Source organism: Melioribacter sp., from assembly GCF_049325435.1.
Classification (GTDB): Bacteria; Bacteroidota; Ignavibacteria; order Ignavibacteriales; family Melioribacteraceae; genus Melioribacter; species Melioribacter roseus.
Genome location: NZ_JBMOLD010000001.1, coordinates 1 through 230,686, shown reverse-complemented (window position 1 = coordinate 230,686; position 230,686 = coordinate 1). Strand labels below are relative to the sequence as shown.

Annotated in this window: 200 protein-coding genes, 2 tRNA genes, 1 pseudogene and 1 CRISPR repeat array (1 of these 204 cut by a window edge); of the genes and pseudogenes, 168 read left to right on the top strand and 35 right to left on the bottom strand. The window is 41.6% G+C overall.

Annotated features, from left to right (window positions below; all coding sequences use genetic code 11):
- Positions 1-945 carry the 3' portion of an RluA family pseudouridine synthase gene (locus ACOYVE_RS01015; RefSeq protein ID WP_422880556.1) on the top strand. The gene continues 42 nt to the left of window position 1, outside the view, so only the last 945 of its 987 coding nucleotides appear in the window; its start codon lies beyond the left edge, outside the window; it ends in the stop codon at positions 943-945.
- A gap of 91 nt (positions 946-1,036) precedes the next feature.
- On the opposite strand, the gene ACOYVE_RS01010 is transcribed toward ACOYVE_RS01015, so the two are convergent.
- Both ACOYVE_RS01010 and ACOYVE_RS01005 read right to left on the bottom strand, forming a co-directional pair.
- On the bottom strand, positions 1,037-3,001 hold the full coding sequence (locus ACOYVE_RS01010) for a hybrid sensor histidine kinase/response regulator (RefSeq protein ID WP_014856778.1): 1,965 nt from the start codon (positions 2,999-3,001) through the stop codon (positions 1,037-1,039).
- A 14-nt stretch (positions 3,002-3,015) separates the two neighbouring features.
- Positions 3,016-4,218, bottom strand: a complete 1,203-nt coding sequence (locus tag ACOYVE_RS01005; protein ID WP_422880555.1) for a sensor histidine kinase — start codon at positions 4,216-4,218, stop codon at positions 3,016-3,018.
- Between the two features lie 367 nt (positions 4,219-4,585).
- On the opposite strand from ACOYVE_RS01005, the gene ACOYVE_RS01000 reads away from it, so the two are divergent.
- From ACOYVE_RS01000 to ACOYVE_RS00635, 74 genes and pseudogenes are all read left to right on the top strand, one after another.
- Positions 4,586-5,965, top strand: a complete 1,380-nt coding sequence (locus ACOYVE_RS01000; protein WP_014856780.1) for a HEAT repeat domain-containing protein — start codon at positions 4,586-4,588, stop codon at positions 5,963-5,965.
- Positions 5,966-5,975: 10 nt separating this feature from the next.
- Positions 5,976-6,893 (top strand): CheR family methyltransferase, encoded by a 918-nt coding sequence (locus ACOYVE_RS00995; RefSeq protein WP_226990949.1) that lies wholly within the window; start codon positions 5,976-5,978, stop codon positions 6,891-6,893.
- Between the two features lie 8 nt (positions 6,894-6,901).
- Positions 6,902-7,267, top strand: a complete 366-nt coding sequence (locus ACOYVE_RS00990) for a response regulator (RefSeq protein WP_014856782.1) — start codon at positions 6,902-6,904, stop codon at positions 7,265-7,267.
- An 11-nt stretch (positions 7,268-7,278) separates the two neighbouring features.
- Positions 7,279-7,656 (top strand): response regulator, encoded by a 378-nt coding sequence (locus ACOYVE_RS00985; protein WP_014856783.1) that lies wholly within the window; start codon positions 7,279-7,281, stop codon positions 7,654-7,656.
- A gap of 13 nt (positions 7,657-7,669) precedes the next feature.
- Positions 7,670-8,458, top strand: coding sequence for a protein phosphatase CheZ (locus tag ACOYVE_RS00980; RefSeq protein ID WP_014856784.1), 789 nt, complete (start codon positions 7,670-7,672; stop codon positions 8,456-8,458).
- Complete coding sequence (locus tag ACOYVE_RS00975; RefSeq protein WP_226990950.1) at positions 8,451-10,277, top strand: chemotaxis protein CheA; 1,827 nt, start codon at positions 8,451-8,453, stop codon at positions 10,275-10,277. The genes ACOYVE_RS00980 and ACOYVE_RS00975 overlap by 8 nt, the downstream gene beginning before the upstream one ends.
- Positions 10,270-11,361 (top strand): protein-glutamate methylesterase/protein-glutamine glutaminase, encoded by a 1,092-nt coding sequence (locus tag ACOYVE_RS00970; RefSeq protein WP_014856786.1) that lies wholly within the window; start codon positions 10,270-10,272, stop codon positions 11,359-11,361. The genes ACOYVE_RS00975 and ACOYVE_RS00970 overlap by 8 nt, the downstream gene beginning before the upstream one ends.
- On the top strand, positions 11,327-11,572 hold the full coding sequence (locus tag ACOYVE_RS00965) for a hypothetical protein (protein ID WP_041356064.1): 246 nt from the start codon (positions 11,327-11,329) through the stop codon (positions 11,570-11,572). The genes ACOYVE_RS00970 and ACOYVE_RS00965 overlap by 35 nt, the downstream gene beginning before the upstream one ends.
- 129 nt (positions 11,573-11,701) lie before the next feature.
- The gene (gene flgB / locus ACOYVE_RS00960; RefSeq protein WP_014856787.1) at positions 11,702-12,097 is read left to right on the top strand and encodes a flagellar basal body rod protein FlgB; all 396 of its coding nucleotides are present in this window, start codon (positions 11,702-11,704) and stop codon (positions 12,095-12,097) included.
- Positions 12,094-12,597, top strand: a complete 504-nt coding sequence (gene flgC / locus ACOYVE_RS00955; protein WP_014856788.1) for a flagellar basal body rod protein FlgC — start codon at positions 12,094-12,096, stop codon at positions 12,595-12,597. The genes flgB and flgC overlap by 4 nt, the downstream gene beginning before the upstream one ends.
- A 1-nt stretch (position 12,598) precedes the next feature.
- Positions 12,599-12,835 (top strand): hypothetical protein, encoded by a 237-nt coding sequence (locus ACOYVE_RS00950; protein ID WP_014856789.1) that lies wholly within the window; start codon positions 12,599-12,601, stop codon positions 12,833-12,835.
- A gap of 2 nt (positions 12,836-12,837) precedes the next feature.
- Complete coding sequence (gene fliE / locus ACOYVE_RS00945) at positions 12,838-13,119, top strand: flagellar hook-basal body complex protein FliE (protein ID WP_014856790.1); 282 nt, start codon at positions 12,838-12,840, stop codon at positions 13,117-13,119.
- A 2-nt stretch (positions 13,120-13,121) separates the two neighbouring features.
- Positions 13,122-14,747 (top strand): flagellar basal-body MS-ring/collar protein FliF, encoded by a 1,626-nt coding sequence (fliF, locus tag ACOYVE_RS00940; RefSeq protein WP_014856791.1) that lies wholly within the window; start codon positions 13,122-13,124, stop codon positions 14,745-14,747.
- Entirely contained in the window at positions 14,737-15,771 is a 1,035-nt protein-coding gene (fliG, locus tag ACOYVE_RS00935; RefSeq protein WP_014856792.1) for a flagellar motor switch protein FliG, read from the top strand. The genes fliF and fliG overlap by 11 nt, the downstream gene beginning before the upstream one ends.
- Complete coding sequence (locus ACOYVE_RS00930; protein ID WP_014856793.1) at positions 15,764-16,387, top strand: FliH/SctL family protein; 624 nt, start codon at positions 15,764-15,766, stop codon at positions 16,385-16,387. Before fliG ends, ACOYVE_RS00930 begins: the two co-directional genes overlap by 8 nt.
- Positions 16,384-17,709: a flagellar protein export ATPase FliI gene (fliI, locus tag ACOYVE_RS00925; protein ID WP_014856794.1), complete on the top strand. Its 1,326-nt coding sequence runs from the start codon at positions 16,384-16,386 to the stop codon at positions 17,707-17,709. Before ACOYVE_RS00930 ends, fliI begins: the two co-directional genes overlap by 4 nt.
- A 9-nt stretch (positions 17,710-17,718) precedes the next feature.
- Positions 17,719-18,150, top strand: coding sequence for a flagellar FliJ family protein (locus ACOYVE_RS00920; RefSeq protein WP_014856795.1), 432 nt, complete (start codon positions 17,719-17,721; stop codon positions 18,148-18,150).
- 2 nt (positions 18,151-18,152) lie between these two features.
- On the top strand, positions 18,153-18,752 hold the full coding sequence (locus ACOYVE_RS00915) for a magnesium transporter MgtE N-terminal domain-containing protein (RefSeq protein WP_014856796.1): 600 nt from the start codon (positions 18,153-18,155) through the stop codon (positions 18,750-18,752).
- Complete coding sequence (locus ACOYVE_RS00910) at positions 18,749-20,875, top strand: flagellar hook-length control protein FliK (RefSeq protein ID WP_014856797.1); 2,127 nt, start codon at positions 18,749-18,751, stop codon at positions 20,873-20,875. The genes ACOYVE_RS00915 and ACOYVE_RS00910 overlap by 4 nt, the downstream gene beginning before the upstream one ends.
- Positions 20,876-20,885: 10 nt before the next feature.
- Entirely contained in the window at positions 20,886-21,572 is a 687-nt protein-coding gene (locus ACOYVE_RS00905) for a flagellar hook assembly protein FlgD (protein WP_422880554.1), read from the top strand.
- Positions 21,572-21,964, top strand: coding sequence for a TIGR02530 family flagellar biosynthesis protein (locus ACOYVE_RS00900; protein ID WP_422880553.1), 393 nt, complete (start codon positions 21,572-21,574; stop codon positions 21,962-21,964). The genes ACOYVE_RS00905 and ACOYVE_RS00900 overlap by 1 nt, the downstream gene beginning before the upstream one ends.
- Before the next feature lie 109 nt (positions 21,965-22,073).
- Positions 22,074-24,086, top strand: a complete 2,013-nt coding sequence (locus ACOYVE_RS00895) for a flagellar hook protein FlgE (RefSeq protein ID WP_422880552.1) — start codon at positions 22,074-22,076, stop codon at positions 24,084-24,086.
- A gap of 179 nt (positions 24,087-24,265) precedes the next feature.
- On the top strand, positions 24,266-24,805 hold the full coding sequence (locus ACOYVE_RS00890; RefSeq protein ID WP_422880551.1) for a flagellar basal body-associated FliL family protein: 540 nt from the start codon (positions 24,266-24,268) through the stop codon (positions 24,803-24,805).
- 2 nt (positions 24,806-24,807) lie between these two features.
- Positions 24,808-25,794 (top strand): flagellar motor switch protein FliM, encoded by a 987-nt coding sequence (gene fliM, locus ACOYVE_RS00885; RefSeq protein WP_422880550.1) that lies wholly within the window; start codon positions 24,808-24,810, stop codon positions 25,792-25,794.
- A gap of 118 nt (positions 25,795-25,912) precedes the next feature.
- Positions 25,913-26,188, top strand: a pseudogene (gene fliN / locus ACOYVE_RS00880) (flagellar motor switch protein FliN); the annotation flags it as partial.
- Positions 26,188-26,535 (top strand): flagellar biosynthetic protein FliO, encoded by a 348-nt coding sequence (locus ACOYVE_RS00875; protein WP_422880549.1) that lies wholly within the window; start codon positions 26,188-26,190, stop codon positions 26,533-26,535. The pseudogene fliN and the gene ACOYVE_RS00875, both read left to right, overlap by 1 nt.
- Complete coding sequence (fliP, locus tag ACOYVE_RS00870) at positions 26,532-27,287, top strand: flagellar type III secretion system pore protein FliP (RefSeq protein WP_422880548.1); 756 nt, start codon at positions 26,532-26,534, stop codon at positions 27,285-27,287. Before ACOYVE_RS00875 ends, fliP begins: the two co-directional genes overlap by 4 nt.
- Positions 27,287-27,553 carry a flagellar biosynthesis protein FliQ gene (gene fliQ / locus ACOYVE_RS00865; RefSeq protein WP_422880547.1) on the top strand — a complete coding sequence of 89 codons (267 nt, stop codon included), beginning with the start codon at positions 27,287-27,289 and terminating at the stop codon, positions 27,551-27,553. Before fliP ends, fliQ begins: the two co-directional genes overlap by 1 nt.
- Positions 27,550-28,347: a flagellar biosynthetic protein FliR gene (locus ACOYVE_RS00860; RefSeq protein WP_422880546.1), complete on the top strand. Its 798-nt coding sequence runs from the start codon at positions 27,550-27,552 to the stop codon at positions 28,345-28,347. The genes fliQ and ACOYVE_RS00860 overlap by 4 nt, the downstream gene beginning before the upstream one ends.
- Before the next feature lie 3 nt (positions 28,348-28,350).
- On the top strand, positions 28,351-29,436 hold the full coding sequence (gene flhB / locus ACOYVE_RS00855; RefSeq protein WP_422880545.1) for a flagellar biosynthesis protein FlhB: 1,086 nt from the start codon (positions 28,351-28,353) through the stop codon (positions 29,434-29,436).
- Between the two features lies 1 nt (position 29,437).
- Entirely contained in the window at positions 29,438-31,501 is a 2,064-nt protein-coding gene (flhA, locus tag ACOYVE_RS00850) for a flagellar biosynthesis protein FlhA (RefSeq protein ID WP_422880544.1), read from the top strand.
- Complete coding sequence (gene flhF, locus ACOYVE_RS00845; protein WP_422880543.1) at positions 31,491-32,588, top strand: flagellar biosynthesis protein FlhF; 1,098 nt, start codon at positions 31,491-31,493, stop codon at positions 32,586-32,588. The genes flhA and flhF overlap by 11 nt, the downstream gene beginning before the upstream one ends.
- Positions 32,588-33,448, top strand: a complete 861-nt coding sequence (locus tag ACOYVE_RS00840; protein WP_422880542.1) for an AAA family ATPase — start codon at positions 32,588-32,590, stop codon at positions 33,446-33,448. The genes flhF and ACOYVE_RS00840 overlap by 1 nt, the downstream gene beginning before the upstream one ends.
- Before the next feature lie 71 nt (positions 33,449-33,519).
- Positions 33,520-33,750, top strand: a complete 231-nt coding sequence (locus ACOYVE_RS00835; protein ID WP_422880540.1) for a hypothetical protein — start codon at positions 33,520-33,522, stop codon at positions 33,748-33,750.
- On the top strand, positions 33,743-34,378 hold the full coding sequence (locus tag ACOYVE_RS00830; RefSeq protein WP_422880539.1) for a sigma-70 family RNA polymerase sigma factor: 636 nt from the start codon (positions 33,743-33,745) through the stop codon (positions 34,376-34,378). The genes ACOYVE_RS00835 and ACOYVE_RS00830 overlap by 8 nt, the downstream gene beginning before the upstream one ends.
- Positions 34,371-35,243 (top strand): HDOD domain-containing protein, encoded by an 873-nt coding sequence (locus tag ACOYVE_RS00825; RefSeq protein WP_422880538.1) that lies wholly within the window; start codon positions 34,371-34,373, stop codon positions 35,241-35,243. The genes ACOYVE_RS00830 and ACOYVE_RS00825 overlap by 8 nt, the downstream gene beginning before the upstream one ends.
- A 5-nt stretch (positions 35,244-35,248) precedes the next feature.
- On the top strand, positions 35,249-36,130 hold the full coding sequence (locus tag ACOYVE_RS00820; protein WP_422880537.1) for an HDOD domain-containing protein: 882 nt from the start codon (positions 35,249-35,251) through the stop codon (positions 36,128-36,130).
- Complete coding sequence (locus ACOYVE_RS00815; protein ID WP_422880536.1) at positions 36,127-37,437, top strand: sensor histidine kinase; 1,311 nt, start codon at positions 36,127-36,129, stop codon at positions 37,435-37,437. Before ACOYVE_RS00820 ends, ACOYVE_RS00815 begins: the two co-directional genes overlap by 4 nt.
- On the top strand, positions 37,434-38,021 hold the full coding sequence (locus ACOYVE_RS00810; RefSeq protein ID WP_422880535.1) for a hypothetical protein: 588 nt from the start codon (positions 37,434-37,436) through the stop codon (positions 38,019-38,021). The genes ACOYVE_RS00815 and ACOYVE_RS00810 overlap by 4 nt, the downstream gene beginning before the upstream one ends.
- 13 nt (positions 38,022-38,034) lie before the next feature.
- Complete coding sequence (locus ACOYVE_RS00805; protein ID WP_422880534.1) at positions 38,035-38,745, top strand: flagellar hook-basal body protein; 711 nt, start codon at positions 38,035-38,037, stop codon at positions 38,743-38,745.
- A 12-nt stretch (positions 38,746-38,757) separates the two neighbouring features.
- On the top strand, positions 38,758-39,558 hold the full coding sequence (gene flgG / locus ACOYVE_RS00800; RefSeq protein ID WP_422880533.1) for a flagellar basal-body rod protein FlgG: 801 nt from the start codon (positions 38,758-38,760) through the stop codon (positions 39,556-39,558).
- Positions 39,558-40,205: a flagellar basal body P-ring formation chaperone FlgA gene (gene flgA, locus ACOYVE_RS00795; RefSeq protein WP_422880532.1), complete on the top strand. Its 648-nt coding sequence runs from the start codon at positions 39,558-39,560 to the stop codon at positions 40,203-40,205. The genes flgG and flgA overlap by 1 nt, the downstream gene beginning before the upstream one ends.
- Position 40,206: 1 nt before the next feature.
- The gene (locus ACOYVE_RS00790; RefSeq protein WP_422880531.1) at positions 40,207-40,776 is read left to right on the top strand and encodes a flagellar basal body L-ring protein FlgH; all 570 of its coding nucleotides are present in this window, start codon (positions 40,207-40,209) and stop codon (positions 40,774-40,776) included.
- Positions 40,777-40,785: 9 nt separating this feature from the next.
- Positions 40,786-41,874, top strand: coding sequence for a flagellar basal body P-ring protein FlgI (locus ACOYVE_RS00785; protein WP_422880530.1), 1,089 nt, complete (start codon positions 40,786-40,788; stop codon positions 41,872-41,874).
- Position 41,875: 1 nt separating this feature from the next.
- Positions 41,876-42,724: a transglycosylase SLT domain-containing protein gene (locus ACOYVE_RS00780; protein ID WP_422880529.1), complete on the top strand. Its 849-nt coding sequence runs from the start codon at positions 41,876-41,878 to the stop codon at positions 42,722-42,724.
- The gene (flgN, locus tag ACOYVE_RS00775) at positions 42,721-43,161 is read left to right on the top strand and encodes a flagellar export chaperone FlgN (RefSeq protein ID WP_422880528.1); all 441 of its coding nucleotides are present in this window, start codon (positions 42,721-42,723) and stop codon (positions 43,159-43,161) included. The genes ACOYVE_RS00780 and flgN overlap by 4 nt, the downstream gene beginning before the upstream one ends.
- A gap of 2 nt (positions 43,162-43,163) precedes the next feature.
- On the top strand, positions 43,164-44,555 hold the full coding sequence (gene flgK / locus ACOYVE_RS00770; protein WP_422880527.1) for a flagellar hook-associated protein FlgK: 1,392 nt from the start codon (positions 43,164-43,166) through the stop codon (positions 44,553-44,555).
- A 3-nt stretch (positions 44,556-44,558) separates the two neighbouring features.
- The gene (locus ACOYVE_RS00765; RefSeq protein ID WP_422880526.1) at positions 44,559-45,434 is read left to right on the top strand and encodes a hypothetical protein; all 876 of its coding nucleotides are present in this window, start codon (positions 44,559-44,561) and stop codon (positions 45,432-45,434) included.
- Positions 45,434-46,210: a motility protein A gene (locus tag ACOYVE_RS00760; RefSeq protein ID WP_422880525.1), complete on the top strand. Its 777-nt coding sequence runs from the start codon at positions 45,434-45,436 to the stop codon at positions 46,208-46,210. The genes ACOYVE_RS00765 and ACOYVE_RS00760 overlap by 1 nt, the downstream gene beginning before the upstream one ends.
- Positions 46,189-46,875, top strand: a complete 687-nt coding sequence (locus tag ACOYVE_RS00755; RefSeq protein WP_422880615.1) for an OmpA/MotB family protein — start codon at positions 46,189-46,191, stop codon at positions 46,873-46,875. The genes ACOYVE_RS00760 and ACOYVE_RS00755 overlap by 22 nt, the downstream gene beginning before the upstream one ends.
- 6 nt (positions 46,876-46,881) lie before the next feature.
- Complete coding sequence (fliW, locus tag ACOYVE_RS00750; RefSeq protein ID WP_422880524.1) at positions 46,882-47,262, top strand: flagellar assembly protein FliW; 381 nt, start codon at positions 46,882-46,884, stop codon at positions 47,260-47,262.
- A 3-nt stretch (positions 47,263-47,265) separates the two neighbouring features.
- Entirely contained in the window at positions 47,266-47,505 is a 240-nt protein-coding gene (gene csrA, locus ACOYVE_RS00745) for a carbon storage regulator CsrA (RefSeq protein WP_422880523.1), read from the top strand.
- On the top strand, positions 47,502-48,221 hold the full coding sequence (locus tag ACOYVE_RS00740) for a response regulator (protein ID WP_422880522.1): 720 nt from the start codon (positions 47,502-47,504) through the stop codon (positions 48,219-48,221). The genes csrA and ACOYVE_RS00740 overlap by 4 nt, the downstream gene beginning before the upstream one ends.
- Before the next feature lie 9 nt (positions 48,222-48,230).
- A complete protein-coding gene (motA, locus tag ACOYVE_RS00735; RefSeq protein WP_422880521.1) occupies positions 48,231-49,085 on the top strand; it encodes a flagellar motor stator protein MotA in 855 nt (284 codons plus the stop codon).
- On the top strand, positions 49,085-49,909 hold the full coding sequence (locus ACOYVE_RS00730) for an OmpA family protein (protein WP_422880520.1): 825 nt from the start codon (positions 49,085-49,087) through the stop codon (positions 49,907-49,909). Before motA ends, ACOYVE_RS00730 begins: the two co-directional genes overlap by 1 nt.
- Before the next feature lies 1 nt (position 49,910).
- Complete coding sequence (locus ACOYVE_RS00725; protein ID WP_422880519.1) at positions 49,911-50,318, top strand: response regulator; 408 nt, start codon at positions 49,911-49,913, stop codon at positions 50,316-50,318.
- Positions 50,308-50,961 carry a response regulator gene (locus tag ACOYVE_RS00720; RefSeq protein ID WP_014856835.1) on the top strand — a complete coding sequence of 218 codons (654 nt, stop codon included), beginning with the start codon at positions 50,308-50,310 and terminating at the stop codon, positions 50,959-50,961. The genes ACOYVE_RS00725 and ACOYVE_RS00720 overlap by 11 nt, the downstream gene beginning before the upstream one ends.
- 48 nt (positions 50,962-51,009) lie before the next feature.
- The gene (locus ACOYVE_RS00715; protein ID WP_422880518.1) at positions 51,010-51,648 is read left to right on the top strand and encodes a hypothetical protein; all 639 of its coding nucleotides are present in this window, start codon (positions 51,010-51,012) and stop codon (positions 51,646-51,648) included.
- Between the two features lie 54 nt (positions 51,649-51,702).
- Entirely contained in the window at positions 51,703-53,511 is a 1,809-nt protein-coding gene (locus tag ACOYVE_RS00710; RefSeq protein WP_422880517.1) for a PAS domain-containing sensor histidine kinase, read from the top strand.
- Between the two features lie 2 nt (positions 53,512-53,513).
- Positions 53,514-55,346, top strand: a complete 1,833-nt coding sequence (locus ACOYVE_RS00705) for a hypothetical protein (RefSeq protein WP_422880516.1) — start codon at positions 53,514-53,516, stop codon at positions 55,344-55,346.
- A gap of 126 nt (positions 55,347-55,472) precedes the next feature.
- Entirely contained in the window at positions 55,473-56,549 is a 1,077-nt protein-coding gene (locus ACOYVE_RS00700) for a UDP-N-acetyl glucosamine 2-epimerase (protein ID WP_422880515.1), read from the top strand.
- The gene (locus ACOYVE_RS00695) at positions 56,546-57,520 is read left to right on the top strand and encodes an NAD-dependent epimerase/dehydratase family protein (protein WP_422880514.1); all 975 of its coding nucleotides are present in this window, start codon (positions 56,546-56,548) and stop codon (positions 57,518-57,520) included. Before ACOYVE_RS00700 ends, ACOYVE_RS00695 begins: the two co-directional genes overlap by 4 nt.
- Positions 57,517-57,966, top strand: a complete 450-nt coding sequence (locus ACOYVE_RS00690; protein WP_422880513.1) for a dTDP-4-dehydrorhamnose 3,5-epimerase family protein — start codon at positions 57,517-57,519, stop codon at positions 57,964-57,966. Before ACOYVE_RS00695 ends, ACOYVE_RS00690 begins: the two co-directional genes overlap by 4 nt.
- Position 57,967: 1 nt before the next feature.
- Positions 57,968-58,792 carry a dTDP-4-dehydrorhamnose reductase family protein gene (locus ACOYVE_RS00685; RefSeq protein ID WP_422880512.1) on the top strand — a complete coding sequence of 275 codons (825 nt, stop codon included), beginning with the start codon at positions 57,968-57,970 and terminating at the stop codon, positions 58,790-58,792.
- Between the two features lie 9 nt (positions 58,793-58,801).
- A complete protein-coding gene (locus ACOYVE_RS00680) occupies positions 58,802-59,470 on the top strand; it encodes a PIG-L deacetylase family protein (RefSeq protein ID WP_422880511.1) in 669 nt (222 codons plus the stop codon).
- Complete coding sequence (locus tag ACOYVE_RS00675) at positions 59,467-60,423, top strand: methionyl-tRNA formyltransferase (protein WP_422880510.1); 957 nt, start codon at positions 59,467-59,469, stop codon at positions 60,421-60,423. The genes ACOYVE_RS00680 and ACOYVE_RS00675 overlap by 4 nt, the downstream gene beginning before the upstream one ends.
- Positions 60,408-62,123, top strand: coding sequence for a methyltransferase domain-containing protein (locus tag ACOYVE_RS00670; protein WP_422880509.1), 1,716 nt, complete (start codon positions 60,408-60,410; stop codon positions 62,121-62,123). The genes ACOYVE_RS00675 and ACOYVE_RS00670 overlap by 16 nt, the downstream gene beginning before the upstream one ends.
- A 12-nt stretch (positions 62,124-62,135) precedes the next feature.
- Positions 62,136-66,260, top strand: a complete 4,125-nt coding sequence (locus tag ACOYVE_RS00665; protein WP_422880508.1) for a glycosyltransferase — start codon at positions 62,136-62,138, stop codon at positions 66,258-66,260.
- 2 nt (positions 66,261-66,262) lie between these two features.
- Positions 66,263-67,789 (top strand): tetratricopeptide repeat-containing glycosyltransferase family 2 protein, encoded by a 1,527-nt coding sequence (locus ACOYVE_RS00660; protein WP_422880507.1) that lies wholly within the window; start codon positions 66,263-66,265, stop codon positions 67,787-67,789.
- Between the two features lie 235 nt (positions 67,790-68,024).
- Positions 68,025-68,855 (top strand): flagellin, encoded by an 831-nt coding sequence (locus ACOYVE_RS00655; RefSeq protein ID WP_422880506.1) that lies wholly within the window; start codon positions 68,025-68,027, stop codon positions 68,853-68,855.
- 71 nt (positions 68,856-68,926) lie between these two features.
- Positions 68,927-69,259: a flagellar protein FliS gene (locus ACOYVE_RS00650; protein WP_422880505.1), complete on the top strand. Its 333-nt coding sequence runs from the start codon at positions 68,927-68,929 to the stop codon at positions 69,257-69,259.
- A 2-nt stretch (positions 69,260-69,261) separates the two neighbouring features.
- The gene (gene fliD, locus ACOYVE_RS00645) at positions 69,262-71,043 is read left to right on the top strand and encodes a flagellar filament capping protein FliD (RefSeq protein WP_422880504.1); all 1,782 of its coding nucleotides are present in this window, start codon (positions 69,262-69,264) and stop codon (positions 71,041-71,043) included.
- A gap of 8 nt (positions 71,044-71,051) precedes the next feature.
- Entirely contained in the window at positions 71,052-71,387 is a 336-nt protein-coding gene (locus ACOYVE_RS00640) for a hypothetical protein (RefSeq protein WP_422880503.1), read from the top strand.
- A 4-nt stretch (positions 71,388-71,391) separates the two neighbouring features.
- Positions 71,392-71,652: a hypothetical protein gene (locus ACOYVE_RS00635; RefSeq protein ID WP_422880502.1), complete on the top strand. Its 261-nt coding sequence runs from the start codon at positions 71,392-71,394 to the stop codon at positions 71,650-71,652.
- Between the two features lie 49 nt (positions 71,653-71,701).
- Here ACOYVE_RS00635 and ACOYVE_RS00630 read toward each other — a convergent pair whose 3' ends face one another.
- On the bottom strand, positions 71,702-73,615 hold the full coding sequence (locus tag ACOYVE_RS00630) for a response regulator (RefSeq protein ID WP_422880501.1): 1,914 nt from the start codon (positions 73,613-73,615) through the stop codon (positions 71,702-71,704).
- A 28-nt stretch (positions 73,616-73,643) separates the two neighbouring features.
- On the bottom strand, positions 73,644-75,995 hold the full coding sequence (locus tag ACOYVE_RS00625; RefSeq protein WP_422880500.1) for a PAS domain-containing sensor histidine kinase: 2,352 nt from the start codon (positions 75,993-75,995) through the stop codon (positions 73,644-73,646).
- 215 nt (positions 75,996-76,210) lie between these two features.
- Here ACOYVE_RS00625 and ACOYVE_RS00620 point away from each other — a divergent pair, with 215 nt between their 5' ends.
- From ACOYVE_RS00620 to ACOYVE_RS00600, 5 genes are all read left to right on the top strand, one after another.
- Positions 76,211-76,690 (top strand): chemotaxis protein CheW, encoded by a 480-nt coding sequence (locus tag ACOYVE_RS00620; RefSeq protein ID WP_422880499.1) that lies wholly within the window; start codon positions 76,211-76,213, stop codon positions 76,688-76,690.
- Between the two features lie 72 nt (positions 76,691-76,762).
- A complete protein-coding gene (locus tag ACOYVE_RS00615; protein WP_422880498.1) occupies positions 76,763-77,170 on the top strand; it encodes a bacteriohemerythrin in 408 nt (135 codons plus the stop codon).
- A gap of 18 nt (positions 77,171-77,188) precedes the next feature.
- Entirely contained in the window at positions 77,189-77,584 is a 396-nt protein-coding gene (locus ACOYVE_RS00610) for an energy transducer TonB (protein WP_014856856.1), read from the top strand.
- 15 nt (positions 77,585-77,599) lie between these two features.
- A complete protein-coding gene (locus tag ACOYVE_RS00605; RefSeq protein ID WP_422880497.1) occupies positions 77,600-79,708 on the top strand; it encodes a HAMP domain-containing methyl-accepting chemotaxis protein in 2,109 nt (702 codons plus the stop codon).
- A gap of 194 nt (positions 79,709-79,902) precedes the next feature.
- On the top strand, positions 79,903-80,898 hold the full coding sequence (locus ACOYVE_RS00600) for a Gfo/Idh/MocA family protein (protein ID WP_422880496.1): 996 nt from the start codon (positions 79,903-79,905) through the stop codon (positions 80,896-80,898).
- 71 nt (positions 80,899-80,969) lie between these two features.
- Here the strand turns inward: ACOYVE_RS00600 and typA are convergent, their stop codons facing one another.
- From typA to ACOYVE_RS00580, 4 genes are all read right to left on the bottom strand, one after another.
- A complete protein-coding gene (gene typA, locus ACOYVE_RS00595) occupies positions 80,970-82,778 on the bottom strand; it encodes a translational GTPase TypA (protein WP_422880495.1) in 1,809 nt (602 codons plus the stop codon).
- 91 nt (positions 82,779-82,869) lie between these two features.
- Positions 82,870-85,704 (bottom strand): PAS domain S-box protein, encoded by a 2,835-nt coding sequence (locus ACOYVE_RS00590; protein ID WP_422880494.1) that lies wholly within the window; start codon positions 85,702-85,704, stop codon positions 82,870-82,872.
- A gap of 94 nt (positions 85,705-85,798) precedes the next feature.
- Positions 85,799-87,304, bottom strand: coding sequence for an MFS transporter (locus tag ACOYVE_RS00585; protein ID WP_422880493.1), 1,506 nt, complete (start codon positions 87,302-87,304; stop codon positions 85,799-85,801).
- A 12-nt stretch (positions 87,305-87,316) separates the two neighbouring features.
- The gene (locus ACOYVE_RS00580) at positions 87,317-88,681 is read right to left on the bottom strand and encodes an alpha-amylase family glycosyl hydrolase (protein ID WP_422880492.1); all 1,365 of its coding nucleotides are present in this window, start codon (positions 88,679-88,681) and stop codon (positions 87,317-87,319) included.
- A gap of 134 nt (positions 88,682-88,815) precedes the next feature.
- On the opposite strand from ACOYVE_RS00580, the gene malQ reads away from it, so the two are divergent.
- The 5 genes from malQ (at position 88,816) to ACOYVE_RS00555 (ending at position 95,977) form a co-directional block, all read left to right on the top strand.
- Positions 88,816-90,324, top strand: coding sequence for a 4-alpha-glucanotransferase (malQ, locus tag ACOYVE_RS00575; protein WP_422880491.1), 1,509 nt, complete (start codon positions 88,816-88,818; stop codon positions 90,322-90,324).
- Positions 90,317-90,976 (top strand): M48 family metallopeptidase, encoded by a 660-nt coding sequence (locus tag ACOYVE_RS00570; protein WP_014856864.1) that lies wholly within the window; start codon positions 90,317-90,319, stop codon positions 90,974-90,976. Before malQ ends, ACOYVE_RS00570 begins: the two co-directional genes overlap by 8 nt.
- 20 nt (positions 90,977-90,996) lie before the next feature.
- Positions 90,997-92,175 carry a thiolase family protein gene (locus ACOYVE_RS00565; RefSeq protein ID WP_014856865.1) on the top strand — a complete coding sequence of 393 codons (1,179 nt, stop codon included), beginning with the start codon at positions 90,997-90,999 and terminating at the stop codon, positions 92,173-92,175.
- Positions 92,176-92,194: 19 nt separating this feature from the next.
- Positions 92,195-94,345, top strand: a complete 2,151-nt coding sequence (locus ACOYVE_RS00560) for a beta-glucosidase (protein WP_014856866.1) — start codon at positions 92,195-92,197, stop codon at positions 94,343-94,345.
- A gap of 450 nt (positions 94,346-94,795) precedes the next feature.
- A complete protein-coding gene (locus ACOYVE_RS00555) occupies positions 94,796-95,977 on the top strand; it encodes an SIR2 family protein (RefSeq protein ID WP_422880490.1) in 1,182 nt (393 codons plus the stop codon).
- 421 nt (positions 95,978-96,398) lie between these two features.
- Here ACOYVE_RS00555 and ACOYVE_RS00550 read toward each other — a convergent pair.
- The 5 genes from ACOYVE_RS00550 to ACOYVE_RS00530 form a co-directional block, all read right to left on the bottom strand.
- Positions 96,399-96,487: transfer RNA gene (locus ACOYVE_RS00550), tRNA-Ser, on the bottom strand.
- A 38-nt stretch (positions 96,488-96,525) separates the two neighbouring features.
- Positions 96,526-96,768, bottom strand: a complete 243-nt coding sequence (locus ACOYVE_RS00545) for a GIY-YIG nuclease family protein (protein WP_014856868.1) — start codon at positions 96,766-96,768, stop codon at positions 96,526-96,528.
- 114 nt (positions 96,769-96,882) lie between these two features.
- Positions 96,883-97,125 carry a GIY-YIG nuclease family protein gene (locus ACOYVE_RS00540; protein ID WP_422880489.1) on the bottom strand — a complete coding sequence of 81 codons (243 nt, stop codon included), beginning with the start codon at positions 97,123-97,125 and terminating at the stop codon, positions 96,883-96,885.
- 275 nt (positions 97,126-97,400) lie between these two features.
- Positions 97,401-99,626, bottom strand: coding sequence for a TonB-dependent receptor (locus ACOYVE_RS00535; RefSeq protein WP_014856870.1), 2,226 nt, complete (start codon positions 99,624-99,626; stop codon positions 97,401-97,403).
- A gap of 46 nt (positions 99,627-99,672) precedes the next feature.
- Positions 99,673-100,014 carry a hypothetical protein gene (locus ACOYVE_RS00530; RefSeq protein WP_014856871.1) on the bottom strand — a complete coding sequence of 114 codons (342 nt, stop codon included), beginning with the start codon at positions 100,012-100,014 and terminating at the stop codon, positions 99,673-99,675.
- An 82-nt stretch (positions 100,015-100,096) separates the two neighbouring features.
- Between ACOYVE_RS00530 and acs the strand changes: the two genes are divergently transcribed.
- The 7 genes from acs to ACOYVE_RS00495 all read left to right on the top strand — a co-directional run bounded on the left by acs (position 100,097) and on the right by ACOYVE_RS00495 (position 110,130).
- Complete coding sequence (gene acs / locus ACOYVE_RS00525; RefSeq protein ID WP_422880488.1) at positions 100,097-101,977, top strand: acetate--CoA ligase; 1,881 nt, start codon at positions 100,097-100,099, stop codon at positions 101,975-101,977.
- A 68-nt stretch (positions 101,978-102,045) separates the two neighbouring features.
- The gene (locus ACOYVE_RS00520; RefSeq protein WP_422880487.1) at positions 102,046-103,230 is read left to right on the top strand and encodes a sensor histidine kinase; all 1,185 of its coding nucleotides are present in this window, start codon (positions 102,046-102,048) and stop codon (positions 103,228-103,230) included.
- Positions 103,231-103,240: 10 nt separating this feature from the next.
- A complete protein-coding gene (locus ACOYVE_RS00515) occupies positions 103,241-104,650 on the top strand; it encodes a sigma-54-dependent transcriptional regulator (protein WP_422880486.1) in 1,410 nt (469 codons plus the stop codon).
- Between the two features lie 226 nt (positions 104,651-104,876).
- Positions 104,877-105,293 (top strand): hypothetical protein, encoded by a 417-nt coding sequence (locus ACOYVE_RS00510; RefSeq protein WP_014856875.1) that lies wholly within the window; start codon positions 104,877-104,879, stop codon positions 105,291-105,293.
- 186 nt (positions 105,294-105,479) lie between these two features.
- The gene (locus ACOYVE_RS00505; protein WP_422880485.1) at positions 105,480-107,705 is read left to right on the top strand and encodes a TonB-dependent receptor; all 2,226 of its coding nucleotides are present in this window, start codon (positions 105,480-105,482) and stop codon (positions 107,703-107,705) included.
- Positions 107,702-108,673: a DUF4249 family protein gene (locus ACOYVE_RS00500; RefSeq protein ID WP_422880484.1), complete on the top strand. Its 972-nt coding sequence runs from the start codon at positions 107,702-107,704 to the stop codon at positions 108,671-108,673. The genes ACOYVE_RS00505 and ACOYVE_RS00500 overlap by 4 nt, the downstream gene beginning before the upstream one ends.
- Positions 108,670-110,130 carry a two-component regulator propeller domain-containing protein gene (locus tag ACOYVE_RS00495; RefSeq protein ID WP_422880483.1) on the top strand — a complete coding sequence of 487 codons (1,461 nt, stop codon included), beginning with the start codon at positions 108,670-108,672 and terminating at the stop codon, positions 110,128-110,130. The genes ACOYVE_RS00500 and ACOYVE_RS00495 overlap by 4 nt, the downstream gene beginning before the upstream one ends.
- Positions 110,131-110,132: 2 nt before the next feature.
- Here ACOYVE_RS00495 and citF read toward each other — a convergent pair whose 3' ends face one another.
- The 7 genes from citF to ACOYVE_RS00460 form a co-directional block, all read right to left on the bottom strand.
- Positions 110,133-111,686, bottom strand: a complete 1,554-nt coding sequence (citF, locus tag ACOYVE_RS00490; protein ID WP_422880482.1) for a citrate lyase subunit alpha — start codon at positions 111,684-111,686, stop codon at positions 110,133-110,135.
- An 8-nt stretch (positions 111,687-111,694) separates the two neighbouring features.
- On the bottom strand, positions 111,695-112,894 hold the full coding sequence (locus ACOYVE_RS00485; RefSeq protein ID WP_422880481.1) for an aldolase/citrate lyase family protein: 1,200 nt from the start codon (positions 112,892-112,894) through the stop codon (positions 111,695-111,697).
- A gap of 4 nt (positions 112,895-112,898) precedes the next feature.
- Entirely contained in the window at positions 112,899-114,332 is a 1,434-nt protein-coding gene (locus ACOYVE_RS00480; RefSeq protein ID WP_422880480.1) for an MmgE/PrpD family protein, read from the bottom strand.
- A 223-nt stretch (positions 114,333-114,555) separates the two neighbouring features.
- Entirely contained in the window at positions 114,556-116,538 is a 1,983-nt protein-coding gene (gene lysF / locus ACOYVE_RS00475; protein WP_014856882.1) for a homoaconitase, read from the bottom strand.
- A 64-nt stretch (positions 116,539-116,602) separates the two neighbouring features.
- Complete coding sequence (locus ACOYVE_RS00470) at positions 116,603-117,139, bottom strand: HD domain-containing protein (RefSeq protein ID WP_014856883.1); 537 nt, start codon at positions 117,137-117,139, stop codon at positions 116,603-116,605.
- A 5-nt stretch (positions 117,140-117,144) separates the two neighbouring features.
- Positions 117,145-118,776: a carbon starvation CstA family protein gene (locus ACOYVE_RS00465; protein WP_014856884.1), complete on the bottom strand. Its 1,632-nt coding sequence runs from the start codon at positions 118,774-118,776 to the stop codon at positions 117,145-117,147.
- A gap of 51 nt (positions 118,777-118,827) precedes the next feature.
- Entirely contained in the window at positions 118,828-120,006 is a 1,179-nt protein-coding gene (locus ACOYVE_RS00460) for an isocitrate/isopropylmalate dehydrogenase family protein (RefSeq protein WP_014856885.1), read from the bottom strand.
- Between the two features lie 145 nt (positions 120,007-120,151).
- On the opposite strand from ACOYVE_RS00460, the gene ACOYVE_RS00455 reads away from it, so the two are divergent.
- The 10 genes from ACOYVE_RS00455 to ACOYVE_RS00410 all read left to right on the top strand — a co-directional run bounded on the left by ACOYVE_RS00455 (position 120,152) and on the right by ACOYVE_RS00410 (position 132,207).
- Positions 120,152-120,871 carry a pyridoxine 5'-phosphate synthase gene (locus ACOYVE_RS00455; RefSeq protein WP_014856886.1) on the top strand — a complete coding sequence of 240 codons (720 nt, stop codon included), beginning with the start codon at positions 120,152-120,154 and terminating at the stop codon, positions 120,869-120,871.
- 17 nt (positions 120,872-120,888) lie between these two features.
- Positions 120,889-121,662: a TIGR02757 family protein gene (locus tag ACOYVE_RS00450; protein WP_014856887.1), complete on the top strand. Its 774-nt coding sequence runs from the start codon at positions 120,889-120,891 to the stop codon at positions 121,660-121,662.
- An 86-nt stretch (positions 121,663-121,748) separates the two neighbouring features.
- On the top strand, positions 121,749-123,698 hold the full coding sequence (locus tag ACOYVE_RS00445) for an OPT family oligopeptide transporter (RefSeq protein WP_014856888.1): 1,950 nt from the start codon (positions 121,749-121,751) through the stop codon (positions 123,696-123,698).
- A gap of 72 nt (positions 123,699-123,770) precedes the next feature.
- Positions 123,771-124,145: a PqqD family protein gene (locus ACOYVE_RS00440; protein ID WP_014856889.1), complete on the top strand. Its 375-nt coding sequence runs from the start codon at positions 123,771-123,773 to the stop codon at positions 124,143-124,145.
- Positions 124,142-125,602: an aminoacyl-histidine dipeptidase gene (locus ACOYVE_RS00435; protein WP_014856890.1), complete on the top strand. Its 1,461-nt coding sequence runs from the start codon at positions 124,142-124,144 to the stop codon at positions 125,600-125,602. Before ACOYVE_RS00440 ends, ACOYVE_RS00435 begins: the two co-directional genes overlap by 4 nt.
- A gap of 78 nt (positions 125,603-125,680) precedes the next feature.
- Positions 125,681-127,015, top strand: coding sequence for an MFS transporter (locus tag ACOYVE_RS00430; protein WP_014856891.1), 1,335 nt, complete (start codon positions 125,681-125,683; stop codon positions 127,013-127,015).
- Positions 127,016-127,075: 60 nt separating this feature from the next.
- Positions 127,076-127,822 (top strand): hypothetical protein, encoded by a 747-nt coding sequence (locus ACOYVE_RS00425; RefSeq protein ID WP_422880479.1) that lies wholly within the window; start codon positions 127,076-127,078, stop codon positions 127,820-127,822.
- 9 nt (positions 127,823-127,831) lie between these two features.
- Entirely contained in the window at positions 127,832-128,794 is a 963-nt protein-coding gene (locus tag ACOYVE_RS00420; RefSeq protein ID WP_422880478.1) for an aminopeptidase, read from the top strand.
- A gap of 170 nt (positions 128,795-128,964) precedes the next feature.
- Positions 128,965-131,139, top strand: coding sequence for an ATP-dependent helicase (locus ACOYVE_RS00415; protein ID WP_014856894.1), 2,175 nt, complete (start codon positions 128,965-128,967; stop codon positions 131,137-131,139).
- Between the two features lie 21 nt (positions 131,140-131,160).
- Positions 131,161-132,207 (top strand): 6-phosphofructokinase, encoded by a 1,047-nt coding sequence (locus ACOYVE_RS00410; protein WP_014856895.1) that lies wholly within the window; start codon positions 131,161-131,163, stop codon positions 132,205-132,207.
- Between the two features lie 31 nt (positions 132,208-132,238).
- On the opposite strand, the gene ACOYVE_RS00405 is transcribed toward ACOYVE_RS00410, so the two are convergent.
- Entirely contained in the window at positions 132,239-133,852 is a 1,614-nt protein-coding gene (locus ACOYVE_RS00405) for an alanine/glycine:cation symporter family protein (protein WP_014856896.1), read from the bottom strand.
- A 15-nt stretch (positions 133,853-133,867) separates the two neighbouring features.
- The gene (locus ACOYVE_RS00400; RefSeq protein WP_422880477.1) at positions 133,868-135,238 is read right to left on the bottom strand and encodes a sodium-dependent transporter; all 1,371 of its coding nucleotides are present in this window, start codon (positions 135,236-135,238) and stop codon (positions 133,868-133,870) included.
- Between the two features lie 131 nt (positions 135,239-135,369).
- Between ACOYVE_RS00400 and ACOYVE_RS00395 the strand changes: the two genes are divergently transcribed.
- From ACOYVE_RS00395 to ACOYVE_RS00325, 15 genes are all read left to right on the top strand, one after another.
- Entirely contained in the window at positions 135,370-136,341 is a 972-nt protein-coding gene (locus ACOYVE_RS00395; RefSeq protein WP_422880476.1) for an NAD(P)-dependent alcohol dehydrogenase, read from the top strand.
- A 185-nt stretch (positions 136,342-136,526) separates the two neighbouring features.
- Positions 136,527-139,388: a fibronectin type III domain-containing protein gene (locus ACOYVE_RS00390; RefSeq protein WP_422880475.1), complete on the top strand. Its 2,862-nt coding sequence runs from the start codon at positions 136,527-136,529 to the stop codon at positions 139,386-139,388.
- A 219-nt stretch (positions 139,389-139,607) separates the two neighbouring features.
- The gene (locus ACOYVE_RS00385) at positions 139,608-143,078 is read left to right on the top strand and encodes a fibronectin type III domain-containing protein (RefSeq protein ID WP_014856900.1); all 3,471 of its coding nucleotides are present in this window, start codon (positions 139,608-139,610) and stop codon (positions 143,076-143,078) included.
- A 187-nt stretch (positions 143,079-143,265) separates the two neighbouring features.
- Positions 143,266-144,336: a dipeptide epimerase gene (locus tag ACOYVE_RS00380; RefSeq protein WP_422880474.1), complete on the top strand. Its 1,071-nt coding sequence runs from the start codon at positions 143,266-143,268 to the stop codon at positions 144,334-144,336.
- A gap of 26 nt (positions 144,337-144,362) precedes the next feature.
- Positions 144,363-144,977 carry a sterol desaturase family protein gene (locus tag ACOYVE_RS00375; protein WP_422880473.1) on the top strand — a complete coding sequence of 205 codons (615 nt, stop codon included), beginning with the start codon at positions 144,363-144,365 and terminating at the stop codon, positions 144,975-144,977.
- 53 nt (positions 144,978-145,030) lie between these two features.
- The gene (locus ACOYVE_RS00370) at positions 145,031-146,680 is read left to right on the top strand and encodes a glycoside hydrolase family 9 protein (RefSeq protein ID WP_422880472.1); all 1,650 of its coding nucleotides are present in this window, start codon (positions 145,031-145,033) and stop codon (positions 146,678-146,680) included.
- Between the two features lie 141 nt (positions 146,681-146,821).
- The gene (locus ACOYVE_RS00365) at positions 146,822-148,093 is read left to right on the top strand and encodes an RAD55 family ATPase (RefSeq protein ID WP_014856905.1); all 1,272 of its coding nucleotides are present in this window, start codon (positions 146,822-146,824) and stop codon (positions 148,091-148,093) included.
- Positions 148,094-148,194: 101 nt separating this feature from the next.
- A complete protein-coding gene (locus ACOYVE_RS00360) occupies positions 148,195-151,248 on the top strand; it encodes a tetratricopeptide repeat protein (protein WP_157867399.1) in 3,054 nt (1,017 codons plus the stop codon).
- 15 nt (positions 151,249-151,263) lie between these two features.
- Positions 151,264-152,499 carry a periplasmic protein gene (locus tag ACOYVE_RS00355; protein ID WP_014856907.1) on the top strand — a complete coding sequence of 412 codons (1,236 nt, stop codon included), beginning with the start codon at positions 151,264-151,266 and terminating at the stop codon, positions 152,497-152,499.
- Positions 152,500-152,740: 241 nt separating this feature from the next.
- Positions 152,741-154,132 (top strand): glycosyltransferase, encoded by a 1,392-nt coding sequence (locus tag ACOYVE_RS00350; RefSeq protein ID WP_014856908.1) that lies wholly within the window; start codon positions 152,741-152,743, stop codon positions 154,130-154,132.
- A gap of 21 nt (positions 154,133-154,153) precedes the next feature.
- Positions 154,154-154,585, top strand: coding sequence for a hypothetical protein (locus ACOYVE_RS00345; RefSeq protein WP_014856909.1), 432 nt, complete (start codon positions 154,154-154,156; stop codon positions 154,583-154,585).
- A complete protein-coding gene (locus tag ACOYVE_RS00340) occupies positions 154,576-156,480 on the top strand; it encodes a hypothetical protein (protein ID WP_014856910.1) in 1,905 nt (634 codons plus the stop codon). Before ACOYVE_RS00345 ends, ACOYVE_RS00340 begins: the two co-directional genes overlap by 10 nt.
- On the top strand, positions 156,477-157,718 hold the full coding sequence (locus ACOYVE_RS00335) for a fibronectin type III domain-containing protein (RefSeq protein ID WP_014856911.1): 1,242 nt from the start codon (positions 156,477-156,479) through the stop codon (positions 157,716-157,718). Before ACOYVE_RS00340 ends, ACOYVE_RS00335 begins: the two co-directional genes overlap by 4 nt.
- A gap of 14 nt (positions 157,719-157,732) precedes the next feature.
- Positions 157,733-160,768 (top strand): PAS domain S-box protein, encoded by a 3,036-nt coding sequence (locus tag ACOYVE_RS00330; protein WP_014856912.1) that lies wholly within the window; start codon positions 157,733-157,735, stop codon positions 160,766-160,768.
- Between the two features lie 31 nt (positions 160,769-160,799).
- Complete coding sequence (locus ACOYVE_RS00325; protein ID WP_014856913.1) at positions 160,800-161,306, top strand: methylated-DNA--[protein]-cysteine S-methyltransferase; 507 nt, start codon at positions 160,800-160,802, stop codon at positions 161,304-161,306.
- Here the strand turns inward: ACOYVE_RS00325 and ACOYVE_RS00320 are convergent, their stop codons facing one another.
- Positions 161,307-162,611, bottom strand: coding sequence for an MFS transporter (locus ACOYVE_RS00320; RefSeq protein ID WP_014856914.1), 1,305 nt, complete (start codon positions 162,609-162,611; stop codon positions 161,307-161,309).
- Between the two features lie 296 nt (positions 162,612-162,907).
- Here ACOYVE_RS00320 and ACOYVE_RS00315 point away from each other — a divergent pair, with 296 nt between their 5' ends.
- Positions 162,908-164,068: a DegT/DnrJ/EryC1/StrS family aminotransferase gene (locus ACOYVE_RS00315; RefSeq protein WP_014856915.1), complete on the top strand. Its 1,161-nt coding sequence runs from the start codon at positions 162,908-162,910 to the stop codon at positions 164,066-164,068.
- Between the two features lie 40 nt (positions 164,069-164,108).
- Here ACOYVE_RS00315 and glmM read toward each other — a convergent pair whose 3' ends face one another.
- Entirely contained in the window at positions 164,109-165,449 is a 1,341-nt protein-coding gene (glmM, locus tag ACOYVE_RS00310) for a phosphoglucosamine mutase (RefSeq protein WP_041356069.1), read from the bottom strand.
- Between the two features lie 139 nt (positions 165,450-165,588).
- Here glmM and ACOYVE_RS00305 point away from each other — a divergent pair, with 139 nt between their 5' ends.
- The 16 genes from ACOYVE_RS00305 (at position 165,589) to ACOYVE_RS00230 (ending at position 183,320) form a co-directional block, all read left to right on the top strand.
- The gene (locus ACOYVE_RS00305) at positions 165,589-167,190 is read left to right on the top strand and encodes a sensor histidine kinase (RefSeq protein ID WP_014856917.1); all 1,602 of its coding nucleotides are present in this window, start codon (positions 165,589-165,591) and stop codon (positions 167,188-167,190) included.
- Positions 167,191-167,237: 47 nt separating this feature from the next.
- Entirely contained in the window at positions 167,238-167,933 is a 696-nt protein-coding gene (locus ACOYVE_RS00300) for an endonuclease III domain-containing protein (protein WP_422880471.1), read from the top strand.
- 113 nt (positions 167,934-168,046) lie between these two features.
- A complete protein-coding gene (lipB, locus tag ACOYVE_RS00295; protein ID WP_422880470.1) occupies positions 168,047-168,766 on the top strand; it encodes a lipoyl(octanoyl) transferase LipB in 720 nt (239 codons plus the stop codon).
- Positions 168,759-170,837: an alpha-ketoacid dehydrogenase subunit alpha/beta gene (locus ACOYVE_RS00290; protein ID WP_014856920.1), complete on the top strand. Its 2,079-nt coding sequence runs from the start codon at positions 168,759-168,761 to the stop codon at positions 170,835-170,837. The genes lipB and ACOYVE_RS00290 overlap by 8 nt, the downstream gene beginning before the upstream one ends.
- A gap of 12 nt (positions 170,838-170,849) precedes the next feature.
- The gene (locus ACOYVE_RS00285; RefSeq protein WP_422880469.1) at positions 170,850-172,412 is read left to right on the top strand and encodes a 2-oxo acid dehydrogenase subunit E2; all 1,563 of its coding nucleotides are present in this window, start codon (positions 170,850-170,852) and stop codon (positions 172,410-172,412) included.
- Positions 172,413-172,431: 19 nt separating this feature from the next.
- Positions 172,432-173,337: a lipoyl synthase gene (lipA, locus tag ACOYVE_RS00280; RefSeq protein WP_014856922.1), complete on the top strand. Its 906-nt coding sequence runs from the start codon at positions 172,432-172,434 to the stop codon at positions 173,335-173,337.
- A 278-nt stretch (positions 173,338-173,615) separates the two neighbouring features.
- Entirely contained in the window at positions 173,616-173,906 is a 291-nt protein-coding gene (locus ACOYVE_RS00275) for a 4Fe-4S dicluster domain-containing protein (protein ID WP_014856923.1), read from the top strand.
- Positions 173,903-174,976, top strand: coding sequence for a 3-methyl-2-oxobutanoate dehydrogenase subunit VorB (locus ACOYVE_RS00270; RefSeq protein ID WP_422880468.1), 1,074 nt, complete (start codon positions 173,903-173,905; stop codon positions 174,974-174,976). Before ACOYVE_RS00275 ends, ACOYVE_RS00270 begins: the two co-directional genes overlap by 4 nt.
- A 38-nt stretch (positions 174,977-175,014) precedes the next feature.
- Complete coding sequence (locus ACOYVE_RS00265) at positions 175,015-175,797, top strand: thiamine pyrophosphate-dependent enzyme (RefSeq protein WP_014856925.1); 783 nt, start codon at positions 175,015-175,017, stop codon at positions 175,795-175,797.
- Positions 175,797-176,360: a 2-oxoacid:acceptor oxidoreductase family protein gene (locus ACOYVE_RS00260; protein WP_014856926.1), complete on the top strand. Its 564-nt coding sequence runs from the start codon at positions 175,797-175,799 to the stop codon at positions 176,358-176,360. The genes ACOYVE_RS00265 and ACOYVE_RS00260 overlap by 1 nt, the downstream gene beginning before the upstream one ends.
- 122 nt (positions 176,361-176,482) lie before the next feature.
- A CRISPR array of direct repeats spans positions 176,483-177,506; the repeat unit is 30 nt; unit sequence GTTTTAATCGCACTATTGTAGAATTGAAAT.
- Positions 177,507-178,859: 1,353 nt separating this feature from the next.
- Positions 178,860-179,309: an SRPBCC family protein gene (locus ACOYVE_RS00255; protein WP_014856927.1), complete on the top strand. Its 450-nt coding sequence runs from the start codon at positions 178,860-178,862 to the stop codon at positions 179,307-179,309.
- On the top strand, positions 179,309-179,629 hold the full coding sequence (locus ACOYVE_RS00250) for a YciI family protein (RefSeq protein ID WP_051015880.1): 321 nt from the start codon (positions 179,309-179,311) through the stop codon (positions 179,627-179,629). The genes ACOYVE_RS00255 and ACOYVE_RS00250 overlap by 1 nt, the downstream gene beginning before the upstream one ends.
- Positions 179,630-179,759: 130 nt before the next feature.
- Positions 179,760-180,536 carry a hypothetical protein gene (locus ACOYVE_RS00245; protein WP_014856929.1) on the top strand — a complete coding sequence of 259 codons (777 nt, stop codon included), beginning with the start codon at positions 179,760-179,762 and terminating at the stop codon, positions 180,534-180,536.
- Positions 180,537-180,562: 26 nt separating this feature from the next.
- A complete protein-coding gene (gene mscL / locus ACOYVE_RS00240) occupies positions 180,563-180,982 on the top strand; it encodes a large-conductance mechanosensitive channel protein MscL (protein WP_014856930.1) in 420 nt (139 codons plus the stop codon).
- Between the two features lie 81 nt (positions 180,983-181,063).
- Positions 181,064-181,645 (top strand): hypothetical protein, encoded by a 582-nt coding sequence (locus ACOYVE_RS00235; protein WP_014856931.1) that lies wholly within the window; start codon positions 181,064-181,066, stop codon positions 181,643-181,645.
- 13 nt (positions 181,646-181,658) lie between these two features.
- Complete coding sequence (locus ACOYVE_RS00230) at positions 181,659-183,320, top strand: glutamine--tRNA ligase/YqeY domain fusion protein (protein WP_014856932.1); 1,662 nt, start codon at positions 181,659-181,661, stop codon at positions 183,318-183,320.
- 51 nt (positions 183,321-183,371) lie between these two features.
- On the opposite strand, the gene gltX is transcribed toward ACOYVE_RS00230, so the two are convergent.
- The 6 genes from gltX to ACOYVE_RS00200 all read right to left on the bottom strand — a co-directional run bounded on the left by gltX (position 183,372) and on the right by ACOYVE_RS00200 (position 191,516).
- The gene (gene gltX / locus ACOYVE_RS00225) at positions 183,372-184,820 is read right to left on the bottom strand and encodes a glutamate--tRNA ligase (protein ID WP_014856933.1); all 1,449 of its coding nucleotides are present in this window, start codon (positions 184,818-184,820) and stop codon (positions 183,372-183,374) included.
- Positions 184,821-184,851: 31 nt separating this feature from the next.
- Positions 184,852-187,167, bottom strand: coding sequence for a response regulator (locus ACOYVE_RS00220; RefSeq protein ID WP_014856934.1), 2,316 nt, complete (start codon positions 187,165-187,167; stop codon positions 184,852-184,854).
- 70 nt (positions 187,168-187,237) lie between these two features.
- Entirely contained in the window at positions 187,238-189,379 is a 2,142-nt protein-coding gene (locus tag ACOYVE_RS00215) for a S9 family peptidase (RefSeq protein ID WP_014856935.1), read from the bottom strand.
- Positions 189,380-189,434: 55 nt separating this feature from the next.
- Positions 189,435-190,103 carry an ATP-dependent Clp endopeptidase proteolytic subunit ClpP gene (gene clpP / locus ACOYVE_RS00210; RefSeq protein WP_014856936.1) on the bottom strand — a complete coding sequence of 223 codons (669 nt, stop codon included), beginning with the start codon at positions 190,101-190,103 and terminating at the stop codon, positions 189,435-189,437.
- The gene (gene tig / locus ACOYVE_RS00205; protein ID WP_014856937.1) at positions 190,093-191,403 is read right to left on the bottom strand and encodes a trigger factor; all 1,311 of its coding nucleotides are present in this window, start codon (positions 191,401-191,403) and stop codon (positions 190,093-190,095) included. The genes clpP and tig overlap by 11 nt, the downstream gene beginning before the upstream one ends.
- 30 nt (positions 191,404-191,433) lie before the next feature.
- Positions 191,434-191,516 (bottom strand) — tRNA-Leu (locus tag ACOYVE_RS00200).
- Between the two features lie 167 nt (positions 191,517-191,683).
- Here ACOYVE_RS00200 and ACOYVE_RS00195 point away from each other — a divergent pair.
- The 22 genes from ACOYVE_RS00195 to ACOYVE_RS00090 all read left to right on the top strand — a co-directional run bounded on the left by ACOYVE_RS00195 (position 191,684) and on the right by ACOYVE_RS00090 (position 214,779).
- Positions 191,684-193,591: a protein kinase domain-containing protein gene (locus ACOYVE_RS00195; protein WP_014856938.1), complete on the top strand. Its 1,908-nt coding sequence runs from the start codon at positions 191,684-191,686 to the stop codon at positions 193,589-193,591.
- A 7-nt stretch (positions 193,592-193,598) separates the two neighbouring features.
- Positions 193,599-194,861, top strand: coding sequence for a UDP-N-acetylglucosamine 1-carboxyvinyltransferase (gene murA / locus ACOYVE_RS00190; RefSeq protein ID WP_014856939.1), 1,263 nt, complete (start codon positions 193,599-193,601; stop codon positions 194,859-194,861).
- Positions 194,851-197,043 carry a tetratricopeptide repeat protein gene (locus ACOYVE_RS00185; protein WP_422880467.1) on the top strand — a complete coding sequence of 731 codons (2,193 nt, stop codon included), beginning with the start codon at positions 194,851-194,853 and terminating at the stop codon, positions 197,041-197,043. The genes murA and ACOYVE_RS00185 overlap by 11 nt, the downstream gene beginning before the upstream one ends.
- Positions 197,036-198,448: a CCA tRNA nucleotidyltransferase gene (locus ACOYVE_RS00180; RefSeq protein WP_014856941.1), complete on the top strand. Its 1,413-nt coding sequence runs from the start codon at positions 197,036-197,038 to the stop codon at positions 198,446-198,448. Before ACOYVE_RS00185 ends, ACOYVE_RS00180 begins: the two co-directional genes overlap by 8 nt.
- Positions 198,449-198,535: 87 nt before the next feature.
- Positions 198,536-199,882, top strand: coding sequence for a TolC family protein (locus ACOYVE_RS00175; protein WP_014856942.1), 1,347 nt, complete (start codon positions 198,536-198,538; stop codon positions 199,880-199,882).
- Positions 199,883-199,897: 15 nt separating this feature from the next.
- Positions 199,898-201,169: an efflux RND transporter periplasmic adaptor subunit gene (locus ACOYVE_RS00170; protein ID WP_014856943.1), complete on the top strand. Its 1,272-nt coding sequence runs from the start codon at positions 199,898-199,900 to the stop codon at positions 201,167-201,169.
- Positions 201,170-201,181: 12 nt separating this feature from the next.
- Positions 201,182-201,904, top strand: coding sequence for an ABC transporter ATP-binding protein (locus ACOYVE_RS00165; RefSeq protein WP_014856944.1), 723 nt, complete (start codon positions 201,182-201,184; stop codon positions 201,902-201,904).
- Positions 201,905-201,914: 10 nt separating this feature from the next.
- Positions 201,915-203,153: an ABC transporter permease gene (locus ACOYVE_RS00160; RefSeq protein ID WP_014856945.1), complete on the top strand. Its 1,239-nt coding sequence runs from the start codon at positions 201,915-201,917 to the stop codon at positions 203,151-203,153.
- Positions 203,153-204,385: an ABC transporter permease gene (locus ACOYVE_RS00155; RefSeq protein WP_014856946.1), complete on the top strand. Its 1,233-nt coding sequence runs from the start codon at positions 203,153-203,155 to the stop codon at positions 204,383-204,385. Before ACOYVE_RS00160 ends, ACOYVE_RS00155 begins: the two co-directional genes overlap by 1 nt.
- A 160-nt stretch (positions 204,386-204,545) precedes the next feature.
- Complete coding sequence (gene dapF, locus ACOYVE_RS00150; protein ID WP_014856947.1) at positions 204,546-205,385, top strand: diaminopimelate epimerase; 840 nt, start codon at positions 204,546-204,548, stop codon at positions 205,383-205,385.
- An 11-nt stretch (positions 205,386-205,396) separates the two neighbouring features.
- Entirely contained in the window at positions 205,397-205,699 is a 303-nt protein-coding gene (locus tag ACOYVE_RS00145; protein WP_014856948.1) for an antibiotic biosynthesis monooxygenase, read from the top strand.
- A 16-nt stretch (positions 205,700-205,715) separates the two neighbouring features.
- Positions 205,716-206,756: a CehA/McbA family metallohydrolase gene (locus ACOYVE_RS00140; RefSeq protein ID WP_014856949.1), complete on the top strand. Its 1,041-nt coding sequence runs from the start codon at positions 205,716-205,718 to the stop codon at positions 206,754-206,756.
- 146 nt (positions 206,757-206,902) lie between these two features.
- Positions 206,903-207,493, top strand: a complete 591-nt coding sequence (locus ACOYVE_RS00135) for a tetratricopeptide repeat protein (protein ID WP_157867401.1) — start codon at positions 206,903-206,905, stop codon at positions 207,491-207,493.
- 51 nt (positions 207,494-207,544) lie between these two features.
- A complete protein-coding gene (efp, locus tag ACOYVE_RS00130) occupies positions 207,545-208,111 on the top strand; it encodes an elongation factor P (protein ID WP_014856951.1) in 567 nt (188 codons plus the stop codon).
- A 13-nt stretch (positions 208,112-208,124) separates the two neighbouring features.
- Positions 208,125-208,598: an acetyl-CoA carboxylase biotin carboxyl carrier protein gene (gene accB, locus ACOYVE_RS00125; RefSeq protein WP_014856952.1), complete on the top strand. Its 474-nt coding sequence runs from the start codon at positions 208,125-208,127 to the stop codon at positions 208,596-208,598.
- A gap of 11 nt (positions 208,599-208,609) precedes the next feature.
- Entirely contained in the window at positions 208,610-209,962 is a 1,353-nt protein-coding gene (gene accC / locus ACOYVE_RS00120) for an acetyl-CoA carboxylase biotin carboxylase subunit (RefSeq protein WP_014856953.1), read from the top strand.
- Positions 209,959-210,336, top strand: a complete 378-nt coding sequence (gene gcvH / locus ACOYVE_RS00115; RefSeq protein ID WP_014856954.1) for a glycine cleavage system protein GcvH — start codon at positions 209,959-209,961, stop codon at positions 210,334-210,336. The genes accC and gcvH overlap by 4 nt, the downstream gene beginning before the upstream one ends.
- A 6-nt stretch (positions 210,337-210,342) precedes the next feature.
- Positions 210,343-211,884 carry a glutamine-hydrolyzing GMP synthase gene (gene guaA / locus ACOYVE_RS00110; RefSeq protein WP_014856955.1) on the top strand — a complete coding sequence of 514 codons (1,542 nt, stop codon included), beginning with the start codon at positions 210,343-210,345 and terminating at the stop codon, positions 211,882-211,884.
- Between the two features lie 21 nt (positions 211,885-211,905).
- On the top strand, positions 211,906-212,589 hold the full coding sequence (gene radC / locus ACOYVE_RS00105; RefSeq protein WP_014856956.1) for a RadC family protein: 684 nt from the start codon (positions 211,906-211,908) through the stop codon (positions 212,587-212,589).
- 91 nt (positions 212,590-212,680) lie between these two features.
- On the top strand, positions 212,681-212,956 hold the full coding sequence (locus tag ACOYVE_RS00100; protein WP_014856957.1) for a hypothetical protein: 276 nt from the start codon (positions 212,681-212,683) through the stop codon (positions 212,954-212,956).
- 45 nt (positions 212,957-213,001) lie between these two features.
- The gene (locus ACOYVE_RS00095) at positions 213,002-213,697 is read left to right on the top strand and encodes a LysM peptidoglycan-binding domain-containing protein (RefSeq protein WP_014856958.1); all 696 of its coding nucleotides are present in this window, start codon (positions 213,002-213,004) and stop codon (positions 213,695-213,697) included.
- A gap of 233 nt (positions 213,698-213,930) precedes the next feature.
- The gene (locus tag ACOYVE_RS00090; protein WP_014856959.1) at positions 213,931-214,779 is read left to right on the top strand and encodes a PhoH family protein; all 849 of its coding nucleotides are present in this window, start codon (positions 213,931-213,933) and stop codon (positions 214,777-214,779) included.
- A gap of 2 nt (positions 214,780-214,781) precedes the next feature.
- Here ACOYVE_RS00090 and mazG read toward each other — a convergent pair whose 3' ends face one another.
- Positions 214,782-215,543, bottom strand: a complete 762-nt coding sequence (gene mazG / locus ACOYVE_RS00085) for a nucleoside triphosphate pyrophosphohydrolase (RefSeq protein WP_014856960.1) — start codon at positions 215,541-215,543, stop codon at positions 214,782-214,784.
- Positions 215,544-215,640: 97 nt separating this feature from the next.
- On the opposite strand from mazG, the gene ACOYVE_RS00080 reads away from it, so the two are divergent.
- The 5 genes from ACOYVE_RS00080 to argS all read left to right on the top strand — a co-directional run bounded on the left by ACOYVE_RS00080 (position 215,641) and on the right by argS (position 219,341).
- Entirely contained in the window at positions 215,641-216,102 is a 462-nt protein-coding gene (locus ACOYVE_RS00080; protein ID WP_014856961.1) for a RidA family protein, read from the top strand.
- Between the two features lie 97 nt (positions 216,103-216,199).
- Positions 216,200-216,670 (top strand): hypothetical protein, encoded by a 471-nt coding sequence (locus ACOYVE_RS00075; protein ID WP_014856962.1) that lies wholly within the window; start codon positions 216,200-216,202, stop codon positions 216,668-216,670.
- 189 nt (positions 216,671-216,859) lie between these two features.
- Entirely contained in the window at positions 216,860-217,333 is a 474-nt protein-coding gene (locus tag ACOYVE_RS00070; RefSeq protein ID WP_014856963.1) for a LytR C-terminal domain-containing protein, read from the top strand.
- 2 nt (positions 217,334-217,335) lie between these two features.
- Positions 217,336-217,716 carry a ribosome silencing factor gene (gene rsfS / locus ACOYVE_RS00065; RefSeq protein WP_014856964.1) on the top strand — a complete coding sequence of 127 codons (381 nt, stop codon included), beginning with the start codon at positions 217,336-217,338 and terminating at the stop codon, positions 217,714-217,716.
- Positions 217,713-219,341 (top strand): arginine--tRNA ligase, encoded by a 1,629-nt coding sequence (gene argS / locus ACOYVE_RS00060; protein WP_422880466.1) that lies wholly within the window; start codon positions 217,713-217,715, stop codon positions 219,339-219,341. The genes rsfS and argS overlap by 4 nt, the downstream gene beginning before the upstream one ends.
- Positions 219,342-219,344: 3 nt before the next feature.
- Here the strand turns inward: argS and ACOYVE_RS00055 are convergent, their stop codons facing one another.
- From ACOYVE_RS00055 to surE, 3 genes are read right to left on the bottom strand one after another with little or no spacing between them, the layout of a single operon-like run.
- Complete coding sequence (locus ACOYVE_RS00055) at positions 219,345-220,007, bottom strand: ComF family protein (protein ID WP_422880465.1); 663 nt, start codon at positions 220,005-220,007, stop codon at positions 219,345-219,347.
- Positions 220,008-220,036: 29 nt separating this feature from the next.
- The gene (locus ACOYVE_RS00050; RefSeq protein WP_014856968.1) at positions 220,037-222,124 is read right to left on the bottom strand and encodes a CARDB domain-containing protein; all 2,088 of its coding nucleotides are present in this window, start codon (positions 222,122-222,124) and stop codon (positions 220,037-220,039) included.
- Position 222,125: 1 nt separating this feature from the next.
- On the bottom strand, positions 222,126-222,899 hold the full coding sequence (gene surE / locus ACOYVE_RS00045; protein WP_014856969.1) for a 5'/3'-nucleotidase SurE: 774 nt from the start codon (positions 222,897-222,899) through the stop codon (positions 222,126-222,128).
- Between the two features lie 125 nt (positions 222,900-223,024).
- Between surE and ACOYVE_RS00040 the strand changes: the two genes are divergently transcribed.
- From ACOYVE_RS00040 to ACOYVE_RS00010, 7 genes are read left to right on the top strand one after another with little or no spacing between them, the layout of a single operon-like run.
- On the top strand, positions 223,025-223,873 hold the full coding sequence (locus ACOYVE_RS00040; RefSeq protein WP_014856970.1) for a hypothetical protein: 849 nt from the start codon (positions 223,025-223,027) through the stop codon (positions 223,871-223,873).
- A gap of 7 nt (positions 223,874-223,880) precedes the next feature.
- On the top strand, positions 223,881-225,077 hold the full coding sequence (xseA, locus tag ACOYVE_RS00035) for an exodeoxyribonuclease VII large subunit (RefSeq protein ID WP_014856971.1): 1,197 nt from the start codon (positions 223,881-223,883) through the stop codon (positions 225,075-225,077).
- The gene (xseB, locus tag ACOYVE_RS00030; RefSeq protein WP_422880464.1) at positions 225,070-225,291 is read left to right on the top strand and encodes an exodeoxyribonuclease VII small subunit; all 222 of its coding nucleotides are present in this window, start codon (positions 225,070-225,072) and stop codon (positions 225,289-225,291) included. The genes xseA and xseB overlap by 8 nt, the downstream gene beginning before the upstream one ends.
- 9 nt (positions 225,292-225,300) lie before the next feature.
- A complete protein-coding gene (gene dxs, locus ACOYVE_RS00025; protein WP_014856973.1) occupies positions 225,301-227,220 on the top strand; it encodes a 1-deoxy-D-xylulose-5-phosphate synthase in 1,920 nt (639 codons plus the stop codon).
- Positions 227,220-228,218 carry a Gfo/Idh/MocA family protein gene (locus tag ACOYVE_RS00020; protein ID WP_014856974.1) on the top strand — a complete coding sequence of 333 codons (999 nt, stop codon included), beginning with the start codon at positions 227,220-227,222 and terminating at the stop codon, positions 228,216-228,218. The genes dxs and ACOYVE_RS00020 overlap by 1 nt, the downstream gene beginning before the upstream one ends.
- Before the next feature lies 1 nt (position 228,219).
- Positions 228,220-228,918, top strand: a complete 699-nt coding sequence (locus tag ACOYVE_RS00015; protein ID WP_014856975.1) for a response regulator transcription factor — start codon at positions 228,220-228,222, stop codon at positions 228,916-228,918.
- A complete protein-coding gene (locus ACOYVE_RS00010; protein WP_014856976.1) occupies positions 228,905-229,939 on the top strand; it encodes a sensor histidine kinase in 1,035 nt (344 codons plus the stop codon). The genes ACOYVE_RS00015 and ACOYVE_RS00010 overlap by 14 nt, the downstream gene beginning before the upstream one ends.
- Positions 229,940-229,949: 10 nt before the next feature.
- Here the strand turns inward: ACOYVE_RS00010 and ACOYVE_RS00005 are convergent, their stop codons facing one another.
- Complete coding sequence (locus tag ACOYVE_RS00005; protein ID WP_422880463.1) at positions 229,950-230,633, bottom strand: hypothetical protein; 684 nt, start codon at positions 230,631-230,633, stop codon at positions 229,950-229,952.
- Positions 230,634-230,686: the final 53 nt, after the last annotated feature.

The following is a 230,686-nucleotide window of genomic DNA, read 5'->3' as shown; positions in this document are numbered from 1 at the left end:
CCCCCGGGCAAAAAAAAGGAAAGGATCGACGTTTTTCTTTCAAATGCAATCGAACATTCCACCCGCTCCAAAGTTCAGAAATTAATTAAGGCAGGGCTTGTACTCGTAAACGGCGAGAGTGTAAAATCGAATTATTTGGTTAATCCCGGAGATACGATCGACGTAACCATTCCGATTCCTCCACGCCCGGAAGAAACCATACCCGAAGAAATTCCGCTCGATATAGTCTATGAAGACGAGTATTTATTAATCGTTAACAAGCCGCCCGGAATGGTTACTCATCCGGCGTTCGGTAATTACAGCGGAACTCTTGTAAACGCTCTTTTGGGTTATACCAATAAATTAAGTCAGCTCAACGACAACGTAAGACCGGGAATAGTCCATAGGCTGGATAAGAATACCAGCGGATTGCTGTTGATTGCAAAAGACGAATGGACTCACGCGCAGCTGGCAAAACAATTTTCCGCTCATACAATCGAAAGGGAATATTGGGCTGTTTGCTGGGGATTATTTAAAGAAAAAAAGGGCGAAGTTATAGGAAATATTGCGCGTTCGACAAAAGACAGAAAAATATTTGCAGTAAGCGAAAACCAGGGCAAATATGCGCATACGTTTTATGAAGTGATCGACGAATATGAATTTGCGTCGCTCGTTAAATTGAGATTGAAAACAGGCAGAACTCACCAGATAAGGGTGCACATGTCACATATTCATCATCCGGTTTTCGGCGATCCCACTTACGGCGGAAGAAAAATTGTTTACGGCGCCGAACTACCGAAAATGAAAAGCAGGGTCGAAAATTTATTAAAAATTATGGAACGTCAGGCTCTTCACGCCAAAACGCTCGGTTTTATCCACCCGAATACCAAAGAGAAAGTGTTTTTTGACTCGGAGCCTCCGGAAGATTTTCGTCAGTTGTTGGCAAAACTTAAAAATACGCCCTAAACTTTTTTTTATTTTTTACGATAATAGATTGCCCTAAGGAACCATACAAACCAATCTTTTTAAGGACCACATTTATTGTGGTCCCCTCCTTTTAAATCTGTTTTTTAATCACCGTATGGATAATTTCCAGGAGGTCTTCTTGTTCGTACGGTTTGGCTATGTAGTAATCGAATCCTTCTTTCAGGAGCTTCTTCTCGTCCCGCAGGAGGGCATACCCTGTAATCGCAATTAGAGGAAGATAGTTATAGCCGGGATTTTTTCTTACTTCCCTTGCAAAATCGATTCCCGAAGGACCGCTTCCGAGATTTATATCTACGAGGATGGCTGTGTAATTTCCGTGTTTTAATTTTTCAACGGCTTCGTAATAATCGAAAGCCGTGTCGACTTCGCAAACATCCTTGAGATAGAGACTTACAAGTTCCGCATTGAGTATATTATCTTCTATACTGAGAATTCTGGGTTTGTTTTCTCCGGTGTGAATTATTTCATCTTTGTTCGGGACTCGTGATTCCTTTTCTGTTGGTTTTTGCTCTTTGCCGTTGAATGTTCCGGGCAGTGTTATAGTAAAAGTGGAGCCTTTGCCCAGTTCGCTTTCAACGCTGATGTCGCCGTTCATCAAATTTGCCATCTTTTTGGCTACAGCGAGTCCGAGTCCGCTGCCTTCGAAATTTCTTCTGATGCCTTCGCTAATCTGGCGGAATTCTCTGAAGATTTTTTCCTGGTCGTTTTTGGCTATGCCGATTCCGGTGTCGATTACTCTTATTACAGCCAGCGTTTGATTATTAGGGCCGTTCTTTGTGTCGACTTCAATTGTCACACCGCCTTTTTGAGTAAATTTAATCGCATTATCGACAATATGCATTAAAATTTGTTTGAACAGATTCTCGTCGGCAACTGCGTTAATATTATTGTCGAGTACTTTTATATCGAAGGAAAGCGATTTCTCCGATGCCGTTTTATTATAGTTTGTAAGGAAATATTTTGTGTACGAGCCAAGATTGAATTCGGTTATGTTGATCGGTATAGCGCCTGATTCGATTTCCGATAGATTGAGTATCGAATTGAGCGTAATGAGCAACCGCTTGCCGGATTTCAAAATCTTATCGACCATTTCGACCTGCTCGATATTATTGAGGTCGTCTCTCAGCAGACTGGCAAATCCGATGATTCCGGTCAGCGGAGTTCTTAATTCGTGACTCATATTTGAAAGGAGAGTGGATTTGAGGCGATTAGCTTCTTCGGAACTGTCGAGAGCTCTCTTGAGTTCGAATTCCATCTCTTTCTTTTCTGTTATGTCTTCCTTGATGGCGAGGAAATTCGTTATTTCGCCGTCTTCGTTACGGATGGGGGAGATGGTAACGGATTCCCAATAGAACTCGCCGTTTTTCTTTTTGTTTTTGAATTCGCCGCGCCATTCTCTGCCCGCCAAAATGTTTTCCCACAGGTCTTTGTAGACGTGGTCGGCGGTATAGCCCGACTTTAACAAACTCGTTTTTTTACCGTAGACCTCTTCGAAAAAATAACCCGTTACTTCGGTGAATTTGGGATTCGTATATTCGATTCTTCCGTCGAGGTCGGTTATTATTATAATCGAAGAACTCTGGTCGACAATCCGGGTAAGTTTATTAATTTGCTCGGAAATCTTTTTCTTCTCGGTAATGTCTCTTATGAATATTATATCAAAAACTTTATCTTCGGAAGGAATGGCTTTGTAATTAATTTCAATGTCGAATTCTGTATAGTCTTTTTTAATACCTCGGGCGTGATAATTTTTTAGCTCGCCGGAAGAATTTCGGCATCCGTCGATTTTTTCTTTGAAACGATCGACGCATTTATCCAGAAGAAATTCTGAAAACGGTTTGTTAATAAGCTGGTCTTTGTCGTTATAGCCGAATGTATGAGCGAAAATTTTATTGTGATAAACTATCGAATAGTCGTTTAAGATTACAATTGCATCGAATGAGTTTTCGAATGCGTTGAATAATAGGGAATCGATATTTCCGGTCGACTTCATACTGCTGAATAATTCCAATATTTTTGACAGATTATTATTCATCTGTTTTGTCCCCTTTATTCCGCTTTGGGCAGTGAAACATAGAATGTGGTTCCTTTATCGGGTTCGCTTTCGAACCAGATTTTGCCGTTGTTTAGTTCCACCATTTCTTTACATAACAACAATCCTAATCCCGAGCCGGGTTCGTTTTCGGTGCCGAGCATATTTACCTGCTCGCCCAATTTGAACAGTCTATCCTGCGTCTCTTTATCCATTCCAATGCCCTGGTCGCTTACAGACACTTCTATGCTTCCATTCGTTCGTCTGCCGTTGATAATGATCGCGCCTCCTCGCCTTGAGAATTTGATGGCGTTAGATAACAGATTTCGGAAAACCGTCTGAACCATATTCTCGTCTGCATACGCAATGAGGCTTTCGCTCAAATAATTTATTACAGTCAGATTCTTATTATTGAGCGCGTGTTTGTTCAGTTCGATGATGTTGCTGTATACTTCCGTCAAATTAACTTTGACCGGATTGACCTTTACCTGTCCGAGTAAAAGTCGCGACCAGTTGAGAAGTTCGTCGACCAGATTATAAAGATTTTTAACCGATGATTTTGCATAGCCCAGATAACGTCTCAGTTCTTCGGGATTCAATTCGTCGAATGTCTCGGAAATAATATCGAATATACCGAGCAAACCTTGAAACGGGCTTTTTAAATCGTGTGCAATCAGGGATATAAATTTATCTTTTGCGTTTAGTTCTTCTCTTAATTCTCTGTTTTCTACTTTCAATTTTTGGATGTTTTCTTCTTCGGCGACATCTTTTGTAGTTCCGGATTGCTCAACTTCGACAACGGGTAAATTCCCGGTGAGAGTCAAACCGCCTCTGACTTTTTCGGATATATCGAGAAAAGCCCAGAGTCTAGTCTCCTGCGACAATCCCCGAATGGGATACGTAACCATTTTGATGTATCTGTTGCCCTTTACCGGTAATACCGCGCTGAAATTACGGGTGAAGTCTAATTTGAGTTTTTCGACAGGTTCTATATTGATTAAGTCGCTTAATAAGTTTTCTTTTATGTACTCGAATAATCTGTCCGTTTGAGAAGTAACATCGGAATCGAATCCGATATTCAGCAGATTATAAAGAGAGCTGTTTGTGTGGATTATATTGCCGCTTTTGTCCGATACAAAATATCCCACGTCGAAACTGTTAAGCAGAGTAAATAATGCTTGAAGATGGCTGTTGTCGATATTTTTTGAATTAAGTGCCATTAGAGATATTCTAATATAAAAAAGTTATCTGATTTTTCCGCCGATAAACTCGGATTTTTCCCTTCCGTATTGCAAGCCTTCCGCGCAAATACAAACCGAATTTTATTACACAATATTATTATCGGAAAAAATATTTAATTATTTAATTTTTTTTGAAAAAGAAAATGAATAATAGCGGACAAAATATATTCATTTTTTTGCTAAAACTTTTGTCAAATAGTTCGATAATAGGATGAAGAATTTTTGGCAGCTGGCTAATATTCGACACTATTGAAAATAAAATCGGTTAAAAAGAGTTATTAAAAGCCGTTAAAAAACAGGCATATTTATTGTATAAGTAAACCGAACAAAAAAATATAAGAGAATTATGGAAAAAGAGGCTCGTAATCAAACCGTAAATTCTGAGAATAGATCTGCCGACGACATAATCCAGGAACTTTATTCCTTTGTCGATAAAGGAAATCTGGACGGCGACCTGGAATTTATTTGCGGACTAATTTCTCACGAGGATAAAGGGGTTCGTAATGCGGCTACTATGCTCCTGTTAAATAAAAGACCCGAAAAAGCGCCAAAATATATTGCGCCTTTTATATCGTCGGAAGATATAGCAGTGCGAAATCTCGCCGGCGAAATATTGGTGAAATTGGGCAAACTGTCCGTACAACCGCTTATCGAATACAATACAGACAAAAACGACGACGACCAGAAATTTATTATCGACTTGCTCGGTTTGATAGGCGATCCTACGGCGGGCAATCACATTATGGAAGTTCTCAGCGCTACGGATAACGATAATGTTATTCTTGCATGCATCGAAGCTCTCGGAAACGTCCGATTCGAAGAATCGATCGACATACTGCTTTTGTTCTATGAAAGGAACGAACTATATAAACCGACGATTGTAGAAGCGCTAGGTAAAATCGGTTCGCAAAAAGCCCTCGATTTCCTTCTTGCCAAATTCAATATGGAAGACGACCTTACAAAATATTCGATACTCGAAAGTCTGGGCGCGATAGGGGATATCAATACATATTTCTTTTTATTGGAACAAATTCCCAATATTCACGGTCCGCTCGTTTGGCCGTTAATTACTTCCATTTATCAGCTAAAAGAAAAATTTAATCTCGACATCCCATACGACGACAAGATGAAAAGCCTTCTTTTGTATACGCTCAACGAAGGCAGTCCCGAACACAAAAAAATTGCGCTCACTTTGATTAAGATTTTCAACGACAAAGATATTCTGCTGGCAAGCCTGAAATTCCTGGGCGACGATTACGAACTCGACGATATGGTGCGCGAAAAATTATATAACAATATTGAATATTTTCTCGAAGAAATTCCTCACTTACTCGACTCGAAACCCGAAAATATAAAACATATTTTGAATCTTTTAATGGGAATAGTTTCTTCGATAAGCTACGAACAAAAAGAATCGATTCCGTTGCTGTTGATCCGCAATATACTGCATGCCGTAAGCAATTATCTGAATCATCCCGACGAGGAAGTAAGGCGTACGAGCATGGAAATCCTTTTCTATCTCGACGTCGAAACGGCATTCCTCTTTATCGATACAATGGTAGCCGACGAAAATATTTGGAATAAAATGAGATTGATTGAAATACTCGAACTGCTCGAAGTGGACGCTTCGACCGAAACTCTTTCAAGAATGTTGAACGACGAGGATGAAATGGTGCGCGAACGAGCCGCCGAAATAGTTAATTACAGAAAATCCACTATTAATTGAAAAAAGAATTATGAACCAGTCATCGGATTTGAAATTATCGGAGTTCAGAAAAAGCCTGGGTAGCGTGCTTCCTAAGCAAATGACTATGTCCCTTCCGTTATTTCAGGAAATACGGAAATATATATATGAAAGTACGGGAATCTATTTCCAGGACAACAAAAAATATCTTCTCGAAAGCAGACTCCAACGACGTATAAATTATCTGGGGCTCAACAGTTTCGAGGAATATTTTTCGCTTCTAAAACGGAATTCAAATCCTGAAGAGAAAAGATATTTTTACGAAGCTATCACAATCAACGAAACTTTTTTCTTCAGGAATCAGCCTCAGCTCGACGCCATGGCGTCGAAAATATTCCAGGAAATTATTAACAATAAAAAATTCCAACCCGGTTTGCTGCCTCACCAGAGAAATAAAATTAGAATCTGGAGCGCGGCAAGTTCTTCCGGAGAAGAAGCCTATTCGATCGCTATGGTGTTTCACGATTTGATTCAACCGAAATATCCCGACGTAACTCTTGAAATAGTCGGAACGGACATAAACACAAGCGTTGTGGAAACGGCAAAGGAAGGAGTATACAAAGAATATTCGATACGGAATATCCCCCCTTATTATCTCAAAAAGTATTTTAAGATAAACGGCAATTCGTACGAAGTGGTGCCGGAAATTAAAAAGTTTGTTTCTTTTAAAGTAATGAATCTTTACGACGACATTATGATGCGCACGATGACGGGATTCGATGTAATTTTTTGCGCCAACGTTTTAATTTATTTCGATACGGCTTCGAAAATAAAAGTGGTTTCTCATTTATATAATTCTTTGAACCGCGGAGGATATCTTTTTATCGGATATTCCGAAACGCTGCAGGGAATTTCGAAAGCATTTAAGCTGGTTAGTTTTCCTAAAACTGTTGGATATAAAAAGGAGTAGTTAAATAAATGAAACGAGTAATATTAGTAGCGGACGATTCTCCTACTATCAGAAAGTTTGTAAGCGTTGCGTTAAGTACGAAAGGCTACGAAATTATTGCTTGCGCCGACGGTATGGAAGCGCTGGAAAAATTGCCCGGCAATAAAATCGATCTGCTCATAACCGACCTTAATATGCCGAATATCGACGGTTTCCAGTTAATAAAATCGATTAGGGAAAACGAGGAGTATAAAGAACTTCCGATAATCGTATTGTCTTCGCTGGGAAGCAGCGAGGACATACATCGCGGTCTGGAATACGGAGCCAATTCGTATTTAATAAAACCGTTCGACCCCAAAAGAGTTTTATATGAAGTTTCAAAATATCTGAATTAGGAGTAATAAAAATGGCACTAAAATTCTTAGTTGTAGACGACTCTGTTACCATGAGGAGAATTGTTGCAAATTCTCTCAAATCAATCGGGTACGAAAATTTCGTCGAAGCCAGCGACGGCAAAGAGGCTCTGACGAAATTGAATTCCGACGACACAATCAATTTCGTAATTACCGATTGGAACATGCCGGAGGTTTCGGGACTGGAACTCGTTAAAGCCATCCGTTCCGACGAGAAGAAACAATCGATCCCGATTCTAATGGTAACTACAAGAGGATTGAAAGAAGATATTCTCGAAGCCCTGCAGGCAAAGGTGAACAATTATATTGTAAAACCTTTTACTCCTCAAATACTTCGCGAAAAAATAGAACAAATTTTAGCCAGCGCTTAATCAGAGGTAAATAATGGAAAATAAACTCAGTATGGAACAGGTATTCGAGAAATTAGGGGACTTGAAGCAATTTTTCATCTTCGGTCAGAAAATTGTCCCGCTCTTCAAAAAGATAATCGATTTTATGACCGATATAGTCCCGCTTCTCGAAAATGTAAACAATTCGATTCAGGATACAACGAGTAAAATTCCGAAAGCCGCTCATCAAATCAGCAGCGTTACGAGCGCAACGGAAATTGCCACGAGTGAAATTCTCGACATTGTCGATTCGATGTCGAATGATATGATAAAGATTAAAAACGAACTGAGCGATTTGAAAAACGGTTTTCTCAATCAACGAGTCGCTCTCGACGCATTCGCTCAAAAAGCAACCGGTTTGAACGGCGAGTTGGATGAATTGAAATCCAATCTAAGCATCGACGAGCTTGAGAAAAAAGTAATTTCGCTCGAGGAAGTAATCAATAAAATTGAGTTGGACGCGACAAATATAACAATTTCTTTGCAGGTTCAGGATATTACGGCGCAGCAACTCGCTTCGGTCAATCATCTGATCCATTCCGTTCAGGATAAATTATCCTCTCTGTTAATCGATTTTAATCGACAGGACGGGGTAGTTCTGCCCGAAACCGAAGCTCCTAAAGTTGATCCTAAAGCATTCAACCCGGACGCAAAATACGACAGAAGCGAAAGTCATCAGTCCATAGCCGATCAACTTATCGAGCAAACGAAAAAACAAAACAATGACAACGGCAGCAAAGCGTCACAGGAAGAAATAGACAAACTTTTTCGGAACAATGGCTGATACAACACAAAACCCAATGCTCGTAGACCCGGAGATGAAAGAAATTGTCGACAGCTTTTTGCTGGAGACAAAAGAAATTCTTGAAAATCTCGACGTCGACTTGATGGAACTCGAAAAATCTCCGGAAGATCTTGACCTCTTGAACAAGATTTTCAGGTCTTTTCATACCGTCAAAGGAACCTCCGGCTTTTTAGGTCTTGAAAAATTACCGGAAGTCACTCATAAATGCGAAGATATTCTGAATAAATTAAGAAAAGGAGAAGCAAAGCTTACCACCGAATTGATGGACGGCATTCTTCTCGGCTTCGACACTATCAAAGAATTGCTCGTAAAAATCGAAAACGATAAAAACGAAGACGTAGAAGTCGATAATGTAATTAACGTTTTACAAAGTCTTCTGGCGGGAATAAGTTCTGAATCTTCGCAGGACGCGCCCGATACTCCCGTTCAAAACGAAGATAAATCGAGCGCACCGGCGGACCAACCGGTTGAACAAAAAGAAAACAATATTACCGCAGCCGGAGATAACGCGCCAAAAGAAGATGTCCCTAAAGAAACTGATCAACCCAAAAAAGTTGCCATGCCCAAATCGGCACCCAAGACGGAACCGAAAAAAGCGGATAACACCATTCGCGTCGAAGTAGAGCGACTCGACGCTCTCTTGAATATTGCTTCGGAATTGGTCCTGGGACGCAACAGGCTTACTCAGGTTAATAACCAGTTCGCTCTCGAGTATGAAGGAACCGGTTATGCAAAAGACCTTGCCGACGCAACCAAGCAAATCGATCTGATGACCACAGAGCTGCAGCTTGTGGTTATGAAACTGAGAATGATCAAGATAGGCAAGGTGTTCAACAGATTCCCGCGTCTGGTGAGAGATTTGTGCAAAGAGTTGAATAAAGAAGTGGAATTGAAAATCTTCGGCGAGGATACCGAAGTAGATAAGAACCTGATTGAAGAAATTAACGATCCTCTTGTGCACTTGATTCGTAACTCCGTCGATCACGGAGTCGAAAAACCCGAGGCGCGCGAGGCAGCCGGCAAGCCGCGCAGAGGGACTGTTATTCTTTCTGCCGAACACGAAGGAAACAATATAGTTATTACAATCGAAGACGACGGCAAAGGAATCGATCCGGAAGTTATTAAAGACAGAGCCATTAAAAAAGGATTTCTTTCGCCCGAAAGAGCAAAAGAACTTTCAAAGCAAGAAGCATACAACTTGATATTTCATCCCGGGTTTTCGACCGCCGAACAGGTCAGCAACGTCTCCGGACGAGGCGTCGGTATGGATGTGGTCAAAACAAACGTTACAAAACTTAGAGGCACAATAGCGGTTGAATCGGAAGTGGGCAAAGGAACCAAAATAATTCTACGCCTGCCCCTGACGCTTGCTATTATTTCCGGTATGATTGTCGAAGCATGCGGTCAAAAATTGGTTATTCCGCTTCATTCGGTTATCGAGGTAATTAGAGTAAATAAAGAACAAATTGAAACCGTAAGAGGCCGAGAGGTAATAAATCTGAGAGATACCGTTCTCCCGATTGTCGGACTCGACGAATTAATTAACCATTCGGGCAACGGAAACGGCAATGAAAAACAATGGCAGTATATTGTTGAAGTGGGTATTGCCGAAAAGAGATTCGGCATTAAAGTGGACGACCTCGTCGGCCAGCAGGAAGTTGTAATCAAATCGTTAGGCAATTATCTCGGCAAAATCGACGGTATTGCAGGCTCGACGATTATGGGCGACGGAACGGTTGTAATTATTCTTGATATTAACGAATTATTCAACAAAATGGAAAAGCGGTTAGATGCATAACATTTCGGTTCTTGTGGTAGACGATTCCGCTTTCATGAGAAAATCGATTTCTCTGATGCTTGAAAGCGACCCTTCGATTAAAGTGGTGGCTGCCGCGCGTAACGGCGAGGAAGGCGTCGAGCTGGCTCGGAAATTACGACCCGACTTGATTACGATGGATATCGAAATGCCCGTTATGGACGGTTTGACGGCGCTTAAAAAAATTATGGAGACCGCTCCCACTTCGGTAATAATGATAAGTTCTTTGACGACCGAAGGAGCCGAAGCCACAATCAAGGCGATGGAATTGGGAGCAGTCGACTTTATTCCGAAAGAACTTTCGTATGTGAACGTTAATATCGGCAAAATAAAAGAAGACCTGATTTCCAAAGTCAAAGAGATTACTCGCCATAAACTTATCGCCTCCCGTTTAGAACGCATTCGCAATATAGAAAAAAGAAAACCCGTTTATACCTCCGCGAAAGATTTGCCCCAAATGCATTATGCCGCGCTGTCGATCGGTATCTCGACCGGCGGTCCTCTTTCCCTTCAGAAAATTATTCCGAAATTGTCGGGAAGTATAAATATACCGGTCTTTATCGTTCAGCATATGCCGCCCAAATTTACAAAATCACTGGCAGACAGACTCAATTCTTTGTCGCAGCTCGAAGTCAAAGAAGCCGAAAACGGCGAATTGGTCAGAGGAGGAGTGGTTTATATTGCGCCGGGCGGTCAACATATGAAATTGAAAAAAGTAAGCAACCTGAATTATACGATTGATATTACCGCGGAACCGGCTAATACGCTGCATCGTCCATCTGTCGACGTTACAATGACGTCCGTTATAGAGCATTATGGAAAAAATACTCTTGCAGTTATTATGACGGGTATGGGCAAAGACGGGCTCGAAGCCGTCCGCCTATTGAAATCTAAAGGCGGCGTTGCAATTGCTCAGGACGAAGATACCTGCGTCGTCTACGGTATGCCGAAAGCTATTGTAGACTCGGGACTTGCGGATTTGGTTTTACCGCTCGAAAAAATACCAGAAACAATAAACGGAGCTTTAGTAAATGGAAAAGAATCAGTTCGAAGATATAGTAATTAAAGACTTTAATGTAACATCCTCCAAGTCGGGTAATTTAATTAAAGCCAAAGACGTTAAATTAAACGGCTATTCCAAGATTACCGTCGAAGACGACGAAAACGAAGACGTTAAAATTTATTTGAAAAAAGATATAAACGACGTTGTCAAAGAAATCAAATTCGTATGCTCCTGCGGTCAAACCAAAACGGTTATACTCGATTATAATGATTAATAATTGCCAACTGTCTAATTTTAGCCATTCTTTTCTCCTTCATATCACTTAAAACACCCGTTTTTAAGCCTTTTTAAGATGGCACTTGTTTTGGATAGTTTTATTTAAAAATATCCAAGATAAGAGGAAATGGGAAATTCAATTAAACTTCTCGAAAATCTTTTAGACTATTGTTCCGTAAAGAACAAAGTAATAGCAAATAATATTGCTAATATTCATACCGAAAATTACAAGCGGGAAGACGTTGAATTTAAAAGCCTCCTGGAAGAAAATTCCAACGCGCTTTTGAGAACGACTGAATCCAGGCATTTACGAATGTTAAACGATCCTTTGGACAGACAAAATCGCTTCAGAATAGTAACCGACGACTCGTCGGAAAGTCTGTCTGGCATAAATAACGTAAATATTGAACAGGAAATGGCTGAACTGGCGGAAAATACTCTGAGATTCAAATTCGCTTCTAAAAAAGTTGGCGAATACTACAAAATGATTCAAAAAGTAATAAACGGAGGAGGAAGATTTTGAAATTATCAGGCAGTTTGTTCGGTCTCGGTATAAGCGCTCGCGGTATGAGTATCCAGCGTAAGAAAATGGAGCTCATCTCGCAGAACATTGCAAACGCCGATACGGTACGCAGCGTGGACGGCCAACCGTATCAACGCCAATATTTACGTGTGAGACAGGAACAGAACAGTTTTGCCTCCAGGCTGAAATTGGAAGAAGGCGAATTGATAAGACTGAACGCCACCAATCCGAATCATTTTGTTCGCAACGACGTAAAATCCTTAGGCTTGCCGCCGGTAAACGACGATGTTGAAATTAATGTGGCTGAGGACCCCAAGCCAGGCGATCTGGTTTATATGCCCGATAATCCGGATGCAGATGAGAACGGATATGTGCGAATGTCGAATGTGAATATTATAAACGAAATGGTCGATATGATTGCCGCCACAAGGGCTTACGAAGCAAATCTCACGGCGTTAAATTCGTCAAAGCAAATGATAAAAGATTCTCTGGAGATATAACATGAAGATTACCACAAACTCGTTCGGCAATTATTCTCTCAATCGTATTAATCAGAACCAACAGATACATAAAGCGGCTCAGGCGGATAAAAAGCCTGAAATTACAAATGCAGAAAAGAAATTCTTCGCTAATCTTTATCCCGAAAAAACGGATGAAATTCTCAAATACGAATTCTACAATGCCAAAGGTAAGGTTAGCGGAGTTACGGTCGGGTCATTATTTGATAAGAGAGGTTAATCATGAAAATTGACGGTTTAAGCGGCTTTATTGCCAATGCCATCAATCAGGAACAGAAAAAGCAAGTCGATTCGGGCAACGTTTTTGCCGATCTCCTCAAAAGCGTAAATCAAGCGCAGGCTGAGTCGGCAAAAGCTATCGAAGATTTTGTCGCCGGCAACGGAGTCGAACTTCACGAAGTGATGATAGCCGGCGAAAAAGCGAAAACGAGTCTCGATTTGTTGATGGAAATAAGAAACAAAACAATCGACATGTACAAAGAACTAACTAAAATACCGATATAATTATGAATTCAAGTCCATTACAAGCTTTATTTGGTATAATTAACAAACTGAATCCGAAACAGAAATTCATGCTTGCCGGTGGCGTTATTTCCACCGTGGTACTTCTGATCGTCATGCTTTTTTTCCTTAACGAGCCTAATTATACGACGCTCTATACCGGATTGTCTGCCGAAGACGCCTCGAAGGTCGTAGAATATTTGAACAGCCAGAAGATTCAGTATAAAATCGACGATAACGGACAAACGATTAAAATTGCCAGAGAAAAAGTATATGAAACCCGTCTGGCGCTCGCTGGAAGAGGCATTCCCAGTTCCGGCGTTATCGGGTATGAAATATTCGATAAGTCCACAATGGGTATGTCGGAATTTATGCAGAAATTGAATTACAAGAGAGCGCTCGAAGGAGAGCTGGCAAGAACAATCACTCAAATTGACGGAGTTGAAGGCGCCCGGGTTCATATTGTAATACCTCAAAAAACAATTTTCAAAGAAGAGGAAAAACTGCCGTCGGCTTCGGTTGTGTTAAAGCTGCGCAACAGTAATTTTATCGGCAAAGAAAATATCGCTTCGATTGTGAATCTGGTATCGAGCAGCGTCGAGGGTATGCCGCCGGGCAGAGTATCGATTATCGACACAAAAGGAAGAATCCTTTCAAACGACTCTGAAGAAGGACCTCTGGCGTTTGCCTCTACAAAACAATATGAAGTAAAACAATCGGTCGAAAATTACCTTGCCAAAAAAGCCCAGTCGTTACTCGACAATATTTTGGGATACGGAAATTCTGTAGTGAAAGTCAATGCCGATCTTAATTTCGACCAGGTAGAAAAAACAATGGAACAGTACGACCCGGAATCTCAAGTTGCCATTAGCGAACAAACAATCAAATCGAATAATGCCGGAAGCTCGTTAAAAGACACAACCGTGCAGTCGAGCGAAAATTCGCTCACCAATTACGAAATAAGCAAGACTATTCAAAAAGTTGTAGAAGGCAGCGGGAATATAATACGCCTGAGCGTCGCCGCAGTAGTTAATGATATACCGAAAGAAATAGATAACGAAGGCAAAAAAGAGATTGTTTACGAGCCGCGCTCACAGGAGCAGTTGAAGAAGCTGGAAGAACTTGTAAAAAACGCTGTCGGTATCGATCCGCAGCGGAACGACCAATTTTCGCTTGTGAGCATTCCTTTTGAAGTAAAACAAATTGAAGAAGTTCCGGAAGAAAAAGGGGCGCTCGGCGGAATTCCGAATGCCGACGAATGGATGAACGTATTGATCATGCTCTTTGCCATCATCTCCGCAATCTTTGTACTGAAGAGCTTAATGAAGAAATTGAAAAACGAAAAAATAATCATCGGCACGGTTAATACCGCATCTGCGGCGGATTCGCTTGCGCTCAGCGGAGGCAGCGCCGGCGCTCTGTCTCAGTCGAGCGCCGCATCGGGTATGATGCAGCAGTTGGCGCAGCCTCGTAAAAGACCGATGCTGCAGATAAACGATATCGAAGATGAAATTTCCGATGAAGCCGTAGCCAAAAAAACACAACAGGAAAAAATTATCAATTACGTTACTAAAAATCCGGGTGAAGCGGCAAAATTAATAAACGCGTGGATGCACGAAGATGAAATCTGAAAAACAACAGGAAGTAATGCTGGAAGACGTTAGCGGCGTCCAAAAAGCCGCTATGCTGATGGTGGCGCTTAATGTGGAAGCCGCCTCCGCTGTCCTTAAACATCTTGATCCGAATGATATCGAAGTGATTTCCGCCGAAATAACGAGAGTCAAAAACATACCGTCGAAGGTGGCGGATAAAGTTATCGAAGAATTCTACGGCATGGTAACGGCGCGCGAATACGTGCTAGAAGGCGGTTTGGACTATGCGCAGGCCGTGCTCGAAAAAACTTTCGGAGCTCCTAAAGCGGTTGAAATTATCGAAAAAGTCAAAAGACTTACTACCTTAAAAGGGTTCGACGTTCTTAAAAAAGCCGAGCCGACTCAACTAATCAACTTCCTGAGTAAAGAACATCCGCAAACCATGGCTCTGATTCTATCGCAGTTAAGTCCCGATCAAACGGCGGCGGCGCTGAAAGAATTGCCCGAAGACCTCAGAATCGACGTGGCTCATCGCATTGCCACGTTGGGTAAAATCGCTCCGCAAACGCTCAAACAGATAGAACATGTAGTCGATGAAATCGCGGGACTATCGATGAGCCAATCGGTCGGAAAACTTGGCGGCGCGAAATGTTTGGCGGGCATTTTAAACAGATTGAACGTCACTCTTACAAAGGATATACTTAATAAAATGGAGGAAATCGACCCGGAAACCGCTTACGAAGTAAAAAGACTGATGTTCATCTTCGACGAAATTATCAATATATCGGATAAAGACCTGCAGAAAATATTACGCGAGGTCGACCGTAAGGATCTGGCTCTGTCGCTCAAAATTGCAGACGAACGGCTGAAAGAAAAAATATTCAGAAACATGTCGGAACGCGCGGCAGACCTGCTGAAAGAAGAGCTCCAGTATATGGGCAAAGTAAAATTGAAAGAAGTAGAAACGGCTCAGGGCAGAATTATCGATATTATTAAGAATCTGGAAGAAGCCGGAGAAATATCGTTGAATATGAGAGGCGGTCCGGAGGAAGTTTATGTCTAACGTCCTTAAAATTAATGCCGGCAAAGCCAAACCGACCGTTAAAGTTTCTTCAAAAACTCAGGTGGTCGAAGAAGTAAATACCTTCGAAACCGGTCGGCAAAGGATCGAAGAAGCTTATAACAAAGGCTTTGAAGAAGGACGTAAAAAAGCGCGCATGGAAATCGAAAAAGATTATTCCGAAAAACTCTTCCAAAAGTACGAAGAAATTTATCATGTGCTTACCGCATACGAACAAAAAATGGAAGAATATGAAACGGCTTTCGAATTGCTGGTGGTGAATACAGCGGTTGAAATTGCGCGGAAAATTGTACGACGCGAAGTTGAAACCGAATCTTTGATAAACGATAATCTCAAAAACGCAATTTCCAAAATTATCGGCGCCAACGAAGTTATTATTAAACTTAATCCTGAGGATAAGGACGAGCTTAACGAATTCAGCAAAAGTTTACTGAACAACAGTTCTTTCAATAAAATAAAATTCGAAGCGGACGAAAGAATTGAAAAAGGCGGATGCCTGGTGGAAACGGAAATAGGAAATGTGGACGCGCGAATTTCGAGTCAACTCGAGGAAATTAGACTGAAACTGGAAGAATCGATTAATAAGAAAAACCAATGATCGAACTGGAAAACATAGTAGACAATTATCGTCGTGTAATAGAAAAAACTGACCCGCTGAAGGTTAACGGACGGGTTGTGGACGTGGTCGGTTTAATAATTGTTTCCGTCGGTCCTAATGCCGTTATGGGAGAAGTATGCAGCATTGTCGACAAGGATGGCAATGAAATATGCAAATCGGAAGTGGTAGGATTTAAGGATGGAAAAGTGCTGTCGATTGCGCTGGGCGAAGTGCATGCAATTTCGCCGGCGTGCGAGATTAAAGCGACAGGGAGAGGCTTTTATGTGGGAGTCGGTCATGAACTGCTCGGCAGAGTTATAGACGGACTGGGAAATCCAATTGACGGTAAAGGCGAAATAAACTATACGGCTTTCCGTGAAGCTCACAGGGAAGCTCCGAATCCGCTTGCAAGAAAAAGAATAACAACCCCTCTGCAAACCGGAATACGCGCTATCGACGGTTTGCTGACAATAGGCAAAGGACAAAGAATGGGAATCTTTGCCGGCAGCGGAGTCGGCAAAAGCGTTACTTTAGGTATGATCGCGCGGAATACAAGCGCAGACATAAACGTAATAACATTAATCGGCGAACGGGGCAGGGAAGTAAGAGAATTTATCGAAAGAGACCTGGGCGAAGAAGGATTGAAACGTTCCGTCGTTGTCGTTGCCACAAGCGATAAATCGCCTTTGATCAGAATGAAAGGCGCCTACGTGGGCACTACGATTGCAGAGTATTTCAGAGACCAGGGACTCAATGTAATGCTGATGATGGATTCGGTTACTCGTTTTGCCATGGCTCAAAGAGAAGTAGGACTGACAATCGGCGAGCCCCCGACAACAAAAGGATATACGCCGTCGGTCTTTGCGCTATTGCCTAAATTGCTCGAAAGAGCCGGCAATTCGGAAAAAGGTTCGATTACCGGAATTTATACGGTCTTGGTCGACGGAGACGATATGGTCGAGCCGATTGCCGACGCCGTTCGCTCGATACTCGACGGACATATAGTACTCTCCAGAAAATTAGCTAATAAAGGACATTATCCTGCTATCGATACTCTTCAGAGCGTAAGCAGGGTTATGCCGGATATTATCGATTCGGAACATTATAAAAAAGTAATGTCTTTCAACGAACTGCTGGCGACTTATCGCGAAGCCGAGGACCTTATTAATATCGGCGCATACGCAAGAGGAAGTAATCCTAAAATAGACCTTGCAATAAGCAAAATCGAGGCGTTGAACGGCTTCCTGAAACAGGGGATTTTCGAAAAAGCAAATTATCCCGATACTATTGAAAAGTTACGCCAATTGATCGATTATAATTAGGAAAGATGAATGTCTGAATTTAAATACAAATTCGAGTCGATTTTACGCATTAAAAATATTCTCGAAAAAAAAGTTTTAAAAGAGATAGCCGAAATTAATTTTGAAATTAATAAAGCGGAAGAGTTGAAAAAAAATTTGATTAAAAAATTAAAAGATTTGAACGAAACGGCTTCGAAAGGAAAAATAAAGGCGCTCGAATATAAAAGCGTTAAGGCGCATTGCAATTTGATCGAAAAAGAAATCGAAGAAGCGGAGCGTAAAATTCTGGATTTAATGAATAAAAAGAAAATGAAACAGGAAGAATTAAAAGAAAGAACGAAGGAAAGAAGAATCCTCGAAAAATTGAAAGAAAAAAAGTACGAAGAGTATATCGTGGAATCCAACAGAACAGAACTGAAACAACTCGATGAAATAGCGATAAATAATTTTAACAGGAAATAAAAGTGAACGGAAAAGTAATAATATCATTTATACTGGCCTTTATTGTGGTTACCGTAGTAATGATATACGGCGCTACAACATACAGAAATATATTCGACTTCGACTTTACTCCGGTATCGGAAATCGAAGCGCAAAAAGCTAAAATGGCTCAAAATGCCGACGCAAAGGATAAAGAAAAATTTAATAGACGCAGCGATAAAAAAGAAGTAAAAAAGTCTTATGATTTCTCCGATAACGGCGCGTACGATACGATGACTGTCAGTCTTAAAGATTCTTCTTCGTTGATTGACAGCATTAACACGCTCCTTGCGGAAATACGCAGGCTGCAAAACGAAAAGGAAAAGCTATTAGAAAGTCAAAAAAAAGCGGATAATCAGGAAAATGCAACTCCTCCGGAAGAAGAACAAAAGTACCGCGAGTGGATTAAAAATACGGTAAAACTGTACGAAGCGATGGATACAAAAAAAGCCGCTAAAATAATTCAGAATTATTCCGATAATATAGCGAGAGACATAATATTTTCTATGAAAAAGAAGAAAGCGGCGGAAATAATAGCAGAATTAAATCCTGAAATCGCAAACAGAATAATTAGTTTACAATGATGAACTTCAATCCGTTATTTATTGATAATAATTTAAGCGGTCTCGGACTCGGCGCTCTTCAACAGAGCGGCAAAACGTCTGCGGGTCAGGGAACTAAAAATTATCTGTTTGCGGATATCATAAAAGTTTATGAAGAAGAGTTAAACGTAGCAAATTCCAAACTGGGCAACGATCTGCTTGTGAACCTGGAAGGATTGAAAGATTTTATTGTTACCAAAACCGACACCAAAATTATCGATGGATTCCAGAACAGCCTTAATAATCTCGAAGAATTATCCATTGTTTCGAATTCAAACTCCGTCAATATCGAAGATGCAAAGATCTCTTCGAAAATTTTCGTGCTTACTCCCGATAATCTTCTCGCTTTTCTCGGAAGCATAAACAATATTATTTCGGAATCGGAATCCCCTCAAACAAAGAGCGAGCCGGGTGGCGCTCTGTTCTATTTGAATGATTTCAAAAACTCACTGCCGACAGAAGACGATTCGAACAAGCAATTGCTCGATATAAAAAAATTATTCTCCGTTATGTCGAATAAAGAGTCGGTTAAATTCAATTTTACGACAAACGGTGAAAAATTGACGGTTGCCATCAGTCAATTATACGATAAAGGCGACAAACCCGAACAAAAAAGAGATAATACCGCCGGCGCAGACGGTAGCGAAACGAATTCCGAGAAATTGGCGTTGTCTCAGAATCTGTTGCTGAACATAGCCGGGTTCAGCGAACTCGAAAAAGTCGGCGCGGAATATTATAAAATAGAAATCGTACATATTCATAAAGGCGAACAAAAAATATTCGATATCAATACCGGGCAGATAAGGGAACCGGAAATTAATAACCGCGAAATACTTACGAATAAGAATACGTCCTTAAACGAAAGTTCGGAAAACATTTATAAAACCGATAATAATTCGGATAAAATAGCCGGAGAAATTAAACCGGTAGCTAAAAATAACGACGAGCAGAAAACTCAAAAAACGGAAATTCAAGGAATAGACCTTTCGAAATTGAATCTGAAGGACCTCGATACGGAATTGACAAAAGAAGAATTTCATAAAATCCAGGAAGTTCTCAATTCGAAAGAACGAAAAATCGATTCGACCGGCAAAGTCTATTCAAAAATCATAACTTCGGAAGAAAACAAAACAATTGCCGAATTTAATCCGCCTGTCGTCAAAAAAGAATCGACCGCAAAAATAAAATTATCCGAAAATTTAAAAGAAAGCTTGACTGATAACGACGGCGTTAAGAAAAATATTCCGGAAATAAAAGTCGAATCGAATAAAACGGACGCCCGGATTAACTCTGAAAACCCTGATAAGCCCGTTGAACAAAAAATTCAAATCGATAAGCCGGAGGCGTCGCCTCAAGTAAAAATCGGCAATGAAAACAAAATAGAAACGAAGACGGAATCGAATTCTTCTTCCAACATTAACGCAGAAGAAGCGAATGCAGTGAAAAAGGAGACTAATTTAAGCAAGGACGAAAAAGAATTCGATCGGCAAAAAGAACAAAATGTCGAAACAAAAGAAACCGCGGTAAAAGAACAAAAAGAAACCGACAGAAAACAACCTCTGAACGATCAATTCGCTAAAGAATTGAATAAGCAGCACGACAATTTGATTCATAAAACCGATAACCAGGTCGAAAGAGTTAACGCAGGCGACAATCAACCGAAGATTGAAAACGGCAGCGTCAAAAACGAAAATTTGAAAGAAGCTTTCAAAATCGTTAAGGCTGCGGAAGTAATTTCGGAAATAGTAAAAAGCGTAGACGGCACAAAACAGCATCTGAGTTTCAAACTCGAGCCCGAATCGCTCGGGAAATTAACCGTATCAATCGACTACGTAAATAATAAATTACACGCTCATATCGAAGTCGAGAACGAGCAGATTAAGCAATTTGTGCAGTCGAATCTCGATCAGTTGAAAAACAATTTGCAAAATAACGGCGTACAGGTGAACAGCATTAATGTCGGATTGAATAATAACGAGCAAAAAAATACAAAATACGTAAATCCAAAAAGAAAATTCCATGGGAAGATTGCAGACGTTAAAACCGAAGACGTTCCCGAAGTAAAGAAGATGATGGGTTACAACACATACGATTTTTTAGTATAGGAGAAAGAAAATGGTAACAGATGTGAATTCAAGCGGAAGCGTTAATACAAACGCCAATGTATCGGCAAATAAAAGCGCGCTGGGCAAGGACGATTTTTTGAAACTTATGATTGCGCAATTAAAAAATCAGGACCCGCTTAATCCCATGGACGGCACCGAATATGCATCGCAATTGGCGCAGTTCAGCTCGCTAGAGCAAATTACAAATCTTAACAATTACCTGAAACAGAGCGTAGACGCCAATTATATGTTGACTCAGTCGATAAACAATACAATGCTGGCAAATTTAATCGGGAAGGAAGTAAAAATAGGAGGAGATTCGATTAAAGTCGCAGGTCAGGATTCGGTTACACTAGGATACGATATTCCGGACGGGGTAAAATCTGTAAAAATTAATATTTATAACCAATACGGTACGCTCGTTAAAACAATTGAAGCTCCGAATAAAAAAGGCAGTAATTATGTCGACTGGGATTTTATAGACGGCAACGGCAACCGGGTAACTGACGGAGATTATACTTTTGAAGTGAACGCATACAATTACAATAACGAAGAAGTAGAAGTAACCCAGTATAAATCCGGTCCGATAGACGGAGTAAAATATACCGAATCAGGCACATTATTAATAATTAACGGAGTGGAATACTCGTCAGGAGATATTCTCGAAATAATAAACAAAAAAGGAGGTGATAGTTAATGGCAGAAATTAACGGTGTTTCTGTTCCTTTTGTTCCGATAGTCGGGAACAACACTGCGGTCAGGAACAGCCGTGATCCTGTTAAAGCCTCGTTCGATTCGATTTTTCAGCAGGAACTCGAAAAGGTTAAATTTTCCAATCACGCCCTGAAGCGCCTCGAATCGAGGAATATACAGTTGGGCGAGGAAGATTTAACAAAAATTCAGAATGCGGTTGAAAAAGCAGAGTCGAAAGGCGCCCGCGATTCGTTAATTTTGATGGACTTATCGTCAAACGAGCGCAAAGCGGCTTTTATTGTAAATATTCCGAACCGTACTGTTGTTACGGCAATCGAGGTCGAAAACGCTGAAGAAAATGTATTTACGAATATCGACAGCGTAGTTTTTGCTTAAAAAATAATATTTCGGAGCGGGACCTTCCGAGGACGCTCCGGATCCGGCGGACTGACTGAAGCCGGGTCAACTGAAAAATAATTAATTATAAAAGTCCAAGGAGGTTAAAATGGCACTTCTTAATTCTCTCTTTGCAGGCGTTTCCGGTCTGCGCAATCACCAATCGATGATGGATGTAATCGGTAATAATATCTCGAATGTTAACACAATCGGCTTTAAAGGCTCGCGCGTTACATTCAGCGATACTTTCAATCAATTTGTTAAATCAGGTACTAATCCAACCAGCACTTCAGGCGGCACGAATTCGTTCCAGATCGGTCTCGGCATGAAAATCAATTCGATCGACCGTAATTGGAATCAAGGCACATTCGAAAGAACGGGAATTACGACCGACCTTGCTCTCCAGGGACAAGGGCTATTTATCCTGAAAAGCAATGGGCAGCAATTTTATTCCAGAGCCGGAGCGTTTATTTTCGACGCCGACGGTAAACTGGTCAATCCTCAAAACGGAGCCGTAGTTCAGGGCAAGATTGCCAACGGCTTGGGAGAAATACCCGCCGGCACAACATTGCAGGATATAGTGATTGACAAAAATCTGCGACTTCCCGCTGTAAAAACAACTGAAGTTTCTTGGGGCGGTAACTTGCAAAGCAGTTCTACTACCATAAGGACAGACATTGTAGAATTAGTAGGCAACCTTAAAAAAGAAACCCCTTCTGGCACGCAATATTTCCCAGTTCCAGCAACAACGACACCTACAACTACACTAAAATTAAAAGGGAATATTGATAGCAGTTCTACTCTCTATCCCGGGCCTGCTAACACGGATTTTCAACAAAAAACAGTTTATGACAACCAGAATAATTCATATACCTTTGATTATCGATTTGAATATGACGGTTCAAATTGGCAATTGTATTATAAAATTGATGGAGGCTCAGAACAGGGTCCGACGCAAGTGAATTTTGATGGCGCAGATGTGGTTAGTATTACTGACGGCGCCGACCTTAATTTTATCATAGACATGTCAGAGTTAACTTTGGGCGCCAGTCCTACTATCATCGATGAAATATCTTTATCTTCCTCATCGTTTAACATCAACAAAATATATAATAAAGACGGAAAAGAATACCAGTTATGGAACCGGTATGAACAAGATACAAGCGGCAACTGGACATATTACTATGAAATAAGAGATGATGCGGGAAATCCTCTCGGAACCCCGATTACAGGCAATCAGTCGCTTACCTTCGATGCATTAACAGGAGTGTGTACTAACGACCAAATAATTATCCAGGATGCAACTGAAAAAATTGATTATAAACTGAACTTTTCTTCTTTAAGCAATTTAATAGCCGACAGCAATGTAGTAACCAGGATAGACAAAGCGGAAGTACCCGAACCCGTTCTCGGCGCAGTTACAATTTTCGATTCTTTGGGTAATCCGCATACATTGTCGGTTAAATTCGAGCACGTTGATAATAACCGTTGGAGCTGGAGCGTTTCTCTTCCCTCGACCAGCGGTTCTTTGAGTCCTAATGCCTACGGAGAAATTTATTTCGATCCGAACGGGCAGATTCAGAGCGTTTGGCAAGCCGGCAGCCAGGTTACGTCGTCTCCTCCGATTCCAAAAGTAACGTTTACGCCGGCAAGCGGCGCTGAAGCTCAGATTATCGACATTGACTTCGGAAGCGGCACCGCAGGCGTTACTCAAACTAACCTTACATCGCAAATTGCAGCTCTTTCGCAAAACGGATCCGCTTCGGCTGCATTATCGAATCTCAACATCGACCAGTACGGAAATATTATCGGTATTTTCTCCAACGGAAATTCGAGAACATTAGCTCAGATAATGGTGGCTACGTTCAAGAATCTAAACGCACTTGTGAGCGTTGGAGATAATATGTACAATGTGGCTGCTAACAGCGGCGACCCGCGTATTGACACTCCCGGAGAAAATTCCGTTACTACAATTCAGTCCGGCGCTCTCGAACAATCTAACGTCGATCTGTCGGAAGAATTTACAAAAATGATAATCTCGCAGCGCGGCTTCCAGGCAAATGCCCGTGTTATTACCACTGCCGATAATCTTCTCCAGGAAATCACGAATCTTATCAGATAATAGGTCTCAGGGATTGCCGTTAAATACGGCAATCCCGTCTTTTTTCGTTAAAAAATTTCCGTGATGTAGCAGAATGTGCAGGTGACTAATATTAGCCACTTCGTTGTTCTTAATTTTTGATTAGTAATGAATTTTAAGGCTTTAACGAGTGGCATATTAATTGAAAACTATTAGTCACTATGGCACAGGAAAACGAAAATATCTTAGAACAGTCTGAAACTTCCGGAACCCAAAAAGGTTCCAGTTCAAAAATCCTTGTTATAGGATTGCCGCTTTTCATTGTTCAACTTGTAGCGGTTTATTTTATAACCGCTAATATTTTGCTGCCCAAAATCCAATCCCACTATGCACTCCCAACCGAAGAACACGCTCAATCGGGCGATTCTTCAGCCTCCGAAAGCGAAGGCGTGGAATTCGGAAAATTCATTTATGTTGTAGACGACCTCATAATCAACCCCGCCGGCACGGACGGCAAACGCCTTTTGCTTGCTTCGATCGGGTTCGATATCGCAACCGAACAAAATAAAAAGGAACTCGAAGAAAAGGAAGTATTGGTAAAAGACGCGATTATTTCGGTTATGGGCAGCAAGGATATGACTCAATTGAGCAACGCTCTTTACCGGGATTCATTAAAAATCCAAATATCCGACCAGATCAAGCAATTGATGCCCGATATTAAAATCAATAACATTTATTTCAGTAAATATATTTTACAATAATTATGGCAGAGATACTCTCACAACAAGAAATCGATCAACTGCTCGATAATATAAAAAGCGGGCAGGAGCAAAAAAACGAAGAGCAGAGCGATAAAGAAAAGGAGGCGGTGCTTTTTGACTTCCGTCTTCCGAATCGCATCTCCAAGCATCAACTCCGCATTATTCGAAGTATCTGCGATAACTTCGGCGAAAGTTTTACATCGTTTCTTGTTACCAAACTCCAAACTGCCGTTAACATTAACGTCGCTTCAATCGACCAAATCTATTATTCGGAATACGTACTTTCGGTTTCAAATCCGGCCTGCCTCTATACTTTTAATATAAAGAATACCGACATTAAAGGCATACTTGAACTTAATAATGATCTGGCGTTCCTGTTTGTGGATAAACTGTTGGGAGGCAACGGATTAACGACAAAACAGGTTAAGGTCATCACGCCGATCGAGCAAAGAGTGTTGCAGGTTATAGTAGACCGTATAATGTACGACCTTAAAAAGTCGTGGCAAATTATCGACGACCTGGAATTCGAAATCGAAAAATTCGAGCCGGATATCGATTTTGCTCAGATTACGTCGCAAAGCGAATCCGTTCTCCTTATTTCGTTCGAATTAATTATGGGCGACCAGTCATACATGATGAACGTCTGTTTTGCCACTTTTGCTTTCGACGCAATACTGGCTAAAATGACGACCCAAAAGTTATCGTCCATTAAATCGACCAAATATTTCGGCGTAACGTCCAGAGAAGTTCTCACGAAACATCTGGCGCAAACTGCGGTTCCTATTAGCGTGGAATTCGGCACAACCAAACTGACGGTAAAAGAAATTATGGAACTTGAAGTGGGGGATATTATCAAACTGAAGAATAAAGTTCACGAAGAACACAAAATCAGAACCGGCAACCGTTTGTTGTTCCTTGGCAGAGCCGGCGTGCTGAACAATCACAAAGCAATAAAAATAACTGAAAAAGTATTCGAAAAAAAACTCTAAAGAGGGAATTATGAGTGAAAATATCAACAATCCCGACGCTATGGAAAACATGGAAAACCCGGAAGATAACTTTACTGCATCTCTGGCTCAGTTCGACGAATTCGACGACTCAACCCGTACCCTGGGCGGAGCCGACGAAAAACTGAATCTGTTGAAAGACCTCCAGATGAACGTCTATATCGAATTGGGAAGAACACAAATGCAGATTAAAGATATTCTCGAGCTCGAAAGAGGTTACGTTATAGAACTGGAAAAATTAGCCAGCGAACCGGTGGACGTTTTCGTCAATAATAAAAAAATAGCCGAAGGCGAAGTCGTGGTAATCGATAAACATTTCGGCATAAGAATAACATCGTTGGTCGACCCGGCTCAAAGAATAAAGGATATCTATTAATGTCAGCCTTCGATATTACACAGGCTTTTTTGCCGCTTATTCTTGTAATAATAATTCTGGGCATAACTCTCTATTTCGTAAAACGTTATACGTTTTCGATGAAAGGCGGCAGACGCATGCCTTTGAAAATAGAGGTTCTGAGCAACCAGCTTATTATGCCCAAAAAATATCTTTCAGTTGTGCGCGTTGAAGATAAAATTATGCTGCTCGGAGTAAGCGAAGCGGGAATTACTTTAATAAAAGAGTTCGACAGTATAGACCTGCCGGACAATAACGAAACCCAGAACGGCGATAATCAGAAAAAATCTTTTTATGAATTGCTCAAGCAGAATTTAGGAATGCGATGAAAAAGTGGATTATAATCGGGATTATATTGCTAAGCGGTTTTACCTCTCTTTATGCGCAATCTCAATCGCCATCGATTCCTATTCCCAAAATTGATCTCGGAATCGGTACGGCAACTTCGGGCGAAGACGTTTCCGTAACCCTGCAGATCTTATTGTTGATGACGATTCTGGCGCTTGCTCCTTCAATCGTCATTATGACAACGGCGTATTTGCGCATTATAATCGTATTCCATTTTCTTAAAAGCGCGCTTGGCACTCAGCAAATGCCTCCGTCTCAACTTCTGGCTGGAATTGCGCTTTTTATTACCTTTTTTATTATGGCGCCAACATGGAACCGGGTTAACGACGAAGCTTTATCTCCTCTGATGGACAACAAAATAACGGTCGAAGAAGCTTACAACAAAGGCATCGAACCTATCAGAGAATTTATGTTTAAGAATACAAGGGAAGAAGACCTGGAATTGTTTGTGGGACTTTCCAATTTGCCCCGACCCGAAACCAGAAACGACGTGCCTACTTATGTATTGATCCCGGCATTCGTGCTGAGCGAACTTAGAATTGGTTTTATAATCGGCTTTTTCCTCTTCATTCCATTTCTGATGGTCGATATGATCATCTCTAGTATACTGATGTCGATGGGTATGATGATGATGCCTCCTATGATGATTTCGCTGCCGTTTAAAATATTATTATTCATACTCGTCGACGGATGGAATTTGATTATCGGTTCTCTGGTAAGGAGCTTTCATTAATGTCGGAAGAATTGATCATAGAAGTATTGAAAGAAGCTTTTTATACGGCTTTTATTATTTTGCTGCCCGTTCTGGGAGCGTCGTTAGTAGTCGGTATTTTAATTTCGATATTCCAGGCTGCAACGTCTTTGCAGGAAATGACGCTTACTTTTGTGCCAAAGTTAATCGTTACGGCGCTTGTGATAATTTTTTTGCTGCCGTGGATTGCCGATAAAATGATTTCGCTTACAAATAAAATGTTTACAATGTTTCTCAATGTGATATGACGACGAATATTCTGATAAAGGATTTTATTTTATTCATTTTCGTATTCATGAGAATAGGAGGATTAATATTCGCCGCTCCGGTTCTTTCGTTTAAAGGCTTTCCGGTTTTGGCGAGAATATTTCTGGCAATTGTAATAGCTTATATTGTTTTCCTTACATTGAATAAATCAAATGTCAATATCGATCTCGATTTAACAAACCAGTCGGGACTGATAACATTGGCTTTATATTCGGTGAGAGAATTGTTAACGGGTATGATACTTGGTTTCGCAATGAATTTCATATTCTGGGCTGTATCTTATGCCGGTCACTACATCGGATTCGATATGGGACTCATGCTTGCAGAAGCGCTCAATCCCGTTCAGGAAATTCAAACGAATATCGTCGGTCAGTTTTTATACTACGCGGCGATAATGATTTTCATCTTAATTAACGGACATCATTATTTAATCAGCGGATTGGTAGCTTCGTTTAGCGTTGCGCCGCTGGGCAAATATGTAATAAACGAACCGGTTTATACTTTGTTGATTAAATATTCTTTCCTCGTATTTACAATTGCGATAAAAATTGCTTCGCCCATTATCGTATCGTTTTTCCTTGTGCATCTTGCGGAAAGCATAATAGCGCGGGTAATTCCGAACATGCAAATTATATACATTACTCAGCCGCTCAAAACATTATTGGGCATATTCATGATTTTATCGCTTATCCCTTTTTACGTTTATGTATTAAAAAATTTACTTGAAGGTTACGAGTACAGACTACTCGATTTAATAAGAGCAATGGGACAATAAAAAATGCCGAATTTCGAAGGACAGGAAAAGACCGAACAACCGACCGGGAAAAAGCTCGAAGACGCTCGTCAGAAAGGACAGGTCGCCAAAAGCAGTGAAATTAATTCGCTCGCTATTTTCGGCAGCGGTTTGATTATTGTATTCTTATTTAGAAGTTACATCGGCGGACAGTTTTATGAATTTTCAACGGATATATTTTCAAAACTCAATCAAGTGGAAATGAGCCACACGGTTCTCCAGACATATGCGTTAAAATGGGGAGTGTTTTATTTGATGCTGATGATGCCGATTTTGATTGCCGTATTCATAGCTTCGATAGTCAGTAATGTGTCGCAAGTAGGATTCAGAATTACGCCCGAGGCAATTTCGTTTTCGCTCGACAAATTCAATCCTTTTAAAGGGATAAAAAGAATATTGTTTTCGACGCGTTCGTTTGTCGAATTGGGTAAATCGCTGCTCAAGCTCGTTATCATCAGCATTTTTACTTATTTCATTATTTCCGAGCTTATTAGAAAGAGCATACAGTTAATTGACCTGAGCATTGAAGATACGGTCGAATTTATGCTCGATTCTTCTTTTTCGCTGATATGGAAAATCGTACTCTTTTTCGTTGTGATCGCGGCGGTCGATTATATTTTTCAGCGCTATAAATTCAGAAAAGATATGATGATGACCAAGGAAGAGGTTAAAGAAGAATTAAAGCAGACGGAAGGCGACCCGGTAGTAAAGGGAAGAATTAAGAAAGAAATGATGATGGCGGCTCGTCGCAGAATGATGCATGAAGTTCCCAAAGCCGACGTGGTAATTACCAACCCGACTCACGTCGCCGTTGCGCTCAAATACGAAATGGGTAAAGACAGCGCGCCTAAGGTTGTAGCCAAAGGTTTGGATTTGGTGGCGCAGCAAATCAAAAAAATTGCAGCCGAAAATAACGTGCCGATGTACGAAGACGTTGAACTTGCAAGGGCTTTGTACAAAACGTGCGAAATTGGGGATGAAATTCCGGCTAACTTATTCAAAGCCGTAGCTCAAATTCTGGCTTATATTTATCAGATGAAAAAACTTAAAAAACAGAAGAGCATAATCTGATATGAAACTGTTCGGGAAAAATAGCGATATTTTACTGGCATTCGGATTGATACTGATGCTCGGTTTAATGTTGATTCCTTTGCCGGCGTCGTTTCTCGATTTTCTCCTTTCGTTAAATATTACTCTTGCTCTACTCGTGTTAATTGTATCGTTATACATACAATCTCCGCTCGATATTTCTGTGTTTCCGGGACTTCTGCTCGTGCTTACTTTGTATCGTCTGGCATTGAATATATCGTCTACGCGTCTGATATTAATTGACGGTTTTGCCGGTCAGGTTATCGAATCGTTCGGTTCGTTTGTGGTCGGCGGCAATTATGTGGTCGGTTTTATAGTGTTTATTATTCTTGTTGTAATTCAGTTTATAGTAATCGTGAAAGGCTCCGGCAGAATTTCGGAAGTGGCTGCGCGATTTACGCTGGACGCTATGCCGGGTAAACAAATGGCCATAGATGCGGATTTGAATACAGGTTTAATAACCGAAGCCGAAGCAAGAAAAAGAAGAGCCCATATAGAAAGAGAAGCCGAATTTTACGGCGCTATGGACGGCGCGAGCAAATTCGTAAAAGGGGACGCCATTGCGGGACTTATTATCAATGCGATTAATATCGTCGGCGGTTTTATTATCGGAGTAGCTCAAAAAGGTATGTCGTTTCAGGACGCCGTCCAAACTTATACTATTTTAACAATCGGCGACGGACTCGTTTCTCAAATTCCCGCGCTTTTGATTTCCACCGCGGCCGGTTTGGTCGTTACCAGAAGCGCATCCGGCACCGCTCTCGATTTTCAGATGAAAAGCCAATTGTTCTCCAATCCGAGAGTGTTGGCTACGGTATCGGGAGCCGTGTTCCTCTTTGCATTCATACCCGGTATGCCTACGATTCCTTTTCTGATCTTAAGCAGTGTGCTCGGAACATCATCTTATATGAACAAAAAAGGGGTTACGTCCGAAGCGGTAATTGAAGAAGCCGAAGGAGAAGAACCGAAAGACGAAGAATCGAAACCGGCTGAAGAAAAAGTTGAACAATATCTGCAGGTCGACCCGATAGAAGTTGAAATCGGCTACGGTTTAATTAGTTTAGTCGACGAAAAACAGGGCGGTAATTTATTCCAGAAAATATCTTCTACAAGAAAGGTAATAGCCCTTGAATACGGAGTATTGATACCGCCCGTTCGCGTTAGAGACAATCTGCAGCTTTCGCCGAATGAATATGTAATCAAAATTAAAGGGAACGTAGTCGCAAGCTTTGAATTGTACCCCGACAGATACCTGGCGATGAACCCCGGCGTTACCGAAGAAGAATTATCGGGAATTCCGACAAACGACCCCGCGTTCGGTCTGCCGAGTTACTGGATAACTCACGAAGAAAAAGAAAAAGCGGAAATGCTCGGATATACTGTTGTCGATGCAATCTCCGTTCTTGCTACGCATTTGCAGGAATCGCTCAAACGGAATTTCGACAAAATACTTTCGCGCCAGGAAGTAAAACAATTGCTCGAAAATTTGAAGAAAGAATACCCGGCGGTTGTCGAAGATATCAATCCGGACATCCTCAATCTAGGCATGATTCAAAAAGTGCTTCAAAATCTTTTGAAAGAAGGAATCCCGATTAAGGACTTTGTGAGAATTCTCGAAGCGTTAATCGATTATTCCAAAACCACAAAGAATATCGACGTATTGACCGAATATGTGCGACACACAATCGGCGATACAATAGCCAATTTGTACAAAGACTCGAACGGAATAATCCACGCCGCAGCATTGGGCGAAAATCTGGAAACCATGATTACTAAATCGCTCCAGGCTCAAAAAGACAGTATGATAACGCTCGGTCTTTCAACTGAAGTATTGCGCGAACTCAATATCAGAATTCAACAGGAAATAGAAAAATTCAACAACATGGGATATCCTCCAATTATTATTACTTCGGCGGCAATCAGACCCTATTTTTACCGTCTGGTCAATTCGAGTTTTCCCGACCTTGCATTGCTTTCGTATAGCGAATTGCCGTCAAACGTAGAAATCGAATTTATCGGAAAAGTAGAGGTGGGTAATGCAAATTAAGAAATTCGTCGCGCCTACATTACGCGAAGCCAAAGAACAGATGAAAAACGAACTCGGCGGCGATGCCATTATTCTGGGCACAAGGGTAATCGAAAACGACAGAAGATTCAATTTCAGGAAAATGTTTGAAATTACCGCGGGAGTGGACGAAGAAATCAAGAAAACTCCGTCGTTTGACGACGAACCGGTAATTGAAAATGTCGATATCGATGTTGAATTGTCCAGGCTTACGCAAAAAATATTTGAATCCAAAGAAAATAAAAAAGTTGCCGCGGAAGATGTGGTTACCGAAACAAGAAAACTTACAAAGACACAATTGGACGAATACCTGGAAAAATTACTCGACCTGGAAATTAATCGCCAGCTGGCTAAAGAATTGGTTGAACAATTGAAGAATTACGACGGTCTGCTCGGCGAAGCGAATCTGGAAAATTATCTGATTGCCGGAATGGCTTCGATGATTCCTACAAAAGAATTCAAAGTAAAAAAGAACCGCAATACTAAAGTGGCTCTGGTAGGACCGACCGGGGTAGGTAAAACTACCTGTATAGCCAAGTTGGCCGTTATATCGAAGATTATTCATAAACTTAAAGTAGGACTGATTTCGATCGATACATATCGTTTGGGAGCTATAGATCAATTGCGGATATTTTCTGAAATAAGCGACATTGAAATGAGCGTGGCATACGAACCCTCCGACATGCCGAAGCTGATTAAAAAATTCAAAGATAAAGACCTGATTTTCATCGACACTGTCGGCAGAAGCCAGAAAAACAGGGAGAATTTGAATAAGATTAAAGAATATCTCGACGCCGCGGAAGTGGACGAAACGATTTTGGTCGTTAGCGCCACAAGTTCTATGCGTACGCTCTCCGACGTGGCCGAGAGATTCAAAGTTCTCGATTACGGTTCGGTGATCTTTTCGAAAGCCGACGAAGCCGTTACTTACGGCAATATTTTCAATCTGGCGAATAAATTCAATCTGCCCGTAATGTTCCTTACGAACGGTCAGGTTATACCCGACGATATTTTATCGGTCAACCCCGAATATCTTGCAAACGTAATTTATAAAGGGAAACTCTACTGATGAACGATCAGGTAAAACGTCTGCTGGAATTACGACGCCTTCAAAATAACAGGGAGGGGAAGACCGCTCTTGTAGTCTCGGTATGTTCCGGCAAAGGCGGAACCGGCAAGTCGTTTGTTTCGCTGAATCTTGCATATAAACTTGCGCGACTCAATAAAAAAGTTCTTGTAATCGATTTTGATTTCAATTTATCGAATTTACATTTGCTGTTGAATGAAACCGTTAAAGAACCGCTCTCCGATTTTTTCAATCAAAAAGTAACTTTCGACGAACTGATCTACAGATATAACGATAATCTGCATTTGATTTTCGGCGATTCCGGCAGCAACAATTTTCCCAAAATTACAAACGATCTTATCGAATATTTCTTTATCCATCTCGAAAAAGCCTCGCGAAATTACGACTTTGTTTTTATTGACTCGGCTGCGGGAGCCGACTCGAATACGATGTATCAAATCAGCCGGTCGGATTTGAATTTAATCGTTGCGTCGCCGGAACCGACTGCGATCATGGACGCATACGTACTGATAAAACTGATTACCGAACAAAGTATCGATAAACGTTACATGAACATGCCCGAAAACATTATAATTATCAATAAAGCGGACGACAAAGAAGAGGGCGAGCAGGCATTCCAGAATTTGAGCACCGCCGTTCGGCATTTCCTCAATAAAGAAATTATACTCCTTGGCGTTATCGGGCACGACAGAACGGCATATAAATCGATTACGAACCAGGAACTGCTGGTTGAACACTATCCGAATTCGATGGCAGCCCTTCAGATAGACGACCTTGCAAGACGCTTCCTGAATATTGCACAGATGGCTAATAATAGCCAGCTTCTTAACCAAAAATCCTAAATTCAGCCTGAAAATCAAGTTTTTCTAATGGTATAGTCTTTGCATCTCTCTTATTCAAAAGAATAGGAGAGATGATGAACAAAATAATAATGCAATTCGGATTACTCGTTTTCTTCTTCTCCGTAATTTATTTTGTTCAAAAAGGACTCGACGTTACGCGGGTAATACTGAATTCCCTTTCGATATTTCTCCTTTTGACGATAATGTTGAGCTTCGTCACTATCAGTTTAATTAAAGCCATCAATCGCAATTCGTTGGAAAAAATAAAAGAAGAACCATCGGGAAAAGACAGTAATGAATAAAAACGAATATTTATGGGAAACCTTCAAGGCGCATCCTTCGCCTGAATTGAAGAAGAAGATTATTCTCAATTACATCAATCTTGTCCATTATGTAATCCACAAGACTAATCTCAATCAAAGCGAATTATTCGACAGAAGAGATTTTTTCCAATTCGGTATCGAAGGCTTGAGCGAAGCCATCGACCGTTTTGACCCGGATTACGGGACAAAGTTCGAAACTTATGCAATTCAAAGAATACGCGGCAAAATTTACGACGAAATTCGAAAATACAGCCATAAATACGAAATGATCGGCGAGCCCGAGCCGGTCACCACAAGCAGCAGCGGAACGGTTTCGCTCAACAGCAATTATATCGAAGAAGAAGGTATGCAAATGTATGAAATGATGGCCGACGACAGCGATGAGCCTCTGCAGATTCTCGAAAAGAACGAGATGAAAGAAAGACTGGTCGAAATGATAAAACAATTGAGCGACCGCGATCGAATGATTATTACTCTCTATTATTACGAAGAACTCAATTACCAGGAGATTGCAAAGGTACTCAATATTACGGTATCGCGCGTATCTCAATTGCATTCCAAAATAATGAAAATACTCAAACAAAAACTTACTGAAAAAAATGGTTGAACAGGGAACATCCGAAATCAAGGAAAAGATACGGAAGCAGCTTTCGGGAATAGGAAACATACCGGCTGTTCCGCAGGTTATTGCAGAAGTTTCCAATATGCTCGATAATGAAATGACAAGCGCGTCGGATCTTTGCAGGGTTATATCGAGGGATCAGGCGCTTGCCGCGAAAATTTTGGCGGTTGCAAATTCGCCTCTCTACGGATTGCCCCGCAGAGTATCCACTATAGAATTTGCGGTAGTCATTATCGGTTTCGATCACATCAAAAACATTCTTCTGGCTCTCTCGCTTCTCGATACGTTCAAAGTAAGAAACGCCAAGGATTGGAATCACCAGGACTACTGGCGTCATTCAATACTGACCGCTACGGGCGCCAAAAGAATTGCCGACGATTTACGATATCCGAAATCGGGCGAAGTTTTTACCGTCGGATTGTTGCACGATCTCGGGCTCGTTATTCTTTATAAATATATGAATTACGATTACAAACAGATAATGGAATTGGTAGAAAACCAGGGCTTAAGTTTTCTGGAAGCGGAAAATAAAGTGCTCGGATACACGCACAGCCACATTGCCGAGTTCCTGCTGGAAAAATGGAATTTCCCGAGGAATATAATCGATGCCGTCGTAAACCATCATACGCCCTCGGAGTCTGAGTACAATCCTGTTCTCACTTCGCTGGTCCATTTGACCGATTATATGACGCAGAAATTCGAAATCGGGGCTTTTATGTGCGACGACAATATGCCCCTGGACGAAAATATTCTCGAAATTCTTCAATTCGGAAATATGGAATATCTGGAACAATTTATGGAAAGCTATCAACCTTTATTTAATCAACATTTTGAATCACTAAACAGATAAGAGCAATGAACACAATAGTATTCGATCAGGCGCAAAAGAGGGAACGTACACAACTGGTACTGAAAAGAGTTACTACGCTCTCGCCGGTGCCTAAAATTCTTTCGGAAGTTCTTGAATTATTAAAAGACCTGAATACAAGTCCCCAAAAACTGGCTAAAGCTATTGCAAAAGACCAGAGTATAGTGGTCAAAATTTTAACGATAGCCAACTCGCCGTTTTACGGACTTGCCAAAAGGGTTTCGTCCATCGAGTACGCCATCATGATTCTGGGTTTCAACGAAATCAGAAACATAGTGATGGCGCTTTCGCTGATGGAAACGATGAAAAACAAAAGCGATGAATACATGAACCAGAAAGATTTCTGGCTCCATTCGTATATAACTGCCACTACGGCAAAAAAGATTGCCGACGATATGAACATTCGTGAAAGCAACGACGTCTTTATCGGCGCTCTTCTTCACGATCTGGGCATCTCGGTAATCCATCGCTATATGCATTCGGATTTCGTTAAAATTAAAGAAAGCGTGGAAAAAGGTTCTAAATACTCCGAAGCCGAAAATCAGCAACTCGGTATGGACCATCAAATGGTCGGTTACAGCCTTCTGCGCAATTGGAATATTCCCGAGCATATCTGCGATATGGTAAGATTCCATCACAATCCCAATCAATCGACGAATACGAAAATTCTGTCGTCGATAATTCATCTGAGCGATTACATGACTCAAAAGCTCGATATCGGCAAATTCGATTGGGATAACGATCTTGAACTCAGTCCCGAAGCGGCTACAATTCTGCAGTTCAAGGATATAAATGAAATTGAAGAATTTATAGAAAGCTACAGAGAACCAATTTCATCACAAATAGATTCACTGAGGAACCTGCTTTGAGAGTAATTAAAGACAATACCGCGCGGTTCGAATCGTTTTCGAAATCGCTTCAGTACTATACGAAAGGAAATTCCTCCGGGGATTTTCAACTGATTAATATCGAAACTCATCGTTCGAGAAATAATCTGTTCGAAAAGTATAATTACATCGTCCAGTCGTTATATACTTTTCAGAAAAAATTTGCGGGTCTTAAAAATATCGACGATATCCACTTTCTGTTCAGCCATCACGTCAAAATGATAATTTCTTCAAAAGAAGTCGATTTGTTCCTGTTCGACGACTCGCGAACGGTCTTGAAATCGGTCAGTTCGAAATCTTCCGCGCTCCAGAATAATCTGGTGAACAAGGCATTCAAAAACGGCATACTGGACTGGATTTTCGAGACACAGAAGCCGACGCTCATTCCTGATCTGAGTTCGATTACAGGCGAAGGTTCGAAATTATATCAAACGATTTTTCCCGTTTATTATCAGAAAAATCCGATAGGCGTGGTATCGCTTTTGGGTCCTGCCTATAAGATTTCCGAGGATTCGCTCGAAAATCAGGCGATTTATATTCTTTTGAGCGCGGTAATACCTCAGATAATATCGATACAACAGAAAAATAAAATAAACAAACTGTACGACGATTTACAAACTTACGAATCGAAACTTAATAATGATTTCAAACTTTACGCTGTCGGAGAATTTGCCGAAGGCATAATACACGATATGCTCAATTCGCTGCAGGTTATTCTCAGCAATGTCGATTATATCGAAAGTCTCAATACAGGCGTGGATACCGAAATATTCGAAAAAATAAGGGAACGCGTCGACAGGCTGAGCGGTCTGTCGCAAAAGCTCTTCAAGTTCAACGAAGTAAATCAAAACGGCGGAAAGCAGAATCTGCCGTGCGATCTTAATAACCTTGTCAAAGAATTTTACGGCGTTGTAACGGCGACTCTCAAGAGTCTGGAACTCGAATGCGAGCTCGATCTGGAAGACAATATTCCGCCGGTGCTCGGAAATTCGAAGGAGATTAAACAAATCCTTACTAATATCTTTTCGATGATCAAGAAGAAATCGAACCGGGGAAGCGGTATCGTTATTCAAACCAAGTATATAAACGAAGTTATAGTTCTCTCCGTCTTTGTTACCGATTATTGGGAAGATTTCGGAGAGTCGAGCGATTATATATCGAATCTCACAATTAAAATTGTCGGCGAATTGATGAAAAAATGCGACGGCAAAATCGAATACGATTCAATGCCTCTTAAAGGCACTTCAATTCATTTGTTGTTCCCATTAAAGAGGAAGTTAACAAAATGAGAACGCTTTTGGCTATACTGATTCTTTTATACGGAATGCCGGCTTTTTCGCAGACCGACAGCTTGTCGGTGCGGTCGGAAAATGAAATTCCGGTCGAAGATTCCGTAGATGTAAGAGAACTCGTAGCGCAGCAAATTCTTATGGCTAAAATTAAAAACGAAAAGAAGGCAATTAAAGAACCCGATATTATTCAGACGGCGCCCGAATATGAAAACGAAGCGCCCGTAGTCATTAAAAAGAAAAAGTCGGTTTATCAATTGTTTGTGGATCTGCCTTTCAACGTAAAACTGCTGATTTCCTTCTCGGCGTTTTTGTTCGCTCTTATCTTTATTCGAAGAGCCGTTCTTAAAGCGCAGCAAAAAGCCAGGAAGAAACTGAAAATTAACATCGGCATGATGAGAGAAGAAAAATTGCAGCCGACAACGGATATCCGCAGAAGTAAATTCAGAAAAGAATTATTGAGCAATCCCGTAATCAATAAGCTGAACGACAAAAATATCAATAAAAAAGCTAAGGAACTTAAAGTGGCGCAGGGCGAATTGATGCTCGCTGCCAGACTTAAATATTACGAGTTCCATAACTAAGGGAGAAGTCGCAATGATTAAAGGTATTTATTCGGTGGCAAGAGGAATGATGCAAAGGTCTCAGAATATCGACATTATTGCCAATAATATTGCAAATATTAACACCACCGCATATAAAAGGGAAATACCTTTTTCCGAATACATTAACGAAGCGGGAGAGGCTCAGTTCAAAAAATTAACGAGCATGCAGCAGGGCGAAACCGTTCTTACATCCAATCCTCTCGACGTGGCAATTTCCGGAAGGGGATTTTTCATGATTAAAAACAGCGACGGTCAGTACGAATTAACTCGCGACGGAAGATTCCGTCTATCGGACGACGGATATCTTGTGGACGGGGCTGGGAATAAGGTACAGGGTAAAAGCGGCGAAATTTATATGGGCGAATTGATCAGAAACAAGGACTCAGAAATCAAAATTTCCAACAACGGAGAAATCAGAGTAGGAAATCAGTTCATCGATACTATCCTTGTAGTGGATGTGGAATTTCCCGAAAGTTTGAGTCGTATCGGCGCCTCGAATTTTTTGTTGGGAAATCAGCCGTTTAAGGAATTGAACGAAGACGACTTCAAACTGGCGCAGGGATATCTGGAAGAATCGAATACTAATCCGATTCTGGAAATGGAAGCGATGATTGCGCTTAACAAATCTTATGAAACGTCGCAAAAAATTATTAACGCGCTTGATCAGTCGCTCGATCACGCAAATCAAATTGGTAAAATATAAACGAGGTAGACTATGCCAACGAGAGCTTTGAGAACTGCGGCATCCGGAATGTATGCGCAACAGATTAATATCGAAGTCATTTCGAACAATATAGCGAATATCAACACAACCGGTTTTAAGAAAAACCGAGCGGACTTCCAGGATTTGATGTATCAGGAAGTCAACATAAATCCGTTGACGAGTTCGACGCCGGGAATTTACGAAACGACGAATAATAAAGTTCAGGTGGGAAACGGAGTAAAGCCAGCGTCCACTCAGAAAATTTTCAAACAAGGCGACCTTGTAGCCACAAATAATCAGATGGATTTGGCAATTTACGGCGACGGATTTTTTCAGGTGCGCAAAAGCGACGGCACATTCGCCTATACTCGCGACGGCTCGTTTAAGCTGAACGCCGACGGCAGAATCGTAACTTCGAGCGGTTACGAACTCGATCCCGGCTTTACGATCAATAACGACGTTGTAAATCTTATGATTGCCAAAGACGGAACGGTCGAAGCCGAATTGGTCGACGGTTCGCGCGTTGCTCTCGGCAGTATCGAAATTGCCCGTTTTATGAATAACGGCGGTTTGGTCGCTCTGGGAGATAATTTGTACGGAGAGACCCCTGCCTCCGGTCAACCGATACTCGGAACGCCGGGAGAAGACGGATTCGGCGAAATTCATCAGGGATATCTCGAAACTTCTAATGTCGATATCGTCGAAGAAATGATTGCAATGATTGCAGCTCAACGGGCTTACGAAATCAATTCCAAAACCGTTAAAACGGTTGAAGATATGATGACTATGGCAAATAATCTGAAGAGAGGATAATGTTGGCAATATTCGTTTTAATATTGCTTCAATTATTTCCGGGTGATTCATTCGAATCAAAATTACAGAATTATTTATCCGAAAAATTGTCGGACTATTCCAGATTTACGTTTAAAGTAAACAGTCTGCCAGTCAATTACAGCCGGATCGAAATCGACGATACACGGCAATTGAGGATAAGCAACAGGTATGCATTTTTACCGGTTCACGTTTACGATGCATACAGCAATGTCAACAATTCGTTTATAACCATCGAAATTGAACTTTACAAAACTGTGCTTAAGGCAAACAGGAAAATAGAAAGAGGGGAAGCGCTGAGCGGCGACATGTTCGATTCCATCGAAGCGGAAATAACTTCAATTAAAGGAACTCCCGTCTTCGAAACTGAAGAAATTGCGGGTAAGAGGAGCAGAACCGTTATTAACGAAGGCACGGTATTGACGGAAGAATTAATTGAACCCGTACCCGACGTTTTCCGCGACAGTAAAGTTATTCTTCATGTAATAAAGGGGAGCGTGGACATTTCGGTCGACGCCACAGCTCGTCAGGAAGGCAGGATCGGCGAAATAATACGCGTAATTACGACGGATAATAAAATATTCAAAGCAAGAATAATCGACAAACAAAACGTTTTATTGGAAGACTAAAATGAAAAATTTAACGCTGTTTTTAATAATCATGACTGCAGGCGTATTCGGACAGAATATGAGGCAGAATTCGCTCTATTCACTCTTTGCGGACAATAAAGCGGTTGCAATCGGCGACGCTATTACGATTATTGTAATGGAATCGTCCCAGGCGTCAAACAATGCGGAAACTACAACGGGCAGGACGAGTAGCATAGGAGGCAATTTCTCCGGCAATATGGACAGCGCTCCGCTGCCGAAAGCCGACGGGAGTTTGGGCACTACAAATTCATTCGAAGGCGCTGGCTCGACCAAAACCACCGGATTGGTAAGAACAAAAATAAGCGCCCTCGTCGACACGGTATACGCCAACGGGAATATGCTGATTACCGGCAGCAGGAAAATTGTAATCAACGGCGAAGAACAAATAATTAAAATTAAGGGAATAGTAAGACCGAGCGATATACTGCCCGACAATTCAGTCTATTCGTATAATATATCGGAAGCCGAAATTACTTTCGAAGGCAGCGGTATGATCGACCGCTCGCAAAGTCCGGGTTGGTTGACCAAGTTATTCCATTGGTTATTTTAAGGTGAATCAATGAAATTTAAGGCGACAATATTACTGCTGATTTTAATGACGACCTTGAATGCGCAACGCATCAAGGATATTGCATATTTAAATGGAAATGACGCTGAACAGATTATCGGTTACGGATTGGTTGTAGGCTTGGCCGGAACGGGCGACAGTTACCGGTCGTCTTTTACAATTCAGTCGGTAACGAGTATGCTAAAACGATTCGGGATAACGGTTCCGCAGCAAGATATCAGAACCAAAAACGTAGCCGCCGTTATGGTTACGGCAACTTTGAACGCCAATTTAAAACCCGGCGCTGAATTCGACGTAACGGTCTCGTCGATAGGCGACGCTACAAGTCTTCAGGGCGGCACTTTGCTTATGACGCCGCTCTCCGGAATGAGCGGACGGGTTTACGGTTTTGCCCAGGGCCCGATTTCGGTAGGCGGTTACGATATAAATACTTTTTCAGGCAATCGAATCTCGAAAAATCATTCCCTCGCCGGCAGAGTGCCGCGCGGAGGAAGATTAAAAGAAGCCGTCTCTTTTCCCGAATTTTACGAATCGGAAGTGTCGGTCTATCTGAAAGAACCGGATATTACAACGGCAAACAATATCAGCAATGCTATAAATACAACGTTCGGCGGCAATATTGCCAAAGCGCTCGACGCTGCCGAAGTGAGGGTTTCAGTGCCGCAGGAGCGCCAGGATAATTTAATCGGATTTCTTGCCGAGCTTGAAAACATTAATGTGGAAGTCGATGAAGTTGCCCGCGTAGTCCTCAATGAAAGAACCGGTACTGTCGTGGCTGGCAGTAATGTAAGAATTCAGCCGGTTTCCATTACGCACGGCGGTTTGAATATCCAAATACGTTCCTATCCGATAATTTCTCAGCCTAATGCATTTTCGGGAGGCGAAACGACGGTGTTTAATAATTTGGTGCCTTATGTATCTCAGGATTCGAGTAAAACAATAGCAATTCAAGGCGCTACGAACGTTCAGGAAGTAGCCGCTGCGCTGAACTCGCTCAAAGTTTCTCCGCGAGATATAATTGCCATTTTCCAGGCTCTTAAAGAAGCCGGCGCATTAATTGCAGAATTGGTGATAATGTAATATGAATAATCTTACTATTAAAATAAGCGAACCGGGCAAGCATCTTAATCAGATGCAGAATGTAAATGAACGCTTCGACAACAAACAAAAGTCGAAAATTGCCGAAGCGGCGTTGCAATTCGAAGCTCTTTTTACTTCGATGCTGCTGCGCTCTATGAATAGCGCGACGAGCGAATTGTTCGATAGCGGGGAAAATGAATTCGGAATAAAAAACAATTCCAATTTGTTCGGGTTGCCCGACGGTTTCGACGCAATTTTTGAACAGCAATTTGCCGATTTCATGACGAAAGGAAAAAGCATGGGCATCGCGGAAGCTGTATACAAAAAGGTAACGGGCGAAGAGCTGCCCACGACTGTTAGATCTAATTCGTTCAATCGTACAATTAAAGTGGATACGAGAAAATACGACACTGAATTCAGAAGTTTGAAACCCGCCGCCGATTCGTTAAACCGTCTTCGTAAATACGAAGATATAATCGACAAAGCGTCGAGTCAATTCGGCGTCGATAAGAATGTTATCCGGTCTGTTATACTGGCCGAATCGGCTGCCAAACAAAACGCCGTATCGTCGGCAAATGCAAAAGGTCTGATGCAATTGATCGACTCAACCGCCGCCGAAATGGGCGTGAAAAACAGTTTTGACCCGAAAGAGAATATATTCGGGGGCGCTAAATATCTGGCTAATATGCTTCGACAATATAATGGGAATTTGGAACTCGCTTTGGCTGCTTACAATGCCGGACCGGCTAATGTGGATAAATATAACGGCATTCCTCCTTTCGAGGAGACAAGAAAATATGTGGAGAAAGTAATCTCTTATTTAAATCATTTTAATGAGAATGAATCATGAATCTGGAAAATTTAATTGAATCTCTAAAAAGACAGGAAAAAAATTTCAGCGACCTTCTTGAAACTATTAAAACAAAAAAAGAAGCGTTGCTAGAAAACGACATTGTAAAACTCGATAAAGCCGTCGACAGCGAGCAAAAACTGCTTCATTTAATCCAAAAGGAAGAGCGGGAAAGGAAAAGACTAACTTATGTTTTTGCAACCGAGAATTCGATTGAATTAAAAAACGCATCGATTGAAGAATTGTTGAACAAAATGCCGCAGCTAAGCGGTCAATTGAAAAGCGCCAGGGATTCGATTAAATCGAAAGCCGCTGAAATAATTAAAATTAATTCCCAGCTGACCGTTTTGGTAGGCGTATCGCGTAACCTTATCCGGGATACGGTAACGACTCTGTTGGGCAAAGGGAAAAAATCGATTGTTAACAAGAGAGTTTAGTAATGGGTATTGGTAAAATATTCGACATATCGGTGCGTACAATGGCTACGTACCAGCGAGCCCTCGATGTGACGTCCCAGAACGTATCGAACGCGGGGAACGAGGAGTATACGCGTCAGAAAGTTGTTTTCGGCACGGAAGAAACTCAAGCCGGAATCGGAATGGGCGTTAAGATACAGGATGTGGTGCGAGTAAAAAACGACTTGATCGATAAACAGATTTACCAATACCAGTCTACTTATTCGGACGCCAATAAACGTTCCGAATTGCTTCAGCAAGTCGAGACAATTTTGGCGGAGCCGGGCGATTACGGATTGTCGAATTATTTCAACCAATTCTTTAATTCCTGGGGTCAACTGGCTACAAATCCGACTTCTATCCAATATCGCACTCAAATTATCCAGAACGCTCAAAGATTGAGCGAGCGTTTTAAAGATGTTTACGACAGTATAAGTTCGTTGCAGCATCTTTTGAAAAACGAAACCGTTTCGAAAGTAGAGCAGATGAATTCTTATTTGAAAGAAATCTATGATTTGAACAGAAAAATTTACGACAACGAAGCCGTGGGTATTAAAGCCAGCGAACTGATGGACCGAAGAGATTTGCTTTTGAACGAATTGAGCAAACTTGCCAACATTACGATAAGCAACAATGAGTACGGAACCGTAACGGTGAGCGTAGGCGGAGTTCTTGCCGCCGACAGGAATGTTTATACGGAATTTACAGTCAAGTTGGACGGCGGTAAATTAAAAGTTGTTCCTAAAGCCGACGAAAACAGTACCGTTGTCCTGAATAACGGAGAATTGTTTGCCCTTACGGAATTATATTCAAAACAAATACCCAAATACAAGAGCGATCTGGAAAATCTTGCCAATGTGTTCATCGACAAAGTAAATGAATTGCACAGACAGGGTTATACGCTTGTTCAAAGCGGATCTTCGTCGACAGACATACCGTTCTTCGGAACGCTAAGCGGCGGCTCGGTAGTGGACGCTTTTGTAGACGGAAAAATAAATATTAATCCCGCAATACTTAATAATCCCAAGAATATTGCCGCTTCCGGCGTAGCCGACAACGACGGCAATTCCGATTATGCCGTGAACATCGCAGCTCTTGCCGATACAAAATTCAGCGAGCTCGGCGATCAAACAATTCTTGAAGCTTATTCTACGATTTTGAATAACTTCGGACTGGAAAAAGTTCAAAGCGACAATCGCATCCAAACAAGCGAAATGGTGCTGCAACAGTTGAATCTTCAAAAGTCATCCTACTCGGGAGTGTCGATTGACGAGGAGATGACCAACGTAATAAAATACCAGCGTTCATACGAGGCGGCGGCTCGCTTAATTCGCGCGGCTGACGAAATGTTGGAAACTATAATTCAAATGGTATAAAAGATGAGAATTACAGAAAACATATTGTCGAATAAATATCTCTATAATCAGGATAAAATTAACAACGAAAAAGTAAAGATTCAGAACCAGCTGATTACTAACAGCCGCATAGAAAAATTAAGCGACGATTTGTTCGGTTCTCTCGAGATAATCAATATCGATTCTCAAATTAAGAAAATAGAGACATATCAAAAGAATATCGATTACTCGAAAGAATTCGTAAAGTTCACGATCAATTCCCTGGATAATATAGTCGGCGAAACTCAGAAGATCATCACTCAGGTGGTAAATATAGATAATGCGGTAAACGCGAATTTCAGTACGGTCGCGCAATCCGTACGGGCGTCGCTCGAATCGATAGTGCAGAACTTAAATTCTAAATATAACGGCATGTATTTGTTCGGCGGCACAAATTATACGACGGAACCGTGGTCGATCGACGCTAACGGTAAAGTAGTAACTAATTCTGCCGACCTGAGCGGCGAGGTCAAAGTGCAAATTTCAAGCGGCATAAAAGACAGCGTCAATGTGCCGGGCAGTAAAATTGAATCCAGCGATTTACTCGCCACAATAAACGACATAATCGACTCGCTCGACGCGGGCGCAGCTCCGGGTCAGGCATTAAAGGACAGATTGAATGCCGCTTATAATGAAATTCTCTCTATTCAGTCATTGACCGGAGAGAAATACAACAGGCTGGAAGATATCAATACAATATTGGATAATCAGTTGACGGACGCTCAGGAAATGCTTGCAAAAAGAAAGGAAATAGATCCTGCGGAACTGTCGATTGACCTTCAGTACCAGGATTATTTGTTGCAATTGTCTTATAAATTGGCTTCATCCATATTACCAAAATCAATTCTGGATTACATGTAATGCGAAAATCGGGAGCATTTATCGGTTTAACGTTGGGAGTTTTTTCGATATTCGGCGCATTTATAATCGAAGGGGGATCGATAAAAGCGCTTTTTATTGTATCGTCTCTTGTTATTGTTTTCGGCGGTACTTTTGCGGCGGTTATTATCGGATTCGGACTCGATAATTTCAGTAAGATATTTCAACTTATCCGTCTTGCATATTTCCCCCCGAAATACGACATAAAAAAGATTGTCGATATTTTCATTGAGTTATCGGTTAAAGCCAGAAAGGAAGGACTCCTTGCCATTGAAAAAGATATTGCCAAATTTCCTTACAATTTTCCGCGGAAAATGACTAAATATGCCATCGACGGAATCGACCCCGAGTCGATTTACTCACTGGCTCAGATGGAAATAAAAGCAATGCAGGAACGGCATTACTCGAATATCTTTTTATTTACGAAAATGGGGGGCTATGCTCCCACAATGGGAATTATCGGCACTGTGATGGGCCTTATTATGACACTGGCAAACGCAGGCGCCGACCCGAATTCATTGATAAAGAACATTGCAACCGCGTTTATAGCTACATTATGGGGCGTGTTCAGCGCCAATATAATTTGGTTGCCAATCGGAGACAGACTTAAAAAATGCCATTTGGAAGAAAAAAATATGATGGAAGTAACTCTGGAGGGAGTAATCACACTCCTAAGTGGAGAGATTCCTTCGATAATGAAAGCGCGTCTGGTTGGAATGCTTCCGACCTCCGAGCAATACGAGAAAATAAGCGCTTAGATAACGAAGAAGAAACACTCTTCAGAGAAGACAACGATAAGGATCGGTATTTGATTACTTATGCGGACCTTATTACTCTATTATTGGGTCTGTTTATAATTTTATATGCAATGTCGAATATCGATACGGCTAAATATAAAAATGTCGCAGCGGCAATGGGGAGCATTTTCGGCAGTTCCGCCAATTTATCTTTGTTGCAGGAAGGTAAGGTTATTCCGAGCCCGAAAGAAAAATTAGCCGACCAGTTGTCGAGATTGATCGAAACATACAATTACGGCTCCTCGATAAGACTCGAAGAAAATGAACGAGGTATAACAATCCACATTTTGGACGATATATTATTTCCATCGGGCCAAGCGACTTTGAACGAAAGCTCCAAGTTGGTTTTGCAGAGATTGGCTCGCGTTATAAGAGCTTTGCCCAACGACATAAGAATTGAAGGTCATACAGATAACGTGCCGATTAATACGGTTCGTTATCCATCCAACTGGCACCTGTCGGTCGACAGGGCGCTGAGCACGGCGTATTATTTGATAAAGGAAGAAGGCATAAAGCCGGATAAAGTTTCAATCGTGGGCTATTCCGAATATAAACCGATAGCCTCGAATGATCTGCCCGAAACAAGGGCGTTAAACAGAAGAGTAGACATAGTAATATTAAAGTGAGAGGTTATGAAGCTTAAAACTAAACAATTCGGCGAAATCGAATTCTCCGACGACCTGATTCTTAATTTCAAAGAAGGTTTGGTCGGATTCGAAACTCTTCGTAAATTTATCCTGATTAAACCGGAGGATACTCTTTTTTATTGGTTAAACTCGGTCGAAAATCCGGATATCGCTTTCCCGCTTTTCGGTTTGAGATTAATCGACGAAGAGTATCCGCAGGTCGAGAATCATGAAGCTTTTGGAATCGTTATTCTGAATCCTGACCCGTTGAAAATTACCGTCAATATGAAAGCTCCCGTATACGTTAATCAGGAAAATAAAACGGGATATCAGAAAATACTCGACGACGAAAAGTATTCACTCTATTACAATTTATTTACAGAGTAAGCCATGTTAATTTTATCAAGAAAAGTAAACGAAGAAATTAAAATCGGGCCAGACATAACGATTAAGATTCTCTCGATATCGGAGAATCACGTGAAAATCGGTATAACCGCGCCCGATTCGGTCGAAATTTACCGCGGGGAAATTTACGAAAAGGTCATTGAGATTTCGCGCGAAGCCTCTCAACAAAAGGGCGCCGATAATGTCGATTTGTCGAAATATAAAATTAAAAAGGTTAATAAATGACGACTTTTTTCGACAATAAGGTGCGAATTCTGGTGATTGACGATTCGGATATTATTCGTAATGTTATCAAAAATTTTCTCTCTGAATATAACATTGAAGTAGTTATGTCGAGCGACGGACTCGAAGGGATTCAAAAAGCCATCGAGTATAAACCGAAACTGATTTTTCTGGATATAATGATGCCTAACCTCGACGGTCTCAGAATGCTGAAGGTAATTAAAGTGCTCGACGATCTGAAGGACATTCCCGTAATTGTCATAAGCGGACATACGGATAAAAAGAACGTTCTTGAAGCGGTAAAATCGGGAGCGATAAATGTAATTTCGAAACCGTTGTCGAAATCGATTTTGATAAAGTCGATAAAAGAAGCGCTCGGCAACGACTTCTTTGCCAATTTGAGAAATCAAAAACTCCTGAGCAATGAAGAAAAAAAAGAAATAAAGGAGACTATAAAAAAACTTTTTATTTCGAATCTGCCGTTAAAAATCGACGCCATTAAAGAAGCTCTTATTACAGAAAAACGGGAGCTGTTGAGAACGATAATCCATGAACTGAAAGGGAGCAGCGGAACGGTCGGTTTTAGAAATCTTTCTCGCATTTGCGCTGAAATAGAAGAAAAAATTTCCGATAATAATAACGATTGGAGTACGATCGAAAATTCAATTGAAAACTTGTTGAACGAAATCGAAGTGCTCGAAATTCTAAATTCTAAATAAGGTGTTAAAATGTTCGTTATTGTAGGTATTGCTGTTGTATTCGTATCAGTAGTTGTAGGCTTCCTAGTGGCAGGAGGCAATTTAGTTGTGCTTATTCAGATCTCCGAATTTATTACGATCGGGGGAGCGGCTATCGGAAGTATATTAATAGCTTCGCCTCCGGCTTTGTTAAAAAAAATAACCGCACAATTGCCTACAATATTTAAGGGTCATGCGGCTTCCAAAGAAGATTATATCGAAATGCTGAAAGCTTTCAGTATGCTTTTTCTTACCGCGCAGAGGGAAGGACTGCTGGCAATCGAAAAGCATATTGAACAGCCTGAAAAAAGCGAAATTCTCTCAAAAAGCAAACTTTTAATAGAAGACCCGGTTAAAAAAGATTTCTTTTGCGACACAATGAAAGTAATGCTGGCGGGTTCGGTGCCGCCGCATGAACTCGAGAATTTAATGGACGCCGAAATCGAAACATTCGAACTCGAAAACAAACCCGTTTCCGAAACGATTGGCCGCGTGGGCGATTCTTTGCCGGGGTTGGGTATAGTGGCGGCAGTGCTTGGAGTTATTATAACTATGGGATCTATTAGCGACGGACCTGAAGCTGTGGGAAAACACGTGGCGGCTGCGCTCGTAGGAACATTTTTAGGAGTGCTGCTATCATATGGTTTTGTAAATCCTATCGCTGCAAACTTACATCATGTTGTAGCAGATAAAGCCCAAGAAATGAAAATAATTAAGACATTTATTCTCGCTTATGCAAAAGGCAATCCGCCGTTTGTAGCCGCTGAAATGGCAAGGCGCACTATTTTTTCCGATCATAGACCGACATTCAGCGAACTTGAAAACGCTTTGAGAGGTAAGAAATAATGGCTGATGCTTCGAATAAAAGACCCACTCTGAAAAAGCAGGAAGAGCCTGCTCTGGATGTATCCTACGACGAACAGCCTCCGATAATTAAAAAAATAAAAAAGGTCGACGGAGGACATCACGGCGGCGCGTGGAAAGTGGCGTATGCCGATTTCGTTACCGCAATGATGGCCCTTTTTATTGTATTGTGGGTGCTCGGTCAAAGCGAGGAAGTTAAAGAAGCGGTAGCCGGGTATTTTAGCGACCCGATAGGATTTTCTACCAAAGGGAAAGGCATTCTCGACGGCAGGTCGAGTTCTCTTATAGATGCGAAAATTCAATCGGAAATACAGAAAAAAGAATCCGAACGGCAGGAACTCGAAAAAATGGGAGAGAAATTAAAAGAGGAATTGACAAAAGAAACTGACCTGGAAGGACTGACAGACCAGGTAAAAATAGAAGTTGTTAAGGAAGGCTTGAGAATTGAATTGATCGATTCTGCCAACGACATCTTCTTTGAAGTCGGAACTGCGGATTTGAAACCAGAAGCCAAACGAATACTTAGTAAGATCGGCGCGGAGATTGCCAAGATGGATAATAAGATTATTATCGAAGGACACACGGACGCGCGCCAGTATAAAAACGACGGAACGGGATATACTAATTTCGAACTGAGCACCGACAGAGCCAATTCGGCTAAACGAGCTCTCGTGGCGGCAGGCGTTTCAGAAAAACAAATCGACGAAATTAGCGGATATGCCGATACACGCCTCAGAGACCCTGAAAATCCGTACAGTTCAATCAACAGAAGAATCAGTATTACTTTGAAATATTCGACGAATTAAATTGACTTCCGAAAAGAAAAAAATATTGATAATCGAAGACGACCAGCTCCTGCAGGATTTTTACAGAGTCTTATTCAATAAAATCGGATTCGAAACCGTAATTACCGAAGATACCGAGGAACTTTTTTCTCACCTGAACGGTAACAATGTAGCATTGATAATAATGGACGTCAGTTTGAGAAATACGTATCTGGAAACCGAAAAAATCGACGGAGCCAAACTTTCGCGGTATATTAAAGAAAATTTTGTTAATTTAAACGTACCGATACTCCTGGTTACTGCATACTCCAAAAGCAAAGAAGGCAACAGTTTGTTGATTGAAAGCAAAGCCGACGATTACGTTTTGAAACCGATTGTAAGTATAGATCTATTTTTACAAAAAGTTAACAGGTTGATTTATGAAAGATAAAATCCTTGTAGTTGAAGACGAAAAAGACACCAGATTTATACTGGAAAAGTTACTAACGCGCAACAATTACGAAGTGGCTACTGCAATAAACGGCGAAGACGCCCTCGAAATTTTGAAGAATTTTAGTCCCAAAGTAATACTTGCCGACTGGACAATGCCCGTGCTCGACGGACTTTCTTTATGCAATATTTTGAAGGCTGACGAAAAATTCAAATCGATCTACTTTATAATACTGACAGCCCGTTCGTCGTTGAAAGACCGTATAATGGGACTCGATATCGGAGCCGATGATTTCCTGGTTAAACCGGTTGAAAATCAGGAACTGCTTGCAAGAATCCGTTCGGGAATTCGAATTTATAATCTTCAAAACGAATTAAAGAACGCCGAACACAGCAAGGCCGTAGTCGACCTCGCATGTACGATCGGGCATAAAATAAATAACCCGCTCAGCAGTTTAATGCTTTCTTTGAAATCGATCGAAAACGAACTTAATGACGATAGCAAGTCGAAATTGGCGGACGATTTGAAAGTAATGAAAGAATCGGTCGAAAGGATCAATAAGTTCGTTCAGCAATTAATATACCTCAAAAATCCCCAGGTAATCGACTATATCGACGAAAACCGAATGATTAAGACCGACTAATCTAAAGAATTTGCCTTTTCCTTCGATAATAATATCGGAGGAAAAGGTATGCTCGAAAGAATAGTCAATATCAGCCCAAATACCGATTATAAAAAATCCAACGGTAATCATAAATTTAACCGTAAAAATAATCCTTATGCCTTTTCGTCCATAACCAATAACGATTCGGTGTCGATTTCTCCTGCGACTGCTCTGTTGTCCAGCTACGGATGGAAACTGAACAGTTTCAACAGCGGCGACGACAAAATAGAAATTTCATTTGAGTACGAAGATTTTTTGTTTGTCGCCTCCCTCGAATTAATCGAATTATCCAAATATCAACACATAAATTATCGGGTAAGCAAATCGGTTAATAACTATTCCGCCGAAGTTACCATTACAATAGGCGTTTCAGCGCCCGTCGCCGAAGAGAATCGAATAAACGACTCCTCCCGTAAAATGGATAAACTGAAAGCCTTTTTCGAGCATATCAGGGAAGTAACTCTTTCAAAACCGAATTTCATAACAGATATTCTTACGCTCGATACTCTTTACGCGGATTATAAAAACGAACTTAAAGAAGAGTTTTTCTATTTAAACCATTGTCTTATGAAATTCCTGGAAACATATTTATCTAAAAAGATAGATATAACAAACATAGAAGGTGTCGAGCATGATTTCAAAATAAAAAGCATTCAAATAAAATAACTTATGCAGAATAAATACGTGGCGGAAGATAAAAATTACAGCCCGGCTGATAATATGAAACTCTACAAGGAATTGCCGGGAAGCAGAGCAATAGTTATCGTTGACTCCGATTTGAATATATTGTATTGTAATTCGCTCTTCACCGATATATTTCATTTGAATGTAAACGACAGCCTTCACCGTTTAAATCCAACTTCGGAATTTCTGTTTCTTGTTAAAGGGTTCCTCGGCAAAAATTTCAGAAATCTGACATTCGACATCACAATTAATACGGACTACGACAACGGTTCCAATCCGTATAAGGTGGATATCGAGAGAATATTTATAAAAGGCGAGCAGTTTTTTCTGATAAATATTGACACGCAAAAAAATCGAAAGGAAATCGAATGGAAAATCGATTCTCTCCATTCGGCTCTCGATCTGGGTAACGTTCCAATAATCATCGCTGGCGACAAAGGAAGCATCGTATTTGCCACCCATTCGGTGGAGGATATTCTGGACAAAAGCATCGAAGAATTATTTTATCTGAATATAAAAGAGCTGTTCAAAGAATTTATAAGCGATGATTACGAGTCGTTCGTACGCGCGGTCGATACAAGAACGGGATGGAAAAAAATCATATGCATGAATCGAGGCGGCAAGGAAGAATATTGGGATATTCATCTTCACCCGTTTACAGCTACGGACAACAGATACAGCGGCTTTATTATAAGCGCGCACGATTTGACTGAGATTGTTTATCAGAAACAGATTATAGAACAATCGGAAAGAAAGCAAAAGCTCATAATCAATAACATTTCGGATTTGCTTTTAATTACACGCAAGGAAAACAACGATTTCATTCTAGACAATGCAAACGACAACTTTTACAAACTGTTTGAACTGAATAAATCTGTTATACTGAATCAGAAACTTAAAGATATAATCCCGAAAGATTTGTACGATAAAATAAAACAGTCGATTTCCGCAATAGAAAACGGACCCCTTGAAATTTATGAATTCGGATATAAATGCAGAAAGGACAGGCACTACAATTGCAAAGTAACTTACACCGATCTCGGCGGCGGGGAAAATAAAATATTCATAGTTACGCTCAAAGACGTTACCGAAGAGAAAAAGTACAGAGAACAGCTAGAAATCAGTTATTTGAAAGAGGTTCAATTAAATAAGATGAAGTCGAGCTTTTTGGCGAATATCTCCCACGAAATACGAACTCCTTTTAACGGAATACTCGGGTATTCGGAAATTTTGAACGACTGCCTCGAAGCTAAAGATTATGTGGCGGTGAAAGAAATTACCGAACAGATGAAAGACGTGCTGGGACGCGTGCTGGAACTCTTTACGAATATTGTAGATTTATCGCAGATAGAAGCGGGCGAAGTCGAAATAGAGTACGTTATATTAAACTGTAATCAGATTATTAAACATGTCTACGACAAAAAATATAAAGAAGCAGAGAAGAAAGGACTCGAATTTCGCCTGGGATTGAGCGATAACGAAGCCATGATTGAAGTCGACTGGGTAAAACTCGAAAAGATAATTGAGCTGCTCGTAGACAATGCAATTAAATATACGCACAAAGGATATGTTTATCTGGGCAGTCAGATAGAAGGGAATAATATTAAAATTATTATTGAAGACAGCGGCATCGGCATGAATCCCGAGGATATTGAACGGTTATTATCGCCCTTCAGTCAGGAAGTCGAAGGATATACGCGTCCTTATGAAGGTTTGGGATTGGGACTGACAATTGCTCACAAACTGACTAAACTTATGAACGGAAATTTCGAAATTAATAGTGAGAAAAATAAAGGCACTCAAATTGTCTTAACATTTAACTATAAAGATTACGGTATGGAGTAAAAGTGTCCGAAGCCGTCGAAAAACATATTGTGACAACGGGCAATAAGGGAGCGAGCGTTTCCGAATTCTTTAAACTCGGCAGGGAGTTATTCGAGCTCTCTTTTCAAGGAGAATTCGATTATATAAAGCACATAAAGGACAATATTAAAATTCTCTCTTTCGACATACCCGAAGAACTTAAAGAAATATTCATACCTTTTAACAACGCTCCTATCTATTGGGTCTACGATTCCTGGCTATTGGCTCAAATAGAAGAATATATGAAAGCGAATTTCAATCGAGCCAAATATTTCGACCTGCATAAATCGATTAAAGAAAATTATGCAAAGTGGGCTACGGCGCAGATAAGAGGCGAAAAAGAATATTACGCCAATCTTACAATGAGTTTTATAGAGCGCGATATTTATAAACACAATTTCTTTAAATTCGTTATCCAGGCTATACTTCACACATATCATAGCTCAATCTATAACTTCTCAAAAGCCGACAAACTTTTCAACGAAGTTAAACAGATGGCTGCCGCATTGAAATTGCAGGAGCCTGTATTGCATGAACTACTTTACATAGTAAATCTCTTTCACGGTTTTCTGTATCTTAAAGAAAAGAGATATGACGAAGCGAATAATCTTTTCAAAGAGGCTGTCGAGACAAAGCAAAACGGTATTACGGCTAAAATTTACAGCGCTTTGTGCGAACTTAAATTAAACAACATGGAAATTGTCGAGTACTACGTCAGGGAAGTAATCACGTACGATTTCCACAGAATGATTGCGGCGATCGATGTAAATAACTTCGGTATGTTTAACTACTTCCTCATTAATGCGTTGATCTACAATCTGTTTTATGAAAAAGATTTTGCTCCGGCGCAAAAATTGATTTCGGATACTTTAAGTCCCTACAGACTTGCGGAAGAAAATACATTGAAAAAAATAGCCGATAAAATAATTCTCTTGAAGGAATTAAAAGTCGACGAATACATTACGGAAGAAATAAATAAACACTTTATTCTGTTGGATAAAGTAATTAAAGCTTACGCCGAATCTGCAAATACGCTCGTAATCGGAATGTATCCGGAGTTCGAACGTAAATATCAGGAAACGCTTGACTTGATAGTGGAGGAGAAGAAGAAGAGGGAATACTTAGAAATTGAACAGAGCCTGGTTAAATACGACGAAGCTATAAATGATTATTCCGAAACCATTAAACGCCTGAAGAAAGAATTAGAAACTTTTCATGAAAAAGTTAAGAGCAATCTGGACGACGCAATCAAGACTATAAACTCGAATTACGAATATGAAAAACAGATTATAGAAGATAAAATATTGCAATTGCCTCATCTTGAAAGGTATAATCCGGCAAAATCGTTCTCGGCAAACATGGTTAACAATACGATCATTGCGTTGATTGTATTTCTGATAGGCGGATTGGCGGGCTATTCGAACGAATCGTTGGCATACACTTCCGGTTATAATTCTACTATAGTAATGATCATTTTCTCCGGATTAAGATGGGGAATTGTCAGTTTCTTAATCGGAATTTTAATTTCGGGAGTAATAGCCGGCTTTGTATTAATCGACAGAGTTGACGAAAAACAAAAACTGGTTAAAAAATTGAATATGTTAAAAGTTCAAAAAGACCGGTTAATTAAAGAAGCCGAAGAATATTCAAAAGACAAAGAGACCGTGATGAGGAACAGTATAACTGCCAGCATCGACCATCACAAAAGACAGATCGATGAATTACAGGAAGAAAGGGAAAGACATCGCAAACGTATAACGGATCAAGTTGAAGAAAAAGTAAAAGAATTTATGGCCTCTCTCGACACAGTTAGGTAGTCCCCCTCCTGGCTAATATTAGCCATTTCTCCACTATTAATCATAAAAACCCGTCAAATATTAAAAAAAAGCTGTTTTTAATCTGGTACAGTATTTGCAACTTCTGGTAAAAAAACTGAAGGACTTATGGCGAAAATTGTAACCATTACAGGGATTCGTCCTGATTTTATCAGAATGAGCAAAGTTTTCGAAAAACTGGATCAAAATTTTGAGCATATAATGATTCATACAGGACAGCATTACGACGATGAACTGAGCCGGATTTTTTTTAAGGAACTAAAAATAAGAAAGCCCGATTTTACGCTTCAGACGGGTAAAAACAGCCGAAATCATTACGAACAATTATCCTATTTATCGAAAGAAGTTATCTATTTACTAAAAAGAAAAAAAATCGAGCCCGATTGGGTCGTCTTTTTGGGCGATTCGAATTCGGCGCTCGTAAGCGCTCCGCTCTTTAAAGAAGGTTATAAGATTGCTCACATCGAAGGGGGTATGCGTTCCTACGACAGGAGGATGCCGGAAGAAGTTAACAGAGTAATTTGCGATTATGTATCGGACATGGTATTCGTCTATACGCCGTTATACAAGGAAAGATTGATCAAGGAAAATAAAAATCCCTCGCAAATCCACGTAGTCGGCAATACGATTGTTGAAGTGGTTAAAGACTACCTTCCGGCAGGACCGAGAGAGCGTAATTTTATAGTCGCGGATATTCATAGAAATGAAAACTTGAGCAGTCCGGCGCAATATAATCACATCCTTCAATACCTCGATACGTTGGGAAAAAAATTGGGGATGGAAGTCAGGCTTGTAAAATTTAACCGGGCCCTGAAATTAATCAGAAAATATAAACTGCTGAACGATAAAAAATATATAAAACTGGTCGGACCATACGGATTTCTCGATTATTTGAGACTTCAATATAATGCATACGGTGTTGTATCCGATTCCGGAACCAGCCAGGAAGAATGTCCTTTACTCGGCGTGCCGGTTGCAGTTCCCAGAAATTTTACGGAGCGCCCCGAATCTATAGATAACGGAAACAGTATTTTGGTCGGTGAGACGAGACCCATTGGCAGGATGGTAAAAGATACAGTGAAGTTTTTTGATAATTATTCCATATCGAAAGATAAAATCAAGTGGCTGGGCAACGGCAAAACATCCGATAAAATAATAAGAATAATAAAGAGGAATACAAAATGAAAAACGTATTGGTGGTAGGCGGAGCCGGATATGTGGGCGGCGCAATAACCGATTTGCTCCTCGATTCAAATTATAACGTTCGTGTTTATGACGCTTTGCTCTATGAAGATTCGTTCAGAAAACCGGTCGATTTTGTTTTTGGCGATGTTCGTGATGCCGGCAAACTTAAGCCCCATCTGGAATGGGCAGACGCTGTAGTCTGGTTGGCGGCAATTGTGGGAGACGGAGCCTGTCAATTGAACCCTCAGTTGACCAAATCGATTAATCAGGATTCGGTGTCGTGGCTTGCGGACAATTACGACGGCAGAATAATTTTTATGTCGACTTGTTCGGTCTACGGCGCTCAGGATAAAGAACTTGATGAAAATTCTCCTACGAATCCTTTATCGCTTTACGCCGAAACAAAACTGAATGCTGAAAAATATTTAAAACATAAAAACGCCATGATTTTCAGACTGGGAACGCTGTTCGGTGTAGGTGATTTATACTCGCGAATACGACTCGATTTGGTTGTAAATATTTTAACGGTTAGAGCTTACGTGGAAGGTCAGATCAATGTATTCGGCGGCGACCAGTTCAGACCTCTTCTGCATGTAAAAGATGTGGCAAGAGCTGTGGTTCAAAATATTGAAACGGAACACAAGGGCGTCTTTAATCTGGCAAGACAGAATGTAAGAATTATGGACCTGGCATATCAGGTTAGAATGCATTTCCCCGATTTGATTATTGAGCATACCGACATGCCTTTCCAGGATACTCGCAATTACAGAGTCTCCGCACAAAAAGCGAAAGACACTTTCGGTTTTAAATCCGTTCATTCGATCGACGAAGGCATCGAAGAGCTTAAATATCTTGTGGAAACCAAGAGGATTAAAGATCTGAAAAGCCCGAGATATTCCAATCAGGCTTATTTGAAAGAACATTATAACGAATTGATGTCCGAAAAATTCAAAGAGGTAGAAGCGGCATGACTGACGAACTCAAACCGGTATTGATTAAAGGGGGTATGGCTGTTGACGACAGAGGCTCGGTGAGCTTTGTTAACGACTTTAATTTTAAGGATGTGAAAAGATTCTACATTGTGGATAATCATCGCAGTGGATTTGTACGGGCGTGGCATGCTCACAAAAACGAAGCTAAATATGTTACTGCGGTAAAAGGCGCAGCGATAATCGGAGCGGTCAAAATCGATAATTGGGATAACCCTTCTAAGGATTTGGAAGTCCACAGATTTGTCCTTTCCGAAAAAACGCCGGCTGTGCTTTACATCCCGCCCGGCTATGCAAACGGCTTTATGACGTTGACCGAAGACGCCAAACTGATTTTTTATTCGACGTCGGAATTAAAAGAAAGTATCGATGACGACTATCGCTACGATGCTCGTTATTGGAATCCGTGGGAAATAGAGGAGAGATAAAATGAAGAAAATATCCGTTATAGGCGCTAGCGGAATGCTCGGCTTTGCAGTCAGCTCATATTTCGTTAGAAAAGGATACAACGTTACGGAAATTACGAGAAAAGAATTCGATATAGCGACCGATTCTATGGATAAGCTTGAGAATTTGATTGAAGGTTCGGATACTGTAATTAATTGCGCCGGAGTAATAAAACCGACAATTGCAAAGAATAGCGTTGAGGCTGTGCTCAGAATTAATTCAATGTTTCCGCGGAATCTCGCAAAACTTTGCAATAAGAAAAATATAAAATGCATTCATATTACGACGGATTGCGTCTATACCGGAAAAAAAGGAAAATATACGGAAGCGGATTATTTCGACGCCGATGATTTGTACGGTTTAAGCAAAAACGCGGGAGAAACCAACGATTGTATGGTTTTGAGAACTTCGATTATAGGAGAAGAAAAAGGCAACAGCCGTTCGCTGCTCGAGTGGGCTAAAAGCCAGGCTGGTAAAGAAGTAAACGGTTTTACGAATCATTTATGGAACGGCGTCACTACTCTCTACTTAGCCGAAGTTATTGAAAAAATTCTTATCGACGGGCACTACAAAAAAGGTATTTATCACATCTTTTCTCCGGATACGGTTAACAAATATGAATTGCTGAAAATATTTAACGAAGTCTATAATCTGAATCTGAAAATAAATCCCGTTAATGCGGAAAGCGCCGTCGACAGAAGTTTGGACTCGGTATACGGTTTATCCGGTATTGTTTCCGTCAAGCCGTTACGGCGGCAAATTGAAGAAATGAAGGAGTTTTTTGAATTAACAAAAATATCAGTTTAGAGGCGATCTATGAATGTACTGGCTGTTGGAGCTCATTGGGACGATATCGAAATAGGATGCGGGCTTACTTTGCAGCGATTAATGAGTCGCGGAGCTAAAGTATATGGCGCAGTCCTTACTGAATCGGATTACGAAGTCGTTATAGATTCTCACAAGAGATTGAAATCAACAGCATTAAAAGAAGGCAAAAAGGCATTTGAGAAATTAGGGGTTATCCATTTGGAAACAACTCCTTTGCCGAATCAAAAAATGAGTTATAATCAAAAAGTAATGCAGGAATTGGAAGATATAGTCAGAGAGAAATCAATTGACCTGGTGTTTACACATTGGTTTGGCGATCATAATACCGACCATGTGGCTACCTGGGAAATTTCAAGAGTAGCTTTCCGAAGAGTACCCAACGTTTTACAATATCAAAGCAACTCTTACTTTGATAATATAAAAGTGTTTACTCCTCAATTCTTTTGGGGATTTACGAAAGAAGAATATAGAGTTAAAGAAGACTTCCTTTCAGTGCACCAAACCGAATGGAATTATAGAAAAGATAGATGGCAGAGGGAGATATTTGATCGTGAAAGATTTTGGGGCTATTTATGCGGTCACGATTATGCCGAAGCTTTTATGATTACTCGTTTGGTAGATTCCAACAAAATCGGCTTTTATCAGGCTGGGGAATGATGAAAGAATTAAGAGTAATATCGATCGGCACTACGCCAATGACGAGAAAAGTGAATAATCTTTTGGAAAGAATGGAGTGTGTTGAGTTGATAGGAGTGGTTAACATGATTCCCGAAAGGTTTTACAGCCGTTCTAATTTCGATCCCCTATTTGATTTCAAATCCAGAAGGCCTTCTGATATCTATTATACAGATGATATTAACAACAAGGACACAATTGAATGGATAAGAAATAGAAAACCGGATTTAATAATTCAATCGGGATGGTCGCAAATATGGAAAAAGGAAGTGCTTTCTATTCCTTCGCTTTTTTGTCTTGGCATACATGCTGCTCCATTACCCGAAGGAAGAGGCGCAGCTATACTAAATTGGAAATTGATTGAAGGCGGCGGCAAATGGGGCAATTCGCTTTTCATTATGGAAGAAAAAACGGATACGGGAGATATTCTCGATTTTGAACCGTTTGAACTTGAGGAAAGAGACGATATTAGAACCGCATACTTAAAAGCCGACAGGACTGCTCTTAAAATGCTTGAAAGGACACTGCCTAAAATATTGGATGGCTCTTTCAGAAGAATATCGCAGGCTGGGAAGAAAGGTTCGCGCTATTATAGGAGAACTCCAAAGGACGGAAAAATGGAATTCTCATGGTCAGCCGAAAAAATACATAATTATGTCAGAGCGCTTACACATCCGTATCCGGGTGCATTTTTTGAAACAAACTTCGGAAAAGTTGTCGTCTGGACATCAGAAATAGGCGAGCCTAGATCTGAAGGTATAGCGGGAGAAATTTTAGAAATAAAAAAAGGGAAAGGCATTTTATTACAGGCGGGTAATGGAACGACAATATGGCTTAAGAGTATTGAACCGGAAAACGACGCAGAAGTATGGGCTGATGTATGGGCAAAAGAAATAAGTTTAATAATAGGAGATAATATATGGAAACAAAATTAAACAATGTTATATGGGTAAACAGCGAAGAATTTGTAAAGACTGCCCAAAAATATATTTATGACTGTAATACGGTTCTGGATATTGGGTGTGGCATAAGACCGCAGAACTATATTAAACCTTCAGTCCATATATGCTGCGAACCCCACGCTGAATATATTAATTACCTTATTAAACATTATGAATATATTAAGAGACCTGCAGACAAAAATTTCGTTATAAATCCGCATTCTACTTTGACAGATGTGAATGGTATCGAGTATATTTTTCTGAAAATGGATTGGGAGCAATTAATAAATGCTGTCCCTTCTAAAAGCGTAGATACAGTTTTTCTTCTGGATGTTATTGAACATATTGATAAAGAGAAGGGTAAAAATTTATTATCAAAGACTGTAGAAATCGCAAAAAAGCAAGTAGTATTATTTACTCCTCTCGGTTTTATAAAACAAGAATTTAACGACGTTGATGCATGGGGGTTAAACGGCGCAGAATTTCAGAAACATCTTTCCGGCTGGGTGCCGGAAGACTTTGAAGACGACTGGATTATAATAGCATGTGAAGATTTTCATAAATATGACCACAACGGTAATATGCTCGACAAACCATTCGGAGCCTTTTTTGCTATTAAGAATAACTCGGATAATTTTCTTGAGAAAAAGAGAGATATTGTAATTTCTACAAGAGAACTAGAAGATTCGTTAGTGAAACTGGGCGAGATGGTAATGACGTATGAAGACAATCCGGAAGAAGCGGAAAGATATTTTAACAGAGTTCTGGAAATCAATGCTAATAATACAGAAGCTCTTAACAATCTGGGCGTTATAGAATGGGACAGGGGAAACAAAAAAAATGCTCGCGAATTCCTTCAAAAGTCGTATGAATTGGATAGAACAAATCGCGTTTATGTCCTAAATTATTTAGAAATATTAAAAGAAGAGAATAATATAGATTTAGCTGTAAATATTATTGACCGTTATCTGCAATACCATCCGGATGATTCGGAATTGAAAGCAGAATATTTCTTATTGGCAAATAATGAGTGGAAACCAAAAGGAATTATATCTTCCAGCAATTTAGAGTTTTGGAGACAAATGCAGGATGACAATTATTTTGAAAACCATATGTACTACGGCAACGGGTCGGATAACTTACCTTTATATGGAGATGATCTGGAGCTTATCAATAGTTTTGTAGAATTAAAAAAATATATGAATGTGGCTGTCATAGGATGCGGATACGGAAGAGAGTCCGCTTTAATGGCGCCATATGTTAAACATATTTATGGTATTGACGTGAGCAGGAAAATATTAAATAAAGCCGTTAATTTTTTGAAGAATAAGGGATTCGATAATTTTACTCCGGTATTAGCAGATTCCTGGAGGTATGATATAAATGTAGAGCTTGATTTTGTGTATGAAATTACAGTTTTTCAGCACTTGACTCGAGATATGACCAAAGACTATATATCAGGCATGGCAGAAAAGTTGTCAAATAGAGGCAAAATGCTTCTGCAGTTCATGGAATCTGAATACGGAACAAGAGATGCAGAATTAAAAAAATACGAACCCTGTGTTAATTGGACTATAGAGGATATACAGGCGCTTGCAAAAGAGCTTGATTTGAAAATTCTAAAAACAGAAGATAAATATTGGCCGTTGGATAAGGCATCATGGCATTGGGTCTTATTTGAGAAAAATAAATAATCGGATGCGATGATGAAAAGTAATATTAAATTCTCGGTAATTATACCCACTTACAATCAGGCTCATCTACTAAGCGAAGCAATAGATAGTCTGCTTAGTCAAACTTACTCTAATTGGGAGGCTGTAATAGTTAATGATGGTAGTACGGATAATACCGCTGAGGTAATGAGTAAATATGAGAAGAAGGATTCTAGAATTAAGTGTTATCATAAAGTTAATGGCGGTACTGCGTCAGCGCTTAATTACGGAATTGAAAAAGCAACCGGTCAGTGGATCAGCTGGCTTTCCTCTGATGATCTTTTTGAACCTGAGAAACTCGAAATTATGCAGAATGCTATAAATAAGTTTAGGGATATAAAGTTCTTTTATTCGCATTACTATTATCTTAATGATTTTACAAAAGAAAAAACGTTGCCGGGCCTGTGGCAGGCAATTCCACCTGATGAATTTCAGATAACAAAATTCTTTGTCGGGAATTATGTTCATGCAATATCATTGGTAATAGAACGAAGCGTATTCGAAAAAGTCGGAATGTTTGACGAAACTTTGCGTCAGGCGCAGGATTTTGATATGTGGTTGCGTATTACTGCCAAATTCGTATCAAAATATATTAACAAACGAACTTGTGTTACACGGTTTCATCCGGGACAGGACACAAACGCGTTTCCTGACGGCATGTACCTGGATTCAGCGCGCTCGTGTCTGAATTTTATTAATTCACATACATATGAAGAATTTTATCCGTTACTGAATTTGACTAATCCTGAAGATATTAAAAAAGCGCTTCGAGACAGTTTGAATATTGCAATTAATACAAATGCGTTTATGTACAGAAGCGGCTATATCCCGGCATTTATAGACAGGATGAACGAATGGATTAATAATCGTTCGCCTATTGTGTTCAGGAAAGAAATTAAAAAGAATATAGAAAAATACGTTTTGGAACTTGATAGAGAGAAAATCCCTTCGAGAATATTAGATGCATTGGAAAATATTTATACGAGGGATACTTTCAAATACAAACCGTATGATTATTATAACGAGACGATACAATATATAAACGAGTTGATAACAAAAGGGGAGAGAAAAAAAGCGGAAATATTGGACAGGTATTTATATATATTATTTAATAAACGAGAAACAAAGTCATTACCCTTCGTAGAAAAAAATAAAACTTATAATCCGAAACTCTATCTTGAAGAAAACAATAATAACTTTTCAAAACTTCCAACGGTATCCTTCTATAAATGGGAACTTGAACCGATAACTTATGAAGGTAAATTTAAATATACTCTTGGAATTAAATGCCCTGTTTGCAATAAACGAATTCTCCAAAGAGATTATATTACTGTCAAAGAAGAATCTCAAAAAATTAAAATAGTATGTGACACTTGTAAAAAAGGCTATTATTTCCGGGACGATGAAATACATGAATATCTTATTAATATGCCCCGTCCGGATAAAGATGAGACGGAAAGAAACGAAATTGCATTTATTGCCAGAGGCTTGAAGGGGAAAAGCGGGGGTACAATAATATATACAAAATACATGCAATGGCTTGCGGAAGCGGGATGCAAAATTACTGTATTTTGCGATACTCCGAAAGGCAATTGGACGGATATCCCTGGCAAATACGTACAGGTTGAAAATTATGATGAAATTGATTTGAATCCTTATAAGTATGTGTTTTTATATACAATTTTGGATATTGGAAAAATTCTAAACAAAATACCTCCTGAAAAAATAATTTACGTTTGCCAGGCATACGAAGGGTATTTATACGGCGATAATTTTACTACTACAAGAACCCATAAAGCTTTGTTCAATTCATTGCACAAAATCCCATTCCATACAATAGTAGTTTCAGAGCATTTGAAAAAATTATTTAAAGACAATTTTAATAAAGATTCGTACTTAGTTAATAATTTTGTCGACCATAAAGTATTTTCCCCGAACAACGATATAGTAAAAACCGGAAAAAACATATTATTTGTAGGCAATCCTTTGCAGCCCTTGAAAGGACTTAGATATGTCCTTACGGCATTGCAAGTATTCCAAAAAACTCAGTATCGAATACAGGAATTGACGCTTAATATAGCCGTAGGAATAGTAACGGATGATATGAAGAAATTGTTGGATAATATTAAGAATAGCTTTGAATTCAATATCAATGTATTTTCAGAACTCGATTCAAATCAAATGGCTTATTTATACAATTACTGTGACTTATATGTATGCGCATCTTGGTACGAAGGATTTTCATTGTCGGTTCTTGAATCAATGGCAAGCGGTACGCTAGTTGTCTCTACAAAGAACATGGGCGCAGAAAGTTTTTTGGAAGATAATTACAACGGATATCTGGTTGATTATGATGATGTACAAGCATTAATAAATATATTAATCAAGGCATTAATTGAAAAACAAATCAATAAGAATATTATCGATAACAGTTTGAACACGGCGGCAAGCTATTCAGAAGCTAATTCGAAAAAAAGTTTTATTGAATTTGCAAATAAATATGGGATACTGGAGAATTTTAATTACTCGGCTGATAAAACTGAAATAAACGTTGTAAAGGGAAATAGAGTCGACGACAAGATTGAGATTATTAAAAAGCGTAAAAAATTAACTATTACTTATTTGGTGAATAATCTTTCTTCAGTTTCGGGAGGGAATCTCACGATTATTGGTCAGGCAAATATGCTGGCTACAAAAGGGCACGAAGTAAAAATAATAAGTTATACGGAAAAACCCCGAGGTATTAACTTAAATGCGGAAGTAATTAAAATTCCAGATACGGAAAACATGGCAAAATATGTAGAAAATGCCGATATAGTAATCGCTACGTATTACCTGAATGCCCATGAACTATTGAATATTCAATCGGACGTAAAAATATACTATGCGCAGGGCGATCAATTTATATTTGACGACGTAGATATAAAGAAGAATCTTAAAAATAACAGAGCTCTTAAGACTAATAAGTTAATGTCCGACAACTCTTATAAACTTGACGGAGTTAAGCTTATAGCTAATTCGGAATATTTTGCTCGAATAATTCAAAAAAGAACGGGTAGAATACCGGATGCAATAATTAATGTTGGCGTTGACATGGATCTCTTTCGTCCGCGTCCGAAGCAATTGGAAGGATTTACGGCGCGTGTGCTGGTTGTAGGCCCTGATAGTATGGGTACTGATCTCGAGCCGTTAAGATTCAAAGGAATAACCGAAATAAAAGAAGCAATTGATAGAATTAAAAAAGAAAATTATAAAATAACGCTTGTGCGCATTTCTAATACCCAACCGGATATATTTAAGGACTACGATTGCGAGTTCTATTATAATCCTACGCCGGAAATAAAGTCTTTTCTATACGCTACGGCAGATATTCTTATCTATCCGTCATATTACGAATCTTGGGGATTGCCGCCATTGGAAGCCATGGCTTCTAAAACGGCAGTAATTTGTACGAGAACAATTGGGATAAGCGAATATTGCGAAGACAAAAAAAACTGTTTGTTGATAAATCCGAAATCTGTTGATGAAATTTATAGAGCAACTAAAGAATTGTTAGATGACGTTAAATTAAGAAATAAAATAGCAGAAAATGGATACTTGACCGCTCTGATTAATTCTAAGGAAAGGGAAATTAAAAATCTTGAAAATATTCTTTATAAGTTCTATCTGGATAGCCATCCGGAAGTACTGAATGAATACAGCGCTGATGAAACGAATGTCTTCAATTCTGAATATGTTGCGTCGTTATTAAACGATAAAAAGTATAATGAAGCCATAAGGTATACAGAAGAATACTTAAAGACTTTGTCAAATGATTCGAATGTGAGCGGTATAGAAGATGTTTATGATCTTGCAGGAAATATATCCTTAATTGCCGGCAATACGTTTGAGGCTCAGCAGTACTTCGAAAAAGAACTCAATCTGAATCCCCAATCCTCTTCGGCTTGTTTCGGACTGGGGCAGGTATTCCTGGCGCAGGACAATCCGGAAGCGGCTAAAGTAATGCTAGAATGGGCGGTTAAAAACGACCCGAATAACGGCGCCGCCGCCGACGCTTTGGCGGATGTAAATAAATTGCTCGGTTACGAGCTGAATCATTCATCATTAGAAGCGAGTTAGCCATGGGTTCTCTGACACTTTCAATGATCGTCAAAAACGAAGAGAAATATCTGAAAGATTGTCTCGAGTCGGTAAAAAATTTAGTTAATGAAATTGTTATAGTCGATACCGGTTCTACCGATAATACCGTTTCTATTGCTAAGGAATACAATGCCAAAGTCTATAACTTTGAATGGATCAACGATTTTTCTGCCGCCCGCAATTATGCGCTTTCAAAATCGACGGGCGACTGGATATTGTATCTCGACGCGGACGAACGGCTGGACGCCAATTCAATCCATGAATTGAAAAAAATTCTGAATACCGTTACGAAGGCAGGCTACTTTTGCACTGTAAAGAGTATCGACAGCGAAAACGAGAGGGACCATTCCATTCGTTACGTAAGACTTTTTAAGAACTCGCCGGATATAAAGTTTAGCGGTAAAGTGCATGAACAGATAACCGATTCGCTCGTTGAAAACGGTTATCAAATTCAGCATTCGAAAATAGTAATTAACCATATCGGTTACGACGTTTCGAAAGAGGAAAAGGAAAAGAAGGCAAAAAGAAATCTTGAACTGCTGCTGGAAGATTATAACCAAAGCAAGTCTTCTTACAGCTTGTTCCAGCTTGGGCAAACGTATTATATCCTGGAAAACAACGACAAAGCTAAAGAAATCTTCTCCGAACTTATCAAAAAGGACGATCTGGACAATGCGTTGAAAGCCGAGGCGTACGCGTATCTGGCGCAAATTGAACATTCGAAATTTAATTCGACAGACGCCGAAAAGCTGATCGACAAAGCGATCGAACTCAATCCGAAGCAGACATATTATTATCTCTTTATGTCAAAGGTCTATTTGCGTCAGCAAAATCTCTACAAAGCAAAGATCTACGCAAAAAAAGCGATGGAAGCCAATAAGAGTATTAACAATAACGAGTTGCTGAATAAACAAACAATCTACGTCGACAACAGGGAAATAATTTATTTCGGTTTGTTCCTCTCGTTCAGGTCTCAGGACTCGGATTCTACGGAGTATTTTATAAAAGAATTGTATCGAATAATAAAAGACGAAGAAGCCAATCATAAACTGCAGTTGATAAAGTTGATGGAATGCGTGTTAAACGGAAGAGAAATAAACGAAGAAATAGCGGATATTATTGAAAAGCATCTTAACAAATACAATCTTGACTTGTTGGTTACGGTGCTAGAAGCTCAGAAAAATACGGATATTAAACTGAGGCTTTTTAACTATATTCACAAGCTGTATCCGAAGAATACGGACGCAATAAAAAACATAGCGCAGATATACGATCAAAAAGGCGCAACCGCCGAAGCAATTCAATTAATGGAAGCCAATAAAGATATTATGCTTAACGACCCGGCGGCGCTCTTTTACCTTGCATCGTTTTATATAAAAGGCGGAAGATTTAATGAGGCAATTGACATTTTTGAATATATGGAAAAATCGTTCGCTCAGATGGGTGAAATAATTCAAAAAGTGAAATTGATCAAAGAAAAATTGAAAGGATTTGCGGTCGCTAACTAACCTCTAATCGTTAAGCCCTCCTTTAGCCGTTTCATCAAACCGCGTCCGTTCTCATTTCGTGAAAGCGTTGATATTATTGCCTGAAGTCTTGACATTGAGACAAAAATTATATACAAGAATCGCTAAACTTTTATTGACTATGTGCGATAATATTAGTGAGAAATAAATCTCATTAATCAACAAGCTCAAGCAGGGAAGCTTGAGCGGATTTAACAAACATACAAGGAGGTAAATTATGGGATTCTCAATTAACACAAACGTTGGCGCTCTTAACGCTTACAATGCATTGGCAAAAATCAATGCGCAGACAGAAAAGGCACAACTTCGTCTTGCAACAATGAAAAAGATCAACAGCGTTGCAGACGACACGTCCGGCTACAACGTCGGTAAACAGCTCGAAGCTCAAACTCTTACTCAGAAGGCTCAGCTCAACAACATCGCTTCGGCTAAAAACTATCTGGCTACCGCAGAATCCGCTTTACAGCAGATTGCAGACAAATTAAACCAGATTAAAGCAAAGCAAACCGACGCAGACGATCCTTTGAAAGACTCTGCCGCTATTGCCAACGACATCAGAACTCTCGCTAAAGAAATTGACTCGATACTTAAGAACACCAACATTAACGGCACGCAGTTGCTCGCAAGCACCGACGGCTCGACCGCTTTGTCAAACGCTACCTTCGACGTTGGCGGTTCCTCGTTCTCGGTCGACTTTGCAAGCGACACATACTTGAAAGTCGGCGACCTTGCAACGGCTATCGGCACTTCAAATCTCCAAAGCACCACGGATTCTACCGTATTGGACTATAATACTACAACAGTAGCCGATAATGTTCGTAATGCGCTATTGCGTCTCGGTAACTTGAGCCAGACTCTCGATTCTCGAGAAGAATATCTCACGGCTGCAATAGCCAACAACACGGCTACTATCAGCAACATATTCGACGCCGATGTCGCAATGGAACAGTTGAACGCTACCAAGGGCCAAATCGGAGCTCAGGTGGCAACTGCAATGGTGGCTCAAATGAACACAGCTCCTCAACAGATATTGAGCCTCTTCCGTTAATTGGGAATTTATCCTGATTAATCCCTCTCCCTCCGGGGAGAGGGAATTTTTTAACTAAAATATTGAGAGCCATGTATACAGCAAATTACTCAGCTAAAAAAACTAATCCGTATCTCGTTAATCAGATTAAAAATTCCACTCCTCAGGAATTGACTCTGAAAGTTTACGACTTCGCAATACAGCAATGTCAAAAAAACGACATGCTGAGAACCAACGAAGCTATTCAGGTATTAATTAATTCGCTGAATTTTGACGACCCTGCGGCAAGAGAAATATCCACAGGATTACTCCGCTTGTATACATTCTGCCAGGACCAAATGCGCAAAAAAAATAACGAAATTGTCCTGAAAATATTGACCGAATTAAAGCAGACATGGTTGGACGCTATTAAAAATATGGGTTGAAAATGGCCTACGACATTCTGACAACGTCAGGCATAAATAATCTGGTCAATTCTTACATCTCTAACGAAACTCAAAAGAGAGTTACGCCGCTTACCAATCGAAAATCATACTATGAAAATATAATTTCTGCATATTCTACAATTAGCGGTAAACTTGATACATTTAAAACTTTACTTAGCGATTTAAAAAGCGCGGCAACAGATTCGATTTTTTATTCGAAAGCCGCTACTTCGTCCAATACGGACTTTGCAACGGCGGTTTCGAGTACCGGAGCAACGGAGGGGAATAACACAATCAGAATAAATCAACTGGCTAAGAACGACGCCGTTTTGTCGATCGATTTGGATTCAACAGCCGCCTCGGCGGTAATTACGGCTCCGGGAACGCACGAGTTTACTATAAAAACAGGCGACGGCGAGGGCGGAGAGTTTATTAGTAAAGTTTCGGTTGCCTTCGACGCCGACGATTTCAGCGCAGGATATATCACGAACGAAACATTGATGACGAAAATACAAAACGCCATTAATACGGATAAAGCCGTTGTACTGTCCAGCTCGGTAACAGGCAGCACGGCTTCAAGCGGCTCGTTCGTAGTCGATCTGAACGGCACGGAAACCACTATTAATTATTCAGCCGGAACCTACAGCGATGTGCTGGATAATATTGTTAGTCAGCTAAACGATATTGACGGTATTACGGCGGAAAAAGTTGTAAACGGTTCTGATTACCAGCTTAAAGTTACCGTTAACGACTCTTCGGAATATATAACGATTAAAAACGATACGGGAACTCTGCTAACAGAGTTGGGAGTAAACGTAACGAAAGAAAAAGGAGCTTCCGGATTGGTAAACGCTTCGGTCTTTACTCCGTTGAGCGGAAGTTTACAATTGAGAATTACGGCGGTTGAATCGGGCTACGATTATAGAATTACCGATCTGTCCGATACCGGCGGCGGAACGGCGCTTGCCGCTGTAGGGTTAAATCTCGGCACAGCGCGCCAATCGTTCGTTCAGAACGGTTCGATAGGAGACGACACTCCCGGTTATATCTATACAACGGATTTACTCAACGCCAAAATCGACTTTAACGGCGTTAACGTAGAAAGAAATTCGAATGTAATTACCGATTTGATTTCGGGCACAACCATTAATTTGAAGTCGGTTATGCAGGCGGGAGATGCCGACGTTAATATTAACGTTTCTAAAGACGTAACCAAAATTAAAGATAAAATAAACGAGTTTATTGCAAAATTTAACGACCTGTACAGTTATCTGCGCGATCAAACGAAAACCACCGACACTTCGAGGGGAACGCTTAGGGGAGATTCCACAGCCTCGGCGCTTATAAGTTTGTTGAATACAATCGCCTATTCGACGGTGGACGGAATTGACTCCAATAAAATTAATACTCTTTCGAAAATCGGAATTACATTCAATATTGACAGCGGACTGTCGTTGTCGGATTCCGATCAACTGGAAGACGCCATTAAAAATAATCTCAGTCAGGTTGTGGACCTGTTTACTTCGACAAACGGCATTGCCGCCAAATTATACGACAGTATTAGTCCGTATCTTGGGGCGGACGGGTATATTGCCAAGACAAAGTCGACATACGATTCCACGATTTCTTCACTGAACGACAGTATCGAAGCGGCGCAGACAAGAATCGACAAAAACGCTTCGGCGCTCAGACTCCGTTATCAAAAATTGCAGGTTCAACTTGCTTCGATTATGTCGGCTCAAAATTATTTCTCATTATTTAGCTCGTCGACTACCGGATATTAGGAGCGAATATGGATACGGATCTTAAAAATAAATTATCCGCTATGAATCAGTTGATGGATTTACTGACGCAGCAGTTGGATTCCATAAATTTTGATAATTTTGACGATAAATTTCAGGAAGCTCTGGAAAGCATGATGGTCATCCAGAAACTGAAAAAAGACGTCTGCGCCAAATGGGGAAAAGAATATTTCGAAAAAAACGAACCGGAGATCCTCTTAAAGGCTAAACTTATCGAAGAAAAATACGATAATATAATAGAGCGGTTCAAGAATGAGCTGAAAAAAGTTGAAAAAGAGATTTCTGCCTTGAACAGCCAAAGAAAAATAGTAAATTATATCAGGTGAAAAAGTGGACATAAAAGGAATATCGAATAATTCGACGTTTACACACGACCCAAATCAGTTGAAGAAGGCTTCGGTGAAGCAGCCGGAAGCAAAAGAGACCGACAAAATCGAGATCTCTTCGACTGCGAGAGAACTCGCAAAAAACGAAGCCGCTTCAAAGAGATTGGAGGAAATCAAGCAGAAAATCAGTTCGAAATTTTACGATTCCGACGAAGTGATTAATAAAGTAGCCGAGGCAATCTTAAAAGAATTAAAAGAAAGTTAGTTTATCATTTCATACATACTCCTTCGAGGCGGGCTTATGTCCGCCTTTTTTATTTATTCAAAAAGCTCTCGATAGCTTCCAATATCTCTTCTTTAGTAAACGGTTTAACCAGAATCTGGTTGAATCCGCATGTATGAAATCTGTCTTTGTCGAGATTGCTCGCATAGCCTGTTACAGCTATGATGGGAGTATTTCTATAGTCTTCGGTTCTACGCAACTCTTTTGTCAATTTGATTCCGTCCATTCCCATACCGAGGTGAATATCCATCAGTATCATTGAATACTTTTTTTGCACAATCATTCTTAAAGCTTCTTTTGCGTTCAACGCGCCGTCCACTTCCGCTTTCTCGCTCAAAAAGGATTTGATTACCTCCTGATTTATTATATTGTCTTCCACATAGAGAATTGAAAAATTATTATAGCTCTTAGATTTCTTTTCTTTAGGCGCCGCTTTCTCAATTTCCTTAGCCTGAACGAGAGGCAGTAGAATAGTAAACGTAGAACCTTCGCCTTCTTTGCTCTCGACCGAAATAGAGCCGTCCATTAATTCAATCATTTTTTTTGCGGTGGTAAGTCCCAGTCCGGCGCCTTCGTATGACCGGTTGGTGCCTTCGCTTACCTGCCGGAATTCCTGAAAAATTAAACCTATTTGCCGCTTAGGTATGCCGATTCCGGTATCTGAAACGGATATTTTGGCGAAATGTTTTTTGCCGCTATATTCTTTATCAATAATGACAGTAATCGACCCTTTAGGCGTGTATTTAATTGCATTATCGAGGATGTTGGAAATCGATTGCTCGATAAAATCTTTATTCCCTGAAACGATCAAATCTTCGCGCGGCGTTACGAGTTTGAAGTCGAGTTTCCTCTGTCGTATTATTTCCTTAAACGGCTCTACAATAAATTCGATATTTTGGGTGAGATTATAATCCTCGCGTTTTACTTTTATTTGACTGCTTTCGAGTTCAGACAAATCGAGTATCGAATTCAAAGTCTTCATTAATCTTTTGCCGGAGCTGCGAATCCGGATTAACATTTCTCTTAGATTCTCGTCGGCGGTTTCTTCCATCATTAATTCCGTCATGCCGAGGATTCCCATTAACGGAGTGCGTATTTCGTGGTTCATGTTGCTCAAAATGGAAGTCTTGAGAATATTCGACTCTTCGGCTTTTTCTAAAGCGGCTTTCAGCGTCAGTTCCATATTCTTTTTTTCGGTAATGTCTTCGGAGATTTTGATAAAGTGAGTGATTTTGCCCCGTATATTTTTAATGGGGGAAATAGTGGCGGATTCCCAATAATACTCTCCGAATTTCGATCTGTTCAGAAACTCGCCGTGCCACGACTTGCCGGAAAGGATTGTCTCCCATAAATTTTTGTAGATATCCGGATTTACTTTCCCGGATTTCAATATCGAAGGTTTCTTGCCGATTGCTTCATCCAGTTTGTATCCGGTCACATTTTCGAATTTCGGATTTACGTACTGAATATATCCTTCCTGGTCGGTTATCAAAACAATAACTTTGCTCTGTTCAACGGCGTGCGACAGAAGATTCAACCGAAGAGCTATCTTTCTTTTTTCCAAAAGGTGATTCCATTCTCGGAGAGTTCTCTCGACGATATGAGTTATATCGAGAAAAGTATCGGGCGATTTGACGATATAATCCATCACGCCAAGTTTAATCGACTCAACTGCAATCGATTCGTTGCCGTAGCTTGTCATTAAAATCAGAGGAATTAAAATATTGCCGTCGTCGTCTTTCTGGAGCAAAAAAGTGCCGTTGCCGTCGGGCAGTTTCCAATCGGAAAGTATCAGCATGGGAGAAAATTCCTCGATAGCCTTCATCGCATCCGCAATGGTTTCGCATCTTTTTAATAAATACTCGCCCGGCTTTTTATCGAATCCTCTTTCCAGTAATTCGTAATGATTATCGTCGTCTTCCACAATTAATATTTTAATAGCCATAATTCCCTCTGAATGAGTTGCGCCTTAATTATTTAGGATTACGACTGTAGGGCAATTTTATAAAAAATGACGCCCCTTTACCGGTTCCGGAAGATTCAGCCCATACGGAACCTTTATGCGATTCAACAATTTTTTTAACGATCGACAAACCCAAACCGGCTCCACCGGTTCCGGAATATCCTTTTTCGAAGAGATTGAAAATTGTAGTTATTTTATCTTCGGGTATTCCCGCGCCGTTGTCGCGTATGATGTATGTGACGTATTTATCGTCTATCTTAAAATCGATATCGATTATCAAATTTTCGTTTTTTCGGGAATGCTTTATTGCATTCTCAATTAAGTTTTGCCAAACTTCTTTTATTTTAAGGCGGTCGCCCTCGATCGGCGGCAGCGAAGGATTTATTTTGATTTCCGAGTTTGGCGGTAAAATGCCCTGGAGCGCCGCCAGCGCCTCCCGTATGATTTCGTTCATCGGTATTTGCGAAATGGCATTTTGAGCGCGGGATATTCGGGATAGTCTGAGCAAACCGTCGAGCATTTCGGACATCGTGTCGACCGCGTTGGAAATTTTTTGGAGATCAGGCAGAATTTTATCCGTTTTACCCTTTTTGATATCTTCGAGCATCAAACCGACGAAGCTTTTGATGGTTATTACCGGGCTTCGGAGATCGTGGGATACTGTGTAGGTGAACTTTTCCAGCTCGTCGTTTTTCTTTTCGAGCTCTTCAAGATAAATTTCGAGCGTTTTATTATACTTTTTAGTTTGCGTAACGTCTCTTACTATAGCGCATACGCTTTTGCCGTATTTGGTTTTGACGGGGGATAAAATCATTTGCATTATAAGTTCGTTGCCGTTCGGCTGACGCAAATTAAATTCGAACGGCTTATGGAAATAGAGGTGCCCGTAACTCTTAATAATGTCGGGGAGGGGAATCTCCGTAATGTTAAGAAACGGCGGTCGCTGATCCGGATCCGGCAGCAAAGCGGCGGCTATCTCGTTGTAATTTTTGTGAATCACTTCGTCTTTTTTCAAGCCCGTAAAATCTGTCATCGCATTATTCCATTCGATAATTTCGCCTTTTTCGTCAACCAGAATAATGCCGTCATAGAGCTGCTCAATTATTGTTCTGAATTTTTCTTCGTTTTCCTGCAATTCCTGTTCGAACTCTTTGAGTCTGGTGATGTCTCGTCTGATGCCGATAATCCCTATTATCTTTCCGTTTCTGCTTTTCAGTGGAACTTTCGACGTCAAGGCGCGGCCTGTCTTATTTTCCGAGGTGATATAAAATTCTTCTTTATTGAGAGACGGCTCGCCGGTTGATATTATTTCATATATATTATCGGAAGACGGATCGTACGAGGCGGATAATTCCTCTTCTCTTTTACCGAGAGCCTGCTCCTGATTCCTCAGTTTGAGAGATTGCAGGTGGGATTTGTTGTTTATAAGGAATCTGCCTTCTTTGTCCTTAACGAAAATCTGGTCGGGAATTGAATCGATAAGCGTCTTCAACAGACTGCGTTCCTTTTCGAGTTCTTCTTCGGCTTCTTTCCAGCTTGTAATATTTTCGACGGTTCCGTCGTAAAAAATAATTTTCCCGCTGGAATCGGAAATGGCTTTGGCGCTCTCGCGCACCCAGATGTATGTATTGTCTTTGCATTTCCATTTCGAGACGTATCCGATAATTTGTCCTTCCTTTTCCATTATCGACTTAAATTCGGACCTTTCGTATCCGGGTTCGAAGCCTTCGGCTTCAAGATTACGGCTGGCGAGTTCCTCGAAAGAATCGTATTTCAACATTTTTATCAACGCCGGATTTACGAATAAAATTTTACCGTCAGGAGTCGTCCGGTAAACGCCAATGAACATGTTTTCGTAAAAAAGCCGCAGTTGCCGTTCGTCCTCTTTTATTTTTTCCTCGAGTTCTTTTTTCTCGGTAATATCCCGTCCGACGCCGACTATAGCAACAACATTGTTCTCTTCGTCGAGGATAGCTTTGTCCGACCAGGCGAGCCATCTCCAACCCCGTTTTGTTTTTGCGCGCTGCTCCAGATAGCACGAATAGGGCGGTTTATATAAAGCCTGCATGGCTTCTTTGGTCGCTTTGCGGTCGTTTTTGTGCACCAGCGGAATGAATTTTTGCCCGATTAATTCTTCTTCTTTTTTCCCGAACAACTCGCAGTAGGAAGGACTCACAAATAAGAACCTGCCCTCTGTATCGACTTTTACGACCAGGTCGGTCTGGTTTTCGATCAACAACTGGTAATTTTCTTTTTCCGATTTTAGTTTTTCGCACTCTTTATTTAAACGATTGAATTTGCGTTTTAAAGCTTCGAATTCTTTGCGCAAAGGGTCGCTATTTATTGATTTCTTATTTTTCATCGATACCGCCGCAGAGAATCAAAAGCCCTATGTTAATTAATTGACGTCTTATTTATTTCTTATTGAATAACTCCCGAACAATATTCAATTTTTTTCCGAAAAAGTCCACAAAAAAAGAATAATGTAATATTAAATAATAAAATATATGCGATAAACTTAACTATTCGGCGCTAAGTTCGATAATAGGATGTAGGTGGATTAAAAATGGGGAAAAAATGACCGCACAAAAAGTGGAAAACGCCGAAATACTCCAACTTGTAAGTTTTTTGATTGGCGAAGAAGAATACGGCGTGGATATTCTCTTGGTACAGGAAATTATCCGCATGATGGAAATTACAAAAGTTCCGAATGCGCCCGATTTCGTGGACGGCGTTGTTAACCTGAGAGGGAGAATCATTCCCGTAATTGATCTCAGAACAAAACTCGGAATGGCGAGGAAAGAACACGACAAAAATACGCGCATTATAGTCGTCGAAGTAGCGGGAAAAACCGTCGGATTCATTGTCGATGCGGTTACGGAAGTGCTCAGAATTCCTGCTAACATAACCGAACCGCCTCCGGATATAGTTGCCGGCGTAAACGCCGAATTTATTAAAGCTGTCGGTAAGCTCGACGACAGGTTATTGATTCTGATTGACCTTGAAAAAATTCTTTCTACTCAGGAAAAAATCGAACTCAACAGGATGAATAACTGATTTTCATACTTAAAAAATCGTTGTTTCATGCGATAATAGAATATAAAATAATTGAATAAAACGGGGAAAAGGATGTCCTTAATTAATTGGAACGACACATACAGCGTCCGGGTCAAAGTGCTCGACAGCCAGCACAAAAAATTAGTCGATACTATTAATTTGCTTTACGATGCAATGAAGCAGGGCAAGTCCAACGAAGTTCTGTCTAAAATTATCTTCGATTTAATAGCTTACACAAAAACTCATTTTAAATCCGAAGAAGATTTATTTGAAAAATATAGCTATCCGGACAAACTGCAGCACAAAAAAGAGCACGACGACTTTGTAAATTCAGTTGGAAAGTTTTACGAAGATTTTCAAAACAGTCGAGCCGGATTGTCGCTCGAAATAATGAACTTTCTGACAAATTGGTTAACCAAACATATTAAAGGTTCGGATAAAGCGTATTCAAAATTCATGAACGAACAAGGCATTTATTAATAATAACGGAGTAATGAAATGAAAATAAGAAACCTGTTTTTGTTTCTTTTAATTCTTCTTGTAATGAAAATCGATATTCCGGCGTCGGCTAATTTACTGATGCCCGGCGACGAGGATTATCTGCCGATTGCAGAAGTAATGCCCGAGCCGGTAGACGGCTTGGCAAACCTGATGAAAAAAATTCAATATCCCGAGTTTGCCAAAAAGACCGGACAGGAAGGCAGGGTAATCGCCATGGCGTATATAAATGAAAACGGCGACGTCGACGACGTGAAAATAATAAAGGGCGTCGGAGGCGGCTGCAGTGAAGAAGTTGAACGCGTCCTTAAATCGAGTAAATTCAAACCCGGCATGAAAGGCGGTCAGCCGGTCAAAGTTAAACTTACTATGTCGTTTGTATTTAAATTAAATTAAAATTGAGAAAGTGCCATGATTTCAATTAAAAATCTGAAGTTCAAAACCAAACTGCGCGTCTCGTATATCATACTCGGGGCTATTTGCACGGCTGTAATCGGTAATGATTTGTATCAGATGTTCAAAATTAACGATTACAAAGACCAGATTTATGCCGATTATATTGCCCCCTCGAACGAAGTCGACAAAATTTACCGGGAATTCGAAGGTCTGAAAAATACGCTCCTTAAATTTTCCATTCCGAGTTTCGAACCCGAATTAAACAGCAATCTTACCAAGCTTTCGAAATCGAAAGAAGTAATCGATTCCGCTCTGGCGAATCTTACGCAAAAATACGCCGGTACGAGCATCGAAGAGGATTTGACGAGTATCAATAAAAGCTGGAGCGATTATAAAAGTCTGGTTATCGACGGCACAATAAGCGCGGCGGCAATTAAAGACTATGAACTCGCCGCAGTCGTTGCAACTACATCCGGCGAAGAAATAGGCGAGCAGATATTAAGCAATTTCAAAAACCTTAAGGATAATCTTACTCAAAAAGGCGAGGCGTTGAATTCGAATCTGTCGGACGCCGTTTCGTCTTCCCGCCTGGTTATATTCTTCGGAATTGCTTTCGGTACGGTCTTCTTCTTCTTCGTCTTCTTCTACATGGTTAAATCTCTGATGAAGCCCGTTCAATATATGAAAGACGTGGTAGGCAAATTTTCCGTCGGTAATTTTAAAGATAAAGTCGCCGTGGCGACAAAAGACGAATTCGGCGAGCTTGCCGATATGCTGGAACAGTTAAGACATTCGCAGCACGAAAAAATTAAAGCCGCGACGGAAATTTCCAGAGGCAATTTGAGCGTGGAAATCAAAACGCTCTCCGAAGACGACGAGCTTTCCGACAGTATGCTTAAGATGATCGGCAACTTGAGGAATTTGATAGACGAGTTGAAATCGATTACCGACGAAATTATTGAAGGAAAAGTGACCAAACGGGGAAATCCCGAAAAATTCGACGGAGCGTATAAAGAAATTGTCGCCGGCGTCAACGCTACGCTTGACGCGCTCTTTACGCCGATTAAGGTTAGCGTGGACGTGCTGGCTGAAATGGCTAAGGGAAATTTCGACGCACGCGTCAAAGGCGATTTCAAAGGCGACCATAAACTGATTGTCAACAGCATCAATTCTCTCGGCGAATCGTTGACCGATATATTGAGCAACATAGCCGAGATGGTTAATCTGACGGCGTCGATAAGCGAACAAATTTCATCGTCTACGGAACAAATGGCGGCAGGCGCCCAGGAACAAACCGCTCAGGCTAACGAAGTTGTTCTGCAGGTCGAGGAAATGACAAAGACGATTATGAGCACTTCGAAAAACGCTACTCTGGCTTCCGAAGCTTCCAGAAAAGCCGGTCAGGTAGCGCGCGAAGGCGGCGAGGTTGTAAATAAGACTGTAGAAGGAATGAATAAAATTGCCGATTTCGTCGTTAATGCCGCAGGTAAAATTCAAAATCTCGGCAAGAACAGCGAGCAAATCGGCGAAATTGTGCAGGTAATCGACGATATTGCAAACCAAACCAACTTGTTGGCTTTGAACGCCGCAATCGAAGCCGCAAGAGCGGGCGAGCAGGGCAGAGGCTTTGCAGTTGTTGCGGACGAAGTTAGAAAACTTGCGGAAAGGACCACAAAAGCTACAAAAGAAATTTCCGATATGATTAAGCGTATCCAGGACGTAACGGAAAATGTGGTTGTTTCGATGAGCGAAGGCAAAGGCGAAGTCGAAACAGGAAAAGAATTGGCTCAGAAAGCGGGCAAATCTCTCGAAGAAATTATTCAAGCTTCCGACGCGGTGCTCGACGTGGTTAATCAGGTAGCCGCAGCAAGCGAAGAACAAAGCGCAACAAGCGAACAGATCAATCGGAACGTTGAGACCATAAGCAAAGTTACAAACGAAAGCGCGGCGGGAATTCAACAGATTGCAGGCGCCGCAGACGAACTCAACAGAATGACAAATAATCTGCGCGAATTAATCGCTAAATTCAAATTTGCCGCAAACGGCGAATTTAAACCGCACGGAAACGGCGACGGTAAATCAAAACAGATATCTCGTAAAGAAGATAAGCTCCTTACAAACTGACTTATCTTTACATAAGATAAATAAGTGGCTGCCTCAAAAGGGCAGCCTTTTTTATTTCGATTGATTCATTCCCAAATTTCCTTTCCTGCTGTAACGACAAATTCAAAGTCTATTGCGGAAAGATTGCATTTTTGGAATAATTTTATTTTTATAACGGCGGCAATTCATTTTAATAATAATAAAGGAAAATCGATATGAAGAAAATACGACTGGGAATAATAGGATGCGGAATTGCGGCTAAGGAATTGCACCTGCCCGCTATTAAAAAACATAAAGATAAATTTGAAATTGTGGCGGCGTGCAACAGAACAGAGAAGAAGGCAAAAGAATATTCGCGTCTTACGGGCGGCATTCCGTATACAACCGATTGCAAAGAGATACTGAAGAATCCTGATGTGGACGCGGTTGTAATAGCCGTGCCGATCGAGCTGAACTATAAATTTGCCGCGGAAGCAATTAAGTCGGGCAAACACGTATTCCTCGAAAAGCCGCTGGCTGCAAAACCCGACGAAGCCGGAAAACTGATTGCAATGCAAAAACGTACTAAGGCTGTCTGTTTCCTCGCTGAGAATTTCCGGTTCGATCCGCTTTACATCGAAGCCAAAAAATTGCTCGATAAAAAAGTGATCGGAGACGTTTATTCGGTTGTATGGAACGTATTCAATAATCTGACATTAAAAGACAAATACGCACAAACGAAATGGCGTCAAAAAAATAAATATCCGGGCGGATTTGTCTACGACGGAGGCGTTCATAATGCGGCTGCTTTGCGAATGTTGTTCGGCGATATAAAATCGGGTTACGCCTCGATGAAATCCGTTAATCCGGCAATCGGAACGGAAGATACGTTTTCGTTCCTGTTCAACTTTAATAAATCGATGCACGGAATTCTCAATATATTCTTTTCCGTACGCGGTTTCCACAGTAACGAGATGATAATTTTCGGCGACAAAGGTTCCTTGCTAATCCAAAACACTAATCGGATAGTGATCAAAAAAGACGGAAGGAAAGAAAGGAAAATAAATATAAAAACCGACGGCGGATATGAAAATGAATTTTTACACTTTTATAAAATTATAACTAAGGGAATAAAGAATCTCAGTCCGTTTGAAGAAGGCTATAAAGATATGATGATACTTCAAAAAGCGTTTGAATCGGCGAAAAAGGACAAACTTATAAAATTACAATAACGATTGAAACAACGAGCGAATGTAATTCTAATTGTAAATTGAGCGCAGGGTAAACATTCGCTCGTTACATATTAAACGGCTTTGTTCAAGTTGTAGCGTTTGCGTTCGTGAGGGTCCAGATAGAGTTTGCGCAAACGAATCGACTTGGGGGTAACTTCCACCATTTCGTCTTCGTTAATATATTCGAGCGCTTCCTCGAGAGTGAATTTAATGGGAGGCGGAATCTTAATGGCTTTATCCGACCCGGAAGCGCGCATATTGGTTAATTTTTTCCCGCGCTGGATGTTAACTTCAATATCATTTTCCTTATTGTGCTCGCCTATAACCTGACCGCGGTAAACTACGTCGCTGGGCTCAACGAAAAATTTTCCTCTGTCTTTCAACGAATCGAGAGCGTATGCCGTAACCGGTCCGTCTTCCATCGATATGATGGCTCCGTTTCTGTTTCTTGCTATCGACCCTTTGAAATATTCGTATTGATAAAAACGGTGGTGCATTATCCCTTCTCCGGAAGTTACGGTAAGCAGTTTGGTTCTCAAACCCATTAATCCTCTGGAAGGAATGTGAAAAATGAGATTCTGAACCGAGCCTTTATTTTCCATTTTTACCAGTTCTCCCCGGCGCTGACCGACGAGCTCGATAACCTTGCCCGAATATTCCGCGGGGACGTCGACAACCAGAATTTCGATCGGCTCGGCTTTTTTGCCGTTTATTTCTTTGTAGATTACTTTCGGCTCCCGAATTTGGAGTTCGAAACCTTCGCGTCTCATGTTTTCGACCAATATCGATAAATGCAAAATACCTCTGCCCGAAACCTTGAATGAATCGGGAGAATTCGTTTCCTCGACTTTTAATGCTACATTATGTTCGAGCTCCTTGTAGAGTCGATCCCTGAGCTGGCGGGAAGTTACATACTTTCCTTCTTTGCCGTAGAAAGGCGAGTTGTTAACCGTAAATGTCATGCTTATTGTCGGCTCGTCGATTGTTATCAGAGGCAGCGGTTCGGGATTGTTTGAATCCGCTATTGTGTCTCCGATATCGATATCTTCGACTCCCACAATTGCGCAAATATCTCCATAATCGACCGAATCGACTTCCTGTCTGTTGAGCCCGTCGAAGACGAAAATTTGTTTAATCGAAATCGGGTGAACTTTGCCGTCGCGTTTGATAATCGAGAGGTCTTGAGATTTTTGGAGAACGCCTCTGAAAACTCTTCCGACTCCGATTCTGCCGATATAATCGTTATAATCGAGAGTGGTAATTTGTATTTGCGTGGAACCGGCATTCATCGGCGGAGGGGGAATATCTTTAATTATCGATTCGAGAAGGGGAGTAATATCCTTCTTTTTATGAGATAAATCGGATACCGCCCAACCCTCGCGCCCGCTGGCATAAAAGACGGGAAATTCGAGTTGTGTTTCGTCGGCTCCCAGATCGATAAACAAATCGTACACTTCATTTAAAACTTCCGCAGGTCTGTTATCAGGGCGGTCTATTTTATTGATGACAACAATCGGAGCCAGATTCAGGCTCAACGCTTTTTCGAGTACAAAACGCGTCTGCGGCATCGGTCCTTCGAACGAATCGACGAGCAGCAGAACGCCGTCGGCCATTTTCAATACACGTTCGACCTCGCCGCCGAAATCCGCGTGCCCCGGCGTATCGATAATGTTTATCTTATAGTCTTTATAAGGGATGCTTATATGTTTTGCCAAGATGGTAATTCCTCTTTCCCGCTCCAGATCGTTCGAGTCGAGGAACCTTTCTCTTACAACTTGATTTTGTCTGAATATATTGCACTGCTTCAGTATTTGGTCTACCAATGTAGTTTTACCGTGATCAACATGCGCTATTATCGCTATGTTACGTATCTTTTTCATTCAATTCTCCATTGTACAAAAAAATAAGCGCCTAATTTAATGAATTTTCTTCTTAAAACGTATTAATCCGGAATATAGTTCTTAAGCGCGGTTAATTGAGGCGAATATTTTGCGGAAATGTCAGTGTAAATGTAGTGCCAATTTCTTTCTTGCTTTCGACTTCAATGCCGGCGCCTATCAATTCGCAGTATCGTTTGACGAGCGACATGCCGAGTCCCGTTCCTTCGAATTTCCGTGTATACCCGTGTTCTTCCTGGGAAAATGCCGTAAACAAATCTTTTTGATATTCTTCCGAGATGCCTATGCCTGTATCTGAAATTTTTACTTCGAGAGCGTCTTTCTGATTGTTCAAAGTTATTTCGACGCCCCCTTTTTTTGTATACTTAATAGCATTGTCGATTAAGTTGGCGATTATTTGATAAACCGAATAGTCGTCCGAGAAGATTGAGCAAACGTCGGCGTTGTTATTAATTGCTAATCGTAAATTTTTTCTTTCCGCCGCCGATTTATATTCGTTGTAAAGACTTTCTACTATTGCACGGATATCGATTTTTTTCTTGTTCGGCTTGTATGTGCCCAACGACAAATCGGACATATTGAGTATGGCGTCGATCGTACGCACAATCCGCTTGCTGGAATTATCGATGGCGTCAAAACTGAAATTCAAATCTTCGTCCATATAAGAATTCCCCTCGATGAACATTTTAACGAGGGAAATATGACCGAGGATATTATTGATAGGGCTGCGGATTTCGTGCGACATTTGCGCGAGGAATTCGCTTTTGAGTTTGTCGGCTTTTTCTGCCGATTCTTTCGCCTCGATCAATTCTTTATGGTAGCTTTTAATTAAAGTAATATCCCTCGCTACCCATAATACTGTATCGTCAGTCAGGGGCTCGATAGTCGCTAGGAAATTTTTGATTTCGTCGTTGATTTCGAGTTCGTATTCGATTTGTCCGCCTCTCTGATTGTCCAATACATTATGAATTATCTGAAGAAAATAGTCGGCGGTTTGTTCGGGAAGGACTTCGTGCAGCGTTTTGTTTAAGAGATTGTCAGCCGGTTTATATAACAATTCCTGATTCGAAGAAGAAATTTTCAGATATCTGCCTTCGTTATTAATTGTGAAAACAACGTCGGGCAGAGCGTCGAAAATAGCCTGAAGTTCGGCTTCCGAAGTTTTAAGTTTTTCGGTTGCGTTCTTTTCGTTTGTTATATTATGAGCCACGCCTTGCAGTCCCGTAACTTTCCCGTTTCGTATAATAGGATGCTCGTAAATTTCAAGGAATATAAGCTCGCCGTTTTTGCTCTTAATTTCGATATAAATCGGTTCTTCGGTTTGCAAACCTTTAAGATGCGTTGCGGTAATTTCTTTTGCCAGCTTATTGATAGGATTATCGGTGGTAAACCAGTCCCGTTTTGCCAACCATTCTTCAATAGTGTGTCCGGTAATCCTTTCGACCGAAGGTGAAATGTAATTCAAGTTTCCGGCTGTGTCCTGTGTGTAGAAAAAGAAATCCGGGGTTCCTTCAACCAACATTCGTAATCGGTCTTCGTCAATTGCAAGTTTTTCTTCGAGAAGTTTTTGATCCGTAATATCTTCCATAGTGCCGAGTATGCCCGTGATATCGCCCGCTGTGTTTTTTAAGGCAACTCTGTTAATCCTTTGCCATTTGACAGAGCCGTCTTTCAAAATGAATTTTTCAATCTTCCCGAGACTATTTGCGTCGTTTGATATTATGTTTCTGTCCTCCTCGATAATTTTACCCGCTTCTTTATGCCATTTCATATGGCGATCGTTTTTGCCGTATACTTCGGAGGGAGAATTAAATCCTGCCTGAAGCGCAAAAGCTTTGTTACAGCCGATATAGACCGATTCTCTGTTTTTCCAGAAAATGCTCACGGGCGCCGTATCGAGAATATTTTGAAGAATGTGGTTTGTCTCGACAATTCTGTTTTCGATTTCTCTTTCCTGAGATTGATCTCTAAAAACGAGAACGACGCCCGTAATGTCGCCGGCGTCGTTTTTAATGGGAGCGCCGCTGTCGGCAATCGGTATTTTATCCCCGTTTTTATTGATTAACAGAGTATGATTGGCAAAAGCGACGGTTTTCTTCTCAATAAGCACAAGCTCGACCGGATCCCTGGATTTTATACCTGTATATTCGTTGACTATGTTAAAGACTTTACTTACCGGTTTGCCGACCGATTCCTTTTCATTCCAACCCGTTAATTTTTCGGCGACGCTGTTCATACTTTTTATTAGACCTTTCGCGTCAGTAGTAATCACTGCTTCCCCGATACTGTACAGTGTGGTCCGGAATAATTCTTCCCGCGCTTTCATATTATTGGCGGATTTGTAGCGGTTCAATTGATCGGATAAGATTTTACATATAAGAACTGTCGCTATCGGGAATACAGTAATAATTGTAAACGCTACGCTTTCGTATGATTCCTTAACAATATTTCCCGGCAATAAAAGCAGGTAGAATAACATGGCGGCGTGAATCATTAATCCCATAAAATAGAAATGGAAGGCGTTCAATTCTTTAGCGCGGAATTTTGCGTATCGATTAAATATCAGTCCGACGGCAAAAGAAGTAAGAGTTGTCAATACAAACGTATAAATTCCGATTCCTCCCAACGAGGTTCTGTAGAAAATGGCGGTAAGCGTAGCGATTAATCCCGAGGTAAAGCCGAAGAATAAAGCGGCGACGCCCGGTATAATCGAAACGCCGTCGATTAAAATTCCTTCGCTTAAATTATAAGAAAAAATAATCCCGGTAACCGCGGTGATACCGAAAACAAATCCTTGCGTAATCTTGCCCGAAAGAGAATTGCGGGGGAAGTAGAGGTCTGCGTAGCCCGATAAAATGCTTATCGAAATAAGTAACGTCAGATTATATATTAAGTCCGTTATTATCAAATATAGCCTGCTGCCCGTCTTTTAGCGTTCGTTGCGACAGGCTCCTTTGTATCCGATATATTATTATCGATAAAGTTCATAAAAAGTTGACCGGCTATTTTGTATTGTCTTTATCGTGAACGAAGCTAACTAATATAGCCGCCAGGAACATCGATATACCTCCCAGTACAAGAGCGTAAATGGCTTCGCCGGCAAAAACAGCGCGAACGAAAAATCCCAAAATTGCAGCCGCGGTTATTTGCGGAATAACTATGAAGAAATTGAATATCCCCATATAAACTCCCATTTTCTTTTGCGGGAGCGAACCGGTTAATATTGCATACGGCATGGCAAGTATCGACGCCCAGGCAAGTCCTATTCCCAGTTCCGAAACGAGCAGCAATTCGGGGTCTTTGATGAAATAGAAGGAGAGCAGACCGATTCCCCCGAAAATAAGGCTGATTGCATGAACGGTTTTCCGGCTTGTTTTCCGCGCCATTATAATTAGAACAAATGCCATCAGAGCCGCAAATCCGTTGTAGACCGACATTAAAACTCCGACCCAGTTTGCGCCTTCGTTATATAACGCCGAGGATGTATCGGTTGCGCCGTAGATATGATGCGTAACGGCCGGAGTAGTATAAATCCACATCGAAAAGAGCGCAAACCAGGAAAAGAATTGAACGTACGCCAGCTGAACCATCGTTTTCGGCATATTATACAGGTCGTTAATGATAACTACGAATCCGTTCTTTTTTTTGTCGTTCTTAATCAACAATCCTGCAAGTATTTGAAGTACGCCGAATGCGGCGGCTCCGAGTAAAAAGAGTGCCACTCCGTAATCGATATAAATCTTAAAATAAAAAACAAGGTACAGAATCAAACCCGACAGGAACCATATAATGCCGTTGCGCATCAACTTTTCGCTTTCGACAAACCGCTCTTCGTAATTTCCGTTTTCTTCAGACGCGGAATGAACGGCGTATTTTTCCAGTTCTTCGGGCGAATATTCTTTCGATGTGAGAACCGTCCAGAGAACGGAAAGAAAAAAAACGGCGGCGCCAATGTAAAAAGCGAACTTGACGCTGTCGGGAATTTTACCGTCCGGCGCCACATTGCTGATGCCGAACCAATTTGTCATTAAATAAGGCAGCGCCGACGCTATTACGGCTCCGGAGCCGATGAAAAAACTTTGCATCGAAAAACCCAACGTGCGTTGAGACGAGGGGAGCATATCCCCCACAAATGCTCTGAAGGGTTCCATCGAAATATTGATTGAAGCGTCCATTATCCACAGCATGCCTGCCGCAACCCAGAGAGCCGGCGAGTTTGGCATTACGATTAGCGCAAGAGAGGCTAAAATCGCCCCTGTCAGAAAATACGGCTTCCTTCTGCCGAGTTTATTCCATGTCCTGTCGCTCATGTGCCCTATAATCGGCTGGACTATCAAGCCTGTAACTGGAGCCGCAATCCAGAGTATCGGAATATCGTCAATGCTTGCTCCTAATGTTTCGAATATTCTGCTTACGTTTGCATTTTGCAGAGCAAAACCGAATTGGATTCCGAAAAATCCAAAACTCATGTTCCATATTTGCCAGAAACTTAAACGGGGTTTTTCCATATGTAACCTGTTCTATTTATTAACAAGAATAATGTATTCCCACGGTTTGAGCGTCAATGTGTCGTCTGTATTTAAGGTTACTTCTTCCGAAGTGAAATAATTATTGTAAGAACCGGCGAGGTTCTCGGATTTAAACGAAAATTCTTGGTCTTTCGGCGAAGCGTTGAAAAACGCTATTAAACGGTAACCGTCTTTTTCGCGGTAAAATGAAAAAATATTTTCGGGATTGTCGTTCTCGATTAGAATAACTTCTCCGCCGTATAATCCGCTCCAGATAGCTTTGTTCTTTTCTTTGAGTTCGCACAATTTTGTAAAGAGATCCTCAAATACAAGATTCGACCAATCGATAGTGTCTTTTTCGAAGAAGCGTAGTCTTTTGTTGAGTCCCGCCTCCTGACCGCTGTAAAAAAGGGGCATTCCGTGAATTGTTGTCGTTAATACCGAGAACATTTCGGCGCTTTCGCCGAGTCGTTCGAATACTGTTCCGCTCCATGAATTTTCGTCGTGATTGGTCGTGAAATTTAGTCTGTAACCTTCTTTCGGATATTCTTTCTTCTCTGTCAATATGTGGTTTGTCAAAGCGGCGGCGTTCAATTCGCCCGCGGCTATTTTATTCATTATGTCTTTAAGCTGCCAGTTGTAAGTCATATCATGAGCAATATGCATTTCGGGTTCGGCTGCTTCGGCAAGCATGAACAGGGGTTTTACTTTTTCGAGCTCTTTTCTTGCCGCAGTCCAGAATTCGATAGGAACGCCGTTAGCGTAGTCGCATCTGAAGCCGTCAACGTCGAATTCGGATACCCAATATTTCATCGCGTCAATCATATAGTTCCATAATTCTTTGTTTGAAAAATCGAGATCTATTACATCATGCCAATCCGGAACGGGGGGATAGAACTCGCCTTTTTCGTTCTTGCTGAAAAATTCCGGATGCGTTTCCGTCCAGACATTGTCCCAGGCTGTGTGATTTGCCACCCAGTCGAGCATTACATGGAAGCCCATCTCGTGCGCTTTGTTCACAAGATGTTTGAAATCCTCTTCGGTTCCGAATTCGGGATTAATCGCTTTGTAATCTTTGATTGAATAATAACTGCCGAGGCTGCCTTTTCTGTTCTTCTCTCCGATCGGGTGGATCGGCATGAACCACAAAATATCGACGCCCATTTTTTTCAGTCTCGGTAAATGTTCTTCGAACGCTTCGAAAGTTCCTTCGGGCGTGTATTGTCTTACGTTTACTTCGTACATAACGACATTTTTTGTCCATTCTGGCGGCTTAAATTGCGGTACGACCGGCTTTTTCTCTTGCGCGCTGATTATTATGAATGACAATAAGAGTAACTTGAGAATCAGAATTTTCCTGCCGTTGAAAAACTTCATATCAAGGTTCCTTTTTTTTTTCGAAAATGTAAGGTAATTTTGATTGAGTTCAAAATGGAGAATGACCAATAAAAATTTTCGAGTGATTATAAAATTGCGTAGTTTTATTGCTAAAAAACGGAGAGGAAATTTAAATGACATTTACGCGTTCTGCGGGTATACTGCTTCACCCCACATCTTTGCCGGGAAATTACGGCATAGGCGACCTCGGCAAAGAAGCTTACAAATTTATCGATTTTCTTGCGGAAACCGGCAATACACTCTGGCAGGCGCTGCCGTTGGGTCCTACCGGATTCGGCAATTCGCCTTATCAATGTTTCTCGGCTTTTGCCGGAAATCCTTTGCTTATAAGTCCCGACATTCTGAAAGACGAAGGCTTATTGAACGACCATGATCTGAAAAGTTTGATTACTCACGAAAAGCATCACGTCGATTTCGGAAAAATAATCGGTTTGAAATTTGACGCGCTGAGAAGAGCGTACGCAAATTATAATTTATCCGGGAAAGACGGCTTCGAAGAATTTTGCGAATCGAACGGAGATTGGCTCGATGATTTCGCGCTTTTTATGGCCTGCAAAAATTATCACGGCGGAATTGTCTGGAGCCAATGGGAAGAAGAAATTGCATTCAGAAAAGGAGACGCAGTCAAAAAATGGACGGAAAAACTGAGCGACGAAATAAGATTCCAGAAATTCGTTCAGTTTAAGTTTTTCAGTCAGTGGAGAAATTTAAGAGAGTACGCCAATTCGAAAGGGATAAAAATTATCGGCGACGTACCGATCTATATTGCATACGACAGCGCGGATTTATGGGCAAATAAAAAATATTTTACCGTCGATGAAAAAGGCAAACTGGAATTTGTTGCGGGAGTGCCGCCGGATTATTTCAGCGCCACCGGACAATTATGGGGAAATCCTTTATACAAATGGGACGTAATTGAAAAAGATAATTTCAGGTGGTGGATTGACCGTTTCAGATCGATCCTCAATTTGGTAGACATAGTACGCATAGACCACTTCAGAGGATTCGAAGCCTATTATAAAATTCCGGGCGACGCGCCTACCGCCGAAACGGGCGAGTGGGTTAAAGCTCCGGGAGAAAAATTATTCAATACTTTGAAAAACGAATTCGGAGAATTGCCCGTACTGGCTGAAGACCTCGGAATTATAACCAAAGAAGTGGAAGAATTGAGGGATAAATTCGAATTCCCCGGAATGAAAATTCTCCAGTTCGCATTCGGTAAAGAAGGCGAAAAGAGATTTCTGCCGCACAATTTTATAAATAACTGCGTGGTTTATACGGGTTCGCATGACAACGATACAACCCGCGGCTTTTTCGAAAAAGAAAAAGAGAAAAATTCCGACGTCTATTATCACGCCCGCGATTACATGAATTATTACGGCGACGATATGTGTCACGCCCTTATTAAACTTGCTTATTCGTCCGTCGGCAATATCGTTATAATTCCGATGCAGGATATTCTGAATCTCGACAGCTCCGCCAGAATGAATTTCCCGAGCAAACCCGACGGAAACTGGACGTGGCGATTCAGCTGGGAGCAGGCGCCCGAAGGATTGGTCAAACATTATAAATATTTGATAGAATTGTACGAAAGAAATCCGAACGAAGTAAATCATGATTAAAATAGATAAACTGCTCAAGAGTAATCGTAAAACAGTCTCGCTCCAGGTAATCCCCGGCGGTCAGCTTGTCGTACGAGCTCCTAAAAATATTACTCAATACGAGCTCGATAAAATTATTGCCCTGCACAGCAAGTGGATTTTGAAGAAGAAGGAAACTCTCAAAAATGTTTTCGTTCCAAAGAAAAATTATTCCGAAGGCGAACAGTTTCTCTTTCTCGGAAAGAATTATACTCTGAAATTCAGCCCAGTTGCCGGCAGCATAATTCTCGATGATAAGCTATATATTAATCCGAAAAAGAAAGATATCGCGGAAAAATTAATAGTCGAATTTTATCGTAAAAAGGCAAAAGAGTATATTGTCTCCAGGGTATTCCATTTTGCAATAAAGTTCGGTTATCAGTTCAAGTCGGTGCGGATTACGAGCGCAAAAAAAAGATGGGGCTCGTGCAGTTATAAAGGCAATCTGAATTTTGCATGGAGACTTATAATGGCTCCGCCCGAAATTATCGATTATGTAGTTATCCATGAACTGGCGCATTTGAAAATTAAAAATCACTCGAAAGAATTCTGGGATAAAGTCGCCGAGTTGATGCCGGATTATTATTCCAGAAGGAACTGGTTAAAAAAGAACGGTTATTTGCTCGATTTGTAAATTAAACAAAAAGGAGCCGGATGAAAAAAGTAGTTATCACACACGCTTTAAGAACTCCTATAGGGAGTTTTAACGGGGGATTGAGTCAATTAAGCGCGCCGCAATTAGGAAGCAGAGTAATCAAAGCAATTTTGGAAAAATCAAATATCGAGCCTTCGCTTATTGACGAAGTAATAATGGGAAACGTTTTAACCGCGGGAATCGGGCAGGCTCCGGCGCGTCAGGCTGCTTTGTATGCCGGACTGCCTGAAAAAACCGAATGCCTTACGATTAACAAAATGTGCGGCAGCGGTCTTAAAGCCGTTATGCTCGCCGCTCAGGCAATCCAATGCGGAGACGCCGATATTATTATCGCCGGCGGACAGGAGAGTATGTCGAACGCGCCTTACCTTCTGAAAGACGCGCGCTCGGGATTCCGATTGGGTAATTCAACCGTCTACGACTCGATTTTATTGGACGGATTGGTGGATGTTTATGAAAATATTCATATGGGAAATTGCGCCGAAATTTGCGCAAGGGAATTTAATTTTACGCGCGAACAACTGGACGCTTTTGCAATCGAATCTTATAACAGAGCTTTAAAAGCTCAGGCTGAAGGTCGCTTTGAAGACGAAATCATCGAAGTGATAATCGAATCCCGTAAGGGCGAAACTATTGTAAAAACAGACGAAGAGCCGGAACGCGTTAACTTCGAAAAGATACCGAAGCTGAAACCCGCTTTCGATCCGAAAGGCGTCGTAACCGCTGCGAATGCGTCGAAAATTAACGACGGAGCCGCAGCTTTGCTGATTTTGAGCGAAGAAAAAGCTATGGAACTCGGTCTTAAACCGATGGCGGAAATAATTGCGCAAAGCTCCGCCGCCAAAGACCCAGTGCATTTTACTACAGCCCCTGCCGATGCGATACGGAAAGTATTGAAAAAAGCCGACATGAAAATTGAAGATATCGATCTTTTCGAAATCAACGAAGCCTTCGCGGTTGTGTCGCTTGCCGTAAATGAGTTACTCGGATTGACAGGCGAAAATGTAAATGTAAACGGAGGCGCGGTAGCTTTGGGCCATCCGATAGGCGCAAGCGGCGCAAGAATATTAACAACGCTTTTACACGAAATGAAAAAAAGGAACTCCAGATACGGATTGGCTTCTTTATGTATCGGAGGAGGCGAGGCTTCGGCATTGATTGTAAAAAATTACAACTGATTTAAATCGAGGGGTGTTTATGAAAAAGCATTTATTAACAATTATAATGGTATTAATTATGGCTGCTAATTCTTTTCCTCAAATTTATTTCAATCCCGATTATCAATTTAAACCGTTCACTCCGCCGATTGATATAAATGCCGCCGAAGAAAGGGCGGAAAAAATATTATCCGAAATGTCTCTGGAAGAAAAAATTCAACTTGTGGGCGGATATAACTTCTTCTATGTAAAAGGATTTGAAAAATACGGAATACCTCAATTTTATCTTTCGGACGCCACGCAGGGAGTGCATATAAGAAAAGAACTCAGTTCGTCGCTCAATAAATCGGTGGCTTTCCCGTGTCCCCTGGCGTTAACCGCAACCTGGAACACTCAACTTGCTTATGAATACGCAAGATGTATCGGAGAGGAATGCCGGGCGGGAGATATTGCCGTATTGCTCGGACCGGGAATGAATATCTACAGAATTTCGCAAAACGGAAGAAACTTCGAATATTTCGGCGAAGATCCTTTCCTGGCGGCAAGAATGATTGAAAATTATGTCGTGGGCGTACAAAGCACGGGCACAATTGCCACATTAAAACATTTCCTCTGCAACAATAACGAATATCATCGCAGAACTACTAATGCAATTGTGGACGAAAGAACCATTCACGAAATTTATACGCCCGCTTTCAAAGCCGGAATAGACGCCGGAGCTTTGGCGGTAATGACGGCATACAATCAGGTCAACGGCGAATGGGCCGGACAAAGTAAATTCGTCATCGATACTCTTTTGCGTAACTCGCTAGGTTTCAAATGGCTGGTAATGTCGGACTGGTGGTCAACGTGGGATCCTGAGAAAACCATTAAATCCGGACTCGACCTCGAAATGCCGGGCGACCCGTTGATGGACAAACCCGCTTTTCAGAAAAGAGGGGATATAACCGTCAAGAAGAATGCGATGAGATTAATTGAGGAAGGCAAAGTAAGCGAAGCGGATATCGACCGCATGGCAAAAAATATTATGAAAACTTTTATTGCCATGGGACTTTACGACAGACCTGTAAAAGACTTGAAGTATCTCGATAATTTCAAACGTCATGAAGAAATCGCTCTTCAAACGGCGCGGGAATCGATTGTGCTGCTGAAAAACAGGAATAACTTGTTGCCCGTTTCTTCACAGAAGAAAATATTGCTTACAGGCGAATTTGTGGAAACCTTACCTAAAGGAGGCGGCTCGGCGGACGTGGAAGGGTATGATATTATTACAATGTACGACGCTTTGAAAAATAAATTCGGGAACATGATTAATTATGTAAAAGAGCCTTCGGATGATGAAATTAAAAATGCGGAAATCGTATTCCTAAGCGTTGGAACTCTCGACAGCGAAGGCTGGGACAGACCGTTTTCGCTTCCCCAAAAAACGGAAGAAAATATTTTGAGGATTGTGTCTTTGAATCCGAATACCGTCGTGATTGTAAATTCAGGCGGCGGCATAAGAATGACAGGCTGGTACGATAAAGCAGGCGCCATTTTATACGCATGGTATCCGGGACAAAACGGAAATATCGCATTGGCGGAAGCGTTAGCGGGCGACATTAATCCTTCGGGCAAATTGCCCATGACGATTGAAAAAGAATTCAAGGATTCGCCCGGTTACGGATACGTACCCGAAGACGCCGATTTAAACACTAACTGGGACGACGACTTGAATATGGATTTCCCGATTAATAACATCGAATACAAAGAAGGCGTGCTCGTCGGTTACAGATGGTACGACACGAAAAACATTGAACCGCTTTTCCCATTCGGTTTCGGATTGTCGTATACGACATTCAAATATGATAATCTGAAGATAGAACCGGAGCAGTTCGACGGGAAGGGAACGGTAAAGGTATCTTTTGATATAACGAATACGGGTAATCAAGACGGCGCCGAAATTGCACAGCTTTATGTCAAAGATATCGAAGCCGGCGTATTGCGTCCCGAGAAAGAATTGAAAGGCTTTAAAAAAGTATTTCTCGGAAAAGGGGAAACAAAAAGAATCGAAATAGAATTGACTGCGAAAGACTTTGCATACTGGGATGTAAAAACGCATGACTGGAAAACGGAACCGGGAGAATTTGAAATATTGATCGGGACTTCATCGAGGGATCTATTATTGAGAGGTAAACTGACGCTTAAATAATTGAGCGGAAATAATCTCAAAGTCAAAAATAAAAAATGCTCTCTAACCGGGAGCATTTTTTTTGCGTAAAGCTGAGTAGAATCCGCAGTGTTCCATTGAGAGGGCGGCGCGGCAAACCGTTTCTTCACCCGCCGGAAGGCGTTATGATTAATAAAGTCCGTAAGCTTTTGGAACATCGCACCCGACGGTTGCCCGTGAAGCCGGATAACTACGTGGATACAATAAATATACATCGGTAGAAATTTTTATTGAAAATAAATTTGCATTCATTTATTTTCAGTTTAAGATTAAAAACGATGAGGGGCAGCAGGGCAAATTTAAATAAATAAAAGAAAATTTTGTACAGAGAACTTGTAATTGAGAATCAAATATATAGAGTTCTTTAATAGAGCGCATACAAAGTTGAATTTTGGCAGGCTAAATAAAAGTTATATACTCTGAGAAAGTATTGTGAAAAAAATTGCATTCTTATTTGGTTCTGGTTTATCTATTCCAGCAGAGATGCCTTCTACATCGGACATCACCCAAAATGTCCTAGATGGTGATAATGTTATGAGACATACTGATGGAAATTATTATTTTGGTAAACCACTTTACCATCACATAGGAGCAGCTGATGAATATGTCCCACGTGTATTGCTTTTCTTGAAAAGAATTAAGATAGAAATTGACTTATACTACTGGGATTTATTCCACAAAGAAACCAACTATGAGGATTTGTATTATGTCGCATCACAGATTTATAAAAGCGAAGTGTTAATTTTTGATAACCCAGTGGTCCAACCATTCATTGACAAAATAATCGAAGAAGTAAAACCTATATTGCAAGGGAGACCTGGAGAGATAAGGGGAAATTGGGAATTACATGAACTAGCGCATGAAGCAATGAATTATATTAGCGACATAGTATGGCATCATTTAAGTAAGGAGCCAAAAAGATTAAGTTATTTGAATTTTCTGAAAGATGCTTACGAAGATTCCAATATAAATCGCATGTTTATTTTCTCTTTAAATCATGACTTGGTTATAGAAGAATTTTTTAGAAAAGAGAAAATTAATTATATCGACGGATTTGGGAATCCAGTAAAAGGTGTTAGATATTGGAATTTTAATATTTTTAAAAATGATGAAAAATTGAACATTGCCAAATTACACGGTTCGATAAACTGGTTTAAATTCAGTCGGGGAAAATACACTCCTAATGAAATCGGAATACCTATTCATGGTAACTTTTGGAGAACTCAAGATCCAAACGGAGTTTATCGACATCCTGATAATGGACGTCCTATGATTTTAGTTGGCACGTTTAATAAAATTCTTCAATATACTTACGACATATACTTCCTACTATACTATTTATTTTATAATACGCTGATTGATACCAATACTATTATAATTTCCGGTTATAGCTTTGGGGATAAAGGGATTAATACAAGATTAATTGAATGGATGAATTCGAGTAGTGCGAGAAAGATCATTGTTATTCACCCAGAAGTTGAAAAACTTAAACAACCTTCTAGTGATGGTATTTATCGAAATTGGGATAACTGGGTTAATGACAATAAGTTGATAATAATTGAGAAGAGAATTGAAGAAATAAGTTGGGACATAATATCGAAAAATATTAATTGAATATTTAACGTTCTTAAATCAACCGCTTAAACTGCTGGGCATATGCATTTTTATAAAATCTTGTTACAAAAGTAAGCTACTCTTTTAAGCAGGTATAAAAAAAAACACATAAAAAATATTGATGAGTATTTCCCAAGGCTACAGTGCTGTCATTTGAAAACTCAGGATAAATTCTAGGCGGCTTAAATAAAAACGTCGTCGTTGAAACAAAGAGAACTACATTCACACTTACAAACAAGTAAAAATCCTTAACCGTAAAAACCCATACTCTGCCTAGTACACTTAAAATTACGCTTACGGTTTGAAAAACGCTTTTTTATTTCTGAATGGGAAATGGATAAGGAAGAAAAAAGGCATATTGAATTTATGATTATCTCTTAAAGGAAGTTCGACTACGAAGACCTAAAAAAGGAAATAATTGCGGAGAGGGCGGGATTCGAACCCGCGGTACCCCATTCAGAGTACGACGGTTTAGCAAACCGTTGGTTTCAGCCACTCACCCACCTCTCCGAGCTGAAAATTTTACAATACTGAATTTAACTCAAAAATTATTTCTCAATCAATCTGCGAAAAGCTTCGCCGTTTTTGTAACTTTTTATCTGCATTTCCCGCTTGAAAGCTTCCGATTTAGAGTTAAATTCTTCCAAATAAACAATCTTCCAAGGAACATAAGGCTTAGTCGATCTGACTTTGCCTCGGTTATGGTCTTTCAATCTTTTTTCGTAATCAGCAGTATGACCAATATAATATCTTTCCCTTATTACACTCTTTAGTATGTAAACATAATACATAGAGTCAAACCGTTGGTTTTTCCGCCTTCGGCGGAACCTCGCCGGGAAGCGATGGCAGCCACTCACCCACCTCTCCGAGCTGAAAATTTTACAATACTGAATTTAACTCAAAAATTATTTCTCAATCAATCTGCGAAAAGCTTCGCCGCTTTTGTAACTTTTTATCTGCATTTCCCGCTTGAAAGCTTCCGATTTAGAGTTAAATTCTTCCAAATAAACAATCTTCCAAGGAACATAAGGCTTAGTCGATCTGACTTTGCCTCGGTTATGGTCTTTCAATCTTTTTTCGTAATCAGCAGTATGACCAATATAATATCTTTCCCTTATTACACTCTTTAGTATGTAAACATAATACATAGAGTCAAACCGTTGGTTTTTCCGCCTTCGGCGGAACCTCGCCGGGAAGCGATGGCAGCCACTCACCCACCTCTCCGAGCTGAAAATTTTACAATACTGAATTTAACTCAAAAATTATTTCTCAATCAATCTGCGAAAAGCTTCGCCGCTTTTGTAACTTTTTATCTGCATTTCCCGCTTGAAAGCTTCCGATTTAGAGTTAAATTCTTATCCGGCGCATCATGAAAAGAACAAGTAACCACGATTTTAGTGTTGCCAATATAATAATCGTAAAGTTAAAATAAAAATCTGTAATTTAATTTTATTTCCCTGCCGGGCATGAATATATAATTTTTTATCGCGGATAAATGTTCCCGGTATGCTCTGTCGAAAAGATTATCGATTTTTACAGAAAAAATATGAATGTACCTTCCGGTTATTAATTTTATCCCTGCATATAAATTAATCAGTCCGTAACCGGGCGTACTCGTTTCATAGGGACTTACTTTTTTCTGATCCGCCGCCAGATGAAATTGGCTCCCGATCCAGAAATCGTCCGTCGAATATCTCGGCTCGAGAGCGAACCGCAGTGGCGGCATCAAGGGCAGATATTCGTTTGTCTCAGAATTTTTTCCTACGGTGTAATCGCTCATTAGAGTCAACGAAAAATGACCGGAGATTTCGAACTGCGCTTTGAATTCGTAACCGTAAATAATAGCCTTTGCTTGCGTGTATGCATAAACCGGAATTCCCGAAGCGTTGACAAATGTCATTTCCGCAGGATTATAAAATTCTCCCGTCGGCTTTTTGAAAATATAATCGTCAATAATGTTATAATAAACATTCAGTTCCGAATTGATTTGTTCGGAATGGTATCTTAAGCCTAAATCGAGTCCGATATTCTTTTCGGCGCTAAGGTCCAGATTGCCTATATCGAACGTGCCCGTTGCTTCGTGTATTGCATAGGAGGCTAATTCTTCAATGGTCGGGGCGCGGAATGCCGTAGCAAAATTAGAGTAGAACGACATTTCGGGGGTTATGCTTAGAATTATTCCTGCAGAGCCGCTGAGTGTATTGAAGGTTCTTTCCGTAGGAGAGATCAATCTTCCGGATAATTCGCTTTCCGGTATTTCGATGGAATTGTATTCGTAACGAAGACCCGTTTGAAGTAGAGTATTGCTGATTCTGAACTGTTCTATTACGAAAAACGCCATCGAGTTATAATCGGCGTTAGGCGTGAACGCTTCCTCGCCTTCAACAGTATATTTTTGGTTTTGATACCATAATCCTAAAACGCCGTCTGAATTTTTGAAAAGAGGCGCATGATTGGCGGAAACATCCATTACATATGACTTTAATCCGAAAGCTGAGCCGACCTCGTTTGTAATTCTGTTTATTTCCTTGTGATTGTAATTCTGATATCCTCCTTTGAAGGAGATGTTTTCGAACATGCCCTTAAGGTCGCCAATTAAATTTATTTTTAATTCCTCTTTGCGCATTTTAATACCAATGCTTTCGTGTTCTTCTTCATCGTGATGATGTTCGTGTAACGGTATGCCGTAATTGAAATCGTAATTTTTATAGCTGAGACCGGTCTGACTGAAATCGGGAATAAAAGCAAATCCGATTTGGTAGCCGGTAAAATCGATATAAGTGTTGTTGACTTTTTCACCCGCGCCGTCTGTATAATCGCCGGCTTTTCTTCTGGTAAAATTTCCGTGGGTGGCAAATTCATTCGAACCGAAATGCAAATCGACGCTTGTATTGAATTCATTGTTGTTGAAAGAATTTCCTGCGAACAGATTGCCTTCAAGTCCGTCGGGTATGTAGTCCGGTATCTCTTCGGTAATTATATTGATTACGCCTCCGAGAGCGTTGCTGCCGTACATAAGACTCGACGGACCCCTGATGATTTCTATCCTCTCGGGAATCGCGCCGTCGCTCGAAACAGCGTGGTCGCTCGACGTATTGGATAAATCGCCCATTCTCAATCCGTTTTCCAGAATTAATATCCTATTGTTGCTGAAGCCTCTGATAACCGGTCGGGCGGTCGCTTTCCCGTTGGAACGCATCGAAATTCCGGGAAGAAAATTTAAGGTCTCTCCAATATTGGAGCTCCTTTTTATCTGCAAATCCAGATTTGCCACGCTTAAAGAACTTTGCATTAGTTCCTGCGGGTCGGTATTAAACGGATTACCGGTAATTACCACTTCGTTGAGGTCGATTGTACCGTCTTCGAGATATATTTTCAATGGCTCTGTGGGGACGTCAACTTTTTCGGTTAACGATTTATGCCCTATATAGCTGAAGCGTAAAGTGTATGAGCCTTGGCTGATATTGTTGAATATGAAATAACCTCTTTCGTCGGTAGTTGTGCCTGATTTCAGTTCCTGCAAGTAGATGTTTACGCCAATTAATGGCTCGCCGTTATTTTCGTCGTAAACAAATCCTTCTAACGAATATGACTGAGCCTGCAGCACAAAATTTAATAATAGTATAAAAGAAATGAATAACCCTTTCATTTCAGAGCTCCTTTTTAAATTAATGAATAATTATATGCGCCGGAATTCAGGCGTTGAACGGAGGAGCTCTCGATTCTGAAGTCGTAAGCGATAAAATAAGGGGGGATTCAATTACTTTAGATAAATCGGTCTCTAACAGAACTTCGCTGCCGGGTAAACCGAAAGTTCCGACCGATTCGGAGTTGAAATTATAAGTAAGAAAAAATTCAACGGAACAATTCCCGTTTGCATCGCCATACGGGTCTTCAAAGTTGTCGTAATGCCGGATTACCGTTTCGTTTGTCCGGATGTCTTTGAAATGCCAGTGGAAAAAGAGCGTTCCCAAAAGCGATATATAAATCGCAAGGCTCAGCAAAGACGTTATTTTTATTATTCTTTTGTCCGGCATAAAGATGTTGATTTTGCAGATGCTATGTCTTATTTTCTAATGCAAAGATACAACACCGACCAAAAAATAACAAGGAGGGTTTATGCTGTCCGGCGAAGTCTATTATCCGTCCGAAGAAGTAATCAAAAACGCAAACGTAAAAAACTGGGACGAATTGAACGAAAGAGCGGTAAAAGATTACGAAGGTTTCTGGGAAGAAATGGCAAAAGAACTTCATTGGTTTGAAAAATGGCAAAAGGTTCTGGACGATTCGGACAAACCTTTCTATAAATGGTTTACGGGAGCAAAGACGAACATTGTTTACAATTGTCTCGACCGGCACGTAAAAACATTCAGGCGAAACAAACTTGCGCTTATTTGGGAAGGAGAAGACGGACAGCTGCGAACAATGTCGTACTTTGCGCTACACCGTGAAGTCTGCAAGTTCGCCAATGTGCTGAAAAGCATGGGGGTGGAAAAAGGGGACAGAGTGACAATATACATGGGACGAATACCTGAAATTGTAATTGCTATGTTAGCCGCGGCGCGTATAGGAGCAATTCATTCGGTAGTTTACGGCGGATTCTCTGTCGAATCTCTGGCGGAAAGAATTGAAGACAGTAACTCTAAAGTGTTGATTACGGCCGACGGAGCGTTTCAAAGAGGAAAAATTGTGCCTTTGAAACAAATTGCCGACGAAGCTCTTCAACGATGTGGCACGGTGGAACATGTGCTTGTCGTAAAAAGAACGGATCAGGAAATAAATATGGAATCGGGCAGGGATTTGTGGTATCATGAATTGATGAATCTTCCAATTGCCACGCAAAACTGCGCGCTCGAAATTATGGACGCCGAGGATCCTTTGTTTATACTTTATACTTCGGGCACAACCGGCAAACCCAAAGCAATTCTTCACACGCACGGCGGCTATATGGTCGGCGTATACACAACTCTGAAATTTGTATTCGACATTAAAGAAGAAGACCGGTATTGGTGCGCGGCAGATCCGGGCTGGATTACCGGACACAGTTATATCGTCTACGGACCGCTTTTGAACGGGACGACTTCCTTTATGTACGAAGGAGCTCCGAATTTCCCTTATCCGAATCGATGGTGGCAGATGATTGAAAAATACGGCATTAATATTCTTTATACGGCTCCGACCGCAATCAGAGGTTTAATGAGATTCGGAGAATCGTGGGTTAAAAGACACGATTTGTCGTCGCTCCGTTTATTGGGCTCGGTCGGCGAACCGATTAATCCCGAAGCCTGGAAATGGTATTACAGAGTTGTCGGCAATGAAAAATGCCCCATTATGGATACGTGGTGGCAAACCGAAACAGGTATGTTTATGATAACGCCGATGCCGTGCGTTCCGCTTAAGCCGGGGTCCGGTTCAAGACCTTTTCCCGGAATTCAAATGGATATCCTCGACGAAGACGGCAATCCGGTAAAGCCGAACGAAGAAGGATATCTGGTAATTAAAACTCCCTGGCCTGCAATGCTGCGAACGGTTTATAAGGATCCCGAAAGATACGTAAATCAGTATTGGAGCAAATATCCCGGATATTATATGACAGGCGACAGCACTCGGCGCGACGAAGACGGATATTACTGGATTATCGGAAGAGTGGACGACGTTATAAAAGTGTCGGGTTACCGATTGGGCACGGCTGAAATCGAAAGCGCGCTTGTCAGTCACCCCGCAGTCGCCGAAGCCGCGGCAATAGGACTGCCGCACGAAGTTAAAGGAAACGCAATTTATACATACGTAATTCTCAAGAACGGCTACGAAAAATCGACGGCTTTAATAGAAGAGTTAAGAAAACACGTCGCTCACGAAGTCGGTCCTATTGCAAAACCCGAGAGCATTGAATTTGTCGATTCGCTGCCCAAAACGAGGAGCGGTAAAATTATGCGCAGAGTTCTCAAAGCGCGGGCTCTGGGAGAAGACCCCGGAAATATTTCGACAATGGAAGATTAAATTAGTGTAATATCGTACACAAATTATCGCGGGATTGTTTAAATTTGCGCTGTTAATTTTAAAGCGCAATGGAAGAAGAACTTAAATTAGACCCGGTTGAAATACGATATTACAGGCTGATAAGATATCTTACCGATTATATCTATTCTGTAAAAGTCGAAGAAGGCAAAGCCGTCAAAACGTATCACGGTCCCGGATGCGCGGCTGTAACCGGTTATTCTTCCGAAGATTATCAGAAGGATCCCGAACTCTGGTATCGGATGGTTCATCCGGACGACCGCCCTGCGGTTTTGAAACAAGCCGAAGACGCGCTGGCAGGCAAGGACGTAGAACCGCTAGAGCATCGTATTATTCACCGCGACGGCTCGATACGGTGGGTCAAAAACAGCATCGTTTTATCGAAAGACGAATACGGCAATGTTATCTATTACGACGGACTTATTAACGATATAACCGAATTGAAAAAGGCGCAGGAGCTTGCCGAATCAAAGCAAAAACAGTTGATTCAGGCGGACAAAATGGTCGCGCTCGGCACTATGGTAAGCGGAATCGCTCACGAAATCAATAATCCGAACAATTTTATTCTTCTCAACGCTCAGTTCCTTAAAAAAGCTTTCGATGATATTTTGCCCGTTCTGAAAGAATATGCAACCGACCATGACGATTATTATGTGGCGGGAATACCTTCGGAAAAAGCATTTAAAAAAATCGTAAACGCTCTCGACGGTATCATCGAGGGTTCCACGCGAATCGAAAAAATTACGAACAACCTTAAAGAATTTGCAAAAAAAGATTCGGGATGTCTCGACCAAACAGTCGATTTGAATAAAGCGATCGAAAAAGCGGTTATGATTACGTCCAACCTGATAAAAAAATCGACCGGCAATTTTAAAGTGAATTACAATGCCGAAATGCCGTATATAAAAGGCAACTCTCAACAGATCGAACAGGTGATGATAAACCTTATTGCCAATGCATGTCAGGCGCTGCCCGATAAAAACCGCGGCATTGAAGTATCGCTCTATCGGAAAGACAACTATGCCGCAGTTGAAGTCAAAGACGAAGGAACGGGCATTGACGAAGAAAACATAAAATTTATTTTTGACCCGTTTTTTACTACAAAAAGAAATTCGGGCGGAACCGGACTCGGACTTTATGTTTCTTATAACATTATCAAAAATCACGGCGGCGATATTATTGTCGAAAGCGACGGGAACGGTACCAAATTTATTATTCTTCTGCCGATAAATTGAAAGAGGGAAAATGGGAATAGCGGATTATCCGGAATTGCCGATACTGCTTGTTGACGACGAAGAACAATTTCTCTTCAGCGTCGAAACGTCTTTGAACACGAGCGGCATAAATAATATCGTACTGCAATCCGACAGTACAAAAGTACTGGAAATGCTCGAGAAAGATGAATACTCTTTAATCGTGCTCGATATAAATATGCCGGGAATTACGGGACTGGAGCTTTTGCCGCAGATTAAAGACCGGTTTCCCGAAATACCGGTAATAATATTAACCGCGCTGAACGATGTGGAAAGCGCGGTAGAAAGCATTAAGTCGGGCGCTTATAATTATATTGTTAAACCTGTCGACAATACGCGCTTGGTTACAACAATAAAAGGCGCGCTCGAATACAGGGAAGTGCTTTCCGAAAACCGTCGTCTGAAAGATTATTTGCTGAAGGATAAAATCGAAAATCCCGAAGCTTTCGAAGAAATTATCACAAAAAACAAATCGATGCGCTCGATTTTCAAATATATCGAAGCGATTGCAAATTCTCCTTTGCCCGTGCTGATTACGGGCGAAACTGGCGTCGGAAAAGAATTGATTGCCGGAGCAATTCATAAAGTCAGTTCCAGAAACGGAGAGTTGGTCGCCGTCAATGTGGCGGGATTGGACGACACTTTGTTTTCCGACACTCTGTTCGGACATAAAAAGGGGGCTTTTACGGGCGCAGAGCAGGACAGAAAAGGTTTGATTGAGCAAGCCGAAAAAGGAACTCTGTTTCTCGACGAAATCGGCGATTTGAGCATCGAATCCCAGGTTAAATTGTTGCGTCTCATTCAGGACGGCAGGTATTATCCGCTCGGTTCCGATATTCCGAAACAAGCCGACGTAAGGATTATATGCGCTACGAATCTGAAAATTGAAGATATGAAGGAGAGTCCCAAATTCAGAAAAGACCTTTACTACAGATTGCAAACTCATCATATTCATATCCCTCCTTTGAGAGAACGGAAAGAAGATATTCCTTTATTGACCGACTATTTTCTTGAAAAAGCCGCAGAAAAACTGAACAAGAAAAAACCGACTCCGCCGAAGGAACTTTATACTCTCCTTGCGAATTATCATTTTCCTGGAAACATAAGAGAGCTCGAAGGTTTGATATACGATGCGGTCAGTATACACCGGTTCGGCGTTTTGTCGCTCGACTCGATTCGAAATAAAATATTTGCGGATATGAAAAAGGAATTTGCTTTGGAACATACCGAAGAACACGCAGATAAAATTATATTTCCGGAAAACCTTCCTACGCTTAAAGAAGTAGAAGAAGCGTTGATCAACGAAGCGCTTAAAAGAGCCGATAACAATCAGACGATTGCGGCAAGGCTGCTTGGTCTTAGCAGAAGAGCCCTCAACAACCGGCTCAACAGAAAGAAATAACCGGAAATTTCTCCAAAGGGGCGCCACAAAACTGCAGACGCCACGCATCTGCATTCTCTCTAAGTTATTTTATTTCAATAAATTATAAATAAACCTGCATAAATAAGGAAAAAATGTGGCAACGCCTAAATAAGTAAATGTTTGCGTTTGAGTAAAATTAATAAGTAATGAAGTTTGGCACGGGCTTTGAATAACTGTAAGCGAACCTTTAGACAAGGAGGATAAAATGAAATCTGTTAATAAACTTACAATCGCAATTTTGATAACGTTCTTTGCGGCAAACATTTTTGCTCAGGAGCCCGAATACAAAAAGCTTGTTGAAAAAGCAAACGAGCGTTTTCTCTACAATCTCAACGTGGAACATACTGGAATAGTTGAATCTTCCATTTTCAACATAATGGAAGTAAAAAACAAATTTCCCAACGAAGATTATCGGAAATTGGTAAGAAGATTATACGAGCTTGCAGTGGAAGGCAATACGCCTGCAATCAGATACAAAGCGCAACTTGCAAGCCTCTATTTCAATTTCTATGATATGTTCGCGGATATAAAGATTACCGAAGTTGAAAAAGAAAATCCGGATCTCTTCTTCCAGGAGATTTCAAATAAATTGATGAAAGCGCCTGTAGCAGTTAACAATTAACACACCCCCGCCTTATATACGGGCTGTTCCGAACGGACCGGGGAAGTTTTTAACATGAACTTCATAGCCTCCTAGATACATTACCCGGAATTGTTTGGAACAGCCTTTTTTATTTTTAAATAGAGTGCAATGTTTTATTGATATATAAAAATCATATATTGCATATGATTTATTTAAATGATTTTAATGAAAAATATAATTTATCTTTTTATCCTGTTAGTATTTTTTAATCTTAATCTTGAAGCCCAAAATTCCGGTACTTTAAGAGGGCTGATTGTAGATTCAACAAGTTCGGAAGCGTTGGCTTATTGCAATGTATACGTGAAAGAATTGGGAGTCGGTACCGCAACGGATTCGAGAGGATATTTCCTTATTCCTTCCATACCCGCCAATCGGAATTTTACATTGATTATTTCTTATATCGGCTATAATACGAAGGAAATTAAAATAAAAGTTTTTCCGAATAAAATAACGCATTATGATATTCGGCTCGTCCCTTCCGACATTGAACTCCAAACAATCGAGAAAGTTGAAAAGTTAGTCGAGGAAAGCAGAACGGATATAAGCATCCGCAGGATTTTGAGCAGGGAACTGGAATATCTTCCCAAAGGCGTGGAATCCGATTTATTCAGGTCGCTTAAATATCTTTCCGGCGTTCAGTCGACCGGCGACGTATCGGCAAGATTTTACGTCAGGGGCGGGGCAAGCAATCAGAATCTTATATTGCTCGACGGAGTTACGTTATATAACCCTTTCCATGCGCTCGGTCTCTTCAGCGTGATTGACCCCGACGTAATAAATAACATCGAATTTTATAAAGGCGGATTCGCGGCAAATTACGGCGGACGTCTCTCTTCGGTTATCGATATAAAAACAAACGACGGTAATAAAAACAGATTCGGAGCTAAAGCCAGCGCGAGCTACTTGTCGGCTAAATTATTGCTCGAAGGTCCTTTGCCTCACGGCTCTTTTTATCTGAGCGGCAGAAAAAGTTATTCGACTGAAATCCTTAAAAAATTCCTCGACAATCAAAATATTCCGGCTGATTTCTACGATCTCTCTTTCAAACTGAATTATTCCAATCAGGATTTCATACCGGGCAGCAAATTTATCGTGAACGGATTTTTCAGCAACGACAAAATCGATAATCCTGACCCGACGATTGAAGATTTCGGCTGGAAAAACAATTTGTTCGGTTTCAGATGGTTCTTCGTGGGCGACAGCCCGCTCTTTCTCGAACTCGGTTTGTCGATCAGCAATTTCAAAGGCGAAGCGCTCCCTCAATTGAGTTCGCTTGCAAAATCGAGCAACGAGATAAACGATATATCGATGAAGATGGATTTGACTTACATATTCAATTCGAAAGACGAACTGGGCGTCGGTTTCCATATCAATCAGATTAATACGGAATTATTTATCGAAAATATAGTTGACGAGGATACCGATATCAGGGCGGACGGCGCCGACATTTCGCTTTACACAAAATATAAATTCTTGAGATTCGACAACTTTGCCGTGGACGCCGGACTTCGTTTTAATCTCGCTTCGGTCTCGCAAAATAAAGAGAAAATGTTCATTGAACCTAGATTAAACGCATCCTACACATTCTGGAATTTTTTGACTTTCAAAGGAGCTTGGGGACTCTATCAACAATCATTGACAACGGTTTCGGACGAAGACGAAATTATCAACATATTCGAACCGTGGATTATCACTCCCGAATATCTTCCGCCCGCGAAAGCAATGCATGCAATTTTCGGAGTCGAAATCGGAACGGGAAATTTTTGGAAGCTCGGAGTCGAATCGTACTATAAAACGGTCGATAACCTGCCGGTCTTGAATAAAAACAAAATTTACGCTTCCGACCGCGATTTAAAAGCCGGCGAGGGCGAATCCTACGGTCTGGAAGTCAACGCTTCGATCAGCGCGTCTTTTATCGACATAAAAACATCCTACACGCATGCGTACGCATACAAAGTTATCGACGGAAAGAGATACTATCCGCGTTACGATACCCGGCATAATTTTAATCTTATGCTGGATTTTAATTTAGGCCGTAATTGGCATTCGAGCGTTATCTGGGTTTATTCGTCGGGTCTGCCTTTTACTGAAATTCTCGGTTATTACGATAAACTGTATCTTGACAATTTCTTCGATTCCTGGAACTTCCGCGACCCGCGCAGACCTTATACGCTCGTCGGCATACAGAACCTCGGCAGATTGCCCGACTATCATCGTCTCGACCTGAATATTTCGAAGAAATTCGTTTTCCCGTTTATGAATGTATATCTCGATTTTAATATCGTTAATCTCTACGACAGAGCCAATATCTTTTATTTCAAAAAAGACACGGGCGAAAGAGTCAATATGCTCCCGTTCCTCCCCACATTCTCGGTTAAGGTGGAATTATGAAAAAGAAATTATTTTATTCGGCTTTGATTTTATTGACGCTGACGGTTATTTCATGCGACGAGTCGTTCAATCCTTACGGAGAATTCGACGAAAAATATGTTCTTAATTGTATTGTGAGAGCCGATACTAATTATCAGGTCGCTTTATTGTCGAAGAGTTATTTATCCGAGAATTTCGATCCGTATGCCAATACTGAGGATAAATCCGTTCAAAATGCATTGGTCAGATTATGGAGCGGTAACGACAACGTCGTCATACTAAAAGATACAATAATCGAACGTTCGCCCGACGACAAGTATAAAGCGCCGTACAGAATTTATTATGCAAAGGATTTCAGGCCGGAGCCGGGGCTCCCTCTCGAAATCGAAGCCGTTTTGCCCAACGGAAAGGTATTGTCTTCAACCACGACGGTTCCTCAACCGATTAAATTCAGCGAAGCTCTGTCGGACACTCTCATACCTCCTCAAAAAGGAGATTATATTCAGGTTGTTTGGAACAGCGATCAAACCAAACCCGTTTTTGTTTTGAGAATGGGCATCTATTATTTTAAGCATGAGGGCGGGACAAAAAAAAGATATATTCACGTGGTGCCGCAAAATTACGTGGAATACGAAGGCAAGTATGTGCCGAACTATCCCAAACCCATAACGCAAAGCCGCTTCAGTTACGACATGTCTGTAATCGATAAAGCAATGGAACTAATTTCCGAAGGCGAATCGGACAAAAGCAAATTTGAAATTTTGAGCTGCATACTCGAAGTAATTTCGCTCGACGAAAATTTAAGCGTCTATTACAATACGACCGCTAAGGCGAACAATACATTTTCGGTTAAACTCGACGAAACGGATTATTCTAATATAACAGGCGGCTTCGGCGTCTTCGGCGCATACAACCGGAATTATTATGTGCTCAGATTTACTCACGATTATATCAGATCATTTGGCTACATACCGGGATTGAAGGAATGAAAAGTTTCTTGAAAATATTAACTGTCGGAATACTGGCGCTCAATATTTTTATTTCGTGCGACAGGGAGGTTTATACTGGTTCGGCAGAGCCTGAAATTTTATATAACGGTAAAATCTTTGTCGACAGCAATCCGGATTCCGCCCTTATTTATATCGACGGTAAAAATTCCGGATTCGTTACGCCGGATACTATTAAAGGATTATCCGAAGGCGTCCACTACGTTACATTGAAAAAAAAATTGTTCAAAGACACGACATTAGCCAAAGAAATTAGCGGCGCCGAATATAAATCCATCTTTGTAGACTTTTATAAAAATCCGGCAAACTTCGGAATTATTTATGTAAACAGTAAACCAGAAGGCGCGGCAATTTATTTAAATAATGAAAATACGGGATTTTTTACTCCCAAATATTTGATCAATTTATTGGTCGGCGAATATAAAGTGAGGTGCGATTTACCGCTGCACCGCTCCGACAGCGCTATAGTTAAGGTTACTTACAGTAAGATACAGTATTTGAATTTTGTCCTGGATGATACGAGCAAATGGGTAAATTATAATATCGATAATTCGCAATTGAGCAGTAATCATCTCTCCGCTCTGGCGCCAGGCGAAAACGGAATTTGGGTCGGTACGAGGGACAGAGGTATCGTAAGAATCCGAGGCGATAAATTCGATATAATTCAATCGACTAATTCACAGCTAAAATATAACTTCATTAATTCTTTATATGTCCGCGACAATGAATTGTACGTTGCCACAAGCGGTAGTCTTCAAAAATTCGACGGCTCAGTATGGACGGACCTCACTCCGAATTTGCCGGATCCATACGTTACGAGCGTTATTTTCGATAATAACAGTGTGATGTGGATCGGCACTCAAAAAGGATTAGTCAAATACGACGGAAAAAGTTGGAAAGTTTTCGACAGGACTTCCGGAATGTCGAGCGATTTTGTAACGGGAATTGCAATTGACAATTTTAATAATGTATGGGTGGCGACTAACAGCGCCGGTATTAATATGTACGACGGAAATCAATGGAAAATTTATGATATGTCGAATATGAATTTGAGCGCAAACCTGGGAAATTCAATAAAAGATATTGCGTGCGATAAGGAAGGATACGTTTATGCCGCTCATATTTATAACAGCGAAAAAGGCGAATTGGGCGGACTGACAAGATTCAAAGACGGCGCCTGGGAGCAGTTGGAACTGAAGGGAGTTCCGTCCAATTTAGTCGAATCCATATATGTGGACGAAGAAGGGAACAAATGGATAGGCACAAAAGGCGGATTGACAAAATTCCGGCATAATCCTTCGGACGGATATTTCTTTAACACTTCGAATTCCAAACTGCTGGCAAGCCAGGTAGTCGATATCAAACTTGGCCCGGACGGAAACTTGTGGATAGCGACGTTTGGTGGCGGACTTGCAAAAGTTAAAAAAGGCAACTATTAAAACTATTCCGCCGCCTTATAAACAGAGTCGAGTAAAGTTCCGTCGACCCATTTAACTACCGCGACAACTTTTCTTTTGTCTAATTTCGGTTTTGCCGGTCTGCCGCATATTTCATAAACTTCTTCTTGAATATCGGCAATCGACCGCAGCGGAAGAGAGCTTTTCTTAACTTTTTTAATCAAATCTTTTCTTGCCGGATTGACGGCAATTCCGCGTTCCGTAATTACTGCGTCAATCAAATCGCCGGGGCCGCAGAGCGTCGTTACCTCGTCTACGATTACGGGTATCCTGTCCCTGAATGAAGGAACTGCCAATATAGTGCAGCCGGCATAAAGACAATTTTGCCATCCGCCGATTCCGTGCAATAGCATCCCGTCCGAATGCGTCACTACGTTGGCGTTAAAATTCAGGTCGACTTCCGTGGCTCCTAACACAACAGCGTCGACCATCGAAGCAAAATTTCCCTTGCCATGAAAATTATAACTTGTAAAAGGGGAAGTCATAATGTGATTCGGATTTTCTCTCATTGAGCGAACGCCTTCCAGATCGAATGTCTGTCCGTCGAGGATATAGTCGGTTAAACCTTCTTCGAGCATTTCGACAAGATATTTTGTGGAGCCTCCTCTTACAAACCGGGCTTTAATATTTTTTTGTTTCATTTTTTCTTTGATAAATGGAATGAATGCCAGACTCGTGCCGCCGGCTCCGGCCTGGAACGAAAATCCGTCTTTTAAAATTCCGGCGGCGTCCATAAACTCCGCGACGTATTCGGCTATTAATAGCCGGTCGGGACTTTTTGTTATCTCTGTAGTTCCGCTTACGATTTTTGCCGGGTCGCCGATCGAATCGACTACTACCACACAATCGACATTATTGCCGGAAATTTGCCACGGCGCGCAGGGGAATTCAACCAAATTGTCGGTTACGATAATTACTTTGTCGGCGTAAATCGAGTCTGCCAGGGCAAATCCCAATCCTCCGCAAGCGGACTTACCGTATAATCCGTTGGCGTTGCCGAACTTGTCCGCCGAAGGCGCGGCGATTACCGCAATGTCGATATGAACTTCGCCGTCCTGAATTGCCTGGTATCTGCCTCCGTGCGAACGCAATACGCCCGTGCCTTTCATCTTTCCCATGCTCGCGTACTTGCCCAAAGGTCCGTTCAATGAGCCTTCAATGTGGTGAATAGTGCCGTCTTCGAGATATTTGATTAAATGTTCATGACAGGGGAATGACGCGCTCGGAAACCACCTTATATTTTTAATTCCCATTGAATGGATAACGTCGAATAAATAGTTGGTAACCATATCTCCGTTACGAAGATGATGGTGGGTTGAAATTGTCATTCCGTCTTTTAAGCCCGAAAGTTCCAGAGCCTTTTTCAAGTTTTTTACCAATTTATTTTCGGCTTCGGGAAAATCGACACAGGAAGGTATTGCCGGAGCGGCTTTTCTGCCTTTCGGTTTGTATTTGTCGACTCCTTTAAAAGGAATTTGTTTTATCCCGTTTACGTATAACGGAACCAATCTGCCTGCTTTGTTTTTTATCATTCTCATGGCTCTTTTCAATTTTGTTTTTCGGATTCAAGAATTTTCAACGCGCGTTTTACGACGGGAGGATCGATCATTTTACTCCCGATTGAAATGACGCTCTGGCTTTTTCTCCGGGCTTCGTTGAAAGCTTCCACAATCAATTTCGCCTTTTCGATTTCCGGGGGCGAAGGGGCGAATGCTTTATGCGTTATTTTTATTTGTCTGGGATGAATGCATCCCTTCCCTTCGAAACCGAGCGCTTTCGATTCCAGACAGCTTTTATAGAGTCCTTCCGTATTCCCGACGTCGGAATAAACCGAATCGATAGCTTGAACTCCCGCCGCTTTGGCTGCATTGACAATAACAGACCGGGCGTAAAAACTTTCGAGTCCGGCTTCAGTCCTCTGGACACCGATATCCGCAGTATAATCTTCCAGCCCGATTGTCAGGGCGCATATATTTTTAGAAGCCGTTGCAATTTCGTATGCATTCACAACGCCCAATGCGCTTTCGATAATCGGCATGAGATAAATGTCATAACGAATATTTTTTTCTTTTTTGACGGCGTTTATTACTTCGTTGACTTTAATGACGGTTTCTTTTGACTCGCATTTGGGAATAAGAATTACATGAACGTTATGAGGTACTATTGATTTCAAATCCTCAAAACCGAGAGGAAGTTGATTAATCCTTACCATTTTTTCGGTGCCGTAAAAATTAACGGCTCGTAACGCATTCCTGACCAAAATACGCGCCGAGTCTTTTTCGGAAGGATGTACGCTGTCCTCGAGATCGAGTATAATCCCGTCGGGTTTATGAAGACCGGCGTTTATATGGAACTTCGGTTCGTTGCCGGGAAGATAAAGCCGGCTTCGCCTTATTCTGTCTTTTGAGGTAGGAGTTATTAGTCCCTTTTTAATCGGAAGCAAAAATTCTTTGGTTTCATGCACGAAAATTCTTTTATAAGCCGTTTCGAATCGCGCCGCGATTGTGTAAGGCAGGGCTCCGTAATCTTCGATTTCAATTTCGGCGCCGGTTAATTCGTAAAACGACGAAATCGTGCGTATCAGTTTCTCTATTTCGTCGCCGTACAATTTGTCGACTTTGCTCTTCAGTTTAATCGTTAGTTTCTTTCCGCGTTTTAATTTTTTTATGGTAATGCGACAGTCAGAACGCGTCTTATCGGATTTAACTCCTGCCGAAGCTGCGTCGTTGATTATTTCCGCTTTCATATTCTCACGCAATTAATTTGTTCATGAATTCGGTCGCTTCCATAATATCGCAATTAAATACAATCTCTTTAATTTCTCTTTGTTTATTGGCGTCCAAAAGTTTCGAAGAAAGACTGTTGAATTTTGATTCCAATTCCTCGTCGGTCATCGGGTTGTTTGGATGACCTTTCGGATATTCGAGATATTCCGAATATTCTTTTCCGTCGGTTGTAATAATTTCGACTTTAGACGGTTGTTTTTCGGGAAACAATTTTTCGAATTCATACGAGGCAACGCCTTCTATCTTATCGATTACCGACCAGATACGCGGGTCTTTGAGTTTTTCTTCCGAGAATGAATCGGTTGTAATCTTTCTGTCGACTACAGCCGCGGCAATGCAATAGGGCAGTGAATGGTCGGCTGTTTCTCTCGATTTTGGTTTGTACTTTTGCGGATCGAACAGGATGTCGCAGACCCGCGCTATTGTAGTTATTATTATCTTTTCGATTTGATCCGGTTTGACGTCGTGCTTGTTTACCAGAGAAAGGACTGCTGAAATGTGGGTATGGGTTAACGCTTCCGTTGGAAAAGCTTTCATGCTGCATTCGAGTATTTTATAATTACTGCCGAGTTTGTTGAATAGCTTATCCAAATCCCAGCGCCACTCGCCGTACATTTCCAACCCCGGCACAATTATCGGTTTGCTCTGTCCGGATTTGTAATCCCAGCCCAATAAACAGTCGAAAAAGCCTTCCTTGCCTTCAAAAATAAATTCGGGACCCGTAAAGCCTTCTTTGGCGAGGAAAGACGAGATTACGCCGTTGTAGACCGCCATCGGATCGACCGTATTTTTCATCATCGAAAGTTGACCCGAAGCGGGGGCGCCGGAAGTAAAATTATGCGCGCCGTTAATGCCGATAGCGTTTACCATCTGCTCCACGCTCAAGTTAAGCAATTTTCCGGCAACTACGGGCGAAACAAACTGCGTTAGTGTAGCGTGGTGCCATTTACGTTCTCTTATGCCCGGCGCTGCAATTTCGCAAAGTCGTTGTTCGAATTCGTACCCCAGAACAATCGCAGTCAACACAGATTTCATATCGGCGTTTGAATATTCTCCTGCGGCTAAAGCTGCTGGAATTAAATCCGACGGATGAGACGGATCCTGCTTCCAATAGATGTCGTTAAAATCGAGCGAACGTATCATCTGCGAGTTTACAAAAGCGGCATGAGCAGCGGGTACTTTGTCTCCGAATCCAATAACCGTCGCTTCCTGTCTGCCGCCGATATTCCGGAAATAATTTCTGATGATGTTTACGTCTTTGGTTTCATATGCGCCGTAAGCGCATCCGATCGAATCGTACAAAAAACGCTTGGCTTCGTGAATAACTTCCCCCGGTATGTCTTCGTATTTTAAATCAAGTGCAAATTCGGAAATAATTCGTGAAACGGATTTTTCCATAACGAATTCCTTATACTATTTTTAAATGAGAGAGTTGTTATAGAGGAAGAGTGCCTATTTATTCTGCCAGTTGGTTTCGTACAATTTAGGGAAGTTGAGATATGGATAATAATTTTTGGAAGTTATTTTATTCACTTTGCGCATAATTACTTATGCCTTTAGTTGCCATAAAATTAACGCTTTTATTTCTAAAAGAAAAGCGCTAAACGATAATTCGATTAAATTAATTTCCCAGGTTCTTCTTTATCCAGTTTTCAAGTCCTCCCGGAACAATCAATTCCTGAGCGGGAATGCCGACCGGAGAAATAGTATAGATTTTATCGTCGGCAATTAATTTGGAATTTACAAAATCGACTGTGGCGACAATTTCTGTTTTGATTGTATTTTTTTTGCTGCTTCCAAACATTTTTTTCAAATCGGTTACCAGTTGAGGACATTCGATTGCCAGGAAGCCGTTGTTGATGGCGTTGCGTTTATACGTCTCGCTGAAAGAGCCTGCTATTACGAGTTGAATGCCTTTGTATTTGAGCGCTGTAGCCGCCTGTTCTCTCGAACTGCCCGTTCCAAAATTAAATCCTCCGACGAGTATATCGCCTTCCTGCGCAATATTTCTGAATTCGGGGTCGTAATTTTCCATAACAACGTTAGCCTGATCCTGAGGAGTCATATCGTCGTTGTAAGTGTATTTGCCCGGATAAATACCGTCTGTGTTTAAGTTATCCTGAGGGCAGAAGATAATTTCTCCTTTTATTTCGGTGGGAAACCCTTCAATAATATCGACCTGTCGAGTTTGCGTTTCGGATTTAGAATTTATTTTTATCGAACCCGCAATCGAATTTTTGTTTTCTGAAATGTCGTAGTTGATATATCCGCTGACTGCTGAATAGGCAACTACGGCGGGCGAAGCCAGATATGCAAAAGCATTTGGCGAACCCATTCTGCCTTTGAAATTTCTGTTGGTTGCCGAGATGCCTACCTCGCCGTCTTCAAGCAATCCCGCTCCCAATCCGATGCAGGGACCGCAACCAGGAGGAAGCGGAATGGCGCCGGCTTCGATTAAATCTTGCCAGTAGCCCCGAGCCTCGCTCTCTTTTTGAACTTCGCTGGAAGCCGCCGCAATATAAAATTTTACATGCGGAGCTATCTTTTTCCCTTTTACTATTTTGGCCGCCTGTTCTATGTCTTCTAGTCTTGAATTGACGCATGACACGAGATAAGCTTTATCAATTTTTACTTTCTTTTTCGTCAGCTCTGATACGAGGGCGTATTTCTTTACGCTGTTCGGTCCCGACACGACGGGCTCAATCGAAGATAAGTCTATTGTAAGTTCTTTTGCGTAAAATGCGTCGGTGTCCGGTTTGAGATTATTCAGGTTTTCTTTTAGTTCATTCAATCTTTCTCTGTTCAATCTGGGATTTTTGCCGTTGCCGTCGGCATCCGAAGGCACGCCTTCGGGACCTCTCTTTTCGATATAATCGATTCTTCTTTCAATCCATTCGAGAGTTATATCGTCGACAGGGAAGAGTCCTGCGACAGCGCCCCATTCGGTAGTCATATTCGCAATCGAAAGTCTCTGGTCTACCGACAGGCAGTTTATACCGTCGCCCGAAAATTCAACCGCGCAATTCAATACTTCGTCGTTATTGAAATAACCGCAGAGAGCGATAATAACGTCTTTACCTGTAACCCCTTCGGATAAACTCCCCGTTAATACGACTTTGACAGTTTGTGGAACCTGCCACCATGTTTTTCCGGTTGCCCAGATCGATGCGGCGTCGGTTCTCACAATCGGAGTGCCGAGACATCCGATACCGCCGTACATATTCGAATGACTGTCGGAGGCAACCACCATGGAACCCGGGAACGCGTATCCTTCTTCTACCATAATCTGATGTCCTATGCCTCGCCCTGCGGGATAGAAGTCCGCTCCCATTTCCTTGGCAAATTCTTCGATGCGTTTGTATTTATTCAGATTCTTTTCGTCTTTGTTTTGAATATCGTGGTCGAGCGTTATTACTACCTGTCGGGGATTGGCAAGTTTTGTTGCTCCGATCGATTTGAATTTCGGAATAACCGCACCGGTATTATCGTGAGTCATCACGTATGCCGGTCGTATAGTAATGTAGTCGCCGGCGCTAATTTCCTGATTCGGCTTCAATCCGATTGCATGTTTCTGTGCGATTTTTTCGACTAAAGTTTGGGGCATTCTCTACTCCGGAAAATTATGTTTGGCAATACAAATATATCTATTCTCGGCAAATAATAACTTTTCAATTCTTAAACGGCTCGAAAGATACGAAATCGGCATGATGCACAATTATCGCTTCTACGGATCTTTTTCCCAGATCGCCTTCTTTGGAATGATAAGCTATTATGTGGAGAACTTCAGGAGGCAGTCCGAACCTGTCGGCAATCGCAACGCCGCTGAAAGGATGGCGCAGCAGACTTCCGGCTTTGCTCGTTCCGAGTTTGCCGTCCTTTTTCGTATATTCGAATAATTTCCCTACGTCGATTAAAATTGCTCCGGCAATCAAGATGTCCATGTCGATATTGACCTCATTTCCGAAATTCTTTTGCATTCTTTTGGCAATGTCGACGGCAAGCTGCACGCACGTTCTTTTGTGATTAATGAAGGAAATATTGCAGTCTTTTATTAAAAGCGAAAACGGAATTTCGTATAAATCCCGCGCTGTTAACTCTGAATTTTCCACAGCATATTTCCAGCATTCGATCACTTTCTCTTTGAGCGAAGGATCGTTAATTAAGTTTACTTCGGGCCATAAAAGAATTATTTCGTCTTTGCTCATATCATTTATTTTGATGTTGAAGGTTCGGTATTGGTCCTGAGTACGGTAAAAGCCTGCCATGCCAGCATTACAGCCAAGACAAAAAGAAATATCGATACGATTGAAAGCAAATAGTTGTTGATTAGGAAATTATTATAAAAGAGCATGGCAAGAGCCGATAAAGTAACGGCAAACATGAATAACATCGGGATGAGAGTGAAGTAATAATTTATCTTAAGATTAATTACCCAGACCGTTATAGCCAGAAGCGCTATGGCTGCGAGAAGTTGATTGGCGCTGCCGAATACCGGCCAGATAGTCATACTCTGACCGCTCATTGTTAGAAGTCCGCCGGCTATGACGGTAATGAAAGTGGCAAAATATCTGTTGGATGTAATTCCGCTTTTTTCAGTCTGTTGCCGGGTTTCAAAAAATTCCTGGAAGGTATAACGGGCTAATCTGGTCGCCGTGTCGAGGGAAGTAAGAGCAAATGCGGCTACGGCGAGCGCGGCAAAACTCGATGCGTGCGATTTATCGATACCAAGCAGAGGGATATTATTTATGAAAGTTGCTATGCCGGTTGAAAAAGCCGTAACCGCGCCTTTCTCGTTTAATAACTGAATAAAATGAGCTTGATCTAATGAAGCTACGGATAATAATGCCAGTACAGCAAGAACTCCTTCGATGAGCATGCCGCCGTAACCGATCAGTTTTGCGTCGGTCTCTTTGTCGAGCTGTTTAGCCGTCGTACCGCTGCTTACGATCGAATGAAAACCGCTTATTGCGCCGCACGCCACCGTTACGAAAAGGGCGGGGAAAAGATATCCGATTTTATTGATGTTGAAATTGGTAACCGGGGCAAGATGAACTTCGGGCATTGTAAAAAACAAACCGGCTATTCCTCCCAGCATCAAAGCATAAAGCAAGAACGAATTCAAATAATCGCGCGGCTGCAATAATATCCATACCGGTGTTACCGAGGCGAAAAAGATGTAAACTAATAAAATTACTATCCAGGCCTGTTTGCTCAAAAGCAATGGAAACTGATTGCCGAAATAAATTGCCAGCGCCAATAAGACAATTCCTACCGCTGAAGATATAAGAAGCGGAATTTTTTTGCGATATGATAATAGTCCGAACGCGATTGCAATAACAATAAATAAGATGGATGCGGTGCCTGCGGAAGGAATGCTGTTGAATGTATTCGATACGATTATTGTAAAAACTGCGATAACGAGAATAAGCGTAGACCATGTAAAAATGAGAAACAATTTTTTGCCGTTCAGACCGATATAATTTTCAATTACTTGTCCGATGGTTTTGCCTTTATGGCGTATCGAAGCAATCAAAGCCGTGTAATCGTGAACGCCGCCGATAAAAGTTGAGCCTATCAGAATCCATGCATAAACGGGCGCCCAGCCGAAGCTGGCGGCGATTATTGGACCTACGATCGGACCGGCTCCGGCTATGGAGGCGAAATGATGCCCCAGCAGTACAGGCGGCTTTGCGGGAACATAGTCGACCCCGTCGTACATTTCATGCGAAGGAGTGGTATGATTCCCGTCAATCGAAAATTTATTCGAAATAAAATTCCCGTAGATACGGTATGCCGAAATAAACAGAATTATGGCAAATACTACTAAAATGATGCCGCTCATAGCATACCCAAAATTAAAAATGGCAGTTAATGTCCTAAATTACAAAAAATATTATAGTTTCGAAATTACCGCGTCTGTCATTTGTTGTGTAGTTGCCGCTCCAAGTTCAATAACGTCCGGACCGCCTTTGAGCTTAAGCATATCGTAAGTTCTTACTTTGCCTTCTTCGATTACTTTCGCTATTGCTTTTTTAATTTTGTCGGCAATGTCGTTTTCGCCGATGTGTTCGAGCATCATTATGGCGCTCATAAACATGGCAATCGGATTTACTATCGAAGGTTTTAACTTTTCGTATTTGGGAGCCGAGCCGTGAGTCGGTTCGAATACGGCAACTTCTTCGCCTATATTGGCGCTGCAAGCAAATCCGAGTCCGCCGATAAGTCCGGCAAAACCGTCGCTAATAATGTCTCCGAACATATTTTCAGCTACAATAACTCCGTAATCTTCGGGATTTTTTGTAAGCCACATCATTTGCGCGTCGATGTTTGTGTCCCACAATTGAATCTCCGGATATTCTTTCGAAATTTCGCGAGCAATTTTAAGCATCATGCCGGAAGTTTCGCGAAGCACATTCGGTTTTTCGCATAATGTAACGCTCTTGTAATTATACTTCCTTGCATATTCGAAAGCAGACCTAATAATTCTTTCGCTCGCTTTTTTGGTTACAATCCTCGTGGAAATTGCAAGCTCTTCGCCCGGAACGTTCGCAAAAGCTTTCATCTTGGGATGCGTTTCAAGGGCTTTTCTTACAACTTCAGGCGGATTTGTCCATTCGACTCCCGCATAAAGACCTTCGGTGTTTTGCCGGAATATAACTGCATTGACGAACGGTTCTTCGTAAGAGCCGTCAATTTTTTTGCGGATAAAATTTAACGGATTGCCTTTGAAAGAAATACAAGGACGAATACAGATATCGAGATTGAAGTGTTGCCTGAGCGCAACGATAGGGGAAAAGTAGACATAACCTTTGTCGCGCAATTCTGGTTTCAATTCTTCGGCGGCTTTATCTTTCGGTTTGCTCGTTATCGCTCCGAAAAGAGCAATCTTGTGTTTTTCGATTAAGTCGATTGTCCTTTGCGGCAAAGGATTTCCTTCGTTACGCCAAAATTCCCAACCGATATCGCCCCAAACATATTCCGCGATAAATCCGGCTGCATTTAATAATCTAATTGCTTCAGGAAGAACTACTTTTCCAATTCCATCCCCCGGTAGCGCTACGATTGTTCTCATGATTTCTCCCAGTGTATTGAAATTTTATATTTCAACTTAGAGAACATAATATTTATAGGCAACACTTTTAGTCGAAATAAGATGATTCCTCTTTATCTTTAAATAGTTTTTTTTAATTTTGACAAGACAAAAAAAGGGACATGATATGAAGTTTAGCGTTAATATAGATCATATTGCAACGCTCCGAAATGCACGAGCCGAATTTCAACCCGACCCGGTGGCTTTTGCGCTGATGGCTGAACTCTTCGGCGTTGACGGTATTGTTGTGCACCTGAGAGAGGACAGGCGTCATATAAATGAACGCGATGTACGACTTTTACGAGAACTAATTACGACAAAACTCGACCTCGAAATGGCTGCGGTCGACGAAATAATAGAGATTGCCTGCGATGTAAAACCGGAACTTGCCACTATCGTTCCGGAAAAAAGACAGGAACTAACGACCGAGGGCGGAATAAACGTTATCGACAATATCGGGTTGTTGAGCGATACTATAAAACGCCTTCATGCAGCGGGAATTGACGTATCGCTTTTCGTCGAGCCCGACGTCGACCAGATAAACGCGGCTGCCGAAATCAATGCCGATTATATCGAAATTCATACGGGCAAATATGCCAATTCTCCCTCGGAAGAAGAAAGATTCGACGAACTCGATAAAATCCGACTGGCTGCAAAGCACGCTAAAAAATTGGGACTTGGCGTTAATGCCGGTCACGGTTTGAATTACGTCAATATGAAAGAATTCGTAGCAATCAAAGATATCGACGAAGTAAGTATCGGTCATGCAGTAATAGCGCGCTCGGTGTTTGTCGGCGTTGAAAAAGCAATTAAAGAAATGATCGATATTATCCGAAACGCTCAATAAAACGAACCGGATAAATTTTGGCTGATAATCTCAAGAAAAAATTAGACTGCCATTACAGACAGTTCAACAACAAGTCGATTGTACCCGATCCGGTTTTGTTCCCTCACAGGTATACCGATTACCGAGACATCGAGATATCGGCATTTATTTCGTCTTTGTTTGCTTACGGCAATATTTCACAAATACTTAAAACGCTCGACGAAATTCACTCGATTATGCAAAACAAACCGTACGAGTTTGCGCTTGATTTTTCCTGGAATACAAAAGTATTCGATAAATTGAAATACCGTTTTTACACTTCGCACGATATTAAACTTCTTTTTTACTCGCTCAACAGAATTTACACACAGTACGGCTCTTTAAAATATTTATTCCTGCTTTATCACTTCGAAAAAGAAGAAAATTTGAAATCGTCAATCTCTTTTTTCGTAAAAAACATAACCGATATAATGAGCAAAAAAGGGAAAGCAACGGGGGGAATAAAATTTATGCTGCCCGACCCGATGAAAAACAGCGCATGCAAGAGAATGAATCTGTTTTTAAGGTGGATGGTCAGAAAAGACAATATCGATTTCGGGCTATGGCATGAGATCGGAACGGATAAACTCGTAATTCCCGTCGATACTCATGTGGCAAAAATAAGCAAAAGACTTGGGTTGACTAGCGGAAAAATAATCAATTGGAAAATGGCCGAAGAGATAACTGGAAATCTGAAAAAATTCAATCCGTCCGATCCGGTTAAATACGACTTCGCAATTTGTCATATCGGTATGAATAAGATGAATATCTGAATATAAAATGTTTGCTCGTCTATTATATCAATGTTATATTAGTCGAACGATTATCAAATTATTAATACCATAAACAGGAGAACGGCATGTCGGAACAAAAACGATTTGTCCCTTTCGTTTCGCCGGAAACAAATATGGCGGAATTTACGGCGCGGGCTCTGATTATCGGATTGCTTATGGCAGTTGTGCTCGGAGCCGCAAATGCATATTTGGGTCTTAAAGCCGGTATGACAATAGCTGCCACCTATCCGGCGGCGGTAATAGGGATGGCTCTGCTGAAATTAATGAAAGGCACAATACTCGAAGAGAATTTTGCCCGTACAGTCGGTTCGATCGGAGAATCGATAGCTGCGGGAGCTATTTTCACATTGCCCGCTTTTTTTATAGCGGGAATTTGGGATCCTTTTTTTACTCCGGGTAATTATGCAATTTCAACGGCAATAATGGTTGCCGGCGGTATACTCGGTATTATGTTTGTAGCTCTATTACGCCGGGTTATGGTGGAAGATGTTGAACTTCCTTTCCCGGAATCGGTTGCAGCTGCGGAAATTCATAAAGCCGGTCGTAACGGCACGGCAGGCTCGAAATATTTATTCAGCGCTATGGGTATAGGCGCAGTTATCCAGATGCTCGGGAAATTCAAATTGTTCGCTTTTTCTTACGATAAAGTTTTACACTTCGGCAAAGGAAGCATTCTTTTCCGTTCGCCTGAGGTAAGTCCTGCATATATGGGAGTGGGATATATCATCGGTCCCCGCCTCGCCGCATTGAACTTCAGCGGAGGCGTAATTGCCTGGGGTCTGCTCGCCCCGATTATCGCTTATTTCAAGTATACAGCCGCCGGCGATACTTCAATGGACACTACTGATATGCTTGTGCAGGTATGGAAAGATTACGTGCGTCCCATTGCAATAGGAGGCATGCTCGTGGGCGCAGCATATACATTATGGAAAATGAGAAACAGTCTTATTACCGGTATCGGCAGGTCGGTTAGCGACGTTAAAAAAGCGGCTACAGGCGAAGTGACCGAAATCCGTACCGAAAAAGACCTCAGTTTTACTACAATACTCGGCGGTATCGGCTTGACCGCAGTCGCCACGTTTTTCATCTATAATTATTTTGCTCAGGACATTTTCGCCGCATTAGTAGCGACTGTTGTAATGATAATTGCAGGGTTCTTTTTTGCCGCTGTATCGGGTTATCTTGTCGGCATTATCGGCTCGAGCAACAATCCTATAAGCGGTTTGACATTGTCTACTCTGGTTGTAGCGGCTGTATTAATGGTTGCATTGGGAATGAAAGGAACTCAGGGCGTTGCCGCTGTTCTCGGCGTGGCTGCCGTAGTCTGCGTCTCGGCGGCTGTGGCTGGCGAAATGCTTCAGGACCTGAAAGCCGGTCATATCCTCGGAGGTACTCCCTGGAAAATGCAGCTCGGCGATATTATCGGAGTTATTATTGCATCTGCTGTTATGTTTATACCTCTTTTTATTCTGCACGAAGGCGATATCAAATCGGGCGGAATGGGATTCGGCGGCGACGCTCTGCCGGCTCCGCAGGCAAGTTTGATGGCTATTCTGTCGAATGGTATCGTTGCGGGTCAAATGGAATGGATCTTGATCTTCACGGGAATGCTGATGGGCGTCGGGTTTATTATGATGAACGTTAAAAGTCCAATGCTTGTAAGCGTCGGTATGTATCTCCCGCTGGGTACCACATTCGCAATTTTTGTGGGCGGCCTTATTAAAGGAATAGTCGAAAGAATTTCTGCTAAACATAATTTCAACGACGCGCAAAAATCGAGAGTCGAAAATGTAGGAATATTGCTTGCCGCAGGTTTGATTGCGGGCGAAGCGCTGATTGGATTGCTCTTTGCGGGCTTCGCGTTCTGGGAAGTGCCGCTCCTGGAAATCTTCAAAGAGCCTACATTCATTATCAGTCTGGCTGTATTGTTGTTTATTGCCTATTTACTTGTAAGAATTCCTATTAAGAATGCGGGCAAGCCGGAAGACCCGGCCTCTCCTTCGGTTCCGGTTTAATGATTCAATAAAACAATAAGAGCTGCTCCTTTTCGAAAGGGGCAGCCTTTCTTTTATATTCTGCGGGATGTTATGGATTTTTTAAGAAGAAGAAAAATATTAAAAGACAAAAATTATCTCGATCTTACGCCGGTCAGAAAGGTCGAATACGAGCAAGAGGGTAATCTGGTTACTTTATTGATTCCCAAATTTACAAGCGCGTTTGCGGTTAAATTTATTGTACCGAGGATGAAATCCAGATATATTAAACTGAAGCTCGACGAACTCGGCTCGGCTTCGTGGCTCGAAATCGACGACAATACAAATGTGCGCGAATTGTGTAATCGACTCCGAAATAAACTCGGCGATAAAATCGAGCCGGTTGAAGAACGTTTGACCCGGTTTCTGACTCGTTTGTATATGGAAAAAATTATTTCTTTTAAGGAAATAGAAGGAGAAAAATTATGAGCAACACACTCGGTAATCTTAAACCCGAATTGTTATGGAAACATTTCGAAGAAATTTGCATGAGACCGCATCCGTCGAGGAACGAAAAGCTGGTATCAGAATATATTATAGATTTTGCCAAGAAAAACTCGCTCGACTACAGCGTCGACGGATTCGGAAATATTGTAGTTAGAAAACCCGCCACTCCAGGAAAAGAAAATTTAATGACGGTAGCATTTCAGGGACATCTCGATATGGTGCCCGAAAAAAACAACGACGTCAAACACAACTTCGACAAAGACCCGATTCAAGCTTATGTAGACGGCGATTGGGTAAAAGCCAAAGGCACTACGCTCGGTTCCGATAACGGTATCGGCGTAGCTGCGGCTCTGGCAATTCTGGAATCGAAAGATCTGGAACACGGTCCGATCGAAGCTCTTTTTACGCTCGACGAGGAAACCGGATTAAACGGCGCTCAGGCTCTGCAACCGGGTTTCCTGAAAGCAGACATTATGATTAATCTCGATTCGGAAGAAGACGGCGCATTTTATATCGGCTGCGCCGGAGGACAAAATACGTTTGCCGAATTCAAAATTAAAACAACCCCGTATAAAGAAAATACCGTACCCCTCGAAGTTTCGATAACCGGACTAAAAGGAGGACATTCGGGACTCGATATTGCCAGCGGTCGGGGAAATGCAATTAAATTGATGGCCCGTTTGCTCTATAATCTGAATGAAAAATTCGGCGTTACATTGTCGAAGATCAACGGCGGAAGCAAGCATAATGCCATACCGAGAGAAGCTTTCGCTTTAATCAGAATACCGAAGAAAAATTACCTCGAAGTTCTCGATACAGTCTCGAAATTCGAATCGGCGATTCAGGCGGAACTGGCTACGGTCGAACCTTCTTTGCAGGTGATTGCCAAAAAAGTACAGTCGCGGGCGAAAGTAATCGACAAAGCCACATCCGATAAAATTATTGCGTCTCTCTTTGGAATTCAAAACGGCGTTATTAAAATGAGCGCAGATATCGAAGGATTGGTCGAAACCTCTTCCAACCTTGCCGTTGTTGTAACCAAACAAAACAGCGTCGAAGTAATCACAAGTCAAAGAAGCTCGGTCGAATCCGAAAAGTACGAAATTTCGAACGCTATTGCCGCCGTATTCAAATTGGCAAAAGCAAAAGTGAATTTCGGGGAAGGCTATCCCGGATGGAAACCCGATATCAATTCTCCCATTTTAAAAATTATGAAAGGAGTTTACAAACACATGTTCGGAGCCGAACCCGAAATTAAAGCTATTCACGCTGGACTGGAATGCGGCATTATCAAAGAAAAATTTCCGCATATCGACATGATATCGTTGGGACCGACTATACAGGGAGCTCATTCGCCCGACGAAAAAGTGCAAATAAGTACGGTACAAAAGTTCTGGGATATTCTGGTGAATACTCTTAAAGCCATCCCTTCAAAATAATTGTTTGAGCCGTATGGGAAGCCCGGAATTCGAAGAGCTTCCCATGCGATATATTTTTGAATAATCGGGTTTTTGTATATGAACAATACGATTAAAAAACCTCAACCGACATTCCTGTTCAGATGGACTATTTTGCTTTTAATCAGCCTGGCGATGTTCGGCAATTACTATATCTACGACAGCATAAGTCCTCTGGCAGATTTGCTGGTAAAACAACTCAAATTTACCGATTCGGATATCGGACTTCTGCAGGGAATCTACAGTTTCCCGAACATTATCATGGTGCTCATCGGCGGTATTATTATCGATAAAATTGGCACCAGAATTTCTGTTCTCATTTTTACTGCGCTTGTAATGATCGGTTCCGTTGTCACCGCTTTGACAGGCAATCTTTACATTATGGCGCTCGGCAGGTTGATATTCGGACTCGGAGCCGAATCGATGATTGTCGCCATTACTACAATAATTGCACGTTGGTTTAAAGGCAAGGAATTATCGCTGGCTTTCGGATTGAATCTAACCGTAGCGCGCCTGGGTTCGTTTCTGGCTCTTAATTCGCCCACATGGGGAAAAAGTTTTTACGAGTACTGGCAGTCGCCGCTTCTGATTACGGTAGCGGCGGGAGTTTTTGCCGTTATAGCAATTGGACTCTATTATATTCTCGATATGATCGGCTCGCGGAAATTCGAACTTCCCGCCGAAGGTCAGCAGGAAAAAGTCGTTCTGAAAGAAGTCTTCACTTTTCCGAAAGCTTTCTGGTATATTACCGCGCTTTGCGTAACATTCTATTCGGCAATGTTTCCGTTCCAAACTTTTGCAATTAAATTTTTCCAGGATGCCCACGGAACTACGAGGGAGGTGGGAGGCAATCTTTCGAGTATATTGACGCTGGCTGCCATGATATTTACTCCTCTCTTCGGATTGCTTGCCGATAAAATCGGTAAACGTTCGTGGCTGATGATGTTCGGTTCTCTGCTGATTATTCCCGTCTATTTGATGATGGCTTATAAAGTCGGCAAGCCCGATGTAATGTCGGACAGCGATTTTATTCGTTTGACAATTTCATTTTTCGATATCGACGTGGCAATACCGATTTATCTGATTCTTCCGATGTCGATGATGGGCATTGCATTTTCGTTGGTTCCTGCTGTAATGTGGCCCTCGGTTGCATTGATTGTCGACAATGCTAAGCTGGGAACAGCTTACGGTTTAATGACGATGATTCAGAATATCGGTTTGTTTGCTTTTAATATTATTATCGGTTATGCAAACGACGTCTCGGGAGCCAGCGCTACGAATCCCGCGGGCTACAATGCGGGAATGTGGATTTTCTCGACGCTCGGATTTTTCGGACTTGTATTTGCGTATTTACTGAAAAAAAGTCAGCGGCAGCTCGACGCCAAACCCGAATAGTGTTTTATTTATGCGCTTTTTTAGTAAATTGTATGTGAATGTGAAAAAGTTATCGGATATATGAAACTAAAGTCTTTCATTATAATTATTGTCTTTACTCTCCCGGCAAGCGGCGTTAATGCTCAAACATTCGGATTCGGCTGCCTGGGCTTGAGCGGTTTCTACGCGGGTTTTACGCACCATTATTACGAAGCTCCGGCTCTAAACGAATTTGTGAACACATACAAAATAACCGCTGATCCCGCCGAAGGGCTTGTTCCGAATATCGATTTTAAGAGATCGACGGGCTACAGAATCGGCGCTAATATTTTCAGGGCGAGATTTTCCAGCATTTTTATCAGCACAAAAGGATATTATCAATTTCTTAAAGAAACGCACGAATACAAAATTAGCGTTTTGAATTCGGAACGTTACGAATTGTCGATGAATAATTGGGGAGTAGGACTGGACATCGGGATTCCGGTTTTTTCGTTTCTCGATTTGAAATTGGTGGAAGGGCATGTAAATTTTTATTCGCCCGAGTTTAAGATAAACCTCGTTGAACAAAACAGCGCAACCGTTGAACTCAATAAATTTACTTCTGACGAAACCAAAATCGGTTACTTTCTCGGTTCGGGATTGATAATCCATCTTATACCCGATTATATCAGTCTGGAAGCCACGGCGGGTTACAATTTTTGGGAATTGGAACAATTATACGACGGGGACAATAATTTATCGATTCCCGTAACCAACTCGACAAATGAAATAATTAACAAAAAAACTTTTTCCGCAACTCTTCAAATTAATGTGGGCTTTCCGCTCTGAGGAAATATTATGAAATTGACCAAACTCGACAAAGCATCAGTAATAGCCATACGCGATTGCATGGGCGCCAAACCGAAAGAATCGGTGTTGATTATAACCGACGAAAAGAAGAAAAAAATCGGATATTCTCTTTATCAAAATGCTTTGAGATTGGGGCATCGCTCGATTTATCTGGAAATGAAATCGGGCGAAATGCACGGAGAGGAACCGCCTGAGCAGGTCGCAGAAATGATGAAAATGTTCGACGTTGTATTATGCCCGACGGATAAGTCTTTGACCCATACAAACGCCAGACGGGCGGCCTCGGCAAAAGGCGTTCGAATTGCGACATTTCCCGGCATTACCGAAGACGTAATGATTAGGGGACTGAGCGCCGATTACAAAAAAATAGCCGAGCTAACCATTAAACTTGCCAGAAAGCTGGACAAAGCCAAGAAAGTACGAGTTACGGCTCCAAACGGCACCGACATTTCTTTTGAAATCAAAGGGCGGAAAGCCATTGCCAGCAAAGGTTTGTTTCATAAAAAAGGCGAGGGCGGCAATCTGCCAACAGGCGAAGCTTTTATAGCCCCTCTGGAAGGAACCTCCAACGGCGTTTTTGTGGTTGACGGTTCGATGTCGGGAATTGGAGTCGTTAAAAATAAACCGATTAAAATCGAAGTAAAAGACGGCTTTGCTACAAAAATAACCGGCGGTTCGCAGGCTAAAAAGCTCGAGAAAATACTCGATAAATACGGAAAATTAGCCCGTAATATTGCCGAATTCGGAATCGGAACGAACGATAAAGTGAAATTGAGCGGAAATCTGCTCGAAGACGAAAAAGTCAAAGGCACCGTTCATATTGCGCTGGGCGACAATAAAACAATGGGCGGCAAAGTGAATGTCCCGATTCACCTCGACGGATTGATAAAAAAACCGACCGTATGGCTCGACGATAAGATTATAATGAAGGACGGGAAATTAATAATTTAAGCGATCAATCGGTATAACTTAATATTTTGAATGCAATTACGGCAATTGCCTAATAATCTCTCGCACTATCGGCGAACAATTTTTTAAATTTTTACTTTATAAAGCCCTCCGAAAATTGATTAACCGCGCCTAATTTCGTAAATTTGCATCTTAAAAAACACACAATTCCTATGAAATTTCTAAATGATTTAAACGAAGAGCAGCGTAAAGCTGTTGAGTACAATTCAGGTCCGCACATGGTCGTGGCGGGCGCAGGCTCTGGCAAAACCCGGGTTCTGACCTATAAAATTGCATATTTGATCGAAAAAGGGATGGAGCCCGAATCGATTCTGGCGCTTACTTTTACCAATAAAGCCGCCAGAGAAATGAAAGAGCGCATCAAAGCAATGATAGGCAAAAAAGCCGAAAAGCTCTGGATGGGCACGTTTCACTCTATTTTTGCGCGAATTTTGAGGGCGGAATCGAAACATATAAATTACCGTCCCAACTTTTCGATTTACGACCGGGAAGATTCGGTGTCGCTTGTTTCCAACGTGATGCAGGATCTCAATATTAATCTCGAAAATCTTACCCCAAACGGCGTTCAGCACAAAATCAGTTTTCTGAAAAATCAGATGATTCTGCCTGAAGATTACGAAAAAGAGATGTCGTCATCAGCAGCCGACAGGAAATTCCACGAAGTCTATAAAGAATACCAAAACCGCTTGTTTATGAATAACGCGATGGATTTTGACGACCTTCTCTTAAAACCGATCGAACTCTTTACAAACAATCCCAAAGTATTGAGCAAGTACAAGAAAATGTTCAAGTATATTCTGGTTGACGAATATCAGGATACGAACAAAGCTCAATATGAGTTGATCAAAATTTTGAGTCCGTCGCGGGACAAAATTTGCGTTGTCGGAGACGACGCTCAGAGCATTTACAGCTGGCGCGGCGCCGAAATAAAAAACATGCTCAATTTCAAAAAGGATTTTAAAGACGCAAAAATATTCCGTCTGGAGCAAAATTACAGATCGACAAAGATGATTCTGGCTGCCGCAGATTCGGTAATTAAAAACAATGCCGAGCAGATTGCCAAAACTTTATGGACGGAAAATAACGACGGCGAACAATTGACAATCATTCGTGCTTCGGACGAAAAAGACGAAGCCCTTCAGATCGCCAAACGCATCAAAAAGGAAGTAACGAATCGTAAGCTCTCGCTGAACGACATTGCGATTCTCTATCGCTTGAATTCACAATCGAGAGCCCTTGAAGACGCGCTGAGACGCGAGAAAATCCCGTATAAGATAATCGGCGGCGTCGAATTTTACAGGCGAAAGGAAGTCAAAGATGTGCTTGCTTATCTGCGAGTCCTTTCGAACCAGGACGACGAAGAGAGTCTGCTTCGCATAATGAATTTCCCGCAGAGGGGAATAGGTAACACTTCGATATCTAAAATGATAGCATTCGCGCGGCGTCTGAATATTTCTCTCTTTACCACAATGGCGCGCGTATTCGAAGTAATTGAAGTTAAGGAGAGAATTCAGAAGAACGTCAAGCAATTCAAGCTTATGCTCGACAAGTATATCGAATTGAAAGATAAGCTTTCGATAAGCGAATTGACTTCGGCTCTCGTTGACGAGCTCGGCATCCTGAAAATGTACAAAGAAGAAAATACGCCCGAATCGATGGCAAGGTACGACAACATTCAGGAACTGTTAAGAGCCATTCAGGAATACAATCAGGAAAATCCGAAAGGCACATTGGACGAATTTCTGGCTGAGGTTTCGCTGGTTGCCGGCATCGACCAGTACGACGAAAAAGCCAACGCTGTTACGCTTATGACTGTTCATTCGGCTAAAGGATTGGAATTCCCGGTTGTATTTATTACGGGACTCGAAGAGGATATTTTCCCGTTGAGTCCGCGCTTCGATTCGGATTCGAAAATCGAAGAGGAAAGAAGACTCTTTTACGTTGCCCTCACAAGGGCGCAACAGAAAGTCTTCCTTACTTATGCAAGATCGAGATACCGTTTCGGCGAGGTGGCATATCAAAGCCGCTCGCGGTTCATCGAGGAACTCGACGAGGCTACTTATGTAGAAGTTAACGGTCCCGGCAGCAGGAGAGCCGGCAGAAAGAAAAAAGAAGTTATCGACGAATACTATCAGGAAAGCTACGACGATTTCGACCAGGAACGTCGTTCACTGAGAGTCGGCAGTAAAGTTTCGCACGCCATTTTCGGCGTCGGCAAAATACTTGCCATTACCGGCTCGGGAGACACTCAAAAGGTGACTATTGCATTTGAAAATCACGGCACTAAAAATCTGTTGACTAAATTTGCAAATTTGAAGCTCATCTAAAAAAAATAAACGGAGAATTAAATGAAGATAGGTATTTTAACAGGGGGCGGCGATTGCCCCGGTCTCAATGCCGTAATCAGAGCGGTGGTAAGAAAATCTCTGCAAAATGGTCACGATGTAATCGGTATCCGCGAAGGATGGCGCGGCATACTCGAAAATAATTTTATGACGCTCGATCTCGACGCCATTTCGGGTATTCTTCCTCGCGGCGGTACGATTTTAGGCACTTCCCGTACAAACGTTTATAAAGTTGAAAACGGCGAAGAAAAAGTTAAACAAAACATGAAAGACGCCGGCATCGATTGCCTCGTTGCAATCGGCGGCGAAGATACTTTAGGCGTAGCGTCGAAACTTTACAAAGGCGGAGTTAAAGTTGTCGGCGTTCCCAAAACCATCGACAACGATTTGAACGCAACCGATTATACTTTCGGTTTCGATACGGCAGTCAATATTGCTACGGAAGCTATCGACAGGCTTCATACAACCGCAGAAGCTCATAACCGTGTTATGGTAGTCGAAGTTATGGGGCGTCATGCGGGATGGATTGCGGTTCACGCCGGTATTGCAGGCGGAGCCGACGTAATTCTGATTCCCGAAAAACCGTTTGACCTCGACGAAGTGTGCGACGTAATTACAAAAAGGCACGCCAGAGGAAAGAATTTCAGCATAGTTGTAGTCTCCGAAGGCGCTAAATTGAAAACCGAAAATAATGTCGATAAAGACGGTTCGTTCGTTCTCAGCAGTATGGAAGTCGACGCTTTCGGACACGTAAAACTCGGCGGTATCGGAAACGTTATTGCAGAAGAAATCGAAAAGAGAACCGGATTCGAAACAAGAGCAACGGTATTGGGTTATATCCAGAGAGGCGGAAGCCCGACCGCTTTCGATCGAGTGCTAGGAACGCGTCTCGGCGTATTTGCAGCCGATTTGGTAGATAAAGGCGAATTCGGTTATATGGCGGCTTTGAAAGGAAAGGATATAGTTGCCGTTAAATTGGAAGAAGCCGTAGGCGAACTCAAAACTGTCGACCTCGAATTATATAAAGTTGCCGAAACTTTCTTCGGTTAAAAAAAGGCTGCCAAACGGCAGCCTTTTTTCTTTAATCTTTCCCGTCTTTCTTCAATTTTTTATACGGTATGTGATTCATTGAAAAATATTCCCGCACGTCTTTTTTCAGAACGCCCGAAAGCAAAATAATCGATAGAAGATTCGGCGCAGTCATAAAGCCGAGCGCTGCGTCGCCGAAAGCCCAAACCGCTTCGAGTTCGGCTATCGAGCCGATGAAAACGAAAAGTACGAAAACCCATTTGTACGGAAGTATGGCTCTGTCGCCAAACAAATAAAACGTGGCTCTGTCGCCGTAATAAGACCAGCTTATTATTGTCGAAGTTGCGAAGAGCAGAACCGCAAGAGTTACGATTTTATCTCCGTAATCGAACAGCCAGCTCAATCCGATTTTAAATGCGTATGAAGTCAAAATGCTTGCGTTGTAAATTTGATCCGTGTAGTTGGGATCGATGCGGAGTTTGTAAAATTCCGTATGATACCATGCGCCCGTAATGATTATAACCAAACCGGTCAAAGTGCAAATTGTAAGAGTGTCGATGTAAGGCTCCAGAAGGGCAACAGTGCCTTCACGTACGCCGTATTTGGTTTTAGCGGCTGAATGCGCGATCGGAGCGCTTCCTTGACCGGACTCGTTCGAATATAAGCCTCGCTTGATTCCCCACAGTACCGTATTCAGCATTACGAGAAATGTGCCGCCTGCGGCTCCCGCTATTTTTGCCGGCGGATTGAAAGCCATTTCGATTATTAATTCAATACTCGGAATGAACGAACCGATATTTGCAATGATTATTGCCAGCGCGGCAATAATATAGAAGACTGCCATGAAAGGAGAGAGAATGCTTGTAACTCTTCCGATTCTTTTAATGCCGCCTATAATTACCAATGCTACAATTGAGGAGAGAATCAGTCCGTTTATAACCTGCTGCCACGAAACTGCAAATCCCGTAAAAATCTGATGTTTGATTGTCCAGAAATTATTCGTGCCGACAATTTGAGTTACTTCCGAATAAACCTGGTCTGACAAAGTAAAAGCCTGGATGGCATTTCCGGTAGCAAACGAACAGATAACCGCAAAACATGCAAACATAATTGCCAGCCATTTCCATTTCGGTCCAAGTCCTTTTTCGATTGTATACATCGGACCGCCGGCAATCGAGCCGTCGGGTAAAATTTCGCGATATTTGTGAGCGAGTGAAACTTCTGAGAATTTTAAAGCCGTACCGAATATGCCCGTCACCCACATCCAGAAAAGCGCGCCCGGACCGCCGTAATAGATTGCCGTTGCAACGCCCGCAATATTTCCTATACCAACCGTTGCCGAGATTGCAGTCGAGAGCGCTCTGAAGTGGTTCAAATCCCCGCTGTCTTTCGGGTCGTCGTATATTCCGGCGGTAACTTTTATTCCGTGCCAGAAATAACGGATTTGAGGAAATTTCAGTTTTATGGTTATGAAAATCCCCGTACCAAGAAGCGCAATCAGCATTAACGGTATAGAACCCAAGGGCACATCGGGCGACGGGAAATTTTTAATACTTTCGAAATTACCGGGAAAAGTCCATACGCTGTTGAAGAAGGGGACGCCTCCGATTATCAAAACGGTAAAGATTATTGCGATGCCTATTAATCCGGCGGTCGATTTTTTCATTTTTACCCCTTTAGTTTAGATGATTCCGATGGAACTGAGTAATATTACGATTATCAGTACCGGGGCTACAAATCGCAATATGAATTTCCAGTAATTCAGCAGCCACGGATGCTTATCGAAGAGCGATTCGGCTCCCTGTCTTATTTCATTTCTAACCTTATCGAAACCCCAAACCCAGCCCACGAAAATCGATATGAAAAATCCTCCGATCGGCAGAAGCAAGTTCGACGATAAAAATTCCGACAAATCGAAGAAAGTAAACTCTCCGAATTTGAAGTCGGCAAGAAGATTAAAAGACAATGCGCTCGGCACGCCGAGCAGCAAAGCGGCAAATCCGAATACCACGACCGCTTTCCTTCTGCTCCAGCCTTTTTCGTCAACAAAATAGGCGGTAACCACTTCGAGCAATGAAACCGTGGAAGTAAGAGCCGCTAATGTGAGGGCTATAAAAAACAAAATCGAAAAATAAAAGCCTCCGGGTATTTTTGTAAATACAACCGGAAGCGTTCTGAATATGAGACTCGGTCCCACGTCAGGATTTTGACCAGTTGCAAATACAACCGTAAAAATGCTGATACCCGCTATTATGGCAATTAATGCATCGAGCGCTGCAATCCAAATTGAAGCGGCGGGAAGATTATCCTTCTTCGACATATAGCTTCCGTAAGTAAGCATGGCGCCCATTCCCAAACTCATCGAAAAAAATGCCTGTCCCATTGCAGCCAATACAACCCCTGTAGTGATTTTAGACCAGTCGGGATTGAAAAGATACTCCAGTCCTTTCGATGCGCCTTCCAAAGTTAGTCCTCTAATCATTAATATCAGAAGTAGAATAAAGAGCATCGGCATCATAATTTTGCTGCCGCGTTCGATTCCTTTTTGAACTCCGAAATAGACAATTCCCATTGTCAGAAGCATAAATGCCGTAAGCAAACCTACATTCCAGTAAGCGTTCGCCAATAACTCTGAAAAATGAGATTGAGCTATATCGGGCAAGCTGTATTGGAGTAAGTTGCCGTTAATCGCTTCGTAAATGTAACCGAGCGTCCATCCGGCTACAACCGTATAGAATGAAAGAATAACAAAGCCGGCTATTACGCCGATCCCTCCTACGGAATGCCAGAACGGAGAAGGGTGCAGGGACTTGAATGACCCTACGGGATTTTTATGAGCGCTCCTGCCGATAAGCACTTCGGCTATTAAAACCGGGATACCGATGAGCAACACGCAAAAAATATAAACAAATATAAAAGCCGCTCCGCCGTTTTCGCCTGCAAGATAGGGAAAACGCCAAATGTTACCCAAACCGACAGCCGAGCCTGCCGCCGCCAATATAAAACCCACACGGCTGCCCCATTGTTCTCTTCCGGAATTGTTAGGAATCATCTATCGTCCTCAGTTGTGAATTTAAATTTCTGCAAATATTGGATAATCATTCAAAAATATCAATAAAAATAAATAATTATGTTAATTGAATTATTACCGAATCCCTTGTGTTCTTAAAAAAAAGAGGTAAAATGAAAGCCGTTATAAATAATGAATACGGCGCTCCGGACGCGCTGTACGTTTCCGAAATTGATAAGCCTGTTGTTAACGAAGAGGAATTGTTGATAAAGGTTCATTATACGACAGTCACAACAGTAGATACAACATTCAGAAAAGGCGACTCGTTTTTTGCGCGGCTTTTTACGGGTGTTTTCAAACCGAAGAAAAATGTTTTAGGCGGCGAATTTTCCGGCGTTGTGGAACACGCCGGAAGCTCCGTGACTAATTTTAGAAAAGGAGATAAAGTATGGGGCGGCGCGCCCGACGGATTCGGCGCATACGCGGAATATATTAAAGTCAATCGAAGGGAAGCTGTTTCGTTGATTCCAGACGGCGTCTCCTTTGACCAGGCTGCAGCTTTATACGGAGCTTTAACGGCTCTTCCGTTTTTAAGGGACGAAGGCAAAATTGAAAAAGGAATGCAGGTGTTGATCAACGGCGCGTCGGGGAGTATCGGTTCCTTTGCTGTTCAACTGGCTAAGTTTTATAATTGCGAAGTGACCGCGCTATGCAGTCCCCGGAACTTTGAACTCGTAAAATCTCTCGGCGCCGATTATGCCTTCGATTATTCTTCGCCAGGCGTCTCCGGACAATTGAAAAAGTATGATATTATTTTCGACGCGGTAGGGAAAACGTCATTCAATAAAACAAAAAGATATTTAAAGAAAAACGGCAGGTATCTTACTACGGTGATTACTCCAGCAATACTTTTGCAGAAATTATATACGCGTTTTATCGGAAGTAAAAAAGCAATAATTGCTTTTACGGGTTTAAGATCGGCAAAGGAAAAGCTGCGCGATATGGACTTCGTTAATAAATTGATTTCGATCGGCAAACTTAAGCCGTTAATCGACAGGGAATACGGTATAAATCAAATAAGAGCCGCACACGGCTATGTGGACAAAGGTCACAAGCGGGGCAACGTTCTAATAAAAGTGAATTAATCATAATATATAAATAACTTAATAGCTAAGTATTATTTAAAATATTTTCTTGACATTATGTATAATTAACTTTACGTTTGTTACACCAGCCGAAGAAATATTACCTTTCCTCATATGGTTCCGGGTTATTGACGAAAGGGTAATAAATAAAAATTATTTAATAAAAAAAGAGACAGAGGGTGCAAATGAAAAAGAGCATTGTCCTCTTTTTTATTCTGTCTGTACTATTAGCGGCGCAGAATAATAAGGTAAATACGCATAACCAACCGATTGAATCAAACAGTTCGATTAAGAAATCGTTGCGTTCGGTCAACAGTTACGGCTCGCCTCAGTTCAGCAATCAGTACTACACATTCGATGCAATTGTTGCCGCGCCTGAGAATGTTTATTACACGCAAGCCGGTTTGAGTCCGGACGGTTCGAAAATTGCAGCGCAAAAGTATTACTACGAAGGTCCGATAAGACGAGTTGAAATAGCGCTTATGAATGCGGACGGCAGCGGTGAAACAGTGATTTCAGCAGGCGATTCAGATAACAGTACAGGTCCTACTTACGGTAATCCGTTCTGGAGCGACGACGGATTGTTTGTCGGCTATGTCCAGAGAAATGCTGCCACAAGCAACCGGGTATTGAAGTACGAATTGGCAACGGGTTTGACAACTGCCGTTTATGAACCTTCCGGAGGCGACGATGTATCCAATCCGGATTTCCTCGGTTCCAGTACGACGTCGATTATTTTTTGGGATTACGGCGCGGGAGGAGGTGCCGACCTTTTCATCTGGGACGGCGCTACAAGAACTAATATTACCAATACTTCCGACTACAAAGAATACGAACCGGTTTCAAACGAAGACGGTACTCTAATACTCTACTGGTCGGGAGAAACCGTTGCCGAGCCTGTTAATACAACGCATACTTTAACTTATAACGGCGCCGCTTGGATAAAAGATCAAGGCTTTACGCCTATTGTCGACAGTTATTGGGGATACTGGACTGGCAGAGACAATGAATATATTGCCGTAACGGTTATGTCCTCTAAAGATATTCATATTTATGACAAAGCCGGAAATTTTTTAATGGACCTGACAGGTTCGCTTTATAATGGCGGCAGCGGGCAATGGAATTTCGTAGGGTCTCATTTTCAAGGTCCGAACGGCGAAATTATAATGACTTCTAACGCCGGAAGAACCTCCAGCGGCAGAGACATAATTAAAGCTGCCCCGTATATCCCGGTTCCGACGCTTCCCGCCAATTCTTCCACTCTCAATTTGCAAACGGTTTATTTCAGTTGGTATTCTACAAAGTACGGGATGAAATTCGACCTGGAAGTTGACGACGCCGCCGATTTTTCTTCTCCTACGAGCGTTGCGTCGGATTTAACGGGAACTTTTTATTCCTATGACGCTTCTTCTTTGACGCCCGGTCAATTATATAAATGGAGAATTACGGGCAAGACAAGCGCGGGAATCGTAACAAGTTATTCTGACGTCTGGGAATTTACTACTCAATCAGTGCCAACTCCGGTAGCGACTTATCCTGCTGACGGAGTTATGGTATATACTCAAAGCCCTACAATTTATTGGTACGTAAATTCATATTATCCCGGTTTATATTACCGTGTCCGTTACGGCACGTCGTCGGGCAGTTATACAGGCACCAGCGGCGTTACGAGTAATTTATATTTGACGCTTACGAATTTAACTCCGGGCAATACTTATTATTATGTTGTGGATGCATCTACGTCGAATACATTTGCTTCTAATGTAGTTACAAGCGGCGAAGAAAGTTTTGAAATCTACAGCGCGACTCCTGCGTCTGCCCCCGTGCCGGTACCGTCCTGGCCTGTTAGCGGCAGCGATTCTTATATCAATCCTCCCACGCTGTATTGGTATATAACTTCATATGTAGACGGACTAAAGTATTACGTCGAGTGGGACTACGATTCCGATTTAAATGACGCCCCGCTGGGGAATTCGGGCTGGATTGATAATCTTTATTATATGCTTCCATCGGGATTAAACGGCGGAACGTATTACTGGCGTGTCCGTTCGAAAATAGGGGACGCAGGCGTTCCTTCTTCATGGTCGTCCGTAGAATCATTTAATGTACCGTCGTATGCCTCGACTGGCGCTCCTGTGCCTACGCAAACATATCCCATAGGAGGGGCTATCGTTTATACGCTATCTCCTACATTATATTGGTATGCATCTTCGGCGCACACGCTTAATTACGATTTACGTTACTCTACTACTCTCGACGGCGGCGGGCAATTATCCGCTCCCGTCACAATTTCGGATCTGAGCAATAATTTTTACGCATTGTCCGGATTATCGGCAGGAACAACATATTACTGGCAGGTACGAGCAAAAGTTGCAGGTTCGCCGGGATCCGAATCGGCATGGTCTTCGATTGCAACATTTACAACCGACGCAGGCGCATTTGCCGTTGTGCCTTTAATCGGGTCTCCGAATCACGCTCAGCCGGTTTCTTCTTCGTCTGCCGTTTTATCCTGGGTAATCCCAACGAAAAGCGAATCGGAACTTACTTATGATGTGGAATACGCAGTTGACGATAAATTCGAAAATAAAAATATAGTGGGCGGACTCGAAAAACCGTTCGTCGAGATTAACGGTCTGTATCCAGGCAACACATATTACTGGCGAGTCGTATCAAAGACGAAAGGGGGAGAGATGTCCGATTATTCTTCAGTTGGCATATTTAAAACCGTCGATAATGTAACGGCGGTTGAAGAAAACGAAGAATTAGAATACGATTTCGAATTGTATCAAAATTACCCGAATCCGTTTAATCCGGAAACCTCAATCCGCTTTACAATCGACAGGAAAGACTTTGTTACATTAACGATCTACGATGTTCTGGGCAAAGAAGTGAAAACGTTAATTTCAAAAGAACTGCAGTCCGGTAAGTACGACCTTAAGTGGCGTGGAGACGATAATTTCGGAAATAAAGTTGCAAGCGGCGTTTATTTCTATAAATTGACGGCCGGTTCCAAACAGGCGGTAAAACGAATGTTATTAATAAAATAAAATAATATGAAAAATCTGTTGGCAAAATTTATGATGGGCGCGGTAATTGCCGCCGTAGGACTGGCTCTCTATGCGTGCCATCACGTTTATTTTAATTAAGTAGTTTATAAATAAATAAAAACTTGCTTATAATAAAATAATAAGATATCTTGTCTAATAATATAGTAAAATATTACCCAGCCGATAAAAATAATTCTTTAACAATCTCAGAGGATGCAAATGAGATATTTGAAATACAGTTTAGTATTATGCATAATTCTACTTTTTTCTGCGATAAATTATGCGCAAGCGCCGGTCACGCCGAATGACGGACAAGCCGGGGTTTCCCAAAGTTTAGGTTCGGTTTCATGGACCGCTTTTGATGAAGGTGGAGTTCCTAACGGTCCTTACGACGTTGACTTTGACGACGACCCGCTATTCGGAAGCGTCGATGCATCGGCTACGAGTACCGCAGCTACAAGCTTAAGTCTTCCTGCGCTTTCTTACAATACCGAATATCATTGGAGAGTAAGGGACACAGATATAAATGGCTCAGGGGGAGACGGCGGATGGCACGTGTATTCATTTAAAACACAAATTGATCCTTCGTCTATTACGATTAACAGTCAGCCGCCTAATGCGCCTAATTTAGCGGTAACCGGGCAGTCGATTGATTTTTCGTATACTCATTCGGGCACAGCTTCTACGGTTACGATAGTCGTGCAAATTAACGACGGTTCGGGGTGGACTACGTTGGCTACTTTTGCCAATCAGAACAGCAACCTTATCAACCAGGTTGTAAACCTGACGCCTCTCGATTATAACACAAACTATGATACTCGTATCGTTGTCACAAACGACGACGAAGGCACGGACAATTTTACTGTAAACGGGAATCAGTTTAAAACGGGTTTCCCGACGATCGGTCTCGACAGTCCTGCAGACGGAGCGGAATTATCCGACAGGACTCCTACTTTGCAATGGAGCGCTTCGGCGTCTGTAAGTAACGTAACGTATAATCTTAACGTCACGGGACCGAACGCATACAGTTATAACAATACGGAAACAAGTCCGTTTACATTCGGGGCTAATCTCGATTTCGGAACATATACATGGGAAGTTACCATCGACGACTCCAATACTCCGTTAGACAATACCGCAGTTACAACGGCGTCGAGAACGTTCAAAGTGGTGCCGGGTTTGATTTCTCCGGCAAATACATTAACGGGAGTATCGTTGGAGCCCGAATTTTCATGGGATTACGACGGAACATCCACGTACCTGATTGAAATCGCTACCGACAATCTTTTCGCCAACGTTGTGGCAAGCAAATCGGTTGCCGCAGGGTCATATAATTTTACAGAGAGCGATGCGGGCATGCCGCTCGACAACAACACTACTTATTACTGGCGCGTAACGGTTAACGGAGCGGTATCGAGCGTTTGGTCGTTTACTACATTGAGCGATTTTACTGTTACGCAATCTTTTCCTTCAGACGCTATGGAAGTCATTCAATACGACCCGTTGCTCTTTTCGTGGTACCTGGGCATTCCGGTAGGTTCGATGAAGTTTTCACTGCAGGTTTACGAAAAATCCACGCCGCCCACGCAAAGCGAATGGTATAACGCAGTTAATAATTACGTAACCACATCGTCAACCGCAGACTTTGCATATTTTATAGATAACATAAATACGCTGAATCAATCGGCTGCCGGCTTGCAGGGCAGTTCGAAATATTACTGGAGAGTGGTGGCTTATTACGACGACGGAACCGTAGCGAATAAATTCGACTTTTCCGACCGAGTAGCAAAATATTCGTCGGTCTTTTCGTTTACTACCAAAGGCGGAGCTGTGAAAGCTTATCCTTCCTGGCCTATTGGTAATGCGACGGTTTATACTCTACAACCTACATTATATTGGTATACTGTGGAATCGGAACCGAACGCTACTTACACAGTACTTATATCCAAAACGAACAGCGGCGCGGATCCTGCAAAACTCGATGATGAAACTGCTTATTCTTCATACAGTTCCGGCGCTAATTTATTCTATACTTTAACATCCAACCTGGACGCAAACACTCATTATTACTGGCAGGTTAAGACTACATACAATTCGCAAACTAATTATTCGGATATAGCCGAATTTACGACTTATGCCGCAGCTACAGTAACGGCATATCAACCCGTTCCTTCGTACCCGATTGGCGGGGTCGACGTCTACACAACTTCTCCGACTCTCTATTGGTATGTTGCCGGGCTTGCGACCGACCTTCGTTACGATATAGAAATTAACACAACAAATACATTTACGGGAACGCCGACTTATACGAATATCAGTAATTTGTATTATCAGGTAACCAACTTAACGGCGGGAGCAACTTATTACTGGAAAGTCAGATCTTATGAAAACGGCAATCCCGCAAATGCTTCCGCATGGAGTTCCGCCGAAAGTTTCAAAATTGTCGGAGGACAGAACAGCAGCGCCGTTGCTTCTTATCCCGTTGGCAATCCCACGGTTTATACGGCAAGACCGACATTATCGTGGTATATAGACGGTTCGACATTAGGCTGGAGCGGATTTATAGTGCGATGGAAAGAAACGAGCGCTTCGGCTGATTGGGCCAACACATATGACGGTACGGTTACAATCAACGATATTAATACTTTGTTTTACACATTTACGTCAGATTTAACGTACGGCTCGACATATTACTGGGCTGTGGCGCTTTACGACGGCACGAACGCTCCAGCGCACGCCGATTATTCGCAGGGTTCATTTACAGTTGTCGGCGGAGGCACGGTTACGGTCGTTCCTTCGGCTCCGAATAACGCCAGCCTTGTATACGACGACGATGTTACGTTATACTGGTATTTAAACGGATCGAATCTCGGAATAACGGGATTCGAAGTTCAATATTCGCAACAGAGCAATTTCGGCAGTCCGACAACAATTGCGCCGGGAACCGTAGGGAATAATTATTCTTATCAATTGACCGGACTGACTCCGGGCGCGACTTATTACTGGAGAGTAAGAGGATACTATTCGGGTGCGAATTATACGCCTTATTCAACAATATACAGTTTCACAATCGATCCGGGCGCAAGTTCTGTGGTTCCGATGGTCGGCTCGCCGAACGGCGGAGTGGTTGTAAACACAGCTCAGCCGATGCTTTCGTGGTTCGTACCGGCGCCTTCTAAATCGACTTTGAAATACGACGTCGAATTAGCGGATAATCCGGAATTCAGCGATCTACGCTCTTTTGAAAATCTGGAACAATTACACGCCGCAGTCGAATCGTTGGCTCCGGGAGAATACTACTGGCGCGTACGTTCAAAAACGTCAAACGGCGACGTTTCGGAATATTCCGAATCCGGATATTTCAAAGTCGGCGACAATGTAACCGGCGTTGAAGAAGCTGCCGAAATTCCTTCGGACTTTGCTTTGGAACAGAATTACCCGAATCCGTTTAATCCCGAAACGGTAATAAAATTCTCGCTGCCGGAATCAAGATTTATTTCATTAAAGATATATAATATACTTGGACAGGAAGTAAGGACTCTTATCAACCGTGAATTCCAGGCGGGCAATCATACGATAGTCTGGAACGGAAAAGATAATTACGGAAAATCCGCCGCCGCAGGCGTCTATTTCTACAGAATTGATGCGGGTGAATTTACAGCCGTCAAAAAAATGATATTAATGAAATAATTTCCGGAAGGGTTTAAATCATGGGAAAATTAGGTGCATCAATCTTTGTCATCATCATGTTAGCCGCAATCGGATTGGCGCTCTATGCATGCCATCAAACCTACTTCGGTTGACATAGATTAAAATAATTATCAAAAAACGGAGGTCGCTCTTTCGAGTGACCTTCGTTTCTCCTATTTTTACCAGTATGAAAATTACAGCCGCAAAATTTACTCTCGCTCTAAAAAATCAATTTAATATTTCTTACTATTCCAGAAATTCAACTCCCGCAGTTCTGGTTAAAGCGGAAGACGAAAATAATATTAAGGGTTACGGCGAAGCAAGTTTGCCTCAGTATATGAAAGAAAACCGGGAAAGCGTAATTAATTTTCTGAATGGAATTGAAGCGGGTGATATTCCGGGATTCGACGCATTGAAAGAATATCTTAATATTTTGAGTTCTCATGCGGGCGATAACCGTGCGGCTCTGGCTTCGGTCGATATTGCATTGCACGATTATCTCGGGAAAAAACTGAATAAACCCGTTAGAGATTTTTACGACGTCGTTTATAAAGGAGGAGTAAGCACTTCTTATACAATCGGGCTCGATTCTCCCGATATGATCGAGCGAAAAATTAAAGACGCAGCCGGCTTCGACGTATATAAAATAAAACTAGGCAAAGACCACGACTATAATAAAGAAATTATCCGTATTATAAGAAGATTAACGGATAAACCCCTCTATGTGGATTTAAATCAAGCATGGGAAGGACTCGAAGACCTCTCTTCGGAAAACGGTAAACTCGGAATCAATTTCTTTAGGGAATTTCTTGCATGGCTCGAAGAAAATAATGTAATACTCGTGGAGCAGCCCGCGCCGGTGGGCGAAGATAAAGTTGTCGAATTATTAAAGGGTAGCTCGTCAATCCCGATTATTGCCGACGAGTCGGTCAAAAGCTTGGAGGATGTTGAAAAAGTTGCCCCGTTTTACGACGGATTTAATCTTAAACTCATGAAGTGCGGCGGAATTTATTCTACATTCAAACTGATCGAATCGGCAAAATCAATGAATAAGAAAATTATGCTCGGCTGCATGACGGAAACGTCTTGCGGCATTTCCGCCGCGCTGCAATTGGCTCCGCTGGCGGACTATATCGACCTCGACGGCAATCTTTTGATTAACAACGATCCGTTTGTAGGGCTCGAGTTTTCGAACGGTAAATTTTTATTGAAGAATTTGCCCGGTTTGGGAATCTCTCCGGTTGAGAATTTGTTCTGATAATGTTATTAAAGGGGGATGGTATAGTGTCTAAGAATTATATTTCCAATAAAGACGAAACAGTTCGAATGTTTCGCAACGATCTTTTGGAGTCGCTTTCCAGAGTCCACTGGAGCGTGCCATTGATAATATATCTGCCAGTTATTGCGTATCTCTTTTATTTATCCGGCGGAGTTTTCGGCATTTGGCAAATTGGCTTTTATTTTATTCTCGGATTAATCGTATGGACGTTTACCGAATATGCTCTGCACCGTTTCGTGTTTCATTACGAACCCGAAAGCGAAATCGGCAGACGTCTTCACTTTATTATGCACGGAGTTCATCACGACTATCCTAACGACTCGAAACGTCTCGTTATGCCGCCTTCCGTAAGCGTTCCGCTGGCTTTGTTTTTTTATTTTATTTATCTCTATTTATTGGGAAATAAGGCGATCAATCCGTTTTTTGCGGGTTTTCTGTCGGGGTATCTGATTTACGACATGACTCATTATGCCGTTCATCATTTGAGAATAAAAAATAAATTCTGGCTAATGATCAAAAAACACCATATGCGGCATCACTATAAAGACGCAACCAAAGGTTTCGGAGTAAGCCAGAAAACGTGGGACGTCATTTTCAAAACCGATTTTATCGACAGTTAAGAAAATATTTTAATTATTGCTAAATTGTAATTAATAAAAACTAATTTCTTTTAATGAAAAAGCTCTATTCAATTTTGCTGATATTTTTATTTACCGCTCACAATTGCGGAAACGCCGTTAATACGGACGGCGATTTCGTGATAAGATTGAACCAGGTGGGGTATTTGCCGGACGATATTAAAACTGGCGTAATCCTTTCCACGGTTCCGCTGGATAATTTGGAACTCGAAATCATCGGATTGGAAAACGGTAAGATGAAATTTAATCCGAAGTTTTATAATACGGAGTTCAAACACGGCAGGTATAATTACAACTATAAATTCGATTTCTCCGGTTTGAAAGAAAAAGGCAAATACATTGTCAGAGCGGGAGACAAAACTTCGTATACTTTTGAAATAGGGAATAAAGTGTACGGAAAATTGACCGAATCGCTGCTCGACTTTTTCAAAGTGCAGCGGTGCGGTTACACGGATCCTCTGCTGCACGAAGTTTGTCACATTGCGGACGCCACGGCAATTTACGACGGCGATGATACGCTTAATATTAAAAAAGATTTAACCGGCGGATGGCACGACGCCGGCGACTATACAAAGTTTTTGAACACAACCGCTTACTCGACCTATCTGCTGTTGTTCGCATACGAGTTCGCTCCGGATAAATTCGGATTCGACAATAATAACAATAACGTGGCGGACATTCTCGAGGAAGCCAAAATCGGACTGGACTGGATATTGAGGTGCCGCTACGGCGATAAATTGATAACTCAGGTACAGGATTTACGGGATCACAATGTAGGCTGGCGTATGCCCGAAGACGACCCGCTTACATACGACCGGCCTGCTTTTGCCGGTATCGGAAAAAATTTAATCGGAATTTATTCGGCAACTTTGGCGCTTGCTTCGCGCATCTGGAAAAATAAATTAAATTATCCCGATTTTGCCGATACGTGTTTGAATACGGCTGTTAAATACTACAGTCTCAAAAATTCAGTCCCGGACATCGACAGTTCGGGCAGCGGAATGTATATCGATAAAAATTACAAAGGCAAACTTGCCCTTGCAGCCGCGGAACTCTTTCTGTCGACCGGTAAAAGAAATTATCTTGAAGAAGCCGTATCGTATGCCGATTCGGCCGGCAGCGATTACTGGTGGAGCTGGGGCGATATAAACGCTCTTGCTCATTACCGCCTGGCGCATTTTCAACCCCGTTTTTCGGACTATCTGAAAACCAGTCTCGATTCCTTCAGGGATTACAGCCGTAAAAACCTGTTCGAACTCGGCGTCCCTTTAAGCTGGGGAACAAATCATACATTGCTGGGTATCGCTCTAATCGATATTCTATATCGCAATCTTACGGGAGACAGGCAATACGATACTTTGATGGCTGCGCAAAAAGATTTCATACTCGGTAAGAATCCGTGGGGAATATCGTTCGTTTACGGATTCGGAACAAAATTTACCGTCAATTTTCATCATCAAATTTCGTATTTTAAAGGCAAACTTCCGGGCGGATTTGCGGCGGGTCCCATTGAAAAAAAAATTGTGGATGATTTCAAAATACCGTATAATGATTACGATAAATTAAAAGAACATCAGAGCAGCGAAGTCTATTACAGGGACGAAAAAGAAGATTATATTACGAACGAACCGACAATCAGTTCCAATGCCGTGGCTATTTTCGTATACGGGAATTTGAGCAGATGACCCTGTCTTATTTTGAGACGTTGTTTGAATAATGAAACTCTCTGATTATTAAAAAACGGACAAAACAGCCGGAAAATAAATAATTTTTTTGGCATGTTCATTGCTTAAATTAATTAGTTATTATATTAAAACGAGTTTATCATGATCAGTCCTGTAAGAATGATACCGTCCGGATTCGAGTTTATCGACAAAAATTGGGGCGGTGTATACAGAGGCGGAAGTTATTTACTGGTTGGACCGAGGAAATCAGGAAGAACTCTGCTCGGTTTGCAATTTGCGCTCGAAGCAGCCAAAGCTTCCGAAGTATGCCTCTATTTTACATTAATGCGGCCTAAAGATTTGATGATTCAGGCGGCATCGCTCAATTTCGATATTCAGTCGTATATGAACCAGAATCTGATAATTGTAATACGCGTGGCGCCTCCCAATGAAGTTTACGGCATGTATAATCCGGACGATTATCTGGTCGAATATTTTAAGGACATTATTACGGTGGTAAATCAATATAATCCTACGAGAATTATATTCGACGAACTTACTCCTTTTGTCGGTTTTAAAAATCTCGATTACCTGCGAAATACATTTTTGAATACAGTCGAAACCATTGAGGAACGCGACATTACAAGTTTGTTTGTAATAAGCGAGCCGGCAACGCCGAAAGCTCATGCAATAGTCGAAGGATTGTCGCAGTTTGTTACCGGAATAATTCGCTTGTCGAAACCGAGCGACCGTTCTTCGCGTTTCCAGGGAGGCAGAGTTACAATAACGCCGAATGTAGGGCATACCGAAGGAGAATTTGCTTCCGAATACAGAATTCGTCCGAATAAAGGAATTACAACAGAGTTTCACGAAGAAACATTTGCAACCGAAGAATACGAAGCGACGTATCCGACCAGAGAAAATCATTTTCAAGGATTCCCTACAAAACAGACGCGTATCGATATTCCGCCCGAACCGTACGCGTTTTCTAATATCTATAATTACAACGACTTTCTGTTAATTCTGAATAATCAGATCGCCCTCTACAAAAGCACCGGACAAATATTTTATATCGTATCCTTCAAACTAGATCCTGTAGCTCAGGTAAAAGGATTGCTCTCTGTCAATCAATTGCAAAATTCTATTAGAATATCGACGAGCAAAAAAGACAAGATTTGCGTAATCGAAAACAAAGTGATTGTGCTTTTGGTAAAAGGGAGTTTGAAAGGCGTGGTCGATTTAATTACTACGGTGCAAAATAATCTGCCGAGTAAAGACCCCGCGTATCTTAAAGCGATAATGGACTACATCTCGATATTTAATACGGCAATCGACGAACGTTTCGACAACGCAGAGTCGTTAATGGAATACGTATTGTCGGCGGAAACTTCAGCTACGAATGCGTATCAGCCTTTAAATAAATTTTTAGGATGATGATTGTCCGTATAAAAATAATTCTTCTTCTGATTTTATTTACATCCAATTTATTTTCTCAAGCTCAATCGGAAGCCGTCAAGAGGCAGGCGCAAAACCTGATGAACGAAGGTCGATACGCCGAAGCCGTCGACCAATTGAATAAATATATTTCGTTAAACCCTCAGTTGGCCGAGGGCTATCATCTTAGGGGACTCTGTTACGAGCAGATGACGCAATTTCAGTATGCGGTTCTCGATTTGCGACGCGCCCTGCGGCTCGACCCGGCAAATTTAGTGATCTCAAAAGATTTGAACCGGGTTATATCGTACTGGCATCAGCAGCTCTATCAGAAAATCGAAGGACATAAACGGGACATAGCGGTAAATCCCGATTATCCTTTTTATTACCTTGAAATCGGTAAGTCGTACAGGTGGCTCGAAGAATGGCAGAATGCAGAATATTGGTACGACGAATATCTAAAAAGAGACGACAACGCCTCGCCGGACGAAATTATTCGTTATACTGAAATCCTGGCAAAAACCGGCTCGATCAGTAAAGGCGAAAAAATTCTGAAGAAGTATGTAGAACGTCATCCGGACGACTGGCGTTTATGGAGCCGTTACGGTTATTTTACTTTGTGGCTGGGCAAGTATGATATTGCCGAAGACGCATTCAAACGAGCTCTGGAAATGAAACCATTTTTCAAAGAAGCGCAGGACGGTTTGGACCTGGCTCAAAACAAAGCTTATCTCCGTTTGAATCAGCCGCGTTCTTTCGAAAGAGTTTATCCGATCGACCGCTACTATTCGATAGTCAACAGATATCCGGAAAACGACAGTATTCGTTTCCTTCTGGCTCAAAACCTTGTTAAAGCAAATCGTTATGAAGAAGCTTACCAACAGTTGACTCTTCTCCAGAACAAATATTACGACAATGAAAAATTTCAAGCGCTTTACAATCTAGTAACGAATTATCGGGACAGTACAAACAACAGTAAAATTGCGTATTATACCGAAATTCTTAAAAACAATCCCGGCGATAAAGAAGCGGTTCTTAAACTAGCCGAAGCCTATTCGAATCTTATTGAATACGACGATGCAATCGAAGTCTTGTCGGAATACCTTGCCGATAAACCCGAAGATTCAGATTTGGACGTACGGTATGCTTATGCCAGATATTGCGCCTGGAATTATGAATGGGAACGCGCCATTGCGCAGCTCGATAAATTGATCGAACTTGACCCTGAAAATACGGATTATAAATTGCTGCGGGCGCAAATTGCCGTCTGGACTGTTTTAGATCTCGATCTGGCTGAAAAATATTTACTGGAAGTAATCGACAAAAAGCCTCGGGAATTGCAGGCGTATCTTTCGCTTGTTTCTCTTTATTCATGGAAAAAGAATTTCGACGAGGCGAAGAAATATCTCGATATTGCAAAACAATTGGCGCCGAATTCTCAATTGGTCGCAAGCGTCGAAAGCACTTACGAACTGCATTTGTCGGCTTATGAAGAACTAAAAGCGCTTGAAATTAGAGGCGAAGCGCAAATTCTTTATTCGGAAGGAAAATGCGAAGAAGCGCGCGCCAAATACGAAGAATATTTCGAAAAGAAACCGGAGCCGACCCGCGAGGAATACGCTGAATATGCCGGCATACTCGCATGCGGCGGAGCTGAAGAGAAGGCGCTCGAAATTTACGACAGATTGCTCTATGAAAAATACGATCCGAACGACAAATTCGATTTCAGAATTGCCGTCGAAAGAATCAAAATTTATCATGAATTGGGAGACACAGCGGCAATTAAGAGCGAAATGGAAAAACTCGCAAATGTCGACGCGCCCGATATGCAGATCCTTTTACTCAAAGGAGACGCTTTTGCCGCTGCCGGATTTTTTGGCAAAGCCGATTCCGTCTACAAAACCGTCCTGTCGAAAACCGACGACCCGAAGACGCAAAGAGAAATCGATCAGAAATATGTATTGATGGCTGGCTACATGACGAAATCGGGCAAGCTCGAAGAAGCCGAAGATTTAATCGAAGAACTCGAAAACGAGATTGAAGATAGAGATTTGTTGCAACAGGTGAGATATCAAAAAATGTTTTTGGGAGACGCTTATGCGGCTCGCCGGGAATGGGGCGACGCCGAAGATATTTACGAAGAGCTGGAAGAAGAATTTACGGATTCTTTGAACATCAATCTCGTTAAACAAAGATTAAGCTGGATTCCGCCGTACGGACTCGAAAAAGGACTTATTTCGTTTCGTGATTTCGTCAGAAGACTTTTCCCGACAAATATTAACATAACTCCTTATACTACAAAATACATCGACAATTTTGACCTCGACTATTTCAATTACGGGGCAAGAGTGGAAGGCGGGTTTCTCGGATTTCTGGGATTCGGCGCTCAATGGCAGCGAGCGGGGTTTAAAAACAATTCGTACGTAAAGCATTTGACGGGTTTAAAATTAATCGCCAGTATTTATCCGCTAAAAAATTTGGTGTTAACGGGAAGCAAGGGCGAACTTAATATCTCGGGCGAGCAGAGGAAAAATGTCTGGGACGCAATGGTCAGATATTTTATAGAAGACAAATTTTCCGCTGCATTTTCGTTCGAAAGGAACGACGCTCGTTTGATTTTGCTTTCGCCGCTTCTTGTGCCGTACCGTATGAATACGGACATTTATCGATTTAATTCTTCTTACAATTACAAAAAGACGCTCTATTTGTCATTGTTTTATAACTATCTCAGCGTCACCGACGGAAATATCGGCAACGATTTTCAACTCAGAATCGGGAAAAGATTTTTTACGTTCAATTCTCTCATTGAGGAAGAAAAAGAAAAGGGAAGCGGCGTGATCGGTTACGAATATTATTTTGCAGATTACGGTTTCAACTCGCCCTATTATTTTACGCCGCAAAATTATATATCCCACAGTTTATGGGCGGATTTCATACTCGAAAACAGCGAAAAACTTGCGTTGAAAACAGGCGGTAAAGTGGGATATCTTCCAGTTCTCGATTTTATCGTAAGTGAACTTTACGCGGACGCCGTTTATAAACCATTTGAATATTTTTATATTTCCGGCAGAATATCGTATGCAAACAGCTACAGGTACGATACCGGTTATAAAGCTCTTTCTGCATATTTATCGCTCTTCTGGAACATTTATTAATTTGAAAGGAATTCCATGTTACGTATTACATTTTTAATATTATTATTTACACATAATTTCGCTTTTGCATCCGAACCCGTGAAAATAGAGTTTGTCGGTCCGAAAAACGACGTCCTCTATTTCTCGCTCGGCAAGGACGAGCCTTTAACGGGCAATTTGGAGCAATTAGAATACTTTTTCGAGCAGCTCGACCGTTTGAAAAACAAAGACGGAAATTTAGTTTTAAGGATAGCGCATTTCGGCGATTCGTTAATTCAGGGCGATGTTATATCGGAATACCTGAGAGAATATTTCCAAACAAGATTCGGCGGACAGGGCGTCGGAATGATGCAAATTATTGCCAACGATATCAGAATGAGGACGACGACTCGTCACAGTTATTCCGACGACTGGGACTATGTGTCTGTTATTACAAGGAATCCCGATAATTTACCCATCGGCATAAGCGGCTCGGTAGCCATTCCTAACAAAAACAGCTGGGTTAAATATGAAACGGGCAGAGAATTAAAATCAGCCTCGTCATTTAAATATGCGCGTTTGTTCTACAGTAATGCGGCAAGCAACAGCGTTATCGAATATACGATCGATAACGGTTCGCCTGTAAGAGTTAGTCTTAAAGAAGGGAATAATGTGCAGGAAATGATTATCGACGCAAAAGGCGATGCCAATTCGATCCTGATTAAATTTATCGAAGGAAAACGGCCTTATATTTACGGCGTAAGTCTGGAAAGCGGCTCCGGCATTTATCTCGATAATTTCCCGATGCCGGGCAACAGCGGAGTTTCGTTAACCGACATTCCCGAAGAAATTCTACGGGATTATGCAAAACTTACGAATTACGGTTTGATTATTCTTACATACGGCGCCAACGTAAACTCTCCCAATAAAGCCATCTATAAACTTTATAAAAATAAAATGCTGAAGGTAATAGAACATTTCAGAAAAGTCTTTCCGAAAATCGGATTTATTCTGGTGGGAGTCGGCGATAAAACAATGAAACGAGGCGGACGGTTTATTACGAATCCCGACGTTCCTTTGCTTTTGAATGCGCAGAAACAAATTGTAAGCGATGGTAAAATTGCTTTCTGGAATTTGTGGGAAGCGATGGGAGGCGAAAATTCGATGGAAGACTGGGTTAACGCCAATCCGCCGATGGCTCTTAAAGACTATTCACACTTTACAAAAATCGGCGGCAAAAGAGTTGCGGAGCTGCTCTTTAATGCAATTATGAAAGCTTATTCCTCCAGGTAATATTTTTTTAAGAAAATAATAAGTTATATTGATTCTTTTACACTAAAAAATTAGCTTAATAATGTAACTTATTAGCTTGCAATAATTTATTGAAAAGACTATATTCTTAATGTCTAATTTTGAGTCATTTTATCTAAATTGTATTTGGCTTCGGATTCGGAAAGTCTGAATATCGTTTGTAATTGAAGAAAATCTATGGCATTGTTATTGAGTAATATAATATGATTATAGTGTAAATTTTATGAAACAGGAAAAATCAAAATATCAAATAGTTCTGGACAACAGGGAAATAAAGCCGCCCAAACGGAATGTGGCGCGCGAAAAAATCCGGACGATGATTATATCGGGATTGATTTCGTTGTTCCTGATTTTGACTATTATCTATACAATGCCTTTTACAGTGCTGACATGGAGCGGTCTGTTCGTTTATTCGTCGATTGTATCTCTGGTAATTTTCCTGTTTATTCTTTTGATCCGCTATTTCGGTATCCTTTTCATGTCGTATTTTTATTTGACTAAATATACAGTCGAAACCAAGCCGGGATATTATCCCTTCGTCTCGATTATCGTTCCCGTTTATAATGAAGGGAAAATAATTAAATCTTCCGTTGAATCGTTGCTCGGACTCGACTACCCGAATTATGAAATCATAATCGTAAACGACGGCTCGACCGACGATACGGCTGAAATTGCAGAAAGCCTGGTGGGATATCATAAAGGCAAAAGAGCCATGATAAAAGTTTCGTTGATCAACAAACCCAACGGCGGTAAATCGAAAGCCTTGAACGCCGGCATTCAATATTCCGAAGCGCAATTTGTGCTTTGTATGGACGGCGACTCGCAATTGACTACTGATACATTGAAAATGGCAATGCGGCATTTCGTTGACCCGGCAGTAGGAGCGGTAGCCGGCAACGTTAAAGTGCAAAACCGAAAGAAAATGCTGACCGACTTGCAGGCTCTAGAATATCTCGAAGGATTGAATCTGGCAAGAAGCGCTCAGGGATTTATGCAAATGGTAAATATTATTCCGGGTCCCATCGGCGTATTCAGAAAATCGACATTGAGAGACGCAGGATTTTATTCGAGCGATACTTTTGCCGAAGACGCCGACATTACTCTTAAAATTCTGGCTAAAGGATGGAAAATCGTCTATGAGCCGAAAGCCATTGCATACACAGAGGCTCCAGTAACTATTTATCAGCTTCTCAAACAGCGATACAGATGGACGCGCGGTATTTTGCAGGCTATCAGAAAACACAAAAAATATCTCTATAATCCCACTCTTAATTTTAATAACAGTTTTATTATGTGGTCGATGTTCTACGAAGCTCTGATATGGCCTGCTATGAATATTTTTGTCAATCTCTATTTTATTATAGTGGCAATTTTCTATGGAATTCATATTACGCTATTTCTCTGGTGGGTGGGCATTGCCGTACTCGATCTGATGTCGGCGGTTTTTTGTATCGCCGCCGAGAGGGAAGAGTTCAGGCTTGTGCCGTATGCGATTATTTACCGGGTCTTTTTTATATTGCTGATTGACGTTACAAAGGCTATGGCTACTGTAGAAGAGTTTATCGGATTCAGTATGACCTGGGGAAAACTCGAACGGGTGGGTGCATCCAGATAATAAGTAAAACCGAGGTAGGAAATGGAATTAATACCGATTTTATCATTGATTGTATTGGTCGCAACGATTTCGACATTTATATTGGCTGTCGGGGCGTACATTCTCTATAAAGTAAGAGAAAGAAAAGGCGTATCCGAGCAGGCCGCTCAACCCGCTGCCGTGCCGGCGGAATTAGTGGCTCCGCCTCCGATGGCGGCTGAAGCGCCGCAGTACAGAAGTACATTCGAACAGCAGGCGGGTTACGAACCGCCGAGAGAACAAATGGAAAGACCGGAACTGAGACCCACTTATGTCGGTCCGGCGCCCGCTTCGTATCAGGGCGATTTTACCAGAGAGGAAAGAACTCCAACGGTTGAACGGCATCGGAAAAAGTTTATGCGTTATACTTCCGAAGGGTACGAAGAGCCCTCAGTTCAACGGAAAAAAACAGAGGATAACCTCAGGTGGCGGTAAAAGAAAATTATAAAGGTCTGAGGGTTAATTACTTAATTATATTTTTAAGCGGACTCGTGCTGCTTTTTACGGCTCTTCTTGTATTTCTTCTCATTCTCAAGAACATCTACGGCGATTACGAAATACGGGAAATCATTCCTACAAAAGAAAATCTTATCAAAGACGAAAAAGCCGGAAAAATTGCCATTCTTTATTCCCGTTATACCGAAAATATGTTGCCCTCGGGAAGCACCTGGCTAAAGGACAATATCGATACTTGGGAGCGTTTCGTATCGAATGCAGGCTATAAATACGACGTAATCGACGACCGGAAAATCGAAAGCGGCGAACATTACGGCTATAAAATCATCGTGCTGCCAGGATCGAAATCCTTGAGCGACCGGCAAATTATTGCGCTCAAAAAATACGTCGAAAACGGAGGCAGCATTTTCGTTACCGGAGGTCCTGCGACTTTCTCGGACGAAGGCAAATGGCGCGGTTGGGATTTCTATACTGAAGTCTTCGGTCTGAAATTCAACAAGGAAATCAAACCCGAGGAAACTTATAAAATACACACGCTTAGAGGCAATTTGCCGTTAACCGCCGGTATACCGACCGGATACGCTCTTAAAATTGCAACATGGGACAGACCGATTTATGCCGAAGTAATCGAACCCCGCACGACTCAGGTAAGCTTTTGGTACGACTTCCGCAGGGAAGCCGGGCTGGTAAGAGAAGAAATTCAGAAGAGCGCGGGCATTGCTTTCGGAACATACGGCCGGGGAAGGTTCGTTTGGTTCGGTTTCGAAATTAATTCGGTTTTGGGCGTCCAGAAAGATTTCGTTTACTTCGAAAAACTGTTCAACAATTCAATAAACTGGCTGACATATAATCCGACGGCTTATACAAAAGATTGGCCGGGCGATTATAAAGCCGCCATGATTTTAGCCCCAACTGTCGACGAAGCTCTGGGCAATATCAGAACGATCGCTTCCGTAACCGGTAAGTATAACATTAAACCCACATATTTCATCGACCCTTACACCGCATTGAAAAATAAATCAGTTGTCAGATCGCTAGCAAAGAACGGCGATATAGGGGCGATTGTCGATATCGGGTTCCTAGAATTTCCCGAAGACACCGTAAACAAGCTTTACGACAAGCAAACCCAGTTGTCGAATATTGCGTTTGCGCAGGATACAATCGGTAAGATTATCGGTAAGCCCATTAAAGCGGTTATGCCTCTATACGGTTTTTATAACGATTTTACTCTACAGGCGCTGGCCAATAGAGATATCGGATTCCTTTTGACCGATTCGCTTACCGACAGGTCGGTGCCCGAAATTAAAATTCGGAACAACAAACAAATTATGATTATTACCAAAACCGCGCGTGACGACTACGAAGTTATACGCAATTACGGATTGACGGAAACCAAATTTCAAAGATATACTTACGAAGAAGACGTCGACAGACTCCTCTTTGAGGGCGGTCTTTTCGTATTTAAGGTTCATACGAATTATCAACTCCAGCCTCAATACGTTTCGGTTATTAACGACGTAATCAGATACGCCAAAGGAAAGGACTTCTGGATTACTTCGTTGGACGAATTAAAAAGTTGGTGGCGCAAGAAGCAAAGCCTCGAAGTAAGATACGAATCGAGAAGCAAAAGAAGAGTGGCGGTAGAGCTTACGAATCCGTCCGAGTACGACATTGAAAATGCCGTAGTCGAAGTTAACCTCAATAAAAAAGTGAAAAACGTGAAGATAAGTTCTGATATGTTGAATACAAAAATACCCCGCTACGAAGTAAGAAAAGATAATCAAGCCGTAATTTTTTATATTGACAGGATGAAATCGCACGAAACTCGTTCGTTGTTGATCGATTTTGAAAATATAGACGAAAACAGCGTATGATGCACAAAATATTCAAAATATATTTGTTTATAACTCTTGCAATAGTCGTCGGAGGATGCGTAGAACCGATTACAAACACACAGACGACCTCGGCGCAGCCTTCCATCGAAATTTTTTCGCCGGCAAGCGGGGATTCAGTTATGGTAGGTCAGAATTTGATTAATTATCAAGCTGCCGACGGCGCCGGCGGAGAAGGACTTTCATTCTACGAAATTTATGTAAACGATACTTTTACAGAACGATTTGAACAAAATACGGACGGCACAAATCCTGCGCTCTATCTCAATATAGGCGAGGCGTTGCTGGGTAAAAGGATAAGTTATTTTGTAAAAGTTTATAATAAAAACGGAAAAGCCAAAGAAAGCGAAGTCCAGAGCAATATTTACGTTAAAGACAGAGTTCCGAATGCGCCTTCGAATCTGGTTATTAAAAGAACTGGCGACTATACGGTGACGCTACTTTGGCAGGATAATTCGACAAATGAGGACGGTTTCGAAGTGTGGCGAAAAGAGGGAACTGGTTCCTACAGCCTGATTATTAAGCTTCCTCCGAATACAATCAGCACAATCGACAACGGTGTGTCTCCGTTTACGGATTATTTTTATAAAATAAGAGCTTTCAACGAATCCGGAAACTCGGAATTCAGCAATGAAGTGAGCACGTCTTCTCTGCCCGGAGGATTGTGGAATCTTCAAGCAGAAGCGATCGGAACTCATAAGGTTATTCTTAAATGGAACGACTTCGCCGTCAACGAATTGGGCTTTAAGATTGAAAGATATAATTCTTCTTCGGGCGTCTGGGAACTGATCGATATTACCGGGCCGAATGAAACCTACTACGAAGACCACAATGTGGAAGGAAGCAAAGCGTATAAATATCGTGTCGCTTATTTTACGGCCACGTCCGTAAGCGGATATTCCAACGAAGTAACGATATCAACTTATTATACCGACGTGGAAGCGCCGTCGAATCTCAATGCGTCTGTCTACGCTCCCAATATCGTCCGCCTGGAATGGCTAAACAACGATAAACTGAAACTCTCGGTTTCGTTGATTGTCGAAAGGAGAATCGGAACTTCGGGTGAATTCAATGAATTAATGTCGGTCGATTCGGACACAACGTTTGTGTTCGATACGTCGGTTACATCGGGAGTCACTTATCAATACCGCGTGCGTCAAAAGCTCGGTAACAGAATTTATACGGATTATTCCAATATTGCCACTATCACTGTGCCATGACTAAGGAATTAAAAGTGAATTACGAAAATAAGCACGGTTTGATCGTCGACAAAAACGGCAAGATTATCGCAGTAAGCAACGATATTAAAAAATTATTCCCGGGACTTTCTCCCCAGAATAATTTCTTGCAGTATTGGAAAGACGTCCAATCGGTCGACAAAGAATATAAATTCAGAATAATCGAAAAGTTTGAAGAATGCAGAAGAAATAACGCTCCCGCTGCGTTTGATCTGCCTTTGACCATTAACGACAACAGACTGACTTATACTCTTGTTTACACTCCTCTAAAAAGCGAAAACAACATCTATTTTTATATCGACTTCATTCTATCCGGAAAATCGAAGACGGAGGAAACGGATACATATAAAATTAGAATAGCCCTCAATCAGATAGAGGACTTAATAGAGGACGACGAAATTCTGAAGGTAATAGACAGAGTAAAAAATTCTTATCCTTTTACATTTATTGAAAAAGTAAAATTCCAGAAAGAAATTAACGGTTTGAAAAATTTCTTTTGGATTAAAGACCGGGACGATAAAATTGTGGTCGCTAACGAGGCGTATGCGTCGTGGCTTGGCACAACGCCTTCAAAACTCGAGAATAAGAGCGAAAGCGATTACCTTCCAAAATATCTTGTGAATCTCTATTCCCGTCTCAACGAATATATTAAAAACACTTCGAATATAATTGCCGTAAGCGGATTGAAATCGGCGGGCGATACGAAAAATTTCTCAATTTATCTGCTGCCGGTTTGCGACCTCGAAAATAATGTAATAGCATTGATCGGATTTTCGTACGTCGAAACTGATAAGGAAATTGTCCGCTCGTTGACACGGCATATACCGCTCCCCGCCTGTGTTGTCGGCGAGAACCTCGAGTTAACGGAATACAACGAAAAATTCGAAAGCGTTTTCGAGCTGTCCGGGAAGAAATCAAAACTTCACGAAGTTTTCGGCAGGGATGCGGTAAATAAAATCGCTTCTTTCCTGAAAGAAAATAAAAAGTATGAAGATAAACTTTTCGATATCGAAACCGCTGATAAAAAGCTGTATTCGTTCACCGCATTGAAGGAAGTCGACAGAGTTATATTGTCCGGATATCATGTTGAGAAGCAGACGGATGAGAACGCAAGTCTGGATATCGAAGATTACCTTAAAATAGTGCCCGACGCAGCTTATGTATACGACCTGGAAAATCTGAAATTCCTCGCCGTTACCGACGAAGCGCTCAAATTATACGGTTATTCGAAAGAAAAATTTCTGGAACTCGATTTGACGGATTTATATGCGCCCGAAGACGTTCAGGCTTTGATCCAGAGCGACGACAAATCGCTGCGCGGCAAGCCGCTCAAACATAAAAGAAGCGACGGCAAAGATATTTATGTTACAATCAAAAGCGTTGAGATATCTTATAAAGGTAAAAAAGCTCATTTGAATTTGGTAAGAGAAGTTTCGTTCGAACTGAAAACCAGAAGGGAGAATCAACTATACAGGCATGTCTTTGAAAATACGGGCGACCTGGTAATCGTAACCGATAAGGACGGATTCATAGTTTCTATAAACGATTCCGTGACCCGTCAGCTCGGCTTTTCGCAAAGGGAACTCGAAGGCAGACCGATTATAAGTATAGTTTCGGACGAAGACAGGGCTGTAGTCAATAAAAATGTTTTGCACGCCGAATCGAACAATACAATTAAATTAAACGTCTCCGTCAAAAAATCCGAAGGCGAATTGACTGAAGCCGAAATTGCGGCTAGCAAGATTAAAGATTACGAAGGAAAAGTTGAACAGGTGGTCTTTTTAATCCGGCTCCAGCCCGAAGAAAAGCGAAACTTAACGGCTGAAGTTGCTAACGAAACTTCCAATATCGATGCGGCTTTTCTTTCTAATTTATTCCACGAGTTGTTGACTCCTTTGAATGTAATAATGGGTTTTACGCAGGACTTATGGGAAAATATCGAAAATCCGAATGATGAACAGAAAGAATCGGTCGAAATTATTAAGGAGAATCAGAGAACCCTTCTTCAAATTATGGACAACGCAGTAGAATACGCCGCATTCCTGCGAAAGAATATCAAATACAAGATTGAGAACGTAAGGTTAACCGACTTACTACCGGAACTGGAAGAAGTAATTACAAAGACCGCCAAACAACACGGCAAAACGGTTAAAGAAGGTAAAATATCCTCGTCGCTCGAATTCGAAACCGACAAACAAAAGTTTTTAAGTCTTCTCGGAATGCTGATAAATTTTGCCGTCACTATTACCAAAGAAAAAGAATTGAAGCTGTCGGCAAAGAAAGAAGACGACGATAACTTGATTATTCTAATAGACGACCTTAAAGAGGGAGCAAGCCCTTACCTTTTGAAGGGGATGCACGATATCTTAACCGACGACGAAAACCTGAACCGAAGGAATTACGGATTCTCAAGATTTTCGATGAAACTTGCCAAAAAACTGATGGAGATACTCGGAATAAGTTTTAAAACTTTAGGCGATAAGGACAAAAAACGGGTGGGAATAGTTGTACCCTTTAAATTTACTCCGTTCGAAGGCGGGGAAATCGAAATTGAAGAAAGCCCGAGACCGGTTGAAGAGAAATTCGAGAGACCTGCAGAGAAACCAATCTCTAATGTAGTTGAGAAACAAGCAACTAACATGTTGAAAAAACTTGACTTAACTTCAATGACTTGTCTTTATCTCGAAGACCAGGTGGACTCGCAGATATTGTTTAAAAGTCAAATGAAAGATCTCAAAACGATCGAAGTAGCTCCCAGTCTCGAAGCGGCTATTCCTCTCCTGAAGACCAGACGTTTCGATTTCCTGATTGTGGATATCAATTTACAGGGAGAGTATAACGGACTGGACGTGCTCCGTATAGTGCGTAAAATGCCGGGCTATAAAGATATACCCATAATTGCATCAACTGCGTATATGCAGCCGGGAGCAAGAGAGAATTTTATTGCGGCAGGATTTACCGATTTTATTTCAAAACCTCTGCTCCGGGACAAAGTAATCGAAATTTTAACCAGAATTTATTCAGCTTCTTAGTTATATTATACTCCGATAAATCGGGAGTTTCATGCCGGGTAAATATTTGACATATTACGACTCTCCGCTCGGAAAATTGAAAATAACCGCCGACGAAAATGCCGTCAAATCGATCCATTTTATTCTCGATATAGACGGAGTGGAATTGGAACAGGAAATTCCGAACAAAATTCTCGAAAAGTGCGTAGAAGAATTGAATCAATATTTCAAGGGTGAGTTACAAGACTTCAGCGTTAATATCGACCCGGAGGGAACGGAATTCCAAAAACGCGTTTGGAACGAACTTTTGAAAATTCCTTACGGCAAAACAATTTCATATTTGAAATTATCTCGGGAGCTGGGGAACGAGAGGTCGATACGAGCGGTTGCAAGGGCAAACGGCGACAACAAAATTCCGATTATTATACCGTGTCACAGAGTAATCGGCTCGGACAAAAGTCTTGTTGGTTATTCGGGCGGAGTCTGGAGAAAAAAATGGCTGCTCGAACACGAAGCAGCCGTAATCAATAACGAAAAACAACTCAATCTTTTCTTTTGACTATCCTTTAGACTTTGTTAATTTGTTATATATTAGCATCAGCACCGTTGCCAGTAAACCTATTCCGCTCATGACGAGAAAAATCATCTGAGGATTGTCGATTTCTTTTGTAAAAAGCTGATAGATCCATCCGCCGAACGTACCGCCGAATCCCCACGCCAGCGCAATCGGCAAAAAGGCATATCCCTGAAATAACGCTTCCTGACCTTTGGGCGCCAGGTCGGCTATATATTCGTAAAATCGAGGAGCCTGTGTCTGTTCGCCAATCGAAAAGAGGAATATGCCGAAAACGATTAAAGGTATACTCGCCGCTACCTCGCCTCCGAAAAGATTAATCGTAGCTCCGTTTGTAACCGGCAGCGCAAAATACCAGATTAACCATGTAAAAGTCGCCAGCGCGAAACCGATAACAATTGCAGTTTGAGTCGATATCTTTTTTGTTAGACGATTTACGGGTATCTGAAATAAAATTATTGTCCATGCGCCCGTAGATAATATCAATTCTATCGGTGTGTCGAGCGAAATAAAGTCGGAAATATAAAACGGGATTATTATAAAAAATTGCCAGAAAAGCACCCAGTAGAGTCCGAATATCAGCAAAAACGACATAAATCGTAAGTTTGTGAGCACTTTTATCAAATTGCTGAATACGGTTTTTAAGTCCTGAGAATCGGAATTTTGAACCGGATTTTTATAAAAAAATTGCGTTACGAAAAACATCATGGCGCAACTGATAGCCGAGACGAGATAGACGAACTCAATACCGAAGTAATCTCTTACAAGATAAGCCAGAAGGGGACCGATGGCTGCGCCGATATTGACGAGCCAGTAATAGATAGCGTATCCGAGCGATTTTGTTTCTTCGTTGGTCGAAAGCGCTACGGTGCCCAGTACGCTCGGCTTGATAAACGAGCCTCCAAGCGCCGTGAAAATCAATATGACTGTAAGGAACGGAAACAGGAGCGATTCGGGAATCAAACCTGAAAAAGTTTTCATTCCTGTGGCGCCGATTAGAAAATAACCGACTGCAAGAACTCCGAATGCGAACGAAAAGGCTTTTTTGAATCCCGTTTTATCTGCAATTGCGCCGGCAAAAATCGGCAGCAGGTAAATCAGTCCGCCGAATATCGACGATAGCTGTCCGGCTTCTACTTCCGTAAATTTGAGATGGTCGCGCAGGAATATGCTTAAAATGGTAGCCTGACCGTAATATGCCAGTCTTTCGAACAGCTCCATTCCGTTGGCTACCCAAAATGAAGATTTGAAATTCGTTTTTAGTTTTTGAATGTTTTCGGATAATCTCATTTCCGCACCGTAAAATTAATGGATAGAAAACAGTTAAGATTGATTTCCGTCTCTAATTACTTTTTTCATTCTCATAAATTAGCTCGATTAATATAGCAAAAAAAATCTAACCTTCGCTAAAAAGATTCGATAAGCTTTAGAGTCGCACAACAAATGTAACGAAGGCATTCAAAGCTTACCGTCCGGCATGAAAAATCCGGAATGGAAAACGCAAATAATTTTCAAAAATAAATTTTCAGTTTAGTTATTCAATTCATATTTGTTTAATTTTATCCAAATAATTTTGAGGAGTTTTTATGAAAGTGCCGCTTTTGGATTTAAAACCGCAATACCAATCGATCAAAGAAGAAATCGACCGAGCGATTATGAAGGTAGTCGAATCGCAATACTTTATATTGGGACCCGAAGTCGAAGCGTTGGAAAAGGAAATATGCGATTATACGGGAGCAAAATACGCCGTCGGGGTTTCCTCTGGAACCGACGCTCTTTTGCTCAGCTTAATGGCGCTCGGAATAAAAAGCGGAGACGAAGTTATCCTGCCTACGTATTCGTTCTTTGCAACTGCCGGAGTCGTGGCCCGGCTCGACGCCACGCCCGTATTTACGGATATCGATCCCGTAACGTTCAATATCGACGTGAAAGAAATCGAAAAAAAGATAACGCCTAAAACCAAAGCTATAATTCCCGTGCATCTTTACGGGCAAAGCGCGGAAATGGACGAGATAATGGAAGTAGCTCGAAAGCATAACCTCTATGTGATAGAAGACGGAGCGCAGGCTATCGGCGTTCAGTATAAAGACGGTCGTTTTGTGGGAACTATCGGTCATACGGGATGCTTTTCATTCTTCCCTAGCAAGAATTTGGGAGGTTTCGGCGACGGCGGAATAGTTACTACGAACGACGAGGAAATTTATCACCGCCTCAAGATTATGCGCGTGCACGGTATGGAACCGAAATATTATCATAAAGTTATCGGCGGAAACTTCAGACTCGACGCTCTTCAGGCTGCCGTATTGAGAGTTAAACTGCCGCACCTCGACAAATGGTCGGAGAAAAGGAGAGCGAACGCCCGGCTCTATTACGATTTGTTCGAAAAGACAGGACTAGTAGACGATAAAAACAATTATTTAAAACCCGAAAAAATTATTCTGCCGGAAGCGGTATATAAAAATATAAACGGACTTAAGAATTACCATATTTACAATCAGTTTGTAATTCGCGTTGCCAATCGCGACGCTTTACTGGAACACCTGAAGAAAAATGAGATCGGCTGCGAAGTCTATTATCCGGTTCCATTTCACCGTCAGGAATGTTTCGCATATTTGAACGCCGTCGACGGCGACTATCCGGTATCGAATCTGGCAGCCGAAACTTCGCTGGCATTGCCGATTTATCCCGAATTGAAGGAAGAGCAAATCGAATTCGTAGTTCGAAAAATCAGCGAATTTTACAGATAAAAATTAATGCGGAGCAGGCATTAATGTCTGCTCCGATGACTTACAATTCCTTCAAATACTTCTCGATCAACTCGATGGCTTTTTTTTGTGAATCGGCTTCAACTATGCATCTGATTATCGGTTCGGTATTCGATTTTCTGAAATGCACCCAATGATCTTCGAAATCGATTCTGAGACCGTCTTCGTTGTTCGGATTGTGCTTCGAATATTTCTTTGCCAGTTTATTCAGAATCTTATCGGGGTCTCTTCTGCCGATTTCGATTTTGCGTTTCACGATGAAATACCGGGGCAGTTCATTTTTCAATTCAGTCATAGTTCCGCCGAATTCCGTCAGATGCTGAAGCAGAAGAGCGGTTCCGACTAAAGCGTCGCGTCCGAAATTAACCGAAGGCAGTATAACTCCGCCGCTGCCTTCTCCGCCGATAACTGCTTTTACTTGCTTCATTTTTTTTACGACATTTGCTTCGCCAACGGGCGACCTGTAAACTTTCGATTTGAAACTTTTGGCTACGTCGTCCACAGCGCGGGTCGTGGATAGATTTACAACTACGTTGCCTTTTCTTCGGGATAAAATAAATTTGACCGCTTGAGTAATCGTATTTTCTTCGCCGAAAGGTTTGCCGTTTTCGGTAATCAATACAAGTCTGTCCACGTCGGGATCGACTACGATTCCGAAATCGGCTTTGGATTTTTTTACTAGTTTCATCGTCTTAGTCAAATTTTCCGGCGCCGGCTCGGGCAGTCGCGGAAAAATTCCGCTTTTATCGCAGTTGGTTTCGATAATTTCGCATCCGAATTTTTTGAGAAGATAGGGCATAGAGTAGGCGCCCGCTCCGTTAACGCAATCGAGTACGACCTTAAATTTTTTCCTACGAATTTTCTTTAAATCGATATAAGGCATCGAAAGAATCGCATCGATGTGGTCGTAAAGCCCTTTTTCGTAATGAGTTACGCTCCCCAGTTCATTCCATTTGGCATAACGGTTCTGAGTTTCTTTCAGGAGCGATATCATCTTTTTGTGTTCTTCGGGACTCATGAATTCGCCCTTTTTATTCAGAAGTTTCAAAGCGTTCCATTCGTTCGGATTATGACTTGCTGAAATCTGAATGCCGCCGACAGCTTTCAGATTTTTTACGTTGAAAAGGACTGTGGGAGTAGGGCAAATTCCGAGGTCGATTACATCGTTTCCTTTAGCCAGAAGCGTTCCGATAACTATATTTTTAACCATATTTCCCGAAATGCGTCCGTCGCTGCCTACTACAATTTTGCCCTTGCCGCAGAAATCCGCATACGCCGACGTGTATTCTACAATTGTGGAAGGATAGAGACCTTTTCCGATGATTCCTCTTATGCCCGATATGCTTACCATTAAAGTATCCATAATACCTCTGATTTTTGAATAATACACACAAAAATAATAACCGAAATGAATTATAAATTCGAATAAATAACAAAATAAATTTAAATAAATCCTGAATTTTATCGATAATAAGGGTGGAGAAGTGGGATTCCGTTTTTTAATGAATCATAAGATAGCAAATAGCGAACATTGGACTCAAATAGATCCTTATGAGTTGCTCGACGTATTAATCGATACGGACGATATGTTCTGTCTTCTCGACCAGGATTTTAAAATTCTCCGTTGCAACAATAAATTCAAGTCGTATATGGTTTTATACGGCAGGGCAGGTTACGACGAAGGCTGCAACTTCCTGGAAATCTTTCCTTTAGACGACAGACTGTACTGGGAAAAAGTGCTCAATAAAGCGCTAACGGTAAAATCGTTTACGGAAACTTATACGTCCGAAAAATTGAAGGGCAGGTATTTCGAAATCCATTTTCATCGTATGAAACTCGATGATAATAAGAGCGGAATAGTTTTGAGAGCTCGCGACATTACCGAGAAGAAAAATATTGAAGACAAAATAATACAGAGCGAATTATTTGCTCAGTCGATATTGTCGACTTCGCCGGACGCAATAGTTACAACCGAACTCGACGGTTCTATCTCGTATGCTTCGAATAAATTTTTGTCGTTGCTCGGCATCGAAAAAGTCGAAGACACATTTTCCAAAAATATTGTCGATTTTATTTACGAGCAGGATAAGGAACTCTTCAGGGAAAACATTTCGGTTGCGGCTGCCGGTTCGTCTATTAAATCGTATCTGTTTCGTCTCAAAGACATAAACGGGAATCCGGTTTACGCCGAGTCGAATATCGGCGTTATTCTCAATGAAAATAAAAAACCCGTATTAATACTTTTTATTATTCGGGACATTCAGGACAGGATTGAAGCGGAGCTGGAGCGTGAAAAACTGTTACAGGATATCGCATATTCGCGAGACCAGATTGAACAGGAAGCCGCGCGTTATGTCGAGCTCAACGTTCAGCTTGCCGAATCGGAAAAGAAATTGATCGAATTGAACAGCGCAAAAGACAAGCTCTTTTCGATTATCGGACACGACCTTAAAAATCCGATATTCACGATTCTCGGTTTTTCTCAAATTCTCGAGGAAGATTACGAAGAGATGACAGACGAGAAAAAGCTCGAGTACATAAAAACTATTTATCAAACGGCAGCCTCGATACAGAAACTACTCGAAAATTTATTGACCTGGTCGCGCGCTCAAACTGGTCGTCTCGAGGTTAATCTCGAACCGATCTCGATTCGGAACGTTATAAATGAAACGGTGGATATTGTTGCCACTCAGGCGGAAAAGAAAAATATCGAAATAATCGTCAATCTGAATTCCACGCTTATGGTCTATGCCGACAATAACCTGCTCGAAACGGTTGTAAGGAATTTACTGACAAACGCTATAAAATTTACGAATCCGGGCGGACGGATTACAGTGTCAACTCGCGATGAAAACGGTTTTGTGGTCGTATCGGTAGAAGATACAGGAATCGGTCTTAGCGAAGCCGACAAAAACAAACTTTTCAGAATCGACGTCAACAACGCCGAAATAGGGCATCATAAAGAAAAAGGAACCGGACTCGGCTTGATTCTGTGCAAGGAATTCTGCGAAAAAATGGGCGGCAGCATCTGGGTCGAAAGTACTCTCGGAAAAGGAAGCGCATTTTATTTTACCGTTCCGATATTTCAGTATATCAACAAATAACCCCGTTTTTCTTATCTTACGCTTCGTCTTTCATAAAAATAATTCAAATGCTGGATAAACTTAACCGTAGATTGATCGAACATTTCGGCGTACCCGAAAGGAACAAACGCAAACCCGCTCCGGTCGATTTGCTTATTGCCACAATCCTTTCTCAAAATACGAACGACAACAATTCTTACGAGGCATATCAAAATCTCAAACGGAAATATTCGGATTGGAACCAGCTGGTAAAAGCTCCTTTAAAGGAAATCGAAAAGACGATCAAAAAAGCGGGATTGACAAATCAAAAAGCCGGGGCAATTAAAAATCTCGTTGTCAATCTTTCGAGAGATAACCGACTCGATATGAAATTCATCAAAAAAATGGATAACAAAGAGGCTCTGGAATATCTTACATCATTCAAAGGAATCGGAATAAAAACAGCCAGCTGCGTTCTGCTTTTTTCGTTGTACCGGAACGTCTGCCCGGTCGATACTCACGTGCACCGCACATTAAACCGTATCGGTATTGTTAACGAAAAATCGCCCGAGAAAACTTTTCTGAGAATTAATGAAAATCTGCCCGAAGGGATAGCACATTCGCTCCATACGAATTTGATTAAACTCGGCAGGGGAATTTGCCGCCCTACAAATCCCGATTGCACCGTGTGTCCCATTTCGGATTTGTGCGCTTATCCCGAAAAAAACACTCAAAAAGCTCCAAAACGAAAGAAAAACGACTTTTTATTGCTCGATAACGTTTAGCATACTTTATAAGATGATTTGTCTTTTGAACATAAAATCCTCTATATTTGTTAATCTCTAAATAAGAGTTCAAGTTTGTTTTTAATCCTCGTATTTTTATATTGCCTTTCATAATGGAGAACGAAATCAGAAAATTGACATATTGCGATCTCGGTTTTATCGATTACGAAGAAGCCTGGAAACTTCAAAAAAAAATTTTAAATCGACGTCTTGCGGGCGAGGTTGACGATCTGTTTTTCCTGCTCGAACATCCTCATACTTATACACTCGGTAAAGTTGCCGACAGGTCGAATTTACTTTTGACACACGAACAGTTGACCGAACGCGGAATAAAAGTTTATGATATCGACCGAGGCGGAGATATAACGTATCACGGACCCGGACAAATTGTGGGCTATCCGATAATCGATCTTAAAAAATGGAAGGAGGATACCCACGCTTATTTGAGGAATCTGGAGCAGTTAATAATAAACGTCTGTAAAAAATACGGACTTAAAGCAGACCGCAAAGAAGGTTTAACGGGGGTGTGGATAGAAGACCGCAAAATTGCCGCTATCGGAATTAAAGTGAGCCGCTGGATTACGATGCACGGTTTTGCTTTCAATATCAATACGGATTTATCCCTCTTCGGAGGAATAATTCCATGCGGCATTAAAGATAAAGAAGTGACCTCGCTCCAAAAGGAAACTGGCATAATGTACGATATTGAAGATATTAAGAAAGATTTGCTCGAAGAATTCGTACGAATTTTCGATTATCGGCATCATACCGAAATCGACAGAAGTCGCTTCATAAATTCAATAATAGAATTTGAAAGGGCGGAGCATGAATAAAGATAAATCCGAGCTAATACTAAACGAAGAATTAACTCCCACGGGTAAAAAAGATTCATTCGGAGGAATGAACAAAAAGGAATTGTTGAATGTCCTTCGACTGATGATTATGTCCCGTACTATCGACGACAAGCAGATGACCTTGTTGAAACAGGGGAAGACGTTTTTTCACATACCCGGTTCCGGACACGAAGCCGCTCAGGTGGCGTTCGGACTTCAATTAAAAAAAGGAATCGATTGGGCATATCCGTATTACAGAGATTTGGCTTTCATGCTGGCTGCGGGCACAAAACCCGAAGACGTATTCCTTCATTTCCTCGCCCGGAAAAACGACCCGATGTGCGGAGGCAGACAAATGCCGTGTCATTGGTCGTCAAAAGAATTAAACGTTCCTACTCAATCGAGCCCCACGGGTACTCAATTTTTACAAGCAGTCGGCACGGCATTGGCATTGAAGAAAGAAGGCAGGGAAGGCGTGGTTTATGTTAGCAGCGGGGAAGGCGCCACTTCCGAAGGAGAATTTTTCGAAGCTGTCAATTGGGCAAGCCGCGAAAAACTTCCGGTCGTTTTTTTGATCGAAAATAATAAATGGGCTATTTCTGTTCCCGTCGAAAATCAAAATGCGGGCAGGAATTCGTCGGTCTCGGAGTTGCTGAAAGGTTTCGAAAATTTACTCCGTTTCGAGGTAGACGGCACCGATTTTCTCAAAGTACATGCTATTGCAAAGTCGGCTTTCAAATACGCGCGCAGGGGCGATGGGCCGGCGCTCGTTGAAGCTCATGTAGTGCGGCTCTTTTCGCATTCCTCTTCGGACGACCAGAAAAAATATCGTCCCGCCGAATCGCTGGCGCAGGACGCTCAAAAAGACCCGATAAAATTATTCTCAAATTACTTGATCGAAAAGGGCTTTCTTAACGACCTGGCATTGGAGGAACTCTATAAAGAAGTACGAAATCATGTCAACGATGCGGCAGACTGGGCATTAAAACAGCCGGAGCCGGAGACAAACGCCGCAATAAAATATGTTTACGACGAGTCGGACAAAAAATCGAAACTTACTTACGAAAAATCAAAAAGCTACGGCAAAAATACCGTCATGGTCGACGCCATCAATCATGCTCTGAAAGAAGAACTCGAATTTAACGATAAGATTTATATCTTCGGCGAAGACGTGGCGGACAAAAAAGGGGGAGTGTTCACTGCCACAAAAGGATTATCGACGCAGTTCGGAAACGAACGCGTTTTCAATTCGCCTTTGGCTGAAGCGAGCATAATAGGCGTTGCAATCGGAATGTCGCTGGCGGGACTTAAACCGTGCGTCGAAATTCAATTTGGCGATTATATCTGGCCGGCTTTTATGCAGATAAGAGACGAGCTTGTTATGTATCGTTACCGCTCGAACAATCTGTTCGAAACCCCGGTGGTAATACGCGTTCCGGTAGGAGGATTTATTCACGGAGGATTGTATCACAGCCAGAATATCGAAGGTTTTTTTGCTCACATGCCCGGACTTTATATAGCCTACCCTTCGAACGCGGCTGATGCTAAAGGATTATTGAAAACCGCTCTTCGCATAAACGATCCGGTGTTGTTTTTGGAGCATAAAGGTCTTTACAGGCAGAGTTACGCTACGTCGCCCGAACCCGATGCGGGATATTTACTGCCGTTCGGAAAAGCCCGTAAAGTAACCGAAGGCTCGGATTTATCGGTTATTACTTACGGCGCAATGGTGCACGAATCGGCCTTCGCGGCAAAAAAACTGAAAGAAGAAGGATACTCTGTCGAAATTATCGACATACGAACAATTTCTCCGCTCGATTTCGAAGCCGTCGCCGAAAGCGTTAAAAAGACCGGTAAAGTCGCCGTAATTCACGAAGATACTCTTACTGCGGGATTCGGAGCCGAAATTGCCGCTCGCATCTCCGACGAGTGTTTCGAATTTCTCGACGCTCCCGTTAAAAGAATTGCCGCAAAAGACTCTCCAATTCCGTATGCTCCGAACCTCGAAAAATTTGTTCTGCCCGACAGAAATAAAATTTACGACCGGCTTAAATTGTTATTGAAATATTAATGAGAGGTATTGATGAAAGTCGAAATTATTATGCCGCAAATGGGGGAAAGTATTACCGAAGGAACGGTAATCAAATGGCATAAAAAAGTTGGCGAAGAAATTAAAAAAGACGAAATTTTATTCGAAATTAGCACGGACAAAGTCGATACCGAAGTGCCGAGTCCCGAAAACGGAATTCTTAAAGAAATTTTGGTAAAAGAAAACGAAACAGCAGAAGTTGGAAAAGTTGTAGCTGTTCTGGAAACGGATAATTCGGAATATGTCGATAAGGCACAGGATACGCCGACAACAACTCAAGTGGGCGGCGAGATAGTCGATATTATTATGCCGAAAATGGGCGAGTCGATTACCGAAGGCGTTATAATCAAATGGCATAAAAAAGCGGGCGACAAAGTAGCTAAGGACGAAATTCTTTTCGAAATAAGCACCGATAAAGTCGACACCGAAGTTCCTTCGCCCGAAGAAGGAATATTGACGGAAATCCTTTACGAGGAAAATCAAACCGTTGAAGTAGGACAGACTGTAGCAAAGCTTAAAACCACTACGGGCTTGCGTCCGGTAACTACCGCCGCAGAAACCGTTGAAATTGCGGAAGAGAAAGAAAAATCCGCCGCCGAAGAACCTTTAAGAAAGGAAGAGACTGCAAGCCGGAACGCAAATCGATTCTATTCGCCTTCCGTTATTAATCTTGCAAGAGCCGAAGGAATTCCTTTGAGCGAACTCGATACTTTAGAAGGCACGGGACTAAAAGGCAGGCTTACGAAAAAAGACCTCGAAAGATATATCGAGTCCCGGAAATCGGTCGCAATAAATCAGGACGTTAAGAAAACCGAACCGGCGTCTGTTTCTGAAGACAAACGGGTAAGTTCGGACGGAGTTGAAATTATTCCGATGGATCATACAAGACGGCGAATTATGGAACATATGGTCAAAAGCCGCGATACTTCCGTGCATGTTACCGCAGTCGCCGAAGTCGATATGTCGGTTATTTATAATTTCATTAAAGAAAACAAAAACAAATTCGCTAAAGAAAACTTAAAGTTGACTTACATGCCGTTTATTGCTTTTGCGGCTGTTAAGGCTCTGCAGCAATACCCGTTGATGAATTCTTCGATCGAAGGCGCGAATATCGTGATGAAAAAATATATCAATCTTGGCATTGCCGTGGCTGTTGAGCCGAACGGATTGATCGTGCCGAACATTAAACACGCCGAAGAAAAAAGCGTTATCGGACTGGCAAAAGCTATAGCCGATTTGAGCGAGCGGACTCGCACGAAGAAATTGCTTCCCGAAGACGTTCAGAACGGAACGTTTTCGATTACGAACTACGGCGTCTTCGGCACGTTGATCGGCACGCCGATTATTAATCAACCCGAAGTCGGTATCCTTGGAGTCGGAGCGGTCGTAAAGAAACCGGTTGTCGTAGAAAACGAAGGCGTCGAATCGATAGCCATTAAACCGATGATGTATTTATCGCTGAGTCACGACCACCGTTTGATTGACGGAATGATTGGCAGTAAATTTCTTATGTCGATTAAACATATTTTGGAAAATTTCGATACAAGTTCTGTTTAATTCTAAATCCGGAGAATAAATGAAAATCAATCAACATCAAAAGAATTTCAAAGAAGCAATTGAAAAGGAACGACAGGAACTGGGTAAGAGACCCGAGTGGCTGAAAGTACGGCTCCCTTCGGGCGAAAATTATAAAGACGTACATCGTTTGATGAGAAAATCGAAACTCAACACCGTTTGCGAAGAAGCAAAATGCCCGAATATCGCAGAGTGCTGGAACCGCAGAACAGCTACATTTATGATATTAGGAGACGTATGTACGAGGAGCTGCGGATTTTGTAACGTTAAACTGGGACTTCCTACCGAACTCGATCTCGACGAACCGAGACGCGTGGCTGAATCGGTCGAGCAGTTGAAATTAAATCACGTCGTAATTACTTCCGTCAACAGGGACGAACTCAAGGACGGAGGCGCTTCGATTTTTTCGGAAACAGTCAGGCTCATTCGTTCAAAAATGCCATCTACGACGATTGAAATTTTAATCCCCGATTTTAAAGGCGAAACGGAAGCTTTCGAAATAATAATGCAAAATCCGCCCGACATTTTGAATCATAATCTGGAAACGGTCAAACGTCTTTACCATGCCGTACGCCCTCAGGCAAAATACGAAAGAAGCCTTAAGCTGATCGAATGGTTCAAGCAAAGGGGACTTAGAACAAAGAGCGGGATTATGGTCGGAATAGGCGAATCTAAAGAAGAAGTTTTCGATTTGATGAAAGATTTATACAATGCCGGCTGCGATATTATGACAATCGGTCAGTATTTGCAGCCCACAAAAAATCATTTGCCGGTGCACCGATACGTTACTCTCGAAGAATTCAAGGAATACAAGGATTTCGGAATGAGCCTCGGGTTCAAAGCTGTCGAATCCTCGCCTTTGGTGCGCAGCTCGTATCATGCTGATAAACACGCCGAATTGTCCTAACCGCAAGAAATAGTTTTCTCAGGTTTGATAAGAGGATTTCGACTCCTTTTATGTGAGTTGTAAACTTTCGGTTTTAGGCTTTATTTTTTGTCGATAATTCTTATTTTAAACCATAGATTTTGACTCTAAACTTTGGCACGTTAGTTTCTTTAAAATAGATTTTAGAAGGAACTATGATTTTGGCTCTAATTGAAATACTACAAAGATTAACCCCTAAACCGAAGAAAGGTTATAGCAAAACTATAACCTTTTTTTATTTTAAATAAACCGAGGTAATTATGGCAAAAGTAAAAGGCGATATCCTGATCGATATCGAGAAATGCAAAGGATGCGAGATATGCACGGTAGCATGCCCGCAGTCGACGCTAGAGCTTTCTCGAAAACTGAACTCAAAAGGATATCATTACGTCGTAAAAATCAAAGATAATTGCACCGGGTGTACTAACTGCGCTCTGGTTTGCCCAGAAGGCATTATCAGAGTCTATCGCAAAACCGATAAAGCGAAAAAAGAACACCTTGCAACTATAACCGACGTCAAAAACGATATAACAGTAACGGTGCGGCAATGAAAAAAGAACTCCGTTTAATGAAAGGAAACGAAGCTCTGGCCGAAGCTGCAATTCGCGCCGGCTGCGACGGTTATTTCGGTTATCCTATTACTCCGCAATCGGAAGTATTAGAGTATCTTTCAAAAGAAGCTTATAAAAGAACCGGTATGATAGTTCTACAGGCCGAAAGCGAAGTGGCTTCGATCAATATGGTCTACGGAGCCGCAGGCACCGGCAAAAAAGTTATGACCTCCTCGTCGTCTCCCGGAATCAGTCTGATGCAGGAAGGAATTTCTTACATCGCCTGCGCCGAACTGCCGTGTCTGATTGTCAACGTAATGAGAGGCGGTCCGGGTCTCGGTACGATTCAGCCTTCGCAAGGCGACTATTTCCAGGCTGTAAAAGGCGGCGGTCACGGCGACTATAAACTGATTGTTCTCGCCCCGTCAACCGTTCAGGAAATGGTCGATTTTGTGCCTCTCAGTTTCGACCTCGCATTTAAATATAAAAATCCCGTTATGATTCTTGCCGACGGAGCGCTCGGACAAATGATGGAAAAAGTGGAACTCTTCGATCCGATTCCACGCAAAAACAATACAGAAGAATGGGCTACGGTGGGCAAACCGAAAAACAGAGAAAGAAATATTATCACTTCTCTTCACATCGAACCCGATAAGATGGAGGAGATAAATCATAAACTCCAGAAAAAGTACAAAGAAATCGAAGAGAAGGAAGTCCGTTATGAAATGATTAACTGCGACGACGCGGATATAATTATCGTATCGTTCGGACTAGTGGCAAGAATCAGTTCCAAGGCTGCGGAATTAGCCCGCGAAAAAGGCTTGAAAGTCGGCGTCTTCAGACCGATTTCTCTCTATCCTTTCCCGTACGAAAAATTGAATCGACTTGCCGAGAATGTCAAAGGAATGCTGGTTACCGAAATGAACGCCGGTCAGATGGTCGAAGATGTTAAACTTGCCGTAAACGGCAAGACGGACGTGCATTTCTACGGCAGGATGGGAGGCATCGTTCCATCGCCGGAAGAAATTCTGGCTCAACTTGAAGAAAAATTTTCGGGAGAATTGGTATGACGGATAATAAATTGCAGGAAGAAAAACATTTCGAAGAAATGATTGCCGAAGAAAGCGTCTGTGTCGAAGAAAATCTGGTCTACGACAGACCTAAAACTTTGATCGACACAACGATGCATTATTGCCCGGGTTGCGGACACGGAGTTGCGCATCGCTTAATTGCCGAAGTTATCGACGAACTCGGAATACAGGATAAAACAATCGGAGTGGCTCCGGTCGGTTGTTCCGTTTTCGCATACAACTATCTCGATATTGATATGTCGGAAGCCGCACACGGCAGGGCAACCGCTGTTGCAACGGGAATCAAAAGAATGCTGCCCGATAAATACGTTTTTTCTTATCAGGGCGACGGCGATTTGGCCGCTATCGGCACCGGGGAAACGATTCACACATGCAACCGCGGAGAAAACATTCTGATTATTTTTATCAATAACGGCATTTACGGAATGACAGGCGGTCAGATGGCTCCGACTACGCTCGTCGGTATGAAATCGACTACCAGCCCCGAAGGCAGAATTCCCGAACTGATGGGAAATCCATTGAAAATAACCGAGTTGATCGCACAATTGCCGGGAGTTTATTATTGCACTCGCGTTGCTGTCAATACCCCGAATAACGTAAGAAAAGCAAAGAAGGCAATTCTGAAAGGATTCCAGTATCAGGACCATAAAAAAGGTCTCTGCTTTGTAGAAATAGTTTCGAATTGTCCTTCCAACTGGAAAATGACTCCCGTAGAAGCGAATAAATGGCTCGAAGAAAATATGTTGCCTTTCTATCCGCTCGGCGACCTGAAAGTACCAGAAATCGAAGGAGGCAAATGATGACCGAAGAAATTATTATCGCGGGTTTCGGGGGACAGGGAGTTTTGTCGCTCGGACAGATTTTATGTTACGGCGGGGTGATTGAAGACAAAGAAGTAAGCTGGATGCCTTCATACGGGCCGGAAATGAGAGGCGGCACGGCAAATTGTATTACAATTATCAGCGATTCTAAAATCAGTTCGCCCATCATATCGAAATTCGACACACTCATTGCGCTCAATCAGCCGTCGCTCGATAAATTCGAAAATTCGATTAAACCCGGCGGGCTGCTTATTTACGAAGCCAGTACGATATTGAATCCTCCCAAAAGGACCGATATCGAAATCTTGCCTGTCGAAGCCGCCAACGAAGCCGCCAAATTAAAAAACACGCGCGTGATGAATATGGTTGTGCTGGGCGCATATCTCAAGAAAAAACCTGTTATTTCTTTCGATACGGCGCTCGAAGCCCTCAAAAAAGTATTGCCTGAAAGATATCATCATCTTATTCCGCTCAACAAACAGGCAATCGAAAAAGGAATGGAACTGGCGGAAAAAGTAGGCGATATTAATTATCAGAATTAATTTTTGCCGGTTTTCTTATTGAAATGTCGTCGACCTCCCGGGGATTTTGCACTATCGGGGGTCGACGACGTTGTTTTAAAAAAATGTTGCATTTATGAACTAAAATGTTGATATTTTAACGGGTTTTAATCGCACTATTGTAGAATTGAAATAACAATTCCACCCAGCCCGACGGCTCTCGCCTTCTCGTTTTAATCGCACTATTGTAGAATTGAAATATGGCAGCGAGTCGTTCGTCGTCGATTTCCTTAGCGTTTTAATCGCACTATTGTAGAATTGAAATAATCGACGATAAGCGAAATTGCGGAGGACTACGGCTGTTTTAATCGCACTATTGTAGAATTGAAATTATCTTTCTATGTATGCTTTCTCTCGTGCTCTATCCGTTTTAATCGCACTATTGTAGAATTGAAATATGCTCAACACATGGTATATGTGTATATGCGAAAACAGTTTTAATCGCACTATTGTAGAATTGAAATATATATGAGACATTGCGTCGGCGGATATTCTTCTCCGGGTTTTAATCGCACTATTGTAGAATTGAAATCTTAGTAAAACGTGGGAATATATCAGTGCGCTGGGAGTTTTAATCGCACTATTGTAGAATTGAAATAACACATGCTAATCATATTAGAAGAAACGCCCGGGTTTTAATCGCACTATTGTAGAATTGAAATGTACGGACAACCGCCAGAACATTATTATCTATTCGAGTTTTAATCGCACTATTGTAGAATTGAAATGCGCTACTTCTGCATGCGATTATCAGAATCGAGTCTGAGTTTTAATCGCACTATTGTAGAATTGAAATGAATACGATAATCCGTATGGAGACAAAGCGCTTTCGCGTTTTAATCGCACTATTGTAGAATTGAAATGCATTACGCCGTATTTGTCGAAGTCCAGTTTTTCGCGTTTTAATCGCACTATTGTAGAATTGAAATAGTTTTACGTAAACAAGAAGGTTGTACAGAGGATATGTTTTAATCGCACTATTGTAGAATTGAAATGTCTTGTCTTTCGCTATTACTGCGCCTTCAAGTCGCGTTTTAATCGCACTATTGTAGAATTGAAATTTGTTATCTTGCGGACGCTATGTAAATCCTCTCTAATGTTTTAATCGCACTATTGTAGAATTGAAATTCAATCCTGAATCGAATGGGCTGTAGTAATACTTTGGTTTTAATCGCACCCGACTCTGACGGGTAGAATTGCCCCGCTTGCAGCGGGGTCTCCGTTCGTCCGTCATTCGACGGACTCACTTCGAAAATCCGAACTACAAAATTGTCATGCTGTTATGGTTTTAATCGCACCCGACTCTGACGGGTAGTATTATTTTGCCGGCGCTGATTTTATCGAAGTGATAGTCCTGTCAGGTTCAAGCGGTCGCTGAGCTTGTCGAAGCGACTTCGTTCGTCCGTCATTCGACGGAATCACTTCGAAAATCCGGACTACAAAATTGTCATGCTGTTATGTTTTAATCGCACCCGACTCTGACGGGTAGTATTATTTTGCCGGTCGCTGAGCCTGTCGAAGCGATAGCCCTGTCAGGTTCAAGCGGTCGCTGAGCCTGTCGAAGCGAAGATTGTGTCCCGTAAAAGTCTACAAGTTTGTAAAAGCAATGTAAGAAAAAATCATTCTACAGAATTAGAGGATAGTCTTATTGCATCAGAGCGGTCGCTGAGCCTGTCGAAGCGACTACGTTTGTCCGTCAGTCGACGGACTCACTTCGAAAATCCGGACTACAAAATTGTCATGCTGTTATGTGTTAATCGCATCCGACTCTGACGGGTAGTATTATTTTGCCGGTTGCTGAGCCTGTCGAAGCGAAGATTGTGTCCCGTAAAAGTCTTCAAGTTTGCAAAAGCATGTAAGAAAAGAAACATTCTACAGAATTAGAGAATAGTCTTATTGCATCGGAACGGTCGCTGAGCCTGTCGAAGCGACTACGTTCGTCCGTCATTCGACGGACTCACTTCGAAAATCCGTACTACAAAATAGTCATGCTGTTATGCGTTAATCGTACCCGACTCTGACGGGTAGTATTATTTTGCCGACGCTGATTTTATCGAAGCGATAATCCTGACAGGTTCAAGCGGTCGCTGAGCTTGTCGAAGCGACTACGTTCGTCCATCAGTCGACGGACTCACTTCGAAAATCCGGACTACAAAATTGTCATGCTGTTATGTTTTAATCGCACCCGACTCTGACGGGTAGTATTATTTTGCCGGTCGCTGAGCCTGTCGAAGCGATAATCCTGTCAGGTTCAAGCGGTCGCTGAGCTCTTCGTTGCGATTTTCTGCAAACTCCACTCCGAAAAATCGATATAAAAAACTTCCTGAACAATTTGGCAATCTTGCAATTTGGTAATTTGGTAATCTTGCAATTTTGTAATTTGGTAATCTTGTAATTTGGCAATCTTGCAATTTGTCAATAAACAAATTTGGCAATTAACGAATTACTTTCATAGCTTGCTTCATAAAAACGGAGTAAGGTATGAAAAAAAGCGATAAACCGATTATTGTCGAACAGGTTTTTAATGCAAGCAGAACCGATGTATGGAATGCCCTTACGGATATTGACGAAATGAAAAAATGGTATTTCGAAAACATTCCCGCTTTTGAGCCCGTCAATGGTTTTAAAACTAGCTTTAACGTGATTAGCAATGGAAGAAATTTTTTGCATAAATGGGAAGTTACCGAAGTTATTCCCGAAGAACGTATTGCATACACTTGGCGGTTCGAGGGTTACGGCGGACTGTCGACGACGGATTTTTTTCTAAAAGAAGAAAACGGAGGCGTACGATTGATTCTTACAGTTACCGTACAGGAAGATTTCCAGGAAAATATCGAGGAATTCAAAAGAGAAAGCTGCATCGGCGGATGGAATTATTTTATTAACGAAAGACTCAAAAACTATTTGGAATCAATAATCAGAAAGGACTAATGATGTCCAGATTTATTTTGTTGTATATAGGCGACGGTAAGTCGGGCGATCCTGAAAAGGATTCGGATAATTATAATAAATATATGGAATGGCTCGGTAAGTTAAATAAGATATTAGTTAGCCCTGCGAATCCGTTAAAAGATAATACCATTGTTAAATCCGACAGGATAATTGAAAACGTTAGCGTAACCGGATTAAGCGGATATACAATTATTGAAGCGGCGAATATTAAAGAAGCCGCGGAAATTTCAAAAGGGTGTCCGTTTCTCGATTCAGGCGGAGTTATTGAAATTGCGGAATTGATTCAAATGAATCGGTAAATTAATTGGCATTGTAAGACTAATTTTATATCTTAAGACGCATTATCCAATTAATAGTCTTACTCAGGGCAGCCTCCACGAAGGCATTAATTACTCCTCATTAATAATAAATAAATTTAGGAGTTACGAGATGAAAAGGTATATCTATGTTTTAACTGTTATAATCTTATTAGCAGGCATTTCAGAGGGGCAAACAGTTAGAAAAGGTTTCAATTTCCTTTCAATAAGCGATTCAGCGGATACAATTGTTACAACCGTTTTTGCGTCGGGCGACGTTAAAGGTCTTGCCGCAGGAGAAAATAAAGAAGAGCTTGCCACCAACGGCGCATTGGGCGTTAGCATGGCTATCCGCGATATTTTAATTACCGCTTCCATAAACGTTGCTACAACAATGGATACTCTTAATAACACTTTTAGCAACATTATATTGAATCCTTCAAACGGAAGCGGACTTAGATCCGGATTGCTCGACTTTAGAAAGAAAAAAATATTCAATAATTTTAATCTTCACATGTATGCTACCGTTTCCACAAGCACATGGAAAATTGAAAATGAAATTAAAGACGTTACCGTGGGAGGAATTGGCGTTCTGATTGAAAGAGCCCTCATAAGCAATAATGAAGAAAATGAAGTTACGCTAAGCTATGAGCTGGGGCTTAGCGTTAGAACTTTAATGGGAGAACTGGCGTCGAACGAGGAGAAGAGACTTCGATTCTTAAATACTAAAAATTCTGTCTTCGGAGGTTTGGAAGGCGGTATGACTATAAGAGTAAATAATTTGATTGCGTCTCTTCAATTTTACTATTTTATCGGCGACCATGTTAACGGGGTAACCGGCGGACAGCTCGCTACAGGAATCAGCATAAGCACTAACCTCTTTAGTTTTAAGAGCAAATATGAAGACTAATACTAATTTGTAGGAGGGGCGCGACTATGAAAGTAATCGACGAATTCAAAAAATTTGCCATACGCGGCAATGTTATTGATATGGCAATCGGTATCATTATCGGAAGCGCATTCGGTAAAATAGTCAGCTCTTTTGTAAACGACGTCATAATGCCTCCTATAGGCTGGTTGATCGGCAATGTCGATTTTTCCGAACTTGCGCTCGTACTGAAAGATAAAACCGATACGGCCGACGCGGTAACAATTCGATACGGAGTATTCTTAAATACCGTAATCGATTTCCTGATAATTGCCTTTACGATATTCGTCGTGATTAAACAAATAAATCGACTAAGGAAGAAAGAGGAAGAACCGAAACCCGCGCCGACTACAAAAGAATGTCCGAAGTGTTTTACGTTAATTCCGATCAAGGCTTCGAGATGCCCGAACTGTACTTCCGAAATTTAGAAGCGTTTGCAATACGGTTTGATTATTGAGGAAGAATACCGTATTAATTTCTATATTTGTACTTAAATTTTTACGGTATTCATGGAACTCGATTTAATAACGGATATACATAAGTATTGCGATAACTGGTGCGACAGATGCATCTATTCCACCAGGTGCGAACTTTTCATCGAAACAATTTATAAGAACGAAAGAAAAAAAGCGGTTTTTAATCCCGAAGGGTTTTTTAATGTACTTCGGGATTTATTCGTTCAGGCTTATGATTCTTTCGAAATTTATCGCCCGGATAGTTCGGGTATTGAAGAACTTTCTGAACTTTACGGCGCGGAAAGCAACAACTGGCTGGAAAAAAACGAATTATTTCTTAAGGACAATAATAAAAATACGGATATAACCGACGCATTGGACGTAATTCGTTATTATCAGTATTTTATTTCATTAAAAGTAAAAAAATCGTTTGAGAGCGATATCGATGAGAAGTTAATTCAGCTTAAACTTGCCGAAGTTGCCGCTTCGAGGTCGATTTCCGCATGGTATATTATTTTTAAGGAAACAGGCTCCGAAGACATCGGAAAAATAATAGGCATTCTAAAGTCTATATTAATATTAGTTGACGAATCTAATCCTGAACTGAAATCGTTTTACAGACCATATTTTGATTAAAACCGGGGATGTTATGGAAAATGAAAAACCAAAAAATTTTATTTATGAGATAATCGACGAAGATATACGTACAAATAAATGGGGAGGTCGCGTTCATACGAGGTTCCCTCCCGAGCCGAACGGTTATCTTCATATCGGCCACGCCAAATCGATATGCCTTAATTACGGAATCGCCCGCGATTATAACGGCAAATTCAATCTCCGCTTTGACGATACAAACCCGGAAAAAGAAGAAACCGAATACGTCGAATCGATTATCGAAGACGTCAAATGGCTCGGCGCCGATTTCGAAGACAGGATTTTTTACGCCTCGGATTATTTCGAACAGATGTATCAATACGCCGTCGAGTTGATCAAAAAAGGGAAGGCGTACGTTTGCGATCTGTCCGCTGAAGAAATTCGTAAAACCAGAGGCACATTAACCGAACCGGGCGTCGAAAGTCCGTATCGTAACAGGACCGTGGAAGAAAATCTCGACTTGTTCGAAAGAATGAGAAAAGGCGAATTCCCGACCGGCTCGAAGACTTTGAGAGCTAAAATCGATATGGCTTCGCCGAATCTGAATTTGCGCGACCCTGTAATGTACCGGATACTTCACGCAGAACATCACAGGCAGGGCAATAAATGGTGTATCTATCCCACTTACGACTGGGCGCACGGTTTGGAAGATTCGATCGAAGGAATTACGCATTCAATCTGTACGTTGGAATTCGAAAACCACAGACCTCTTTACGACTGGTTCCTCGACGAATTAAATATTTATCATCCTCAGCAAATCGAATTTGCGCGTTTGAATTTGAGCTATACCGTAATGAGCAAAAGGCGTCTGCTTCAATTGGTAAAAGACGGATACGTTGACGGATGGGACGACCCGCGTATGCCTACGATTTCAGGTTTGAGAAGACGCGGCTTTACTCCCGAATCCCTTTGGAATTTTGCCGAACTCGTCGGCGTGGCAAAACGCGACGCAATGACAGACATAGCCCTGCTCGAATTTGCCATACGCGACGACCTGAATAAACGCGCCAACCGAGCTATGGCCGTTCTCGACCCGGTTAAAGTCGTACTTGTTAATTACGAGGGGGAAGAAGAAGTCGAGGCTGTCAACAATCCCGAAGATCCCTCCGCCGGAACGAGGAAAATTAAATTTACCAAAGAACTTTACATCGACAGAGCCGATTTCATGGAAGATCCTCCCAAAGGGTTCAGAAGATTGATTCCCGGCGGAGAAGTGAGATTGAGATACGCTTATATAATCAAATGCGAAGAAGTAATTAAAGACGACAATGGTAATATAATCGAGTTAAGATGCACATACGACCCCGATACGAAAAGCGGCTCGGGCGCCAGCAATAAAAAAGTTAAAGGCACTATCCATTGGGTCTCGGCAAAATACGCCGCTGAAGCGGAAGTAAGATTATACGACAGGCTCTTTACAATCGAAGACCCGGCGGCTGAAAAAAATTGGCTCGACTATATTAATCCCGTTTCGCTCAAAGTAATCGAAAACGCTTACATCGAACCTTCTTTGAAAGATTCGAAACCGGGAGAAATATTCCAGTTCGAACGCCAGGGATATTTCTGCGTCGATTCCAAATATTCCACTCCGGAAAAACTTGTGTTCAACAGAACCGTCACGTTAAAAGACAGCTGGGCTAAAAAGAAAGGTCAATGACAAATTGAAGCATGAAACCGGGCAAACCTCAAACGAGGATTGCCCGGCATTTTATTTCAGAATTTCGAGAGCGCGGTTAATTCTTTTAATCGTTTCTTCTTTTCCGATGATAAACAATATGTCGTAAATTCCGGGTCCTGCGCTCATTCCGGATACTGCTAACCGGAGAGGGTGAATTAATTTACCCGCGCCGATTCCCAATTCCGAAGCCGTTTCTTTGAGGGCTTTTTCGTAATCTTCTTTGGAAGGATTTTCGAGCGCGGAAAATTTATCGCGCAATTTCGTCATATATCCTGGCGTTTCGGATTTCCAGTTCTTCTCTACGGCTTTTTCTTCGTAAGATGACGGCGCCTCGAAGAAGTAGGGAGATTTTGTTATAAACTCATACGCAAAGGAGACGCGTTCTTTCATCGCTCGAATAACCGACAGAAGATACTCGTCGGTATAATTCGCATTCGCGTATTTGCTTTTGTTCATTTCGTCTTTAAGCATAAGCAACAGTTCGCTTTCGGGCTTTGCTCTCAGATGCTCCGCATTCAGCCAGTTCAATTTTTCGATGTCGAAAACAGCTCCCGATTTGTTGACGCGTTCCAGCGAAAATTTTTCGATTAATTCGTCGATGTAATAAAATTCCTTGTCGTCTCCAGCATTCCATCCGAGCAAGGCGACAAAGTTGATTAAAGCTTCTTTTAAATAACCTTTGGCTCTGTAATCTTCTACGGCTACGTCGCCCTGACGTTTACTAAGCTTGGAACGGTCGGGATTCAGTAATAGGGGAAGGTGCGCAAAAACAGGGAGATTCCATCCCAGGAAATTATAGAGCAAAACATGTTTGGGCGTGGAGGAGAGCCATTCTTCGCCTCGTATAACGTGGCTTATTTGCATTAAATAGTCGTCGACTACATTCGCCATGTGATAGGTTGGAAAGCCGTCGCTTTTGATTAGCACCTGGTCGTCGATATTGTCGGAATCGAATTCTACGGTTCCTCTTATTACGTCTTCGAATATTATTTTTTTCCCGGGTTCCACATTTAGTCGCACCACATGCGGAATATTTTCGCTCAGCTTCTTTTCGATTTCATCTTTGGAAAGTCGTAGACAATGCTTGTCGTATTTTGCCTGGGGCAACTTTTTTGCCATCTGTTCTTTACGCAGCTCCTCGAGGCGTTCGGGCGTACAAAAGCAGTAATAAGCATGACCTTTGGAAATCAATTCTTCGGCGTATTTTTTATAAATATCGAGCCGCTGCGACTGTAAATACGGACCGAAATCGCCTCCGGCGTCCGGACCTTCGTCGTAGTCGAGACCGCACCATTTGAGAGAATTTATCAAATTTTCGACGGCTCCTTCCACATACCGGTTCCGGTCGGTGTCTTCGATGCGCAGAATGAATTTGCCGTTGTTTTTGCGAGCAAATAAATAATTATACAATGCGGTTCTTAGACCTCCCACGTGTAAATATCCCGTAGGGCTCGGAGCGAATCGTACCCTGATATTCATGTCTTACCCCTAAATAAAATTGGCGATTAGATTAACTGTTCGTGTAGTATTTAATTTTGTCGATAAATTCTTTGCTGTCGATCGGTTTGGGAATATAATCTGTCGCGCCGGCTTCGAGGCATTTCTCTTTGTCGCCTTTCATTGCAAAAGCCGTCAAAGCGATTATCGGTACGTTCTTATATTCCGGCATCTGCCTTATTTTTTCCGTGGCTTCGAATCCGTTCATAATCGGCATTTGCATATCCATCAGAATCAAATCGAACTTTTCCTTTTTAGCCATATTGACGGCGTCTTCGCCGTTTTCGACAACGACTATATCTTCGAAGTTGTTTTTCTTCAGTAAACGCGTTACGATTATTTGTGAATGTTTGTAGTCTTCCGCCAGCAATATTTTCTTAACGCCTTTTTTGGTCAGCACTTCTTCTTCCGGCGGAGGAACTTCGTATTGGTTGATCATCTGGCGGATTGTATCTGCCAGGTCTTCGATGTTAGTCGATCTCTTTTCGAGCAAGTCGTCGAAAAGCCCTTCGATATTTTTGAGGTCTTCCTGATAGTTCTCTTTGCCCGTATAAATAATAATCGGAAGATGAGCGAATCTCGGTTCCGATTTAATCATTTTTATCAATTCGAAACCGTTCGGATGAGGCATATCGAGATCGATTATTGCCAGGTCGATATCCTTGTCTTTAATCAAATCCATAACATTAGCCGATACGTTTTCGGCTACCGGTTTGAAACCCGCCGATTCAATGGCTTGCTTAACGAGATTGAGCGTCGGCACGTCGTCGTCAACGCATAAAATATTAGAATCTTTTCTCAATTTATAACTTGTAAGAACTTCCACGAGATAGTTGTAGTTGATCGGTTTTACAAAATATTCCACTGCGCCCATCATAAAGGCTTTCTGTTGTTCGTGTTCGATAGAGCAGACAATTACGGGCACGTTTTTCGTTTTTTCGTGCTCGTGGATTTTGCGCAATAATTCGAGACCGTTTGTATTCGGCAGTTCGATATCCAAAATGACAGCCAGGAGCGATTCGGAGTTTATGAAGTCAAATGCCTCCTGTTCCGTACTGACAATTATCGGTTTATACCCCCATTTGTTCAAATAGTTGCTCAACAACTTGGAGGTAGCATAGTCGTCCTCAATTACCAGAACTTTGTTTTCCGTATCGGGTTTGGGAAGACCGCTCAATGTTTTGTCGATATCAGACATTATTGCTCCATCGATTGTTATTTTGAATATAAGTTGATCGTTAAAGTGAACAACGCTTATATCTCCGTTAAGAAGATTGAGATATTTTTTTGCTAAATATAAGCTTAATCCCGTTAAGTTGGAATTCTTAATTTCATTTATTTTTTTAATTACAAAAGGTTTGAAGAAATTCTTGATTATATCGACAGGTATACCGACCGCGTCGCTGGCGGTTAATGTCATTTCGATTCCGCCAGATTCCCGGTTGCTTCCTTTGACTGTAAAATTGCCGGAGGTCGAAAGGAGGGAAGCCGTATAGATCAAATTGCTGAATACGTATCTCAATTTGAACTCGTCGGATTTTATAGTTCCGTCGATTTTCAGGTCGACGTCGAATTTGAATTTGTTGTTGGAACGGTGACGGAATAATTTGATTAAGTCTTCCAATACCTGCGTAACTTCGACGTCTTTTTTATTTACCGAAAAATCGCCCGATAGTATTCTTGTCGATTCTTTCAAGTCGTTCAAATAGAGAAGAATGCTCTGAGCCGAACGCCTTATGGGAGAAAAATTCTCCGGTTTCAATCCGGAGTCCGATTTCTCGGATAATAGAGTTACGCTGCCGATAATGGTATTTGTAATATTTCTTATGTCGTCCGAAAAATTATTGATCAATTCGTATATTTCCGCGCTCGGCTGGTTGAATTTGTGAACCGGCGTTCTGAGGGATAACAGACGACTTATTAAAGCCGACGCCGATTCAATGTTCAGCTTATCGTTCTTGTCGATGGGGGATTTTTTTGAAATCGAGACGACGAATCGATTTCCCGCGTTGTCGGTCGCCATCAAGCAAGCGTTGAATTTCGAAGTGTCCGTAGGAATTCCGCAGTTACTGTCGAAATTGAGCGTATTAATGAGATTGTTGTTTATTACCCGGCAATTCGTACACGAAAAATCTCCGCCGCCTTCCAGAGTTACGTTGTCGGATTTACCGATTAGCTTGAGATTGGTTTTGTCCGAAAGACTAAACAGTGAAACCGAATGAAGATTAAAATTACGCACTAGAAATCGGCATATTTCGTTGTAAAAAGACTCGTCGCCCGAAATTGCAAATTCAATCAATTCGTTAATACCGTTGATAAGCTGATTCATCTATACTGTCCGAAAAGTTTTAATAAAAATAATAAAATTATATTTTAGGAACATCCCGGCTAGAGTTCCTCTATAAATTATCGACGAAATAATCTGTAATTTTAGTATAAAGGTGAAGAGCGTCTCTTCCTCTTACGCCGTGCTCGTGTTTGACATACGGGAAATAATCGAGCGGTTTATTCAAATGCATTGCCTTTTCGGCAAAGAGCAGAGTATGTTGCCATACGACTACGGGATCGAATGTGCCGTGAACAAGGAGTAATTTCCCTTTCAGGTTATCAACGTAATTCAGAAGCGACGACTCTTTATAGCCTTCGGGATTCGATTCCGGAGTATCCATATATCTCTCGGTGTACATTACTTCGTAGAGACTCCAGTCGATAACCGCGCCGCCGCCTACTCCCGCTTTGAATTGATTGCCCGTCCTGAGCATCAAAGAAGCGGCCATAAATCCGCCGTAACTCCAACCGAATACTCCGAATCTGGAAGTATCGACATACGATAATTTTTTCAGATATTCCACGCCGCATAATTGGTCTTCAATTTCAACAGTTCCCAATCTTCTGAAAGTAGCTTGTTCGAATTCGAGTCCCCGGTTGTCGGAACCGCGATTGTCGAGCGTAAAAACAATATAACCTTTTTGAGCCATCATGTAGAACCAGATGAAATATCTGCCGTATCCGAATGAATTGGTAATCAACTGAGCATGCGGTCCGCCGTAGACATAGAAAATTACCGGATATTTTTTAGCGGGGTCGAAATCGGGAGGAAGAATCATACGGCAGTAGAGATCGATTCCTTCCTTGTTTTTTATGGTAAATACTTCCGTTTTGCCCAGATTGTATTCCGATAACGGATCGTCGGCTGTCAGCAGGTTTCTCAAAGTATTATTGTAATTGGCAAGAACTATTTTTCTCGGCGTATCGTAATTCGAGTAATTGTCGATAAAGAAGTCGCCGTCGTCGCTGCGGCGAACAGAGTGCGTGCCGGGTTCTTTGGTTATTTTTTCGAGTTTGTCGTTTTTTAATTCGAGGCGATAATAATGCCTTTCGAGCGGCGATTCCTTTGTGGCGGTGAAGAATAAATATTTGCCGTCTTTATCGAATCCGTCAAAGTCGGTTATAACCCATTCGCCTTTTGTCAATTGTTTGAGAAGATTGCCGTCTGTATCGTAAAGATAAGCGTGTTTGTAACCGTCGCGCTCGGATAACCAGACGAACTTATTCGGCGAACCCGGGATGAAATAAAGAGGCGTCTCCGGCTCCACGTATTTATCGTCCCTTTCTTCGAAGAGAGTCTTGACCGGTTCTCCTGAACTCACGTCATATTTAATTAGCTTAAGATGGTTTTGGTCTCTATTGAGATGAGCAATGAAAAAATTTTTTTGATCGGGCGACCACGTAAGCGAAGTAAGATACTGGTCTTTCGGTTCGCCTGTGTTTAACCAAGTAGTCGATTCGTCATCTATTTTATAGATTCCGACTGTTACGTGATGGCTCGCCTGTCCCGCCATCGGGTATTTTATATTCTTTATGCGCGCCGGTTTAGATGAGATGTCGAGCAGCGGATAGTCTGAAACCATAGTTTGGTCCATTCGATAGAAAGCTATGAAATCCGAGTTCGGCGACCAGAAAATACCGCCGTTAATACCGAATTCGTTTCTGTGGACCGACTGTCCGCATATTATATTGCTGTCCGGCTCGTTCGTAACGGCTTTAAATTCTTTGCCGTCGAGACTAACATATAAATTGTTCTTGATAGTAAAAGCCAGATACCGGTTATTGGGAGCCACAGTTAAGTTTTCGGCTTCTTCCGGGGCTCTGTTGATTACCTCGGCGGTGTTTGCTTCTACGTTTACGCGTATTAATTTATTGTCGTAAATAAAGTTGAATTCGTTTTCGTCGATCCAGGAAATTGGCGGTAAGTAGTTAATCTTATCGTAACCTTTTTCTGAAAGAAGGGCGTTTATTTTGTCCAAAGAGGAAAGCGTATCGTATTTTTCGGAATCGACCGAGCCTGCGAGAATAAATTTATCTTTGACAAACGAGAAATCGTGACTTGCGGGAATCCATTGAAGCTGGCTCAGGTTCTCCGGCATCAATTTGGAATACGCATTGATTATAACGTCCTCGACGGTAAAGTTTTTCTTTTGCGAGAAAATGAATGCCGGCGCTAAAAGAAAACAAATTACGATTAATTTAAAGCGGGACATAGACACCTCATTAATATTTGAATAATAAAAAAGGGGGGTTATAAACCCCCTTTTTTTATTTTTTAGATTTATTGTCCGATGGATTAACACGGTGAGTCAGGATATTGTCAATCAGGTTGTATTCCTTAGCTTCTTCGGCGGTCATGAAATAGTCCCTGTCGCAGTCCTTGGCAATCTGTTCGTACGATTTACCCGTATGCTCGGCAAGTATTTTGTAAATAGTGTCGCGTGTTTTGATCATTTCTTTAGCGTGAATTTCGATGTCTGTGGTTTGTCCCTGCAAACCTCCGACCCACGGTTGATGAATCATAATTTTGGAATGGGGAAGCGCCGAACGTTTTCCGGCTTCGCCTCCTGCCAAAAGAACCGCTCCCATACTAGCCGCAAGACCGACGCATATTGTAGATACTTTCGAGCGGATATATTTCATAGTATCGTAAATTGCCAGTCCGGCAGAAACGCTGCCACCCGGCGAATTGATATAGAGATAGATGTCTTTATCCGGGTCTTCGGCTTCCAGGAATAATAACTGCGCAATTATAAGACTTGCGATATGATCGTCGATGGCTGTTCCCAAAAATACTATACGTTCTCTCAGAAGCCGCGAAAAGATGTCCATACCCCTTTCGCCGCGACCCGTCTGCTCGATTACATAAGGCACCAATTGATTGAAAATTTCGTGTTTTTTAATTGATTCGATATCGGTGAAAAAATCATTCTTCATTTTCTTTTTTCCCTTCTTCTTTTTTCTTCTTTTCTTCAGGATCAACTTCTTTGACTACCGCATTATCTTTCAGGAATTTAATTACTTTGTCTTCCAGCAGATAGTCGGCTCTGTTTGTATCTTTATAATACTTAACAAGTTTGTCGACGCTTATGCCCGTCTTTTCGGATTCTTCTTTGGCTAATTGTTCCAGCTCGGAATCTTCCACTTTTATGTTTTCTTTTTCGGCAATGTTAGTCATTATTATTTGCCACTTTGCCGTCCATTCGGCTCTTGGCTTAAGATATTCGGCAAGTTGTTTTTCGTCGACGTTTTTCTGACCGTAACGTCGGGCGTTTTCTTTTTCCATTTCAATAAAGCGTTTGTGCAGCGATTCAACCAATCCCGAAGGTGGAGTGAAATCGTTATTCTCCACAACTTTGTTTAAGAGAGAATTGGTAAAGATTTGTTCGGATTGATTATCGTAATATTTTTTGAAATTATCTCTCATCAACTCGCGCAATTCTTCGATGGTCGAAGCTTTATCGTTGGAGATTTTCTTGATTAATTCCTCGTTCAGTTCCGGCTTGACCAATTTCTCGATTTTTTTGATTTCGACTTCGTAGTTATATTCCTGGCGGTGAAGCTCCTCGCCGTGATAATGTTCGTCGACGAAACTGAAATCGAATTTATCGCCTGCTTTTTTGCCTTTGGCATTTTCGAAAATCTGAGGATTAACTTTTTCGTCGTTCAAATCGATAGTTACGTTTTCGCTTCTTTGATTCGGAACCGGATTTTTTGATTCGTCGAGTTGCTGAAGATCGACCGTTATTTTGTATTCTTTCGATTCAACCGTATCGGCTTCTTCATACTTATAATGGGGTTTCAGCAGATATTCGATTTCCTTCTCGATTTCTTCTTCTTTTACTTTGAACGCGGGTTTTTCGATTTCGAGCCCTTTATAGTCTTTAACGTCGACTTTGGGCATAATCTCGTACTGAATTTTGAAAGAAAGCTTTTCGCCGATATTAAAATCGATATCGGTAAGTTGAGGAGTGCTTATCGGTTGAAGCTTCTCCTGGTCTACGATATCCCAGAATTTTTTAGTGGCAATTTTTTCCGAAGCTTTGTATTCGATAGCTTCGCCGTAGAGTTTTTTTATAATCGAAAGGGGAGCTTTTCCCTTTCTGAAGCCGTCAATGGCAATATGTTTTCTTTCTTCTTCGTAAGCCTTTTCGATTTCGGGCTTAATTTCGTCGTAAGATAAATTTACTTCGAGTTCCTGTAACGAATCGGATAATTGATTTACTTTGAAGTCCAAATATACCTCTGATCTTTTGTTATAAAATAGTGCGAGAGGGGGGACTCGAACCCCCACGTCGCAGTGACACTAGATCCTAAGTCTAGCGCGTCTACCAATTCCGCCACTCTCGCAATGACTTGCAAAAATATGCAAATAAAGTTAAAAATAAAAGAGAATTCAGACGACTGGATTGTTGAAATTCTAAATAATTTGCCGAAAATTCTTCCCTTTTCAAGGAGATTGAAAGGAATGTTATATCAATAATTTTTTATATTAATTAGTCAATTTTAACGGGCTTATGCAAAATCTTATCGGAATTCAAATCGATAATTACAGGATTGTTTCCGTTCTGGGCAAGGGCGGCATGGGAATTGTATATAAAGCCTACGATACCAAGCTTGACCGCTTTGTAGCCATAAAAATGTTGAATTCCGACATGTACGACCGCCTTAAGTTTATCGAACGATTCAAGAGGGAAGCGAAAAACCAGGCAAAATTGTCGCATCCGAACATCGTCACGGTTTACGGTTTTATCGAATACGACAATCTGCTCGGTATCGTGATGGAATATGTCGAAGGCGAAAGTCTCGACAAAATTTTAAGAAGACAGGGCAGATTCAATCTTTACGACGTGTTTTATATTCTTAAGCAGATTTTGCTCGGACTCGGCTATGCTCATTCGAAAGGTTTTGTGCACAGAGACATTAAACCTTCCAATATTGTTTTGAATAAAGAAGGCGTCGCCAAGGTGATGGATTTCGGTATATCGAAATCCTTATTCGACGATTCCGCGGTAACAAAAACGGGCGCTAAAATCGGCACCGTTTATTATATGAGTCCCGAACAGATTAAAGGCTACGACGTTACGAACAGGAGCGATATCTATTCATTGGGCTGTACGGCATACGAAATGATTGTAGGACATCCGCCCTTCGATTATGAAAGCGAATACGAGATTATGGACAGCCATCTCAAAAAGTCGCCTCCAAAAATTTCGTCGGCAATCGCCGGAATTCCGGAAATAGTCGACGAATTGATTTTGAGAGCAATGGCTAAAAATCCTAACGACAGATATGCTACATGCGAAGAAATGTACGAAGAAGTACAACGCGTTGACCAGCAGGTGGCTAAACTTTACACGAATTATTTCAGAAAAACCGAAGCGCGCTCTGCCACATATAAATTTATGTCAGCCTCGGCTTTTGCTCTCTTTTTTATTGTGTTAATCGGTATTTCGTATTTCGTTTATACTCAGGTGGACGAACTTCTGAAAAGTAACGCGTTGGAAGAATTGAAAAAGTACAATATAGAAGCGCTCTTTTCGTCGCCCGAAGACGAATTCAGTTTCAAGGAAATTGTCAGAATCCAATCGCCCGTTGACGTCAATCTCAACGGAATTTCATTCTCGGGAAATACTTTTGCCGTTGCAGTAGGAGATTCGGGCGTCATACTGACTTCGAATAATAACGGACAAAATTGGAAACTTATCGGCTACGACAAAAAAGTAAATCTAAGCGACGTTTATTGCTCGCCGCTCGGCAAGACCATTATTGTCGGCGATTCCTCGACAATTTTATACAGCGCAAATTTTCTCGATTCGATAAGGACTGTTCAGGTGCGGGGAGGGTATACTTTTTTCAGAGTGAAATTTATCGACGAGCAAACCGGATTTATTACGGGCAGCGACGGTCTTATTATGAAAACAGTCAACGGAGGAATCAGCTGGTATAAAGTGGTTACAAATACAAAGGATTTGATTTTCGACCTCGATTTTTCAAACGACAGACATGGTATAGCAGTGGGGTGGAACGGGCTTATGTTAACAACCGAAAACGGGGGAGAAAGCTGGCATCCGATTGAAAACGTAAAATTCGACAATTATATAAAATCGATTGATATTACCAAAGAAGGATATTGTCTGGCTGCGGGGGGAGATGCTACTATTCTGCGATCGATAAATTACGGCAAAGATTGGGAAATCGAAAAAGTCGCTGAATTGGGAGGCTTGCAAAAAGTACTCTTCATTTCCGAAAATTACGCCGTGGTAACGGGAAGCAAGGGTATATTAATGTTCTCGAAAGACAAGGGCAATACATGGAATCTGATTGAAAGCAGAATTTATTCCAATATGAACGACCTGGAACTGAGTCCGGAACGTGAATTATTTATGGTCGGCGTTAACGGGATGATTTTTAAAATATTTTAGAGGAAATGTGGAAAAGTTTATAATAAGAGGCGGCAAAATACTGGAAGGCAAAGTCGATGTCAGCGGCGCCAAGAATTCGGCGCTGGCTCTCATGCCTGCTACTTTGTTGAACGACGGGATTAACGCTATCGAAAATACTCCCGAAGTGAACGATATCCATACAATGATTAAATTAATGACCGAGTTGGGCTCTAATATTAATTTCGACAAACATCGTCTTACGATCGACAACTCGAATGTCAATAATCAGGTTGCTCCGTATGAATTGGTTAAGAAAATGAGGGCTTCGATATATGTGCTGGGACCTCTCTTGACGCGATTCGGCTATGCAAAAGTTTCAATGCCCGGAGGATGCGCCTGGGGACCGCGTCCGATTAATCTGCATTTGGAAGCCATGAAAAAATTGGGCGCAGAAATAGAACTCGAACTCGGTTATATAATTGCTAAATCAAAACGTCTTCGCGGCGCCAAAATTCATTTCGACGTACCTTCTGTGGGAGCCACAGGCAATACGCTCATGGCTGCCGCGCTGGCAAAAGGATCGACGCTTATTTCAAATGCCGCGACCGAACCTGAAATAGTATCGTTAGCCGAATATCTGACAAAAATGGGCGCTAAGATAAACGGTATCGGAACTAAAATGATTGAAATTGAAGGAGTCGATACCCTTAGTCCCGCCGACTATTATAACATTCCGGATCGGATTGAAGCCGGAACTTTGTTGATTGCAGCGGGAATTACAGGCGGCAACGTTACCCTTTGCAACGTTATGCCTAATCACGTGGATACTATTTTAATTAAATTGGAAGAAGCCGGATTCCGTTTAGAAAGCAATGAAAACGAAATAACACTCCGCTCGACCGGGGCGATTGCAAATGTGGATGTAACTACAGACGTATATCCCGGATTTCCGACAGACATGCAGGCTCAATGGATTGCATTGATGTCTTTGGCTAATGGCACATCTACAATTACGGATACGATTTATCCCGACAGATTCAATCATGTTCCGGAATTGGCGAGATTGGGCGCGAATATCGAAGTTGTCAACAACAGCGCCGTGGTTAAAGGAGTGGGAAAATTAACGGGCGCAAAAGTTATGTCAACGGACTTGAGAGCCAGCGCTTCGTTGGTGCTTGCCGGATTGGCTGCTTCGGGAACCACGGAAATACTTAGAATCTATCATATCGACAGGGGATATCAACGAATCGAAGAAAAACTAAAAACACTCGGAGCGGATATCGAAAGAGTAAAAACCGATGAGTATTAAAAAGCGTTTTTACGACAATAAATTTTTTTTAATAATTTTAGGTGTCCTGGCTCTCTTTGAAGCGCTCATTTCCAGACTCCCGCTTTTTAATACATTCGATTATGAATTCTCCGCTTTGAACGGCATACTGCTGTTTATAGCGGGCGGTCTTGTTTTTCTAAAATACTCCGACGAATCAGACAGCGTTATTGCAGCTTACCGCAAAATTTCAATCAAATTATTTAGCGTCGCCCTTCTTGTTCTGATCTCCGGCTTCTCGATTTATCTGTTCGTCAACCGCTGTCCCGTTGAATACGGTATCGCTTTTTATTTTATTATTACTCTGCCTTCTCTTCTGACCGGTTCCGTCGCGGCGTATATAATTAAACTGATTTTCAAAAAACATCGCTTTGTTGTTTTCATTCTTTTCTCGATAATATTACTATCGTTATCGTTAATTGAATTTTATTTCTACCCTCAAGTTTATTTTTATAATCCGATCTTCGGATATTTTTCGGGCACAATTTACGACGAGAGTATAGTTATTACCGATAAACTTATTTATTACAGAGTTTTCAGTTTATTGACGGGGTTTGTAATTCTGCTGGCATCGCTGGAAAATAAGAAGAGAGAAATATTAAACAATACTATACTGGCGGCGTTAATAGCCGCATTGTTGTTTACGATCTGGATATTCAAACCGGTTCTCGGATTTGCTACGAACAAAAATTTATTGCAAAATAAGCTGGGGTTGCATATCGAAACGCGACACGCACAAATATATGCGCCGACGGATTACGGATACGGGAAGTATGCCGTATTGCTGTTCGAATATTATTACGAACGACTAAACGACCTATTCGAATCTAAAGGTGAACAAATTCAGGTTTATTTATTCAGGGACAGCCGGCAGAAAAAAGAATTGTTCGGCAGCGGGAGCGTGGATATGTCAAAACCGTGGACTAATCAAATATTTACCGACGTCGGCGGCTTCGAATCGACTCTGAAACATGAAATCGTGCATGCTCTGATGGCTAAATATTCAAATCCGCCATTTTATATACCGTTGAATCCGGCGCTTCTGGAAGGCGCAGCCTCAGCATTGGATAATAATTATTACGGTTATCCGGTGCATTTTATGGCAAAGTTAGCGTACGATAACGGATACCGTACGGATATTAAAAAATTATTCACGGATTTTTCCTTCTATTCCAATTACGCGGGCGTTTCATACGTATATGCAGGGTCTTTCGTTAAATATTTGATCGACAAATACGGCATAAACGATGTGATTGAATATTACGGCTCGAACGATTTTGTGAAAACATTCAACAAAACGCCCGACGCGGTTATCGAAGAATATTACGATTTTCTTCAAAATCTTCCCGAAATAAATAATAAAGAGGCGGCGCGGCTTTATTTCGGCGGCAAACCCATTTTCAAAAAAACTTGCGTCCGTTACGCCGCGCGTGAAACAAACAGGGGATATCGATACTATAATCAGAAAGATTTTTTGAAAGCGACGCAAATATTCGAAAAAGTTTATTCCGAGACGAAATCGTATGCATCGTTACAGGGATTGATCAGATCTTACTTGGCGCAAAAAAAATATTCGGAAGCGTTAAAAATTCTTTCAAAAGAAATTAAAAACTTTAACGAAACTCCTTATATTTACGTATTGAAATTATCGTACGGGGACGTTTCCGCTTTGGCAAATGATTTTGAGGGCGCCCTCAGTTTGTATAAGGAAATTAAAAAGATGAAACTGAATCCCGGATACTATTTCAATTCTTCATTGAAAATATATTTAATCGAACAGAATCGAATCAAAGAGTACTTGACCGGCGACAGCGCCGCTAAGAAAAAAATATTGCTCGACGCGCTGCAAAACGGAGCTTATGAAGTCTTATACGAATTATGCGATTTGATGAATAGCGAAGACGATTTTACGGAGGCGCTGAATAAATTCAAATATATCGACAACACGGATGAAAATAATATTTTTCTGTTGATGAAATTATCTCGATGCGCATTAAAAAACGGATATCTGAAAATAGCTAAAGAAATAGCCATAAGCGCCGCAAAAGGAATCGACGGTATTTATTGGCGGGAAATAACAGCCGAAAATCTGAGAATGGTCAATTGGTTCGTGAATTTTTCTGGAGACACAGAACTCAAAACAAATATTCCGGCTTATGATTGATTTCAAAAAAGAATTATCCAAATACGACTTTTTAAAAAATTTTACCGAACTGGCAAGTAAAAGAAACGAGAAGGTATATCTCGTAGGAGGATTTGTCAGAGATATAATCTTGAAAAGAAGCAGGGATGAAATGGATTTCCTGGTGGTCGGCGACGGACCCGAATTTGCAAAAGAACTTGCAAATCAATTCAATGTGGGTAAGGTTACAATATATAAGAATTTCGGCACCGCTCATTTTAATTATCAGGGAATTTCTTTCGAATTTGTGGGAGCTCGAAAGGAATCGTACAACAGGCATAGCAGAAATCCGGAAGTTGCTCCGGGAACGCTGGATGACGATCTGAACCGCAGGGATTTTACCATCAATACATTGGCGCTTTCGTTGAATAAAGATTCTTTCGGCGAGTTAATCGATAAATTCGGCGGTTTGAACGATATTGAAAACAAGGTAATAAGAACGCCTTTGGATCCGGAGACAACTTTCAACGACGACCCTCTCCGCATTATGCGCGCAGTCAGATTTGCCGCTCAGCTCCAGTTTGATATAGAAGAAAATACTTTGAAAGCGGCTTCGCAGATGGCCGAGCGTCTTAAAATCGTTTCGCAGGAAAGAATTACGGAAGAGTTTTTTAAGATACTTGCCGCGCCGGCGCCTTCGATTGGACTTAAGTTGATGTATGAAAACGGCATAATGAAAGTTGTGTTTCCGGAAATAGCCGAATTGGGCGGAGTGGAACAACGCAAAGATTTTCATCATAAAGATGTTTTTTATCATACTTGCATTGTTGTCGACAATCTGGCTAAAGTAACGGATAATATATGGCTGAGATTCGCAGGTTTGGCGCACGATATAGCCAAGCCGAAAACCAAAAAATTTATCGAAGGAATCGGATGGACATTCCACGGACACGAGGAAATAGGAGCCAGAATGATGAAGAAAATTTTTCATCGATTGAAATTGCCGATGAATAAACTTCATTATGTCGAAAAGCTCGTACGGCTTCATCTGCGTCCCATCGCGCTGGTGGAAGAGCATGTTACCGATTCGGCAATAAGAAGACTGGCGGCGGCGGCGGGCGAAGATCTAGACGATTTGATTACATTATGCCGCGCCGACGTCACAAGCAAGAATCCCGAAAAAGTTAGCAAGTATCTGTCGAATTATGACCGCGTTATGGAAAAGGTTAAAGAAGTTCAGGAGAAAGACAAGTTGAGGGCGTTCCAGTCGCCCGTGCGCGGAGACGAAATTATGAAAGTCTGCGGCATCCCCCCATCGAGAACAGTCGGCGAAATAAAGAAGGCAATCGAAGAGGCTATTCTCGACGGTAAAATTCAAAATACTTACGAAGACGCATATAATTATTTTTTGCAAATAAAAGACGAATATTTAAAGAAAGAAAAATAATTTTGAAAATCTTGAAACTTTCTTTTTAATATTGCGTCGTAATCAATGTAAATTCGGTGCAAATAAAGAGCACAAATAGGAGTGATAATGAAAAAAGTAATTCTGCCATTATTAATTATTCTGACCGCCGTCCCTATAACGGCTCAGAAAAAATTAACGCTCGATAAGGCAATATCGATAGCGCTCGACCGGAACACTGCGCTAATTAAAACTCAGAATAATATCGAATCAAATTATTCTCAACTCAAGAATGCTTACGGCGAACTTCTGCCTTCTTTCGGGCTGCAGGCTCAATGGAACTGGCAGCGGGTTAACGACGTTGGCGGCACTCAAAGAGATTTCTTCGGCAATGTAGTCGAAATTCCCCCCTCCCAAACGGACAGCCGGTACTATTCGGTAGGTATGGGAGGCAATCTGGTGCTGTTTGACGGTCTTGCTAATGTGTCAAATATCTATCAAAAGAAATATAATTTGAAAGCCGCCGAGTATAATCTCGAAAAAGTTAAACAAAATGTGGTCTACGAAACCACCGATTATTTTTATCAGGTATTGAACGCGCGCGAATTGATGAAAGTCCGCGAAGAAAACGTTAAATATTACCAGAAATTTTACGAAACGGTTAGTGAAAAAAATAAGTTGGGTTCCGTCGCAAAAGCCGACGTCTATACGGCGCAGGTGCAACTAGGCAACGCGGAACTTCAACTGATACAGGCTCGCAATACTTATGAAACGGCATTAAGCAATCTGCTGAATTATTTGGGACTCGACGTGCTCGAAGATTACGACCTTGTCGATCCGTTCGAGGGGAAGAAAAGCATCGATACCGATTTTTATATGAAAGATTTCGACGATATACAGACAATGGTCAACTATGCGCTGGAAAACAGATTCGATTATAAGAGTTTGGAATTCAATCTGAACTCCGCGCGTAAAGGTCTTAATATAGCGCGCTCGGGATTGTTCCCTGTGCTCTCGGCAAATTACTCCTGGTCGACTTCTTCGGTCGATGTAAATAAATTGTTCGACAGGAAAGTTTTCTACATAGGTGCTACTTTGAGCATACCGATATTCTCAAATTGGTCGACAGAAAATCAAATTCAGCTGGCTGAAGTAAATCTTAAAAATATTAACGAAGATTTAAACGCGCTCGAAAGACAGATTAAAATCGAAATCAAACAGGGTTACCTCGATCTGACCGCTGCCAAAAAGAGTCTCGACGTAGCCACTAAAAACGTCATGGCTGCGGAAGAAAATCGCAAGTTAAATCAGGAACGCTACAATTTGGGCGCCGGCACCATACTCGACGTGCTTCAATCCGACAGGGATTATATCGACGCGGTAAGGAGCAAAATCAACGCGTTGTATGATTTCTATACGAAGTACGACAGGCTGCAGAATTCTCTCGGTAAATTAGATTACAAAAAATTTGAATAAAAGGAGTTAATTAAAATGGCTAATGGGAAAAAGAAATCCAGAAAAAAATTATTTGTTTTCGGCGGACTGGGATTGTTGCTTGTTGTTGTAATTCTCCTGGTTGCATTTGCGGGTAATAAAGAAGAAATTATTCCCGTACAAACCGAAAAAGTTTCAAGACGCACTATAACGCAGGTGGTAACTGCAACGGGAAAAATTAATCCCGAATTTCAGGTTAAAATTGCAGCCGAAGCTACGGGCGAAATTGTGAGTCTGTTGGTTCAAGAAGGAGACCACGTCAAAAAAGGACAATTGCTTTTGCGGATTAAACCCGATATCTACGAAGCTCAGAAGAACAGCGCCGAAGCCCGTCTTCAACAGGCTCGCGCGTCGTTGAGTTCTACAAAAGCTTTGCTCGAAAAAGTCGAATCGGATTACAAACGCGTTCAGGAATTGACTCAGAAAGGATTGGCAAGCGACGCCGATCTTGAAGCCGCCCGCTCGAATTATTTGCAAACTCTCGGCAATTACGAATCGCAAAAGTCCTTGGTCTCACAAGCCGAAGCGGCTTTGAAAGAGGCTATCGAAACTCTGAATAAAACTTATGTCTATTCGCCGATGGACGGCACCATAAGCAAATTGAACGTAGAACTGGGCGAAAGAGTCATCGGCAGCGGCTTTACAGGCACGGAGCTTTTAACGGTTGCGGATTTGAATAATATGGAAGCTACGGTTGAAGTGGATGAAAACGACGTTGTGCTCGTGTCGATCGGAGACACGGCTAAGATTAATATCGACGCTTTCGGCGACAAAGTGTTCAAAGGAATTGTTACTCAGATTGGCAACAGCGCAATAACTTCGGGACTGGGAACGCAGGATGAGGTGGTCAACTTCGAAGTTAAAATTCGTTTGACCGATAAAGACGATAAAATACGTCCGGGAATGTCGTGCGATGCAGACATTGAAACGGAGACCAAAGAAAACGTCCTTGCGGTTCCGATTCAAAGCGTTACAGCCAGAGTGCCTAAACCTGAAAAATCGGAGGAAGGCGACGAAGACAACGTTAAAGAAAACAACAGGAAAAATAAACCGCAGGAAGTGGTTTTTATTGTTGAAAACGGAAAAGCCAAAATGGTTAAAGTGAAGACCGGCATAAGCGACGATAATTATATCGAAATTATCGAAGGATTGCAAGGCGGCGAAGAAGTTATCAGCGGTCCTTATCGTGCAATATCGAAAGAACTTGAAGACGGAAAAACTGTCACAGTAACATCAGGCAAGTCAAAATTGGCACAAAACGAAAAATAAGGCGGTAATGCTATGAACATAATCAATATTGAACATATTGCAAAAATATATCAGGTGGGCAGCGAAGAAGTTCATGCTCTAAGGGATGTATCGTTGCGAATCGACAAAGGTGAATACGTCGCCATTATGGGTCCGTCGGGTTCAGGTAAATCGACTTTGATGAATATTATCGGCTGCCTCGATACTCCGACGAAAGGCTTGTATGATTTCAAGGGCGTTAACGTAAGCGAAATGAGCGACAACGAACTGGCTGCCATCAGAAATCGCGAAATTGGTTTCGTGTTCCAGACTTTTAATTTACTTCCACGTTCGGACGCATTGCACAATGTGGAACTGCCTTTGATTTATGCAGGAGTGCCGGCTCACGTAAGAAAAGAACGCGCCCGATTGGCTCTCGAACAAGTGGGACTTGCCGACAGAATTCATCATAAACCGAATGAACTCTCGGGCGGTCAGCGTCAGAGAGTCGCAATTGCAAGAGCGCTTGTAACCGATCCTGCAATTATTCTCGCCGACGAGCCGACGGGTAATCTCGATACTAAAACCGGCGAAGATATTATGGCTCTCTTCAACGAAATCTACGAACAAGGTAATACTATTATTCTTGTCACTCACGAAGAATATATAGCCGAACACGCAGAAAGAATTATAAGAATTCGCGACGGTTTGATAGAAAAAGACGAGAAAGTTCTTAACCGTTATGTTCCTCAAAAGAACGGCGCTTCAAAAACATAAAGGATTCGATATGAAAGAGTATTTATATGAACTGAAAGAAGGCTTGATTATTTCGTTTAGAGCAATCGCTTCCAACAAGGCGCGTTCTGTACTGACTACGCTCGGCATTATTATCGGCGTTACGTCGGTCGTGCTTATGTCGACGGCAATAAACGGCATTGACAACGCATTCCAAAAAGGTGTCTCTTCGTTGGGTTCCGATAATCTTTATATCGATAAATGGAAATGGTTCAACAACGATACGCCATGGTGGGAGCTGCGGAACCGAAGGAATTTGACACTGGAGGATTATGAAAGATTTAAGGAATTGGCTAAGCTGCCTTTGGCTACCGCTCCAACAGTTTGGTCGTATCAGAACGTTAAATATAAAGATAGAGTCGTCGAATCGATTATTGTTCAAGGCACAAATGACGAGTATATTAAAACTACAAATCTTACTTTCAGCGAAGGCAGGTTTTTCAATGAATTCGAAAGCAAGGGAGGCAGAAACGTTGTAGTCCTCGGTTACGAAATAGCCAAGAATCTTTTCCCGAACGGTTATGCGGTTGGGGAATTTGTGAGAGTTAAGGGACATAAGTTCAAGGTTGTCGGAGTTCTCGACGAGCAGGGAAGCTGGGTTATGGGCAACTTCAATCCGGACAAACAGATTTTTATGCCTCTGCAAAACATCTACAAATACTTTCAGGGAGAGAACTTCAGAAGCCTTACGATAAACGTAAGAGCCCGAAACAGTATGATGGTCGAAGCTACAAAAGAAGAAGCCATCGGCATTATGCGCAGAATAAGAGGACTGAAATATAACGAACCCGACGACTTTTCCATTAATCAGCAGGAAGGAATTCTTAATACGATTAATCAGACAGTAGGGGTAATTCAGATAGCCGGATTATTCATTACGGGCCTTGCGCTATTTGTAGGCGCCGTAGGAATTATGAATATAATGTTCGTCTCTGTAAAAGAGCGTACAAAAGAAATCGGCATCAGAAAAGCAATCGGCGCAAAAAGGAGAACCATCCTGAGTCAGTTTATTACCGAATCCGCTATTATCTGCCTTATTGGCGGTTTTTTAGGACTAATAATAGCGCTGATTTTGAGTCTTGTGGTCAATCAATTTTTGCCCACCTCCGTTCAGGTCGATACGATAATTCTCGCAATTGTTATATCGATAGCAACGGGCGTAATATCGGGATTTGCTCCCGCGTACACTGCAGCTAAACTGGATCCAGTAGAAGCATTGAGGTATGAATAATGGAATTCATCGAAATTATTAAAGTGGCGTTTAATTCTTTGAAAGCAAACCGGCTGCGTTCGATATTGACGGTAGTCGGAATTATTGTCGGTATTTTTTCGATTATTGCGATTAGTACAATAATCGAAATGCTGCAGACGAGCATTGAAAAAGGCGTATCGCAATTGGGGCAGAACACTTTCCAGATTCAAAAGTGGCCTGCGGTTCAAACCGGCGGGCGCGCCGAAAGAATGAAATACCGGAACAGACCCGATATTACGCTAGAAGAATATTATCGTCTTAAAGAAAAATTGACCGAAGCCAAATATGTGGGCGCGGAGCAATGGCAATTCGGTAAACAATTAAAAGCCGGCAATCTCGAAACAAATCCGAACGTGCCCGTGGCGGGAGTCACTCCGGAGGCGTTTCCAAATAATAAATGGGAGATTGAATCCGGCCGGGCTCTCAACGAACGCGACGTTCAAAGGTACGAACATTATATTGTCTTGGGACCCGACGTTGCCAAACGTCTGTTTCCCAATACTGACCCGATCGACCAATATGTAAAAGTCGACGGTCATAAATTGCGCGTGATTGGCGTCCTGGAGTCGCAGGGAGACGTTTTTGGTCAGAGCCAGGATAATTTTGCTATTATGCCGATTACTACTTTTCAATCGTTTTACGGCAAACGTTCCAGAAGCGTGAATATTACAGTCATGTCGTACGATAAAGAATCGTATAATCGTCTTATCGAACTTGCCGAAGGTTATTTCCGGTTAATAAGGAAAGTGCCGCCTGGCGAAGAGAGCGATTTTGAAATATGGTCTAACGAACAGGTGCTATCGCAAATCAACGATATTACATCGGGAGTGAGGATCGGTTCGATTGTAGTAGCCGCAATAGCGTTGCTTGCAGCAGGAGTTGGTATTATGAATATAATGCTGGTCTCGGTTACCGAACGAACGCGCGAAATCGGAATCAGAAAAGCTATCGGCGCCAAAAAAGTTAATATTCTCACTCAATTTATTTTCGAAGCCGTCACGCTTTCTCTGCTGGGTGGAATTGTAGGCATTGTGCTCGGTATTATAGTCGGTAATTTTGCCGGGTCGTTTCTCGACGCCACGGCTGTAATTCCTGTCGATTGGGTGCTGATTGGCGTCTTTTTGTGCGTGCTTATCGGAGTAGGATTCGGCACGTATCCGGCGTACAAAGCGGCTAATTTAGACCCGATCGATGCGCTCAGATACGAGTGATTAACTATACTGAAGAAAGAGGGCTCTTTATTTTTTTTCTTTAACAGGTTCGCAGACGTCTGCGCCAAAATAAGTCAGATTGTCTAAATGCCGTACATCTCTCAAAAAACATCTTTTTTGATTGCTTTCATTTTCATATTGAATTAAATTTGAAATCGCTATGAATCGAATTTATTTTTTTAAATGTTCCGCTGCGGGAAACGACTTCGTTCTTTTTGATGATGATATAACGCCGGATTTGAGTTTAGACGGAAAATTTATACGGAAAATATGCGACCGAAGATTAGGCGTAGGCGCCGACGGTATCATACGCATTAAAAATTCCGGTAAAGCGGATTTCGAAATGTTTTATTATAACTCCGACGGCACGGGCGGCATGCTGTGCGCAAACGGAGCAAGAGCCGCTCTGAAGTACGTCCGTTTCGCCGGCAAAGTTAAAAATAATGATATTGTTTTCGAATCATCCGGCAGACGATATAAAGGCAATATTGTTAGCGAAACCGAAATTAAATTTTATTTCTCGGATATCGGAGAGATTAACGTAATTGAGGATTTGGAAATAGCCGGCAGAAAGATCGCTGGTTACGAAATCGACACAGGCGCAAGGCATCTCGTCATAAATATTAACGATTTGAAAAATTCCGCGCCTGATGAATTATCTGATTTTCCGGTAGTTGAGCTGGGAAGAATAATCAGATATTCCGAACGGTTCGAACCGGAAGGAATAAATGTGAATTTCGTCGAATTTACAGGTCCCGAATTAAAAATAAGAACATACGAAAAAGGCGTAGAGGACGAAACTCTTTCGTGCGGCACGGGAAGCGCTGCGGCGGCAATTGTAGCGCATAAAATATTCAATTACAAACCGCCGGTCGTTTTGTATCCCAAAAGCGGCGATAAATTTATTGTCGATTTCAATGTGAATGGAAATAAAATTGCAGACGTCTCTTTAACAGGTCCTGCACAAATTATTTATAAAGGCGAATTATTAAACTTATAAAGAGGAAATAAATGAGTAGAGTTATTTTTTCAATCCGTTACAGTATTATTCCCGAAAAAAGGAGCGAATATCTTAACGTAGTAAAAGAATTAAAAAATCTTGTTCAGGCAGAGGGTCTGGAAAGTTATTCGGTTTATGAACAAAAAAATAAATCGAACTATTTTGAAGAAGTTTATATTTTCAGTTCGGAAGAAGCTTTTGAAGATTTCGACGACAATCAGGACGAACGCATCGATCTGTTGATGACAAAATTATCCGACCTGATAAAAGAACAAACCACTCAATACACCACGCTCGTCGAAGTGGAAGGTTAATATTACCGGGCGTATTATGTATGAATACACGGGCGCAATCCATATCCATTCGAATTTCTCGGACGGATCGGGTACGGTCGAAGAAATTGCGTCGTTTGCCGGCGAAGCCGGGCTCGACTATATAATTATTACCGACCATAATACGCTCAGGGCTCTCCACGAAGGCTACGAAGGATGGTACGATAAGACTCTTGTATTGGTCGGCTGCGAAATTAACGATAAAGAAAATAAGAACCATCTCCTGGCAATCGGAATTAACGAAGCTTATTCCACACGACTAAGCGCTAAAGAATACGTTAAACTTGTTAAAGACGCCGGCGGAATAGGCATTATTGCGCATCCGCACGAAAAAAGAAACTCGATGGAAAAACATCCGCCTTACCCGTGGACGGAATGGGACACGGATGACTTTACCGGCATCGAAATTTGGAATCATATGTCCGAGTGGATGGAAGGTTTGACCGAAGAAAATAAATATAATTATTTTGTCCATCCGCTCAAGTCGATAAGCGTGCCTCCGCAAGAAACTATAGAAGTGTGGGACAAACTGAATTTGAAAAGAAAAGTGGTGGGCGTTGGCGGCGTCGACGCTCATGCTCACAAGGTTAATCTGCTCGGTTTCTTCGAAGTCGAGGTTTTTCCCTACAAAGTGTTGTTCAAGTCGATACGCACGCACGTTCTGACAGACGAACCTCTTGAGCCTTCTAAGAGCGTCTATGAAAATAAGAATATCGTTCTTAACGCACTGAAAGAAGGGAGATGTTTCGTTTCTAACTTTTACAGAGGCGACGCGAAAGGTTTCGAATTCTATGCGCTTAAGGAGAATCGAAAATATTTTATGGGGGAAGCGCTTGACTTTTCCGGTAATGTGAAAATTAATGTCAGAGTGCCCGGCAAACCCGCCCGGGTGAAAATTATACGTAACGGTGAGATTTGTGAATCCGTAGACACGGCAGAATTATCAATGCCCGTCGATAAACCAGGCGTCTACAGAGCTGAAGTTTTTATAGGACATCACGGATGGATTTTTTCCAATCATATTAGAATTGGAATCTAATATTTACTAAATTTCTACTTCGATTTAAAAATTATTGTGAGGTTACTGTGTTACAGAAGAAGAAAAAAATAACCAAAAAAGAAATCAAACAAGACACACTCGTTACAACATTTTATAAGTTCAATACTTTTTTCCAAGAACACCAGATGAAAATTTATATCGGCGCTGCGGTGTTTGCGCTGATAATCGTAGCGGTAGTTCTTTATTCGAACAAAAAAGAAAATGACAACTTAATGGCCGCTACGCTTCTGACTAAAGTTATACCGTTTTACGATGCGGCTCAGTACGAGCAGGCTATTGCAGGCGACAAAGCTCAAAATATCACAGGATTGAAAGAGATAGTCGACAGATACGAAGGGACAGAGCAGGGAGAAACCGCTAAAATATATTTGGCTAATTGTTATCTTCTTACGGGCAAGATTGACGAAGCGTATGAATTGTATGACGATTACGGCGGCAGCAATCCTTTATTGAAAGCTACGTCTTTAGCGGGTAAAGCTGCGTATTACGAGGTTAAAGAAGAATACGAAGACGCCGCTGAATTTTATAGAAAAGCCGCCTCCGTTACAAAAGAAAATCCTTCGAATCCGGAATACTTGTTAAAAGCCGGAATAGCTCTTTTGAACGCAAATCAAAAAGAAGAAGCAAAAAAAATATTCCTGAAGATTCAGGAAGAATATAAAGACTATCCGCAAATGCAGGAAGTTAACAGGTATTTGGCGCTTGCGGAAAATTGACTATATTGGGAATTAACGGTTAATATTAATCAACAAACGAAGGTGCGATAAATGGCAGATACATCTGATTTCAGAAACGGTCTTATTATAAAATTCAAAGGGGAACCGTACGTTATAGTCGAATTTCAGCATGTTAAACCCGGCAAAGGCGGCGCTTTTGTCAGAACAACTTTGAAGAATTTACGCACAGGCAGAGTGCTCGACAATACTTTTCGCTCCGGCGAATCCGTCGACGTGGTTCGGGTCGAGAGAAGAAAATATCAGTTCCTCTATAAAGAAGCGTCGGGACTCGTATTGATGGACAACGAAACATACGAGCAAATTACAATTCCACAAGAATTGCTGGAAGAAAAAGTTCTCTATCTGAAAGAAGGAGAAGAAATCGAACTGCTCGTCGACGACGACGAAAAAATTATTTCAGCGGAAATTCCGATATTTGTTACGCTTAAAGTAGTTGAAACAGAGCCGGGCTTCAAAGGCGATACGGCAAACACCGCGCTTAAACCGGCTAAAGTTGAAACCGGCGCGACAATTAACGTGCCCCTTTTCATTAACGAAGGGGACGTATTGAAAGTCGATACGCGCACCGGTGAATACGTCGAAAGAGTCAAAAATTAAATAGTGGGCGAAAATGGACATTAACTTAGTAAAAAAGCTGATTAAAATAGTTGAGCAGAGCGATATATCGAAAATTTCGATTCAGGAGGGAGATGTAAAAATAAAAATATCGAAAAATTCGGATTCGCAGGCTCAAGTTGCATTTACGCAAAGCGCTCCGGCTCCCGTTCCGGCTCAAACGCCGACGGAACCGGCAATCGAAAAACAAACCGAAAAACAAACCGAAAAAGAGACTCCTAAGTCTAATCTGCACGAAATAAGGTCGCCTATTGTGGGCACGTTTTACAGAGCTCCCGCTCCTGATGCAGACCCGTATGTTAAAGTCGGCGACGAAGTAAGTCCCGGCACCGTTCTGTGTATTGTAGAAGCGATGAAGTTGATGAACGAAATCGAAAGCGACGTAAGCGGTAAAATCGTTAAGATTCTCGTTGAAAATGCAACCCCGGTTGAGTACAATCAGCCGCTCTTTTTAATCGAAACTTCGTAAAAGAGGAAAAAGTGTTTAAGAAAATTCTTATTGCAAATCGCGGCGAGATTGCGGTACGTATAATTCGTACATGCAAAGAGATGGGAATTAAAACCGTTGCCGTCTATTCTGAAGCCGACCGCGATTCTTTACATACATATCTGGCGGACGAAGCCGTTTGTATAGGCCCTCCGCAAAGCGGCAACAGCTATTTGAAAATTCCAAACATACTGTCGGCGGCAGCCATAACCGGAGCGGAAGCTATCCACCCGGGCTACGGATTCCTTGCCGAGAATGCCGAATTCAGCGAAATATGCGAAGAGTCGAACATAAAATTCATCGGTCCTTCGCCCGATTCTATCCGAAAGATGGGCGATAAATCATTTGCCAAAGAAACGATGAAAAGCGTCGGTGTGCCAGTCGTTCCCGGCAGCGACGGCGTAGTTAAAGACGTAAAAACTGCAAAAGAAGTTGCTTCCCAAATCGGTTACCCGGTAATGCTCAAAGCTTCTGCAGGCGGCGGCGGTAAAGGTATGAGAATCGTCTGGGAAGAAAAAGAAATCGAAAAGATGTTTCAAACCGCAAGTTCGGAGGCTGAAGCTGCTTTCGGCGTGCCCGACCTGTATATCGAAAAATTTATTGAAAATCCTCATCACGTCGAAATTCAGATAATGAGCGATCGCTACGGCAACGCATTTCACTACGGCGAACGCGATTGCTCGATTCAACGCAGGCACCAAAAATTAATTGAAGAATCGCCTTCTCCGCTGATTACTCCGGAAGTCCGTCAGAAAATGTGCGAAGCCGCATTGCTCGGCGTCAAAGCGGTCAATTACGAAGGCGCTGGCACAATTGAATTTCTGGTCGACAAATATCTCAATTTCTATTTTATCGAAATGAATACTCGAATACAGGTGGAACATCCCGTTACCGAGATGGTACGAAATACCGACCTTATTAAACAGCAGATTCTCGTAGCGGCTGGAGAACGACTCGATTCCCCGCCGTTGGAGCCGAGAGGACATTCGATTGAATTCCGCATCAACGCAGAGGATCCTGAACATAATTTCCGGCCCAGCCCGGGCAAAATTGAATATCTTCATTTTCCAGGCGGCTTTGGAGTTAGAATCGATTCCCATGTCTATAATCAATACGTCATTCCCCCGTACTACGATTCTTTAATTGCAAAACTGATCGTGTGGGGAACCGACAGAAAACACGCCATTGCAAGAGCAAGAAGAGCGTTCGAAGAATTTGCAGTCGAGGGTATTAAAACAACCATTCCTTTCCACCAAAAAATTCTTGAAAATGACGATTTTGTCAACGGAAATTTCGATACTTCATTTATCGACAAAAACTTAAATAAATTAATGAGGATGTCATGAACGTACCAGCGGAATTACTTTACACGAAAGACCACGAATGGATTAAAGTAGAAGGCAATACGGGAATTATCGGAATTACCGATTATGCCCAGAGCGAATTGGGCGATATTGTCTTTGTCGACATTAATCCGGGACTGGAAGAAATTAAAATGTCCGAATCATTCGGGACTATCGAAGCCGTTAAAACGGTTAGCGAACTCTATGCTCCGATAGACGGAAAAGTAATTGAAATTAATCCCAAATTACAGGATGAACCTCAGCTTGTAAATTCAGACCCGTATGGAGAAGGCTGGCTGATTAAAATTGAAATATCGAATCCTGATCAGGTAAATCAACTTCTCGATGCAGAAGCTTACAAAAATCAAATAGCCTGACTGCAGATGGAACATCCTCAAAAAATAATCATACTCGACTTCGGGTCGCAGTACACACAGCTTATTGCGCGTCGTATCCGCGAATCGAAAGTCTATTCCGAAATTCATCCTCATCATTACGATCTGAATAAAATTATCGAAGAACGCCCGAAAGGCATAATCCTTTCGGGCGGCCCGATGAGCGTTTACGACGAAGACGCTCCGGTCGTCGACAAAAAGATTTTTGAGCTCGGCATCCCGATATTGGGTATTTGTTACGGAATGCAGCTGATTGCCAGGTATAACGGCGGTAATGTCGAACCGGCTTCGAACAGGGAATACGGCAAAGCCGAGATTAATATTATCGGCGACGATAATCTTTTGAAGGATGTGGAAAACAATTCTGTGGTCTGGATGAGCCACGGCGATTATATTACCGAACTGCCGAATGATTACAAAATTATTGCGCGAACGGAAAACTCGCCCATTTGCGCGATCAGTAATCCCGCCAAAAAAATTTACGGACTCCAGTTTCACCCGGAAGTAGTTCATTCCAAAGACGGAAAAAAAATCATAGATAATTTTTTATTCGACTTATGCGGTTGCAAACCAGATTGGACGCCCGGCAATTTTATAGAAAATACGATCGATGAAGTAAAAAAACTTGTGGGTGACAAAAAGGCTATTTGCGCATTGAGCGGGGGCGTCGATTCCTCGGTGGCGGCCGTTCTGTTGCACAAGGCTCTCGGTAAAAATTTGATTAACATCCACGTCGACACAGGACTTATGCGCAAAAACGAATCGAACGACGTTGTTAAGATGTTCAAAGAAAACTTCGATATCGAATTAGTGCATGTGGACGCTTCGGAACTCTTCCTTGAAAGGCTCCAGGGAGTGACCGATCCGGAGAAAAAAAGAAAAATTATCGGAAATACTTTTATCGAGGTGTTCGAAAAGGAAGCAAAGAAATTCGAAGACGCTGAATTTCTCGTGCAGGGAACTCTTTACCCGGATGTAATCGAGTCGGTCTCGGTAAAAGGCAAGTCGGTTACAATTAAAACGCATCACAATGTTGGCGGATTGCCCGAAAGGATGAATTTGAAATTGATCGAACCCTTCCGCGAGCTTTTCAAAGATGAAGTGCGGGAAATCGGGTTGAAACTCGGCATTCCGGAAATATTTATTAAACGGCACCCGTTCCCGGGTCCCGGACTGGCGGTGCGCGTATTGGGAGAAATTACAAAAGAGCGCCTCGACATTCTTCGGGAAGCCGACGACATTTTTATCAAAGCCCTGCATGAAGACGGCATCTACGACAATATCTGGCAGGCTTTTGCTGTTTTACTGCCGGTTCAAAGCGTCGGGGTTATGGGCGACGCGCGCACATACGAAAACGTTCTGGCATTACGAGCCGTCACTTCGACCGATGGTATGACAGCGGATTGGTACCGCTTCGACCACCGGTTTCTGGAAAAAGTATCCAACAGAATAATCCGTTCGGTTAAGGGAATTAACCGCGTCGTCTACGATATCAGTTCCAAGCCTCCTTCCACTATCGAGTGGGAATAAGTAAAAAGAGGAGATAAAGGGATGGCTATCTTAAAAGAATTGCCGCCCGACGACCGCCCGAGAGAAAAACTTATAACCAAGGGCGTTCAAAGTCTTTCCGACGCAGAATTGCTTGCAATACTTCTTCGAACCGGAACCAAGGGAACCAACGTAATCGAGATTGCTAGAAACCTCCTGAAAAATTTTAAGGATTTGAGCGTTTTGTCAATTCAAACTTTCGACTCGTTGAAAAATCAGCGCGGAATAGGCAAAGACAAAGCGGCTACGTTATTGGCGGCTTTCGAGTTGGGCAGAAGAATAGACGCTAACCGCAGGTGGCGCTCCGACAAAAAGATCGTTTCTCCGTCAGATATTGCGGAGTATATGATTCCCATGCTTCGCGACGAAGTCAAAGAAAAATTTTATGTTGTGTGTTTAAGCAGCTCGAATAAAATCATTAAAGAATATAACTTGATTTCGGAAGGAAGTCTTAATTCGAGCGTCGTTCAGCCGAGGGAAGTCTTCAAAGTGGCAATCGAAAGCAATTCCGCCAGCGTAATACTCGTTCATAATCATCCCAGCGGCAATTTGGAACCGAGTAGGGAGGATATTCAACTGACAAAAAGGATGATCGAAGCCGGCAAATTGCTGAACATAAAGGTGCTCGATCACTTGATTATAGCTGGGAACAATTACACGAGTTTGGTTGAAAAAAGACTTGTATAATCAATATTATTGATTTTTTAGGGAAAATTTTCCTTATATTTAACATAGAAAATTACGTTTCATATAACCAACAAATTGAGGAGTAAAGACTATGGTTAAAATCAAAAAAGCACTAAATGCAGGAATTATGGTAGTTCTGTTTGCGTCTTTAATGGGAATTACAGCCTGCAGCGGCGTATCCGAAGAACAGATGGCGGAACTCGAAGCGCTTCGTTCAGAAGTTAAAGCGCTCGAAAAAGAAGTTAATTCCCTGAAGAGCGAAAAAGCAGCGCTCGAAAAAGAAATTGCAGAAAAGAACGCAAAATTGGATGAATGCGCAAAAACAAAAGCCGAAACCAAAAAAAATCTTGAAAAACTCGGCATGTAATTTCTTTTTTAATCCAAAAGTTTAAAAATAAAATCGGAGGAATAGATGAAAATTCACAAAACTTTAATGGTAGTATTATCCGTATTACTCCTCTCTGCCACGGTTTTTGCGCAGGAAAAGGAAATGACAAAAGAGGAGTGGCAGAACGAAATTAATCGTCTGACCGAAAAGAAAGCCGCTCTTACCACTGAATTGAACGCTCTCAAACAAGAAGTAGCCGACTTGAAAGCTACAAGCGAAAAATTACAGAGTTACGACGACTGTATGAAGGAATTGTACGAAATGGTAGGCGCTACGAAAGCCGATGTCGACAATTTCGGTAAGCAAGTTGCCGCATTGGAAAAAAAGATCGACGCTAAGGAATCTCCAAAGGCAGATCGTCAGGCTGAATTGGACGCTCTCAAAAAGAACAAAATTTCCGCTTTGCCGCAATTCTTCGATAAAGTTCACAATCAATTGCAGCGCAAACTCGATGCCTGGGTAGAACCGCCGAAAGAAATTAACTATACTGTTGTTAAAGGCGACTGCCTCTGGAACATCGCCAAGAAAAAAGAACACTACGACAATCCTTTTGCTTGGCCGATGATTTACAAAGCCAACAGAGACCAGATCAAAAATCCCGATCTGATTTATCCGAAACAGGTCTTCAAGATTCCGAATTTGACCGAAGAAGAAAAAGCAAAATACGACAAGATCAGAAGAAATTACAAACCGGCTCCCCCGGCACAATCTGCTCAATAATCGGAGTCGTTAAGTATAAGTGAAGTTTGTTTGACTTTCATAAAGCCCTTTTCATTCTGAAATGAAGAGGGCTTTTTTTTATTTTTGAAGAAGGAGGCGACACTCTGAAAGAAAAAACAATAAAACTTGAAAACGTTGATCTGATATCCCTTTTCGGTTTTAACGATAAGAACATTAAGCCGATTGAAGCGCGGTTTTCCTCCGACATTATAGTCAGGGGCGACAATATTATATTGAAGGGCAACGACGAAGAAGTCAATACGATCGAAAGAATTGTAAAGGAAATGGTCTTTGTATTGAACACAACGGGCAGGCTTACCAGCGAAGACGTTGAAACCATAATCGACCTGACGCTCCAGGGCAAAGAAATAATCAACGACAATGAATACGATAACATTGTTCTCTATTCGAAAAAAGACGCCATCAAAGCTAAAACGCCGAACCAGATAAGTTACATGAAAGCCGTTAGGGAAAACGACATCTGTTTTGCAATCGGACCTGCGGGCACGGGCAAAACGTATCTCGCCGTAGCCTCGGCGGTGGCTTCTTTGAAAAAAGGGAGCGTGAAAAAAATTATATTGTCGCGTCCCGCGGTTGAAGCAGGCGAGAGTCTCGGATTTTTACCCGGCGACTTCCGAGAAAAAATCGATCCGTATCTTCGTCCCCTCTACGACGCTCTCGAGGATATGCTGCCAGCCGAACAACTCCGCAATTATATCGAAAGGGGAGTGATTGAAATAGTTCCGCTGGCATATATGAGAGGCAGAACTCTAAATAACGCCTATGTAATTCTGGACGAGGCCCAAAACGCAACAACCATGCAGATGAAAATGTTTTTGACCCGGCTCGGACCGAATTCCAAAGCAATTATTACGGGCGACATTACTCAAATCGATTTGCCGTCGTATTCTCAGAGCGGATTGGTGCAGGTGAAGGAAATATTAAAGAATGTGGACGGAGTGGCATTCGTGTATTTCGATAAAGCCGACGTTGTACGGCATAAACTCGTCAAAGACATTATCGACGCTTACGAAAAACATTACAGCGAAAATAACGGCAAAAGCAAAAAGAACGGAGAGTGACTCTACTCTTTGTTTTTACTCTCTTCCCAGAATCGATCCATCTCTTTTAAGTCGGAATCGGTTATCGGCTTCCCGGATTCTTTAATTTTCCGTTCGACGTAATTGAATCTTTTTATAAACTTCTCGTTTGTTATTCTGAGGGCGTTTTCAGGATTTACTCCCAAAAATCGGGCGTAGTTTGTTATTGCAAAAAGCAAATCCCCGAGTTCTTCTTCGGTTTTTTTAATATCGCCCGTCTTTTCGGATTCTCTTAGTTCTTCGATTTCTTCCAGAACTTTTTTCCATACATCTTCTTTATTGTCCCAGTCGAAACCTACTTTTGAGGCTTTTTCCTGTAAACGGTAGGCTCTTGCCAGACCGGGCAAGTTTTTAGGCACGCCTTGCAATACCGATTCTCTTCCTTCGGAGAGCTTTATCTCTTCCCAATTTTTTACTACTTCGTCTGTCCCGTTAACTTTTACCTCTCCGAAAACGTGGGGGTGCCGCCTGATAAGTTTTTCCGTTATAGTGTCGATTACGTCGTTTATATCGAATTTGCCGTTCTCTTCGGCGATAGCCGAATGGAATAAAATGTGAAGCAGCAGATCGCCCAGTTCGGATTTCATTTCCTCGTAATTTTTTTCGTCTATTGCTTCGACCAATTCGTATGTTTCTTCTATGGTTGCGCCTTTGATTGAATCGTGGGTTTGTTCTCTGTCCCACGGACATTCTTTACGCAGGCGTTTCATGATTTCGTAGAGTTTTTCGAACTTGGAATTTGTCATCATACTTCCTTCAATTTGATTACGCAAAAATAAATTGAAATGTCGACGTTACCAAAAAATATCTAATATTCGTATATTTGGTAAAAAAGAGGAAGAAATGATAGAAGAAAAAATTAAAGAACTTACAGGATACGAATTGCCTGCCGCCGCAAAACCTCTTGCGGCTTATGTGCCGGCTCGGATAGCGGGCAACATGATTTTTACGGCGGGACAGCTTCCGACGATCGACGGAAAATTAATAGCGGAAGGTAAAGTAGACGCGGAGGTAACTGTTGAAAAGGCTGCCGAGTGCGCTCGAATTGCAGCGTTGAATTGTCTTAGCGTAATTAAAGCCGAAATCGGAAGTTTGGAGAAAATCAAAAAGATAGTCAAACTTACGGTGTTTGTTAATTCCTCCGATAATTTTACCGGGCAACCGAAAGTGGCAAACGGAGCGTCGGATTTTTTAATTAATTTGTTCGGCGATAAAGGCAAACATGCTCGCAGCGCAGTCGGCGTCAACGAATTGCCGATCAATGCGCCGGTGGAAATCGAAATGATAGCGGAAATTTCCGAATAATTGACTTGACAATTGAGATAACTAATCTTAATATTACATCGAAAATTGAAACCAAATTGAATGCCGTGATGTCTAACATTCAAAAATCGGAGCGGAAATGAGAAAATCGGTAGTAATCTTAATGATTTTTGCTGCTTCCACGTTATTCGGGCAGTTCAAGGATCAGCCTGCGCCCGACATTAAAAGCGGCATTTTGAATAACTCGCAATCGAATATATTCGGCTTCTTTAATCCGAACAATTTTAAAATGAATCATACTATCGATGTTTCATTCAGCTCTTTCGGTTCGGCGGGCAATCTTGCGCTTACCACTTATACAAACAGCATGTTTTACAAATTCAACGATAAATTGAATGTCTCTGCGGATATAAGCATTGTCAATTCGCCTTATAACACATTCGGTTCGGGTTTTACGCAAAACATCAACGGAATATATTTGAGCAGGGCTCAACTTACATACAGACCTACCGAAAATATGTCGGTTATCTTTCAGTATCGTAATGTACCGTATTCGTACTATTCGCCTTTCGGGAATTATTATTCGCCGTTTTATTATTACGGTTACTGATAAATTATTATACTGCGCAGAAGCATAAAACCAAGTCGTTCCGTAACGCGGAGGAAGATGATTCCGCACAAAATTTCGAGTTCCATTTCGTATTAATTATTTACTCAAAGAAATAGTTGATGATTTTTATTATTTTTCGTTTTAAGTAAATATTCTTAAAGCAGTAAAAAAATTATAAAGAATAATAAATTGCCGGATAAAAAAGAAAATACGGTATCTTCGGTAAAGAATTTGTTTTTGAATATAGCAAACTTTCTATTGATTGCCGTAATCATATTGATGATTTATTCGATTTACGTGAAGATTCATAATGGCGGGAACGGATATAATTCGAACGCGGTTTTAGGCGAGCCTTCCGAAATAATTCAGGTGGAAGTGCTCAACGGATGCGGCATATCGGGAGTAGGCGAAAGGTTTACCGATTATCTCAGGAATAACGGTTTCGACGTTGTCAACGTGGATAATTATATTCGTTTCGACATTGACGAGACAATAGTTATCGACCGGATCGGAAATAAAGCCAATGCTTTGAAAGTAGCCGACGCCCTAGGAGTTAAAAAGGGAAATATTATACAGCAGCTCAACGAAGATTATTTTCTCGATGTGTCGATAATTATCGGGCGCGATTATTACTCATTAAAACCAACAGAAACAAAGAGGTAAAAGTGAATTCACTTACATTTTCGAAAAAGATTGCTTCCATTATAGAATCGAAAAAAGGTTACGACATTAAAATTCTCGACCTGAGAAAATTATCGGGAATAGCCGATTTCTTCGTTATCTGCTCTGCCGAAGCCGATAAGCAGGTTAAAGCCATAGCCGATGAAATCGACAAAAAACTTTCCGAACAGGGCATTAAATGTTTGCACAGGGAAGGATACGAAACCTTGAGGTGGGTTATACTCGACTATTTTGACGTAATAGTTCACGTTTTCAAATACGACGTGCGCGATTATTACGGGCTCGAAAAATTGTGGGGAGACGCTCCTGCGATTATCCCGGAATCGAAAGCATCCGCTACAAAAGTTAAGGAGAAGAAAAATTGAGAAACTACCTTTATTCGTTATTCGACAAAGCCGCTCGAAAACTCGATTATCTTAAAGACGTAAATATAATTTTTACCGTTCCTCAGCAGGAGAGTCACGGCGATTTTTCGACGAATATAGCGATGCTCCTTTCCAGAAAACTTAAAAAAAATCCAAGGGAAATCGCCTCCGAAATTTTATCCGCGCTGGAAATCGATACGGGTATACTTGAAAAGACTGAAATTGCGGGAGCCGGTTTTATCAATTTCTTCTTTACAAAGAATTATGTAAGTAACCTTGCAAAAACTATCATCGACGCCGGAGAGACCTACGGCAGGTCGGATAAACATAAAGGCAAAAGGGCGCAAGTCGAATTCGTATCGGCAAATCCGACGGGACCTTTGACCGTTGGGCACGGACGGAATGCGGTTACTGGCGATACGGTTGCAAATCTGTTGAGCGCAGTCGGTTATGAAGTCGACAGGGAGTATTATTTCAACAACGCCGGCAGACAAATGCGCGTGCTCGGCGATTCGGTGCGTCTGCGCTATCTTGAGTTGCTCGGTGAGAATATTGATTTCCCGGAAGAATATTATCAGGGCGAGTACATTAAAGATATCGCCCGAAAACTATTTGACGAGTACGGCGACAAACTGAAAGAGGAAAGCGCCGACGGTATTTTCAAAGAAAGAGCTGAAAAAGAAATTTTTGTGGAAATTAATCAAACCCTTAAACGCCTCGATATCGTCTTTGACAATTACTTCAACGAGCACAGTCTTTATGAAGAAGGCAGAATTAAGAATTTGTTGGAGCTATTCAAACAAAAAAATCTCTCGTACGAAAAAGACGGCGCAGTCTGGCTCAAATTTTCAGAACTGGGCAACGAGCAGGACAAAGTGATAGTCAAATCGTCAGGCGAACCTACATACAGACTTCCGGACATTGCGTATCATATAACGAAATTCGAACGCGGTTACGATTTGATTGTGGATTTGTTCGGCTCCGACCACAATGCCACATATCCGGACGTAATGGCGGCGCTTAAAGCTTTGGGATACGATACGGACAAAGTGAAAGTTTTGATTCATCAGTTCGTTACGATTATGCAGGGCGGCGAAATTGTTAAAATGTCCACGCGTAAAGCTAATTATATAACTCTCGATGAATTGATTGACGAAGTCGGCGCGGATGTAGTAAGATACTTTTTTAACATGAGAAGTATAACGAGCCACTTGAATTTCGATATTGACCTTGCCAAAAAGCAATCGGACGAAAATCCCGTTTTTTATCTCCAGTATGCCCACGCCCGTATATCTTCAATTCTGAGGATGACTAAAGAAGAAGGGCTCGAAATGTCGACGGAAAATCTGCATCTGCTAGAAACCGACGAAGAACAACGCCTGCTCAAAAAATTGTATCAGTATCCGGACGAAGTGACGCTGAGCGCGGAAAATTATGAGCCGCACAGAATCTGCGTTTATCTGGAAGAACTTGCGGCGCTCTTTCATAAATTCTATACTGTATGCAGGGTTATCGGAAGTCCGAAAGATTTAGCCGAAGCGCGAATTGCTTTGATAGTGGCGACAAAAACAGTTCTCAAAAACGGATTGTCCTTGCTCGGCGTATCGGCGCCCGACAGAATGTAAGCGTTATACGGCAATTGCAACCGAAGCGGCAAATATTTTAGCGGCTCCCGCTTCGAGTAGAACTGTAGCGCACTCGTTGACCGTTGAACCTGTTGTAATTACGTCGTCAACGAGTAGTATTTTTTTACCGTCGAGTTTCTTATAACGTTTTTTTTCAAATGCGCCTTGTACATTCAGTATCCGTTCGGAAAGCGTTAAATCTGTTTGCGATTGCGTATATCTATTTCGCTTTATTGCTCCGGTTATTTTTATATCCGTTATTTTGTTTATTCCTTTCGCTATAAAGTATGATTGGTTATATCCGCGCTCGGCTTTTTTTGTATGATAGAGCGGCACCGGTACGATGACCTCGATATTCCATTCATTGAGAAATACATTTTTGTGTTCTTTCCCTAATAGCTTACCGAGATAAATTCCGATTCTGAAATTTCCGTTGTATTTCAAATTATGAATCAAGGATTGAACGGGCATTTCTTTTTCAAAAAGAAAAAGAGTTCTGCAATCGCTTAACGACCTGATTCTGCTTAAATTTAACTGAGGTTTTTCAATTCTGCGTAAAGAATCCGAGCATCTTTTACAAAGATACTTTTCGTCGGCGTTTAGTTTAATATTGCAGTGTAAACAAAATCGGGGGAGCAGAAAATCGATATAATTTATAAGTTCCAATTTGCCCTCTTTTAATTCGGCAAATTATACTATAACATACCGATTCTTTTTCGTAAAAACCATTCGATCGTAAACAAAAATATCAGCAATAAAGCGATTACGTAGTGCGATTTTAAGTCAAACGTCTCCGTGAGAAGTTCTTCGCTTTTACGGCTTTCAATTAATTTCCCGAGTTTGTCCGACAATTCCGAAATATTCTCGGCGGAATAATATTTGCCTCCGGAATTGTAAGCGATTCTTTTGAGCAACTCTGTGTTCATCCGGGTCGATATCTTTTCCGGATTGGCATTTACTACGGAAAAACGTCCTGAGTCGGATAAAATAATATTGCCATACGCCGCAAGAGCCGAAAAACTGTAATCTCCGGCATGAAGCCCAGAAATCTTTGTAGAGTAAATACCGTTTTGAATTGGAAGAAATTGAAGCTCCGTTTTCAATTCGCCCGATTTTATTTCCATTTTAATATTTGCGTTATTAACAGGGATAAATGTCGGATCGTATAATTCTGCAATGAATTCAACCTCTTCGACCGAGGAGAACAAATCTTTTTGCGGCATTACTCTGAAATGCTTTTTCGAATTGTTCGCCGTCAACCATTTGACAAGTTTATTAAAAAATCCGGGCAATACAATATTGGAACGTTCCGCTGTCGTGAGATGCCATCTCCATATTCCTTCTGCAAGAAAGACAGCGGATCTGACGCCCGCTGTTGAACGGGTAATAAATAACGGGCGAGAATTGTTGTTGAGCGAATACGACAGGTGCGTTTCCGTATCGGGCGAAAACCGATAGATGTTTCCGTTTGTAATCAACGGCGGTAAAGATTGTAGCTCGTTGTCGTGGAAGAAAAACGAATTGTTGTTTAATGCGTTTATCTCAAGTTTCTCGGGATTTATTTTCTCCGCGCTTAACGGAATTATATCCGAATACTTGTTAATTATCGAAAGGTCGGTTTTCGTAGTAACGAATTGCAAAAAGGGTATATTCTTTCTCATTATCGTTTCGTATATCAGTCTTACGGATTTTTCAGGCGTAGATTTCAGCGGAAAGTCAACTAAAATGAAAAGTTCGCTGCTGTCGATTTTGGAAAGATTCTCCGAACCGTAAACTTTTTGCGGGGAGACATAAACAATTTTTTTAATATCGAAATTTTCGTTGCCCTTCAGAACAAGATTTAATATAGTAAAATCGGGCGAGGGTTTGCCGGCAATTAAAAAAATCCTCGTCTTATTCTTAAGAACGTCAATGAACTCGGTTTTCGTATTGTTGTTTTTATTGAACTCGTCTTCTTCCGGCGGTACGTTTACCGTAATTTTATGTTTGCCCGGATTGGCGGGCGTGAAAGCGAATTTAACTCTGTTGATTCCGGAATTATCCAATTCGATTTGTTTACGGGTCAGTAAAACATTGTCGAGATAAAACTCGATTGTTTTATGTATGCCGGCGGTATTATTATTTCTGACCGTTACTTCGGCTTCGGTTTCGTTGCCGGCATAAATAATATTGTTGTTATAAATGTTTTCGATATAAATATCCGGATGCGATACGGAGTCGCCTATGCCGACGGTAAAAATGGGAACCGCTTCGGATTTTATATTGTCATTGCCTGCGGTAATTATTCCGTCGCTTATAATAACTAAAGCCGCTGTCGAATCGATATCGAGGTTTGAAGTTATCGGGGTGAAATCGGTTGAATATTCCGAAAAGTCTATATCATCGAGTGAATCGGCGCTCAACGGTTTTGTTTTTTCTCCAAATGTAAAAAGCCGCGCCGAGGCGCCGAATCGATCCTGTATTTTTTCTACTATCTCACGGACTTTTTTTACGTTAAGAGCGCTGTCTGGCATCGTCATCGAGTTGGAATTATCGACGAATACTTTAATTGCCGGTTTATTTATTTTTTGATACGTAACTTTTATTGCCGGGTCAATTAAGAGAAGAATGAGTAATGTAAAAATCAGACTTCTCACAGAAGCCAGAAAATATCTTATAAGTTTACCCGTCGGAGGTAGCGTGTATTTGTACGTATAAAATGCAAAAAGTATCGACAGTATTAGCGCAGTCAGAACAAGGAAGGGCTCGAAGTCGAATGCGATGTCGATGCTTTTTAAATTCATATCAGTTGTCGGTCGATAGGTTTTCGATATTCCAGTTTTTCATGTCTTCGAATGTGTCGTAATCGGTCAGATCAAAATGAATCGGAGTAACAGCAACATAGTTATTCCGAATTGCAAATTGGTCTGTTTCCAGATCTGTGTCGGCTTCTATTAATTTTCCCGTAAGCCAGAAATATTTTTTGCCGTAGGGGTCGATTCTTTCCTCGTATATATCGTCCCATTTGGATTTCCCTTGCCGGGTAAGTTTCATACCTTTTATTTCTTTTTCAGGCAAGTCAGGCACGTTTACATTCAAGAGCGTTCCGGCGGGCAATCCGTTTTTTACTACTGTTTGAGCTAACAATGAAGCGATTTTGGCGGCATAAGAAAAATCGGTCGCTTCGTGACTTGTTACAGAAATTGCAATCGCAGGCACATCCATTATTGCCGCTTCTCTTGCCGCTGAAACAGTTCCCGAGTATATTATGTTGATTGCCGTATTCGATCCGTGATTGATACCGGATATAACAATATCCGGCTTGGTCTTCATTATATTCCGGATACCCATTTTGATACAGTCTGCAGGCGTGCCTTCGACGGCATAGCCGAAAAAATCGCCGTTCTTATAATATTCGGTTACGCGTAGAGGAATTTTCATCGTAATTGCATGTCCTACAGCGCTCTGTTCGGTTCTCGGGGCTACTACCGTTACATCGCCGATTTTTTTTAACTCTTCAGCCAGAGCGGCAATTCCCGCCGAGTCGATGCCGTCGTCGTTCGATACCAGTATTTTCATTTTTTATATCCGTGTTTTTTTATTCCAATCCTAAATATAGCTATTTTTTCACAGTAGTATCCGGACGGATTGCCAAAAAGTTATTTCAAAAAAGTGTATTTTTAACGGACAATTTTTTTGGGGATATGAATAAGTATCTGATTACTTTATTTATAGTTTTATATGTATTTCCATCTTCGGGAGCTTTGTTTGCTCAGGGCGAAGAAGATATCGAAATTTACATAATCGATTCTTACATCACGCCGGAAGCCCCTTATGTTTTTAACCTGACTTTTTTTACAACCGACAGCGTAGAATCGAAAATAATTATTGAAAATTCGGCAGAGTTTATTATTTCGGAAAAACCGGAGGTAGATCATAAATTCGAAAAAGATGTATCCGAACTAAAAACTAACGGCAAATACCTCCGCTACAAAATTGAAATAACCGACAGAAACGGGAAGAAAATTCGGAGCCAACAATACGAAGTTGAATTTCCGAATAATCTTATAATGAAAGACCGTAATCTCAATCTGTTGCAGGTTTGTTGTTTCGGGGGCGTAATATTCGGATTGCCTTCGCCGGTTTATATGAGATATGACGGAAAGGATTATTTCGGGCTGTCAAAAGAGATTCCGCTCTTTTCATTTTACTCGGGAGGATACAATTATCCGGTCGGTTTTGTAGGCGTAGAGTATACGTACGTCTTTAACAAAGACAACCCGGATCTAAGCCGGGATTTCATCCGGGTGGGATATAAACAGATTATACAGGCGCCGGCAATCGAGTATATCTCTTTAGGTATCTCTTATTTTAATGATTTCAAAGGAACATACGGTTACAGTCCGGAATTGTCTCTCGGATTGTTCAAAATCGAAAACGTCTTTACTTTTTATGCAAGATACCGTTATACAAATGGAATTTCCGGAGGAAATTATTGTTTAAATGAATATTCGGTAGGAATTTACTCGAACTTTTTTTCAATTAATTTTTAAGATGAAGATGCAGGACGGCGAATTGAATTTAGATAATATATTGACTGTCAGCGAAATTACCGGTCAGATAAAAAGTCTTCTCGAAGAAAATTTCGCAGAAATTTCCGTAGTCGGTGAAATATCAAATTTCAAGGCTCACGTATCGGGACATTGGTATTTTACGCTTAAAGACGCAAATGCGCAGATAAGTTGCACCATGTGGCGGGGCGTCAACAGTTTCGTCTTTTTTTCTCCGGAAGACGGTATGAAAGTTATAGTAAAAGGACGATTGACGGTATATCCTCCGCGCGGAAATTATCAAATAGACGTTCGTTCAATGAAGCCTGCCGGCGTAGGGGAACTTCAAGCTGCTTTCGAAAAATTGAAACAAAAGCTCGCTGCGGAAGGACTTTTCGATGAGGAATACAAAAAGCCGATTCCGCAATTCCCGGAAAAGATAGGAATAGTAACGGCAATCGACGGAGCGGCATTCAAGGACATGCAAAGCGTCGCCAAACGGCGTTATCCGGCGGTTGAACTTGTAATCGCTCCATGCAGAGTGCAGGGACCCGGCTCTGCCGAAGAAATTGTCGAAAGCATTAAACTTCTTAATCAACGAGACGATATCGACGTTATTATTGTGGGACGGGGAGGCGGTTCGCTCGAAGATTTATGGGCTTTCAACGAAGAAATTGTAGCCCGGGCTATTTTCGAATCCCGTATACCGGTCATTAGCGCCGTGGGGCACGAAATCGACTTTACAATTTCCGATTTTGTCGCAGACCTCCGGGCTCCTACTCCTTCGGCTGCAATGGAACTGGCTACGCCGGATATTAACGAAATCTTTGCCTTTATTGACGATTTTTCCTATAATTTTACGGATAAAATATTCTCACTTGTTTCTGATTATAAAGAAACCGTGGAATCGTTTTTATCGTCGTACGGATTTAAACTCCCGATCGATAATATCAGAACAAAGGAACAATACCTCGATAATTTATTCTACAGATTTCAGAACAATTTCGATAACATATTTCAAAACTCGAAAAATCGTCTGGAACTGTTAAAAGTAAAATTGGAAAAATTCGATACGAATCGTATACTCGAAAGGGGATTTACGCTCGTCAAACAAAACGACCGCGTTATAACGCGATTGAAAAATTTAGACAAAAAAGAAAAATTCAATTTAATTTTTTATGACGGAGAGACAATAATAAATGGGTAAAAAGAAAGAAAAAAAATTCGAAGAAATGTTGGCGCGTCTGGAGGAAATTTCCGGTAAACTCGAAGACGGTAGCCTTCAACTCGACGAATCGATCCGGCTCTATGAAGAGGGAATGGAACTTGCAAAAGCATGCTACCACGTTCTGAAAACCGCGGAACTGAAAATAACGGAGATAAAAAAGAAATTCGAAGAAGAAATTAACAAGGACTCATAAAGGAATAAAATGCCAAATAAGAACGACTACAAACTGCTATTCGATATTAATTCCCCTGACGACATAAAAAAGTTGGAAGGGCAGGATCTTAAACAGCTTTGTTCGGAAATCCGTCAATATATGGTTGACGTAATTTCACAAATCGGAGGCCATTTCGGGGGCGGGCTCGGCACGGTTGAACTAACCGTCGCTCTGCATAAAGTCTTTAATACGCCTTATGATCAAATTGTTTGGGATACGGGACATCAAGCATACCCTCATAAAATTGTTACGGGCAGAAGGGACGCTTTGAAGACCATACGACAATTCAAAGGTATCAGCGGATTTTTGAAAAGAAGCGAAAGTCCGTATGATTCGTTCGGAGCCGGACATGCTTCTACGTCGATTTCCGCCGCGCTCGGTATGGCTGTTGCCAGCGATATTCTGAAAGAAAATCGAAAAGTAGTTGCAGTCATAGGCGACGGCGCAATGACGGGCGGTATGGCATACGAAGCGATGAATAATTCCGGACTGTTGAAAAAAAATCTGATCGTCGTCCTAAACGACAATCAAATGTCGATTGCGCCCAATGTATGGCAAATCTCGAAGTATTTCAACGAAATGATTTCTCATCCTGAATATAACAGGTTCAAGGGCGCTATATGGGACTTAACCGGCAAGCTCGATTATTTCGGAGACAGACTCAGAAAAGTTGCAGCTCGTATCGAACAGGGCATTAAAGCCATTCTTACTCCTGGAATGCTGTTCGAAGCCCTCGGTTTCAGGTATTTCGGACCCATTAACGGTCATAATATTACTCAACTGGTTAGGCTGTTCGAGCACGTTAAAGACTTAAACGGACCGATACTTGTGCATGTGTTGACAGAGAAAGGGAAAGGTTACAAACCGGCGGAAAATCATTCGCAGCGATTACATGCGGCAACGCCGTTCGACAAATTAACCGGTGTGTCGTTGAAAAAAGGAACATCCCTGCCTTCGTATACTTCCGTATTCGGAAACGCGCTTGTCGAAATTGCCAAAAGCAACGATAAAGTTGTCGGCATTACGGCGGCAATGCCCGACGGCACCGGACTCGATAAACTCCAGGCGGAAATACCCGAAAGGTATTACGACGTCGGTATTGCAGAGGAACATGCCGTTACGTTTGCGGCGGGATTGGCAACGCGGGGAATTATTCCTGTAGTGGCAATTTATTCTACTTTTTTGCAAAGGGCATTCGATCAGATAATTCACGACGTTGCATTACAAGATCTGCACGTTGTTTTTGCGCTCGACAGAGCGGGTTTGGTCGGCGCCGACGGTCCGACTCACCACGGAACGTTCGATTTATCTTATTTGAGAATGATTCCTAATATTGTAATAATGGCGCCGAAAGACGAAGCCGAATTGAGAAATATGCTCTATACGGCGGTTAATTATAAAAAGGGTCCCATAGCGCTCAGATATCCCAGAGGAAATGCGCTAGGCGTGGAACTCAAAGAAGGCTTCGAGGAAATTGAAATCGGCAAATCCGAAAGAATCAAGTCCGGTAATGATTTGGCGCTCCTTGCCGTCGGATCGATGGTGGACTACGCCTCGAAGGCGGCAAATATACTTGCGCGGCAAGGCATCGAGGCTGAAATAGTAAATATGCGTTTTATTAAACCGCTCGACGAAGAAATGCTTCTTGAAGTTGCGGCAAAGTTCGATAAAATAGTTACGCTCGAGGAAAACAGCCTGGTAGGCGGATTCGGCTCGGGAGTTATCGAATTTTATAACGACCGTCATGTTAAAGTAGACGTTTTGAGGGTAGGTCTTCCCGATGAATTCGTTGAACACGGCTCTCAAAAAGAACTTCATCAAATGCTCGGAATCGATCCGGAAGGCATAGCGCAAAAGGTCGCGGCTTTTCTGAAAAATAAAAATTACAAAAACGGTGTAGTCGCCTGATGGATAAAACAAGAATAGCTATAATCGGATTGGGTTCGATTGCCCAACTTGTTCACCTGCCAGTTATCACAAAATTGAGTAATGTTGAACTCAAAGCAGTTTGCGAGGTCAATAAAAACCGTTTAAGGACAATCGGAGATAAAATTCCCGCGTCTAAACGCTATACCGATTACCGTGAGATGATATCCCAGGAAGAGCTCGATGCGGTTGTCATTACCACTCCGACCGATACTCATAAACAGATAGCTGTGGATTGTTTGAACGCGGGATTAGACCTGCTGATTGAAAAACCGGTTGCTCTCAATTACAAAGAAGCTCAGGAAATCGACAGAGCCGCTCAAAAAAACAAAAAACTCGCTATGGTTGGAATGAATTTGCGTTTCAGACCCGATTCGATGCTGATGAAAAGTATTATTAACAGCGGCGAACTTGGCGATATATTTTATATAAAATGCGGTTGGCTCAGAAAGAAGAGCAGCGCTCAAAAGTGGTTCATGGACAAAAAGAAATCGGGCGGAGGCGTTGTTATCGACCTCGGAATATTATTGCTTGATCTGGCTGTCTGGATGTTCGGAGAGGATAAAATCGAAAGCTCCGCTGTTCATAAATTCAACACAAAATATGAGGATGTGGAAGACTCGGCTGTTGGGATTGTGAGACTCGATCCTAATAAAGCGATTAACTTTGAAGTAAGCTGGGAGCTCTATTCGGATACCGACAGTTTTAATTTTATAATACACGGCACAAAAGGAGCCGCTCAATTAAACCCGTTGAAAGTATTCAGGAAAATAGAATCGACTTATTTCGATTACAGTCTTTCCAAATCGAGCGTTTCGAATTTATACCGTAAGTCGTATGAAAACGAGATTAAGCATTTTATTGCTTCGTTGAGAGGCGAAGTGCCGCCCGTATCGACTTCCGAAGAAGCTGTCGTAAGAATGAAATTGCTCGATACAATCTATAAATCGGCCGATCTGAAAAAGGAAATAAAATTTTAAGATGAACGAAAAAATATTACTTGTCGACGACGAAAAGGACATAATAGAATTTCTTAAGTACAATCTCGAAAATGAAGGCTTCGAAGTTATCGCCGCTTTTAACGGTCAGGAAGCGATCGAAAAGCTCGAGAATAATCCTGACCTGATCATCCTCGACGTTATGATGCCCAAAATGGACGGCTACGAAACGTGCAAACAGATAAGAAAGAGGGAAGAGTTTAAGAACACGCCGGTAATTTTTCTAACGGCAAAGTCATCCGAAATCGACGAAGTATACGGTTTGAATATCGGAGCGGACGATTTTATTCAGAAACCGATATCGCCCAAGAAACTGATAGCGCGCGTCAAATCGAATCTTCGTAAAGTCGAACAATTGAAACAGAGCGAAGAAGAAGTTAAAGAAATAAATGCCGGGCCACTCTTGATTAACAGAACAAAATACACGGTGACGGTGGATAAAAGGGAGGTGGTTTTCCCGAAAAAGGAATTCGAGATACTTGCATATCTTGCTTCAAAACCAGGCAAAGTCTTCGAAAGAGAAAGAATTCTGCGCGATATATGGGGCGGCGACGTTTATGTGGTTGAAAGAACAATCGACGTTCACGTCAGAAAAATCAGAGAAAAGCTGGGCGAATACTCGTATCTGATCGAAACTATCAAGGGGGTGGGCTATCGTTTCAAGGACATTGAAAAATATTGATGAAAATCTGCGCTTCGGAAGGAATTACGCGCTGCCGCTCTTCATCTACAATTCCGCTTTTTTTTTGCTGTTGTATCTGATTGCCGGTCACTCCCCGGAAATTCTCTTTACAATTTTTTTGTTCATTCTGATTACATATTTCGGATTGTTGAATTACCTCGGGCTGAAAAGGAAAAAAGAAGTCAATTCTATTACCGAAACTATTCGTAAAATCAGAAACAATCAACTGGTGGATCATTACGACATTCAACTGAGCGGCGGATTGCGAATACTCGAAGAAGAAATCCGCGAGATGTATCGCCGCAACAAGGAAGTAATCGAAAATCTGAAGAAAATGGAAAAGGTCAGGACGGAATTTTTGGGCAACGTTTCGCACGAATTGAGAACGCCCATATTTGCAATCCAGGGATTTATAGAGACGCTACTCGACGGCGCCGTTAACGACCCGAATGTAAATATTGCATTCCTTCAAAAAGCAAATCAGCATTTGAATAATTTGAATAATCTGTTAAACGATTTGATCGATATCTCGATGATTGAATCCGGACAGATGAAAATGAATCTCCGTTATTTCGACTTGGAACCGATTCTCCGGAATTTAATTACGGAATTTAAGCCGTATGCGGAAAACAAGAATTTGAATCTGGAAATTAAACTGAGCAAGCCGGCTCCTGAAGTGTACGGCGACAAGGAAAAAATTCGGCAAGTGTTATCGAACCTAATCGTCAATGCAATAAAATATACCGAACAGGGTAAAGTAGAGGTGGGATTACAGGATTACGAAAAAGAGGCTCGAATTTATGTGCGGGATACGGGTATCGGTATAAGTCCCGAAGACCAGCGCCGTATATTCGAGCGGTTTTACAGAGTTGATAAAAACCGTTCAAGGGAATTGGGCGGCACCGGGCTCGGATTGGCAATTGTAAAACATATAATTGAAGCGCATAATTCGAGAATGGAACTTATCAGTAAGCCGGGCGAGGGGAGCGAATTTGCATTCAGATTGAAGAAATTTAAATAATTATTATAATTTATAATTTATTAAAATATATTATACTGGTTCTAAAAGCAGTTAACTCAACCCCTTCTACTTTTAATACCATTTCGAAATGTTTTAAACTATCAACATTAGTAACCGTTGATACTTTTCTAATTTTTTGTTCAATATTTTTATCTAAAGCCGTTCTAATTGATTCCATAATGCCAACTTCGCTAAAACCAGAAAGTATTAAAATACTATTATTCTTATAACTTTGAATTTTTAATATAAGTCCAAAATCATTTTGGTATCTGCCTGCCTGCCAAGATAGACTATAGGTGTTCTTAATTTTTTCGTTCCCATCGACTATACTTATTGTATATGGGGATATATGATAGCGTACATTTGTTCTCATCAGTAATGTATCAATCTTGTACAAGTTTTTTACAGTACCAATAAAAATAATATTCCCATTTTCAAAATCTTTCCATTGTAATTCCGATGCCAATTTAATAAATATTTTTTGGGGGTGTAATGTATTTATTATCTCATATAAACCATATACGGAGCTGGGTCTTAGATAAGTAATATTTGCCTTGTCATATTTATCAGTAAAATGTGGATCTTCTGTAGCATATTTTTCGTAGTCTTTATCGCTGTTTAGGTGTAAATTCATTTTTAGTTGAAAATAAAAAAGAGAGACTCCTGAAAAATTAGTAATTTTTGGTTTAGGCAACTAAAAAAACTAAAAGGAGTCTCTTATGCAAAATACAAATAATAGGAACAAAA

Coding starts and splice junctions, on each gene's coding strand:
- ACOYVE_RS00990 (WP_014856782.1), top strand. CDS start 6,902: ATGAAACGAGTAATATTAGTAGCGGACGATTCTCCTACTATCAGAAAG.
- ACOYVE_RS00920 (WP_014856795.1), top strand. CDS start 17,719: ATGTCTGAATTTAAATACAAATTCGAGTCGATTTTACGCATTAAAAAT.
- ACOYVE_RS00140 (WP_014856949.1), top strand. CDS start 205,716: ATGTATGAATACACGGGCGCAATCCATATCCATTCGAATTTCTCGGAC.
- ACOYVE_RS00290 (WP_014856920.1), top strand. CDS start 168,759: ATGAATAAAGATAAATCCGAGCTAATACTAAACGAAGAATTAACTCCC.
- ACOYVE_RS00910 (WP_014856797.1), top strand. CDS start 18,749: ATGATGAACTTCAATCCGTTATTTATTGATAATAATTTAAGCGGTCTC.
- ACOYVE_RS00165 (WP_014856944.1), top strand. CDS start 201,182: ATGAACATAATCAATATTGAACATATTGCAAAAATATATCAGGTGGGC.
- ACOYVE_RS01005 (WP_422880555.1), bottom strand. CDS start 4,218: ATGGCACTTAATTCAAAAAATATCGACAACAGCCATCTTCAAGCATTA.
- ACOYVE_RS00135 (WP_157867401.1), top strand. CDS start 206,903: ATGAAAATTTATATCGGCGCTGCGGTGTTTGCGCTGATAATCGTAGCG.
- ACOYVE_RS00320 (WP_014856914.1), bottom strand. CDS start 162,611: ATGAGATTATCCGAAAACATTCAAAAACTAAAAACGAATTTCAAATCT.
- ACOYVE_RS00355 (WP_014856907.1), top strand. CDS start 151,264: ATGTTACGTATTACATTTTTAATATTATTATTTACACATAATTTCGCT.
- csrA (WP_422880523.1), top strand. CDS start 47,266: ATGTTAATTTTATCAAGAAAAGTAAACGAAGAAATTAAAATCGGGCCA.
- radC (WP_014856956.1), top strand. CDS start 211,906: ATGGCTATCTTAAAAGAATTGCCGCCCGACGACCGCCCGAGAGAAAAA.
- ACOYVE_RS00585 (WP_422880493.1), bottom strand. CDS start 87,304: ATGGAAAAACCCCGTTTAAGTTTCTGGCAAATATGGAACATGAGTTTT.
- ACOYVE_RS00640 (WP_422880503.1), top strand. CDS start 71,052: ATGGATACGGATCTTAAAAATAAATTATCCGCTATGAATCAGTTGATG.
- ACOYVE_RS00690 (WP_422880513.1), top strand. CDS start 57,517: ATGACTGACGAACTCAAACCGGTATTGATTAAAGGGGGTATGGCTGTT.
- ACOYVE_RS00145 (WP_014856948.1), top strand. CDS start 205,397: ATGAGTAGAGTTATTTTTTCAATCCGTTACAGTATTATTCCCGAAAAA.
- ACOYVE_RS00245 (WP_014856929.1), top strand. CDS start 179,760: ATGAAAAGGTATATCTATGTTTTAACTGTTATAATCTTATTAGCAGGC.
- flgK (WP_422880527.1), top strand. CDS start 43,164: ATGGGTATTGGTAAAATATTCGACATATCGGTGCGTACAATGGCTACG.
- ACOYVE_RS00325 (WP_014856913.1), top strand. CDS start 160,800: ATGCCGGGTAAATATTTGACATATTACGACTCTCCGCTCGGAAAATTG.
- ACOYVE_RS00410 (WP_014856895.1), top strand. CDS start 131,161: ATGAAGATAGGTATTTTAACAGGGGGCGGCGATTGCCCCGGTCTCAAT.
- ACOYVE_RS00620 (WP_422880499.1), top strand. CDS start 76,211: ATGACCGCACAAAAAGTGGAAAACGCCGAAATACTCCAACTTGTAAGT.
- fliP (WP_422880548.1), top strand. CDS start 26,532: ATGAAAAAGTGGATTATAATCGGGATTATATTGCTAAGCGGTTTTACC.
- ACOYVE_RS00670 (WP_422880509.1), top strand. CDS start 60,408: ATGGAAACAAAATTAAACAATGTTATATGGGTAAACAGCGAAGAATTT.
- fliE (WP_014856790.1), top strand. CDS start 12,838: ATGAAAATTGACGGTTTAAGCGGCTTTATTGCCAATGCCATCAATCAG.
- dxs (WP_014856973.1), top strand. CDS start 225,301: ATGCCAAATAAGAACGACTACAAACTGCTATTCGATATTAATTCCCCT.
- ACOYVE_RS00265 (WP_014856925.1), top strand. CDS start 175,015: ATGATTGCCGAAGAAAGCGTCTGTGTCGAAGAAAATCTGGTCTACGAC.
- ACOYVE_RS00970 (WP_014856786.1), top strand. CDS start 10,270: ATGCATAACATTTCGGTTCTTGTGGTAGACGATTCCGCTTTCATGAGA.
- ACOYVE_RS00185 (WP_422880467.1), top strand. CDS start 194,851: ATGAGTATTAAAAAGCGTTTTTACGACAATAAATTTTTTTTAATAATT.
- dapF (WP_014856947.1), top strand. CDS start 204,546: ATGAATCGAATTTATTTTTTTAAATGTTCCGCTGCGGGAAACGACTTC.
- ACOYVE_RS00465 (WP_014856884.1), bottom strand. CDS start 118,776: ATGAGCGGCATCATTTTAGTAGTATTTGCCATAATTCTGTTTATTTCG.
- ACOYVE_RS00315 (WP_014856915.1), top strand. CDS start 162,908: ATGAAAGTGCCGCTTTTGGATTTAAAACCGCAATACCAATCGATCAAA.
- ACOYVE_RS00805 (WP_422880534.1), top strand. CDS start 38,035: ATGATTAAAGGTATTTATTCGGTGGCAAGAGGAATGATGCAAAGGTCT.
- fliM (WP_422880550.1), top strand. CDS start 24,808: ATGGCAGAGATACTCTCACAACAAGAAATCGATCAACTGCTCGATAAT.
- ACOYVE_RS00950 (WP_014856789.1), top strand. CDS start 12,599: ATGAAGATTACCACAAACTCGTTCGGCAATTATTCTCTCAATCGTATT.
- clpP (WP_014856936.1), bottom strand. CDS start 190,103: ATGAAGAATGATTTTTTCACCGATATCGAATCAATTAAAAAACACGAA.
- ACOYVE_RS00790 (WP_422880531.1), top strand. CDS start 40,207: ATGAAAAATTTAACGCTGTTTTTAATAATCATGACTGCAGGCGTATTC.
- ACOYVE_RS00275 (WP_014856923.1), top strand. CDS start 173,616: ATGGCAAAAGTAAAAGGCGATATCCTGATCGATATCGAGAAATGCAAA.
- ACOYVE_RS00535 (WP_014856870.1), bottom strand. CDS start 99,626: ATGAAAGGGTTATTCATTTCTTTTATACTATTATTAAATTTTGTGCTG.
- ACOYVE_RS00020 (WP_014856974.1), top strand. CDS start 227,220: ATGGATAAAACAAGAATAGCTATAATCGGATTGGGTTCGATTGCCCAA.
- ACOYVE_RS00400 (WP_422880477.1), bottom strand. CDS start 135,238: ATGATTCCTAACAATTCCGGAAGAGAACAATGGGGCAGCCGTGTGGGT.
- accB (WP_014856952.1), top strand. CDS start 208,125: ATGGACATTAACTTAGTAAAAAAGCTGATTAAAATAGTTGAGCAGAGC.
- ACOYVE_RS00610 (WP_014856856.1), top strand. CDS start 77,189: ATGAAAATAAGAAACCTGTTTTTGTTTCTTTTAATTCTTCTTGTAATG.
- ACOYVE_RS01000 (WP_014856780.1), top strand. CDS start 4,586: ATGGAAAAAGAGGCTCGTAATCAAACCGTAAATTCTGAGAATAGATCT.
- ACOYVE_RS00270 (WP_422880468.1), top strand. CDS start 173,903: ATGAAAAAAGAACTCCGTTTAATGAAAGGAAACGAAGCTCTGGCCGAA.
- ACOYVE_RS00520 (WP_422880487.1), top strand. CDS start 102,046: ATGGAAGAAGAACTTAAATTAGACCCGGTTGAAATACGATATTACAGG.
- ACOYVE_RS00540 (WP_422880489.1), bottom strand. CDS start 97,125: ATGTATTATGTTTACATACTAAAGAGTGTAATAAGGGAAAGATATTAT.
- ACOYVE_RS00570 (WP_014856864.1), top strand. CDS start 90,317: ATGATTAAAATAGATAAACTGCTCAAGAGTAATCGTAAAACAGTCTCG.
- ACOYVE_RS00405 (WP_014856896.1), bottom strand. CDS start 133,852: ATGAAAAAATCGACCGCCGGATTAATAGGCATCGCAATAATCTTTACC.
- typA (WP_422880495.1), bottom strand. CDS start 82,778: ATGAAAAAGATACGTAACATAGCGATAATAGCGCATGTTGATCACGGT.
- ACOYVE_RS00840 (WP_422880542.1), top strand. CDS start 32,588: ATGAACGATCAGGTAAAACGTCTGCTGGAATTACGACGCCTTCAAAAT.
- ACOYVE_RS00975 (WP_226990950.1), top strand. CDS start 8,451: ATGGCTGATACAACACAAAACCCAATGCTCGTAGACCCGGAGATGAAA.
- ACOYVE_RS00560 (WP_014856866.1), top strand. CDS start 92,195: ATGAAAAAGCATTTATTAACAATTATAATGGTATTAATTATGGCTGCT.
- citF (WP_422880482.1), bottom strand. CDS start 111,686: ATGAGAATGATAAAAAACAAAGCAGGCAGATTGGTTCCGTTATACGTA.
- surE (WP_014856969.1), bottom strand. CDS start 222,899: ATGAAAATACTGGTATCGAACGACGACGGCATCGACTCGGCGGGAATT.
- guaA (WP_014856955.1), top strand. CDS start 210,343: ATGGAACATCCTCAAAAAATAATCATACTCGACTTCGGGTCGCAGTAC.
- ACOYVE_RS00155 (WP_014856946.1), top strand. CDS start 203,153: ATGGAATTCATCGAAATTATTAAAGTGGCGTTTAATTCTTTGAAAGCA.
- lipA (WP_014856922.1), top strand. CDS start 172,432: ATGAAAATCAATCAACATCAAAAGAATTTCAAAGAAGCAATTGAAAAG.
- ACOYVE_RS00890 (WP_422880551.1), top strand. CDS start 24,266: ATGGCACAGGAAAACGAAAATATCTTAGAACAGTCTGAAACTTCCGGA.
- fliG (WP_014856792.1), top strand. CDS start 14,737: ATGAAATCTGAAAAACAACAGGAAGTAATGCTGGAAGACGTTAGCGGC.
- ACOYVE_RS00445 (WP_014856888.1), top strand. CDS start 121,749: ATGTCGGAACAAAAACGATTTGTCCCTTTCGTTTCGCCGGAAACAAAT.
- ACOYVE_RS00420 (WP_422880478.1), top strand. CDS start 127,832: ATGAAATTGACCAAACTCGACAAAGCATCAGTAATAGCCATACGCGAT.
- ACOYVE_RS00655 (WP_422880506.1), top strand. CDS start 68,025: ATGGGATTCTCAATTAACACAAACGTTGGCGCTCTTAACGCTTACAAT.
- ACOYVE_RS00730 (WP_422880520.1), top strand. CDS start 49,085: ATGGCTGATGCTTCGAATAAAAGACCCACTCTGAAAAAGCAGGAAGAG.
- ACOYVE_RS00780 (WP_422880529.1), top strand. CDS start 41,876: ATGAATAATCTTACTATTAAAATAAGCGAACCGGGCAAGCATCTTAAT.
- ACOYVE_RS00545 (WP_014856868.1), bottom strand. CDS start 96,768: ATGTATTATGTTTACATACTAAAGAGTGTAATAAGGGAAAGATATTAT.
- ACOYVE_RS00485 (WP_422880481.1), bottom strand. CDS start 112,894: ATGAAAGCGGAAATAATCAACGACGCAGCTTCGGCAGGAGTTAAATCC.
- ACOYVE_RS00905 (WP_422880554.1), top strand. CDS start 20,886: ATGGTAACAGATGTGAATTCAAGCGGAAGCGTTAATACAAACGCCAAT.
- ACOYVE_RS00965 (WP_041356064.1), top strand. CDS start 11,327: ATGGAAAAGAATCAGTTCGAAGATATAGTAATTAAAGACTTTAATGTA.
- ACOYVE_RS00820 (WP_422880537.1), top strand. CDS start 35,249: ATGAACACAATAGTATTCGATCAGGCGCAAAAGAGGGAACGTACACAA.
- ACOYVE_RS00255 (WP_014856927.1), top strand. CDS start 178,860: ATGAAAAAAAGCGATAAACCGATTATTGTCGAACAGGTTTTTAATGCA.
- ACOYVE_RS00720 (WP_014856835.1), top strand. CDS start 50,308: ATGAAAGATAAAATCCTTGTAGTTGAAGACGAAAAAGACACCAGATTT.
- ACOYVE_RS00510 (WP_014856875.1), top strand. CDS start 104,877: ATGAAATCTGTTAATAAACTTACAATCGCAATTTTGATAACGTTCTTT.
- ACOYVE_RS01010 (WP_014856778.1), bottom strand. CDS start 3,001: ATGAATAATAATCTGTCAAAAATATTGGAATTATTCAGCAGTATGAAG.
- flgG (WP_422880533.1), top strand. CDS start 38,758: ATGCCAACGAGAGCTTTGAGAACTGCGGCATCCGGAATGTATGCGCAA.
- flhF (WP_422880543.1), top strand. CDS start 31,491: ATGCAAATTAAGAAATTCGTCGCGCCTACATTACGCGAAGCCAAAGAA.
- fliD (WP_422880504.1), top strand. CDS start 69,262: ATGGCCTACGACATTCTGACAACGTCAGGCATAAATAATCTGGTCAAT.
- flgA (WP_422880532.1), top strand. CDS start 39,558: ATGTTGGCAATATTCGTTTTAATATTGCTTCAATTATTTCCGGGTGAT.
- ACOYVE_RS00235 (WP_014856931.1), top strand. CDS start 181,064: ATGGAACTCGATTTAATAACGGATATACATAAGTATTGCGATAACTGG.
- ACOYVE_RS00300 (WP_422880471.1), top strand. CDS start 167,238: ATGCTGGATAAACTTAACCGTAGATTGATCGAACATTTCGGCGTACCC.
- ACOYVE_RS00665 (WP_422880508.1), top strand. CDS start 62,136: ATGAAAAGTAATATTAAATTCTCGGTAATTATACCCACTTACAATCAG.
- ACOYVE_RS00415 (WP_014856894.1), top strand. CDS start 128,965: ATGAAATTTCTAAATGATTTAAACGAAGAGCAGCGTAAAGCTGTTGAG.
- xseB (WP_422880464.1), top strand. CDS start 225,070: ATGGGTAAAAAGAAAGAAAAAAAATTCGAAGAAATGTTGGCGCGTCTG.
- ACOYVE_RS00335 (WP_014856911.1), top strand. CDS start 156,477: ATGATGCACAAAATATTCAAAATATATTTGTTTATAACTCTTGCAATA.
- ACOYVE_RS00250 (WP_051015880.1), top strand. CDS start 179,309: ATGATGTCCAGATTTATTTTGTTGTATATAGGCGACGGTAAGTCGGGC.
- malQ (WP_422880491.1), top strand. CDS start 88,816: ATGACATTTACGCGTTCTGCGGGTATACTGCTTCACCCCACATCTTTG.
- ACOYVE_RS00260 (WP_014856926.1), top strand. CDS start 175,797: ATGACCGAAGAAATTATTATCGCGGGTTTCGGGGGACAGGGAGTTTTG.
- flhA (WP_422880544.1), top strand. CDS start 29,438: ATGAAACTGTTCGGGAAAAATAGCGATATTTTACTGGCATTCGGATTG.
- ACOYVE_RS00625 (WP_422880500.1), bottom strand. CDS start 75,995: ATGAAAAATAAGAAATCAATAAATAGCGACCCTTTGCGCAAAGAATTC.
- ACOYVE_RS00740 (WP_422880522.1), top strand. CDS start 47,502: ATGACGACTTTTTTCGACAATAAGGTGCGAATTCTGGTGATTGACGAT.
- flgB (WP_014856787.1), top strand. CDS start 11,702: ATGGGAAATTCAATTAAACTTCTCGAAAATCTTTTAGACTATTGTTCC.
- ACOYVE_RS00425 (WP_422880479.1), top strand. CDS start 127,076: ATGAAACTAAAGTCTTTCATTATAATTATTGTCTTTACTCTCCCGGCA.
- ACOYVE_RS00615 (WP_422880498.1), top strand. CDS start 76,763: ATGTCCTTAATTAATTGGAACGACACATACAGCGTCCGGGTCAAAGTG.
- ACOYVE_RS00050 (WP_014856968.1), bottom strand. CDS start 222,124: ATGAATTTAAAAAGCATCGACATCGCATTCGACTTCGAGCCCTTCCTT.
- ACOYVE_RS00430 (WP_014856891.1), top strand. CDS start 125,681: ATGAACAATACGATTAAAAAACCTCAACCGACATTCCTGTTCAGATGG.
- ACOYVE_RS00480 (WP_422880480.1), bottom strand. CDS start 114,332: ATGGAAAAATCCGTTTCACGAATTATTTCCGAATTTGCACTTGATTTA.
- efp (WP_014856951.1), top strand. CDS start 207,545: ATGGCAGATACATCTGATTTCAGAAACGGTCTTATTATAAAATTCAAA.
- ACOYVE_RS00675 (WP_422880510.1), top strand. CDS start 59,467: ATGATGAAAGAATTAAGAGTAATATCGATCGGCACTACGCCAATGACG.
- ACOYVE_RS00710 (WP_422880517.1), top strand. CDS start 51,703: ATGAAACTCTACAAGGAATTGCCGGGAAGCAGAGCAATAGTTATCGTT.
- ACOYVE_RS00985 (WP_014856783.1), top strand. CDS start 7,279: ATGGCACTAAAATTCTTAGTTGTAGACGACTCTGTTACCATGAGGAGA.
- glmM (WP_041356069.1), bottom strand. CDS start 165,449: ATGGATACTTTAATGGTAAGCATATCGGGCATAAGAGGAATCATCGGA.
- acs (WP_422880488.1), top strand. CDS start 100,097: ATGCTGTCCGGCGAAGTCTATTATCCGTCCGAAGAAGTAATCAAAAAC.
- ACOYVE_RS00160 (WP_014856945.1), top strand. CDS start 201,915: ATGAAAGAGTATTTATATGAACTGAAAGAAGGCTTGATTATTTCGTTT.
- ACOYVE_RS00455 (WP_014856886.1), top strand. CDS start 120,152: ATGAAGTTTAGCGTTAATATAGATCATATTGCAACGCTCCGAAATGCA.
- ACOYVE_RS00195 (WP_014856938.1), top strand. CDS start 191,684: ATGCAAAATCTTATCGGAATTCAAATCGATAATTACAGGATTGTTTCC.
- ACOYVE_RS00895 (WP_422880552.1), top strand. CDS start 22,074: ATGGCACTTCTTAATTCTCTCTTTGCAGGCGTTTCCGGTCTGCGCAAT.
- ACOYVE_RS00875 (WP_422880549.1), top strand. CDS start 26,188: ATGTCAGCCTTCGATATTACACAGGCTTTTTTGCCGCTTATTCTTGTA.
- ACOYVE_RS00515 (WP_422880486.1), top strand. CDS start 103,241: ATGGGAATAGCGGATTATCCGGAATTGCCGATACTGCTTGTTGACGAC.
- ACOYVE_RS00360 (WP_157867399.1), top strand. CDS start 148,195: ATGAACGAAGGTCGATACGCCGAAGCCGTCGACCAATTGAATAAATAT.
- fliQ (WP_422880547.1), top strand. CDS start 27,287: ATGTCGGAAGAATTGATCATAGAAGTATTGAAAGAAGCTTTTTATACG.
- ACOYVE_RS00530 (WP_014856871.1), bottom strand. CDS start 100,014: ATGCCGGACAAAAGAATAATAAAAATAACGTCTTTGCTGAGCCTTGCG.
- ACOYVE_RS00095 (WP_014856958.1), top strand. CDS start 213,002: ATGAAAATTCACAAAACTTTAATGGTAGTATTATCCGTATTACTCCTC.
- ACOYVE_RS00365 (WP_014856905.1), top strand. CDS start 146,822: ATGATCAGTCCTGTAAGAATGATACCGTCCGGATTCGAGTTTATCGAC.
- ACOYVE_RS00380 (WP_422880474.1), top strand. CDS start 143,266: ATGAAAATTACAGCCGCAAAATTTACTCTCGCTCTAAAAAATCAATTT.
- ACOYVE_RS00385 (WP_014856900.1), top strand. CDS start 139,608: ATGAGATATTTGAAATACAGTTTAGTATTATGCATAATTCTACTTTTT.
- ACOYVE_RS00500 (WP_422880484.1), top strand. CDS start 107,702: ATGAAAAAGAAATTATTTTATTCGGCTTTGATTTTATTGACGCTGACG.
- fliI (WP_014856794.1), top strand. CDS start 16,384: ATGATCGAACTGGAAAACATAGTAGACAATTATCGTCGTGTAATAGAA.
- ACOYVE_RS00825 (WP_422880538.1), top strand. CDS start 34,371: ATGGTTGAACAGGGAACATCCGAAATCAAGGAAAAGATACGGAAGCAG.
- ACOYVE_RS00980 (WP_014856784.1), top strand. CDS start 7,670: ATGGAAAATAAACTCAGTATGGAACAGGTATTCGAGAAATTAGGGGAC.
- fliF (WP_014856791.1), top strand. CDS start 13,122: ATGAATTCAAGTCCATTACAAGCTTTATTTGGTATAATTAACAAACTG.
- mazG (WP_014856960.1), bottom strand. CDS start 215,543: ATGACAAATTCCAAGTTCGAAAAACTCTACGAAATCATGAAACGCCTG.
- ACOYVE_RS00930 (WP_014856793.1), top strand. CDS start 15,764: ATGTCTAACGTCCTTAAAATTAATGCCGGCAAAGCCAAACCGACCGTT.
- ACOYVE_RS00440 (WP_014856889.1), top strand. CDS start 123,771: ATGGATTTTTTAAGAAGAAGAAAAATATTAAAAGACAAAAATTATCTC.
- ACOYVE_RS00175 (WP_014856942.1), top strand. CDS start 198,536: ATGAAAAAAGTAATTCTGCCATTATTAATTATTCTGACCGCCGTCCCT.
- ACOYVE_RS00040 (WP_014856970.1), top strand. CDS start 223,025: ATGAATAAGTATCTGATTACTTTATTTATAGTTTTATATGTATTTCCA.
- flhB (WP_422880545.1), top strand. CDS start 28,351: ATGCCGAATTTCGAAGGACAGGAAAAGACCGAACAACCGACCGGGAAA.
- flgN (WP_422880528.1), top strand. CDS start 42,721: ATGAATCTGGAAAATTTAATTGAATCTCTAAAAAGACAGGAAAAAAAT.
- ACOYVE_RS00565 (WP_014856865.1), top strand. CDS start 90,997: ATGAAAAAAGTAGTTATCACACACGCTTTAAGAACTCCTATAGGGAGT.
- ACOYVE_RS00170 (WP_014856943.1), top strand. CDS start 199,898: ATGGCTAATGGGAAAAAGAAATCCAGAAAAAAATTATTTGTTTTCGGC.
- mscL (WP_014856930.1), top strand. CDS start 180,563: ATGAAAGTAATCGACGAATTCAAAAAATTTGCCATACGCGGCAATGTT.
- ACOYVE_RS00495 (WP_422880483.1), top strand. CDS start 108,670: ATGAAAAGTTTCTTGAAAATATTAACTGTCGGAATACTGGCGCTCAAT.
- motA (WP_422880521.1), top strand. CDS start 48,231: ATGTTCGTTATTGTAGGTATTGCTGTTGTATTCGTATCAGTAGTTGTA.
- ACOYVE_RS00715 (WP_422880518.1), top strand. CDS start 51,010: ATGCTCGAAAGAATAGTCAATATCAGCCCAAATACCGATTATAAAAAA.
- ACOYVE_RS00760 (WP_422880525.1), top strand. CDS start 45,434: ATGCGAAAATCGGGAGCATTTATCGGTTTAACGTTGGGAGTTTTTTCG.
- ACOYVE_RS00285 (WP_422880469.1), top strand. CDS start 170,850: ATGAAAGTCGAAATTATTATGCCGCAAATGGGGGAAAGTATTACCGAA.
- ACOYVE_RS00810 (WP_422880535.1), top strand. CDS start 37,434: ATGAGAACGCTTTTGGCTATACTGATTCTTTTATACGGAATGCCGGCT.
- ACOYVE_RS00600 (WP_422880496.1), top strand. CDS start 79,903: ATGAAGAAAATACGACTGGGAATAATAGGATGCGGAATTGCGGCTAAG.
- ACOYVE_RS00995 (WP_226990949.1), top strand. CDS start 5,976: ATGAACCAGTCATCGGATTTGAAATTATCGGAGTTCAGAAAAAGCCTG.
- ACOYVE_RS00080 (WP_014856961.1), top strand. CDS start 215,641: ATGATAGAAGAAAAAATTAAAGAACTTACAGGATACGAATTGCCTGCC.
- xseA (WP_014856971.1), top strand. CDS start 223,881: ATGCAGGACGGCGAATTGAATTTAGATAATATATTGACTGTCAGCGAA.
- fliW (WP_422880524.1), top strand. CDS start 46,882: ATGAAGCTTAAAACTAAACAATTCGGCGAAATCGAATTCTCCGACGAC.
- ACOYVE_RS00305 (WP_014856917.1), top strand. CDS start 165,589: ATGAATCATAAGATAGCAAATAGCGAACATTGGACTCAAATAGATCCT.
- ACOYVE_RS00370 (WP_422880472.1), top strand. CDS start 145,031: ATGAAAAAGCTCTATTCAATTTTGCTGATATTTTTATTTACCGCTCAC.
- ACOYVE_RS00075 (WP_014856962.1), top strand. CDS start 216,200: ATGAGAAAATCGGTAGTAATCTTAATGATTTTTGCTGCTTCCACGTTA.
- ACOYVE_RS00460 (WP_014856885.1), bottom strand. CDS start 120,006: ATGAGAACAATCGTAGCGCTACCGGGGGATGGAATTGGAAAAGTAGTT.
- ACOYVE_RS00685 (WP_422880512.1), top strand. CDS start 57,968: ATGAAGAAAATATCCGTTATAGGCGCTAGCGGAATGCTCGGCTTTGCA.
- ACOYVE_RS00505 (WP_422880485.1), top strand. CDS start 105,480: ATGAAAAATATAATTTATCTTTTTATCCTGTTAGTATTTTTTAATCTT.
- ACOYVE_RS00215 (WP_014856935.1), bottom strand. CDS start 189,379: ATGTCCCGCTTTAAATTAATCGTAATTTGTTTTCTTTTAGCGCCGGCA.
- ACOYVE_RS00015 (WP_014856975.1), top strand. CDS start 228,220: ATGAACGAAAAAATATTACTTGTCGACGACGAAAAGGACATAATAGAA.
- ACOYVE_RS00220 (WP_014856934.1), bottom strand. CDS start 187,167: ATGAATCAGCTTATCAACGGTATTAACGAATTGATTGAATTTGCAATT.
- ACOYVE_RS00630 (WP_422880501.1), bottom strand. CDS start 73,615: ATGGCTATTAAAATATTAATTGTGGAAGACGACGATAATCATTACGAA.
- ACOYVE_RS00700 (WP_422880515.1), top strand. CDS start 55,473: ATGGCGAAAATTGTAACCATTACAGGGATTCGTCCTGATTTTATCAGA.
- ACOYVE_RS00830 (WP_422880539.1), top strand. CDS start 33,743: ATGAATAAAAACGAATATTTATGGGAAACCTTCAAGGCGCATCCTTCG.
- lipB (WP_422880470.1), top strand. CDS start 168,047: ATGGAGAACGAAATCAGAAAATTGACATATTGCGATCTCGGTTTTATC.
- ACOYVE_RS00680 (WP_422880511.1), top strand. CDS start 58,802: ATGAATGTACTGGCTGTTGGAGCTCATTGGGACGATATCGAAATAGGA.
- ACOYVE_RS00785 (WP_422880530.1), top strand. CDS start 40,786: ATGAAATTTAAGGCGACAATATTACTGCTGATTTTAATGACGACCTTG.
- gcvH (WP_014856954.1), top strand. CDS start 209,959: ATGAACGTACCAGCGGAATTACTTTACACGAAAGACCACGAATGGATT.
- ACOYVE_RS00860 (WP_422880546.1), top strand. CDS start 27,550: ATGACGACGAATATTCTGATAAAGGATTTTATTTTATTCATTTTCGTA.
- ACOYVE_RS00580 (WP_422880492.1), bottom strand. CDS start 88,681: ATGAAGTTTTTCAACGGCAGGAAAATTCTGATTCTCAAGTTACTCTTA.
- ACOYVE_RS00470 (WP_014856883.1), bottom strand. CDS start 117,139: ATGAGCAAAGACGAAATAATTCTTTTATGGCCCGAAGTAAACTTAATT.
- gltX (WP_014856933.1), bottom strand. CDS start 184,820: ATGAATATCAGGGTACGATTCGCTCCGAGCCCTACGGGATATTTACAC.
- lysF (WP_014856882.1), bottom strand. CDS start 116,538: ATGCCCCAAACTTTAGTCGAAAAAATCGCACAGAAACATGCAATCGGA.
- ACOYVE_RS00695 (WP_422880514.1), top strand. CDS start 56,546: ATGAAAAACGTATTGGTGGTAGGCGGAGCCGGATATGTGGGCGGCGCA.
- ACOYVE_RS00100 (WP_014856957.1), top strand. CDS start 212,681: ATGGTTAAAATCAAAAAAGCACTAAATGCAGGAATTATGGTAGTTCTG.
- ACOYVE_RS00835 (WP_422880540.1), top strand. CDS start 33,520: ATGATGAACAAAATAATAATGCAATTCGGATTACTCGTTTTCTTCTTC.
- ACOYVE_RS00605 (WP_422880497.1), top strand. CDS start 77,600: ATGATTTCAATTAAAAATCTGAAGTTCAAAACCAAACTGCGCGTCTCG.
- ACOYVE_RS00390 (WP_422880475.1), top strand. CDS start 136,527: ATGAAAAAGAGCATTGTCCTCTTTTTTATTCTGTCTGTACTATTAGCG.
- ACOYVE_RS00350 (WP_014856908.1), top strand. CDS start 152,741: ATGAAACAGGAAAAATCAAAATATCAAATAGTTCTGGACAACAGGGAA.
- ACOYVE_RS00395 (WP_422880476.1), top strand. CDS start 135,370: ATGAAAGCCGTTATAAATAATGAATACGGCGCTCCGGACGCGCTGTAC.
- ACOYVE_RS00345 (WP_014856909.1), top strand. CDS start 154,154: ATGGAATTAATACCGATTTTATCATTGATTGTATTGGTCGCAACGATT.
- ACOYVE_RS00650 (WP_422880505.1), top strand. CDS start 68,927: ATGTATACAGCAAATTACTCAGCTAAAAAAACTAATCCGTATCTCGTT.
- ACOYVE_RS00435 (WP_014856890.1), top strand. CDS start 124,142: ATGAGCAACACACTCGGTAATCTTAAACCCGAATTGTTATGGAAACAT.
- ACOYVE_RS00230 (WP_014856932.1), top strand. CDS start 181,659: ATGGAAAATGAAAAACCAAAAAATTTTATTTATGAGATAATCGACGAA.
- ACOYVE_RS00180 (WP_014856941.1), top strand. CDS start 197,036: ATGATTGATTTCAAAAAAGAATTATCCAAATACGACTTTTTAAAAAAT.
- ACOYVE_RS00660 (WP_422880507.1), top strand. CDS start 66,263: ATGGGTTCTCTGACACTTTCAATGATCGTCAAAAACGAAGAGAAATAT.
- ACOYVE_RS00900 (WP_422880553.1), top strand. CDS start 21,572: ATGGCAGAAATTAACGGTGTTTCTGTTCCTTTTGTTCCGATAGTCGGG.
- ACOYVE_RS00765 (WP_422880526.1), top strand. CDS start 44,559: ATGAGAATTACAGAAAACATATTGTCGAATAAATATCTCTATAATCAG.